Genomic DNA, 230,043 nt, shown 5'->3' with positions numbered 1-230,043 from the left:
CTGGTCGGCAGCACGTGGTTCGATCCGATCGCGTAGTCGCCGGCCGCCTGCGCGGTCCACGGGCCGATGAAGATCGAGGCCGCCACGGGGATCATCGCCGCCATCTCGGGCGTGTCCACCACCAGGTGCTCGGGCGCGATGCGGTTGGCGAGCGCCGCGGCTTCGGCGACGTTCTTGGTGACGACGATGGCGCCGTTGCGGGCCAGTGCCTGCGCGGCGGGCGTCGCGGCTGCCTCGGGCGTCGCGAGCTGCCGCTCGATGGCCTTCGCGACCTGCGTGGCCAGCCGCTTCGACGGCGTGAGGAAGATGGCCCGCGCATCGACGTCGTGCTCTGCCTGTGCCAGCAGGTCGGCGGCAATCCACGCCGGATCGCCCGTCGCCGCGACGACGACGATCTCGCTCGGGCCGGCGAAGAAGTCGATCGCGCAGTCGCGCGCCACGAGCGCCTTGGCGAGGGCGACGTAGGCGTTGCCCGGGCCGACGATCTTGTCGACCCGCGGCACGGTGGCCGTGCCGTACGCCATGGCCGCGATCGCGTGCGCGCCGCCCAACTGGAACACCCGGTCCACACCGGCCTCGACCGCCGCCGCGAGCACCGCCGCGTCGGGACGCGGGCAGCACACGATCACCTCCGGCACGCCAGCCGCGCGCGCCGTCACCGCCGCCATCAGCAGCGACGAGGGCAGCGGATAGCGTCCGCCGGGCACGTAGCACCCGACGCGCTCGAGCGGCAGCACGCGCTGCGACACCTTCACGCCCGGGGCGACCACCTTCGTCCACGTCGCCGGCACCTGCGCCTTCGCGACGGCCTTGATGTGCCTGGCAGCCTTGCGGATCGCCGCGCGCACCGCCGGCGGGCACTCGGCCGCGCCGGCGTGGATCTCGGCGGGCGAGAGCTCGATCGGGCCTTCGAGCTTGTCGAATCGGCGCGCGAACTCGGTCAGCGCCTTGTCGCCGCGGGTGCGCACGGCCGCGAGGATGTCCTTCACGGCGGGTTCGAGGCGCCCGTGGTCGTCGGGCGTGCGGTCGAGGAGTCGGCGGAGGGCCTTGGCGTCGGTGGACGCGAGGATCGGCAGCATGGCGGTCACATCACGATCTTGTTGAGCGGGTATTCCACGATGCCCTCGGCGCCGGCGGCCTTCAGCTTCGGGATGAGGTCGCGCACCGTGCGCTCCTCGATGATCGTGTTCACCGCCACCCACTCCTCGTCGCTCAGCGACGACACGGTCGGGCGGCGCAGGGCCGGCACCAGCTCGAGCAGCGACTTCAGGCCCTCGCGCTTGACGTTGAGCATCAGGCCGACGCGGCCCTGCGCCTCGATGGCCGCTCGCAGCAACAGCGCGATGTTCTCGATCTTGGTGCGCTTCCAGGCGTCGGACCAGGCGGCCGGGTTGGCGATGAGCTGCGTCTTGGACTCCATCACCGTGTCGATGATCCGCAGGCGGTTGGCGCGCAGGGTCGACCCCGTCTCGGTGGCCTCGACGATCCCGTCGGCCAGCACCGGCGGCTTCACCTCGGTGGCGCCCCAGGAGAACTCGACGGTGACGTCGATGCCCTTCTCCTGGAAGTACTGCTCGGTGACCTTCACCAGCTCGGTGGCAATCGTGCAGCCGGCGAAGTCCTCCGGCGCCTTGAACCGCGAGTCCTCGGGGGCGGCCAGCACCCACTTCACGGTGCCGAAGCTCTGCTTGGAGTAGACCAGCTCCTGCACCGGCACCACCTCGGCCCGCGAGGCGATCAGCTGCTCGGCGATCCAGTCCTGCCCGGTGAGGCCGGCGTCGATCACCCCGTCGGCGACGTACCGGGCCATTTCCTGGGCCCGGATGAGCATGCACTCGAGCTCGCTGTCGTCGGTGCCGGGGAAGTACGAGCGCGAGCTGACGTAGATGTTCCAGCCGGCGCGTGCGAACAGCTGGACCGTGGAGTCCTGCAGGGAGCCCTTGGGGATCCCGAGGCGGAGGGGCGGCATGATCAGGCGATCTCCTGGGTGAAGCAGCTCACGGTGCCGAGGTGGCACACCTTGCCATCGCCCTCGCGGACGACCCGGGCCAGCACGGTGTCGGTGTCGCAATCGGTGAGCAGGCGCACCACCCGGAGGCGATTGCCGGACGTTTCGCCCTTCATCCACAGCGAGTTGCGGGTGCGGGAGAAGAAGGTCACGAACCCCGTTTCGCGGGTGCGGCGGAAGGCTTCCTCGTTCATGAAGCCCACCATCAGCACCTCGCCGCTCTCGTCGTCCTGCACCACCGCGGGCACCAGCCCGTGAAACTTGTCGAAATCCATCTCGGTCTCTCACATCCCCACATGGCGATCTTTCGATCTCCCGGGAAGATCACGGACCGTCGACCTGAAGGTCGACGGCTACGAACCGCCGGGTCGACGGCTACGAACTGAGGCCTTTCGGCGACTCCCGACTCCCGACTCCCGACTCCCGACTCCCGACTCCCGACTCCCGTCAGAACTCGCCCCAAACACACAAAAGCCCCGCCGGGATGACCAGCGAGGCTGCTTGGGGCGTGCTGTGTTCGGGGTCGAACAGTCGGGTTTCAGCAGGCGCGCAGACCATCACCGGTCCCACGGACGTGGGCATGGTGGTGATGGTGATGATGCTGGCTGCGGCACGCCATGACCCGCCAAGGGTAGCCGGGGACGACGCGGGCTGTCAACGCGTCCGTATTGACAAACCTGCCACGATGTCCGCATCGTAAGCCATTGCAGACACGACGTCGGGTGTTCCGGCGGGCTTCTCGCTCGCCGGCGTTCCCGCGTGTGCGCACGGACGACCCCGGGGTCGTTCCCCTTTCACGATTCAGGAGAGACACATGCGTAAGTTGATGCTCGGCCTCGCGGCCGCCACCCTCGCGTTCGGCACGGGCCTGTCGGCCGAGACCAAGACCGTCACGGGCACGCTCGTCGACGTGATGTGCAACACCAAGCAGGGCGCGGAGAAGGCCACCGCAGCGGCTCACGCCGACTGCGCCGCCGCGTGCGCCAAGAAGGGCTCGCCCCTCGCGGTGGTGGGCGACGGGAAGCTGTATGAAGTGACCGGCGCCTGGACCGAGAACAAGAACGCGAAGCTGATCGAGTTCGCGGGTCACAAGGTCGAGGCGACCGGCGACGTGACCGAGAAGGACGGCAAGATGATCATCGCCGTCACCTCGATCAAGATGGCGCACTAGCACCGTCCGGGGCCGCCGGGGGTGACCCTGGCGGCCTCCTGGTGCCGGCTGGCCCACCGGACGTCCGGTCAGCCCTTCTTCTTGGCGGCCTTCTCGGCCTCCTTCTCGGCCTTGGTCTTCTCCTGGGTGATCTGCGTGAGCCGCGTCGGCTCCTGGCCGAAGATCTCCAGTTCGAGCCGGCCGTTCTTGGTCGAGATCGACGTCTGGTTCAGCAGCTTCCCCTCGCCCTTGTCGCTTCCGGGCGGGAACCGCATCTCGATCATCGTGAACGGGTAGTCCATCGTCCTGGCGGAATTGGCAGCCGCCCAGAACGTCACGGGCTTGTCGGTGACGATCACGATCTGGCGCGTGCCGTCGGGCAGCAGGTTCTCCCGGGCGTACTTGAGGTCCCAGCCGACGGTGCGGGCGCCGCGGATGTAGCCGTTGCGGGGCTGGATGTCCTGCAGCTTTCGCACCAGCTTGTCCTGCGACGACCGCGCCGCGGTCGTGCCGGCCACCGCGTCGAGCACGACGGCGCGCTCCTCGTCGGTGGTCCACCGCTCCACGGCGATGTCGATGGTGCCGCTGAAGCCGCGCTGCATGTTGACGCCGAACGCCCGGAAGCGCAGGGGGTCCTTCTTCGAGACGACGGTGCCCGCCTGCGCGGGCGCGGCTGCCTGTTGGGCGGCCAGCGGGGTCGCGGCGAGCGCCACGACTGCGGTCGCGCCGAGCAGCGTACGGACGAGACGAGGGGCATGCATGATCACGGCTTCAGCCTTCCTTTCCGTTTCGGGACGTCGATCCTGGCCGGCGCGGTTGGCCTCCGGCCTCACGCCTGACCACGTGCCGTCAGGGCGCCCCCACCAACCTGAGCAGGCATCGTACGATATGTCGGAGTGAAGCCCGTCCGAGTGGAGTTCCTCGAGTTCTCATCGCCCTATCCATCCGGGCCCCGCAGACGACAGGACTGGCATGACAGTTCCATGGTGGTCGAAGAGCGCGAGCGCCAGGCGCTGCGCGACGGCGCCGACTGTCAGGACCGGTCAGGAGACATGCACATGGTTCATCCCGTCATCGCGCAGCCCGTCGGGCCGCGCCCCTTGCCAGGGCGTCCGCGCGCCCGCGCCATCCTGGGCGGCCTCCTCGCGCTCGCGGTCGTGGCTGCCGGCACGGCGCCCGCCGCGGCCCAGGACGGGGCGTCAGGCGAAGGGGAGACCCGCGCCGGCACCATCGAGGCGCAGCAGAAGGCCAAGGCCGGCGACCTCAAGCCGTATGCGCCGAACAAGGCCGAGGTCTGGGTCAAGAAGCTGGAGGAGCAGTTCCTCACGGGCAACATGAACTGGCACCCGTGGTTCACCAGCGCCTATCCGGGCGGCGGCTTCACCGTTGGCGCCGGGTACCTGTCGCACGTCGGCAGCTACGAGACGATCGACGTGCGCGGCAGCTACACCTTCAGCAACTACAAGCGGATCGAGAGCGAGTTCGTCGCGCCGCGGCTGTTCGGCCGGCGTGGCCGCCTGTCGGTGCTCGGCGGCTGGCGCGAGGCGCCGCAGGTGAACTTCTTCGGCGTCGGCAACGACAGCGCGCAGGAGGGGCTCAGCAACTACGGCTTCAGGCAGCCGTACGGCGCGGCGCTGCTCGAAGTGCGCCCGACGCGGGGCGTGCTGGTGACCTCGGCCGGCGCGGAGATCTCGCAGTGGGACCAGTTCGCCGGCGAGGGCAGTTCGCCGTCGGTGGACACCTTGTACGGCGACCTCAATGGCCTCGGCGCCAAGATCACCTACCTGCACACGCAGGCCACGGTGGCCCTCGACTCGCGCGCGAGCGCGGAGTACGCCCGGCGGGGCGGGTTCTACGGCGTCACGATCCACAACTACGCCGATCGCGACGACGCCTACACCTTCAACCAGGTCGACTACGAGGCCATCCAGCACATCCCGATCCTTCGCGACGCGTGGGTCCTCTCGTTGCGCGGTCGGGTCCAGACCACCATGCGGGAGGGCGACGAGCAGGTGCCGTTCTTCCTGCTGCCTGGGCTCGGCAGCGGCTCGACGCTGCGCGGCTACCAGAACCTGCGCTTCCGCGACCGGCACAGCCTGCTCATGCAGGCGGAGTGGCGCGTGCTGGTCAACAGCTTCATCGACGCGGCCATCTTCTTCGATGCCGGCAAGGTCGCGGCCAGGAAGGCCGACCTGGACCTGAACGACCTGCACTCCGACGTCGGCATCGGGTTCCGCCTCCACGGCCCGTTCTCCACGCCGCTCCGCATCGAGCTGGCCAGGGGGAGCGAGGGATTCAACCTGGTTTTCGGCGCGAGCGCGTCGTTCTGAGGAATCGCCATGTTCACGCTCCGCCAGTGCTCCCCCCCGTCGCTGCGCCGTGCTGCAGCCGCCGCAGTGGTCGTCGCCGCGGTGCTCGCGGCCGCCGGCCACTCGCCGCGCACGGCCTCGCCCCGCTTCTACTCGGACGACCCGCTCCAGCGTGAGCCCGAGGTCGCCGACGCCTCGTCGGCCGCCGAATGGGACATCGACCTGTTCTACGACCTCGCCTACCAGCTGTTCGTCACCGCCGGCAAGGCGCCGACCAACACGCGGGCCGGCAACATCAACACCGTCGACGAGGTGCCCGATTCCAGCTGGTTCACCAATCGCATCGGGGCCCGGCCCATCACCGCCGCGGAACTGCAGCGCGGCCCGGTGACGGGCCCGGCGCCGGCGTCAGACAAGTGGGTGCTCACGCGGGAGAAGAGCGCCGGTGCCGCACCGGGCTTCACGGCGCGCGACGCCAACGGCGAGACGTGGTTCGTGTCCTTCGATGCCAAGGCCAACCCCCGCGGCGCGACGGCTGCCGTCGTGATCTCGACCAAGATCTTCTGGGCACTCGGCTACAACCAGGTCGAGTACTTCGTCACCGAGTTCGACCAGGACAAGACGACGATCGACCCGGCCGCCACCAAGCGACGGCCCTCCGGTGAGCGCACCCCGATCACCCGCGACGACGTGCGCGAGCTGCTCGAGCAGGTGCCCCGCGAAGCCGGGCGCCCGCTTCGCGCCGCGGCCGGCCGCATGCTCCCGGGCCGCGTGATCGGCGGGTTCCGCTATCAGGGCACGCGTCCGGACGACCCCAACGACGTGGTGCCCCACGAGCACCGGCGCGAGCTGCGCGCCCTGCGCGTGTTCGGCGCGTGGACCAACCTCACCGACATGAAGGCGGGCAACACGCTCGACACCGTCGTGCCGCACCAGGGCCGTTCCGTCGTCAGGCACTACCTGCAGGACGTCGGATCGACGTTCGGCGTCGGCGCGCAGGGACCGCACGACTGGAACGAAGGCTGGGAGTACATCTACCAGGGCAGTTCCACCAAGCGGCGGCTGCTGACGTTCGGCTTCGGGTTGAGCCCGTGGCAGACGGCCGACTACCCCGACCACCCGGCCGTCGGCCGCTTCGAAGGCGCGAGCTTCGCCCCCGAGACCTGGAAGCCGCGTGCGCCGACCCTTGCCTACATCGAGATGCGCGATGACGACGCGTTCTGGGCGGCGCGCCGCGTGATGGCCTTCTCCGACGACCTGATCCGCGCGGTCGTCGCCACCGGCGAGATCGGTGACCCCGCACAGGAGAAGTACCTCGCCGACACCCTCATCCTCCGACGCGACAAGATCGGCAGGGCCTACCTTCCGAAGATCAACCCGATCGTCGACCCGGTGCTCGGTGCCAACGGCGAGCTCTCGTTCGGCAACGCCGCGGTCCAGTACCGGTTCGCGCCGGCCCCCACGTCGTACACCGCCACGTGGGCGCGCTTCGACAACGCCACGGGTGCCACGACCCCCATCGGCCAGACCACCAGCACCGAGCCGCGGATGCAGGCGCCGGCCGGCCTTCCGACCGCGCCCGGCAGCTTCATCGAGCTCGAGCTGAGCGCCCGGCACCCGAACCACCCGAGCTGGGAACGGCCGGTGCTCGTGCACTTCCGGCGGAACGGCGCCGGCTGGACGCTCGTCGGGCTGCAGCGGCTCCCGGAGCGGCAGGCGGGCGTGACCACCAGGTAGGGCGCTCGGCGGTCAGCGGAACCGCAGCGTTGCGGCGACCGGGAGGTGATCCGAGGCCTCGGTCCTCGGCACCTCCGCCGCGACCGGTTCGAATCCGCGCACCAGGATCCAGTCGATCCGCTTGCTGGGCGCCTCGACGGGAATCGTGAACCCGTCGCCCTTGCCCACCGCGGCCCAGACATCGACGAGACCGCCACGCCCGGCGCTGCCTTCCCGGTGCCCGCTGTCCGATGCCCGTTGTCCGGTGCCCGGTGCCCGGTTCCCGGCGCCCGGCTCCCCGTGCCCGGTGCCCGGTGCCCGGTTCCCGGCGCCCGGTTCCCCGTGCCCGGTGCCCGGTGCCCGCTGCCCGCTCGTGAGGATCCGATACGTCTCGCTTCCCGGCACGTCGTTGAAGTCGCCCAGCGCGATTGCGGGCCGGTCGCCCCAGGCCTGCAGCATCTCCAGCATGGCCTCGGCGCTCGCCACCCGCTGCGGGTCCGGACGCCGGTGGTCGAGGTGCGTCGTCAGCACCAGCACCTGCGTGCCCTCGACGTCGAGCACCACCTGCAGCACGCCCCGCGGCTCGCCGCCGCCGATCACCGGCAGCGCGCGGTTGCCCTCCGACACGATGGGGAAGCGGGTGAGCAGCGCGTTGCCGTAGTCGCCGCCCTGCAGGTCGAGGTTCTTGCCGAACGCGAAGCGCAGGCCCGCGAGATCGGCGATCTCCTTCAGCAGGTCGCGCCGGCCCGTGCGCTCCGCGCCGCGATCCACTTCCTGTAAACCTACGATGTCGGCGCCGGCGTCGCGGATCACCTGCGCGACGCGCGCGACGTCGAGCGTGCCGTCCTCGCCCTCGGCGTGGTGGATGTTGAAGGTGAGGACTTTCAGGACACGGGAGGCGGGAGGCGGGAGTCGGGAGTCGGCCGCCCGACTCTCAGCCGCCGGCCCCGGGGACTGCGCGGCGAGGGGGGCGGCGCAGGCGAGGGTGGCGATCAGGCCGGCGAGGACGGTGCGGCGGTGCATCACTGGGCCTCCGCGGGCCCGTCCGGCTGCCCGTCGCGGCCGACGAGCGTCCAGCCCGTGAAGGCCTCGAGGTGACGGAGCAGGCCGAGCAGTTCCTCTTCGACCTTCGGCGTCGCGGGCTGCAGCGGCAGCCGTGGCGTCGACGAGGGGTAGCCGGCGATGGTCATCGCCGCCTTCAGGCCCGCCACGCCGTGGGTGATGGTCACCGCCCTGGCCAGCGGCGCGACGGCGCGTTGCAGCGCCAGCGCCCTGTGGAGCTCGCCCTTCATCACCGAGTCGTACAGCTCCACGCACAGGTTGGGCACGACGTTGGCGAGCGCCACGATCGATCCGCTGGTGCCCGAGAGGAGCGCGGCGTACATGATGCCGGCCACGCCGGTGAGCACGCTGAAGCCGTCGGGCACGCGTGCGAGCACGTCGTTGACGTGCGCGACGTTGCCGCTCGAGTCCTTGAGGCCCGCGACGTTCTCGTGGCGCGCCAGCAGGGCCACGGTGGGGGCGGCGAGCTCCGCGCCGAAGACCTGCGGCTGGTTGTAGAGCAGCACCGGGATCGGGCTCTCGTCGGCGATGTGCTCGTAGTGCGCCGTCAGCACGTCCTGCGTCATGAAGCGCGTGTAGCTGGTCGGCGGCCGCACCAGCGCGTAGTCGGCGCCGTTGTCGGCGGCGCGCCGGCAGGCCTCGAGCGTCGCGCGGGTGGAGTCACAGCCCGTGCCCGCGAGCAGGCGGCGTCCCTCCGGCATCGCGTCGCGGGTGACGCGGACGACGCGGTCGGCTTCGGCGGGCTCGATCAGGAAGGACTCGCCGTTGGTGCCGAGCACGAGCAGTCCTGCCAGCCGCGAGCGCATGAGCGCCGCGACCGTGTCGCGGAGCAGTCCCTCGTCGAGGTCGTCGTCGGTGAACGGCGTGGGCAGGGGCGGGTAGACGCCGCGAAGCATGGCGACATTCTAGGCTCAGGACTCAGGGCGCACGGCTCAGGGCTCAAGGCTCAGGGAAGGTCGAAGGCCCAAGGCCGAAGGACGAAGGCCCAGGGCCGAAGGCGCGATCACGCTCGTCAGTCGCGCCGCGTCGACAACGCCAGCAGGTGGGCGGCCAGCGACACGAGGGCAATCGCGGCGGCAGGAGCCATCAGCCACGGCGCATGGCGCAGCGTGAAGGGCTGCGTCGCCTCGCGCAGCATCATGCCCCACGAGGGTTGTGTCTCCGCGAACCCGAGGCCCACGAAGGAGAGCGTCGCCTCGGCGAGGATGAAGGCCGGGCCGAGCAGGAGCGCTTGCGTGACGATGACGGGGACGACGGCGGGGAGCAGGTGCCGGCGGGCGATCCAGGCCCGGCTCGCACCGGCCGCCTCGGCGGCCAGCACCGACTCGCGGGCCCGCTCGCTGGCGGTCACCGCCCGGACCGCCCGGGCCACGATGGGCCAGCCCGCCAGGGCGAGCACGAGCGCCATCATGGCGAAGAGGGTCGAGAACGGCAGCGACAGCGGCAGCGCGGCGCGCAGCACCAGCACCACGTACAGCGCGGGCCAGGCGATGCAAAGGTCGGCCACGCGCATCGCCGCCGTGTCGAGCCAGCCGCCGCGTTGCCCGGCGACCAGGCCGACCAGCCCGCCAATCGCGATCGCGCCGACCAGCCCGCACGCGGTCAGGCCGAGCGACAGCCGCGCGCCGAAGATCAGGCGCGTCCACTGGTCGCGGCCGAGCGAGTCGCTGCCGAGCGGCAGCAGCGGCTCGGCGGGATCGGCGCTGCGGACGATCGAGCCCGAGAACCAGGCGAGCGGCAGCGGGGCGTCGAGGGTGCGGTAGGTCGGCGGCAGCCGTTCCACCAGCGCGCGCCGCGACAGCGAGGGCGCCGCCAGCGCGAAGTCCGGATGTTGCGTCGCCACACCCCCCGTCGCCAGCCAGGGCGACGCGATCGCGAGGCACACCACGAGCGCAAGGAGGCTGGCTCCCCACACCCGCGCCGTTGGCGACCCGCCCGTCCCTGTCACAGTCCGCCCTTCCGTAAGCCGTCGGCCGTGAACCGCAGGCCCTCATCGTGCTTTCTGAGCCCTGAGCCCTGAGCCTCGCCCCTGAGCCTGCCCCCGCGCCTATGTCTGCCGCGGATCCACCCACGCCAGCACCGCGTCGGCGGCCAGCGTGCACGCGCCGACGATCAGCGCCGCCGTCCCGGCGCAGCCTGCCGCCAGGTCGATGTCGCGCGAGGTCAGCGCCTCGAACGTCAGCAGGCCGAGCCCACTGCGCGCCGTGACCAGCTCGATCGCCAGGGCCCCGCTCAGCACCTGTCCCGCGACCACGCCGAGCAGCCCGAGCACCGCCGGCAGTGACAGCGGCCAGGCGTGGCGCCACGTGATCGCTGCGGCCGGCACGCCGCGCGCCCGCGCCGCGGCCAGGCACGTCGCCCCGGCCACCTCGTCGAGCGCCCGCGCCTGCGCGCGGGCCACCACCGCCCACGCCGGCAGCGCCAGCGCGGTGACCATCACCGCGTACGACGACAGCCCCAGCCCGCTGGCGACCACGGCGAGCCCGAGCGCGATGACCAGCGCCGGCAGCGAGAGGAGGACGATCGAGGCGACGTCGATCGATCGGCGCACGAGGCGCGACGACGACCGGCTCGCCGCGACGCCCGCCGGAATGCCGAGGGCGAGCGCCAGCAGCAGCGCGGCGGCGCCGGCGCGCAACGTCCGGGCGGTGCGGTCCACCAGGAGGGGGAGCACCGGCTGGCCGTAGCGCAACGAGGTGCCGAGGTCGAGCGTGGCGAGCCGGGCGACGCGCTGGGTGAGCCGCGCGACGAGCGGCCGGTCCATGCCGAGCCGCACGCGCTCCGCGGCGACCGACGCCGGCGACCTCGTCCCATCGTCGAGCGGATCGCCGGGCGCCAGGCCCGTCAGCAGGTACACGCCGATGAAGGCCACCAGCACCAGCGCGATCGCGAAGGCGAGACGGCCCGCGAGCGCGCGTCGCATGGCGGTCAGCGGACGCCGATCTCGGCGGCGTTCCAGAGCACCTGCGGCGCGAGCAGCCCCGGCGCGACGTGCGTCAGCCGGCCGCTGGTGGCGATGGTCACCCGCGGCACCGCGAACACGACCACCGGCAACTCCGCGTCGAGCAGCTTCTGGGCCTGCACCATCAGGCGCTGGCGCTCGGCCTGGTCGGTGGTGGCGAGCTGGCGCGTCACGAGGATGTCGAGCTCGTCCTCCCACTTGGTCTGCGCCGCGGGTTGCCCCGGGTTCCACAGGTGCATGCGCCCCGACGACAGCCAGAACTCCATCAGCCCCGAAGGGTCGGTGTCGGTGCCGGGCAGCGCGTGGTACATCGCCTCGTAGCGGCCTTCCAGCATCCGCTGCTGCAGGCCCTTCGGGTCGAGGCTGACGATCTCCACCTGCAGGCCGATCTTCGCCAGTGCCTCCTGCAGCACCGCGGCGGCGCGCTGGCGGATGGTGTGGCCCTGCTGCACGAGCAGCGTGAACCGCGCCGGCTCGTCGAACACGTCCTCACGCACGCCGTCGCCGTTGCGGTCGCGCACGCCGATCCGATCGAGCAGCTCGCCGGCCATCGTCGGCGAGTACGGGCGCGGCGCGATGTCGGCGGCGGCCCACGCGTGGTTGCCCGGCGTGATCATGCTGGCCACCTGCACGCCGGCGCCGCGATACACCGCGTTGATGAAGGCGGTGCGATCGACGGCCATCGAGATCGCCTCGCGCAGTTCCCGCTTCTTCAACCACCCGCGTCGTTCAGGCGGCGCGTCTCCCCCCGGCTGGGTTCCGGTGCCCTGTGCGCGGCTCCCGGCGCCCGGCGTGCCCTCCCCGGCGCTCGGCGTGCCCTGCCCGATTCCCGATTCCCGATTCCCGATTCCCGGCCCCCGCAAGTTGAACCACAGCATGTCCGCCTCGAGCGACGGGCCGAGGTCGAAGAGCTGCAGCTGGCCCTGCGCGGCGAGGGCGCGGGCCTCGGGCAGGTCGTCGGGGCGCAGTTCGGCGGTGATCACGTCGGCCTGGCCGCTGCGCAGGCGCAGCATCTCGGCGTCCTGCGACGGCACGACGTCGAGGCGGATCCGGTCCACCCGCGGGCGCGGCGCGCCATCGTCGCCGGTGCGCCAGTAGTGCGGGTTGCGCGCCAGGTGCAGCGCGACGCCGGGCTCGTGGCGCTCGAGCACGAACGGGCCGGCGCCGACCATGCCGGCGGGGTCGGCCGAGGGGGCCCACTTGTCGGCGAAGGTGCCGTTGGCCAGCGCGGTGGCGTACCGGGCGCGGGGCACGATCGGCAGCGCGTGCAGCGGCCGCATTCCGGGGCCGTAGGGGGCGGGCCAGGCGAGGTCCACGGTGCGCGGGTCGACGACGCGGGCGGTGAGCGGCTGGCCCTGCAGGGTGAAGGTGTCGGCCAGCGGGCTCCCGAGCTTCGGGTCGAAGACCACCTCCAGCGAGAACGCCACGTCGTCGGCGGTCACCGGGGTGCCGTCGGAGAAGCGGGCCTCGGGGCGGAGGGTGACGCGGAAGCGGCGGCCCTCGTCGAGGGTGACCCACGAGGCGGCGAGCGCCGGCTCGAGCGACTGCGTCACGTGGTTGACGCGCACGAGCACGTCGTGGAGCAGCTGGTTGGCGACCAGGGTGGCGCGGTCGTTGGCGGCGAGGCGGACGAGGCTGCGCGGCTCGGCCCGCAGGGTGGCCACAAACTCTGTGGGGGTCCCGGTGCTCCCACCCCCACGGGTGCCGTCGCGCAGCAGCCACAGGCCGGCGCAGACGATGAGGAGGACGAGGAGGAGACCGGCGAGGCGCTTCATGGACGAGGGCAACTCCTTGGCCGCACCGGCCAAGATCTTGGCCGATCGCGACGCGGCGATCGGCGCGGTCGGGGGCGGCGCGCGGTCACGGGGCCGGGACGGAACCGTACGTGCGCCACCTGATCCTGTGTCGGCACGCACCTGATGGGCCTGCAGCCCCTGTTCGGTACGGGCCCCATCCAACGTTATTGCACTTCTTGCGATCTGGCACGTTGCGTGTATTGGCAATGGGTGCCCGGCTCATCGTGGCCTCCGGACCGTGCGTGGTCCGGACGGTCCGTGGCGATGCTGCCGCGGCGCTCTCCCCAAGTCCCAGGAGCACGCAAGATGCCGTTCCTCTCGCTGTCCGCCCGCCCCTCGTCTGTCCGCCGTTCGCCGCTGCGCACGGTTGTGTGGGTCTCGATCGCGTTCGTCCTGCTGGCGCTGTCGGCGCCGGCGGCGGCCGACGGGCACAAGGCGCGCCTCTCGCGCGGCCTTGCCGAGGCGGTCGGGCGTGGCGAGTCGCGGGGCGTGATCGTGTCGGGCACGGCGGAGCAGATCCGCGACCTGGCGGCGCGGCACGGGCTCGTGGTGGAGAAGACGCTCGCGACCGGCGCGGTGGTGCGGGTGAAGGACGCGGCGGCGCTCTCGGCGCTGGCGGCCGACCCGGCGGTGCCGGTGGTGGCCGACGACGCGCCGGTGGCGGCACACATGGCGACCGAGGTGGTGGCGCTCGGGGCCGACCAGGCGTGGCAGGGGGTGCTCGGGTTGCCGGGGGTGAACGGCAAGGGCATCGGCATCGCGGTGATCGACTCGGGCATCGCGGCCAGCCACGAGGCGCTGCGGCGCCGGGTGGTGGCGAGCGTCGATTTCGTGGCGGGCGGCCGTCGGGGCGCCGACCCCTACGGGCACGGCACCCACGTGGCGGGGATTGCGGCCGGCGACGTGACGACGGGGCAGGGGCGGTTCGCGGGGGTGGCGCCGGGCGCGCACCTGGTGAGCCTGCGGGTGCTCGACGCGCAGGGGCGCGGGACGACGAGCGACGTGATTGCGGCAATCGAGTGGGCGGTGGCCAACCGTGCGGCGTACGGGATCCGGGTGATCAACCTGTCGCTGGGCAAGCCGGTGCTCGAGAGCTGGGTGGACGACCCGCTGGTGCAGGCGGTGGAGGCGGCGAGCCGGGCGGGCATCGTCGTCGTGACGTCGGCGGGCAACCTCGGGACGCTGCCGGACGGGACGCGGGTGCGTGACGGCATCACGTCGCCGGGCAACGCGCCGTCGGCGATCACGGTGGGTGCGGTGGACACGCAGGGGACGCCGCAGCGCAGCGACGACCGGATTGCGGACTGGAGCTCGCGCGGCCTCACGGCGATCGACGGGTTCATGAAGCCTGACGTGTCGGCGCCGGGGCGTCGGATCGTGTCGGCGGGGAGCGTGGGCAGCGCGCTGGTGGGCAAGGCGGGCGCGGTGGTGGTGGGGCAGGGCGCGGCGACGTACGTGCGGCTGTCGGGGACGAGCATGGCGGCGGCGATGGTGAGCGGCGCGGCGGCGCTGGTGCTGGAGGCGAACCCGAAGCTGACGCCGGCGCAGGTGAAGGTGGTGCTGCAGGTGACGTCGCAGCGGGTCGCGGAGGCTGGTGTTGCGGCGGCGGGTGCGGGCGAGATCGACGTGGCGGCGGCGGTGGCGGCGGCGCGTCGGCGGCTGCAGGATCTGCCACCCACCACCATCGCCGGCGAAACCGCGACGCGCAGCGGCATTGCATTTACTGCCAAGGTCGATGGTGACACGCTCGTGTGGGGCGACACGTTGGTCTGGGGTGACACGCTCGTGTGGGGACACGCTCGTGTGGGGCGACACGTTGGTCTGGGGTGACACGCTCGTGTGGGGCGACACGTTGGTCTGGGGTGACACCCTCGTGTGGGGTGACACGTTGGTCTGGGGTGACACGCTCGTGTGGGGTGACTAACTACTCGTGGGCTGGGATGTGCGCTAAACTCCGCGCAGAACCAGCCAATGCCACTTGATTTACCTGCGTCTCTTAGACGGGCGGTACGATCCGGCGACCTGATTGCCTCAGAGCATGCTCTCAGGGGTGCAAGACTCGCCCCGGCCACAAGAGCAGTGCTTGAGGCCGACATCAGGCGCCAGGCGGGCGCTTTGCAAGAGTCACTGGCGCTTCTCGGGAGCCTCAAAGGTTGTGCGCTCACTCCTGCTGCCGCAGTGTTTGCTGCACGAGTCGAAGGCGAATTGCTCGGTGCTTCAGGGCGAACAGCTGAGGCTCTAGAGGTCTTAAATAAGGCTCTCGTCGAGGGTGAGGCCGCCGGCGAGCACCAGCAGGTGGCCCTGGCCTCGTTGTCGCGTTTTACACTCCTTACAAACCACCGCGGGCTTGCAGAGAGCCAGCAAGCGCTGCAAAGCGCCAAGGCGGCAGTGCTACGTTCTGGCGACGCACAGCTCTTGGCGGCACTGCATGCACGAGTGGGACAGGCGCATGCTCAGCGCAACTTAGCGAGCCTCGCTGTAGGTGAGCTCGAGTCCGCACTTGCGCTCCTTCGACCAGAGCCTAATGCTGCAATTCAAGCATTCACAGAGCTCGCGTTATCAGGTGCGGAGCACCTCTTGGCGCGCAGTCAAGAGGCCGTTCACTGGGCGCGTGCTTCCCGCAAGACTGCAGAGGCAAACGGCCTGCGAGCCTTGAGGGCATCGGCTCAAGCGAATCTCGCATTCCTCGAGTTTCGACGTGGAAGCTTCTCGCGCGCACGGGGGGAGGCGGTCGCCGCCCTCGAGGAGGTGCCACCGCTCTCATTGGCCAGAGGAGCACTTCTTGACACACTGGCAAACATTGCGGCGGAGCGAGGGGAACTGGCGGAGGCTCGCCTTCTCGTAGTGCAGATAGAGGAGCTAATCGCAGTCTTGAACCGAGCGACGCTCCTACTAGTGGACTCAGCGCCCGTAAGAGCAAGAGTTGCGCAGCTTCACGGCGAATGGGACCAGTCCTGTCGCGTTCTGTCGGATGCGATTGACGTGGCCGATAGCAGGGGCGACCTACTCGGATGGGCAAAGCTGGTACTGCTGCGAGCTGAGGCAAAGGTCCGCCTGAACCCCAACGACGAATCCACTGCTCACGATGTGGTTGACGTGCTTGCTCGCGTTCATTATCCCAGCGCGGAAACACTGGGTCTGCTTGCCAGAGTTCGTGCAGTGAGGGCCGCCCTGCGACAGGATGCACTCGTTGCTAGGGCCGAGTTCTTAAGGGCGGATCGTGTTTTTGCCGTGTCGGGCGAGCGCTTTCTTCGTCGACAGACCTCAAGATTGGCTGGTGAGCTCAAGTCGTCCAGTGACAGTCATGCGCCTCGCCACCGCCGGCCGATCCTGAGAGTCGCTGAGGATCTCGCGTTTGTATGCGGTCTGCTACCGCATCCTCATCTCGCGAGCATCGAGCTGCGCCGCATGCTCAAGCGACTTGGCATCAGGTCCACTCTCCAGGCTGATCCCAGCCCCGCTGACAAGGTCGGGACTTCAGCGCTCTACGTCGGAACGGTAGGTCGGTCCCCGATCTACCTCGGAGCCGAGGTTCCTGAACTTGCGGAGAAGAAGGAGTTGCTCTTCCATGTCTTCAGTATCACTCGAAGGGCGGTCGACGGCGTTCGCGCGCAGTCTGAGCTGAAGCAGAAGCTCCTTTCGTGGGATCTTGATATCGCTCCTGAGGGGAAGGCAGGCCTCTACATCTCCTCTGGCATGAAGCGCCTCCTCAAGACAATTACGCGCGCGGCCGCGAGCGACATCCCAGTACTGATCACCGGCGAAACCGGAACAGGTAAGGAAATTGTAGCGACTGAGCTGCACGCGTGCTCGCCGCGATCAGCGAAGCCATTCATCGCACTCAACGTCGCCGCAGTCCCTCGTGAGATGCTCGAGGGACACTTGTTCGGCTACAAGCGTGGCGCGTTCACCGGCGCGGTCAACGACGCCAAGGGCATGATCCGCGAGGCGGAAGGCGGGACGCTCTTCATCGACGAGATCGGCGAGTTGAGCCTCGACCTGCAGCCGAAGCTGCTGCGCTTCCTGGAAAGCGGCGAGATCCAGCCGCTCGGAGAGCGACCCCAGCGCGTCGATGTCCGAATCGTCGCAGCGACGAACGCGCGCCTCGAGTCCCTCGTGCGCGAGGGGCGCTTCCGCGAGGACCTCTTTTACCGCCTCAATGTCGTCTCTCTCACCGTGCCGCCGCTGCGCGAGCGGCGCGAGGAGATCCCGACGCTCGTCAACCATTTCCTGACGACGCACGCCAAGCAGGCGGGCAAACTCATTCCGCAGCTCACGCCTCGTGCCCTCGAGCGACTGTCTGCCTACGACTGGCCAGGGAACGTGCGCCAGTTGACCAACGAGCTGAAGCGCATCGTGGCACTCAGTGACGCGGACGAACTCGTCGACCTCGAGCACCTCGCGCCGGGGATCCGCAACCTCGTCGAGGCGCCCGCCCCACGGCCATCCGACGGTTCCACCGTCACGCTCGCCCTCGACCGCGATCTGCAAGGCTTGTACGACGACCTCGAACGCGCGGCCATCCTTCGCGCCATGGACGTGTCGCGCCAGAACCAGTCCGAATGCGCGCGCCGCCTCGGCATCACCCGCAAGGGCCTGTACCTGAAACGGAAGCGGCTCGGCCTCGCCGACGACACCGTCGCCGACGAGGAAGACGACGACCTCACCCCTGCACGCTCGGCCAGCTGACCGCGCCCTCCGTCGTCGTCACGCCGTTGGCGAGGTTCATCAGCGTGCGGTGTACGTCCACCAGCGCCAGCGTGTCGCGCTCGCAGTACTGGCGCAGGTCGTGCAACGCAATCGCCACGTCGTCCTCGCCCACCTGCGCGTCGATCAGGCTCGCGTACGCGCGCGAGGCCGTCAGCCCGTCCTTGATGCTCAGCCCCTTGTACGTCAGCCCCGGCGCCAGCACCGGGCCAATCGCCTTCAGCGAGTAGTTGCCCAGGAAGTTCAGGGTCGTACACGTGGTCGCGCACCAGCTCCAGCAGGTCCGAACACTGCCTGGCCAAACCCGCGAGTCGTTGGCACTCGCCTCCGTTCTTGCCGCGGGAGGCGGCCCAGGTGCGCCCCACCGCGTACGCGTCGGGCCTGGGCGCTACTTGCGCGAGGCGTGCTGGAGGTAGGAGTGATAGAAGGCATAGGCCTTCTCGAGCGCTAGTACGCGGATGCGCTCGTTCGTACCGTGAAGGGACGCGAGCTCCTCATCGCTCAGCTCCAGAGGTGAGAAGCGAAAGATCTGATCGGCGACCTGTCCGAAGTGGCGAGAGTCGGTGGTGCCAGGGCTCAAGACGGGCACAACCACTGCCCGCGGGAAGTGCCGCCGGATCACCTGGCCCAGACGGATGCCTGCTGGAGAGTCCAGGTCAGACACGGTTGGAGCCGGCCCCGGGGGCCCGTGCGTGACCGACACGCGGGAGTCGCCCACGACCGAGCGCACCCGGCGCAGCATGTCTTCCGGGGAGGATCCGGGAAGCAGCCGGTAGTTCAGCGTTGCACAGGCACGCTCTGGCAGGACGTTTGCCTTCGTCCCCCCAGCCACCAGTGTGGCTGACTGGCTCGACCCGAGCAGCGCCCGGCTGAGAGGCGCCCCGCGCATGCTGGCCTCGATCAGGGGCGTCGTCAGCCACAAGTTCGAGACCACGAGCCGCCAGGGGTACGACATCTCGGCCGCGGCGTAAGTCAAGGTCTGCGCCATCAGCGCATTCAGCGCCGTCGGAGGGGGATTCTGCTCCAGGCGGTGCACTGCGGTGCTGATCGCACCTATGGCGGTCGACACGGGTGGAGAACTCGAGTGCCCCGGTGTGCCGACGGCGCACAAGGTGACGTCGAGGTAGCCCTTCTCCGCGATCGCTACGGCGGCAACTGGGCCGTCGAGGCCCGGAAGGACACCTTCGACCACGGCACTTCCTTCGTCGAGCACCGAACCGACCCGCAGGCCTCGTTCCCGGAGGTGCGCCGCGACTGCCTGCGCGCCCGTCCCATCGAGCTCCTCGTCATGGCCGAGGGCGATGTACATCGGGCGCGTCGGCGCCCAGCCTGCGCCGAGCAGCTCCTGCGTGGCGGCAAGGATGGCGATGACCGAGAACTTGTCATCGAGGGCCCCACGGCCATGTACGTACCCGTCGCTGACGACGCCGCCGAAGGGATCCTGCTTCCAGCCCTTGGTATCCGCAGGCACGACATCGAGATGTGCGTAGACCAAGGCCCCGGGGAGGCTGTGGTCCTGCCCGGGAATCGTCACAAGGTGCGCCCGTGGTCCCACCCTCTCGAACCTCATGGCGGGATAGGTCCTGGTCAGGAAGCTGACGAACTCGACCAGCGCCTGATCTGTCAGCGCATCCGGGGCCGCGCCGTGCGAGATGGTGCGGAACCGGATCGATGCGGCCAGCGTTGCGGCGAGGTCCGCGCGCGGCGGCGCTGGAAGCAGACCCTCCGTCGGCAATGCGGGTGGTTGTCGAGAGGCCACCCTGAACGCTCTCGCAGAGAGGACGACGCCAGCCAGCAGAACCGCCACGCCAAGCGCGACGGCTGCCAGCCACCCACGCCTCCCTGCGCTCGGCACGGCGGCGAAGCTCCCTTGTGTGGCAGCAGGAGTGGACTGGCTCGGCACGGCCATCTGGTACACGGCAAGACCGCCCCGATGCTCCTCGCCCGGAATCACCTCGCGATGCTTCGAGACTTTGCGGTAGCCTCGGCTCAGGAACATCTTGCGGGCCGCGACGTTCCTGGTCCTCACGGCAGCCCCGATCCGGGGAGTCGCCGACCGTCCAGCAAGAGCCTCGACGCGCCGCAGCAGCGCAACGCCGAGGCCCTGCCGACGTCGCGTGTCCGGGACGACAAGGTACAGCACCTTCCACGCCGGCGCGCTCGTAGTCACAGCGAACAGGAGGGCGCGATTGCGCCACGCGCGCCACAGAGTGGAGGGCACCTTGGATACGCCGCAGCACGCCGTGGCGATTGCGAATGCCGCCACGGACCGCGCGCCCGTCAGCCGCCCCTGATCAGGGGGCGCCACGAACGCGAATGCCTCGTCGTCGTCAGTCAGGGTCACGAGCCGAGCGCGCCCGAGCAGGTGTCCGTCCTCGAAGAAGCAGATGGCCAGCGCGATGATCCTGGCGCGGCGCTCGATGTCACCTGGCAGGAAACGTCCGAAGACGTAATCGAACTCGCGGCTCAGGGACCGTGCTACTGCCAGGACGTCGGTTCGTGCCGTGGCCGTAGCAACCGTGTGCTGCACGAAACTCTGACGGCTTGAGTACGCGGTGTTTGCCACCAGGATCGCGCTGCACAACGAGGCCGAGACGATCGGGGGCACCGTTCCTGAGAGGGCAAGGAGTGCGAGCACGCCTATGCACGCCATGCCGGTCAGATTGATGACCTGCAGGACGACGCTGCGTTTCAGCTCCGGTGGCGACTGCGGCACGGGTAGGGCTCGATACGCTACGAGCAGGCCCCGCAGCGTGAGGAGGTAGGCCACGCAGCCAAGGAACACCACGAGCAACAGCGACTTGTAGAAGAACGACACATCGAGCACGTCCGCCTCGACAGACGGGCTGCGAATGCTCTGCACCAGGAGATGCTGCAGGACGCCTATCACCGAGAGGATGACGATCTCGGAGAGATTCAGTTGCTTCCGGTAGTACAGCGCAGCAGTGATGTAGGTCTGGATCACCCTGAGCAGGATGGCGAAGCACAGGGCCAGGTGAGCGACGACGAGCCATCGCCAGGGCGTCCAGACACGCAGGTGGTCCGAGAGCGTGTTTGCGAGATCGTTGAAGATGAGGCCCTGAATGAGGCCGAGCAGCGCCATCAGGATGTCGACCCAGATGCGCTGCAGTCCCTCCCGCGCAGTGACAGATGCGTCGCTGATACGCCCCTCCTGATGTGCCGGCGATCCTAGCCCATCGGGTAGCTGCTGCACAGACAGGAACCCGAGCTTTCTGTCCGTTGCCGGCAGCCTTACAAGCGCGTCGCGCTGCCCGCTCTGGCTGCACGCGGCCGCTTCATGAGAGGGAAGGCATCTGAACTGCCGGCCCCTCTCGTGTCGGCCCCGCTGGCCCGAGTCGTCTACAATCCTCGACCGCAGGGCCCGGATCCGACCAAGACTCCGCCCCCGTCCTGCTGCCATCCGGCACGAGATGAGGGCAGATTCGCATGGTCACCCAAGCGCATCGATCAGCCTCCACACAAGCTCGTCGGCTTGAGGGATTGTCGATGTCGGCGTCGCTGTTGGTCACCCCTGCACGCTCGGCCAGCTGACCGCGCCCTCCGGCGTCGTCGTGACGCCGTTGGCGAGGTTCATCAGCGTGCGGTGTACGTCCACCAGCGCCAGCGTGTCGCGCTCGCAGTACCGACGCAGGTCGTGCAACGCAATCGCCACGTCGTCCTCGCCCACCTGCGCGTCGATCAGGCTCGCGTACGCACGCGAGGCGGTCAGCCCGTCCTTGATGCTCAGCCCCTTGTACGTCAGCCCCGGCGCCAGCACCGGACCGATCGCCTTCAGCGAGTAGTTGCCGAGGAAGTTCAGGTCGTACACGTGGTCCCGCACCAGCTCCAGCAGGTCCACCAGCCGCCCCCGGATCCGCTGTAACGCCGGCGCCAGATCCGGGAACAGCTCCGCCAGCTCCTGCAGCCGCCACGACTCGTAGTCGCTGTAGACGATGATCGGCTCCCAGTACGACCCCACCGCCTCCACAAGGCTCTCGGCAAACCGACGCCGCGGATCCTCGCCCGGCGGCACGATCTCGTCGATGTGCGTCAGCCGCCCCTCGGTGTCCACGTGGTGCAGCGACCACAGGAACGGGATGTGCTGCGCCGGCCGCGTCCCCTCGAAGACCGGGATCAGCGATACCAGGCTCTCGAAGTCCAGGTAGAACGCCGGCGGCCCGAACGCCTTCAACGCCTCCGGCAACCCCGGATCCACCGCCATGTGCCCCTGCAACGCCGCCTGCCGCGCCCGCAGCCGCTTCGGCCCGAGCCCCTCCGCGTCGGGCACGTCGCCCATCCGGTCCCAGCCGTTGGCAATCCACTCGTCCACCGACGGCCCCGGCTCGTGCGGGAAGTGCCCCGTCCAGTCGGCCGGCAGCGAGTCCACGCACTGCGCCGTGAACGCGCAGCACGCACAGTGCGTCCCCTTGGGCACCACCGGCGCCCGCCGCTCCGCCACCAGTTGCTGCAGCTGCTCGAGCCGCGCCACCACCCGCGGCAGCGCCCGCGCCGCCCGGATCGTCAGCGACCGGCGACCGAAGAACAGGAACGGATCGATCGGCCCGGGCACCCGCGCGTAGTGCACGTCCACGTGCAGCAGGTGGATCGCCGCCACCGCGACGCTGGCCGCCCGCAGCACGTGCAGCGTCAGCGCCGCCTGCTCGATGAGGAAGTCGTCGAGGTGCAGCCGCGTCGCCAGCAGTACCGCCGTCCAGCTGCCGTCGGGTCGCCGCTCGAGCACGTCGATGCTCACCGACGACCCGCCCGCCGTGAATCCCGCCCGGAAGATCGCCGGCACGCCCTGCGCGATCAGCTGCTGCGTGCGCTGCTCGATCGTCGCCTCGAGCGGCCCGGCCTGCCAGGTGTCCTGCCCGCCCGGCCACCGCAGCTGCGCCAGGCCGCGCACCCGCTCGCGCTGGTCGTAGCCGTCGAACGAGGTGCGCTCGCCCTCGGCGCGCTGCCGGTGGTGCTTCCACGCCGCCAGCACGCATCGCCGGCCTTCGTGATACTCCCACCAATCCAGCACATCGTCGGGCAGCACAACGTCGACTCCTGTGAGGTCATCCTGACTGTGCGCCTGCGCCGCAGGGGCGTCAATAGGGGAAGCGGGCACCGGGCACCGGGATCCGGGCACCGGAATGCGCGCGCGGGCAGTGGGCACCGGGCACCGGGAACCGCGCAGCGGGCAGTGGCGGGAACGGGGACCAACGGCGCGGTGGGACACCGCGCCCTACCCCTCCGGGACACCGCGCCCTACCCTTCGGGGACGCCGCGCCCGACCCTTCCGGGGCACCGCGCCCGACCCTTCCGGGGCACCGCGCCCGACCCTTCCGGGGCACCGTGCCCGAGCAACGGCGTCCGAGCGGGCGGTGCGTCGCCCGAGGGCGGCGCCTACGCGTGGCGCAGACGGAGCAGCGCGCGGTGGAGGGCGACCATCGCGAGGGTGTCGCGGGCGCAGTAGGCGCGCAGGTCCGCGAGCACCTGGGCCCGTCGGTCAGGGCCGGGGGCTACACCTCCGGGATGGACCCGGTCCAACCCGCGCAGGACCGCCTCGTAGGCATGGGCCGCCGCCAGGCCGTCGCGGATGCCGAGGCCGTCGTAGGTCACCTCGGGCGCCAGCGCCGGCGCCACCGCCTTGATCGAGAACGAGCCCCGGAACCGCAGGTCGTACACGTGCTCGCGCACCACCTCGAGCAGATCCACCAGCCGCGCCTGGATCGCCTGCAACGGCTCGGCGAGATCGGGCAGCGCCTGCGCCAGGTCGCGCAGCCGCTCCCACTCGTAGCTGCTGTAGACGACGATCGGCTCGCCCGACGATGGGCCGAGGGCGGCGATGAGCCCCTCGGCCATGCGGCGCAGCGGCGGGTCCGTCGAGGGCGGGGCGAGGTCGTCCACGTGCGTGAGGTTCCCCGCCGCATCGTCATGGTGCACGGACCACAGGAAGGGCACCACCGCGTACGGCCGCGTGCCGGCGTAGAGGGGCACGGCCGGCGACACGCACTCGAAGTCGAGGTAGTAGGCCGGGGGACCGGCCGGCGCGAGCGCCGCGGCGAGCGTTGGCGCCACGTACTGCCCGCCGGCGCGGCTCGCCAGCCTGGCGTGCTCGGCGCCACGCGGCAACTGCCGCCCCTCGACCGGCACGGCGGCCATGCGCACGAAGCCCTGCGCGAGCCACTCGCGGATCGGCGGCTTGTCCTTGCGCGGGAACCAGCCGGTCCAGTCGGCCGGCAGGTGCGCGGTGCAGTCGTCGAGGAACGGACAGCCGTCGCGGCTGTCGCGACAGTGCGCGCCCGGCGCGATCGCGGGGCGGTCGGGAGAGGCCAGCGCGGCGCGCGTGGCGGCAACCGATGCCGCGATCCGCAGGAGCCGACGCCGACCCGCCGCGAACGAGACGCTGCGGCGCACGAACAGGCGGTGCGGGTCCACGGGGCCGGCGTCGGGGCGCTCGTAGGTCTCGTCGAGCAGCATCGCGTGCACCGCAGCCACGTGATGGCCGGCGGCGCGCAGCACGTGCAGCGTGAACGCCGCCCGGTCGGCCAGGCTCCACGACACGCGCACGCCGTTGCGGATCAGCACCGCGATCCAGCGCCCGCGCGCGGTGCGCTCGAGCACGTCCACCCGCACGCGCAGCCCGTCGGCCTCGACCACCGCGTCGACGATGCGCGGGCAACCCGCGTCCATCAACGCCCGGGTGCGCGCCGCATCGCCCTGGGCCGACTCCGCGCCCGCGAACAACGGCCGCGCGAGCGCACGTACGTCCGCAAGCGGGTCGGATTCGGGCCGCATCGAGGTAGGGCCGGGTGTCCCCACCCGGCCGTCGAGGGCGGAGAGCGGCGCGATGGGGACATCGCGCCCTACCTTGTAGGCGCGAAGCAGGCACTGCTGCCCGGCGCGGACCTCGGAGAATCCGATCACTTCGGCGGCGCGAGCGGCGCGCCGGCCTTCGGCGACGCCGCCTTCCAGTCCTTGCCCACCAGCGAGGCGAGGGTGGCCGCCACCTGGCTCTGCGACGCCGGTGCGTGCCCGGCCTTCCACAGCCCGCGCGCCGGCCAGTGCGGCGCCGACACGATCGCCCACACGTACTGGGCGCCCTCGGTGTCCTTGCCGTGGCTGCTCCAGTCGGCCGCGCCGTTGCCGCGCCCGTGGTCGGTCACGATCATCAGCGCCGTCCGCCCCGCGAACCCGGGCGTGGCCTGCAGCAGGGTCCACAGGTCCTTCAGCCAGCCGTCGAACCGGTGCAGGTACTCGATCACGCGCACGTACGACTTGTTGTGCGACCAGTCGTCGGTCTCGTCCAGGCCGATCCACATCGCTTTCGGCTTGTGCTGCTGCAGGTGATGAAGCGCGAACTGCCAGGTGTAGTGGTCGTAGCGGGCGGTGTCCCACGCCGGCACGGTCATGTGCTGCGCGGCGTTGAGCGCCGCGATGCGCGGGTCGGTGGACGGGTAGTCCTCGTAGCCGGCATTGGTGAACACGTCGCCGGCCTTCGAGTTCGGGATGTACTTGAAGACGTCCCACGACCCGAAGCAGGCGACGCCTTCCTGCGGCAGCGCGAACTCGCGGCGCAGGAACTGCAGCACCGTCTCGAACGGGTAGTACCTGCCGTCGTTGCTGTCGATCACATCGTCGTGCGGCACGCCGGTCATCAGCTCGGCGTAGCCCGGGTAGCTGAAGCGCATCGTGTTGCCGAGCGTCATCACGCTGCCGGCCCAGCGGTCGCCGACGATCGACGCGTGGTCCTTCAGGAACGTGCCCCACAGGAACGGCATCACCGCCTCGCGGCGCGCCTCGCGCGTGTCGCGCCAGTAGGCCTTGTAGAGCGGGTGCTCCTCGGCCTTCTTCTTCGGCCCGAGCACGGCCTGCAGGATGTCCTTGTCGAGCCCGCCGAACATCTCCTGCGTGCGCACGCCGTCGAGCGAGATCGCGATGACGTGGTCGGCCGCGGAGCCGGCGGGCGCCTGGGCGAAGGAGGGACGGGCGAGCGCGGCGGCTGCTGGGGCCACGGCGAGCGACTGGAGCAGTTGGCGTCGGTTCATCGGGGACGGGAATCGGGAATGGGGAGTCGGGAATGGGGAGTCGGGAGTCGGGAGTCGGGAATCGGGAATCGGGAATGGGGAGTCGGGAGTCGGGAATCGGGAATCGGGAATCGGGCGACGCCCGCGGTGGTCAGCGCTCAATGCGCCGGCGCGTCGGCCGGGGCCACGCCGTTGGCGCGCGAGGAGTCGTGGATCGACACCGACGCAAGCATCGGCAGGCCGCGCGCGTCGTGGATTCTCACCCGCACCTGCGACGCCGTCGTGACGTTGGTGGCGACGATGCGGGTGTGGCCGATGGTGGTGCCGGTGGCGATGCGCTGCCAGGCGCCGCCGACGTTGGCCTCGATCTCGAACAGCGAGATGCGCTGGCCGGCGGCGACGTACTCCTGCAGGCGCACGCGGTCGAAGGTGACCGGCGCGCCGAGGTCGATGGTCAGGCTGGCCTGCTTCACGCTCGGCGCCCAGTAGCTGTCGAGGTCGGCGTCGAGCACGGCGGCCGGTCCGTGCGAGGCGCGCGACGAGGTGGCCGTGCCCTTCGCGCCGGCCGGCACGAGCGAGGTCCCGTAGACCGCGTCCACCAGCGCGCGCATGCCGGCGAGCGCCTTGACGTCGTTCTCGTGCACGAGGCCGCGGTCGTCGGGCGGCACGTTGAGCAGCAGGGTGCAGTTGCGGCCCACCGACGACTCGTAGAGGCGCAGCAGCGTGCGCGGCGACTTGACGCGCCCGTTCTCGGCGGCGCGCCAGAACCAGCCCGGACGGATGCTCACGTCGCACTCTCCCGGCACGTAGAACTTGCCGAGCTCGGAGCCCTCGGGCAGGTCCATGCTCAGGCCGGTGCCCGGCTCGTAGCGGTCGCGATCGAGCATCGCCCAGTTGGTGAGCGGCGCCTCGCCGCGCTCGTTGCCGATCCAGCGGATGCCCGGCCCGGCGTCGCTGAAGATCACCGCGTTGGGCTGCAGGCGGCGCACCACCTCGTGGAAGCGCGGCCAGTCGTACACCTGGCGCTTGCCGTTGGGGCCCTCGCCGTTGGCGCCGTCGAACCACACCTCGAAGATCTCGCCGTAGTTGGCGAGCACGTCCTCGAGCATGCGCACGAACACGTCGTTGTACTCGGGCGTGCCGTAGGTCGGGTGGTTGCGGTCCCACGGCGAGAGGTACACGCCGAACTTCAGGCCCTCGGCGCGCGCCGCATCCGACAGCTCGCGCAGCAGGTCGCCCTTGCCGCCGCGCCACGGGCTGGCCGCCACCGTGTGCGTGGATTCCTTCGTCGGCCACAGGCAGAAGCCGTCGTGGTGCTTGGCGGTGACGATCACGCCCTTCATGCCGGCGGCCTTGAAGGCCTTCACCCACTGGCGCGCGTCGAGTTCCTTCGGGTTGAAGATGGTGGGCTGCTCGCGCCCCGACCCCCACTCGGCGCCGGTGAAGGCGTTGGGCCCGAAGTGCACGAAGGCGTTCATCTCCATCCGCTGCCACTGCAACTGCGCCTTCGACGGGACCGCTTCGCCCTCGCTCGGGGCCGGCCTCGGGGCGACACGGGAGGCCGACGGGATACTGGGGGCGATGGGCTGGGCGACCGCGGTGCTCGCGACCAGCACGACGGCCGGAGCGACAATGGCGAAACGCATGCGGCAGTCTAACGCGACGTCACGCACTCACCGGCCGAGGCCGGCGGCGACACGTGGGGATGCCCGAGCGCAGGGCCGCGTGCCGCTGGCGCGCGCGCTCTCCAAGCTGGGCGTGCTCTCGCGCCGCCAGGCTATCGCGGCGGTGCTCGAGGGGCGCGTGCGGGTGGGCGGCGAGGTGGTGCGCGAGCCCGGTCGTCTCGTGTCGCCCGAGCGCGACGACCTGCGGGTCGACGAGGCGCCGGCGCGCCGGCAGGCGACGCGCGTCATCGCGCTGCACAAGCCCCGCGGGTACGTGACGACGCGGGTCGACCCGCAGGGACGACCGACCGTGTACGACCTGCTGCCGGCCGATGCCGTGGCGGCCGGCGTGCAGGCGGTGGGGCGCCTCGACCTGGCCACCAGCGGGCTGCTCCTGTTCACCAACGACACGCGCCTGGCGGCGTGGCTCACCGACCCGGCGACCGGCGTGCTCCGGACCTACCTGGTGACGGTGCGTGGCGAGTTGGCCGACGCGACGGTCGCGCGCCTGCTTGCCGAGGGCGTGGTTGATCAGGGCGAGACCCTGCGGCCGCGTGAGGTCGCCGTGCGCAAGCGATCACGCCGGGAGACACACCTCACCGTGGTGCTCGACGAGGGCAGGAACCGCGAGATTCGCCGCATGTTCGCCGCCACGGGCCACGAGGTGACGGCACTGAAGCGCGTCGCCTTCGGCCCGATCGAGCTGGGGGATCTCCCGCCAGGCGCGACCCGGGAGCTGGAGGTAGGGATCTTCCGCTTCGAGCCTGCTCCCCAGCCCTGACGCCCCCGTCGGCCGAGGCCGACGGCTACGTCCGACGACTTGCTTGATCAGCATGCTTTCTGAGCCCTGAGCCCTAAACCCTGAGCCGTAAGCCGTACGCCCCCCGTTCAAGCGCCGTGTCCTTCGGCCGATCCCCTCTCCATGGGTGCCCGGCTCGGGTTTGCGGACGTGCTGCTCAACAAGCTTGCTGACGTGCCGCCTCCGGTGGTGCTCGGCGGGCGGGAGCCGTCGATCGTGAGCCCGACCTGGGTGCATCGCCTCGAGCCGCTGCGCGTCGTGTCGGCGCAGGTCCTCTCGGCGCGCTATCCGCACATGGCGACTGCAGCGCCGGCCGGGCAGCCGCGCGGGGAGGAAACCGCGTCGCGACCGGCGCGTGGTGGCTCGAGCGCGAACCTGTCCGCGGTCCGCCCCCGCACCGCCCGCGAGCGGCTCGGCATCTCCCTGCTGAACCGCCTCGGCGCCAACCTCACGGACGGCGCCAGCGACGAGGAGATCCGCAGCGCCTACCGCCGGCTGGTCCGCGAGTCGCACCCCGACCGCCACCAGTCTGCCGACGTCGCCTCGCTCGAGGCCCGCGCCCGCACGCTCCGCGCCGTCATCCGCGCCTGGGATGTCTACTCGGGCCGCACGGCGGACGCGGCATGACGCAGGCTCAAGGCTGCAGGCTCGAGGCTCAGAGAGCATTCAGCGCAGCTGCAGCATCAGAATGCCTTCTGAGCCCTGAGCCCTGAGCCCTGAGACTCGTCCTACGCCTCCGCGCGCAGGCCCTCCACCAACCTCGCCATCCCGGCGGCCACCGACTCGCGGTCCAGCGCGCCGAACGAGATGCGCAGCGCGCACCTGTCGGTGACCCCGAATGCGCTGCCGGGCACCACGGCCACCTTGTGCCGCTCGATCAGGCGACGGGTGAGCGTGAACGCATCGAGGTCGGTCTTCACCCGCAGCAGCACGTAGAACGCGCCGTCGGTGCCGGGGGCCTCCACCAGATCACCGAGCCCGCGCAGCGTCTCGTGCACCTCGCGGCGCACCACGTCGAGCGCGGCGACGTGCGGTTCGGTGTACGGGCGACCGACCCGCAGCGCGCCCGCCGCCGCGGCCTGGCATACCAGCGGCGGACAGATCAGGTTGGTGTCCTGGATCTTGTTGACCGCGTCGAACAGCTCGTCGGGCACCACCATGTAGCCGATGCGCCAGCTCGCGAACCCGTATGCCTTCGACAGCGAGAACATCGAGATCGTGTGCGGCCGGCTTGCCGGATCGCTCCCGGGCGAGTAGTGCTGCGCCTGGCCGTACGTGAAGTACTCGTACACCTCGTCGGTGACGTGCACGAGGCCGTGCTCGGCGCACATCACGTTGACGGCACGCAGGTCGGCCTCCGGGTACACCGCACCGGTGGGGTTGTTGGGCGAGATCGTGACGATCGCCCGGGTGCGCGGCGTGATCGCCCGGCGCAGCGCCGGGAGATCGAGCTGGTAGCGCGCGTCGGTCGGCACGCCGACGGCCCGGCACCCGATCATCGTCAGCGCCATCTCGTGATTGAAGTAGAACGGCACCGGCAGGATGACCTCGTCGCCGGGGTCGGTCACCGCCAGGACGGCGTTCAGGAACGCCATGTTGCCGCCCGAGGTGACGATCACGCGACGGCCGGTCAGGTCGAGGCCGTTCTCGCGCGTCAGCTTGTCGCGGAGGATCGCGAGCAGCTCGGGCTGCCCCTCCACGGGCCCGTACCGGTGCTCGGCCAGCGTCGAGCCGAACGACTGCACCGCCTGCATGGCTTCAGGCGGCGGCCCGTACGAGGTGATGCCCTGCCCCAGCGAGATGGTTCCGGGATTGGACCGGATCCACTCGCCGAGGATCGGGATGACGGGCGGCTGGATGTCGGTGATGCGGCGCGGCAGGTGCACGCCGTCATCTTGACCCGGCAATTTCAAATTTCAAATTCAAATTGCCGGTGCACGCGTCAGAACCTGAAGCTGACGCCGGCCGTCGCGCGCCAGAACTTGAAGTCGCCGAGGTCGAAGTCGCCCGGCTCCGGGAAGTCGTCGCCGAGGTCGTCGTTCTGCAGGCTGCGGAACTGGCGGATGTCGCCGCGGATGCCGACGTTGTCGGTCACGAACACCATCAGGCCGCCGCCGTAGTTGATCCCGAAGTCGTTGCTCGACAGGTCGTCGAAGAAGTCGAGCAGCTTGAGGTTCGACCGCATCAGGCCGGCGCCCACCGTGCCGTACACGCGGAAGCGCCCCGGCGTGGCGACCAGCAGGTTGCCCATCGCCGTCGTGACGCTGCCCTCGGAGTCGAGCTCGCCGAAGTCGTCCTCGAACTCGAAGAAGTTCGGCGTGTAGCCGAAGTCGGCCTCGAAGCCGAAGATCGGGCCGAGCACGCCAATCGATCCGCCGTACACGGTGCGGTTCTCGTCGGTCGGGGTATCGGTGGTGACGCCGACGAAGGGCGTGACGATACCGCGCGTCTGCGCCGCGACGGGCGCGGCGGCGAGCAGGGTGAGGGCGAGCGAGGACAGCAACAGCTTCTTCATATGAAAGCGCACCTCCAGTGCGCGTGGAGTGGTCATGCGTCGACCTCAAGGTCGACGCCCACGAACCGGTGTGAAATTCCGAACGTCTGAAATTCTGAAATTGCAGGCCTTCAGAACTTCAGCGTGACGCCAGCGGTGGCTCGCCAGAAGTCGAACTGCGGCACCGGCAGGTCGTCGAACCCGCCGAAGTCGGTGATGTCCTCGAGCGTCACCTCGCCGATCGTGCGGAAGTAGCGCACGTCGCCGCGGATGCCGAGGTTGTCGCCGAGGAACACGTACAACCCACCGCCGAAGTTCATGCCGAGCTCGCTGCCGCTCACGCTGAGCACGTTGCCCAGGTAGGCGGCGTCGACGTCGCCCGACACCTTGATCAGCCCCAGTCCCCCGGTGGCGTAGGGCTGCACCGACCCGACGGGCAGCCGCAGGACGAGGTTGCCCATGTACGTCGTGAGGTTCGTCTCGAGGCTCACCGACGTGCCGACGATGCCCTGCTCGGCCAGGCTGACCCGCGCGATCTCGCCCTCGATGCCGATGAGGCCGCCGAGCGACAGGCCGACGCCGTAGGTCAGTGGCTTCTTCTCCTGCTCGAGGAAGCTGACGCCCGCAAACGGGGTCAACAGGATGTCGGCCGACGCCGCTGCGGGCATGGCCACCAGGGCACACACGACGACCGACGAACATAGCCAGCGACGAACGCTCACGCAGTACTCCTAGCAAAGGGGATGCCGAAAGTCTCGGGCACCGGGTACCGGGTACCGGGCACCGGGCGACGGGCACCGGGCGACGGGGCCTGGGCCGGGGTTCCGGTTCAGCGGGCACCGGGACGACGTTCAGATGAGGCTTGCCGCGGTCGTCCTGATCAGCGCCCACGCGTCGGCCACGTGCGATTCCGTGGTGCGCGCGTGCCCGATGGCGAAGCGCAGGACGAACGCGTCGCGCAGTTTCGTGTGCGAGAGGAAGATCCGGCCGCCCGCGTTCAGCTCGAGCAGCAGCCGCTCGTTCAACGTATCGAGCGCAGCCGGATCGTTCTGTAGTGATTCCGGACGGGCACGGAAACAGACCACGCTCATCGGCGTCGGTGCGACGCGCTCGAAGGCAGGGTCGGCGTCCACCCAACCGGCGAGCAACGAGGCCAGCCGGACGTGCTCGGCGATGCGCGTGCGCATGCCGTCGGCGCCGAAGTACCGCAGGACGAACCACAGCTTCAGCGATCGGAATCGACGCCCGAGCTGCACGCCCGTGTCCATCAGGTTGCGGACCTCGGGCGCCTCGCTCGTCCTCAGGTACTCCGGCACCAGCGAGAACGCCTCGCGCAGCAGGTCCATGTGGCGGCAGAACAGCACGCTGAGGTCGAACGGCGTGAGCATCCACTTGTGCGGGTTGACGACGAGCGAGTCGGCCCGGTCGGCGCCCTCGAGCACCCAGGCCATCTCCGGCAGCAGCGCCGCGGCGCCCCCGTACGCCGCATCGACGTGCAGCCACAGGCCCTCGCGCTGGCACACGTCGGCGATCGCCGCCACTGGATCGACGCTCGTCGTCGAGGTGGTGCCGGTGGTCGCCACCACGGCGAGCGGGTGGAGTCCGGCAGCGCGGTCGGCGGCGACGCGAGCGGCAAGCGCTTCCGGGCGCATCCGGAACGCCTCGTCGCTGGGGATCCGGACCACGGCGTCGTGCCCGAGGCCGAGCAGAATCACCGCCTTGTCCACCGACGAATGCGCCTGGTCGGAGCAGTACACGCGCAGGCCGTGCGCGTCCTCCCGCCCTTCGAGCCCGGTGCGCCGCACCCCGGGGAGCGCGCGCTCCCGTGCGGCCGCCAGCGCATGCAGCGTGGAGATCGACGCGGTGTCGTAGATGACGCCCTCGAACGTGGCGGGCAGGCCCATCAACTGCCGCAACCATGACAGCGACACCGCCTCGAGCTCGGTGGCCGCCGGCGACGTGCGCCACAGCATCGCCTGTTGATTGAGCGCCGACGACAGGAAGTCGGCGAGGATGCCCGGACCGCTCGCGCAGATCGAGAAGTAGCCGAAGAACGTCGGGCTGTTCCAGTGCGTGAGCGCCGGCACGATCTGCCGCTCCACGTCGTCGAGGACGACGCCGATCGGCTCGCCGTGGAGAGGCGCGCTGGCGGGGAGGGCGCGCGCGAGGGCCCCCGGTTCCACCTGCGACATCACGGGGTAGCGCTCGGCGGTCGCGAGGTACTCGGCGATCCAGTCGACGAGGGCGTGACCGGCGGCGCGGAACTCCTCGGCCGGCATGTCGCCGAGCGGACCGACGGTGCGGGGGATGTCGGGAAAGGACACGCGCGATCTTAGCGCGTGCCCGGCGTACTAACGGCGCGGTGAGACACCGCGCCCTACCTGTATGCGTCGAGGTACCGCGTCACGAAATCGAGCATCACCGGGCTCTTCATGCCGATCGCCTGGGCCTCGGCGATGGCGCGCTCGCGGTCCCAGCCGTCCTGCACGACGCGCTTGATCGCCCACACGGCGCCCACCCGGTTGGCGGAGGCGCAATGGATGTACACCGGCTGGTTCGACGAGTCGGCGATGACCTCGAGGAACCGGTCGGCGGCCTCGGCCTCGGGCGCCGTCGGCGTCATCGGGATGTGGTGATACCGGAGGCCGACCGCCTCGACGACCGCGGCCTCCTCGGCCACGCCCGGCTCGTGGCCGAGCCGGAGGTTCACCACCGAGGTGAAGCCCTCGGCCTTGAGGGCGGGGAACACCGCCTGCGGCGTGTCGCCACCGCAGGCGACGGTGGCGTCCACGCGCGAGAAGTTGACGACTCCATCCATGCCGGCAGTATATCCGGCGCTCACCGCACCATCGGCGTCGTCACGCTGTCGGACACGCGGACCGTGACCGACTGGCCGGCGCGCAGTTCGGCGGGCTTGCGGTCGCCCGCCATCGCCCAGCCGGTGCCGCTGCCGGCGCCGGTCGCCGCGCCGATCACGGCGCCCTTGCCGCCGCCCATGATGGCGCCGAGGATCGCGCCGCCGATGGCCGCGCCGCCGATCTTGGCCGCGGCGCGCCCGGCCACTTCCTCGCCCTCGCGGTAGATGACCTCGGTGGGGAGGCGGACTTCGGTGCCGTCAGCGAGCACGAGCGTGTGGAACTTCACGCCCAGGCGCGCGCGCTCCTTGATGCGGCCGCCCTCCTCGACGAGCGTGACGCTGCCGAGCAGCTTGGAGCCGGCCGGCACCACCACCGTGCCGTTGGCCAGCACGTCGCGCGTGACACGGGCGCGGACGGGATCCTCCACCTTCGAGCGCTCGGAGCTCGCGCCGGTCTCGAGCTGCACGCCGATGACGGCGTCGCGGGGAATCGTCACGTCCTCGAGGCGGCGCGTGGGCGCTGGCGAATCGACAGGCTCAGGGGTCGGCTGGCGCGACGGGAAGCCGGCGTCGGCGGTCGTGGCGTCGCGATCGCGCGGGCTGGCCGGGCTGCTCGCGCCTGCCGGGGCCTCGTTGGGCCAGCGCGACGCGGGCGCCTGCGTCGGCGCCGATGCCTGCGTGTCGGCGGGAGGCGCGGGCCACGTGCTGCGGGTCGGCTCATCGCGCGGCGCCGGCGTGGTGGCCGGGGCCGGGGTGGGCGTTGACGATGGGCGCGGCGTCGGCGCGGTGGTCGCCGGGCGCGCGGCCGTCGTCGGCCGGGTGACGGGTCGCGAGGGTGCGGGCACGTCCATGGGCCGGGAGGCGGCCTTCACGTCCCCGGTGGGAGCGGGTGCCGGGTCCGGCAGCGGGTTGGTCCTGGCGTCGACGGGCGCGTCCGAGGTGCCCAGATCGGCGATGGTGCCCTCCGTCGGGTCGGCAGCGGGCGCGGTGTCGACGGCCGGGGATGCGGTTGGCGCTGGCGCCACCTGCCTGACGGCCAGGTACCCGCCGGCTCCTGCCGCGGTAACGCAACCAAGGACGAGAGAGGCGATGAGGGCGCGCTGTTCCATGTTCTGGGCTCCCGCCGGTGGACCCGGCGCGTCCCGCTAGAGGGCAAACCCCGTGCCCGCGGAACTGACGCCTTGGCAGGACAGAAGTGCGCCCATGAAGGGACATGACGCCCAGCGACGCTTCTTGCTTGTCCCCGCAGCATGCGCCGCGTCCTCACTGCCTTGTCCTTGCTGCTGAGTCTTGGAGTCGCGCCGGCGACGGCCGGCGACCTCACCCTTCGCGACGTCTACGAGCTGCATCGCACCGGCATGGGTGACGACCTGCTCATCGCGGTGGTCGATGCCGAGGCGGGCCCCCTCGAGCTCAGCTTTGCCGACATCCACGACCTCAAGAGTGCCGGTTTCAGTGAGCGGCTGATCGCGGCGCTCGTGCGCGCCAGCCGGAAGCCGGGGACCGCTTCATCCCAGCCCGTCGTGCGGCAGGACGTCTACGCCCCCACGTATGCCCCCATCTACGCCCCGACCTTCGTCTACGCCCCCACGGTCGTGGTGACCGAGGAGCGCAGGCGCGAGGGCGAGGCGCCGGACCAGCCGTCGATGCGTCGCGAGAAGCCTCCTGCTACCTGGATCACGCGCCGCGAGGACGGGAAGAACGTGGTGCCGCCGAAGCGGTAGGGCTACCTCGGCAGGTACGCCTCGCAGGTCCTGTCGCCGCGTCGCCACGCGCCGAGGGCGCGGTGCAGCCCGTCGACGACCACCAGCGCGGCGTGGTCCGGCTTGACGCGATCACCCACCGACCAGCCGGCGACGACCAGGCAGGAGGGCGGCTCCTGCCGCGCCGCCTCGATGCGCCCCCAGCAACTCGGGTTGGCTGCCGCATAGGCATCGGCGTGCGCGTCGAGCCAGTCGCCCAGCGTGGCCAGGGTGCCGCCATCGGTGGTCGTGCCCAGCGCCATGGTGTCGCCGTGACAGGGCTCGCCGGCATGTGGCGGCAGCCAGAGGGCGGCGAACTCGTCGGGTGCGAGCGCTACCCGCTGCCAGCCGCGAGCCTCGTCATCGAGCGCGGCCACCAGCGGCAACGCCCAGCGCGCCGGCGAGTGGCCCGGGTAGCGCGCCGCGCCGATCTCGTCGTCGATGACGGCACGGGGGACAGCAGGGGAGAGGATGCGCACGCGGCAGGCCCGGGTCGGCCCGGGCGGCCGCAGGCGACAGGCACCCGGCTTCCGAACCAGCGTTCATCTTGCTACAGTCGCCGCGTGACGTCTCGCCTGGTGGCCACCGCGCTCGCGGGGCTGGCCTTCCTGTTCGCCGGCTGCGACAACAACTCGACCACGCCGACCGCGCCGACCGGCGCCCTGCAGGTGACGGCGGCGCGCACCGTCCTTCGCGCCGGCGAGACGTTGCCGCTCACGGTCACCGGCCCGGCCGGCGCCCCGGTGACCGGTGGGGCCTGGACGACCAGCGACGCCAGCGTGCTCACGGTGGGCGCGACCGGGGTGGCCACGGCGACGCGCGCCGGGCGGGTGACGGTGACGGTCACCAGCGGCACGGCGTCAGGAAGCCTCGCCTTACGCGTCGTGCCCGACTACCAGGGCACGTGGACGGGCGGCCTCGCGCGTCCGCAGATCACGTGCAGTCCCGCGTCGACGGCGGCGTTCTGCGCCCCAGGGGCGCCGACCACCGGCACGGTGACCCTGCGCGTCACCCAGGTGGGCGATCAGCTGACCGGCACGCTGGTGGACTCCGCCGAGCCGTCGGCGACCGTTCCGCTCACGGGTTCGGTGCTCGCCGACGATCAGCTCTCGCTGGCCGGGCGCCTCGACACGCCGGCCACCTCGCCGACCACCCGGATCGAGGTCGCCACCCTGCGCGCCACGCTCGACGTCGTGCTCGGCACGCTGACCGGCAGCTACCAGTGGCTGGTCGACCGCGCGCCGGTTGGTGGCACGCTGCAGGCCGATTCCCGCGCGCAGGCCCAGTTCCGCGATCTCCGGAAGTAGGCCACCGCCTTCCGAATGCTCGCTGGGCCGTGGGCTGGGGCTTGGGCCTTGGGCCTTGGGCCTTGGGCCGTGGGCCTTGGGGTGGGCCTCGGGCCTCGGGCCCTGAGCCCTGAGCCTCCAAGTGTTGCCCCGAGCCGGCAGTACACTGATCCCCGTGTCGTCGCACCCGGATGTGATCGTCGTTGGCGCGGGGCTGATCGGCTGCGCGATCGCCCATGCGCTCTCCCGCACCGGCGCGTCGGTGCTGGTGCTCGACGCGGCTGCGCCCGGATCCGGAGCCTCGCAAGCGTCGGGTGGCATGCTGTGTCCGCACATCGAGGGCGCCCACGATCCCGTCCTTGCGCAGATCGGCGCCGACAGCCTCGGCCGCTACGAGGCGTTCGTGCAGCGCGTCCGCAGCGACTCGGGCATGGACGTGCCCTACGTCCGCAACGGCACGCTCCAGGTGGCCGACACGGAGGAGGGCGCCGAGGAACTCCGCACGCTCGCCAGCACGCTGCACGCGCAGGGGGTGCCCTGCCACCTGGCCGGCACCGAGGCGGAGATCCGCGAGCTCGAGCCGCTGATCCGTCCCCAGAGCGCGGGGCTGCTCATCGAGTCGCACGGCGCGGTCCGCATCCGTGATCTCGTCGAGGCGCTGCGACATGCGGCCCTGCACCAGGGCGCGCGGTTCCTGTCGTCGGAGCGCGTCGAGCGGCTGGCGCCGGAGGACCGGCGCCTCAGCGTCCAGACGCACGCCCACACGTTCATCGCGCCGCACGTGATCGTCACCGCTGGCGCGTGGGCGATGCAGCTGCCGGTGGAGGGGCACCCGATGATCCCGACGCACCCGGTGCGCGGCCAACTGCTGCGGCTGCAGATGGCCAGCGGCGGGCTCCGGCGCGTCACGTGGGGCAACGGCGTCTACCTCGTGCCATGGGCCGACGAACTGCTGGTCGGCGCGACGGCCGAGAAGGTCGGCTTCGACGCGCGCGCGACCGTCGCCGGCGTGATGCAGCTGTGCACCGCCGCGCAGGGCCTCGTGCCCGCCCTCCACGAGGCGAGCTTCACCGAGGTGCGCGTCGGCCTGCGCCCGGGATCGCCCGATGGCTACCCGATCATCGGGGCATCCAGGCGGTTGCCGAGCCTCGTCTTCGCGACCGGGCACTACCGCAACGGCGCCTTGCTGGCGCCGCTCACGGCCGATCTCGTCACCGACATCGTGCGCTCGCCGTCGGCGCCGGTGCCGCCGGCCCTGGCCGCATCCCGCTTCGACCTCTGAAGGCTGGCCGACCCATGTCCGATCACCTCGATCCCGCGCAGCTCGCGGCCGCGCTCGCCGACCTCCCCGGATGGACGTCCAAGGGCAACGCCATCGAGCGCCAGTTCACCATCACGAGCTTTCCCGACGCCATCGCGCTGCTCACGCGCCTGGCGTTCCAGGCCGAAGCCGTCGACCACCACCCCGACTTCGTGCTCGAGTACCGCCGCCTGACCGTCCGCTACTGGACGCACACGGCGGGTGGTGTCACGCAGAAGGACGTCGACGCCGCGCATGCCGCCGACCGGCTGTGCGCGCAGTACGCGGTGTTCGAGAAGTAGGGGCCATTCCCAAGGCCGAAGGCCGAACGACGAAGGCCGAGGAGTACACATGCTGATCACGACGACGTCCACGCTCGACAACGCCAAGGTGGTGAAGTACATCGGCCTGGTGAGCGGCGAGGCCATCCTCGGCGCCAACATCTTCCGCGACCTCTTCGCCGGCATCCGCGACATCGTCGGCGGGCGCTCGGCCGCCTACGAGTCGGAGCTGCGCAAGGCCAAGGACCTGGCGGTCAAGGAGATGCAGGAGCAGGCCGCGGCACTGGGCGCGAACGCGGTGATTGGCGTGGATCTCGATTACGAGACCATCGGCAACGGCGGGAGCATGCTGATGGTGAGCGCCAGCGGGACGGCGGTGGTGATCGCGCAGTAGGCGGCAACAATTTCAGAATTGCAGACGTTCAGAATTGCACGACCACCACGGCGGAGCCTGGCGGCGGGAATGAAATTCTGAACTTCTGCACTTCTGAAATCACGAGATCGGGAAGATCTGCTCGACGTCGTCGGCTGGGCGCGGAATGACGTGCACGCCGACCAGCTCGCCGACGCGGCGGGCGGCGGCGGCGCCAGCGTCGGTGGCGGCCTTCACGGCGGCGACATCGCCCCGGACGATGGCCGTCACCAGTCCGGCATCGACCTTCTGCCAGCTCACGAACGTGACATTGGCGGTCTTCAACATCGCGTCGGTGGCCTCGACCATGCCCACCAGCCCACGGGTCTCGACCATCCCCAGCGCATCACCCAGCTCGCGCGTCGCCTGTGCCATAGAGCACGGAGTGTACACCTGACAATGCCGTGCTGCCGAATGCCGGGAATACGACGGTAGCGCGGCGTGTCCCACGCCGCCGTTGGGCACCAACGGCGCGGTCGGAGACCGCGCCCTACCTGGTCGGCCCGGCGCCCGGTCAGTTCACCAACCCGCGCGCGTCCACCTTGTGGGTCTCGACCACGGTGTCGCCGTCGGCCACGACGTAGCGGTTGGTGAGGTTGGCGACGACGCAGGCGTGATTGGGGATCACGGTGACGCGGTCGCCGATCCGCAGGCGGGTCGTGCCGGAGACCCGGACCACGGCGTGCTCCTCGGACAGCCGCTCGATGAGCAGGCCCGGGTCGGGCTGGCCGTCGGGGGAGAGAATCACGCCGAAGCCGCTGGCGGCGCCGCCGAAGCCGCGGGCGCCGTCCGAGGACAGGACCTTGCTGCCGCAGTCGAGCACCAGGCGATCCGGGGCGGGGAACGAGGCCACCGAGGCGTGCACGCGCAGCGCGCAGTCCTGCCAGTCGACGACCCCGAGGCCGACCTGGGTGCGGTCGTGGAACACGTAGTTGCCCGGTCGCAACTCGGTGATGCCGGCCAGCCCGGCGCTGAAACGCGCGCTCGGCGTGGAGCCGACGCTGATCTCTTCAAGGGTGACGCCCCGGGCCGCGCAGCCATCGACCAGTTGTTGCATCATCGCGGCCTCGGCGGCGGCGATGGCCCGGACCTCGTCCAGCGAGCCGGCCGCGTACGAGTGGCCCGCATGGCTCAGCAGGCCGCGCAGGTCCAGGCCAGGCATCCGGCTCACGGCCTCGATGAACGCCACCGCGTCGCGCTGCGTCGGGTCGACGCCACAGCGATGCGTGCCGACGTCGATCTTGACCAGCACCTCGAGACGGCGCCCGGCCGCCTCCATCGCGTCGGACCAGCCCTGCGCGACGCCGAGGTCGTCGACGATCGTCGACAGGCGCACGCCGTCCATCAGCGACAGGATGCGCGGCGCATAGGTCGGCGAGATCGGGTAGGCGATGCGGATGTCGGTGATGCCCTCGGCGGCGAAGACCTCGGCCTCGCCCGGCTTGGCGCACGTCATGCCGATGGCGCCGGCGGCCACCTGCTGGCGCGCGATCCAGCCGCTCTTGTGCGTCTTGCCGTGCGGGCGCAGGCGCTTGCCGCCCGCGGCGGCCGCCTCCGCCATGCGCGTGATGTTGCGCTGCAGGGCAGGGGCATCGATGACGACGAGCGGAGTCTGGAGGTCGGAGAGGTTCGGCACGGGGAACAGGGTAGCGCAGGGAGCAAAGGCAGGGCGGGGTGTGGGGGGACCTTACGCCAGCAGCTTCTCGATGACGTGGCCATGCACGTCGGTGAGGCGGAAGTCGCGCCCCTGGAAGCGGAAGGTGAGCTTCTTGTGGTCGAGGCCGAGCAGATGGAGGATCGTCGCGTGGAGATCGTGGACGTGCGCACGGTCCTCGATCGGGCTGAAGCCCAGTTCGTCGGTCTCGCCGATGCTCGCGCCGGCCTTCACGCCGCCGCCGGCAAACCACATCGTGAACGCATCGATGTGGTGGTTGCGGCCCATCGTGTCGCGGTTCTCGCCCATCGGCGTCCGGCCGAACTCGCCGCCCCAGATCACGAGCGTGTCCTCGAGCAGGCCGCGGGACTTGAGATCCAGCACGAGCGCGGCCTGTGCCTGATCGACCTCGCGGCAGACCTTCTCGAAGTCGCCCTGCAGGTTCTCGCCGGGGCCGCCGTGGCTGTCCCAGTTGGTGTGATAGAGCTGCACGAAGCGCGTGCCGCGCTCGACGAGCCGGCGCGCGAGCAGGCAGTTGCGCGCGAATGAGGGCGCGTCGCCCTCGATCCCATAGAGCTTCCTGGTGGCCTCGCTCTCGCCCCTGAGGTCGATCAGCTCGGGGGCGCTGGCCTGCATGCGCGAGGCCATCTCGTAGGCGGCGATGCGCGTGTGGATTTCGGCGTCGCCGGTCGCGACGGCGCGACTGAGGTTGAGATCGCGGATGGCGTCGATGGTCTGGCGCTGGCGCTCGGCGGTGACGCCCTCGGGGTTGGACAGGTTGAGGATGGGGTCACCGCTGCCGCGAAACGGGACGCCCTGGTAGGTCGTCGGCAGGAAGCCGCTGCCCCAGTTCACCGCGCCGCCGCGCGGTCCGCGTGGGCCGGACTGGAGCACGACGAAGCCCGGGAGATCGCGCGACTCACTGCCGAGGCCATACGTGAGCCACGCGCCCATGCTCGGCCGGCCGAACTGACCGGAGCCGGTGTTCATGAAGAGTTTCGCCGGCGCGTGGTTGAACAGGTCCGCCGCGCACGAGTGCACGAGCGTGATGTCGTCGACGATCTTCGCCGTGTACGGGAACAGCTCCGATACCCACGCGCCGCTCTGGCCGTGCTGCCTGAAGGCCCGGCGCGTGCCGAGGAGCGTCGTGCCGTGGCTCGAGTCCATGAACGCGAAGCGCTTGCCCTCGATGAGCGATGGCGGCACCTGCTGCCCGTTGAGTTCGATGAGCTTCGGCTTGTAGTCGAAGAGCTCGAGTTGGCTGGGCGCGCCCGCCATGAAGAGGTAAATGATGTTTTTGGCGCGCGGCGCGTGGTGGCCGGGTTTGGGCGCCATCGGGTCGGGCAGGGCGGCCTGAGCCGCGGCCGCGTCCGTCCGACGCTCGCCGAGCATCGAGGCGAGCGCGATGCCGCCGAGGCCCATCGCGCAGCGGCTGAAGAAGTGCCGGCGCGTCTGCTCGCCGAGGTGCGTAGCGGGATCGAAGGGAGGCAGTGGCGGCATGGGCGTCAATCGCGCGTGATCGTCTCGTCGAGGTTCAGGAGCACGCGGGCGACGGTGGTCCAGGCCTCCCGGACGGAGGCAGAGGGCTGGATCTGCGCGAGCAGTTCCCGGACGCGACGCGACTCGTCGGGCGTGGGCGAACGTGCCACGCTGAGGCGGAACGCGTAGTCGATGCGGCTCGCGTCGTCGGCGCCGCCCTCGCGTTCGATGCGCGCGGCGAGGGCTTGCGCGAACTCGAAGAACTGCTGGTCGTTGAGGAGCGTGAGGGCCTGCAGCGGCGTGTTGGAGCGGAGGCGGCGCGTGCAGGCGCTGAAGCCATCTGCGGCGTCGAACACCGCGAGCGCGGGGTGCGGCGTGGCGCGCCAGAAGTGCGTGTAGAGCCCGCGACGGTAGCGGTCGGCGCCGGTGCTCGCCGTCCAGTCGCGCTTCACCTGGCCGAGCGTCATCACGCCGTCGGGCTGCGGCGGAAAGACCGGTGGGCCGCCGATCTGCGGTGCGAGGAGCCCGCTCGCGCTCAGCGCCACGTCGCGGACGATCTCGGCGTCGAGGCGCAGGCGCGACTGGCGGGCGAGCAGCTTGTTCAGCGGATCGACGATCTCGAGATCGGGGCGGGCGTCCGACGACTGGCGGTAGGTGCTCGAGGTGACGATCAGGCGGTGCATCGCCTTGAGGCTCCACTTCTGCGCAACCAGTTCCACGGCGAGCCAGTCGAGCAGCTCGGGATGGCTGGGCGGCAGGCCCTGGGTGCCGAAATCGTTCTCCGTCTCGACGAGGCCGCGGCCGAAGTACTGCTGCCACACGCGGTTGACGATCACGCGCGCGGTGAGCGGGTGCGCCGGCTCGAACAGCCAGCGCGCCAGATCGAGGCGGTTGGGCGCGCGACCCGGCGTCGGCGCGAGTGGCGGGAGAATCTCCGGCGTGCCGGGCGAGACGGGTTCACCGCGGCGCGTGAAGTCGCCCTTGATGAAGATCACGCTCTCGCGCGGCTGCGGCAGCTCCGACATGACGAGCGTGGTGACCGGCCTGGGCTCGCGCCGCTCGAGGGCTGCCAGCGCGGTGTTATTGGCGCGGAACTCGGGCGTGGCCCCCGGATACGCGGCGTAGAGCGCGCGCTTCTCCGCGAACGTCAGCTCGTCGAAGGGGCGGCCGATGGCGTCGCGCGCCGTCGCGCCGAGCTTGAGCCGCGCCGGCCCGTCGAGGGCGGCCGCCCACACGATGGCCGCGCGCGCATGCGTGTCGAGATAGCGATCCAGGTCGCCGCGCGCCTCGGCGAGCTCGCGCCGCAGGGCCTCGGGCGCCTGCGCCTCCCCCGGGAACTCGAGCGTGCCGCCGGGCGTGGCCTTGCCGTGCCCGTCGTCCACCGTGCTGTTGAAGAAGGCGTAGAGCTGGTAGTAGTCGCGCTGGGGAATCGGGTCGAACTTGTGGTCGTGGCACTGCGCGCAGCCGACCGTGAGACCGAGGAAGGCGGTGCCGAAGGTGCTGACGCGATCCATGACGGACTCGACGCGGAACTGCTCCGGGTCGATGCCGCCCTCCTGGTTGATCTGGGTGTTGCGGTTGAAGCCGGTGGCCACCTTCTGGTCGCGCGTCGCGGCAGGCAGCAGATCACCGGCGAGCTGCTCGACGACGAACTGATCGTAGGGCTGATCGCGGTTGAGGGCGGCGACGACCCAGTCGCGGTACTTCCACATCTGCCGCGGCGCGTCGATGGAGTAGCCGTTGGAATCGGCGTAGCGCGCCACGTCGAGCCACAGGCGGGCCCATCGCTCGCCGTAGTGCGGCGAGGCGAGCAGCCGATCGACGGCGCGCTCGTAGGCATCGGGGGCGCGATCGGCGAGAAAGGCGGCGGACTCGGCGGGCGTCGGCGGCAGGCCCGTGAGGTCGAGGCTCACGCGGCGCAGAAGCGTCGCGCGATCCGCCTCGGGCGCGGGCGCAATCTTCTCCTTGTCGAGACGGGCGAGGATGAAGCGGTCGATGGTGTTGCGCGACCGGTCTGGCCTGGCGACGCCGGGTATGGTGGGGCGCTCCGGGGCGACGAAGGACCAGTGGACGGCCTTGTCCGGCACCTCGTTGCTGGGCGCGGCTGCGCCGGCGTCGATCCAGGCGCGGATCGTGGCGATCTCGGCATCGGCGAGCGCAGGCTTCTTGTAGGGCATCTGCGAGATGTCGTCGTGCGTGCCGAGGAGGACCTGCACGAGGACGCTCGCCCTGGAGTCACCTGGCGCGAGGGAGGCGCCAGTATCACCGCCCTCCTTCAGGAAGGCCGCGGTGTCGGCGCGCAGTCCGCCCTTCTGCTGCGAGGCGCCGTGGCAGCGGTAGCAGTGCTTCGCGAGGATCGGCTTGACGTCGCGGACGTAGTCCACCTGCGCCGAGGCCAGGGAGGCCGTGCCGGCGAGGAGCAGGAGGGCGGTCAGCCACCGCGAATGCATGGGAGAGGATAGCTGGCAGCAGGGGGAGACGAAAGTCCCTCTCCCGACGAGACCTCGCTCACGGAGGCCTGTTGACTCGAGAGACGTCACACCCGCTAATGTGTCCGGACGTCCCCATGCAACGACGCGATCTTCTCCGCATCCTCGGCGGCACCGCACTCTCGGCCGCCGCCGCCCCCGCTGTCCTCCGCGGGCGCTACCAGCTCTTTGCGCAGTCCCCCGACGCGTACTCGGCGCGCACGATTGGCCTGATGCAGGAGTCGCGGGTCGTGGACCTGCTCTGCCAGTTCGCCTTCGCGGACAATCGCGAGCCAGGCACGCCCAGGGCGGCTCGGTGGCTGCAGGACCCCAACAGCTTCACCGCGGCCGACTTCGCCGTCTTTCGTGGATCGGGAGTCAAGACGCTCGCGCTCGGCCACGGGCCCGCCGACTACGAAGCGGCGCTGCGATGGACCTCGAGCTGGAACGGGTTCATCGCCTCGCGGCCCGAGTGGTTCGTGCGGGTGGACGATGCGACCGACCTCGCCAACGCGCGCACCGATGGGCGCGTGGGCATCATGATCACCACGCAGAACTCCGACCACTTCCGCACGGTCGCCGACGTCGCGACCTTTCACCAGCTCGGGCAGCGCCTCTCCCAGCTCACCTACAACTTCCAGAATCGCCTCGGCGCGGGCTTCCTCGAGAACCGCGATGGCGGGCTCTCGGTGTTCGGCCATCAGATCGTCGAGGCGATGCAGCGCGTGGGGATGACGGTGGATGTCTCGCACTGCGCCGACCAGACGACGCTCGATGCGATTGCGGCGGCCAGGAAGCCGCTGGTGTTCTCCCACGGCAACCCGCGCGGCACGATGCCGGACTATCCGCGGTGCAAGTCGGACGAGGCCATTCGCGCGCTTGCCGCCAAGGGCGGCGTGATGGGCATCGCGTTCATTCGCTTCATGGTGCGGCCATCGGCGCCGGTCACGGTCGAGCACGTGGTCGACCAAATCGACTACGTGATCCGGCTCGTCGGCGCCGAGCATGTCGGGGTGGGCTCCGATCTCGACATGGCGGGCCTCGGCGCGCCGATCCCGAAGCCTGGCGAGACGATGGCGATCGCAAACCAGGCGAACTTCGACCGCTACAGGCCCTACTACGCCGCCGACGGTGGCGTGCACGTGGACGGGATGAACCATCCCAAGCGGCTCTTCGATCTTACCGAGGCGATGGTGCGTCGTCGGTACAGCGACGCGACCATTCGGCTCGTGTTGGGCGAGAACTTCATTCGGGCGGTCGGGGCGAGCTGGGCCGCCTAGGCTGACCTCTCGGCTGTCGCACCCCTCCGACGCTCATCGAGGCAGCCGCGACCGTCGCGCAAGCGCGACGGCTACGCAAAGGCCCGTAACCGCGAAATCACCTCGGCGGCAGTGGTTCCGTGCCGCCCAGTTCCCGCACCATCCGGTCGTCGCCGGTGAGTTCCCAGTAGATCAGCGACACGGGGATCATGCCCGCGCGGTCGACCTCGTCGAAGAACCGGCGCATCGAGAACTGGTCGCCGAGCTGCCGGGCACGCTCGGCGATCACCTCTTCCATCAGCCGGCCGCCCGTGACGTAGCTCGCGCCGTAGCCGGGCTGGCGCAGGTACAGGTGCTGCTCGAAGCCGAGGAGCGGATCGCGGCGCATCCAGCCACGCGGCGTCCAGTTCACGTGGATGTCGCCGGCCTCGGCCATCGTCAGCGTGTTGGCGTGGGCGTACAGGTTGCCGAGGCCACGCGCCGCCCGGGCGATCAGCATGATCCACACGATCTCGCGCGACCGCGGGCTGTCGTCGTACAGGCCCGCGTGCATCATCCACTCCTCCATGGACGTCGCCATGCCCTCGGCGCGGCTCATCCACACGTTGTAGAGCAGTGGCCCACGACGGATCGGGCTCGGGTGATCGGCCTGGCGCAGCCGCCAGTTGTCCCACCAGTGATAGAGGTGCGTCCACAACGGCCGCGGGTCGCGATGGTTGCCCTGCGCGAAGAAGTTGCGGGTGGCCTCGGGCGCGAACCCGGGCATCCGCTCGCGCAGCGCCTGCTCCATCCACGGCTGCATCGTCAGCAGGTCAGTGCGTCGGATGAAGTCGAGATACGACGCGATGGCCTTGTCCTGCAGCGCGCGGTACGCTTCGGGGGAGTCGGCCACGGGCATCGGCGGCAGCGCCTTGTTCCGTTGTTCCTCCAGCCGCAGCGAGGCGTGGGCGCGCGCGAGTTCGCGACGGGTGATCGTGAGCTCGTCCTCCCACGAGAGCGGCACGAGCAGCACGTTGCGCAGGAACCAGGTGTACTGCGCCTTGCCGATGCCCGACGGGCCGGTGCGCCTGGGCGTCTCGTCGCGCAGCCACTGCGCGAAGTCGCGCGTCGCGACATGGGCCGCCTCGATGGACGTGATCAGCGCGGGCGTGCCGTTGACGGCCGTCGATGCCTTCACCACGGCCTGCAGGCGCTCGAGCGCCTCGGCCTGCTCCTCGAAGGCTCGCACGCCGCCGATCCACAGGTCGCGCGCATTGGCGCCGGCGAGGTTGACGCGCGCCTGTGCGAGCAGTCGCGGAATCGTGCGCAGTTCGGTGGCGAGGCGCGTCGTCTCCTCGTCGGTGAGCGGCCGCGCCTTCTCGAGCACCGTGCGCGGCCAGATGCCGTACTTCCACAGCCGGATCACCCCGTGGATGACCGGGCCCTCCTCGGCCGGCGTGTCGCTCTCCTCGGTCCTGATCGACGCGTAATAGGCGGGGTCGCGCGCGAAGGGCTGCAGCACCGTGAGGTGGTACTGCATGCCGTTCATCTCGGCGCGCACCAGGTGCTGGTCGACCTTCTGTGGAATCGACCAGCCGGTGGTGTCGATCGCCTGCAGGCGCTGCTGCAGGCGCGTCAACTCGGCGAGGCGCCGCGTGTTGGTTGCCGGCGTGTAGTCGGGCACGCCATCGACGCGAGGCGGTTCCTCGAACGTCCGCCATTCGCGGAACAGGTCCAGCAACCGTGCGTACGTCGTCGCACTGCTGCCGCCGGGCTGCCCGCCGAGCGACGATTCCCGATCCGCGGCCCCCTGGGCGGCCACTGACGCTGCCGCGAGTGCGACGCACAGCAGCGCGGCCGCCCAGCCGGCACGCATCAGAGCGTGACCACCTGGCCCGTGGCCACCGACTTCTCCTCGGCCTCGCAGATCTCGACGGCGCTCAAGCCGTCCTGCGCCGTGACGATCGTCGGTGCCGTGCCGCTGCGGATCGACGCGATCAGGTGCTGCAGCTCGCCGACGTAGCCGTCGGGGCCCTCGGGCACGACGACGCGCGGGTCCTTGCCTTCCTCGAGCACCTGCAGCGCGTTGTCGCCGCGCGCCGAGTCGTAGTCGATCGTCGCCCGCTCGAACATCACCGTGTACGACATCGCGAAGCCGCTCGCCATCAGCCAGCTGCCCTCGGAGTACACGGTGGCGCCGCCCGGCACCACGTACTGCGTCACGACATGGTCGGTGGCGCCGCTGAAGCGGCTGACGCCGGTCGAGAACACGGCGCTCGGCCGCCCGAACAGGAACTGCACGAAGTCGGTGTCGTGCACGTGCAGGTCGAACAGCGCGCCGCCCGACTCGCCGCCCTTGAAGTAGCTGTCGCGGCTCCAGCCCGGGGGTGCCGACACGCGGCGGAACCGCGCCGTGAGAATCTGCCCGTACGTGCCGTCGGCCTTCAGCTGCTTCAGCCACGCCCAGCCGGGCCAGAAGCGCATGCACATCGCCGGCATGAAGAACGTCCTGGCGGCCGCGGCGGCCTCGACGATCTTCCGCGACTCGCCCGAGGTGCGCGCCAGCGGCTTCTCGCAGATCACGTGCTTGCCGGCCTGCAGCGAGGCCAGCGTCTGCGGCACGTGCAGCGGCGTCGGCACGCACAGGTCCACGAGCTCCACCTCGCCGTCGGCGAGCAGGTCCTCGATCTTCGTGTAGGCGCGGCAGTTCGGCCCGAGGTCCACCGTGTCGGACCCGGCGACGTTGCCGGCGATGCCGCCGAGCACGCCGTTGACCGGCTGCCGCACCGCGTCGCACACCGCGACGACGTTGACGCCTTCGATCTTCCGGTACGCGTTGATGTGGGTGAGGCCCATGAAGCCGAGCCCGACGACGCCGACGTTGACCGGACGGGCGCTCACTGGCGAGCCTCCACGGCCGCGACGCGGCCTGGGAAAGCGGTGGAGTGGGACCGGCTGCAGACGGGGCGGCGAGCGGAAAGGGCGGATGCGTTCACGCCCGTGATTAGAACGCACTCGGTCGCCTGACTCAATCCTGCCTCGCCCGACGAGACGCCGTACATTCGCCGGCAGGACGTGGCCGCGGGTCGCCCTCGACGCCGTCGGGCGCCGCCCATCGGCAAGGGTGCTCCCGATCCACGACAATGACCCATGCGACTCTTCCGGTGCGCCGCCCTGCTGATCGCGTCGCTGCCCCTGGCGCCGGGGACCGTGCTGGCCCAGTCGCCTGCGCCCGCGCCGCCCCCGCCACCGCCCTCGGCGGAGTCACCGGCCGCCTCCGGCTCGCCCGCGGGCCAGGTGGACGTGGCCGACCTGATTCGCAAGTGGCGACACAAGGAGGCGCCGACCGGCGCGTTCGATCCCAGGCAGCGCATGCGCGCGGTCGCGCCCGTCATCGGCGTCAAGCCGTCGTCGGGCGTGATCATCGGGGGCGCCGGAAACGTCGCGTTCTATCGGGGCGATCCGGCTACCACGCACATCTCGTCGAGCGTGGCGAGCGCCACCGTGACCAGCAAGAAGCAGGCGGGCATCAGCGTCCGCACCACGATGTTCGGCGGCGACGACCGTTGGCGCGGCGAGGTGGACTACCGGTTCCAGTGGACCTCGCTGGACACGTTCGGACTCGGCGTCGCCACGGCTGAAGCGGAGCCGCAGCTGGCGCGCTTCGACTTCTACCGCCTGTACCAGTCCGGCTACTTCCGCGTGCGCCCCAACCTGTTCGTCGGTGGCGGACTCCACTTCGACAGCCACGCCGACGTCAGGGCCGCCGAGGGAGAAGAAGAGGCCTGGACGCAGTCGCCGTACGTGCTGTACAGCAGCGCCAACGGGCTGCCGCTCGACACGCAGATCTCCGCCGGCCCGAGCGCCGAGGTGATCTGGGACAGCCGCGACAGCTTCATCAATGCCGACCACGGGAGCCTGGCGCGCGCGAGCTACCGCGTGATGTTCGACGGGTTCCTCGGCGGCGACAGCCGCTGGGAGAAGGTCAACATCGACCTGCGCACCTACCGGCGCCTCTCCGACGACGGACGGCACAAGCTCGCGGCGTGGGCGTACGCCGACATGGTGGTGAACGGCGTGGCGCCCTACTTCGACCTGCCCTCTACCGCCAGCGACGGCTACGGGCGTTCAGGGCGCGGCTACGCCGAGGGCCACTTCCGCGGCGAGAAGCTGGCGACCTTCGAAGTGGAGTACCGCGGCGGCATCACCAGGAACGGCCTGCTCGGCTGGGTGGCCTTCGCCAACGCGACCACCGTGTCCAACAGCCTCGAGGGCGAGCGGCTGTTCGACCACTTCGCGCCGGGCGCCGGCGCGGGCCTCCGGCTGCTCCTCAACAAGCGATCGAAGACCAACCTCGCCTTCGACCTGGGGTTCGGCGAGCGCGGCAGTCGCGGCGTCTACCTGGCCATCCAGGAAGCCTTCTGACCGGCCCTGCGCGCAGCAGGTCCTTGCGCACCTTGCGGTGCAAGGGACAAGGAACGCGGACGCCAGTCACGAGGGAGACAACGGAGCAGGGACCGGGAGATACGCGACCAGTGACGGGCACACGAGGGACGGTCACCCGATGGGCGGCGGCGGACCGCGGGGCGGCGGTCGCGTCCTGCCACGCTATGATTCAAGGTCCCGGTGCCGTGCGGCGTCCGAGGATCTCCCTTGTGAGCATCGCCCGCCCCACCACCGTACGCCTCGTCGTCGTCGCCATCCTGCTGGTCGCGTCCCTGGTCTCGGGTGCGGTACCCGCGGCGGGCCAGACGAGTGCGCCTGCCGAGGCCGCGCCGCCGCCGGTCGAGACGCTCGACATGGCGGACCTGCTCCGCAAGCTCCGCCACAAGGACACGCCGGAGGCGCCCTTCGACTACCGGAAGCGGATGCTGCTGTTCGCGCCGATCATCGGCGCCAAGCCGTCCACGGGCGCCATTTTCGGTGCGGCCGGCAGCGTCGCCTTCTACCGGGGCGACCCCGTGACCACGCGCATCTCGTCGAGCGTCGTCAGCGCGACGGTGACCACCAGGAGGCAGGCAGGTGTCAGCGCGCGCACGACGATGTTCGGCGACGGCGACCGCTGGCGGGCCGAGGGCGATCATCGCTTCCAGTGGACGTCGCTCGACACGTACCCGCTCGGCCCCGACAACCAGCGGGCACCGGGCCAACTGGCGCGCTTCGACTTCTACCGCCTGTACCAGTCCGGCTACTACAGCGTGGCGCCGCATCTGTACGTGGGTGGCGGCCTGCACTTCGACAGCCACGTCAACGTGCGTCCCGCCGAGGACGCCGAGGAGAGGTGGCCGGGGTCCTCGTTCGTCCAGTACAGCCTCGCCAATGGCCTGCCGCTCGACACGCAGGTGTCGGCGGGGCCGAGCGTCGAAGTGGTCTGGGACAGTCGCGACAACTTCATCAACGCCGAGCGCGGGAGCCTGGCGCGCGCCAGCTACCGCACGATGTTCGAGGGATTCCTTGGAGGCGACTCGCGGTGGGCGAAGGTGAACGTCGACCTGCGCACCTACCACCGGCTCTCGCCGACCGGACGTCACAAGCTCGCCGCCTGGGCGTATGCCGACCTGGTCACCAGCGGCGTGGCGCCCTACTTCGGCCTGCCCGCGACCGGCAGCGACACGTACGGGCACTCGGGCCGCGGTTATGCCGAGGGGTACTTCCGGGGACAGAGCCTCGCGTTCCTCGAGGTCGAGTACCGCGGCACGATTACCAGGAACGGTCTCCTGGGCTGGGTCGCCTTCGCCAATACGACGACCGTGTCCGACGTCGGCGGGGGGCAGCGCCTGTTCGAGCGATTCGCCCCGGGCGCCGGTGCGGGCCTTCGACTGCTGCTCGACAAGCGGTCGCGAACCAACCTGACGTTCGACGTCGGCTTCGGCGAGCGGGGGAGTCGAGGTATCTACCTCGGCATCCAGGAAGCCTTCTGACCCCCCCTAGGTTCGCCGGTTCAGCAGCACCGCGGCGAGGGCGGCCAGCCCGCCCCCGACGACCACCGCGCGAAGGACACGGAGCAGGCTGATCACCCAGGCGATGCCGAGGCCGAGCGCCGGCCACTGCACCCACCACTGCCCGTCCCACGTCATCAGGTTGATCACCACGAGCAGCGCCAGGATGAGCGGCGCGGTGAACAGGAACTTCACGGACCTCAGGGTGCTGCGCACGGCGTGACCCGCCTCCGCGGGAACGACCAACGGCGCGGTCGGCCACCTTCGCGCGGCGCGCTTCGGTGCCCAGGGAGACCGCGTCCTTCCCTTGAATCCTACGAACCCGCCGCGCGGAAGTTCAGGCCGCCTGCCGCCCGCCCGTCGCCGGCGGTTGCCCTACACCAGCCCGAGCCGCCGCCCCGGTGTCCACGCGTGGCCGGGGAAGACCGGCCCCAGGTCGGCCACGCCCAGGTGCGTGGCGATCACGTCGGCCAGCACGTCCCTGAAGTCCGTCGTCACCGCCACGTCGCGGCCCTCGGCCCGCGACGCGACGTCGAGGCCGGGCCAGCGACCGTACACGCGGCCGCCGCGCACGGGCCCGCCGAGCACCAGCATCGCGTTGCCGTGGCCGTGGTCGGTGCCGCGCGTCCCGTTCTCGGCCACCGTCCGCCCGAACTCCGACATCGTGACCACCACGACGTCCTGCATGCCGGCGCCCAGATCGGCCACGAAGGCGCCGATCGCCTGTCCGAGATCGCCGAGACGCGTCGCGAGCTGGCCGGTCGAACCGCCCTGGTTGACGTGCGTGTCCCAGCCGCCCGCCTCCGCGAAGGCCACTTCGAGGCCGACGTCGGCCTTGATGAGGCGCGCCACCTGCCGCAGCGCGTCGCCGAAGGCCGAGCGCGGGTATGCCGCGCCAGCGGCCGTGGCCGGCCCTCGCGACTCGACGCCGCGCAGCGTGCGCATGGCGTCGAAGGTCTCGCGGCCGGTGTCGCGCAGCACGCGATCGGCCGCCGCGGCGTACTGCGCCTCGAACGCGTCGCCCGTGGCGCCACCGCCGGCGATCCGCATCCGCTCGACGCTGGTCATCGCGAGCGTCGGCGCCGCGCCTTGCAGGATGCGGGGCAGTCGTGACGACAGGGCCACCGCCCGCATCGCCCCGACGTGCTCCGCGTCGTGCCGCTGGGCGATGAGCCGGTTCAACCAGCCGTCCGGCGTGCGCTTGACGCCGGGCGTGCCGCTCTCCATGTAGTCCTGCGCGTCGAAGTGCGATCGCGTCGGGTCGGGCGACCCGCAGGCGTGGACGACGGCGAGCGAGCCGTTCCGGTAGAGGGCGTGCAGCTGAGCGAGCCCCGGATGCAGGCCGAAATGGCCGTCGAGGTCGAGCGCGCCCGCGTCGCGGCCCGGACGGGGGACGGCGATCGTCGGGCGTGCGGCGTAGTACGCCGCGTCGCCGTGCGGCACGACCATCGACAGGCCGTCGACCGCGCCGCGCTGGAACACCACCACGAGCACCTTGCGGCGGCGCGTCGCCGCAGCCGCCGCCTGCGCGAGGAACTCCGGTGCGAATCCGAGGGCGAGCAGGGCCACCGCCCCACGCTTCACGAAGATGCGGCGATCGTGCATGGCTATCTCCGCTGGAAGTCCGGTGATCCGATCAGCAGCGCCGCCATCTCCTCCGGCGTGCGCGCCCTGGCCATCGTCGCCATCGTCGCCGGCGACGGCGCGCGCAGCAGGAGGGCTTCGGCCATCGCCATGGCCCGCGCCTCCGCCGTGTCGCCATCGACCTCCGGCAGCCGCGGCGGCCCGACGCCGCGCAGCCGGCCGGCGGTGAGCGCCACGGCCACGTTCATCCGCTGCACGAGCGCCCCGCCGTTGGTCCACGCCCCGGCCTGGTCGCTGTATCCCGTCGGCGGCTCGGCGAAGTAGGGCGGCATGCCGAGGGCACGCAGCTGTTGGGCGAGTGGCCCGGCCATCCGGACGTCGGCGTCGAGCACTCGCAAGGCACTGGTCACGAACTCCAGCGGCGTCTTGATCTTGGTCCTCCTCGCCGCCGGCGCCAGGAACTCCGGCGACTCCAGCAGCGCGCGGGTCGTCTCGCGCAGGTTCCCGCCCGTCGCCATGAAGCGCGCCGCCACCCGCGCCACCAGCGCGTCGGACGGCGTGTCCGAGACGAACCGCACCGCGAGCTTGCGGGCGAGGTGCCGGGCGGTGGCCGGGTGCCTGGCGAGCATGTCGAGCACGCGCTCGCCCTCGTCGCGTCCTCCCGGCGCCAGCGCCTGCCCGAGCACGGTCTTGCGCCCGGTGTCGTGGCGCCTCGGGTCGAACACGGCCTCGCCGCCGCGCCGCGGCTCCCGGATCGTCCAGCCGGTGAACGCGCGGGCGACCTCGACGACGTCCTGCTGCGTGTAGCCGCCCTCCACGCCGAGCGTGTGCAGCTCGAGGAGCTCACGCGCGTAGTTCTCGTTGAGGCCCATCGGGCCGCGCCGGGTGCGCGTGCCGGGCGCGCTGCTCTGCCAGTTGTCGAGGTAGAACAACATCGCCGGGCTGCCGGCGACGGCGCCCAGCATGTCGCGGAACGACCCGAGCACGTGCGGCCGGATCGCGGTGCGCTCGAAGTCGTGCACGTACAGCCGCACCGGACCCTTGCCGGCGAAGACGTTGAAGTGGTTGAACCAGAAGTCGACGAGCAGTTCCTCCACCTGGCGTTCCGCGCTCGTCGCCCGCATCAACTTCTGCGTGGCGAGTTCCACGACGACGGCGCGTTCCGGCCCCGGCGCCTCCATCCGCATCGGCTCGCCGATCGGCGCGGCCTCCTCGCCGGTCCGCGCGGCGGCAGCGCGCCGCCGCTCCTGCGCCGGGATGAAGTAGGTCTCGGCCAGCGTCCGCGGCGTCATCGCGAGGGTCGGCAGGCGGGCCAGTCGGGCGTCGAGGGCGGCATCGGGCGACGCCTCGGGCCGCAACTGTTCGTCGAGCCAGGCGGCCAGGCCCCTGGTCTGGATGCGGCGGACGAGGTCGGGCGTGGCGCCGAAGCTGGTCCGTCCGGCGACGTGCGCGGCGGTGTCCGGGTCGAGCAGGTCGCGGGGCGGCGCGGCGCCGAGGCTGGCCGCGACCATGGCGGTGGCGAGCAGGACGATGAAGGACGAGGGGCCGCGCGACGGCAGGAGAGGCATGGTCATGTCCCTGGGCAGGCTCCGTGCTAGCATGCGCCCGTTGGTGCGATTTCTCGCGCCGCGCCATCACGTTTGACGGAATCTTCACAGGTCATCTCGGCCCGACGGTTGGGGCTGCTGGGTGCGATCGCGCTCGCGTTGGCGTCTGCCCTGCTGCCTGCGCAGTCGCCGACGGCGATTCCCGACGCCGATCCCGGGCGACGACCCTCGCGGGTGGTGCTCACCTGGCGCGACGACCCCGCGCGCACGCAGGCGGTGACGTGGCGCACCGATGCGCTCGTCGACGAGGCGTTTGCCGAGATTGCCGAGGCCAGCGCCAGTCCCGGTTTCGGCGCGCTGGCGCGCCGGTCGCCTGCACGGACCACCGCGGTCCCCATTGCCGGCGCGACGACGGCCTACTACCACGAGGCGCGTTTCACGGCGCTGCGCCCGAACACGTTGTATGCGTACCGGGTGGGCGATGGCGCGACCTGGAGCGAATGGTTCCACTTCCGCACCGCGTCGCTCGAGCCGGCCTCGTTCTCGTTCATCTACCTCGGTGACGCCCAGAACGACATCCGCTCGCTGTGGTCACGGGCCATCCGATCGGCGTTCGTCGACGCGCCGCGCGCCCGGTTCGTGCTGCACGCGGGCGACCTGGTCAACGTCGGCGAGAGCGACGAGCAGTGGGGTGAGTGGTTCGGCGCCGGCGGGTGGATCAACGGGATGATCCCGCAGGTGCCGGTGGTCGGCAACCACGAGTACGGGCGGCTGAACCGCGACGACCCGCGGCAGCTGAGCGCGCTCTGGCGGCCGCAGTTCGCGCTGCCGGAGGACGGGCCGGAGGGCCTGACCGAGACCACGTATTCGTTCGACTTCCAGGGCGCGCGCATCATCGTGCTCAACTCCACCGAGGAGTCGCGGCTCGACGAGCAGGCGGCCTGGCTCGAGACACGGCTCAAGGACCACGGCCAGCGCTGGACCATCGTCGCCTTCCACCACCCCGTGTTCTCGGTGGCCGCCGATCGCGACAATCCGCGAATCCGGGCGGCCTGGAAGCCCCTGTTCGACAAGTACGGCGTCGACCTCGTGCTCACCGGGCACGACCACACGTACGGGCGCGGCGAGAACCTCGTCGACGGCACGTCGCGGCGCGAGGACGGCGGTCCGGTCTACGTCGTGTCGGTGAGCGGGCCGAAGATGTACGAGGTGGGCAAGGGCCGCGAGTGGGCCACCCGCACCGGCGCGCACGCGCAGCTGTATCAGGTGATCACGGTCACGCCGCAGGCCCTGAAGTTCGAGGCGCGCACGGTGACCGGCCAGCTGTTCGACGCCTTCGACATCACGCGCGCCCGCAACGGCCGGCGCCGCTTCATCGATCGCAAGCCGGAACTGCCGGGCACCTACTGACCGGGCCCGCCGGTCGCCATTGCCATGCCACGACCTGCTGCCTGCCTTCCCGCGCTCGCCCGCGGCGCCCTGCTCGCGTGCCTCACCCTGGCGTCCTCGTGCGTCGCGGCGTCGCAGGACCTCGCGGCCCCGACGCCCGAGGCGCTGGCGCGCGCCTGGTCCGAGGAACACGTCCCCTTGCCGCCGGCGCCGCTGGTGACGCACGCCCTGGTCGAGGCGCAGGTCGCCCGCCTGGTGCGCGAGAGCGGTGGCCTGGTCGCCAGCGAGGTCCTCGGTGAGTCGGTGGAGGGGCGCCGCATCCACCACCTCACGATAGGGCGCGGCTCGAAGGCCGTCCTGCTCTGGTCGCAGATGCACGGCGACGAGCCCACGGCGACGTCCGCCCTCTTCGACCTCGGTCACTGGCTGGTGCGGCACCGTTCGGAGCCGGTCGTCGCCCGCCTGCTCGATACGCTCACGCTGCACGTGGTGCCGATGCTCAACCCGGACGGCGCCGAGCGCTACCAGCGGCGCAACGCGCAGGGCATCGACATCAACCGCGACGCGCTGCACCTGCAGACGCCCGAGGGGCGGCTGCTCAAGGCACTCCGCGATCGCGTCGAGCCGGTCATCGGCTTCAACCTGCACAACCAGAACTGGCGCACGTCGGTCGGCACGCCGCCGCAGCCTGCGGCCATCTCGCTGCTGGCAGTGGCCTACGACGAGGCGCGTTCGGAAGACGCCCGCCGACAACTCACCAAGCGCGCCTGCGCGGTCATCGTCGAGGCGCTCCAGCCCTTCGCCGCCGGCCGCATCGGCCGCTACGACGATGCGTTCGAGGTCAGGGCGTTCGGCGACAACATCACCAAGTGGGGGACGGGTGTCGTGCTGATCGAGACCGGCCCCTGGCCGGGCCCGGATCCCGACCGCGCCCTGGTGCAGATGAACTTCGTGGCCATCGTCACGGCGCTCGATGCGATTGCCAGCGGCCGGGTGATGCAGGCCGACCCGGACACCTACGAGCGGCTGCCGGAGAACGACGGCAACCTGTTCCACACCATCGTGCGAGGCGGCACGGTGCTGGCCGGCACCGGCGTGGCGCCGTTCCTGGCCGACGTGGGCCTGGCCGGCTCACGAGTGGTGCGACAGGGGCCGGGCGGGCGCACGTTGCAGTGGCAGGGCAGCATCGCCGACCTCGGGGATCTGCGCGTGTACGGGGCGCTCGAGTCGATCGATGCCACGGGGGCGTTCGTCAGCCCGGCGTACTCGTCGGCGGTGGCCGGAGCCGAGGTGACGATCCCGGCCGGCACCGCTGCCGGGGCCACCCCGAAGGTCCAGATCGGGGCGCCGGCGCGGCTCTGGATCCTCCGTGGCACAAGCACGCCCGGACGGTATAGGCTTGAGCGCGTCGTCGAGCTCCGCTGAGGGGCCGCACCCGATGCCCGACCACGCCACGTCCACGACCGCCGCGCCCGCGGCAGGCAACCCCTCCCCTGAACGTGCGGCTCGTGAGACGGCGAGCGTCTCGGCCTGGGGCGAACTGCTGCAGGCCGCCCGCATCAGCGCCGCCGAGCAGGATCTCGACCTTCGCTACCTGGCCGTGCTCGACCAGCCCGGTGGCTCGCGCGCCGACATCATCGGGCGCCGCGAGGACGAGGTGTACCCGCCGTTGGTGGCGGCGACGCTCACGGCGATCAAGCGCGAGGCCATCGAGACCGGCACCTCCCAGCAGGGACGAGTCGAGTTGCCGTCGGACGGCATCGTCAGGTCTTTCGAGGTCACTGCCACGCCGAGGCGCGACGAGACCGGACGGATCATCGGCGTGCTTTCGCTGGCGGTGGAACTCACCGAGGCACTGCGGGCGCAGGAGCAGAGCCGCGCCAGCCAGTCGCGGCTGGCCGGGATCCTCAACTCGGCGATGGACGCAATCATCAGCGCCGACGCGTCGCGCCGCATCGTGTTCTTCAACCCGGCGGCCGAGCGGATGTTCGGGGTGGAGAGCCGCGAGGTGATCGGGCAGCCGATCGACCGGTTCGTGCCCGAGGCGGTGCGCCAGGAGCATGCGGCGCTGATGCGCAACTTCGCCGAGACGGCCAGTTCGGCGCGCCGCATCTCCCTGCCGGACCTGAAGGCGGTGCGCGCGTCGGGCGAGGAGCTCCCGATCGAGGCATCCATCTCGCACACCGGCGCGGGTGACGACCAGCTCTTCACGATCATCGTCCGCGACCGCACCGAGCACGACCAGTTGCACGCGCAGTTGCTGCAGTCGCAGAAGCTCGAGGGCATCGGCCGCCTCGCGGGCGGCGTCGCACACGACTTCAACAACCTGCTGACGGTCATCCTCGGGTACTGCGAACTGCTGCGCATGCGGCAGCGGGGCGGCACGGAGCTCGAGGAGATCAACAACGCGGCTCGCCGCGCCAGCCAGCTGACGCGGCAGCTCCTGGCGTTCAGCCGTCGGCAGGTGCTGCAGGTCGAGACGCTGGACCTCAACGGCCTGATCCGCGGCCTCAACCGCATGCTGCGGCGCATCATCGGTGAGGACGTCGTGCTCGACACGAGCCTGGCCGACGACTTCCTGTGGGTGGTGGCCGACGTCGGGCAGATGGAGCAGGTGCTGCTCAACCTCGTCGTGAACGCCCGCGACGCGATGCCGTCCGGCGGCACGCTGCGCATCGCCACCCGCGTGACCGAGCACGCCTCGGCGCAGGGGGGCGGCCCGCGGCAGTCGGTGGAGCTCACCGTGTCGGACACGGGCATCGGCATGTCCGAGGAAGTGCGCTCGCGGATCTTCGAGCCGTTCTTCACGACCAAGGGCGACGCAGGCACCGGCCTCGGCCTTGCGACGGTCTACGGCATCGTCACGCAGACCGGTGGCGACATCGCCTGCTCGAGCAGCATCGGGCAGGGCTCGACGTTCCACGTGTGGCTGCCGCTGGCGCCGCCGCCGCGCGAGCCGGCGCCCTCCGCCTCTGTGGCCACCCACGCCGCGCACGGGCACGAGACGGTCCTGCTGGTCGAGGACGAGGCGCTGGTGCGGGAACTGGCCGCCCGCGCGCTGCGCGAGTACGGCTACAAGGTGCTCGAGGCGCCGGACGTCGACAGCGCGCTGCGGTACATCGACCACCCCAGCCTGGCCGTGGTCGTCTCCGACGTGGTCATGCCCGGACGCAGCGGCGACGACCTGATGACCGAGGTCGCGCGGCGCCGTCCGTCGCTGCCGGTGCTCCTCATGACGGGCTACTCGGAAGCGCTGCTGCAGCGCCCCGTGGACGCGGCCCACCTGCTCCGCAAGCCGTTCACTCCGAGCGATCTGATCGGCAAGATCCGGCACCTGATCGACCGGACGCGCTGAGGGCCGGCCCGCATCCCGGGGCGTATACTTGGGGATCGTGCCTACGTCTGCGTCAGACGCCCGCTGGGATGTGGTCGGCCTCGGGGCCAACTCCGTCGATTTCGTCTACCGCCTCCCGGCCGTGCCGCAGGCGAGCGGCACGTTCGCCAAGATGCGGATCAGCCGCGAGACCATCAGTTGCGGCGGCCAGATGACCACCGCCCTGGTCGCGTGCGCCCGCTTCGGCCTCCGCGCCAAGTACATCGGGGCGACCGGCACCGACGACAACGGCCGGCGCATCCGCGCCGAACTGGCCCACCACAGCGTCGACTGCACCGACGCGATCATCAAGGACGCGCGCAACCAGTACGCCGTGATCATGGTCGACGAGGTCTCGGGGGAGCGCATCATCCTCTGGGACCGCGACGAGATGCTGCACCTGCGCGACCACGAGATCCCCGAGCGCGCCATCGTGTCGGCGCGCCTGTTGCACGTCGACGACGTCGATCAGGAGGCGGCGATCGTCGCGGCGACCATCGCGCGCGACGCCGGGCTCGTGGTGACCAGCGACATCGACCGCCTGACGCCGCGGACCATCGACCTGGTGAAGGCGGTGACCGTGCCGATCTTCGCCGAGCACGTGCCGGCCGGGCTGACCGGGGCGAAGGACCTCGAGTCGGCGCTGCGGCAACTGCGCGAGTCGCACGACGGGCTGCTCTGCGCCACCATCGGCGCCGAGGGCGCGGTGGCGCTCGACGGCACGCGCTTCATCCACTCGCCGGGCTTCAAGGTCCACGCGGTGGACACGACGGGCGCCGGCGACGTGTTCCGCGCCGGCTTCATCTACGGCACGCTTCAGGGCTGGCGCACCGAGCACGTCCTGCGCTTTGCCAATGCCGCCGCGGGCCTCAGCTGCACGCGGCCGGGCGCGATCGGCGGCGTGCCGGCGCTCGACGAGATCGAGGCCCTGCTGGAAACGGCCCCCGCGTAGCGCTGGCAATTTGAAATTCGAAAGTTGAAATTCAGGGCGGCTCGGCCTTGCGGCCTTCGCTCGCGCGTGAACTCCCGAGGCGCGTGGCCGAAGGCCCGCGCCGCGAAAATTTCGAATTTCAAATTTCAAATTGCCAGCTCAGGCCACCTGCGCAGCCACGCCCAGGTCCGCGGCGATTCGTCGTGCGGCGTGCACGCCCGAGTGCAGCGCGCCCTCCATGTAGCCGGTGAACGCGTACGCGCAGTGCTCGCCGGCGAAGTGCAGCCGCCCGTCGAGGCCATCCCACAGCGTCGCCCCGACGCGCATCACCTGCCCGGGGGCCGGGAACGAGTACGCGCCCTTCGACCAGGCGTCGCCCGGCCAGTCCATGAAGCGTGTCGCCACGATCGAGGCCGGCAGGCCCCGATAGATCGGCGAGAGCGCCTGCATGTAGCGCCGCGTGCGCTCCTCGGCCGGCCACGACCGGCACTCCTCCGCGGCAGGACCTCCCGAGAACGCGTTCATGCCGATGCCGGCGCCGGGCTGCCCCTCGGTCTGTTCCCACGTCATCTGCACGGGACCGGTGGACAGCAGGTTGGGGGAGAGCCCGGCCCGCTTCCAGAACGGCCCCTTCAGCCGCATCAGGAACTTGATGTTCGCGCCGACCTGCGGGTGGATGTGCGCGGGCAGCGCCGGGTCGAAGGCGATCCGGTTCCAGGTGCCGGGCGGCACCGCCACCACCACGTGATCGCCCTCGAGGGCCCGGCCATCGGCGAGCCGCACCGTGACGCCCGCCGACGTGCGTGTGACGTGGGTGGCGGGCATCTTCAGCGTGATGCGGGCGCGACCGATGCGGTCGGCGAGCTTGTCGGCGAGTGACTGGTTGCCCTGCGCGCAGCGATGGGTCTCCGAGTCGGTCCAGAACGCCTCGACGCCGCCGCCCTTCACCATCGCGAGGTGCCCGAGATAGCTCTGCCACTCCGTGCGCACGCCGTTGTCGGCCGTGAGCATGGCGTCGATGGCCCGCCGACACAGGTCGGAGCAGGACAGGCCCTCGATCCAGTCGGCCACCGTCTTCAGGTCGAGCGCCACCGCGTCGTCGGCCAACCAGGGGCGGTCGGCGTCCACCTTCCGCGCGTCGCCGTTCATGGTGGCGAAGGCGGCGTCCATCTCGTCGAACAGCGCCTTGGCCTGCGCGGCGGTGAGCGACGTGCCGTCGATGACGACCGGCAGCGCGGTGTCGGCCTCCTGCAGGGGCGCCATCGCGAGTCCGAACTGCTGCGCGTAGGCCTGCCACAGCACGTGATTGGTGCCAATCAGCTCGGCGCCGCCTTCCACCACCTTGCCGGGCACGAAGTCACGGAACGACAGCACTCGGCCGCCGATGCGTCCGCGCGCCTCGACGACCTGCACGTCCACGCCCGCGCTGGCGAGTTCGTACGCCGCCGCGAGGCCGGAGAAGCCCGCGCCGACGACGATGACGCGGCCGCGCGAGGCGCCCTGCGCGAAGCCGCGACTGCTCAGGAGCAGGCCGGCGCCAGCCGAGAGCGAGGTCAGGAGCATCTGGCGGCGGGTGAGCCCGTCGCGTCGGTCCGGTGAGAAGCGGTCGTGCAGCCGCGCGTACAGGGATCGCATCGAAGGTGACAACGTCGGCCGGCGCCGGCGCGAACGGGGACGAGCGCCGAGCGGATCGCGGTTCGCGGGATCGGGAGGGCGGCGCGCCGGGCGTGCAGACGTCGGCCGCCAGGCGGCCGTGCGCCGTGAAACGTCAAACGTCAAACGTCAAACGTCAAACGTCAAACGTTAAGCGTTACCATCCGTGGCGTGTCTGCGGTCGTGCGATTCGGGGTGGTTGGCGCCGGGGCGGTCGGCGGGTACTACGCGGCGCGGCTCGCGCAGGCGGGTTTCGACGTGTCGCTGGTGGCGCGAGGGGCGCACCTCGATGCCATTCGGGCGCGTGGCCTGTGGGTCTGGAGCCCGCTCGGAGATCTCGTGGTCAGGCCGCGCGCCAGCGCGGATCCGCGCGACCTCGGGCCGGTCGACGTCGTGCTGTACGCGGTGAAGACGTACGACGACGACACGGCGTTGCCGCTCCTGCCGCCGCTGATCGGCGAGCACACGCTGGTGGTGACGCTGCAGAACGGCGTGTCGAGCGCCGAGCGCGTGGCGGCGGTGGTCGGTCGGGGGCGCGTGCTCGCCGGGCCGACCTACATCGCGACGGCGCTGCGGGTGCCCGGCCTGATCGAGCAGACCGGCACGCACCGGCGCATCGTGTTCGGCGAAGTGGAGGCGCCTGGCCCCGAGCCCTCGGCGCGCGTCCTGGCGCTGGCCGAACTCCTCAGACTCGGCGACATCCAGGCCGAGCCGGTCGCCGACGCGCGCGTGCCGCTCTGGGAGAAGTTCATCTACCTCGCGCCGTTCGCCGCCGTGACGGGCGCGGCCAGGCAGCCGGCCGGCGTCGTGTGGTCCACGCCGGCGCTGCGTCGCACCCTCGAATCGGCCTTCTCGGAGACCGAGGCGGTGGCCCGCGCCGAGGGCATCGCCGTCGCGCCGGACATCCGCGACCGCATCCATGGCTACATGGACGCCCTGCCGCCGAGCACGCGCTCCTCGTTGCTCATCGACCTGCAGGCTGGCAAGCGCATCGAGCTCGATGCCCTGGCCGCCGACGTCGTCCGCAGGGGCGAACGCGTGGGAGTGCCGACGCCGGTGATGGCGACGCTGGCGGCCACCCTCACGCCGTACGCCGGCGGCACCCGGTGAGGCGCGCGTGACCGTGCTCGGGATCCTCGGCGTCGCGGTGCTCGGTGCGATCGGCGGGCTCGTCGGCTCGCTGCTCGGCCTCGGCGGCGGTGTCTTCCTCGTGCCGGCCCTGACGCTGGTCTACGGCCTGCCCTTTCGACAGGCGGCCGGCATCGGCCTGATGACGGTGATTGCCACCTCCAGCGTCGTCTCCTCGCACAAGGTCGGCGACGGCACGGTCAACTTCCGCCTGGGGATCGTGCTCGAGATCGCGACGACGCTGGGCGGGCTGGCGGGTGGGCTGACGGCGCAGGCGCTGCCGACGCGCACGCTGCGCATCCTGTTCGGCATCGTGGCGCTGGTGATTGCCGTCGTGATGTACCGCCAGATGGACAAGCGGAACGCCCTGCCCGAGGGCGACACCGACACCGGCTGGCTCGGCGGGCAGTTCTACAACCCGCAACGCGAGGCGCTGGTGAGCTACCGCGTGAAGCGCCTGCCGGTCGCCCTGTTCGTGTCGTTCATCGCCGGCAACGTGTCGGGCCTGCTCGGCATCGGCGGCGGCATCCTCAAGGTCCCGGCCCTCACCGCGTGGTGCGGCGTGCCGTTGCGGGTCGCCGCCACCACGAGCTCGCTGATGATCGGCGTGACGGCGGCGGCGTCGGCGCCGCTGTACTACGCGGCCGGCGACATCCCGGCGCCGTACGCGGCGGCCTCGGTCCTCGGCGTGATGGTCGGCAGCCGGGCCGGCCTGGTCATCGCCGAGCGCGCGCGGGCCCGCGGCCTCAAGTTGCTGCTGGTGTTCGTGCTGGTGCTGGTGGCGCTGGTGATGCTGGTGCGCGCATGACGACCTTCGAACGCGTCCTCGGTCGCACGCTCGGCCTCGGCGTGATGCTGGCCACCACCCTGCTGGCCGCCGGGCTCGCGTGGACCCTGCTGGCACCTGGCCATCGTGCCGAGCTCGTGCTCGACGCCGGCCTGATCGTGCTCATGGCGACGCCGATGGCGCGCGTGCTGCTCTCGTGCGCCGAGTACGTGCGCCAGCGCGACTGGTTCTTCGCCGTCAGCGCCGGCGCCGTGCTCGCCGTGCTCGCGGCCACCATCTGGCAGGCGATGCGGCACTGAAGCGGGAATCGGGAGTCGGGAGTCGGGAGTCGGGGGTCGGAAGTCGGGAGTCGGGCGGCGCGCCCGCCGTATTTCCCAGGCACGACTCCCAGTGCCGAACACTTGTCCGCGCCGCGAGTCCCACCGCGGCATTCCGCCATTCCCGGTATCGTGGCGGGCACCGGGCGCCGGACACCGGGCACCGGGACACCATTCATTTCTCATCCGCTCGCGTCGCGCATGCGGCTCGCCGTGGTTGGCGCCAGTCGCGGGAAGTCGGCAATCACGGCGTCGACGGCCTCCCGCGACAGTCCGTACAACCGCACCGCGACCGCCTGCAACTCCACATCGGCGACATGGTCGGCAGGATTGCGGGCGAGGCGGCCGGCCAGCCGCACCACCATTCGACGGTCCGGGTGGGTCGCGGGCGGCCGCGGCACCGGAAGCCGACCGATGAGCCGCGACGTGACGTGCGCGCCGAGGTACCGCCGCACGAACCAGTCGGCGACGAGGCTGTTCAGCATCCCGCAGAGATACAGCTGCTGTGCAAGCGGCAGCGGCTCGCGCAGGCACGCAAGCGTGTGCGTCGAGACGTGCCACGGCGGCAGCAGCGCGGCGATCAGCGAGCGCGTGTTGGTCGGTGACGAGACATCGCGGTACGCCACGCGCCAGCGCTCCCACGGTCGGGCGGGCAGCACCCGCGCCAGTGAGGCGGCCGTCGCGCGCGGCGCGTCGGCCGGCGGACACACGCCGAACGCACGCAGGTGCTTGCCATCGACGACGATGAGCTCGCCCTGTCCGTCGGGCGCAAGGCGATGGCGGTCGTCGGTGGCGTTGAGTTCACGGCCGAAGCGGAGCCCCCATGGGGGATCGGCGAGGCGCGGCCATCGCACCAGGTGCGCGAGCACCGAGAGATCGGCCGGCGTGCGGAGGTGGGGGATGGCCTCGGCCGCGCCGCTCGCCGCGCGCAGCAGGTCGCGCGACACCAGGTGGGCGCCGACACCCGCGACCGGGTCCGGCGGTGCCTGAGATGCACGGGCCGTCGCGTCGTCGGGCCGGCGCCGCGGCGGGGCGTCGACCTCCACGAGCAGCGCGTCGGTGCGACCACCCGCGCTGCCGGTCATGGCCACGATTCGCATCGAGCGATGAATCGGGAACAGGCCCTCCCGGTTGTCGACGATGGCGAGCCTGTCGATGGCGGCGTGGTCGAAGACCTGCCGTCGCAGGCCGGCGGCGCCGGCGTCGGCGAGCATGCTGCCCGGCAGCAGGCATCCGATCCGTCCACCCGGGCGCACCAGTTGCAGCATCCGCTCCACGAACAACTGGTAGGTGTTGAGGTGCCCGGTCACCTCCTTGTAGAGCCCACTGCGCTGGACGAAGCGTTGCAGGCGCGCGACGTCGGCCCGGTGGGCGGCGCGGTCGTCGCCCGACCCGAGGTCGCCGCGGAGCATCTCCCACGGTGGGTTGGCCACCACCGCGTCGAAGCCGCCCCTGCCATCGTCGAACACCTCCGGGAACTCGAGGGCCCAGTGCAGGCAGCCGCCGGAGGAGGCCGCGGCGAGCCAGCGGTCGCGCAGATCCATCACTCGCGCCGAGGCGCGACACTCCGGGCTACTCTCCCGCAGCGCATCGTCGACGGCCCGCCACATGGCTGCGGTGACCTGCGCGTCGTCCATGGCCGCGCCGCACCACGCGTCGGCGCGCGACCGCCAGCGGGTGACCGCGTCGCCGTCGCGCAGGTCGGAGAAGCGGCGGGCCTTCTCGCGCACGTCGTCGGCCGTCAGAGACGGTCGGGCGGCCAGAGCCCGGAACTGCGAGCCGAGCGTCGCGGCCTCGTGGTGCCAGTGCTGCAGGTCGAACAGCGTCAACTGTCCCTCGTCACGCGATGGCCGCGCCGTCTGTGCCCGCACCGGCGGACGCGCCAGCAACCTGTCGGGCGACACGCCGACCAGGCTGTCGCCGGCGCGGATGTGCGCGTCGAGCCAGGTGAGCGGCCGGTCGGGCGCCAGCGACAGCAGCCACAGCGACAGGCGCGCGACCTGCACGGCGCGCGCGTTGACGTCGACGCCGTACAGGCACTGCTCGGCGATGCGCCGCGGCAGCGCCTCGCGATCCTCGCGCGGCACGTCGAGCGGACCGCCGCGTCCCTCGCGCACCCAGGCCGCCTCGACGGCGCGCACGAGGTAGCGCAGAGCGCTGGCGAGGAGGGCGCCACTGCCCATCGCCGGATCGACGATCCGCAGCGCGAGGATCTCGTCGGCGCTCGCCTCGGCGACGAGGGGATCGAGGGTGCGCGCCACGAGCTGGTCGGCCATCGCGCGTGGCGTGTAGAACGCGCCGGTGCGCTTGCGCAGCAACGCCGGCTGCGCATCGCTGCCGGGAGCCATCAGGTGTTCGTAGAGCGCCCCGAGGTGCTCGACGTCGAGCGACGACAGGTCGACGGGCGTGCCCGAGTGGCTGCCCGCGCCGGCGAGGCGCGCAATCATGCGGCCCACCACGCGATCCGGCAGGCGACGTCCGTGCCGGGCTTCCAGGCGCTGTTGGAAGAGGGCGCCGTTGAGCGCCGGAACCTGCAGTGACCCGAGTCGGCCGCCTCGGCTCCCGAGCGCCGTGATCGCGGTCACGCCGTCGTGGATGCCGGCCGGTGCCCGGGCGCCGGACGATGGCAGCAGTCGCGGCAGGCTGTAGCTGCGGGCGTAAGCGGGGTGCCAGGACGGCACCAGCATCCGTGCATCGGCAAACAGCAGGAACAGCCACTGGAAGACCTGGGCGAGGTGCGCGTCGTGGCCACCCCGGGCGTGAAGGGCCAGCGTGTCCATCACCCCTGACACCTCCCGGCGCAGGGCACCAGCGGCACGGGCGTTGGCGGCGGCACTCTCGGTGGCCAGCCTGTCGAGCCACGCCTGCGCCGACGCCGGCCCCTGGCGCGCCGGCGCAACCTGCCCGCACTGCCAGAGTGTCTGCCATACGCGGCCGTCGACGGCCCCGTGCGCGAGGGTGAGCGAGACGTGGTCGCGCGCGTAAGGGCGAGCGACGTCGTGCCATCGCCAGTGCACGCCATTGCACACCGCCACCCACGCGTGTCCCTGCCGCGCGGCCAGCCGGGTCGCGGCGCGCTGCAGTCCGTCGAGGGAGGCGCCCCAGGGCGTCGCGACGAGCAACTGACCGGCATCGCCAAGTCGTGCCTGCGCCACGCGCACCCGTACGCCCGACACCGTGATCGCCGCGCCGGACTCCGGCATCCAGCCGAGTTCCTCGGCCAGGGGACGCAGCAGCCACTCCCACACCGCCGAGGCGCCACTGGCCGGACCGAGCGTGTCGGCGGCCGCGCGCCACACGCGCTCGCAGCGACGCATGGCACGCGTGGCAGCGGCCTCGCGCGACTCGTGCAGCGCCAGGCTCGCCAGGCGTTGCTCGAGCACGTGCGCGGCCACCCTGCCGCCCGCCAACCAGGGCGCGCTCATCCCGGCCTGCCCTGGTGTCGACGCACGGCGATCCAGCCCAGGACGCGCGCCGTGATTGCGGCCTGACCCTCGGGGCACGGCACGTTCGAACCTGGACCTTCCTGGCCGAACAGGTCCTGCCGCGTCGCACGAGCCCGAACCTCGAGCGCGTTCGCCTCTGCGTCGCGCTGCCACGCGTCGAGGCGACGCGACCGGGCCTGCGCGCGCCAGACGCCGCCCGACTGCCGGGTGATTGTCGACGCGGTGCCTGCGCGCCTCGTCGACCACGCCACGGGTACGTGCGTGGTGGCGAGCGGCGTCGCCCCGGACACCGTGACACGCGACACCTGCACGGCCAGGGTGTCCGGTGGCAGGGCCCACCGTGAACGCAGGCGGTGCCACCGGGCCGGCGGCACGACGCACGCCATGGGGCGGACCCGACCATCGCCGGCCGTCGCCTCGGCGCGACGCGCGCGGTCGAGGCATGCGGCCGCGAGTCGCGTGCGCCGCGACTCCACGCACACGCGGTGATCCATCCAGTCCGAGTCGCGGATCGCGCCGGCCCTCAGGCGCGCCAGTACCTCGACGTCCTCGGATGTGTGGCTCGACAGGAGCACCTCGTGGACCCGCCGTTGCTGTCCCATGCGATCGACCCGTCCGGTGCGCTGCGCGAGCAGGCGCGGCGAGACGGGCAGGTCGGCGTGCACCACCCACCGGCAGCGGGCGTGAAGGTTCAGGCCTTCGGCGCTCGCGTCGGTGGTGATCAGCACGTCGGCGTCGCCCGACGTGAACGCCTCGATGGCCTGCGCGCGTATCGCGTCGGGCAGTCGACCGTGCACGAGGACGAGCCGGCTGCCGTGCAGCAGGTCGCGGAGCACGCGCGCCGTGTCCACGTAGGCGGTGAAGACGACCACCGGCTCGCACGCTCTCCGGAGCAGTCGGCAGACGACGTCGAGCTTGCGACCAGAAGGGCGGAGGGCGCGCGCCTGGGCGAGCAGTCCTCGCAGTTCCTCCCGTTCGGTGCCGTGGTCCCGCCAGGCCGGCACGCGCATCGCCTCATCGTCGAGTTCGTCCTGATCGTCGAAGAGGAGCGGTCGAGCGACGGGCGTGGCGTCGGTGCCGAGCACCATGAGCCGCCGTTCGAGCGATCGCGCGAGCGCCCCGGGGCACGAGGCGGCCCGTCGCCTGAGGACCAGTGCGGGGAGGAGGCCCGCGGTGCCGCGTTCCACGCGTGCCCGGGCCGCGAAGGCGTCGAGGCGGGCGCACAGCACCGCGTGGGGACGCTCGAGGCGCACGTGGCACACGCACGTGCGGCGCGCCGGGCCGGAGCGTGCCGCTTCGCGTCGCACCACGGTCATCGGCGGCTCACCGGCGCGCGCACCGATGGCGCGCAGCGCTTCGAGCCCAGCCGGCCCTGATGCCGCCGGTGTGGCCGTGAGCAGCAGGATGCGCGCGCTCGACGAGGCGACGCGGCGGATGGCGTCGAGCCGGGCGGTTGCCGGCGCCGCCGCATGGGCCTCGTCGACCACCAGGATGGTCCACGCGGTGCTTGCGAACAGAGGCGAGACGTCGGGCTGGCGCAGGAGGTCGATGGAGGCAATCCAGCACGTCCCGCGGCGAGCCTCGTCGACCAGGCGTTGGGGCAGGATCGCCTCGGCGCGGAGGCGCACGGCATCGAGGACCGTGGCCTCGAGGCCGGCACGTTGGCGGAGTTCGGTCAGCCACTGGCCGACCAACGCCGCGGGCGCGACGATCAGCGAGCACGCATTGGGGTCGCGATCGTGCACCTCGCGAAGCAGCAGCGCGGCCTGTACGGTCTTGCCCATGCCGACGGGATCGGCCAGGAGCAGGCGACGGTGACCGCCCGAGAGCACCAGCATCGCCGGCACGGCCTGCCACGCCAGGTGATCGATCGACAGGCGCAGCAGCGCCGACGGCCACCATGGCGGCATCCATGCGCGCAGGCACGCGAGCAGCGCCCGTACCCACGCGCGCATCGAGACGCGCGCCGCCGAGTCCTGCAGTGGCCGCACGACGTCGGGTGGCGAGGCGAGCAGCCGCGGCGGATCCTGATCGTGGCGGAGCCGCCAGAACGTGACGTCGCCCTCCTGGCGTCGGTCGACGACGTCCCACTCCCTTGCGCGGCACCACACGCGTGTGTGCAGCATCTGCCATCTCCTGCGAGTGCCGGCGTGGCACTGATTGCACTCACCAGCGCCCGCACGCGCGATTTCCGGAAGGAATCAGCACGTGCGGGCCGGTGGTGCCTGGAGAGGGAGCAAGGCCGATGCCGCTTTCAGTCCGGTGAGGACGCTCGCCGCGGTCTGAAGTGGTGCGTGGCCACGTGGCGCGCCACGCGCGCACCGATCGCCTCACCCCGCTGCACCGAGTTCCGCCAGTGCAGGCCGCCCCAGATGCGGGCGTTGCCGATCTGCGTGATCAGGTCGTCGAGGTTCTCGTACGTGCGCTCGGCCAGCACGAGTTGGGGTACGGCCGTTCGCGACGTGCTGAGCGTCCACCGCACTTCCGACGTCCCGAAGAAGGCGGCCACTGCATCGACGACCGCGGTGGACCAGAAGCCGTGACCGGACGGGTACTCGGGGTGGTTGACCATCAGGAGCGGGCGCCACGTCGGGTCCGCGTCGGTGCGATCGGAGGGGTCACGGTCACCAGCGGGAATGGCCGTGCGCGGCCGCCAGGCGCGGTAGTGGTACTTGGCTTCGAACCCGGCGATCACGGCGTCGGACGCCGACACGTGCACCAGCGCGAAGAACCTCGCGGCGTCGCGCGCGTCGAGCCCGGCGGCGACGGCCAGCGCCACCAGGTTGCGGTTCCAGTGCACGTACGGGTTCTCCGCCCAGAAGTACGCGATGTCGGTCTGCTCGGGCGTCCGCACAACGCTGTCGATGCGACCGACCGCGCGCGTCTCCTCGTAGTCGCGCACGTACACGGCCGACCCGAACGGCGCCGGCCCGGTCGGGCGCAGCACCCTGATGTCGCGGAACGTGAAGGGCCGGATCTGCCCGACCTTCGCATCGACGGGTTGCGGGCTCGACGGCGACGCAGGGCACCCGCTGTCGGGCTCGAACTCGCCGACCGGCAGCGGCGAGGCGCTGCAGGCATACGGCACGATCGCCGAGTAGTTGTCGTTGGCGCGCCGCGCGAGCATCGCTTCGCCGGCCGCCCGGCCGACGCGCGTGCCCTCGGCCTTCGACGGGCCCTCGGCGATCGCCGCCATGTACGTCGCGTACGTGTCGTCGAGATACGCCAGGCGCGCCGGGGCGATGCGGGGACGCGTGGTCACGTACGCGGCGGTGGCGACGGCGGCGCGGACATCGGCGTACGGCGCTGCGTCGATGCGGGCAGCGAACGGTTCGGTACCGCCCTCGATGGCCACCACGGCGTCGTACACCGCCAGCATCGCCATCGTGTGGAGGATCTGCGAGGTGCCCGCCGACCGTGGCGAGGTCGCGGCATGGATCGCGGGCTGGATGAGCGTGGCCCACTCGATGACGGGATTGGGGCCAGTGACCGACTCGGCACGGACTGGCGGAGCGGACGCCACGAGACTGGTGGCGAGCAGGCACAACTGGATGAAGGACTGGACTCGTGACACGGGATCACTCCTTGCGTGGCGGCGAACCGCACGGATGAACGAACGGATGACACCCGCCGACGACGGGGCGGGCCGTGCGAGCGGCCCGTACTGGAGTGATCGCAAGGCGCCTGCGTAAAGCGACAAGCGGCAGCACCGATGGGCGCGTGCGCGTTGCCGCGACCCGGAGTGCTGCGATGCCGGAGGCTCGACGGTCACGGCCCATGGCCCTGGGTGTCGAGGACCTCGGCGTTGGGAGTAGACTCGGCGCGTGCCAGCCATCTCAGCGGTCAGGTGCCGCCGCGTGCGCGCGATTGCCGGCGCCATGCTGCTTGCTGCGCCAGCCTCGCTCGTCGTCCTGCGCGCGCAGGGACCGGCGCCCCTGGCGGCGCCCTCGTCGGCCGACCTCGCCAGCGGTGCGAAGGTGTACGAGGTCTACTGCGCGCGGTGCCACGGCCTCGACGGATCGGGCGGATCGGGTCCGCCCCTGGCGCGCGCCAGGCTGCGGCGCGCCGCCGACGAGGCGGGCGTGATCGCCATCCTGACCGACGGCGTGCCCGGCACGGCGATGCAGGCGTTCTGGAGCCTGTCCGAACTCGAGCTGCAGCAGGTGGCCGCGCACGTGCGCGCGCTCGGTCGACGACCAGCCGAGGCGATGCCCGGGGATCCCGAACGGGGGCGTGCGGTGTACGGGCGCGCCGGCTGTGCCACGTGTCACCTGATTGACGGGGAGGGCGCGACCATCGGCCCGGACCTCTCCGACGTCGGCCTCGTCCGCGGCGCGGCCTTCCTTCGCGAATCACTCCTCGACCCGGGCCGGGCGCACCCGGTCAGGGCCGTACCCTACGAACCGTACGAGGCGGCGGCGTACGTGCCGGTGCGCATCCGGACCCGCGCCGGCGTCGAGGTGACCGGCCTGCGGGCCAACGAGGATTCCTTCACCGTCCAGGTGCGTGAAGCGACGGGGCGCCTGCACTCGTTCCTCAAGGCGGACCTCGGGTCAGTGGTCGTCGAGACGGGCACGAGCATCATGCCGAGCTATCGCGGACAACTGGACGAGGCGCAGCTGAACGACCTGGTGTCGTACCTGATGACGCGTCGGGGGCGGCAGTGAGGGGCCAGCGTCGGCACGTCGCGTTCCTGGCGCTGGCCTGGGCATGTGTCGCGGGCAGCACCGCGAGCGGACAGGTGCCGGCCTCGCGCATCGCCGCGGCCGCGCGCGAACCGGCGTCGTGGCTCACCTACTCGGGCACGTACGACGGCCACCGGTTCTCGCCCCTTGCCGGAATCACGCCCGACAACGTCGCGCGCCTGCGCCCCGTCTGGGTGTACCAGGCCCAGGAAGCGGGGCTGCAGGCCACGCCGCTGGTCGCCGATGGCGTCATGTACGTCAGTGAGACTCGCAGCCGAGTGGCGGCGCTCGACGTGCGCACCGGACGCACGCTCTGGCGATACGAGCCGCCCATCCCGAAGACCGTGAAGATCATCGGCTTCGGGCCGACCAACCGCGGCGTCGCCCTGCTCGACGACCGCGTGTACGTCGGCACGCTCGACGCGCGCCTCGTGGCCCTCGACGCGGCCTCGGGCGCCGTGCGCTGGAGCGTGCAGGTGGCCGACAACGCGCTGGGCTACGCGATCACCGCGGCGCCGCTCGCGATCGACGGGAAGGTCATCATCGGCGTGAGCGGGGGCGAGGCGGGCGTCCGCGGGTTCCTCGACGCCTACGACGCGAAGACCGGCGCGCGCCTGTGGCGCTTCCACACCATTCCGGGACCGGGCGAACCCGGGCACGACACGTGGACCGGCGACATGTGGAAGACCGGCGGCGGCACCACGTGGCTCACCGGCAGCTACGACCCAGGCCTGAATCTGCTGTACTGGGGCATCGGCAACCCCGGCCCCGACTGGAACGGCGACGTCCGCCCTGGCGACAACCTCTACACCGGGTCGATGGTCGCGCTCGACGCCTCGACGGGAGCGCTGCGCTGGCACTTCCAGTTCACGCCGCACGACACGCACGACTGGGACGCCAACCAGATCCCGATGCTCGTCGATGCCGACGTGGCCGGCCGCGCGCGTAAGCTCGTGGTGACGGCCAACCGCAACGGCTTCTACTACGTGCTCGATCGCACGACGGGCGAGTTCATCAAGGGCATGCCGTACGCGAAGCAGACCTGGGCCACGGGCCTCGACGCGAAGGGCCGGCCTCAGGTGATCGCGGGCACGGAGCCGTCGGCGACGGGCACGCTGGTGTGGCCGAGCCTGCAGGGCGCCACCAACTGGTTCAGCCCGGCCTACGATGCGACGCGCCGCCTGGTGTTCGTGCCGGTGCGCGAGATGGGTTCGTACTACTTCAAGGCCGAGGCGAAGTACGAGCCCGGCAAGCCGTTCATGGGCGGCGGCGAGGTGGTGGCCCACCCGGGCGAGGCCTACGGCGCCGTGCGCGCGCTCGACGTGCTCACCGGCGAGCGTCGCTGGGAGCATCGCCTGCTGACGCCGCTCTGGGCCGGCGTGATGGCCACCGGTGGCGGGCTCGTGTTCGGGAGCACCAACGAAGGCAACGTGTACGCGCTCGACGCCGCCACGGGCCGCGCGCTCTGGAACTTCCAGACCGGCGGCCAATGCACGGCCAATCCGATTGCCTACGAAGTGGAAGGGCGCCAGCACGTGGCCGTCGCGTGCGGGCAGGCGGTTTTCGCCTTCGCGTTGCCCTAGGGTAGGGCGCGAGTATGAAGTGGCTGGCCGGGTCAAGGGCAGATCAGTCCCGTCGCGGGGGCGCAGGCCCCCGCGCGGGGGGATACATCGGTCCTGCCTCGGGGGATCGGGCTGCTCCAGTCGAGTATTCGCGCTCAGGGGCGCACTAGGTTGCTGCGGGGCGGGGTCGCACATCGGTTCCTCGTGGTCGCCCGAAGGCGCCAGAACCGCCCTACTCGCGATCACCCGCGCGTGGCAGCCGACCCCAGCAGGGCGGTGCCGCCGTGGCGCGGTTACCCGGCCAGCGGCGCGGCGTTGGTCCGGTGCGGGTCGAAGCGGGTGCCATCCCGCCAGATCGCATACAGGATGCCGGTCAACTTGCGCGCCAAGGCCACGACGGCGACCTGGCGCCCGCGCCGGTGCTGCACGGCGTCGACCCAGTCGCGGAGCGGCCCCGGCTTCAGCGTCCGTTTCGCGCAGTGCGCGGCCTGGACGAGGCACCAGTGCAGGCTGCGGGCCCCCGCTTGGGTAATCCCCAGGTCACGCGCCCGCGCGCCACGCGAGTCCTGGCCGGGCACCAGCCCGACATACGCCTCCACCGCGTGCGCGCCGTCGAAGCGCGTGTGGTCGTCGAGCGCCGCCACAAACCGCACGGCGGTCACCGTGCCGACTCCGGGGACCGTCAGCAAGCGGCGCGCGACCGGGTCGCCCGTGGCCCAGGCCGTCACCTCGCGGTCGGCGTCCGCGATGGCGGCATGCAGGTGCTCCAGCAGCTGCAGCTGCCGGGCCACGTAGCTCGGGAGGGGCTCGCCTACCGCGGCGCGGACGCGCGCCCCGAAGGTGTGCACGCTGCCACTCGCCAGCCGGCGGCCCTGCGTCCGCAGCCAGCCGCGCACGGTATTGAGCAGGAGCGTGCGACTGCGCACCAGCCCGTCGCGCATGCCGCAGAGCGTCTTGGCCGCCCGCGCCTCGGCGCTCGGGATATGCACCGACGGCAGGTCGATGCGGCAGGACACCTCGCTGAGCACCTGCGCATCACGCCGGTCCGTCTTCATCCGGCGCGCCCCCACGCCCAGGGTCGGCGCCAGGGTCGCCGGCACCACCCGCACCTCATGCCCGGCCGCCCGTGCCGCGTCGGCCACCCAGAAGGCCTCACTGCACGTCTCGACAATCACTCGGCTGCCGGGCCGCTCGCCCAGGTACCGCGGCACCTCGTGCGTCCGCAGCCGCCGCTCCTCGACGACGGTCCCGTCGGGCCGCCGCACGCAAATCTGGGATTCCCTTCCGCCGAGATCGATTGCAACATGGTCCATGGCTGGCTCCTCTCACTGTGTGCCTCGAGCACGTGTCAGTGTGAGCGACGGGCCTCCCGTCAGCTCGCGGGGGCCAGCCACTTCATCCAATCTGTGTCCGACCGCGCCGTTGGTGGATAGCGGCGGCGTGGGACCCGCCTTCGCCTAGCGGCTTCGGCGAGCCAAGCACGCCGCCCTACCGCTGCGCGAGGAGCGCCATCACGTCGAGGCCCCACACCTCGGTCTTCGCCATGGTGGGCGTGCTCGCGGCGATCTTCGTGCCGTCGGGGCTCGGGCTGAAGCTGTTGAAGTTGCCCGACGGCGGGCTGTCACGAAATCGGCTGCCACGACCACTCCACGTCGGGTCGGCCGGCTTTCCGGTCGGCCGTCAACCCGGGAGGGTGTCGATGCGGAGACGTCACGCAGGGCTTGCGCTGGTGGTCGCCATGGGAGCGATGGGAGTCACCGCAGGAACGGCCCGCGGCACGACCATCAGCTTCAGCGGCGGGTTCCTCGGCTACACCGGACCCACGTGGTCTCACACGTATCCAGGGAATCCCCCCTTCGAGGTGAGCACCCGGTTCCAGCGCGAGGGGGACACCACCCCGAGGTCGCTCGAGGCCTGGGTGCCCTTGCCCGGCAACCCCGGAGATCTGTTCACCTCGGCCGGCATCGGCATGGGCGCCCTCGACCTCACGTCCAGCGGCGCGGCGGCGGCGACCGTCGAGTTCTGGCAGAGCTTCGGCGGTTCGAAGGATGCGGTCAACCGCGTCAACTTCACGCCGGCGGCAACGCAGGTCGTCACCGGGCCCGGCCAGGAGTTCCTGCTCGGCACGTTCACGTTCGTCAACGGCGGGTGGTTCGGGGTCCTCCCGTACACGGACTCGAACGGCAACCCGCAGACCTACATCTATCCGGAAAGCGCCTTCTCGTTCCGCGTGACCGGGCTGCTCTCCGACAGCGCCACGCCACACACCTTCGCGGGCACGCTGCGCCTGAACGTCACCGGGCCCGACTGGCCGAATCCGACGCCTGCCGAAGACGCCGACTACTTCTACTTCGCGGAGCGCCCCGATCTGGGGTACGTCGGGGCCCTGGAGAGCTACAACCCACCCGGTGGGCCGTACGCCGGCCACATCGAACTGTACGGTCGCCTCGGATCGCTGATCCCGACGCGCTTTGCCAATGCCGACGGCGTGGTCCTGGCCAGCGAACTGCCGACCGGCCCGACCCCGGTGCCGGAGCCCCATGCCCTGGCACTCCTGGGCGCCGCGCTGTGCGTGCTCGGCGCGCGCGCGCGTTCGAGCCGGAGTCGCTCCACGACAGGGAACTGAGCGAGGGCGCTCCGACCCCGTTCAGTCCCTCAACGTTGCCAGCGTCGCGCCGAGGTGGGCGCGCGGGTCGTCGCGATACGACGAAACGAGCGGATGCGCGTGCAGCACCTGCTGCACGCGCGCCCGCTGCACGCCGATGCCGCGCCCGTGGACGAGGCGCACCTCACGCAGGCCGAGGGCATGCGCTTCCTGCAGGTAGGCGTCGACCACGTCCGGGATGTCGCGCGGCGCGAACGAGTGGAGATCGAACTCCGGACCGATCGGAACGGGATGCGGGTCTGACACTGCCGCGATGCCGGAATGCCGGGAATGCCGGAAGGTCGCACGCCCAAGGCCCAAGGCCCAGGGCCCAAGCCCTGATCACCAGGGCCGGCGCGCGTCAGTCCCTCGTGTACGTCGCCGTCACCGTCGTGCGGATGCCGCCGCGCGGCGTGAAGTCGCCCACCACGGTCATGCGCACGGGCGCGCAGGCCGCCACGAGATCATCGAGGATCTGGTTGGTGAGCGCCTCGTAGAAGACGCCCTTGTTGCGGAACTCGAGGAGGTAGTACTTGAGCGACTTCAGCTCGATGCAGGTCGCGTCGGGAACGTACGTGATGCGGATCTCGCCGAAGTCGGGCAAGCCCGTCTTTGGGCACATCGACGTGAACTCGGGACAACGGGTGTCGATCTCGTACGGACGTCCTGGACGCGGGTTCGGAAAGGTCTCGATGCCGCCACTGGCCATGAATGGAGTGTACATCGCGCAGTTTGGCCATTCCCGCCCAATTGACACGTGCTCCGCGTGTCGCTAGCATTGGCGCCATTGCGTTTTTGGCCGGAAATCGTGACACGCGCGCCACGACTTCGCGGCACGCTTCAGAAATCGCGTGCGTGCAATGGGGGGAGACAAGCGGATGGCCCAGGCCCAGAAGATGACCAAGTCGGCACTCTTTGCGTTCTTCGCTGACAAGTTCGAGGTGAAGCGCACCGAGGTGCGTGACTGGTTCGACGAGCTCGCGGCGCTTGCCGAGAAGGAACTCAAGCGCTCGGGCGAGTTCACGCTCCCCGGTGTGGTGAAGTTGTCGGTGCGCAAGAGCAAGGCGCGCATGGGCCGCAACCCTGCCACCGGCGAGCCGATCAAGATCCCGGCCAAGACGCGCGTCAAGGCGACCGTGGTGAAGGCCATGAAGGACGCCGTGATGCCGCGCAAGTAGCACCCGCGAGCCCGGCGCGCCCCGCGCGACGCCGACCGAACGGACCAGGCCCCGCCGGACGCGCGTCCCGCGGGGCTTTTGGTTTTGCCCGGACGCGGCGACGGCGATCGGCAACGATCGCCTGCCGCGTGGTGCTCATCCCGTGGTGATGCGCGTCAGGCGGGGGAACGAGAGCGTGAAGGAGCTGCCCTCGCCGACCACGCTCTCGACGGAAATCGATCCGCCGAGTTGCTCCACCACCTTCCGCGAGATCGCCAGGCCGAGCCCGAGGCCGCGGCGCTTGGTCGTGACGAAGTCCTCGAAGATGGCCTGCACGCGATCGGCCGGGATGCCGCAGCCCGTGTCGTTCACGCTGATCGTCGCGCGTCGCTCGTCGCCCGACACCTCGATCCACACGCGCCCGCCCGGCGGCGTGGCCTGCAGCGCGTTCAGCACCAGGTTGCGCAGCACGCGGCCGAGCGCGAAGAGATCGCCCTCGACGTAGACCGGCTGCGACGGCAGGACGCCGGCGGCGACCGTGACGCCGGCCACCGACGCCTGCGCCTGCATCCGCTCGACCACGTCGAGCACCAGCTTGCCCGTGTCGACCGCGAAGCGCTCGAGCGGGATCGGCCGCGCCAGGTTGCGCAGGTCCTCGAACGTGCGCTGGATGGTCGAGAACTCGCGCTTGACCAGCCGCGCGAACGTCGCGCGGTACTCCGGGTCGTCGTGCATCTGCAGCACGAGCTTGCAGTTGTTGTTGATGTTCTGGATGGGATGCGAGAGGTCGTGCACCAGGCCGGCGGCGATGCGGCCGAACATCGCCTGACGCTCCTGCCGGATCGCCGACTGCTGCAGCTCGCCGAGCTTGTCGGCCGTCGCGTTGAACGCCTCGCCGAGCAGCCGGAACTCGTCGTCGCGCGTGATGTGCACGCGCTCGTCGAGGCGACCTTCGCCGATGGCGCGGATGCCCGCGAGCAGGTCCGAGATCGGCCGCAGCAGCGATCGACCCGCCGCGATGCCGATGGCGATGTTGGCCAGCAGCGCCAGCGTCACGAAGAGCAGCAACTGGCGCTCGAGGTCCCGCGCCGGACGGAAGGCGTCCTCAGCCGGCTGCTCGACGATCACGCGCCACCCGAGCGCCATGGGCGCGCTCGACACCGCCAGCACCTCCACGCCGTCGCCGCGGACGTAGCGCGCCGAGCCGGGGGTGCCGCTCGCCGCCAGCGGATGATCGCCGAGGCGCTCGCCCCGCGCGATGCGCGCCTTGCCGCCGCGCCGGCCGTCGGCGATGATGCGTCCCGACTCGTCCACCAGGAGCGCGCGGCCCCTGGCGCCGACGGTGACCCCATCCACCACCCGCCACAATTCCTCGAGCTTCAGCTCGGCGACGAGATACGGCGCGAGCGGTTCGCTGAGGCGCAGCGTCATCCGCGTGCGCGGCAACTCGTCGGCGTCGAGGTCGACCGGCAGCAGCGCGAAGTCCGAGGTGATCCGCGCCGGCAGCGGCGGCGGCGTGCCCGTCAGGAGGCTGCTGGCCACCGGCTGCCCCTCCGCGTCGTACAGCGTGAGCGACCGGATCTGCCGCTCCATCATCACGTGATTCCACAGCACGCGATCCTGCTGCGCGCGGGTGAGGCCCGTGCCGACGATGTATGACGCGGCCGATCGCACGATCTGCTCGGTGGACTGCAGGTACAGGCCGATCGCCTCGGCAGCGCGCTCGGCGATGGCGGCGTGCGACTCGAGCACCGAGCTCCGCGTCGTCGCGCGCAGCGTCACCCCGGCGACGATGCCGAAGATGAGGAGCGGGAGGAGCGCAGCGGTGGTGACCAGCAGTGCCATCCGGCGGGTGATCGGGATCATGGGGGCGTCACCACGCCCCAGCGCGGCAGGGAGGCGAGCACGTCGCCGGCCTCGGCAGGGACCGTGATGCGCCGGCCCACCGCACGGCTGGTCTCTTGCCAGAAGAGGTGCACCGCGGGCGGGTCGTCGATGAGCACGCGATGCAGGTCGGCGATCGCGGCGGCGAGTGCCTCGCGCGACGAGGCGCGACGGATGGCCTCCGAGGCACGCGCCCCGGCGACGTATCCATCGTCGACGATGCGCGGGCGGTCGTGCGGCCCGTATTGCAGGTACGCCATGCCCATCCCGTAGCCACTGACCATCGGGGACACGAACGTCTCGAACTTGCCGGTCTCCAGGCGGGTCAGCAACTGCTCGAGCGACACCGCCTCCAGGTCGAGCGCGATGCCCACGTCGTCATAGGCCTGCTGCAGGCGCGCCGCGACCTGGACCGAGAGCGGCTCGTCGAGCACGAGGCAGCGCAGTGTCAGGCGGGGCTTCACCACGCCGCCGGGGTCGACGCGTCGCGTCAGTCCCACCGAGTCGAGCCAGGCCCGCGCGGCGGCCGGGTCGTGGCGGAGCAGGCGGCCGTCGTCGGCGTGCGGTCGCGACCAGTGCTGGTGCCACAGCAGGTCGGCGGCGGGCACGCCCACGCCACCCGGCACGGAGGTCACGAGGGCGCGCCTGTCGATGGCAGCGTTCAACGCCAGCCGCACCTCGCGCCGGGCGAGCAGGGGATGGCGGTGGTTGAGGCCGAGCGTCAGCACGTACGGCTTCACGTGTGGGTAGATGCGGACGCCGCCGTCGGCGTCCAGCAGAGCGCGGGCCTCGCCCGGCACCTCGTACAGGACGTCCACCTCGCCGCGCAGCAGCGCCACGACGGCGGCGCGCGGCGTGTCGTATCGCTTGATGTCGACCGAGCCGATGGCCGGCGCGGGCTCGCCGGCGCGAACCACGGCTCGCAGGGAGGGCGGCGCATCAGGCGGGGCGACGTTGCGGTACGCGCCGGCCGGAAGCGCCTCGGCGAGCGCCAGGGTCTCGAGCAGCAGGCTCGTCGGCTCCTTCAGGCGGATGCGCACCCGATGGTCGTCGAGCGCGTCCACCCCGACCACGGGCCACAGGCCGGGGCCGGCGTCGGGTGAGGCCGCGGCCTCGCGGATGCGTGCCGCGACGTCTGCCGCGGTGGCCTGCGTGCCGTCGTGCAGCCGCTCGTCGGGTCGCACCACGAGCGTCCAGGTGAGGCCGTCGGGCGATGACGACCATCGCTCGATGAAGGCCGGCTGCTCGACGCCCGTGGCGTCGAGCCTGATCAGGCGTGTCTGCGTCAGGACGAACAGCAGCGGAGTGTCGGGAGCCACGAGGCTCGGAATGGCGATGGTGACGTGCTGCGACGCCGCCGGCCGCGGGCGCACGGGATCGTCGCGGCGGCACGCGCCCGTCGCGACGGTGATGAGGCACACCGACGCGCACGCCACCGCGAGGAGCGCGGCTGGTCGCGTGTCGGCGCGAGCGCCGGGTGAGCAATCGAAAGGCGCGATCACGCAGCGATCGGCGAACCTCCTCTGTCGAAGGACCGGTTCGCCGTGGCTGCTTGTATCACGAACCTGCGCCCGCGGTGATCGCCATGCCGCAGAACGGAGGGGCGGTCCCCCGGCCGCCCGGGCGACGGGCGGTCCCGCGGGTCCGCGCAGGGCGTCCGGCCTACTTCTCGGGCACCTCCTCGATCGGGACGTCGATCAGGAACGGGCAATACGGCTTGTCCTTCAGGGACCCACGCTGCACGACTCGAATGGTCACGGATGCACTCCTTTGAGGGAACGCTGGCCGGCGGCTGCCGGTCAGGCGGGAACGGCCGCTGCCGCGGCCAGTGCCGGAAGCGCGGCGAGCATCGCCGGCTTGTGGCAGTTGGGGAGGTCGAGGTCGCCCTGCTCGTTGTGCGCGGCCACCGAGCACCCGCCGCCGCACACCGGCACCAGCGCACAGTCGCCGCAGGCGCGCCAGGGCGCGTGCCTGTCGAAACGCTCGCGCGTCGCACGGTGCGCGTCGTGGCGCTCCGCGCGCACGTGACCGACGCGAAGGCCGGGCTCGCCGGTGAAGCCCGGGCACGGATAGAGCGAGCCGTCGGGGCCGATGGTGCTGGCGTGGCGACGATGCAGTTCGCAGGGGCCCATGTGGACGCCATCGGGCGTGTGGAACCCGGCCGCGAGCGTCTGCTCGCGCAGCCGGCCCATGGCGTCGTCTGCCAGGCCGCAGGTGTCGCAGGGCGTCGAGCCCGACCCGGCGCCGGCAGCGGTCATGCACGTGCCGCCGAGAGCGGGTTGCCGGTCGGCCTCGACCAGTGGAATCACGCGTCGGCCGTCGACGGCCGACGAGGCCAGCGCCCGGCCCGTCTTCGGTCCACGGATGATCGGCTTGAAGGTCAGCTTCGCGATCCGGTCGGCGAACGGCTCGGCGCGCAGGAACTCGAGCAGTGCCGGGTACGAGGCGACGCTCTCGACGTCGAAGTTGCCGCCGAGGCTGACGCGCACCTTCGGGGCCACGGCGCGCAGGTTCGCGATGATGCGGTCGAAGGTGCCCTGGCCGCCGCGCAACGGCCGCAGCCTGTCGTGCGTGGCGCGGTCGCCGTCGAGGGTCACCTTGACGCCGGCCAGCCCGAACGGCAGCAGGCGGTCGACGACGGCCTCGGTGAGGAGCAGGCCGTTGGTGATGATGCTGATGGTCATGACGACCCCGCGGGCCTGACAGGCCGTCCAGGCCCGCTCGGCCAGGGCGTACACCACCGGCAGGTTCAGCAGCGGCTCACCACCGAAGAACGTCAGGGTGAAGCGGGGCGAGCCCAGGGCGTCGAGCCGCGCCTCGATCCAGTCGCCGACGCGCGCCGCCGTGTCCAGCGACATCCGGCCTTCGGGGGCGTCGTGGTCCTGGTGGTCGCCCTGGATGCAGTAGTCACACGCGAAATTGCACTGCAGGGTCGTCAGCACCGTGACCCGCAGGTGGGTGGCGTCCTCACGGATGTCGCGAAAGAAGGCCTCGAGGGCCCGCTGCTCGGCCTCGGCGCTCTCCACCAGGAACCCGAGCTCGGCCAGTTGACGGATGGCTTCGCGGGTGGTGCGTGTGCCGGCGACCGGCTCGCCCCGGTCGACCCGGGCGATCAGGTCGACCACGTCGGGGGAGACGACGATCTGGCTCTCGGTCAGGGTGTTGAAGAGGAAGACCTCGTCGGACCCCGGGAGCGGCGTGGACAGGGTGAAGCGGGACGCGCGCATCGCGGCCGCCGGAGTTGCCAGATGAATGCCAGCCGAGCCAACCATGGTTGGTATTTCGGCAAGTGGCACGAGTTTCTGGACATCCGGGGCGGATCACGCCGGGACGGCCCGGCCATGGAGCGCGATTTCTGCCAACCAGCGTGCCCCGAGTGTTCGCAGTTACAGCAATCCTGACGGGGCGCCGACACCAAAAGGTAGCAATTGGCCGGCCTACGACTCCCGGAGCCGGCGGGTCACGTCGTACAGGCCGAGTCGGCTCATCCGGTGCTTGAGGGTGCTGAGGGGGAGCCGCAGCTGCCGGGCGGTCGCCGCGACGTTCCACTCGCCCTTCTCGAGTGCCTTGAGCAGGTAGCTCCGCTCGAAGGCGGCCACGGCCTGGTCGAGGAGGCTCTCGGAGGCGTTGGCCTCGCGGGCGTCGAGCGCGGCCAGTTGCACCTCGAGCGGCAGGTCCGCCTCGGTGATCTCGGCCTTGTCGCACACCGCCACCATGCGTTCGGCCAGGTTCTGCAGTTCCCGGATGTTGCCCGGCCAGCGATAGCGCTCGAGCACGGCGAGGGCGGCGGGCTCGATGGCGCGGACCACCTTCCTGAAGCGGATGGCGTAGCGGCGGATGAACACCTCGAGCAATTGCCCGATGTCCTCGAGCCGGTCGCGCAGCGGCGGCAGGCGGACGGGAATCACGTTGATCCGGTAGAAGAGGTCCTCGCGGAACCTGCCGGCGCGCACCGCCTCGGAGAGGTCGGCGTTGGTTGCCACCACGAGCCGGATGTCGACCCGCAGCGGGTGCCTCCCGCCAACCCGCTCGATCTCGTTCTCCTGGATGGCCCGCAGGAGCTTGGCTTGCAGGTCGAGCCTGAGGTCGCCGATCTCGTCGAGGAACAGCGTGCCGCCATTGGCGAGCTCGAACTTGCCGAGCTGCTGGCGGACGGCGCCGGTGAACGCCCCGCGCTCGTGCCCGAAGAGCGTGCTTTCCACGAGTTCGCTCGGGATGGCGGCCAGGTTCACGGCGATGAAGGGGCCCTTGCGGCGGTCCGACTCGGCATGGATGCGGCGAGCGAGCATCTCCTTGCCGGTGCCGCTCTCGCCGGTGATCAGCACGGTGGTGTCCAGGGGCGCCACCTTCTGCACGAGGCTGACCACCGCCTTCATCGCCGAGCTGGTGCCGGTGACGAACTCCTCGTCGAACGCCTGCACCTGCGCGGTCAGCGACTCGACACGGTTGCGCAGGTCCTGCCGCTCGCTCGCATTGCGGACGAGGGCGCGCAGCGCGTCGTAGTCGAACTCCTTGGTGATGTAGTGGTACGCGCCGAGCTTCATCGCCTGCACGGCGGTCTCGACGTCGGTGATCGCCGAGATCATGATGATCTCGACCTGGTCGTGCAGCTCCCGCACCTGGCGCAGCAACTCGAGGCCGCCCATCCCCGGCAACCGGACGTCGAGCAGCATCAGGTCGATGCGGGTCTGCCGCAGCCGCGACAGGCCGTCCTCGGCCGAGGCCACCGTCAGCACCCGATACTCCCGCTTGAGGATCGCCGTCAGCGTGTCACGCATCCCCTCGTCGTCGTCGACGATCAGCAGCGTCTTCTGGGGCAGCGGCATGGCGGGGTCATTATTCAACGCCGAACGGCGAACGGCGAACGGCTCAGGGCTCAGGGCTCACGGCTCAGGGGAAGGAGGAAGGGAGAAGGCGGAAGGCGGGAAGGCAGAAGGCGGGAAGGCGGAAGGGGGCAGGGGGAGGGCGAAGGGCCCCAGCCCCCAACCCCGGTGGCCGGTGCCCGGTGCCCGGTGCCCGGTGCCCGGTGCCCGGTGCCCGGTGCCCGGTGCCCGGTGCCCGGTGCCCGGTGATCCATAATTGATGGTTTCCTTCGTCCGGCCCGCGGGTTATCCGGGTCGGCTTCCCAGAGGAGTCGGGGTTGGCGAGCGCATTCGATGTCGTGGTGATCGGCGCGGGGACGGGCGGCTACGTGGCGGCCATTCGGGCGGCCCAGCTGGGGCTGTCGACGGCGGTCGTGGAGCGGGAGCAGGTACTCGGCGGCACGTGCCTCAACTGGGGGTGCATCCCGACCAAGGCGCTCCTCGAGCACGCGCACGCCTACAAGGTGGCCAAGGCCGCCAAGGACTGGGGCATCACCCTGGGCGAGGCCGCGCAGGTCGGCATCGACATGGGCGTCGTGCAGGACCGCAAGGACAAGATCGTCAAGGGCCTGACCGGCGGCATCGGCCTGCTCTTCAAGAAGAACAAGATCGAGTGGATCAAGGGCACGGCCCGGCTGCTCGGCAAGGGGGCCGTCGAGGTCACCGCGGCCGACGGCTCGGTCAGCCAGGTCACCGCGAACAAGGAGATCGTCGTGGCGACGGGCTCCTCGCCCCGCAGCGTGCCGGGCATCGCCTTCGACTACAAGCGCATCGTCACCAGCAACGAGGCGATGAGCATGCGCGAGGTGCCGAAGTCCATCATCGTGATGGGCTCGGGCGCGGTCGGCGTCGAGTTCGCCTCGATCTTCAACAGCTTCGGCACCGCCGAGGTCACCGTCATCGAGCTGCTGCCCCGCATCGTCCCCAACGAGGACGCGCAGGTATCGGAGACGCTCGAGAAGAGCTTCCGCAAGAAGAAGATTCGCGTCCTCACCGGCACCAAGGTCACCGGCGCCGTCAACAAGGGCGATCTCGTCGAGGTGACCGCGCAACTGCCCGACGGCAAGGTCGAGACCCTCTCGGCGGAGTACCTGCTGGTGGCCACCGGCCGCGGCCCGGTCACCGAGGGCCTCGGCGTGGAGGCGCTCGGGCTCGAGATGGAGCGCGGCTACATCAAGGTCGACCCGCTGATGCGCACGTCGGTGCCGGGCATCTCGGCGGTCGGCGACGTGATCACGCTGGGCACGGGCGCCCACAAGCAACTCGCGCACCTCTCGTCGGCCGAGGGCATCCTGGCCGCCGAGCGCATCGCCGGTCACCACGTGCGGCCGATCAACTACGACCACGTGCCCGGGTGCACGTATTGCGACCCCGAGATCGGCAGCGTCGGCCTCACCGAGGCCCAGGCCAGGGAGCGCGGGTACGACGTGCGCGTCGGCACCTTCCCGTTCGGCGTCCTCGGCCGCGCCAAGATCGCCAACGAGACCGAGGGGTTCGTGAAGATCGTCGCCGAGACGAAGTACGACGAGATCCTCGGCGTGCACATGATCGGCCCGCGCGCCACCGAACTGGTGTCGCAGGCCACTCTCGCGCTACGCCTCGAATGCACCGTCGAGGAGCTGATCCGCACCATCCAGGCGCACCCGACCATGTCGGAAGCCGTGGGCGAGGCGGCGCACGCGACGCACGGCGCGGCGATCCACATGTGAAATGAAGGCTCAGGGCTACAGACTCAAGGCTCAGAGAGCTTCCCGATGGTTCGGTCGGCGGCACCGATGCCTTCAGCCCGAGCCACCAGGGCGCTTCTGAGTCCTGAGTCCCGAGCCTCGAGCCTCGAGCCTGCAGCATTCTTTCTGAGCCTCGAGCCCTGAGCCTTGAGCCTGTCTCCGCGCCTTGAGCCCTGAGCCCTGAGCCTGCTTTCCGAGCCCTGAGCCTGCTGTATGCCAACCAACGTCGTCATGCCCCAGATGGGGGAATCGGTCACCGAGGGGACCGTCGTCCGGTGGATCAAGAAGACCGGCGACACGGTCGACCGCGACGAGCCGCTGTTCGAGATCTCGACCGACAAGGTCGATGCCGAGATCCCCTCGCCGGCGGCCGGCGTGCTGCTCGAGATTCGCGTCCACGAGAACGAGACGGTGCCCGTCGACACCGTGGTGGCCGTGCTCGGCGAGGCAGGCGAGCAGCCTGCGGCTGCCCAGGCTGCGCCGGCTCCCGCGGCGACCCCCGCCTCGACGCCACAGCCCGACGGCACGGCCGCAAGTCCCGCCGTCGCCGCGGCGGCGCCGCCGACGGCTGGACACGACGTCGGTGGGCAGCCCGCCGCCCCTGCAGCGGTGGACGGCGCCGTCGCTCGCCCCGAGCGGAGTCGAGGGGGAGACCGCGCCCTGGCCGCGCCCGGAGACGACGAGGACCCGACGATCGCGCGTCGCCGGCAGAAGTCGTCGCCGCTCGTGCGCCGCATCGCCGAGGAGCACCACGTCGACCTGCAGCACCTGCACGGGTCCGGCATCAGCGGACGCGTGACCAAGCACGACATCCTGCAGTACCTCGACGACCGCGCCCATGCCCCGGCGGCCGCACCAGGCGCCGGACACGCCGCCAGTGGCCTCCACATCCCGGCCTTCCAGCCCGGCGAGCCCGTGGACGTGCAGCCCATGTCGGTGATGCGCCGCAAGATCGCCGAGCACATGATCTACAGCCGGCGCACGTCGGCGCACGTGCACTCGGTCTTCGAGATCGACTTCACGAAGGTGGCCGCGGCGCGCCAGGCGCTCAAGGCCGAGTTCGCGCAGGCCGGCGTCAACCTGACGTACCTGTCGTTCATCTCGCACGCGATCGCGCAGGCCTTGCGCGCCATGCCGGTGCTCAACGCCGCCATCGACGGCGATCGCGTCGCCTACAAGAAGCACGTCAACCTCGGGTACGCCGTGGCCCTCGACTGGGGCCTCATCGTGCCGGTGCTCCACAAGGCCGACGAGAAGAGCCTGCTCGGCATCGCCCGCGGCATCGCCGACCTGGCATCGCGAGCGCGCGCCAAGCAACTCAAGCCGGAAGACGTCGCCGGCGGCACCTTCACGATCACCAATCCCGGATCGTTCGGCACGCTGTTCGGCATGCCGATCATCAACCAGCCGCAGGTCGCCATCCTCGCCGTCGGCACCATCGAGAAGCGCGTCGTCGTGGTCGACGACATGATCGCGATCCGCCAGCGCGGCTACCTGACGCTCGGGTACGACCATCGCCTGGTCGATGGCGCCGTCGCCGACGAGTTCATGAGCCGCGTCAAGGCGACCCTCGAGTCCTGGAGCTGATGAAGCCGCTGGTCGTCAGGCGCGCCGGCCTGGTGCCCTACGACGCCGGGCTGGCGCTGCAGGCCGAGCTGGTTGCTGCTCGCAAGGCCGGGACGATCCCCGACACGTTGGTGTTGCTCGAGCACCCGCCGGTCATCACGCTCGGGGTCAAGGTGCGGCAGTCGCGCGAGCACGTCCTCGCCTCCGACGAGCAGCTCGGCGCCCTGGGGGTCGCGCTGTTCGAGGCGGGCCGCGGCGGCGACGTGACCTACCACGGTCCCGGCCAGTTGGTGGGCTACCCCATCCTCGACCTCAAGCCGGACCGCATGGACGCCCACAAGTACGTGCGCGACCTCGAGGAAGTGCTGATCCGGGTGTGCGCCGGCTACGGGATCGAGGCGGGGCGCAAGCCGGGCCTGACCGGCGTCTGGGTCGGCGAGGAAAAGGTCGCGGCCATCGGCGTGCGCCTCTCCCGCTGGGTGACCAGCCACGGGTTCGCGCTCAACGTGACCACCAATCTCGGGCATTTCGGCCTGATAGTTCCTTGCGGAATCGCCGACCGCGGCGTCACATCCCTCGAGCGCATCCTCGGAACCGCGCCGGCAATGGCCGACGTCGAGGCGGCCGTGGTCGGTCATCTGTGCGCGGTCTTCGGCCTCGACGTCGCTTGAGCGTCCCTCTCGGGGACCCCCGCCGGGCCGCCGTCGGCCTATACCAAGGTCTAGGCCCTTCGTCACAGGGTGTCCATGGTTAGGCGGTACTCTCTGGGTCGGAGCCACAGGTGATGCGTATCGACGACGGGAATAACTTCCTCGTCTCCGGTGTTCTTGTCCCCGGAGGCGAGATGAAGCGAGACAGCCAGAGCGAGCGAGCCCTTATCGAGCAGTTGCAGGCCGGCGTGCCCGGCGCCGTGGAGACGCTGGCCAGCGCCTACGGCAGCAAGGTCTACCAGCTGGCTTTCCGATACATGAAGAACCGCGAGGACGCCGAGGAAGTGACTCAGGACGTCCTCATGAAGGTGGTCAACAAGGTCGAGGCGTTCCGCGGCGACGCGGCGCTGTCGAGCTGGATCTACCGCATCACGTTCAACACGGCGATGTCGCGGCTGCGCAACGGCAAGTTCACGCGCCCCGCCGAAGTCTCCGAGCACGAGATGCAGGGGCAGGATCAGGAAGACGGCGTGCGGCGCCTGCGCGAGGCCGCCGACTGGTCGAGCCTGGCCGACGAGGCGGTCCTGCGTGGTCAGTTGCGTGACCGGCTGGCCGAGGCGATGAAGGGGCTGCCCGAGATCTACCGCACGCCCATCGTGCTGCGCGACATCCACGGCCTGTCCACCGAGGAAGCGAGCCAGGTCCTCAAGGTGAAGAGCCAGACGCTGAAGTCGCGCCTGCACCGCGGGCGGCTCATCCTCCGCGAGCGCCTCGCCGACTTCAGCAGCGGCCTCTCGCTGCACTCGGTCGCGTCCTGACGCCGTACTGCAATTTGAAATTTGACATTTGAAATTCTCGGCGGCTCGGCCTCCCGGCCTTCGCTCGCACGAGATATCGCGAGGCCCGGCGGCAAAGCCGCGGGCCCGCCAATTTCAAATGTCGAATTTCAAATTGCCGGCGTCTCCACCTCGGCGATGCACGACTTCACGCCGAGGCCTTCCACTTCGGTGACCTCGAACCGTACGTGGTCGTAGGTCACCACGTCGCCCACATGCGGGGGGCGGCCCAGCACGGTGAGGATCAGGCCGCTGACGCTGTCGACGGCCTCGTGCTCCAGCGTCACGCCCAGCGCTTCCCCGGCCTCTTCGACGCGTGACGTCCCGCTCACGTGCAGCACGCCTCGCGCGTCGCGATAGATGCTGGTCTTCTCGCTGGCGCCCTCGGCCACCTCGCCGATGACCTCGTCGAACAGATCCTCGTGCGTCACGACCCCGGCGGTGCCGCCGTGCTCGTCGATCACCACGGCCATCTGCGCCCGCGCCTCGCGCAGCGTCTCGAGCACGACGTCGAGCGTCGCCGTCTCCGGGACGGTGGGGATGGCGCGCACCATCGCCGGCGTCAGCACCGCGCCACTGGACTTGAGCAGCAGCAGGTCCTTCACGTTCACCATGCCGGTCAGCTCGTCGATGTCGCCCTCGTACACGGGATACCGCGTGTAGGGTGCCTTGCGCACCGTCTCGGTCACGGTCGCGGCATCGGCGCCGAGCGGCAGCGCCGCGAGGCGGACGCGCGGGGTCATCACCTCGCGCGCGGTCAGGTCGCCGAACTCGAACAGCTCGCGGAGGATCCGCCCCGACTCCTCCCGGAGCATCCCCCCGGCCTGGCTCTCGGTGACGATGTAGGCGAGCTCCTCCGGTGAGTAGAGGTGCTCATGCGATCGCTCCTGCCGCGTCACGCCGATGAGGCGCAACAGCAGGTTGCCAAGCGCGTTGAGCACCAGCACCAGCGGATAGCAGATGGTCTGCAACACCAGCATGACCGGCGTGATCCAGAGCACCGTGCGCTCGGCCCGCTGCAGCGCGATGGACTTGGGCACCATCTCGCCGAAGACGATGTGCACGTACGTGAGCAGCGCCACCGCCGCGACGCTCGCCAGCGTGTGCGCGGCGACGTAGCGCGCCACGCCGAGTCCCTCGAACAGGTGCACGAGCCGCTCGGCCACCTCGTGCTCGCTGTACATGCCCAGACCGAGGCTCGCCAGCGTGATGCCGAGCTGCGCCGTGGCGATGTAGCGATCCTGCCGCCGCGAATCGGTGAGCACCTGGTGGACGCGTTGCGCGATCCGCTCGCCGGCCGCCGCCCGCTTTTCGATCGCGACACGCGGCGTGCCGACGATGGCGAACTCCGCGGCGACGAACAGGCCGTTGAGCAGCACCAGCACCGCGACGATGACGATGAGCATCGTCATGCGCGAGACCTCGTGGCGCGCGGCGCCGGCATGCGCAGCGAGGACTGCGTGAACTCGTCGGGCGTGGGACCGAGCAGCGACGACAGGATGTCGTCGAGCGTCACCATGCCGACCACGGCCTGGCCGGCGTCGACGACGATCGCCTGGTGCGTGCGGTGGCGGCGGAGCTCCGCGATCAGGCGGTCGCCGGTCATCGTCTCCTCGACCCGGGGAGCCGGCTGCAGCAGCTCGCGCACCGATCGGACCGGGCGGCCCTCGACGTGCCGCACCAGCAGGCGCTTGGTGTTGAGGAAGCCGATGACGTTGTCGGGCGCGTCACGGTAGATCGGCACGTAGGCCTGCGAGGAGTCGAGCGCCATCGACAGCACCTGCTCGACCGGCGTCATGACGTCGACGCACTGCATGCGGTCGCGGGTCGTCATCAGCTGCCGCGCCGTACGCAGGCTGAAGCGGAGCGCGCGCTGCAGCCGGCGCAGCTCGTCGGGCTCGAGCAGCCCGCCGTCGTGGCTCTCGGCCAGCAGCAACTCGATCTCCTCGGGGGAATGCACGTGGCGATGCGCGCCGTGGGCGCTGCCGAGCAGGCGGAGCAGCAGGGTGCCGGAGCCGTTGAGGAACCAGATGAACGGGCCGAGCAGCCAGAGCGACCAGCGCATCGGCCAGTAGGAGTAGAGCGCGATCTCGGTCGGGTACTGCAGCGCGAGCGACTTGGGCGCGAGCTCGCCAGCGACCATCGCGCCGACGGTGAGCACGAGCAGGATGACGACCGCGGCGGCTGACGAGGCGGCGAGTGGGTCGAGTCCGAGCCGCGCCTGCAACTGGGCGGCGATGGCCGGACCGTATGCAATCTGACCATAGGCGCCCAGGATCAGGCTGGAGAGGGTGATGCCGACCTGGCACGCGGCGATGTAGCGGTCGAGGGCAGCGGCATCGTCGAGGACCGGCAGCAGGCGTCGGGCCGTCGCATGGCCGTCCTCGGCCATCTGGCGGATGCGGCTCTTGCGGACAGACACGGCGGCGAACTCCGCCGCGACGTAGAGCGCCGTCACCGCGACCATCGAGGCCACGATGAGCAGGGACGTCAGCACGTCAGCGGCTCGCGCCGGACCCGACGAGCCCGGCAGTCGGTCCGGACGACACCATGCGCGCCCGCCCCCCGGGCGAGAAGCGCAACGACGACACACCTGCCGGCGTGGCTCCGCCGTCGGTCACCCACCAGCACGGGTACACCTGGCGGGATCCGAACCACGCCGCCTCGGCCACGCGCGCGGCGGCTGCGCCCAGGGTGTACGGTCCAGGGGGCCACAGGCCCGCCAGCCTGGCGTCGACGCGTTCCCGCTGGTCGCGACGACAGGCGACCTCGGCAGGCACTCCGTCCACCGACGTGCGCGCCCAGTCGATGACGCACGGCCCTGGGGCGCCGCTCGCGATCCCGACGTGAACCACCGCGGGGCTGACATCGGCGTCGAGGGCCAGCAGGGCCCGGGCGGCCGCGGCGGCGGCGGTCGGCGCGGCCCCCACGATGCGGTCGGGTGGCACGGCGCCGGTGGCCACCCCGCGAGCGACGACGAGCTGGTGCGCGGCATCGGCGCACACGATCAGGGCGCCGGGCGAGCGCTTGTGCAACTGCTCGAGGTGGCTGAGCGGGTCGGGCGAGATGGGGTCGGCCAGGATCGACACCCAGGCGCCCGTCGCGGCTTCCAGCGACGCGCTGCCGGTCACGCGCGTGCTGTAGCCGTCCACCGGGCCCGACTGCAGGATGTCGAGCGCCTTGCCGGCGGCCAGGGTCTTTTCGGGGTCGATCAGCCGGACCTCGTCGAAGCGCGCCCGCGAGGCCAGCGCGTAAGCGAGGGCACCGCCGAGAGGGCCGGCTCCGAGGATGGCGACGAAGGGCATGGACGTGGGCGTGGCGCGAGCCGCGCGACCCCGGTAGTGTAAGGGCATGACTTCCCAGCCTCAACTCGCCGGCCACGTCGCCATCGTCACAGGCGGATCCCGCGGGATCGGCCTCGCCCTGACCTGCGGGTTCGTCGCCCGCGGCGCCCGGGTCGTCCTCTCGGGCCGCTCGAAGCCGGATCTCGAGGCGGTCGTCGCCGAACTCGGGGCCTCTGCCGTGGCGACGGTGCAGGGCGACGTCGCCGACCCGGCCGTGGCCGAGGCCCTCGTGCGGACGGCCTCCGAACGGTTCGGGGGCGTCGACTCGCTGATCAACAACGCGGGCGTCGGCACGTTCACGCCCGTGGCCGACATGGCCATCGACGACTGGCACCGGCTCATCGCCACCAACCTCACGGGCGTCTTCCTCTGCACGAAAGCGGCCATTCCGGCGCTGAAGCAGCGGGGCGGTGGCTGGATCATCAACATCAGCAGCCTGGCCGGCCGGAACTCGTTTGCCGGCGGCGCGGCCTACTGCGCGTCGAAGGCAGGGCTGAACGCGTTCGCCGAGTCGCTCATGCTCGAGGTGCGGCAGGACAACATCCGGGTGTCCACGGTCATGCCCGGCTCGGTGCAGACGGCGTTCTCACCCGGCGGCGACGCGGCCGGCACCGACTGGAAGCTGTCGCCAGACGACGTGGCGCAGGTGGTGTTCGACCTGCTGGCCAGCAGTCCGCGCAGCCTGCCGAGTCGCGTGGAGATCAGGCCGAGTCGGCCGAAGTGATGCCACCGCGTCGAGGTAGGGCGGGGTGTCCCGCTGCATCCAAGTAGGGCGGGGTGTCCCACCCCGCCGTTGGAATGATTGGCTAACGGCGCAGTCGGAGGCCGCGCCCTACCCTGGGGGCCATGGCCCAGGCCGCCGCTGGTGCCAGGAAGAATGCGCCCAGCCAGGTGGCCAGAGTACGGGGCGCGATGTGGAGGTTGTCGAGGCCGTAGCCGGTGAGCAGGATGGCGGCTGCCGACACGAAGGTGTGCAGCGCGAGCTCGACGGCGAAGATGCGCCCGCGTACCCGTGCCTCGACGACCAACTGCAGCAGCACCGAGCTCAGCACCCAGAGCAGCGTGCCGAACACGTGCGCCCACACCACGGCCAGGGCGCCGGCCCAGAGCGTGGGCGCATTGGCCAGCGTGAGGTAGCCGAGCGCCGCGATGCCGTAGCACCAGGGCACGAGCGCCTTCAGGCGGGCCGCATCGCGCCCCTGCACCGCGCGGGCGAGGAGGGCGCCGCCGATGGCGCCGACGCCGCGCGCCGCGAAGAGCACGCCGATGCCGCGTGCCGCCGTCTCGCCCGGCGTCGTCGCGAAGACGCGCTGGCCGAACACCGTGAGCAGCAGCATCATTCCGCCGGCCACCGCCCACACCGCCTTGATGCTGAGCAGCGCAATCGTCGCCGGGTGCCGGCGCAGGTATGCAAGGCCGTCGCGCACGCCGGTGCTCGCGGCGTCGCGCGGCTGCGTGTGGTGGGTCTCGACGACGTGCAGCCCGCGCAGCGCGGCGGCCGAGGCCAGGAAGGACAGTCCGTTGCAGACGAAGGCGGCGTCGCGGCCGACCAGCACCGTGACCGCCCCGCCGACCGACGCGCCGATGGTGAGCATCACCGCCCAGGTCGCGGCCGACAGCGCGTTGGCGGTCATGAGGTGCTCGCGCGGCACCACGTCGGGGAGCATGGCCGTGCGCGCCGGCTCGAAGAAGGCCGTCGCGATGACGCCGAGCGTGACCAGCACGAATGCCAGCCAGATCTGGTCGGCCGATCGCACGAACACCAGGCCGGCAAACAGCACCGCTCGCGCCAGGTCGGCGCCGATCATGAGCGTGCGGCGCGACATCCGGTCGACCACCACGCCGGCCATCGGGCTGACCAGGGCCAGTGGCAGCAACTGCACGACCATCATCGCCGCCACCAGCGTGGCCGACCCGGTCAGGTCGAGCAGCAGCGCGTAGACGGCCACGGCGTTGAACCAGTCGCCGAGCTGGCTCACCACCTGCGCGATCCACACGCGGCGGAACTGCGGGTTGTCGAGCAGCAGCGCGGTGAAGGTCATGCCGCGCTGCTCCTCGTGCGGGGGCGGGGGGCCCCCGGGGCTACTTCTTGCCGAGAACGGTCAGGTTGATGCTCTCGGCCGGGAACACGTTGTCCTGTGACGGGTTGCCATCGAACCCGGGTGCGTCGTAGATGCCGCGCTGGGTCACGTGCAGCATCCCGGGCGTGCCGTCCGGTACCCCGTACGCCGCATTGAAGGTCCCCTTGGCGTTGGCGACGAGCAGCACCTTTTGCACGCTGGGGCCGAAGATGATGGTGAACAGGGACGGCAGCGGCGCACCCGGTGCGGTGTTGACGAACTCCAGCGTCAGCATGGCATCGCCGAGGGTCGCCCTGGCGCCGGCCTTCACCTGCGGCGCCGAGTGCCCGAACACGACCGCGTTGGCCTGCGACGTGTCGACGGCGTACATCAGCACTTTGCGGGCACGCAGGCTGACGCTGACCAGCGCCGTCCCGTCCGGGAGGGCGCGTTCGACGACCTGTCCGTCGTAGGTGGAGCCGAAGTTCAGCCCCTGGTTGGTGGCCAGTCGCCCGAAGTAGTCGATGACCGCGTAGTTCGGGTTGCCCGGCTCGGTCCAGATGACGCTCGGCGCGGCCAGGTTGGGGCCGATGAAGTCGGCGATCGGGCGATGCACGGCCTGCGCGGCTGACGTGGTCGGCATCGAGAGTATGCCCAGGGCGGCCAGGGCAAGGGACAACACACCACGACGGGAGCTGTACATGGAGACTCCTCCGGTGAAGAAGTTGGGTGCAGACGCTCTGACTGGGAGCTGATCCCTTCAACGTCACCGTCCACCCCAACGAACAGCCCGTTGGTCCACCTCGCCGCCCCGGCATCACCCTTGGCCCACGACCCGCGCGAAGGTCGGCGCGTCGATGTTGGCGCCGGTCACCAGCAGCACGAGCGGGTCCGGCCACGCGTCGAGCGCACCGGCCAGGAGGGCGCCGACGGCGATGCCACCGGCGCCCTCGGCGACCAGTCGCTCGTGGACGAACAGCGCCCGCACGCCGTCCACGAGGAACGTCTCGGGCACCAGCCTGACCGGCACATCGAGGTCCTTGACGAGGTCGAAGGTCAGGGCACCGGGCTCCAGGTTGCCGAGCAGACCGTCCGCCAATGAGGTCCCGGGGGTGATCGTGGTCGTGTGACCCGCGGCGAGGGCGCTGGTGAACGCCGGATTGACTTCCGGCTCCACGCCAATCGCCGGCACCCTGAAGTCGGCGCCGATGGCCACTCCGGAGAGCAGACCGCCGCCACCGGTGGGCACGACGATCGCGCCGGTGGACGGCAGATCCTCGAGTACTTCGAGGGCGATGGTGCCCGCGCCCGCGATCACGTCGGGATGCGCGTAGGCCGAGATGAACCGCCCGTGGCCGGCGTGGCTGGCCGCCAGGGCGCGCGCCTCTGCCTCGTCGTAGTCGGCGCAGTCGGCGACAATCGTGATGCCCTCGCCGCGCAGGCGATCGAGCTTGGCGCGAGGGGCGTCCTTCGGGACGTAGATCGTCAACCGGGCGCCGCGTTCCCGTGCGATGCTCGACAGGGCGACGCCGTGGTTGCCGGCCGAGGCCGTGACCAGCGGCGGCACCGCGCCCTCACGCTCCTCGAGAGCCAGCAGCGCGTTGACGGCGCCGCGGCGCTTGAACGCCCGCGTGCGCTGCAGCGTCTCGAGCTTGAGCCACACCTCGCGCCCGGTTACCGCCGAGAGGCCCTCGGCGCGCAGCAGCGGCGTCCGGCGGACGAAGGGGGCGATGCGGCGGGCCGCCGCCTGGACGTGTTCGAATGAGACCGACATGCTGATCGAATCGTGTGCCGTGCCGCCGTTCGAGAAGAACGGCTACGTCGTGGCCTGCCCGATGACCGGCGAGGCCATCGTGATCGACCCCGGCGCGGAGGTCGACGAGTTGATCGCCATTGTCCGTCGAACAGGCGTGTCGGTGCGCTACATCATGCTGACGCACTCGCACCTCGACCACATCGCCGGGTGCAACGAGGCCAAGGCGGAGTGGGATGTGCCCCTCGTGCTGCACCACGACGACCTGTTCCTGTACGAGCGTGCCGTGCAGCAGGGCGTGGCCTTCGGGTTCAGGATGCGGCCGCAGCCGCCGATCGACGCGTGGTTCGACCAGCAGCCCGAGTGGACGTTCGGGCACTGCCGGCTCCGCGCCCTCCACACGCCGGGCCACAGCCCGGGCCAGGTGTGCCTGCAGGTCGGGGTGGGCGACGGCCCTGCCGACCGGCTCTTCGTGGGCGACACGCTGTTTGCCGGCTCGATCGGTCGCACCGACCTGCCGGGCGGCGACCTCGAGACGCTGCTGCGGTCGATTCGCGAGGTGCTGTTCCCGCTGGGCGACGAGGCGATCGTCTACCCCGGCCATGGGCCGACGACGACGATCGGGCAGGAGCGTCGGACCAACCCGTTCCTGACGCAGGCCATCTGAGATTCGGGATTCTCGAAGGGCGCACCGCGTCGACCTGAAGGTCGACGCCTACGACGTGAAGGACGTAGGTGCCGACCTTCAGGTCGGCACGGGGGGCGCCCGACAGGCCGGCCGCCGATGAATTTCAAATTTCCAATTTCAAATTGCCCACGGCATCATGGCCGCCATGATCCGCAGGTTCCGGTGGCTCGCCGCCCTGGCGTGCCTGGCTGTCGCGGGATGTGGCGCACCCTCAGGCGGTGACGGGCCGTCGGCGACGCCGGCGCCGACACCCGGACGCCCGCGCATCGCGCTCGTGATGAAGTCGCTGGCCAACGAGTTCTTCGTCACGATGGCCGACGGTGCCCGCAAGCATCACGAGGCGCACGCATCGGACTACGACCTGGTCGTCAACGGGATCGGCAACGAGAGCGACATCTCGCAGCAGGTCGCCCTGGTCGAGCAGATGCTCGCCCAGCGCGTCAGCGCCATCGTCATCGCCCCGGCCGACTCGCGGGCGCTCGTACCGGTGCTCCGGAGAGCCCAGCAGCAGGGCGTCATCGTCGTCAACATCGACAACAAGCTGGACGCGGAGACACTGAAGGCGGCCGGGCTGCGCGTGCCGTTCGTCGGCCCCGACAATCGTGCCGGAGCGCGCGCGGTGGGCGCGGTGCTCGCGGCGGCACTGCCCAGGGGTGCCGCCGTGGCCATCCTCGAGGGCATCCCGACGGCGTTCAACGCCCAGCAGCGCCGGCTCGGCTTCGAGGACGCGATGGCGACGGCAGGCATGCGCGTCGTCTCGGTGCAGAGCGCCGCCTGGGAACAGGACAAGGCCAACGCGCTGTCGGCGGCGCTGCTGCGCGAGTACCCCGACCTGAAGGCCCTGCTCGCGAGCAACGACAGCATGGCGCTCGGCGCGGCCGCCGCCGTCCGTCAGGCGGGGCGCACCGGCGAGGTGCAGGTCGTGGGGTTCGACAACATCGCGGCAGTCCGCCAACTGCTGGACGACGGCCGGGTGCTCGCCACGGCGGATCAGCACGGCGATCAGCTCGCCGTGTTCGGGATCGAGACGGCGTTGCAGATCCTGCGGAAGCAGGCCCCGCCCGACGACCACCAGACGCCGGTCGATGTCGTCACGCGTCAGCCCGGACCCGGACAGCCGGCCCAGTCATCCGCGCCACGGTAGTCGACCACTTCGTGCTCACCATCCGCGGCCTCTCGAAGGCCTATGCCGCCCCGGTGCTCGTCGACGCCGATCTCGAGGTGCGGGCTGGTGAGGTGCATGCGCTCATGGGCGCCAACGGCGCCGGCAAGTCGACGCTCGTGCGCATCGTGTGCGGCCTGACGCCCGCCGACGCGGGCACCATGACCCTCGCGGGTGTGCCGTACGCGCCGTCGTCTCGCCGCGCCGCGGACACCGCGGGCGTGCAGGTCGTGCTGCAGGAACTGAATCTCGTCGCGTCGTTGAGCGTGGCCGAGAACCTGTTCCTGGCGCGGCTCCCGCATCGCTTCGGCATCATCGATCGCGCCGCGTTGCGCACACACGCCGTCCGCGCCCTGAACGCCGTCGGGCTCGGCGACCTCGATCCCCTCACGCCGGTCCACCGCCTGGGCATCGGGCAGCAGCAGCTCGTGGAGATCGCCGCGGCGCTGACGCGCGAGTGCCGTGTGCTCGTGCTCGACGAGCCGACGGCGGCCCTCAGTGCGGCGGAGGTCGAGCGGCTGTTCGGGCACATCCGACGCCTTCGCGAACAGGGCCTCGGCATCCTCTACATCACGCATCGAACCGATGAGATCCGTCGCATCGCCGATCGCGTGACCGTCCTGCGTGACGGCCGTGTCGTCGACACGCGCGCGGCAGCCTCGTTCGACCACGACGTGCTGCTCGGTCTCACCGTCGGCCCCGCGACCGCCAGGAGCCTGACGGAGGCGTTGCCGACCGGCGCGCCGTCCACCTGCGACGCCAGCCGTGGCATCGCGCTGCGCGTGCACGGCCTGTCGCGCGGTCACGTCGTGCGCGACGTCAGTTTCGAGGTCGGGATCGGCGAGATCGTCGGCTTGTCAGGCCTCGTCGGTGCCGGCCGCACCGAGACGCTGCGGCTGATCTTCGGCGCCGACCTGCCCGATGCCGGGCACGTCTGTCTCGGGGACGGGCCGCCGCTGCACCTGCGGAGCCCGGCCGACGCGGTCAGGGCCGGGATCGGCCTGCTGCCGGAGGATCGCCGCACGCAAGCCCTCCTGCTCACGCAACCGGTACGAGCCAACATCACGCTGGCGTCCATGGCGCGGGTCTCGCGCGGTCGCACGTGGATCGACGCCAGCCGAGAGACGCAGGCGGCCTCGGCGCTGGCGACGCGGCTGGACGTGCGCCGATCCGGCCTCGAGCAGGTGGCCGGCACCCTGAGCGGCGGCAACCAGCAGAAGACGGTGCTGGCCCGCTGGCTGTTGCGCGACTGCGCCGTGCTGCTGGTCGACGAGCCTACCCGCGGCATCGACGTCGGCGCCAAGCACGCCATTCACCGGCAACTCCGCGAGCTCGCCGCGCGCGGCACCGCGCTGGTGGTCGTGTCGAGCGAACTCGAGGAGCTGATGGCCCTCTGTGATCGCATCGTCGTGCTGTCTGCCGGTCGTGTCACCGGGAGGTTCGCGCGTGCCGACTGGAGCGAGGACGTCCTGATGCAGGCTGCATTCGCGCCGGAGCGCCAGTCATGACCGACGCGTCCCTGGGCGGTCGTCTCGCCCGTGGCCTGGCCGGCGAGTATGCCGCGCTCGTCCTGGTCGTGCTGCTGCTCGTCGCGTTGTTCAGCGCGGCGAGCGAGCACTTCTTCACCCGCCTGACCTTCACCACGCTCGCCAACCAGGTGCCGGCGCTCACGGTGACCACCGTCGGCATGACCCTGGTGCTGGTGGCCGGCGGCATCGATCTCTCCGTGGGCGCGGTCATGGCACTGACGGCGGCGATCCTCGGTGTGGCGCTGGCCGGTTGGCACTGGCCCCTGCCGCTGGCCCTGCTCGCCTGTGGCGGCATCGGTGCGCTGGCTGGCCTCGTGAACGGGCTCGTGACCGTCCGCTGGGCACTGCCGTCGTTCATCGTCACGCTGGGGATGCTGGAGATCGCGCGGGGCGGCGCCTACCTGGTCACCGACTCCCGGTCGGTCTTCGTCGGCGCTGGCCTGGACGCCATCGGTGCCCCGCTGCCCTGGCTCGGGTTGTCGCCCGCGTTCCTGGTCGCCGTGGGGCTGGTCATCGCCGGCCAGTTGGTGCTCACGCGCACGGTGTTCGGCCGTTATCTGGTGGCGATCGGCACCAACCGTGAAGCGGTGCGCCTGTCGGGGATCGCGGCGGCGCCGGTGGAGGTGGCGGTCTTCACGCTGTCGGGCGCCCTGGCCGGCCTCGGCGGCGCGTTCCATGTGGCCTACCTCGAGTCGGCCGACCCGAACGCCGGCGTCGGGCTCGAACTGTCAGCGATCGCCGCCGTGGTCATCGGCGGCACCAGCCTGCGCGGCGGCCGAGGGTCGGTGGTCGCCAGCTTCCTCGGCGTCCTCGTCATCGTCGTGCTGCAGGCCGGCCTGGCCCAGGTCGGGGCGTCGGAGCCCGCCAAGCGCATCGTCACCGGGGGCGTGATCATCGCGTCGGTCGTCCTGGACGCCATCCGGCATGGCTGGCGCAGGAGTTCCTGACGCAGGCAATTTGAAATCTGAAATTACGAGCCGACTTCGAGCGTGGTCTCCACCTGGTTGAGCGGGGCATGCACCAGCACCAGGTCGACGCGCCCGACGCGCAGGGTGTCGCCGGGCAGCAGCGTCGCCTTGTGGACGCGCCGGCCGTTCACGAACGTGCCGTTGGTGCTCTGCAGGTCCTCCACCTCGAGCTGGCCCGTGGGCTGGGCGGTCAGGCGGCAGTGCAGGCGGGACACCATGGCCGCGTCGACGATGAAGTCGGCGCGGACGGCCCGGCCAAGGGTCTTGATGGTCCCGGGCATGAGCCGGAAGGTGAGGGCGGGCTCATGCCCCTGGACCGTTCGCAGAATCCACATCGTGTCGGGGGAAATTCTACGCCGGGCTGGCCGCGGGCTCCGCCGCTGGCAGCGGCGCCAGTCCCAGCGCCTCGCGCAGGCGCGGTGCCACGACCTCGCCCTTGTGGGTGACCAGCACTTCCCGCGTGATCTCGTCGAGCGGGTCGATGACCAGGTCGCCCTGCTTGTTGCGCAGGTGCGCCAGCAGCGTCGTGAGGTTCTTGGCGTACAGCTGGCTGGCGTGGAAGGGCACGGTCGCCGGCAGGTTGGTGGGGCCGTGGATGATGACGCCGTTGGCGGTCACCACCGTCTCGTCGGCCCTGGTCAGCTCGCAGTTGCCGCCGCGCTCGGCGGCCAGGTCGACGATGACCGAGCCCGGCGTCATGGTCGCGACCATGTCGGCCGTGATCAGCACGGGTGACTTCTTGCCGGGGATGGCCGCGGTGGTGATCACGACGTCGCTGTGCGCGACCACCTTGGCCATCGTCTCGCGCTGGCGACGGTAGAACGACTCGTCCTGGGCCGCTGCGTAGCCGCCCTGTCCCTCGGCGGCCGCGGTGTCGAGCGGCAGTTCCACGAACTTGGCGCCGAGGCTCTCGATCTGCTCCTTGACGGCGGCGCGGACGTCGTAGGCCTCGATCTTGGCGCCGAGGCGCTTGGCGGTGGCGATGGCCTGCAGGCCGGCGACGCCGGCGCCGATGACGAAGCACCTGGCCGGGTTCACGGTGCCGGCGGCGGTCATCATCATCGGGAACATGCGGGGCAGCGTGTTGGCGGCGAGCAACACGGCCTTGTAGCCGGCGATGTTGGCCATCGACGACAGCGCGTCCATGCTCTGGGCGCGCGTGATGCGCGGGATGAGCTCCATCGAGATCACCGTCGCGCCGGTGCCGGCGAGTGCCTTGGCCGCATCGGGCGCGCCGAGCGGATCGGCGAACGCGATCACGGTGTGCTTCGCGCCGAGCCGGGCCACGTCGCTACTGCCGTGCGACCCGGCGGCGGCGCCGGTGCGCACCTGCAGCACCACGTCGGCCTTCGCAAACACCTCGTCGCGGGAGCCGAGCGTCGCGCCGGCGGCGACGTAGGCCTCGTCGGGGCATCCGGCGCGCACGCCGGCCCCTTGCTCGACGATCACCTGCGCACCCGACTTGACGAGGGCGGGCACGCTGCCAGGGACGAGGGCAACCCGGTCTTCGCCGGGTACCAGTTCGCGCGGAATCCCGATGACCATGGCCCGGGATTGTACTCCTCCGGACGGCGCCGGAGCAGCGCGCTGGCGGGGTGCCGGCCCCTGTACTCCGTCGCCTGGCGGCGCGTGCACCCTTCGGGCCGCCCCGTCTCGTTCTTCTCGTGTAGGCCGACGCTGACACGCGCGTGCCGTCCGGGCCGGCGCGAGCGCTGGCCCTCGCCCTGTTAACGACCGCGGTGCGCTCCCGTTGTGATGGGTGTGGGGAAGGTGTGTTCGGCGCCGTTTGCCGGAGTCGGCGCCCGTCGCGAGAGCGGGGAGGTGGATGAACTCTGCCCCTCCCGGCTCCGTCCAAGTCTCCGTTCACGCATACCGGGCCGGGTGGCCCATCCGGAGAGTCCTGATGATGACGAAGATGAACAAGCGCCTGGGCCTGCTCGCCGGAGCGGGGCTCCTGGTCGGCGGCGGGCTGTACGCGTGGTCCTCCATGACCCCGGCGCAGGCCACCTTCGAGCCGTCGCGCCTGGCCACCGTCGAGCAGGACACGATGGTGCGGTCGGTGGTCGCGACCGGGAAGGTCGAGCCGATCGCCAAGGTCGAGATCAAGTCGAAGGCCAACGGGATCATCGAGCGCCTCCACGTCGACGTCGGGGACGTCGTGAAGGCGGGCGACGTGCTGGCCGAGCTCGACAAGGAGAACCTGCTGGCCCGCGTGCGCGAGGCCAGTGCGAACGTCCAGGCGGCCGAGGCGGCGCTGCAGGCGGCCCGCGCCCAGCTCGAGAAGAACAAGGTCGAGGCCGAGGGGCCCGACGTCGAGTTCGCGCGTCGCGCGGCGCGCCGTGCCGAGGATCTCTCCGCGCAGAAGCTCGTGCCCCAGTCGGAGCTCGATTCGGCCCAGAGCGCCTACGAGCAGGCGGTGAACCGGCAGAAGATCGCCAGGGGCCAGCTCGTCGTGTCGTCGGCCAAGGTGTCGGAGGCGGCCGCGCAGGTGGCGCAGGCCCGTGCCAACCTCGAGCGCGCCGAGGAGGAGCTCCGCAACGCGACCATCCGCGCGCCGATCGCCGGCATGGTCCTGACGCGCGACCTCGAGGTGGGCAGCCCGGTGTCCTCGATCCTCAACATGGGCGCCGCCGCGACGCTGGTGATGACCCTCGGCGACATCAAGGAAGTGTTCGTCCGCGGCAAGGTGGACGAGGCCGACATCGGCCAGGTGCGCTACGAGCAGGCCGCGCGCATCAGCGTCGAGACCTTCAAGGACCGCAAGTTCGACGGCAAGGTGACGCTGATCTCGCCGATGGGCGCCGAGAAGGACAACGTCACCACCTTCGAGGTGAAGGTCTCGATCGACAACCCGGGCAACGAGCTCAAGGCCAACATGACGGCCAACGCCGAGATCATCCTCGAGCAGCGCCCGAACGCCCTGATCGTGCCGGAGGCGGCGATCGCCTACGACGCGGAGCGCAAGGCGTCGGTGGACCTGTTCGATCCCAACCAGCCGACCGGCCGTCGCACCGTGCCCGTGAAGGTGGGCATCAGCAACGGCACGCGCGCCCAGATCCTCGAGGGCGTGAAGAAGGGCGACAAGGTCATCCTGCCGTCGTAGGCGGATCGCGGTCGCGGAACGCGGATCGGGACGAGCAGGCATCAGGGACGCACGGGCATGCGCGAGTCGTTCATCCAGGCCATCGACAACCTCCGGGCCAACAAGCTCCGGAGCTTCCTCACGATGTTCGGCATCATGTGGGGGATCGTCTCGATCGTCGTGCTGTCGGCGCTCGGTGAGGGCTTCCGGCGCGGCAACGACGCGGTGCTGCGCGAGTTCGGCCGCAACATGAGCATCGTGTGGGGCTCGCGCACCACGATGCAGGCCGGTGGCGAGCGCGCCGGCCGGCTCGTCACGCTGACGGTCGACGACGCGCGGGCCATCAAGGCACAGGGTCGGCTCGTGAACATGGTCAGCCCGGAGATCCAGCGGGGCACCAAGGTCAAGAGCGCGTACAACGAGGCGGCGGTGACCGTGCACGGCGTCGAGCCGCCCTACATGTTCATGCGGACCATCGAGGTGGATCGCGGTCGGCAGCTGAACTGGAGCGACGAGGAGAACTCGAGCCAGGTGGCGGTGATCGGCTGGGAGATGTGCAAGCAGCTGTTCGGCGAGCGCGATCCCGTCGGCGAGCAGGTGCTGATCAACGGCACGCCCTTCACCATCGTCGGGCGCATCCGCCGCAAGGACCAGGACAGCAGCTACAGCGGCCCCGACAACAACAAGATCTTCGTCCCGTTCGCGGTGATGCAGAAGTTCCTGCCGCGCCCCGACGCGCCGGCGGGCAGCCTGAGCCAGATGCTGGTGATGCCGCGCCAGCACGTGATCGACGGACTGACCGAGGTGCTCGACGCGCGCACCGGGCGGGTCGAGGACATCGACTGGCCGCTCGAGCGGGAGATTCGCGGCATCCTGGCGCGCCGTAAGGCCTTCAATCCCGACGACCGCGACGCGATCAACGTGTGGGACACCTCGCTGCAGACGATGTTCTTCGGCCGGATGATCTCGGCGATGTCGTCGTTCTTCCGCGTCGTCGGCCTGGTCACCCTCGCCCTCGGCGGCATCGGCGTGATGAACATCATGCTCATCGCGGTGAAGGACCGGACGCGCGAGATCGGCGTGCGCAAGGCGCTGGGCGCGACGACGGCGACCATCCAGCGGCAGTTCTTCCTCGAGGGCTTCTTCCTGACGCTGATCAGCGGCGGCCTCGGCATGATCGTGGGCGTCGGGCTGTGCCTCGCGGTCAACGCGCTGGCCACCCTGCCGATCCGCTTCGCCGGGATGATCATCACCTGGCCCAACGCACTGATGGCCTTCGGCGCATTGCTGCTGATCGCCGTGGTGTCGTCCACGTTGCCGGCCCGCCGCGCCGCGCAACTGCCGCCGACCGAGGCGCTCAGGTACGAGATGTAGAAACAGCACCGGGAAACGGGAATCGGGAGTCGGGAATCGCCGAACGACATCGCCACGACCTGCCACACGCGTTTCCGACTCCCGACTCCCGACTCCCCACTCCCGACTCCCGACTCCCGACTCCCCACTCCCGACTCCCGTCGAGAATCTTCCATGACTCCACCAGAAGCTGCCGCGCTCGAGACCTCGCTGCCGATGCCGGTCGCGCGTCGCCGGCGTGGCGCGCCGCGCACCCTGCACATGCTGCGCGAGGTCGTCCGCGAGGCCGTCTACGGCGTGTCGCGCAACCGGTTGCGGGCCGGCCTGTCGATGCTCGGCATCTCGTGGGGCATCGTGTCGGTGGTGATGCTGCTCGCCTACGGCAATGGCTTCCACGGCGCCCTGATGGTGGGGTTCCGCAACGCCTTCGGCGACGGCGTGGCCGTGATCTTCGGCGGGCAGACGAGCATGCAGGCCGGCGGGCAGCGCGCCGGCCGCCGCATCCGACTCAAGCCGGAGGACGTCACCGCGCTCGCCGAACTGCCGACGATCAAGTTCGCGAGCCCGGAGTATTTCAACCGCCTCACGATCACCTACGGCGACACGTCGTCGACCTTCGGCGTCCGCGGCGTGGCGACCTCCTACGGCACGATGCGCAGCGAGCGCCCGGCGCGCGGCCAGGGCCGGTTCCTCACCGACGACGACGTGGCCGAGCGGCGGCGGGTCGTGTTCCTCGGCTACGAGGTCGCGCGCAAGCTGTTCGGCGCCCAGCCTGCCGTCGGGCAGACCGTGCGGATCGGCAGCCGTCCGTTCGAGGTGGTCGGCGTGATGGAGGACAAGGTGCAGATGTCCTCCTACTTCCAGCCGGACAAGTACTGCGCCTTCATCCCCTGGACCACGATGGGCGAGCTGCAGGACACGACCTACGTGTCGACCATCGTCGTGCAGACGACCAACCCGCTGCAGCAGGAGCGGGCGCTGCGTCAGGTGCGCGAGGTGCTCGGGAAGAAGTACCGGTTCGAGCCGGCCGACGAGCGCGCCGTGAGCATCCAGGACTCGGTCGAGAACATCGGGATGATCAGCGGCATGACCGACGGGCTGAAGGTCGTGCTGACGTTCATCGGGGTGCTGACGCTGGCCATCGGCGGCGTCGGCATCATGAACATCATGTTCGTGTCGGTCACCGAGCGCACGCGCGAGATCGGCATCCGCAAGGCGCTCGGCGCCCGCCGCCGGGAGATCCTCCTGCAGTTCCTCGTCGAGGCGTTCATCATCACGTTCCTCGGCGGGGCCGCAGGCGTGGCCGCCTCGTGGCTGATGGTCTGGATCTTCAGCCCGCGGCCGTTCCTCGCCGAGCTGCTCGACGACCTCTCGCGCCGCACCGACATCCACCTGGTGCTCTCGCTGGAGCTGCTGGGCATCTGCACGGCGATCCTGATGGTGGTCGGCATCATCGCCGGCCTGCTGCCGGCGCTGCGCGCGTCGCGGCTCGACCCGATCGAGGCGCTCAGGTACGAATAGCGGGAGCCGGCGTCAGCGAGCCGGCACCTGCTTCAGCCACTCGACGATCTGCCTGGCGACCTCGGGACTCACCTTCGCGCCCTGCAGGCTGCCGTACTCGGCCACCTCGCCCGTCTTCGCGGGCACGAGCAGGTGGTTGATGCCGGGCACCATCACCATCGTGGTGGTGCCCTTCTTGCGATGCAGCGCCAGGCCGTTGAGTACCTCGGCGTTCTGCAGCGGCACCTGCCTGTCGAGGGCGCCGTGCAGGATGAGCAGCGGTTCGTCCACCTTCCTCATCACCGGCGCCGGGTCCCACAACAGGAAGCTCCTGAACCACGGCGTGTCGGCCTGCTTGCGCACGGCCTCGGGCACGCCGTCCCACCCCTGGCCGGTGATCACGGCGTTCATCACCTGCTTCTGCAGGTCGACGCGGCGCTGCTTCTCGTCGTCGGCGAGCTTGAGGCCCTCGAGGGCCGTGCGCTGCTGCTCGAGCACCAGCTCGTTGCCCTTCACCCCGGGTGCGGCGATCGTCACGATGGCCTTGATGTCGTCGGCGCGCGACGCGGCGAGCAGCGCGACCGCGCCGCCCTCGCTGTGGCCGACGACGGCGATGCGCCGGTCGTCGACGTCCTTCTGCTCGCGCAGCCACTTCACCACGCTGATCACGTCGTCGGCGTAGTCGGAGAGCGTCGCCGACTCGGCGCGGCCGCCGCTCTGGCCGACGCCGCGCTTGTCGTAGCGGACGACGAGGAACCCCGCGTCGGCGAGCTGGCCCGCGAGCTGGCCCATCACCGGGATGCCGTAGGCGATGGTGTCGCGATCGACGTTGCCCGAGCCGCCGACCAGCACCACGACGGGAAGCTTCTCGACGTTCTTGTCCTTCTTGCCGGGCGCCACCCTGCCGGCCGGCCGCGAGATCGTCGCGCCGATGTTGAAGCCGAGCGCCGGGATCAGCAGCGCCTGGTCGTTCTCGCGGAACTCCTTGACCTCGCGCGTGAACACGCTGGTGAGGTCCTCGCGCACGACGTCGACGCCGGCGGCCGTGATCGAGTACCGGACCATCCTGCCGGTGGCCTTCTCGGCCCACAGCAGCAGGACCATGGGCGTCCCTGCGTTGTCGATGTCGATGACGTGCCGTCGCAGCTCGTGCATGCCGGAGGCCGTCTGCATGCGCTCGTCGGTCACCCCCGACAGCGTGCCCATGACCTGGGCCTGCGGCGCCACGTACAGGGCGACCTTCGCGCCGGCCTGCAGCGCGTTGACCCGGTAGGCCAGGCCCTGCGCCGCGGCGAAGACGTTGTTGGGCAGGAAGATCGCGTCGGCGGCAATCGGATGCGTCACCTCGCTGGCGGTCTCGCCCTGGGTGACCCGGTTGGTCGCCTTGCCGTCGGCGACGGTGGTGTCGACGATCAGCGGCTGGTCCTTCAGCCGCGCTTCGGTCCGCAGCCGTATCGGCGCGCCGGTGGGGCCATAGACCATCTCGGCCCGGCGCAACACGTAGCCGCCACCGGCGATGCCGCCGGACGACCTGATGGCCAGGCCCTCGGCGTCGCGGACGACGGTGACCTGCTCGGAGCCGACGTTGCGCCCCTGCACCACGATGCGGTACGACGCGGTCCAGTCCTCGGTGGCCTGCTGCGCGACCGCCGGCGACGCCTGCCAGCCGACCAGGATCGCGAAGAGGAGGCACGTACAATGGCGAAGCACTGCGCCCATTCGCTCAGGATAACAGTCCGCCCATGGCCTCGACCTTCGACGACGAGTACCGCGCCCTGCACGGGGACGCGATCTGGACCGACCGCAGCACGCGCGACGCGCGCCTCGAGGTGCGCGGGCCCGATGCCGCCACCTGGCTGCAGGGACTGCTCACGCAGGACGTCGCCTCGCTGCAGGCAGGGCAGGGCGCCTACGCGGCATACCTCACGCCGCAGGGCCGCATGATCGCCGACCTCCGGGTCTTCCACCGCGGCGAGGCATTCGTCCTCGAGTGCGCGTCGACGGTGCGTGCATCGCTGCTCAGTCGACTCGATCAGTTCGTCATCATGGAGGACGTGACGGTAGTCGACCTCACGGAGGCGCTCGGCTGCCTCACGGTGGTCGGCCCGACGTCGGCGGCGTCGGCCTCGGCGTGCACCGGCATCGCGCTCTCGACGCTCAATGGCCTGCCCGAGCATGCGTCGCTGCCGCTGGCCGTGCCAGGCGCGTTCGTGGCGGCCTCGCGCGAGTTCGGCGTGCCGGCCTTCGACCTCTACGCCCCGCGCCAGGACCTGGCGATCTGGCGGACGCTGCTGCAGGCGCGCGTCCCGCAGGCCGGCGAGCGCACCCTGGAGACGGCGCGCATCGAGGCCGGGCGCCCGCGCTTCGGTGTCGACATGGACGGCGACACGATCCCGCTCGAGGCAGGCATCGAGTCGCGCGCCATCAGCTTCGACAAGGGCTGCTACGTCGGGCAGGAGGTGGTGATCCGCATCCTGCACCGCGGCCAGGGCCGCGTCGCGCGCCGACTGGTCTGGGTCGAGCACGCGCCGCACGCGCAGGACTCGTCGGGCTGGCATCCTGGCGAGGCGGTCTACCTCGGCCAGAAGGCAGTGGGCAACGTGAGCAGCGTGTGCTGGTCGCCGGCGCGCGGCGGCCTGCTCGGCATCGCCATGGTGCACCGCGACGCCTTCGAGCCGGGCACCACGGTGCGGATCGGGGCGCACGAGGCCGTCGTGCGGGCCCTGCCCTGATGCGACACATCGTCGTGAGCGCGGCCGTGATCGAGCGCGAGGGAGCCTTCCTGCTCACCCGTCGTGCCTCGGGCAGCCACCTCGCGGGTACGTGGGAGTTCCCCGGAGGCAAGCAGGAACCAGGCGAGTCGCTGGAGCAGTCGCTCGTGCGCGAGATTCGCGAGGAACTCGGCTGCGAGGTGGCGGTGGGCCCCGTGCTGCTCGTCACGCGCCACGCGTACCCGGAAGTGATCGTCGAGCTGCATTTCTTCACGGCCACGCTGCTGGAGGAGCCCGTGCCGCAGCTCGGTCAGGACATGCGCTGGGTGCCCCGACAGCAGCTTGCCGCGCTGCCGCTGCCTGAGGCCGACGCCGACCTCGTGGCACTGTTGACGGGCGAGACGAGATCGTAACCGTCGCGCGAGGCATCACTGACCGTCGGCCAGGGCCGACGGCTACACGCTGCCCTCCGGTGCCCGAAAGGTGTGCTGTCCATGCCCGTTTCCCGTGACGTCGCCCGCATCGAGGCGTTCAGCGACGCGGTCTTCGGTTTCGCGCTGACGCTGCTCGTCGTGTCGCTCGAGGTGCCGCGCACGTACGCCGACATGATGGCGAGCGTCCGGGCGCTGCCGGCCTTTGCGGCATCGTTCGCCATCCTGCTGATGATCTGGCAGGAGCACCACAACTTCTTCCGGCGCTACGGCGTCCACGACGGCGCGACCATCTGGATCAACGGGCTGCTGCTCTTCGTCGTGCTCTTCTACGTGTACCCGCTGAAGTTCCTGATGACGATGCTCATCGGGCCGGGCGGGGCGCTGTTCGGCGGCCGGCCGGCGGGAGTCGCGGGACACGAGGTGCCGCGCCTGATGGTGATGTACGGCGCGGGGTTCGTATCGGTGTTCCTGCTGATGGCGGCCCTGCACTGGCGCGCCCTCGCGTGCTTCCGGCGCGACCCGTCGCCGGATGTCGACATGACTGGCCTGCGCCTGCACCTGGGTGCCTGCTTCGTCCACGTCGCGATCGGCCTGCTTTCCATGACCATCGCCGGCCTCGGCCCGCTGCCGTGGGCGTCCGGCGCAGCGGGAGTGGCCTACGCGCTCATCGGACCGGCGTTCTACGCCTACTACAAGTGGATTGGCCCGCGCGTGATGGGAGCAGGGGCGTAGCCGTCGCGCCTTGGGAGCGATGCCCCTCCGAGGGGAGCTGCCCCGTTCGTGCCGCGAGGATCACTGACCGCCGACCTGAAGGTCGGCGGCTACGAACCTGGGGAGAACGCCCTCCGATTCGTGGGCGCCGACGTTTACGTCGACCCGCCGGTGCGGAAGGCGCAGGAACGCTTCATCGGGCAGTACAGGCACTGCGGCTTGCGTGCCGTGCACACGGTGGCGCCGAAATCCATCAGGGCCTGGTTGAAGTCGAAGACGTGCTTGTGGGGGAGCACGGCTCGCGACAGTTCCCACAGGTGCTTCTGCATTGCGTGCGACTTCGGCTCACCCTCGCCGACGAACACGCGGAACAGCACGCGCGCGACGTTGGTGTCGAGGATGGCGGCACGCTTGCCGAACGCGAAGCTCATGACGGCGCCGGCCGTGTACGCGCCGATCCCCTTGAACGACAGGAGCGTCGCCTCGTCCGACGGCAACTGGCCGCCGTAGCTGGTCACGGCCTCGCGGGCGATGGACTGCAGGCGGCGCGGCCGGATGTTGTAGCCGAGGGGACGCCACGTCTGCACCACGTCCTCTTCCGCCGCCGCGGCGAGCGCCTCGAAGGTCGGGTACTTGGTCAGCCACTCCTCGTACTTGGGCAGCACGCGGTCGACCTGCGTCTGCTGCAGCATGATCTCGGAAACGAGGATGTGGTACGGGTCGCGCGTGCGTCGCCATGGCAGGTCGCGCCCCTGGGCGCGATACCAGGAGAGCAGCGTCGTGCGGAACCGTCGGCGGGCGTTGGAATCGGGCAGCGGGAGCAGCGGCCCGGTCTTGCGTGGCACGGATCGGCAGTGTAACAAGGCTCAGGGCTCAGGGCAGGGGCTCAAGGCTCAAGGCTCAAGGCTCAGGGCTCAGGGCTCAGGGCCCAAGACCCAAGGCCCAAGGCCCAAGGCCTTGGCCCAAGGCCTCGAGGCTCAGAGAGCATTCTGCCGATGGCCGACGGCTCGTACGAAGGCCCGATGACGAAGGCCGCTAGTATCTGTCCGTGACCATCCCCGACGCCTACGCGCGCTGCCAGGCGGTGGCGGCGGGGCACTACGAGAACTTCCCGGTGGCGTCGCGGCTCCTGCCGGCGGCGATGCGGCCGCACGTGGCGGCGGTCTACGCCTTTGCGCGGGCCGCCGACGACTTCGCCGACGAGGGGAGCGCCACCCCGGAGCAGCGGCTCGCCTGGATCGACACGTGGCTGTCGCTGCGTCGGGCCGGCCCGGCCGGAGCCGCGATGGCCCCGGCGGTCGGCCACGTCGCGGCAGACGACGTGCGCGCGACGTTCCTCGCCACGCAGGACACCATCGAACGCTGCCGGTTGGACCCACAGTTGCTGGACGACCTGCTGTCGGCCTTCGCGCAGGACGTGACCAGGGCGCGTTATGCCAACTGGCCCGAGGTGCTCGACTACTGCCGGCGGTCGGCCAACCCGGTGGGACGACTCGTGCTCGGCATCGCCGGCGTGCACGACGAGGCGACGGCCCTGCGATCCGACGCCGTGTGCACGGCGCTCCAGTTGGCGAACTTCTGGCAGGACCTCGGGCAGGACTGGCGGGAGCGCAACCGGCTGTACGTGCCGCTCGACCTGATGGCGACGCACGGCGCGACGACCGGCGCGCTCGACGCCGATCGCGCCGACCCGCCATGGCAGCAGGTGATTACCGAATTGGGCGCGCGCACGCAGGCGTTGTTCGACGAGGGCCGGCCGGTGTGCGACGCCGTGCGCGGCCGTCTCCGGTACGAGCTGCGCGTCACGTGGCTGGGCGGCACCACGGTCTTGCGTCGCACCCTGGAGGCCCGCCGAAGCTCGCTCCACGCCCGCCCGGTGCTCACGAAGGTCGACATGATCCGGATTCTGGCGGGCGCCGTCCTCTGGTGACGTCGCGATCCTCGTCCCTTGTCCCCAACCGCGTCCCGCGTCCCTCGCCACCCGTGTGACGCGTCCCTCGTTGCTCGTCCCTTGATCGACGGCCCATGGCCCACGGCCCAAGGCCGACTAGAATTGGTGCCGCCACCGTGGGTCGCGACACCAACTTCGCCTACTCGTTCCTGGCCCTCTCGAAGGACCGCCGCGCGGCCATCACGGCCGTGTGGGACTTCTGTCGCGCCGTCGACGATGAGGTGGACGAGCACGAGGAGCGCCCACTGGAGGAGCGTCGGGCAGGACTCATGCGGTGGCGCGACGAGGTGGCCGCCTGCTTCGAGGGCGGCGCGCCCCAGACCCCGCAGGGCCGCGCCCTGCTGCCCGTGATCGCACGCTTCCCGGTTCCTCGCCTGGCGTTCGAGCAGCTCATCGAGGGCTGCGCGATGGACCTCGAACCGACCCGTTTTGCGACCTTCTGCGACCTGCGCGCCTACTGCTACCGCGTCGCGTCCACGGTCGGGCTCGTCTGCATCGAGATCTTCGGGTACGAGAACCCCGGCACGCGCCAGTACGCCGAGGAACTCGGCCTGGCCCTCCAGCTGACCAACATCCTGCGGGACGTCCCGGGCGACCTGGCCCGAGGACGGTTGTACATCCCGCTGGACGAACTGCGCGCGCACGGGGTGACCGAGGACGACCTGCGCGCCGGGACGCTCACGCCCGCCGTCGCCGCGCTGCTGGAGCGGCAGGCACTCCGGGCGCGCGAGCAGTTCGCCCGCGCCGACGCCGCGCTGCCGCCCGAGGACGCCCGGCGACTGGTGGCGGCCCGCATCATGGGCGCCATCTACCGCGACCTCCTCGAGCGCATCGCGGCGCGCGACTTCGACGTGTTCACCGAGCGCGTCCGCGTCCCCAGGCTCCACAAGGCCCGGCTCGCCGTCGCCACCTGGATGAGGACGATGGTCGCCTCGACCTCGCCGGGAACCCTGCGCATCGCGAAATGACCTCTCCCGACGTGATCGTGATCGGGGCGGGCTGTGCCGGCCTGGCCGCAGCCTGCGCCCTGGCCGATCGCGGCGCGCGGGTGCTGGTGCTCGAGGCGCGTGGACGACTCGGCGGCCGCGCCACCGCGTTCCAGGACCGCGAGTCCGGCGAGTGGGTCGACAACGGCCAGCACGTCCTGATGGGCTGCTACCACGAGACGCGGAAGTACCTGGCGCGCGTCGGCGCGTCCGACGCGGTGCAGTTCCAGCCGCAACTGGCCTTCACCTGCGTCGACCGGGACGGCCGGGTGTCCACGCTGGCCTGCCCGGACTGGCGGCCGCCGTACCACCTCGCGGGCGGGCTGTTGCGCTGGAAGGCACTCGGCTGGGGCGACCGGCTGGCGGCCACCCGCATCATGGGCGGCCTGCAGGCGGCCAGGCGGGCCATCACCCATGGCGCGGCTCCACCGGTCCTGCCCGGCGAGACGGTCGCGGCGTGGCTGGCCCGCTACCGGCAGACGCCCCGGCTGGTGGCCCTGCTCTGGGAGCCGCTGGCGATTGCCGCCCTGAACCAGTCGATCCAGCAGGCCGAGGCGGCGCCCTTCGTGCGGATCCTCGGCCAGATCTTCAGCGACGACCCCTTCGACGCGGCGCTCGGCGTGCCGGCCCGGCCCCTTCACGAGGTCTTCGGCGAGCCGGCCAGGGCCTACCTCGAGGCGCGGGGCGGGCAGGTCCGCCTCGACTCGCTGTCGCGCGTCGTCCTCGCCGGCGACCGGGTCGCGTACGTGGACACCCGGGGCACCTCGATCCGCGCGCGCACCGTGATCCTCGCGGTGCCGTGGTTCGGCTTGTCGGGGGTGCTGCGAGGCAGCGAGCAGGGCCCGATGGCCGAGCTGCTGGCGCGCGAGGCCCTCCGCGAGTCCTCGTCGATCGTGTCGGTGAACCTGTGGCTGGAGCGCGGGGCGCTGCCGGCGCCGTTCGTGGGACTGCCGGAGCGGACGTTCCACTGGATGTTCGACAAGCGCTGGGCGTTCGGCGAGGCTGCCTCGCACATCACGCTGGTGGCCAGCGGCGCCGACGAGGTGCTGCGGCAATCCAACGAGGAGCTCGGGGCGCTGGCGCTGCGAGAGGCCACCGACGCCATTCCCAGCCTTCGACAGGCCCGGGTGCAGCGCATCCTGCCGGTGCGGGAGCCCAACGCCACGTTCTCGCTCGCGGCTGGGCAGCCGCCCCGATCCGGGCCTGGCACCCCCGTCCAGGGCCTGTTGCTGGCGGGCGACTGGACCGACACCGGCCTGCCGGCGACGATCGAAGGCGCGGTGCTTTCCGGTCATAAGGCGGCCGCGGCGGTCGCCTGAGCGCCCCGCGCGATACAATTCCCCGGGGCTCCGTCTGCCCTCGACACCGCTCAGGGCGAGCCCGATCTTCCGTCCCAGGACCATTCATGACCGCCACGACCATCACCACGTCCGAGATCCAGGCGCTGCTGGGCGCCGACGCCGAAGCCCTCCTCACCTACACGGCCAAGGGCTTCCCGAAGGACACGCTCCACCTGCCGGGTCCGGACTACATCGACCGCGTCTTCGCGCACACCGACCGCTCGCCGAGCGTGCTGCGCAACTACGCGCAGATCCTCAACTCGGGCCGCCTCGCCGGCACGGGCTACGTGTCCATCTTCCCGGTCGACCAGGGCATCGAGCACTCGGCGGGCGCCAGCTTCGCGGGCAACCCCATCTACTTCGATCCCGAGAACATCGTGAAGCTGGCCTACGAGGGCGGCTGCAACTGCGTCACCTCGACGCTGGGCGTGCTCGGTGCCGTGGCGCGCAAGTGGGCGCACAAGATCCCGTTCATGGTGAAGCTCAACCATAACGAGTTCCTGAGCTACCCCAACCGGTACGACCAGGTGATGTTCGCGACGGTGGAGCAGGCCTTCGAGATGGGCGCCATCGCCGTCGGCGCGACGGTGTACTTCGGCTCCGAGGAGTCGACCCGCCAGATCCAGGAAGTGAGCGCCGCCTTCGCGCGCGCCCACGAGCTCGGCATGCTGACGGTGCTCTGGTGCTACACGCGCAACAGCGCCTTCAAGACCGCCGAGAAGGACTACCACGTGTCGGCCGACCTCACGGGCCAGGCCAACCACCTCGGCGTGACGATCGAGGCCGACATCATCAAGCAGAAGATGCCTGAGAACAACGGCGGCTACCTGGCCACCAAGCACGGCAAGACCGACAAGCGCGTCTACAGCGAGCTCACGCCGGGCGACCACCCGATCGAGATGACGCGCTACCAGCTCGCCAACTGCTACATGGGCCGCATCGGCCTGATCAACTCCGGCGGGGCCAGCACCGCCAACGACTTCGCCGAATCGGTCCGGACCGCGGTGATCAACAAGCGCGCCGGCGGCATGGGCCTCATTCTCGGTCGCCGCGCCTTCCAGCGCCCGTTCGCTGACGGCGTCAAGCTGCTCAACCAGATCCAGGACGTGTACCTGGATCCGAACGTCACGATCGCCTGACGCACATCGGCCTCGTCATTGGGCCGTCGGCCTTCGGGTCGGCGGCCGGCCATCAGGCAGCCTGTAGCCCGTAGCCTGCAGCCGTTCTTCATGTCCATCCTCAAAGTCGCCCGCATGGGCCATCCGGTGCTGCGCAGCCGCGCACGCGCGCTCGATCCGGCCGAGGTGCGGGCCGCGGTCATGCAGAAGTTCATCGACGACATGATGGACACGATGCTCGAGTACGAGGGCATCGGCCTGGCGGCGCCGCAGGTGCACGAGGGCATCCGCCTGTTCGTCGCCGGCATCGACGATGGGGCGGGCAAGATGCGGGTGCTGCCGTTCGTGAACCCGGTGATCACGCCGTTGTCGGAGGCCAGGGCGGAGGACTGGGAGGGCTGCCTCAGCATCCCCGACATCCGCGGCAAGGTGCCCCGCTACACGCACGTGCGCATCGACGCGCTCGACCGGAAGGGCAAGCCGTTCCAGATGGAACTGCGCAACTTCCAGGCCCGCGTCGTCCAGCACGAGGCCGATCACCTCGACGGCGTGCTGTTCTTCGACCGCATGGCGAAGTTCGACACGCTGACCTACCTCGAGGAGTTCTCGCGCTACCACCGCGGCGACCACGACGAGGAGGACGCGTAGCCGTGGCCTATCACGCCGAGGTGCTGCTCGACAGCATCAACCCGGCCGGGCAGCGCCTCACGACCTTCGTGCTGCGCTTCCCGCGGTTCGTGCTGCCCGAGTTCAACACGCACCGGATGTTCTCGCGCAACGCCTCGAGCTCGCGCGCCATCCCCACCGCCAGGCTGATGCAGCAACTGGTGGACGACCCGGTGATCCCGGTGGAGTGGGGCCGCAACCAGTCGGGCATGCAGGCGCGCGAGGTGCTCGATGCATCCGGCGCCGCGGCCGCCGAGGCCGAATGGCTGCGGGCCCGCGACGCCGCGCTCGCCCACGCCGAGCAGCTGCGTGCCACCGGCGTGCACAAGCAGATCGTCAACCGCCTGCTCGAGCCGTGGATGTGGGCCAGCGTGATCGTGTCGTCGACCACGTACGACAACTTCTTCACGCTGCGCTGCCATCCAGACGCGCAGCCGGAGATCAAGCGGCTCGCCGACCTGATGCGCGAGGCCTTCACCGCCTCGTCGCCCGTGTCCCGCCGGCCCGGCGAGTGGCACCTGCCGTTCGTCGGCCTCGACGACCGCGACCTGTCGATCGAGGAGCAGAAGCAGGTGTCGGTGGCGCGGTGCGCGCGGGTGAGCTACCTCACTCACGTCGGCACGCGCGACATCGATGCCGACAAGCAGCTGCACCAGCGACTGCTCGACGCCGGCCACTGGTCGCCGTTCGAGCACGTCGCCATGGCCGCGCCGGATGCCACGCGCTTCAACAACTTCTCCGGCTGGCAGGCGTATCGTCACCAGATGGAACAGGCGCGCACGCTGGTGATGAGCGAGGTGGCACCGGCGTGAGCGGGCCGACGTTCCGGTTCGCCACCACGTTGCGCGTCCGCTGGGGCGATTGCGACGCCTTCGGCCACGTCAACAACGCGAGCTACCTCACGTTCTTCGAGGAGGCGCGCATCGACTACTGGAAGGCGGTGGTGCCCGACGTGCCCTTCACGGGCATGGCGATCGTCCATTCCAGCGTCGACTTCAAGGGCCAGGCCTATCCCGGCGACATCCTGACGATTCGCGCCGCGGTCACCGAACTGCGCAAGACCAGCTTCTGGGCGGCGTACGAAGTGCTGAGGGGCGAGCAGGTGGTCGCGACGGGGACGTCCGCCCAGGTCTTCTTCGACTACGCGACCCAGCGCCCCGCGCCGATTCCGGAAGCCTTCCGCGAGCGCGTCGCGTCGTACGAGGGGATTTCTTCTACGGCGACATGACGGGCCTCTTGGGCCTTGGGCCCTGGGCCCTGGGTCCTGAGCCGTGAGCCGAACGCCGTACGCCCTGAGCATCTGTCTGAGCCCTGAGCCGTAAGCCCTGAGACTTCCAATGTCTGACGCCAAACAACCCGGACAGATTGGCTGGATCGACCTCACCGTGCCCGACGCCGAGAAGGTGCGCGACTTCTACCGCGCCGTCGTCGGCTGGGAGTACCAGGAGGTCGACATGGAGGGGTACGCCGACTTCGCGATGACCGACCTCGAGGGCAAGGCCGTGACCGGCATCTGCCACGCCCGGGGCGCCAACGAGGGCATGCCCGCGCAGTGGCTCGTGTACATCACGGTCATGGACGTGCAGTTCTCGGTGGACGAGGCCGTCGCCAACGGCGGCCAAGTGCTGCGGCCGCCCACCGACATGGGCGCGGGGACGTTCGCGGTCGTGAAGGATCCGGCCGGCGCCGTGTTCGCGCTGTTCCAGCCCGCGTGAAGCGCTCAGGTAGGGCGGGGTGTCTCACCCCGCCGTTGGCTGGCTGACGGCGCGGTCGGAGACCGCGCCCTACCTTTTGGCATTACGTGTCATGACGAATTTTTCGCTTGACGGCTTTGTGAAAGATTTCACATAATGCGTCTCAAGCTGAGGGTCGACGGGTATCCGTTCCACTACCTTCAAGCCCCGTTGGAAGCGACCTCTTTCAACAGGGTCGGTGAGCCTTCGCAGTATCAGGCCCGCCTGGTCACGTTCTTCCTCGTACTAATCCTCCTCTTAGTACCCGGCGCCCTCAGCTTCCTTCCCCTCAGCGCCGAGAGTTTCCAGACAGGCAAGGCAGAACCCCCGACGGGCGACTGGGTCGCACGCCAGGTCGACGCGCGCGACACCGGACGCGACGCCGTCATCCAGATGCGGATGCGCCTGTTCGACCGCCAGGGACGCCAGCGCGAGCGCATCCTGGAGATGCGCGCCCTGCGCGGCACGCCCGGCGCCGCCGACGGCATCGGCGACCGCGTCCTGCTGCGCTTCTCTTACCCGAACGACATCAAGGGCACCGGCCTCCTCGTCCACGAGCGGCCCGGCAAGGACGACGACCGCTACCTGTACCTGCCGGCACTCGGGCGCGTTCGCCGCATCGCCGGTTCCGAGCGCCAGGAGAGCTTCGCCGGCAGCGACCTGAGCTACGAGGAGATTGGCGGCCGCGCCCTCGAGGACTACACGTACGAGCTCGTCGACGCCAGGGCGACGTGGACCGCCCCCGACGGCAAGGCCTGGCCGGCATACCGGCTGAAGTCCACCGCGAAGGACTCCAGCCTCGCCTATCCGGTCGCGACATCACTCGTCCGCGCCGACAACTTCGTCGTCGTCCAGGCCGACGTCTTCGACCGTCGCGGCACGCGCGCCAAGCAGTACGTGGTCAGGCGCCTCGAGCAGCAGTCGGGCATCTGGACCGTGATGGACTCGGTGATGACGCACGAGATCGACCGCACGCGCACCGAGCTGACCGTGACCGAGGTCCGGTACAACTCCGGCCTGTCGGCAGACGCGTTCTCCCGACGCGCGCTCGAGCAGCCCGCGAGATGAACCCGCCGCGTGATCGGTGGTCGGGCCTGGCCGATCGCGTCACGGCGGGCCTGTGGCAGTGGCGGCGCTGGCTCTCCGGCCTGGCGCTCCTCGGCGCGCTGCTGCTGGCGCCGCTGGCCGACATCCGGACCCTCGACAACGACGTCAGCGCCTGGTTCCGCAAGGACGACCCGGTCTACGCCGACTACGAGCGGCTCAAGCAGGAGTTCCCCGGATCGCGCACGCTCATCGTCGCGCTCGACTCGGGCGGCGACGCGTTCACCCCGGCCATGCTGGAAGCGCTGCGCGCCATCACCGCCGACATCGAGCGCGTGCAGGCGGTGCGGCGGGTGCAGAGCCTGGCCACCGCGAACGTGGTGCGGACCGACGCGTCGGGGGAAGGCGACCTCGAGGTCGAGCCGATGCTCCCCAGGGCCGGCCCGATCGATCCGCAGGCGGTGCGCCGCGAGGCGCTGCGCGACCGCCTGGTCGCCGGCGACCTGGTGTCCACCAGCGGTCGCGTGCTGTCGATCGTCGTCAGCTTCGACGAGGCGCGCATCGACGCGGTGCGCACCCAGGTGCTCGACGAGATCCGCGCCCGGGTCGCTGCGCACCTGCCGGCGGGGGCGACGGCCCACTACAACGGCAGCCTCGAGATCAGCGAGACCTACAACCGCGTCACGCTGCGCAACCAGGCCGTCTTCACGCCGCCGATCCTGCTGATCACGATCGCCGCCATCTTCGTGATGTTCCGCTCCTGGCGGCTCACGTTCCTGACGCTCGGCGCGGTGCTCGTCAGCACGCTCTGGACGCTCGGCCTCTACATGTGGGCCGGCTTCGGCTTCAACATCCTCACGAGCATGCTGCCGGCGCTCGTGCTGGTGCTGGCCATCGCCGACGACGTGCACATCATCCAGCACTACACGCAGTGCCGGCGCGAGGGGGCGACGCACGAGGTGGCCTGGAAGCACACGGTCCGCCACCTGGTCACGCCGCTGTTCGCCGCGAGCGCGACGACGGCGCTGGGCCTGCTGTCGCTGGCCACGAGCCACGTCGATGCCGTGAGGACGTTCGGCATCGGCGCCGCGCTCGGCGTGATGGTCGACTTCGCGATCTCGGTCGTGCTGATGCCGACGCTGCTCGGGTGGGCGCCCGTCGATCCCGAGCCGCCGCAATCGCGCTGGCTGATGGGCCCGATGCGGGCCATCGGCCGCCTCGCCGGCACGCATCCACGGCGGGTCGTGATCGCAGCGTTGGCAATCGTGATCGTGATGGGGGCCGGCCTGGCACGGCTGCGGGTGGACACCAACCACGTGGCGTTCTTCAAGCCCGGGCATCCCATCCACGATTCGGCCGACCTCATGGACCGCGAGCTGTCGGGCATCTACAGCTTCCAGGTGCTGCTCGAAGGGCCGGCGGAGTCGCTGCGGGCGCCCGACATGCTGCGCCGGATCGACACACTACGGCAGCGGCTCGAGGGCCTCGGGCACGTGAAGAAGGTGGTCTCGCTGGCCGACTACGTGGCGCGCGTCCACGAGCAGCTCGCGCCGGACCTCGCCGCCATGGGACAGCGCCTGCCGGTCGACGCCGACCTGGTGTCGCAGGAGCTGTTCGTGTTCGGCATGTCCGAGGAAGGCCGCCGCGAGCTCGAGAGCCTCGTCTCCACCGACTACTCGCGCACGCAGGTGATGGTGAAGCTCGCCTCGATGAGCTCCGACGAGGCCTTCGAGGAGGTCGAGAAGGCCGAGGCCATCGCCCGCGAGCTGTTCGCCGGCACCGGGATCACCCCGACGGTGACCGGCGCCGGGCGGCTCTTCGCCACGCTCGATCACTATCTCGTGACCTCGCAGGTCTCGAGCTTCGCCACCGCGTTCATCTCGGTGTTCGGCGTCATCTTCCTCGTGTTCCGGTCGTTCAAGTTCGGGGTGCTCGCGATCATCCCAAACGTGATCCCGGTGATCGTCGTGCTCGGCGCGATGGGCTGGCTCGACATCTCGATGAACGTCGCCACGGTGATGGTCGCCAGCATCGCCCTCGGCGTCGTCGACGACGACACGATCCACTTCATCAGCCGGTACCGGCGCGAGGTGCACGACGGGAGAGGCACGGACGAGGCGCTCGCCATTGCCACCGAGGAGGAAGGGCGCGCCTCGCTCACCACCGCGATCATCAACACCCTGGCGTACTCCGTGTTGCTGCTCTCGGACTACCGGCCGTCGGGCTGGTTCGGGGGACTGCTTGCACTGACGATGGCGGTGGCGTTCCTGGCAGAGGTGTTCCTGCTGCCCGCGATCATCAAGCTCGTCCCGAGCCTGTTCTCTGCCGACCGCCTGCGACCACCGGCGTTACCGGCAGCGTGACCATGAAGGGCCTGCGCTCGATGCTCGGTGGGCTGGCGGCGACCCTGGTCGCGGCCGGCGCGGCCATCGCCCAGCCGACCATCACGTCGCGGGGCAGCATCGCGTCGATGGTCGACGCGGTGCCCGCCGCCGACGCCACGGAGCTGCGCGTGCGGCTCGACCAGGAGGTGGATGTCGAGTTCGACGAGCGCTGGGTGGTGAAGGCCGGCAGCTGGATCGACGTGCTCGGCGCCAGTCGCCGCAGCGAGGGCGAGGCGGATCTCGTCTACCAGCCGGGCGAGATCTACGTGCGCCACCGGCGCGAGCGCTTCGACCTGACCGCCGGCTTCCAGCGCATCGTGTGGGGCACGCTCGACGAGATCCAGCCGACCGATCTCGTCAACCCGATCGACGTCAGCCGCTTCCTGATGGAGGGACGCAGCGAGGCCCGGTTGCCCGTGCTGGCACTTCGCGGTCGCGTGTTCCTGCCCGGCGACACGACGGTGGACGCCGTGTACGCGCCCTTCTTCCGGCGCGGCCGGTACGACCTGCTCGACGAGCCGTCCTCGCCGTTCAACCTGCTGGCCGACCAGTGCCAGGACGAGGTGTGTATCGCCAACGTGCCGGGTGGGCCGACGACGGGCCTGGCGGTGCCGCTCGTGTCCGAGCGGCCTGCGCGGACGATCGAGCACGGCAGCGGCGGCGCTCGCGTCACCCGACCGTTCGGCGGTGTCGACGTCGGCGCGAGCGTGTATCGCGGCTGGCAGACATTCCCGCTGGTCTCCCTCACGGTGGTGCCGCCCGTGATGCCCGCCGCTGGCGCCGGAGCCGCGCCGGCGCTCACCACCGTGGCGCTGCGCGAGTCGTGGTCGCGGCTGACGATGGTGGGCGGCGACGTCGAGGCCGCTCGCGGCGCGGTGACGTGGCGCGCCGAGGGCGCGTTCCTCGTGGACACGGCCGTGCAGGCCGAGCCGGGCAGTCCGGTCGTCGCCGGCAGGAGCCTGCAGGTCGGCGCCGGACTCGACTGGACGGTCGGCCCGTGGCGGACGTTCGGCAACGCCATCGTGCGTCGGACGTGGGCGGTGGGACCGACCGCGTCGCTGGTGCCCTCGACGGGCGGGCTGCAACTGGTGGGCGGCGCGGAGCGCAAGTTCGCGCGCGACACCCGGCTGGTGCGGGGCTTCGCCGTCGTGGACCCCAGTGAAGGCACGGCGTTCGTCCGCGGCCTCGGGGCCTGGAACGTCAGGGACAACCTGTGGATCGAGGGGTCGGCGGCCTGGTTCGGCGGCGAGGGCGACGACTTCCTCGGTCGCTATACCGAACGCGACTTCCTGTCGCTGAGAGTGAAGTACTACTTCTAGGATTGCCGAACGGCAGCAGGCTCGAGACTCCAGGCTTAGAGTGCACGCAGATCGATCGGTATGCTTTCTGAGCCCTGAGCCCTGAGCCCTGAGCCCTGAGCCCCCAGCCCTCATGCGCTACACCCGCCTCACCGCCTCGCACTCCTCGCCCTACTCGGGCGGCACCGTGCATGCCTACCTGCTGCACGGCGCCGTGCCGACGCTGGTGGACGCGCCGACCGGCGATCCCGCGTTCCTCGATCAGCTCGCAGAGGCGCTCGAGGCGGCCGGCGACGGGCCGCTGGCGCAGGTGATCGTCACGCACGCCCATCCCGATCACATCGACGGCGCCGTGGCGGTCCACGCCCGCTGGCCGGAGGCGGTGTTCCGCAAGCGCGCGCCGCTGCCGGAGGGCGATGGCATCGAGTGGCAGGTCATCGAGAAGGAGCCGATGATCCCGGCCGGCGACGGCCCCCTGTGGGTCCTGCACACGCCGGGACATGCGCCCGACCACTCCTGCGTGTTCGACATCCACGACGGCGTGCTCGTGGGCGGAGACCTGGCGATCAACGGCAGCACGGTGACGATCCTGGCCGAGTACGGCGGCAGCCTCCGCGCATACCTGAAGACGCTCCGGGCGGTGCTGGAACTGCAGCCGCGCGTCATCCTGCCGGCGCACGGCGAGCCCATCCTGCAGCCGGCGTCGCTGCTGCGGGGCTACCTGTCGCACCGCCTCACGCGGGAACAGCAGGTGCTCGAGTGCCTGGCCGCCGGCATCGACACCGCTGACGCCATCGTGGAACGCCTGTATGCTGCCACCGCCGACGCCCTCAAGCCCGCGGCGCGGCAGAACGTGCTGGCCCACCTTCACAAGCTCGTGGAGGACGGCCGCGTCACCGAGGCGGGCGACCACTGGCACCTCCGGAGCGCCTGAATGCTGCTGTACCGTACCGACCACGGTCTCGTCCTCGTCACCGACGGGCGCGCGCTGCGCCTTACCGACCTCTCCTTCGACGAGCTCCTGCAGGATCGATCGCCGGTGGCGCGGCTGCGCGCCCATGCCGCGAAGGCTCCGGAGACCGACGGCGCGACACCCCAGGTGCTGCTGGCGCCGATCGGGTCGCAGGAGGTGTGGGCGGCCGGCGTGACGTACTTCCGGAGCCGCGACGCTCGCATGGACGAGTCGCGCGAGAGCGGCGGCGCGACGTTCTACGATCGCGTCTACGAGGCGCCGCGGCCGGAGATGTTCTTCAAGGCGACGGCGCCGCGCGTGGTCGGTCCGGGTGGCACCGTGCGCGTGCGCCGCGACTCGGCCTGGTCGGTGCCGGAGCCCGAGTTGGTGCTGGTCATCAACGCCGCTGGTGCGGTGGTCGGCTACACGGTGGGCAACGACGTCAGCGCGCGCGACATCGAGGGCGAGAACCCGCTGTACCTGCCGCAGGCGAAGGTCTACGACGGCGCCTGCGCCATCGGCCCCGGCGTGCTGTTCACCGAGGCCGCCCTGCCCCCGACGACGGGCATCCGGCTGGCGATCACCCGCGGCGGGTCAGTGGCGTTCGAGGGGCAGACGACCACCGGCCAGATCAAGCGTGGCTTCGACGAACTGGCCGGCTGGCTCTATCGCGAGACGACGTTCCCGGTCGGCTGCTACCTGTTCACCGGGACGGGCATCGTGCCTCCCGACGACTTCACGCTGGCGAGCGGCGACGAGGTGGCGATCACCATCGACGGGATCGGCACGCTCACGAACACGGTCGCCTGAGGCTCTGTTCCCTGGTAATGCTGCGATGCCGCGATGCCGGGAATGCCGACCGAGCGTCGACCTGAAGGTCGACGCCTACGGGGGGAGGGGGGCGTAGCAGCCGACCTTCAGGTCGGCTGGCAGGCTGGCACCACGAAGGCCGAAGGCCGAATGACGAAGGCCGCCTCATGCCCCTACGGCAGCTTCGGCTCCTCGGGCTTCGGGCTGCCGGTGCGGGTGGCGGTGATCAGCGCTTCCATGTGCCCCAGGTAGCGCTCGAGGGCGACACGCCCGGCACGGGTCAGCGAGTACTCGCTGCGCGGCAGGCGTCCCTCGAACGTCTTGGTGCAGCTGATGTACCCCGCGTCCTCCAGCTTGCGCGCATGGACGCTCAGGTTGCCGTCGGTCGTGCGCAGCAGCGACTTGAGGTCGTTGAACGACAGCTTGTCCTGCACGGCCAGCGAACTCACGATGGCCAGGCGGAGCCGCTCGTGGATCAACTTGTCGAGGTTGAGCGGCGACGAGGGATCGGCGTGCGAGTCGATCGACCGTACGCGCGGTCGGAAGCCTCGCAACCGGCCCACAGGCACGTCGTCCTGCGTCCGGAGTCGTTCGGTCATGGGCACCTGGCGGAAAGGGCCGCCAGAGGCATCCTACGCCGCGACGGGCCGGGCTCCAAGCCGATTGCCGGCGCGACCGGGGCGACTCGTACAATGGCTGCCATGGCGGACAACCCCAAGGGGTATGCCAACCCCCAGCTCCTGATCACGCCCGGCGAGTTGTCGGCGCAACTGGCGGCAGGCGAGACGCCCCTGCTCCTCGACCTCAGGCCGGCGGAGGCGTGGGCGGCCGGGCACCTGCCCGGCGCCGTCCACCTCGACCTGTTCGGCATCAGCCTTGTCGACACCGATCCGGCACCGCTGCGCGCGTTCCTGTGGATCCTCGAGCACCTGCTCGCGTCACGGGGCGTGGAGGCGGGCCGGCGCGTGATCGTCTACGACGAGAAGTCCGGGATGCGCGCGGCGCGCGCGTTCTGGGCGCTCGAGTTCTTCGGGCACCCGCGCACGCAGCAGCTCGACGGTGGTTTCGGTGCGTGGCAGGCGGGTGGGCACCCGGTGAGCACCGAGCCGGTGGCACCGGTGGCCACCTCGTGGACCGGCACTCCCGTGGAGGAGCGCATCGCCTCGTACCGTCACGTGTGGGATCGGCTGAAGGCGACCGACGTGGCCATCCTCGACACCCGGTCCGATGGCGAGTACGACGGGACGCTCGTGCGCGCGGCACGGGGCGGACGCATCCCTGGCGCCGTGCACGTCGAGTGGACGACGAACCTGCGGCCCGACGGCAGCTTCAAGAGCAGCGACGAGCTGCGCGCGATGTACGAGCCGCTCGGCGTCACGCCCGACAAGGAAGTGCTCACCTACTGCCAGGGCGGCTACCGCGCGGCGCACGGCTATCTCGCCCTGCGCCTGCTCGGCTATCCCCGCGTGCGCAACTACGTGGGCTCCTGGAAGGAATGGGGCGACAGGCTGGAGTTGCCGGTAGAAACGTAGACCACGGCGCATCACTCGGGTAGGGCGCGGTCTCCGGCCGCGCCGCTGCCACGAACGGCCGGGTGGGACACCCGGCCCTACCTCTGTCGCGAGCCCGATCCGCGATCCGCGATCCGCGATCCCCGAGACACCCATGAACAAGATCCTCGATCACATCAACACGCACCGCGACGACTACATCCAGCAGCTCAAAGGGTTCCTGGCGATCCCGAGCATCAGCGCGCTGCCCGAGCACGCGCCCGACGTCCGACGCTGCGCCGAGTGGTGCGTCGCGGAACTGCAACGCATCGGCCTGAAGAACGCCACGCTGCACGAGACGCCCGGCCACCCGATCGTCTACGCCGAGTGGCTCGGCGCCCCGGGGGCGCCGACGATGCTGTTCTACGGGCACTACGACGTCCAGCCGGTGGACCCGATCGACCTGTGGGAGTCGCCGCCGTTCGAGGCGACGGTGCGCGAGGGCGCCATCTACGCGCGCGGCTCGGCCGACGACAAGGGGCAGATCTTCATGCACCTGAAGGCCATCGAAGCCACCCTCTCGCAGTCGGGAACACTCCCCATCAACGTCAAGGTGATGCTCGAGGGCGAGGAAGAGGTCGGCAGCGCCAACCTCGACACCTTCATCGCCGCCAACAAGGACCTCCTGAAGGCCGACGTCGTCGTCATCTCCGACTCGCCGATGTTCGACCGTGACGTGCCGTCGATCTGCTACGGCCTGCGCGGCCTGGCGTACTTCCAGATCGACGTCCGCGGCAGCAGCACCGACCTGCACTCGGGGTCGTACGGTGGCGCGGTGGCCAACCCGGCCATCGTGCTCACGCAGCTGCTCTCGCAGATGAAGGACAAGAGCGGGAAGGTCAGGATTCCGGGCTTCTACGACGCGGTGGTCGACGTGACCGAGGCGGAGAAGAAGGAGTTCTCGCGCCTGCCGTTCAACGAGAAGCGCTGGGCCAAGGAGATCGGCTTGCCCAAGCCGTTCGGCGAGAGCGGCTACTCGACGCTCGAGCGCAAGTGGGCGCGCCCGACCTTCGAGGTCAACGGCCTGCTCGCCGGCTTCACGGGCGAGGGCGCCAAGACGGTGATTCCGGCCAAGGCGATGGCCAAGGTGAGCATGCGCCTGGTGCCGAACCAGGATCCGGCGACGATCGGCAAGCTGTTCGAGGACTACGTGAAGAAGCTCGCGCCGAAGACCGTCGAGGTGACGGTGACGCACATGCACGGCGGCAAGCCGTGGACGACCGGCTTCGACAACGCGTGGGTGCAGGCGGCGGGCCGCGCCATCGAGAAGGGCTTCGGGCGCACGCCGGTGTTCGTGCGCGAGGGCGGCTCCATCCCTGTCGTCTCGACCTTCCAGGAGGTGCTGGGCCTGCCGAGCGTGCTCTTCGGCATCGGCCTGCCCGGCGAGAACGCCCACGCGCCGAACGAGTGGCTCGACCTCGGCAACTTCCACAACGGCGTGCTGGCGGCGGCGTATCTCTACGACGAGCTGTCGCGTGTGAGCGGGTAATTCGAAGTTGGAAATGCTCGCGGGCGCGTGCCGACCTGAAGGTCGGCACCTACGTCCCTCACGTCGTAGGCGTCGACCTTCAGGTCGACGCGAGGCCGAGCCGCCCTGAATTTCGAATTTCCAATTTCGAATTACCGGCTCACGGGCAGGATCACGTGTGAGCCGCGGTAGACGCGCTGCGTGGCCTTCACGAACTGCTCGGGCTTCGCGTTCGGGATGTCGGTGAAGGTCTGGGGATTGCGATCCACGAGCGGGAACCACGAGCTCTGCACGTGCACGACGATGCGATGGCCCTTCAGGAAGGTGTGGGCCACGTCGGGCAGGTCGAAGCGGATGCGATCGGGCTGCCCGGGCACGAAGGGCTCGGGCGCCTCGAACGACTTCCGGAACTTGCCGCGGAACGGCTCGCCGCGCACCAGGATCTGCTTGCCGGCGCCGGGCTGTCCCTCCCCGGGCTCGTCGAGCACCTTCACCACGAAGTCCGAATCCGTGCCGGTCGTCGACACCCGCAGGTCGACGCCGATCGGGCCGAGGACCGTCACGTCTTCGGTGAGCACCGCGCTCCGGTAGACGAGCACGTCCGGACGCCCGGCGGCGAACGCCTGGTCCGACGCCATGTAGTCGCGCGGCATGCCGATGGCCGGCTCGCCCACGAGCGGCACGGGGTTGGCCGGGTCGCTGACGTACTCGTCGGCGCCTTCCGCTGACGACGGGACCGTGGTCACGAGGGTCCTGCCCTCGCCCAGGTAGTAGGCCTGGCGTGTGGTGGCGGGCGGCCACGAGTCCGACGTGCGCCAGCGGTTGGCGCCGGTCTCGAAGACCGACACGCCCGGCACGGCCGGCGCGCCGCCGTCGCGCAACGCCCGCGTGAAGAACCGGTGCTCGATCTCCTTGCGATAGTGCACGCCGGTCGGCTGTCCGAACTCCATCTGCCCGGTGCGGGTGCCGTCGCTGCGCGCCCATCCGCCGTGCGTCCACGGGCCCATCACCAGCGACGACCGCGTCTGCGGGCTCTGCTCGCGCAGCGCACGGAACGTCCGCAGCGCGCCGCTCAGGTCCTCGGCGTCGTACCAACCGCCCACCACCAGCACCTCCGGCGTCACGTTGCGGAAATGCCGCCAGATGGATCGCGCCTTCCAGAACGCGTCGTACGTCGTGTGCTCGTGGTTCTGCATCCAGTACGGGTTCCTGTCGAGTCCGTACTTCCGGCTCATCTCCATCAGCGAGCCGGCCTGCAGGTAGAAGCGGTAGCCGTCGCGCGTGCCGTAGTCGAAGGGGGCGTCGCGGGCCGGACGACGCGGCTGTGGGCCGCGTGGCGGGAAATCGACGTAGAACGAGAAGTTGTGCGCCAGCATGAAGGCGCCGTTGTGGAACGAGTCGTCGCCGAGGTAGTAGTCGGTGACGGGTGCCTGCGGCGACACGGCCTTCAGCGCCGGATGCGCGTCGATGAGCGCGGCCAGCGCGTAGAACCCCGGGTACGAGATGCCCCACATCCCGACCTTGCCGTTGTTGCAGGGCACCTGCTTGACCAGCCAGTCGATCGTGTCCCAGGTGTCGGAGGACTCGTCGACCTGCTTGCCGGTCTTGTTCGGGACGTACGGCCGCACCTCCTCCCACTCGCCCTCCGAGAGATAGCGACCGCGCACGTCCTGGTAGGCGACGATCCATGGCTCGGCGGCGTACTCGCGCGTCGGACCGACGACGGGCGGGTACGTGTCGGGACCATAGGGGCTCGCGCTGTACGGCGTACGCTGCAGCAGGATCGGCGCGCCACCGGGCGGGCACGTCTTAGGCGTATACACGGCGGTGTGCAGCCGCACGCCGTCGCGCATCGGGATGAGGTGCTCCGCTTTCTGGTGCGTGTCCTTCGCGCTCGGGGCCGGCGGCGCGGGCGCGGTGGCCGGCTGCGCCAGCAGCGTCAGCGAGCAGAGCGACAGGACGACCGAGGCCAGCAGGACGTGCGGGACGTAGCGGGACATCGGGTCGATCGTACCCTGCGTGGGAAGAAAGAAGCGTAGAAGGTAAGAAGAGCAGAAGGCATGGCGGGAAGGTCGAAGGTGAAAGGGGGAAGCCTTGAAGACTTGCCCCGCTTCGTCCTTCCGCCTTCCCGCCCTGCCTTCTACGCTTCTGCTCTTTTACTCTTTCCTCTGTCGTCAGTCGTTCGCCACGACCGCGCCGAGGCCGACGAGGATCACCACGCCGCCCAGGCCCAGGCCGATCAGCAGGAACGGGAGCACCGCGGCGGGGAGGACCGCCGCGAGGGCCTGCCCGCCGCCGTCGAGTGACAGCCAGCGGGCGGCAGCGTGAAGCACCAGGTCGCCTCGCGCCACGAGCAGGATGACGAGCGCGACCATGGCGACCAGCGGCTCGGACCGTTCCAGCGTGTCGAGCGGACGGAGGGCCCGGGCCCGCGCCTCGCGCCGGGCCTGCCACGCGGCGCGCCACCACACGTCGCCGGCCGCCGGCATGGGCAGGGCGGCTTCGGCGTCGACGACCTCCCGCAATGCTGCCGTCACCGTCTCGACCTCGCGGCACGCCTGACACGCCTCGGCATGCGCCCGCAGGTCGGCCGGCCACCGGCCCTCCTCCACGGCACGCAGCACTTCGGGTTCGCGCGGGCAGGGATCGTCGTGCATCACGTCCTCCTCACCGACTCACGCCGAGCGCGGCGGCGAGCTTGTGTCGTGCGCGGGAGAGCAGGACCCGCACGCTGCCTTCCTTCACTTCGAGCGCCGAGGCGATCTCGCGGTGGCTGGCCTGTTCCACGTAGGCGAGCCAGAGCATCGTACGCTCCTGCACCCGCAACCGGTCGAGGGCGCGGGTGACGTCGAGCCTCGTCCCCGCGGCCGCGGCGCGCGCCGGCAGGTCGTCGGGGGCCACCCCGTCGGCCACGGACTCCTTGCGCCGGGCGCGGTACGCGTCGGTCGCCAGGTTCGCCGCGATGCGGTAGAGGTACGCGCGACGTTCATCCTGCGGCAGCGCCGCGTGCGGCGTGCGCAGCAGTCGCAGGTACGCCTCCTGCACCGCGTCGTCGACGGCTTCGGCTGGCAGGCTGCGCCGCAGGTACGCACGCAGCCGGCTCGCCGTGGCGTCGTAGAAGGCCTGGAACTCCGCCTCGTCGAGGGCGAGCGCCGTGCCCGGTTCAGGCACGGCGAGGCTCGCGGGCAACGGCGTGGCGGTGACCAGGCGCATGGCGGACGCTCATCGAAGAAGGCGGCAGGCGTCAGCGCGACGGCGCGTCGGCAGGTCCGTAGACGCCCAGCGTGCGGCCGAGTCCGAAGGTGGCGCCGGCCGACACCAGATAGCCGATGCCCACGCTCAGCAGGAGGATGCCGAGGATCGCAAAGCCTTCGGTCGCATCGCGCTCCACCAGCGACGACTGCCAGCTGATGACCCGGCAGCCCATGCCGGCGGCGCACAGCACGATGCCGATCTGCACCGCCCGCAGCACGCGCTGGGCGGGGTGCGTCCGCTCCGTGCTGATGGAATCGATGAACTTGACCCCGCCCGGGCTGTCCATGAACTCGGCCAGTTCCTTGCCGTTGCTGATCCGGTCGAGGAGCTTGTTGTGGAAGGACTCCATCACCCGCAGCTGCTGCTTGCGGCGCAGGCCATCGACGATGACCCACGTGAGGAAGCTCAGGGAACCGAAGACCGAGAGGATACCGAGGACCGGCGCGAGATCGCCCATGATGATCACCTTGCCGGTCTCGGCGGTGCCGGCCGCGCCGTGCGGCCCACCCGGATCCGGCTTCTATGCTGGTCAACGCCGGGCCGGCCGGTTGGTTAACAGCCCGCCCTGACCGTCTGCTAGCCTAGGACGTTCGGTCGGCCGGCGCCTGCCGGACGGTCGCAGCCCGCCAATGTCCGACACCCTCACGGTCTCCCTCGAAACCACGCGCGGCGACTGGGACGCCTTCGTCGCCTCCCATCCGCAGGCCACCGCCTATCACGACTGGAACTGGCGCGAGGTGTTCGGCCCCGTCTTCGGCCACGAGCCGCTCTACCTGGCCGCCCGTCGGGCCGGTGCCATCGTCGGCGTGCTGCCGGTGGTCGGCTTCCGGAGCCGGCTGTTCGGGAAGTTCTTCTGCTCGCTGCCGTTCGTCAACTACGGCGGCGTCCTCGCCACGACACCGGAGGCGGCCGCGCCCCTGCTTGCCGAGGCGACGCGCCTGGCGCGTGACCGGGGCGCCGCGCACGTCGAGCTCCGCCACGTCGCGCGCCAACTCCCCGAGGCGCCCGTCCGGCAGCACAAGGTCACCATGCTGCTGCCGCTGAAGGAGTCGGCCGAGGCGCAGTGGACCGCGCTCGACAACAAGGTCCGCAACATGATCCGGAAGGCCGAGAAGAGCGAGCTGACCAGCGAGAGCGGCGGCGCCGAGCTCCTCGATGCCTTCTATGCCGTGTTCAGCGTGAACATGCGCGACCTCGGCACGCCGGTGTACCCGAAGCGCTTCTTCGCGGCGGTGCTGGCGGCGTGCGGACCGAAGGGGGCCCTGCACGTGGTGCGGCACAAGGGCCAGCCGGTCGCCGGGTCGATGACGATCGTCCACGCCGATCGCGTCGAGGTGCCCTGGGCGTCGGCCCTGCGCGAGGCGCGCAACATGAACCCCAACATGCTGCTGTACTGGCACATGCTGAAGGAGGTGATCGCGCGCGGCGGCACGGTGTTCGACTTCGGGCGGTCGACGCCGGGCGAGGGCACGTTCCTGTTCAAGAAGCAATGGAAGGCCGAGCCGGTGCCCCTGCACTGGGAGTACGCGCTCATCGCGCGCGACAGCCCGCCCGACCAGAGCCCCGGCAGCGGCAAGTTCGCGATGGCCATCGAGATGTGGAAGAAGCTGCCGGTGCCCGTGGCGAACACGATCGGGCCGCTCATCATCGGGAACATCCCCTAGACCGACGAGGCCGTCAGGCAGCCTTCGGCGCCTTCATGAACCAGGGCCAGATCTGCATGTCGACCGAGCGGCTCATCGTCGTCGATGCCGTGGCCGACGCGTTTGCCGAGAAGTTCGCGGCCAAGGCGGCCAGCATCCCCCCGCGACCCGCGCGAGGGCGGGCGCCGCTCGGGGCCGTCGTCGCTCAGCGAACCGTCAGCCATGTGAATGGGTTGATCGACGATGCGACGTCGAAGGCCTTGCGGCTCCTTCGGAGCAGTACGGCAGGGTGGCGCCATTTGTCTGCTTAGGCATGAACTGCGTCCGTCCCTGGAAGGCCGACATCGTCACTATCGAATGTAACTCCGCATGCCGTCGGGGGCGCCGTTCTTGCAACGGACGAGTCGCTCGCCGGGGCATGAGACAGCCCGTGTCGTCCTGACACGCGCCGGTCGCGACCATGGCCCACGCAACCTGGACGGCGCGCAGGGAGATTGCATGCGGAAGGTGTTACGAGCCGTCGCTGTCGTGGCGGCATTGGGACTGGGGACCGGACAGGCAGCGGCGGCACCCATCACGACGCCTGGCGATTACGTGTTCACCAACGGACTGACGGGGACGTTCACGAGCGACGGCACCAAGCTGACGAAATGGTCGATCCGGGTGCCAGCTGGCACCTGGTGGGATGAGGGCAGGCCATGGGACAGTAGCCTCGTCCTGCCGACCAACCCCATGGGATTTCAGCTCGTCGGGCGCAACAACACCCTCGAGTTCGCCACCGGGATACTCCTGTCCTCGGACTTGCTGTTCATCAATTGGGAGACTGGCGCCTATAGCGAGAGACGAAGTGCTCCCCTGTGCGGACTCTTCGGCATTCCATGTCCGAGCGGGTCGTTGACTTTCAGGCTCGTCACGACGCCACCCCCACCGACCGTCCCTGAACCAGCCACGCTCGCCCTCATGGCCCTTGGCTCGCTCGGCGTCGGCCTGGTCCGGCGACGCCAGGCATAGTCGCACGACACGCGCAGCATTCCAGGCCCGGCCCCGTGCCGGGCTTGGTGCATCACGTGTGTCGGACGCGGAGCGTATTGCCGTCGTTGCTGCCGACGTTCATCGCCAGGTCCACCGTTGACTTGGTCTGCCGGGGCCGGTCTAACGTCGTCAAGTCCTGGTGAGCGTACGGGACCGGCAGCGTCACACCGCGATTGGTGGGATGCGGTTGCACCTTGCGGATCGGATCGGCTGGGAGGAGACAGCTCGGGTCACACGCCTGGAGGAGCGAGGCGAATCGATCTCCGCTTTGGTAAGGAGGCCTCTCCAAGGCGTCCGCGCCCCCGCAGATCGGTGACCCCAACCGAGCCTAGTTGACCCGGATCGCGATGACCGTCTGGTCGTCGTGCTGAGCAGCGCCGGCAGCGTGTTCGCCGGCTGCGGCGTTCACCGCGCTCACGATCCCGGCGACGGGCGTGTTCGATCGCGCGAGGCGCGTGAAGAGCGCCTCGAGGCGTTCCTCGCCGAACTCGTCGCGCTCGGCATCGTAGGCCTCGGTGATGCCGTCGCTCACCAGCAGGAACACGTCGCCCGGCGCGTACGACACCTTGCGCTCCTCGAGTTCCACCCCGAACAACTCGCCCGCGACCAGGCCGAGGCCGAGGCCGCGCGGCAGCACACGCGTCACCGTGCCGGTCGCCGCCTGCCAGTGGTACAGGGGCAGGTGGCCGGCGCGCACGACCGTCGCCTCCCGCGTCCGCGTGTCGAAGAACGCGCCCAGCACGGTCACGAAGGCGCGCTTCTCCATGTCGCGCCCGAGCAGGTCGTTGGTGCGCACCAGCAACTGGCGCGGCGGCAGCCCGAAGCCGTGCAGGCTGCGCACGATCCCCTGCAGCTTCGACATGTAGAGCGCCGCCGACGTGCCCTTGCCGCTCACGTCGCCGATCATCACGCCAAGACGCCCCTCGACGCCCTCGAGGTAGTCGAAGTAGTCGCCGCCGACCTCCTGCGCGGGCACCGACACGCCCGCCACGTCGAGGCCCGGCACGTTGGGCGGCCGCTGCGGCAGCGACTCGAGCTGGATGCGCCGCGCGATGGCGAGTTCCTGGCGCACGCGCTCCTGGGCGGCCAGGTTCTCGTACAGGAACGCGTTCTCGACGAGCAGCGCGGCCCGCCCGGCGACGGCGCCGAGGAACGCGAAGTCGTCGGCCGTGTACGCGGCCTCCGACAGCTTCTCGCCCACGAAAATCACCCCACGCAGTTCGTCGTGCCCGCCGATGGGGTAGAGGTAGTGCACCTGCGCCCGGCGCAGCGCCAGTCGGAGCCGCGGCGGCGCGTACTCGGTGTCGAGCTCGCCTTCGCGCGCGCTGCGGAGCACCGAGACCGCCTCTTCCACGCACCCGCTGCAGAAGATGTCCCAATCGCCGCCCTCGAACCCGATTGAACGCTTCGAGCTCACCAGGCGCTCGCCCTGCACGAACACGACGCCGGCCCGCTTGACCGGCATCAGCCGGCTCATCACGGTCAGCAGGCCCTCCGCGAGCCCGTCGAGGTCCATGCGCGGGCCCATCACCTCGGTGACCTCGCGCCCCGCGCGCTGGTAGTCGTATCCGCCCTGGTAGTACTGCTCGGCGAGGAAGCGGTGACCGCGCTTGAGCAGCGCGCGGAAGGCGTACGCAAACACCACCGCGCCCGCGATGAGCACGCCCTTCTCGAACACGTCGTTGCGCACCGCCTCCATGGGCGTCGGCATCACCTCGAGCGCATCCTGCGTCAGCCGCACGTTCGGCAGCACGAGTTCGACGTGCATCATCCGCCACCAGAGCCACAGCCCCGCGGCCACGACCGTCGTCGTCCACGCCGAGCTGATGACGAGGTACTGCACGTTGCGCCTGAGGCGCAGGTCGAGCTCGAGGAGGCGGTAGCGGCCGATGACGAGCAGGTACACCGCGAGCACGCCGAGCAGCAGCAGTGCGCCGAAGCTCTGGATCAGCGACACGGTGGCCGGAGTCGTGGGACCACGACGCGAGCCGATCACGCCGACCACGACGGTGACGATCGCGAAGATCACGGCGATCGATGTCGCCACCGACACCGGACCCGCAATCTGCCGGTCCTCCGGACTGTAGGACTTCCGGGTGCCGGCGGCCGCGAGGCCGGCATAGATCAGCACGATGACGGCGCTCGGCACGAACAGGCCGTCGATGTTGACCGAGGCCTTCCACGTGAATGCGAGCGTCGCGATCGCCAGCAGCACCGCCAGCACGTAGGCGCCCCTGAGCGTCCGCTTGCGTGCCACCAATCCAGGCCGCTCGCGCGGGAAGTACTTCAGGGCGTGCAGCCACAGGACGATCCCCAGCGTCGCCGACAGCGCGAGCGCCACGTCCGAGCTGAACAGGTACCAGGTCGGCATCGTCCGGCGCGGGTGGTTGAGGATGACCGCGATGGCAAATCCCGTCCCGATCCAGCCGAGCCCGAGGTACAAGGCCGCCTTGATGTGCGTGCGCAAGGTGGCGAACAGCGTCCCGCTGACGATGTAGAGGAAGCCGACGACGAACAGCAGCAGCGCACCGGTGCCGACGCCGAACGCCTTGAGCCGCACCTCGAGGGTCAGCGTCTCGCCGCCGCGCAGCACGTCGTAGGCGCTGGCGCGCCCGACCTGCGACGTGCGCATGATCCGGTCGGCATCGGCGGACCCGGCGAAGCCCTCGCCGTTGATGCGCGTGATCACGTCGCCCGGCAGCATGCCCGCCAGGTCGGACGCGCCGCCGGGGGTCACCTGCATCACCAGCACCGTGTTCTCGATGGAGCGGATTGCCTCGCGCAGCTCGGCGGCGGGCACGACCACCGAGACGACCTGTTTCAGGCGCGCCCGCAGGACCGTGACCTCGACGCGGTCGCGCGTCGCGAGCGCCTCCCTCGCGCCGGTGGCGCCGTTGAAGATCCGCTGGCCGTCGAACTCCATCAGCACGTCGCCGGGCTCGACCGACGAGGCGGCCGACACCTGGCGAGGCACCAGCGGCGCCGGCGGGCCGTCGATGGCGCGAGGCGTGCCGGGCGTGCCGGCGACCCGCTCGACCACGTACACCCGCGACAGCGGGTCGATGAACAGGTTCTCGTCGGTCGCGGCACGACCGACGATGAACAGGTTGAGCGCGGCGAGAACGGCCAGCGTGATGCCGAGCACGGCGATGGCCGCGCGCAGCAGTGCCCGTGGGCGGCTGGTCGTCGGGGTCATCTCGGCGTCAGGGCTGCGACGGCACCGCCGGCTGGCCGGGGCGGGGCGCGGCGAACGGCAGCACGTCGGGCATCACGCGGACGCCGGTCGAGAAGGTGAGCGGGGCCGGGCCGCCGACGTCGAACACGACCTCGAGGAAGCCGGCCGTGAAGCCCTTGCCCGGAGCCTCGACCTTCGCGCGGTACACGCCGGACGCGTCGGGCTCGACAGGCGTGCCCTTCCACACGGCGCCGAGCGTCTCGACCCTGAAGTCGCGGGCGTTCGGGTTGGTGGCCTGCCAGAACGTCACCTTCGTCGGCCTGGTCTCCGGCGCGATCTCGAGGACGCCGTCCTTGCCGGCCTTCCACGTGAACTTCGGGCGTGGCGTGTTCCTCACGATCGACGCGTAGAACCCGAGCAGGTCCGTCGGTGCGTTGGAGCCTTTCAGCGAGTGGTCGGCATTGGGCGTGTAGCGCAGGTACTTCTCGCCCTTCAGGTCGTCGAAGTAGAACTGCCACGAGTCGGGCAGGAAGAACTGGTCGCCGCTGGCGTTGATGATGTACTTCGGGATCGTCAGGCGGTTGCGGTACGAGTACGGCTCGACGAGCGCGAGCAGCTTGTCGAAGCGCGGGTCGTTCATGCGGTCCATGATCCCGTGCGTCACGTAGTCGCCGACCGCCGGCGCCCAGAACCCGTAGGCGCGGTAGTGATGGATCATCGACGGCCGCATGTTGAGCACGTCGATCACGGCCGGCATGATCGCCACCACGCGGCTGTCCACCGCGGCGGTCGTCCACGTCGTCCAGCCGCGCTTGGAGCCGCCGGAGACGACGAACTTCGTGATGGCGCGGCGCCCGCCCTCGGGCGACTGCGCGAAGGCCTGCACCGTGTCCATCGCGCGCACCGCGGCCTTGGTCATCGGGAACCGCGCCAGCCACTGGTCGTCGCCGCCATCGAGGAACTTGCGCCAGCCGTAGGCGATGAGGTCGTCCTCCTTGCGGGCCACGCCGTCGTTGAAGAACGTCAGCGGCTGGTTCGGGATCATCCGCAGCTCGGTGACGATCGTCTTCGTGCGCGCGGCGATCGCGGCCAGCATCGCGTCGGTCTTCGGCGTCGCCGGGCGGTCGTTGCCGCCGCCGGCGATGAACAGCAGGGACGTGTCGCTCTCGACCGTCTCCGGCCGGATGACCGTGAGGTAGTGCTTCCACTCGGTGCGGTCGACCTCGCCGGGCTTGCGCCACGTCTGCGACGTCATCTCGATCGTGGTCACCACCAGCGTGCCTTCCTGGCGCGTGCCGACGACCGCCCACTTGTAGGCCGGGTCGGGCGTGGCGACGTAGCGATCGAGCGACGTGGCCGACGCGTCGGCAAGCGGGACGCGCAGCGGTTGCGCCAGCGAGGGGACAGCGGTGGCGAGCAGCCCCAGCAGGGCAGTGGAGAGCAGGCGGATGGACATCAGGACGGGACCTCGTTCAGCCGATGGCGGCGGGCTGCAGTGTATCAAGCCACTGCGACACCGCGTCGGCGACGCGGGCGTACTCGTCGGCCTGCCTGGCGTCGCGCGCCCGCACCTCGAAGCCGTGCCCGCCGAAGGGCATGTCGACGACCGTGGGGTGGGCTCCCGCGGCAGCGAACTCGCGGCGGATGTCGTCGGGGCCGCCGAACGGGTCGCGCCCGCCCTGCACCACCAGCAGGGCCACCCGGATCGCGCCGAGGTGGGCGACTCGGAGCTGCTCAGGCTTGCCGGGCGGGTGGAGGGGGTACCCCAGCGCGACACAGCCCCGAACCGCAGCCGGAGCGTCCGGCTCCGCCACGAGCATCGTCGCCATGCGCCCGCCCATCGACTTGCCGCCGATCGCCAGGGGGACGTCGGGCCAGCGGCGCGCGACGTCGTCGACGACGGCCCGCCACGCCGCGATCAGGACGGGCGCTCGGTCGGGCACCTTCCGGCGGGCGGTGACGTAAGGGAAGTCGAACGTCACGACGCGGACGCCGCGTGCGGCGAGGTCGGCGGCCCGCGCCCGCATCCAGGGGTGCGCCTGCCCGGCCCCGGCGCCGTGGGCGAGGATCAGCGTATGGCGCGCCGGCCCTTCCGGGTCGTACTGCGTCGCCAGGAGGTCGCCGGCCGATGACCCGATGCTGAACGCCTGCATCCGGACATTCTAAGTGCCCGTGAGAGGGCTCAAGGCTCACGGCTCAGGGCTCAGAAACCATGCTGATGAAGGGCCTGCACCCCTCCGGCCGCTGTGCCGCAGTGAGCTCTCTGAGTCTTGAGCCCTGAGCCTTGAGCCGTCATGATCACCCCATGCTCGACCGTCGCTCCTTCCTCGCCTCCCTCTCGGCGCTGGCCGCGGCGCCGTCCGTGCTGTCCGCGCAGGACGGAATGGTCGCCACCGTCACCGGCGACGTGCCGGTGCGCGACCTCGGCATGGTGCTCATGCACGAGCACGTGCTGGTGGATTTCATCGGGGCCGACAGGGTCAGCCGCAGCCGCTACAACGCCGACGAGGTGTTCGAGGTGGCGCTACCGCACCTGCGTGAGGTGAAGGAACTCGGCTGCCGCACCCTCGTGGACGCGACGCCGGCGTTCCTCGGCAGGAACGTCGCCCTGCTCCAGCGGCTGTCGGAAGCGTCGGGGCTGCTCATCGTGAGCAACACGGGGTACTACGGCGCGGCGGGCGACAAGCACCTGCCGGCGCACGCCTTCAAGGAGTCGGCGCGCGAGCTCGCGCAGCGCTGGATCAACGAGGCCCGGCGCGGCATCGACGGCACCGACATCCTGCCAGGCTTCATGAAGATCGGCGTCGACGGCGTGGAGCTCTCCGATGTGGATCGCAAGCTCGTGGAGGCCGCCGGTATCGCGCACAAGGAAACGGGCCTGCCGATCGCCTCGCACACGGGCGCCGGGCCGGCCCACCAGGAACTCGACGTGCTCGAGCAGGCCGGCGTGCCGCTCGACGCGTTCATCTGGGTGCACGCGCAAGCGGCAGACGATGCGCAGCTCAAGCGCGCGGCGGAGCGCGGCGCGTGGGTGGAGTTCGACGGCGTCGGTCCCGACACCGTGGACCGTCACGTGCAGCTCGTGAAGATGATGGCCGAGGCGGGTCACCTCGGGCGCGTGCTGGTGTCGCACGACGCGGGTTGGTATCACGTCGGCGAGGAGCGCGGCGGCAACTTTCGCCCGTTCGACACGGTGTTCCGCCGCTTCGTGCCGGCGGTGCGCGAGGCGCTCGGCGAGGAGGCGGTCACGCGGCTGATGGTGACCAACCCCGCCCGCGCCCTGGCGCGTCGGCGCTAGGCTGCCACTGCTTCACGACTCTTCAGGCGTCCGCATCCACGCTGGGATGTTGGCCCCCTCAGCGTCGGGCAAGCCCGACGCCTACGCTTCAAGTCCAGGGGGCTGTAGCCGTCGGCCTTGGCCGACGGTCGATGAATGACGTGCAGCGTACTCATGCGTGCGGCGCAGGCACTCTGCCCAACTCCAGCAAGCGGCTACAGCGGCATCAGGCGGGCCCACTGCTCCGTGTCGGTGTATTGCTGGAACGCGACGATCTTCCCGTCGGCGAACCGGTACACGTGACAGAACGGCGCGGCGATCGTGGCGCCGGTGGCCTTCATCGTGCCGCCGTAGTCGCCGAGCACCACCACGTGGTCGCCGCCGTCGATCCAGGTGTGCGGCACCGCAGTGAACCCGTCGATCGCTGCGAGCAGCCTGCCGAACACGCCCTCGCCGATGGCTTGCGGCCCGACGTAGGGGTTGCGATCGGCGAGCGGATTGCCCGGCGCCTCGCGCCACTCGATGGCGGGGTCCATCGCGCCGAACAGCACGGAGGGATCGTTGCGGCCAAACGCGGCATACGCCGCCTTGATGTTCTCGAATGGTGTCATGCGAATCTCCATGAGGTGTCCGGTGCCCGGTGCCCGGAAATCCGGTGCCCGGTCCTCATCTGAAAATGCGTGCGCGGATGCTAGCACATGCGTATCCGGGCCAACTCGCGTACGATGCCGGCCATGTCACACCTGATCACCGTCTTGGGACTCGTCGCGCTCGTGCTGGGGCAGCCCGCAGCCCCGGCGACTGACGATGCAAAGCTGTGGGCGCACTACGAAACGTGGGTGGCGACGCTGCCCGCGCTGCCGCCGGGCGAGCGGGTGCCGGTGGCCGACAGGTACGCCGCGCAACTGGCAACCGAAGGCATATCGAAGGAGGAGGCGGCGCGTCGATTCGAGCGGATCAACGTGCTCCGCCGCGCGTCGTCGGCCCGCGAGGCGGTGTACTGGAACGCCTCGTTCAAGTCGGGCGGCGGACCGGATGCGCCGCTGCAGTTGCTGCAGGAAGCCGTGCGTCACCTGAAGCCGGGACGGGCCATCGAGCCGGGCATCGGACGTGGGCGCAACGCCATCTGGCTTGCCGGTCAGGGCTGGGACATCACAGGATATGACATCGCGAAGGACGCGCTCACCGCGACGCAGGCGGCGGCCGCGAAGGCCGGCGTCAAGGTCACCACGCTCGAGGGCAACCACGACACCTTCGACTTCGGCACCGCGCAGTGGGACATGATTCTCTGCGCGTACTGCTTCATGCAGGCCGACGACCCGCGCTGGCCCGTCGCCTTCGCGCGCGCCCTCAAGCCTGGCGGCATCGTCGTGTTCCAGTCGTCGGTGCTCACGCGCCGGAGCGTGGCGGAGCTGGCTGCGATCTGGAAGGACTTCCACATCCTGCGCGCCGAGGATCTGGACGCCGGCATGGAGCAGAACGACTGGGCGCCGTCGCGAACCGTCCCGACCGCGCGCCTGGTGGCCCGCAAGCGCTGATGCCTTACAGTGGCGTGGACTGGACTGTGGCCCTCGCCGACCCGATCGCCCTTCGGGTTCGGGGCCTGTTCCTCGCCGAGGGACGGCTGGTCATCGAGGGACTGCTGGCGTCCGGGCGGGGCGACGCCATCGTGTCGGTGCTCGCGACCCCCGCGGCGGCGCAGGCGCTCGCGCTGGAGGCCAGGCTGGGCGACCGCCTCGAGATCCGCTCGCCCCGCGAGATGGAGGCCGTCACCGGCTTCAACTTCCATCGTGGCGTGCTTGCGCTGGTGCGTCGTCCGGAAACGCTCACCGTCGACGATGTGCTGTCGATGGGCGTCTCGGTTCCTCCGCTGACGTGCCCTGACCGTCGCGCAAGCGCGACGGCTACGTCCGGTGATGGCGTGACGGCGGCGTCCGGAGATGGCGCCTCGTCGTCTGCCCCTGGCGCGACGGCGACGTCCGTTGATGGAGCGGTGGCTGGTGCTGACGTGATCGAAGGCTCTGCCGTTGCGGTCGGCGACTCCCGACTCCCGACTCCCGACTCCCGCGCCCTGCTCGTCGTCCTCGAACACCTCGTCGACGTCGACAACATCGGCAGCTGCTTTCGCAACGCGCGGGCGTTCGGGGCGGTGGGCGTGCTGATCGACGACCGATGTGCGGACCCGCTGTACCGGAAGGCTGTTCGCACGTCGCAGGGCGCGGTCCTCGACGTGCCGTGGGCGGCCGCGCCAATCGACCGGATCCTCGCGTCGCTGGCTCGAGACGGAGTCAGCAGCATCGGCATGACGCCGCGCGGTGTTGCGGGAGGCCGTGCGCCCGCGCCTCTCGCGGACGTGATCGCAGGCCTCGACCCGCAGCGGCCGGCGGCGGTCGTGGTGGGCAACGAAGGCAGCGGCCTGAGCGCGGAGGCGCTCGCAGCCTGCACGCACCTGGCGTGCATTCGCATGGCCACAGGCGCCGACTCGATCAACGTCGCGACGGCGTTGGCGATTGCGCTCTATCAGATCACCGAGGGCTCAGGACTCAGGGCTCAAGGCTCAGAAGGCGGACCATAGAACGGCTCAAGGCTCAGGGCTCAAGGCTCAGAAGGCCGACCATGGAAGCGGCTCGAGGCTCAAGACTCAGGGCTCAAAGCGCTTCACAGCCGGGGAAGGCTTTGCGCGGGCGCCGGGGCGTGCACTGGTAACATCAGGACTGCTCCCGGAGACTCTCGAGTTGCCACATATCAACGGCCTGGCGCGACGTTCAGTCTGCATCATCGCCGTGATGACTGGCGGGCTGGCCTGCTCGACGATCTCCTTCGCGCAGATTGGGGTGATGGACCTGTCGCGGCCGCCACGGCAGGAGCGGTCCGTGGAGGTGCGGCCCACCTTGCCCCTGTGGGTGGCGATGCCGAGGGAGGCGCGCATCCTCACCAGTGACGGCCTCGAGATGCGTCCCCTCAGGAACTCCGCGGTCACCTACGAGAACGCGAAGCTCGGCGTGCTGGTCGGCGCGCTGGTCAACGCCGGCGGGTGCGCCCGCAACCTCACGGTGCGCCTGCAGTACACCGACGACCACTGGCGCCCGATGGGCGATCCCATCGAGAACGAGGCGCGGGTCAGCCACGTGGATCCCGGCGCTGCCTTGCCCTACAGGTTCCGCCTGCGACGCAACGACGAGTTCGCGGCGCCGCCGTCCGGCTACATCGTGCAGGTCACCGAGGAGGGCAAGCCCGTCGCCGCGCCGCTGCAGTGGGTGGACCGGAACCGGAAGACCGACGCCTCACCCTGCCCGGCAACAGACCTCGTCACGTCGATCACCGAGAAGAGGCGGCGGGCGACGCTGAGTGGCTACAGGGTCGACGGGATGCTGACCGTGCAGAGCGGCGGCCCGGTGCGTCCAGACGGCCTCATGCTGACGGCGCTGCTCCTCGACGAGGCCGGTGAGGTGCTTGAAGTGCTCACCGGGATCCCCGAGCCGAAGCCGAAGGAACTGCCCACCGGGCTCATCGAGAACGCGCATGCGATCCCGTTCAGCCTCTCGACAGGGATCCCGCTCGGCAAGGCCGTGCACACGGTCAGGTTCTTCGCCGAGCTGCTGTCCGACGCGCGATTGGCGCAATGATGCCGCCGCGCCAGCCGATCCGTTCGAGTTCCTGAGCCCTCAGCCCTGAGCCCTCAGCCCTGATCCGTGCCTACTGCGCCTTCCGACAGTCGGCGTGCTGGCAGTAGCAGCGGAACTCTGTCTCGGGCGCCGACTTGCAGTACTCGTTGCAGTACTTCTGGCTCACCGGGATCTGGCACGTGCAACTGGGATGCGCGCACTTGTGCGTGGCGTTCGGGTCCATGAGTGCCTCCGATGCGCGGAGTATGCGCCCACCCGTCACGCGCCGGCCAGCGCGTCGCACATGCCGATATGTCGATGCTGCGGATCGAGGGCGGGCGAACGGCGCGGTCGGCCACCTCCGCGCGGCGCGCTTCGGCGCCCAGGGCGACCGCGCCCTACCCATGAGCGAAAAAGGGCGAGCACCCGAGTGGATGCCCGCCCTTCCGTGATTCCCGAAGTCCGTGGGCCGGACTCGGAGAGCCGGCCCTACCTTGCCGGGCCCTGCTCTCTGAGCCCTGCCCTGAGCCCTTCTAGAACACCACCCGCACGCCGAGGCGCAGCACGCGCGGCGCGACGATGCCGGTGACGTTGTTGGCGGTCGCCGCCGCCTGGTTCAGGTTCCGCGTGAGCACGGTGTTCACGTTGAACACGTTGAAGATGTCCAGGCTGCCCTCGACGCTGCGGCGGCCGAACGAGAAGCGCTTGGCGACCCGCGCGTCCATCATCTGGAACTTGTCGTAGCGGCTCTCGCCGAAGGGCTCGAGGACCAGGTTGACGGCGCCGGCCGCGCCCGTGCGGTTGGGCGACAGGATGCGCTGCGGGAAGAGGTACCCGTCGCGGATCTGGTAGGTCGCGCCGAGGTTGATGTCCCAGGGCGCCGTGTACACGCCGGCGATCTTGAACATGTGCTTGGCGTTGACGAACACGTTGTCGATGCCCGATCCGCCGGCTTCCACCGCGTACTGGTGACCGTTGAAGATCTGCAGGTTGGTCGGGTCGAACGTCGCGCTGTAGCCCTGGATGCTGTCGAAGTTGTCGACCGCGTCGTTGTAGGCGTAGTTCATGTCGAGCATCCAGCGGTCGGCCATCCGCTTGGTGAAGGTGGCCTCGATGCCGTTGAAGTCACGCGTGTAGCCGCCGCGGTTCACGAGGCGCTGCGTGCCGGGGATGCTGATGTTCGGCTGGAAGTAGGTGAGCTGCGGGCAGGACGGCGCCGCCGCCGCGCAGGTCGGCTGGTAGGTGACCGGCGACCAGTTCGACGCGTCGATGCCGACGCGCTGGTCGAAGCGGAAGTCGGAGTAGCTGCGGTAGATGTAGCTCAGCGACACCGCCATCCGGTTGGTCAGCTGGTGATCGACCGTTGCCGTCCATTCCACGGTCCTGTCGTTTTTCAGCCCCGAGTCCACCGTGTTGGTGGTGCCGAGGAAGCCCGGGTTGTCCGGGTTGTAGTTGCCGCTGAAGGTGATGACCGCCGAGCGCTGCAGGTTGACCTCGTTGATCTGCACGAAGCGGTCGCCGTTGGCGTCGTTCCAGGGGAACGAGATGCTGGCAGCGCTCACGGGGTTGAGCGTGCCCGACAGGCTACCCGGCGCGATCTGGCCGTAGTAGACCGAGAAGGACGAGCGCGCCACCGTGCGGCCCGTGCCGAAGACGTCGTAGCCGACGCCGAGGCGAGGCGACCAGTTGCTGAACACGACGCCGGAGTCGGCGCCCTGGAAGGCGATGCCGGGCAGCCACTGCGGGATCAGCCGGTTGGCCTCGACCGTGCTCGCGAGCGCCGAGTCGTCCTGGCGGTCCCAGCGGATGCCGGCCGTCAGCGTCAGCTTGTTGCGCGTGTAGGTGTCCTGCGCGAACACGCTGTGGGTGGTCATCGCGTACTCGGTGGCGGCACTGCGCCAGAACTGCGCGCGCTCGGGCACGCCGTTGCGCGTCTGCGCGTACACGTCGCCGCCGTACACCGTCGTGGAACTCGCCGGGGTGTCGCGGAAGTTGTAGCCGATCTTGAAGGCGTGGTCACCACCGAGGGTCGCGGGCTTGAAGTACGTCGTCGTCAGGTTCACGCTCGTCGCCGGGCGGTCGAACTCCGACTGGTTGAACGAGCGCTCCCAGCGGCCCGTGCCGAGGTCGTTCAGCGGCTGGATGTCGCGGTTGGCCGGGTCCTGGAACAGGAGGCCGAAGCCACCGCCGACGTACGCGTAGGCCGCCTCGGCGATCCAGCGGTCGTTGAACACGTGCCGGTCGCTGGCCTTGTGCGTCCAGACCGGGCCTTCCTGGATGTAGGTGGTCTCGAACGGGCGCGTGTCGCTGGCGTCGCGTGCGTTGCGGATCTTGTCGGCGAAGTTGCTGTGCCAGGTGAACGTGTTGCCCGAGAAGAGCAGCGCGCTGCCCTTGATGTTGTAGTTGTCGAGCACCGTCAGGTCGGTGTTGAGGCACTCGTTGATCGCGTCCACCGGCAGCGACTGCGCGAGGGGGTCTGAGGCGTTCACCGGGCAGCCGGGCCGCTTCTGGTAGAAGTTGACCACGCCGACCTTGATGTCGTTCTTCGAGTACGAGCCCCAGAACCAGGCACGGCCCTTCCAGATCGGGCCGCCGCCCTCGATGCCGTAGTCCTTGATGTTCTGGATGGGCGCGCCCGAGCGCGCGCCCTGGGCGCGGAGTTCCTCGGTGAGGTTCACCGAGCCGAGCGACTCGTCGGTCCAGTAGTAGCGGCCCGAGCCACGGATCGTGTCGCTGCCGCTCTTGGTCACCAGGTTGATGCCGACGCCACCGGTCTGCTGCGTCACGTCGTTGCCGCCGGTGCTGATCTGCATCTCCTGCAGCATGTCGAAGTCGTAGTACACCGCCGAGGCGCCGGTGGCGGCCTGGTCGGTGATGTCCACGCCGTCGAGCAGCCACTTGTTGTTCGTGGTGGTGGCGCCGCGCGAGATGTAGCCCGACTGCTGGCCCGACTGGCTGCCGCCGACGTTGGCGCGGTCCATGGCGATGCCCGGCGTGCGCTCGAGCATGACCCACGGGTCACGGGCCGAGGGCACGTTCTGCAACTGTTCCTGCGTGTAGTTGCTCTTGGTGCCCGTCTTGCGGGTGTCGACGATCGGCGCCTCGCTCGAGACCGTCACCGTCTCCTGCAGGGCCGAGACCTCCAGCGTCGCATTGGTCGTGGTGTTCGACCCGACGCCCACCGCCACTCGTTCCACGATCACCGTGCGGAAGCCGGTCAGCTCGAACTTGACCACGTACGTGTTGCCCGGCTGCAGGCCCGGGAACTGGTAGGTCCCCGTCTCGCCGGTCGTCGCCGTCAGCGGCTGAATCAGCGCGCCACCCGAGACCGTCACCACCACGCCGGGGAGCACGGCCCCCGACGCGTCGGCCACACGGCCGACGATATCGCCTGTCGGGGCCTGCGCCGTTGCCGGCGTCACGCCCACGAGCAGGCCAAGCAGCGCCACAAGGGCGAGCAATCTGCCTCTCATCCGTTCCTCCTCCAGGGTGCCCATCCACTGCCGGCCCGCCAATCGCGGGAACGGCCCGGCCCATCCGCAGACTGGTGGGTGGGCCGATGGCCGCCGGGAGCCCTCACTCCCGGGAAAACCGCCATCGACCGTCCGCAGGCAGGGCCGAACCGCTGGCCTGCGGGGACGAACCCGCCAGTTGCGGCTGACCTTTAGCAACCCTCCTGCCAGGGAGGACGGGCTGATGAAACCTGGTGTTTTGGCGACTTCAGAGGTCCGCGATCACCGCGGATACAGGATCTTTGGATCGTACGAATCCAAGGAACCGTTCTTCTTTGCGAGACGAAGTGGTCAGGCCAGACGGCGAAGTCCGCTCGGCTCTGGAGCCGAGGAGCGGCCGGGAGGCCGCCTCAGTTGAGCGAGGCGACCCGGCGACGCAGGTTCTTCACGTGTTCCCAGACGGCCTCGAACTCTTCCTTGACGTCGGTGTCGTCGGCCTCGGCACGGCTATGGCGGGCCGTGAGGGCGAGATACCGCTCGAGGTCGGCGAGGGCCGCGCCGTACCGACCCATCTGGTAGGCCAGCAGTCCCCGATCGCGCAGTTCGGTCAACGAGGTAGGGTCGAGCGCGAGGAGCAGGTCCGACACGTCGCGAGCCTGGGCGAACGAGCGGAGCTTCGCGTATGCCCGCTTCAGGTTCACCAGCATGCGCACGAGGATCTGCGTCTTGAACGCCGGCGCCAGCAGGCCGCGCTCGAACCGCGCCCCCTCGCCGGCGTGCCGCGCCAGCATCCTGGCGCAATCGCGCTCGGTGAGGACGATGCCGCCATGGAAGGGATCGAGGATCAGGTCCTCGGTCGGCGCGGCATCCCCGAGCATGCCTTTGCAGCGCACCAGGAAGTGGCCGGGGAAGTTCACGCCCTCGAGCCACAGGCCCACCCGCCGGCCGACGTGCAGGTAGATGATCGACAGCGTGATCGGGATGCCGGTGCGGCGCGTGATCACGTCGTTCAGGAAGCTGTTGCGCGGGTCGTCGTACTCGCCGACGTTGCCGGTGAAGCCCTCGGTGTCGAACAGGAACTGCCCGAGCTGCTGCACGTGGCCGAGCACGTCGCCGGGCGCCGCCGAGGCCTGCACGAACGACGTCGTCCGGTCGGCCAGCCGCTGCAGCGCCTCCATCGTGTCGTCCGCGCGCAGGTGCGGGTGCTCCAGCCGCGCGAGCTGCAGCGCCGCCTCGGCCAGGTCGTCCTCGCCCGGCCGCTGTGCCAGCGCCACGAAGGCGTCCATCTCGGCGCGGGTCACGCGAGCGCCTCGCGGGCGACGAGATCTTCCAGGTCCTGGATCGTCACGTCGGCGATCGACGCGCGGATCGCCTCGGCGCTGGGCAGGCGATCGGCGGTGTACGAGGTCAGCACACCCATCGTCCGCAAGCCGGCGCCGCGCGCCGACTGCAGGCCCCACTCCGAGTCCTCGATGGCCACCACGTCCGAGGGCTGCGCGCCTGGCGCGATGGCGCCGCGCTCGCGCAGCAGCTCGAACGCCCGCGCATACGGGTCGGGGGCGGGCTTGCTCCGCGGCGTCTCGCCGGCAGAGACGATGATCGGGAAGTGCGGCCGCAGTCCGCTGCGATCGAGGATCAGCTCGATCTCGTGTCGCAGGGCGCCGGACGCGATGGCCACCGGCACGTGCGCCGATACCCTCGCCACGCACTCCGCCGCGCCCGGGTACAGTGCGTGGTCGCCGATCGCCTCCGGAAACAACTCCTTCTTCGTTTCGATCAGCGCCTCGAGTTCGGCCTCGCCGATCGACAGCCCGCGATCGCGCAGCACGTGGACGAAGGCATCGCGGTCGCTGTACCCCAGATACTGCGCGTAGTACTCCTCGGCGCTCAGGGTGATGCCGATGCGATCGAGCACCACCTGGAAGACCTGCAGGTGCACCGGCTCGCTGTCGGCGAGCACTCCGTCGAAGTCGAACACCACTGCGGCGAGCGCCACTTACGGCTTCCTCATGCGCTCACCGGCGCGGATCGGCATCGAGAGCCGGTTCTCGGCCGGGGGGATCGGGCAGTCGTACCGTGCGTCGTAGTAGCAGTACGGCTGGTAGGCCATGTTGAAGTCGAGGTCGTACAGGCCTGTCGGCGTGCGGGTCAGGTCGAGGTAGCGGCCAGACGAGTACGTCTCGAGGCCCGCGGTGAGGTCGCGGAACGGCACGAACAGCCGCTGCGCCGCGACGTCCTCGGCCGAGATGAACGCCGTGAGTTCGTGGGTCTGGCCGTGCAGCGAGAACTTCAGCTTGCCGGCCTTGCGCATCTGCCGACGCTGGCCCGTCGACGTCGGCATCTCGAATGCCGGCGACTCGGCGTCGGGCAGCCGCGCGAGCGATGCCGGCGTGCGGTACGACGGGTCGATGGGGTAGTAGGCCAGCGGCACGAACCGGTCCATCTCGGCCTTCGGTACCGGCGAGTCCTGGGCCTCGCGGAACATCGCATCCTTCTCGGCACGGTGCGCGGCGACGCTCGTGGCGTGGTCCACCTGCGGCGGCTGCGTCGAGCAGGCCGCGAGCGTGACCGCGACCGCGGCGGCCGGCAGGGTACGCGCCAGCAACGGGAATCTCACAAGGCAAGCATACCGTGCCGTGATGGCTAGCCGAACACTGCGGCGGGCCGCGCCAGGCAGGCCGCCGCCAGGTCCCGTCGCCACGGCCGCTGGTCGATCGCGGGCACCTTCAGCATGCGTCGCGCGCCGGCCAGGGCGATGCGCAGCGTGTCGCCGTCGAGCACTGCTGGCAGCGCCCGCCTGAGCAGCGCATCCCCGCGCAGGGCACCCTCCACGGCGGCGAGGCAGGCCGCCTCGCGATGCGCGGCCGCGACCGGCGAGTCGCGCTCGAGCACCCGCGCCAGGCGCAGGGCGACGCTGTCGACGGCGTAGGCCTCGATGGCCGCATCGGCGACCCACGTGAGCACTTCCTGCTCCTCGGCCAGTGCCTCCCGGTAGCGCTGCATCGCCGCACCGAGAAGGAGAACCGTGCACTTCCGGAGCCCGGCCGCGACATGCCGCACCAGGGCAACCGGCGCCTCGGGTGTCGGCGGCGCCATCGCGAGCCACTCGTCGGGCAGCGCCCTGGCCGCCGCGATCAGCGGGATCTCGCCCCTGGCCGCCCGTCGCGCGAGCTGTCCCGCCAGCAGCAGCCTGTTGATCTCGTTGGTCCCCTCGAAGATGCGGTTGACCCGCGCGTCCCGGTAGGCGCCCTCGGCCGGGTAATCGCGCACGAAGCCGTTGCCACCGTGAATCTGCACGTTCTCGTCGAGCACGTACTGCAGCGCCTCGCTCGAGAGCACCTTCAGGATGGCGGCTTCCACCGCGTGCTGCTCGAACACCCGCCCGAGGTCCTGGTGCGCCACGCCCTCGGCCTGCAGCGAGCCCGCCAGCCGGTACATCGCGCTCTCGGTGACGTACAACCGCGTGGCCATCTCGGCCAGCTTGGACTGGATGGCGCCGAACTGCGCGATGGGCTTGCCGAACTGCCGGCGCGAGGAGGCATAGGTGGCCGCATCGCGCAGCGCCTGCCGCATTCCGCCCGTGGTCATCGCCCCGAGCTTGAACCGACCGTAGTTCAGTACGGTGAACGCGACGCGATGCCCCTTGCCCACCTCGCCGAGCACGGCGTCGCCCGCGACGCGCACGCCCTGCAACAACAGCGGCGCCGTCGACGACCCGTGCAGCCCCATCTTGTGTTCTTCCCTGCCTGGTGACAGGCCGGGCGTCGTCCGCTCGACGAGGAATGCGGTGAAGTGCTGCCCGTCGACCTTCGCGAACACCACGTACAGGTCCGCGAAGCTGCAGTTGCTGATCCACAGCTTCTCGCCGTTCAGCTCGTAGCCGCCGTCAGGCAGCCGCGTCGCGGTGGCGCGCGCGCCGAGGGCATCCGATCCGGAACCCGCCTCGCTGAGGGCGTACGCGCCGACCAGCTCGCCCGACGCCAGCCGCGGGAGGTAGCGCGCCCGCTGCGCCTCGGTGCCGAACCACAGCACCGGCACGATGCACAGGCCCATGTGCGCGCCCGCGGTGGTGGCCAGCGACGCGTAGCGGCCGAAGGCCTCCGACACCAGCACGGAGCTGACGATGTCGAGGCCCACCCCGCCGAGGTCCTCGGGGACATCGACGCCGAGCAGGCCGAGGTCGCCCGCCTGCCGCAGCAGCGCGCGGGTGAGCGGCCAGTCCTTCGCCTCGAGGTCGTCGCGACGGGGCAGCACCTCCTGCTCCATGAACTGCAGCGCCGTCGCCGAGATGAGCCGGTGCTCCGCGCTACGGTCCTCGGGGGTGAACACCTCACTCGGCGACGTGTCGCCGAGCAGCCACGCGCCGCCATGTTGAGCATTCACGGTGCACCAACCGATCTGCCAACGGCGCGGTCGGAGGCCGCGCCCTACCCCTGTGTCGCTCGCGCTGCGCCCTACCCCTGTCGCTCGCGCTGCGCCCTGCCCCTGTCGTTCGTGGCCGGACCTACCCCTGCCCGACGAGGCGCTGGATGGCGCGCAGGCCCTCGTCGCCGACGTCCAGGCTGTGTTCGTTGACGTACAGCGCGATGTGCTGCGCGCAGACCTCCTCCGACATCTCCTGGGCGTGGGCGCGCACGTACACGCGGCTCGCCTCCGGGTGTGCGAAGGCGTAGGCCACCGACGCGCGAATCGCCGCGTCGGCCGCGGCACGCGTCTCGTCGTCGAGGTCGGCGCGGGCGCAGATGCCGGCCAGCGGCACCGGCAGGTGTGTCTCCTGCTCCCACCAGTCGCCCAGGTCGATCACCTTCACGAGACCGTGGTCGGCGTACGTGAAGCGGCTCTCGTGGATGATCAGCCCCGCGTCGACCTCGCCCGCCTCCACCGCTCGCAGGATCCGGTCGTAGCGCAGCTCGACGACGTCGTGCAGCGTCGGTGCCGCCAGCCGCAGGAGGCGGTAGGCGGTCGTCTCCCGGCCGGGGATCGCCATGCGTCCGGCCGCGGCGTCCTGCAGCGTCATCTCGCGCCGGGCCACGACGAGCGGCCCCACCCCGTGACCGAGCGCCGCGCCGCTGCGGAGCAGCCGATAGCGATCGCCGACCGCGGCGAACGCGCCGACGCTCAGCTTGGTGAGGTCGAACTCGCCCGAGTGGGCGCGCCTGTTGAGCTCCTCGATGTCGAGCAGCACGGGCCGCACGCGCAACGGCGTGTGCACGAGCCCGTGCGTGAGGGCATGGAAGGCGAACGTGTCGTTGGGACAGGGCGAATGGCCGAAGGTCAGTTCACGCACAGGGCCACTTCCTCGACGAGCCGCGGCGTGGCGGCGACGATGGCGGCGAACGCGGCCGCGAAATGCCACCGCGCCCGGTCTTCCTCCTCGATCTCGTTGGACACCGCGCGCACCTCGATGGCCGGCACGCCGGCCAGCTGCGCGGCCCGCAGCACCGCGAAGCCCTCCATCGCCTCGACGTCGGTGTCGAGGGTGCCGCCGATGCGTCCACTGGTGCCGATGGCGAGGACCAGTGCGCCCGGGCACGCGCGCCGGGCAGCCTCGACGAGACGCGGATCCCCGGTGAGGCGCGACGGCGCGAACCGCTCCGGCACGCCGAGGTCGTGATAGCGCGATTCCGTGCCGATGACGATGGTCGCCGGAGCCAGCGCGCGGCGTCGCCTCGCACCGCAGATGCCGACATGGACGATCGCCGCCGGCCTGTCCACGGCGATGGCCGCGGCCGTCGCCGCTCCGGCGTCGACGGGACCGACGCCGCACACCAGCGTGCGCCAGCCGTCGGCCGTCGCGAGCTCGCGGTCGGTGGCCGCGACGACGAGGATCCGTGAGCGATCAGCCATCGAACGTCGCGCGACCCGTCACAGCGCCTCGAACAAGCCGGCCGCGCCCATCCCGCCGCCCACGCACATCGTCACGATGCCGTAGCGGCCCTTCCGGCGACGGAGCTCGTGGACCAGCGTCGCCGTGAGCTTCGCGCCCGTGCAACCGAGGGGGTGCCCGAGCGCGATCGCCCCGCCGTTGACGTTGACCTTCGCCAGGTCGAGCTCGAGATCGTGGGCGCACGCGAGCACCTGGCTGGCGAACGCCTCGTTCAGCTCGAACAGGTCGATGTCGGCCAGCGCGAGTCCGGTGCGGGCCAGCAGCTTGCGCACCGCCGGCACCGGGCCGATCCCGAATCGCTCCGGCTCGACGCCCGCCGTCGCGTATGCCACGAGCCTGGCGATCGGCGCGATGCCGAGTTCCCGGGCGCGCGTTTCGCTCATCGCGACCACGGCCGCGGCGCCGTCACTCATCTGCGACGCGTTGCCGGCGGTGACCGTCCCCTGCACGTGGAACGCGGGGCGCAGCTTGCCGAGCGCCTCGATCGACGTGTCGGCGCGCGGACCTTCGTCGGCGCTCACGATCACGGACGCGGGTGCGAGCGCCGTGGCGCCGGCGGCGCCGATCCGCGCCACGGGAACGGGAACGATCTCATCGGCGAAGCGACCTGCCGCCTGCGCGGCGACGGCTCGCCGGTGACTCTCGAGCGCGTAGGCGTCCTGTGCCTGGCGTGAGATCCCGTGCTCGCGGGCGTGGTTCTCGGCCACCAGGCCCGTGGTGAGGTACACGTCGGGGTACGACGCGACCAGGCCCGGGTTGGGCGCGATCTTGTGGCCGCCCATCGGCACGAGGCTCATCGACTCGGTGCCGCCGGCGATGACGACGTCGGCCGCGCCGCTCCGGATGCGGTCGACGGCGGTCGCGATCGCCTCGAGTCCCGACGCGCAGAAGCGGTTCACCGTCACGGCTGCCGCCGAGTGCGGCACGCCGGCGCGCAGGCTGGCGATGCGCGCCACGTTCATGCCCTGCTCGGCCTCCGGCATCGCGCAGCCGAGGATCACGTCATCGATGGTCGAGGCGTCGAGCGTCGGCACGCGGTCCATGGCGGCCCTGATGGCGATCGCCGCGAGGTCGTCGGGGCGGACGTACTGGAACTGGCCGCGCGGGGCCTTGCCGACCGGTGTGCGGACGGCTGAGACGATGACGGCGTCGGTCACGGTAGTGTCTCCACGAATGCGGTGATCTCGCGCGCGAAGGCTTCCCGGCGCGTGACGATGCCCCAGTGGCCGGTCCTGTCGAGCGTGACGTGCCGGGCGTTGGGCAGCCAGTCCAGCATCCGGCAGCTCGCCTCGGCGGGCACGATGCGGTCCAGGCCCGGCTCGCCGGTGACCAGCAGCGTCGGCTGCGTCACGGACCGGCAATCGGACACGAAGTCCTCCGGCTCGATCAGTCTGATGCGTTGCGCCATGCGGTCGGGCGAATGCGGGGCGCGCATCACGCGGCCGATCAGTCCAAGGGCACGCGGCACCCACGCGGCGCCATGGGCAGCGCGCAACTCCGGCACGATGCGGCCCGGCGAGCCGGCGATGAATGCCGGGGCCATCAGGCGCGGGTGTGCGATCCATCGCCGGATCCGAGCGTCGGGCGCGAAGTCGGCGTTGAGCGGCGAGGCCAGCACGAGCGCCCGCACACGCTCGGGGTGACGCGCCGCCAGCCTGAGCGCGATGAGGCCGCCGTAAGAGACCCCACACACGACGGCCGGGCCGTCGGTGGCGCGGTTCAGCGCGTTCAGGGCCTGGCGGACGAGGTCGTCGAACGTCCGGGGCGGCGACGGGGGAACGGCGTCGCGCTCACCACTGAGCGAGTAGCTCACCACGCGATGATGGCGAGCCAGCTGCTGCACCGCCGGCCGTGCCCACTCCCACCGGCCCTGGATGCCCGGGATCAGCAGCAGGGTCGGTCCCTGTCCGGCGACGATCATCAGTTCCTCAGCGGCTTGCCGGTCTTCAACGTGTGCGCGATGCGCGCCTGCGTCTTCGGCTCGCCGCACAGGCTCAGGAACGCCTCGCGCTCGAGGTCGAGCACGTACGACTCCGGCACCTCCGTGGCGTGCGGCACGTCGCCGCCCGAGAGAATCCACGCGAGCTTCCTTCCGATCGTCGCGTCGTGGTCGCTGATGCGTCCCGCGCGATGGGCGAGGTGCACGCCGAGGTCGAGCGCGGCTCGCACGTCCGGCCCGCCGACCGGAATGGCCGCCGGTGCATGGCCCGGCAGGTAACCGGCAGCGCGGGCCTTCACGAGCGCACGGGCGTCGGCGTGCAGCCGGGAGCGGTGCATCGTGACGCCGTCGCCGTCGCGCAGGAAGCCGAGCTCGCGTGCCTGCGGGGCGCTGGTCGACACGGTGGCGAAACCGATCGTCTCGAACGCCTTCTGCACGAACGGGAGCAGGTCGGCCTGCCTGGACGCGCGCCGGTTGGCGGCCCGCCACAGCATCTCCTTGGTGCCGCACCCGGCCGGGATCAGGCCGACGCCGACCTCCGGCAGGCCCATGTACGTCTCGGCCGCCGCCTGCACGGCGCAGGCATGCAAGGACATCTCGGTGGCGCCACCGAGCGTGAGGCCGTTCACGGCGTTCACCACCGGCACCTGCGCATCGCGCAACGACAGCACGGTGGACTGGAACGCGCGGACCATTGCGTCCACCTCGTCCCAGTCGCCTTCCTGGGCCGCCATCACGAGGAGCATGAGGTTCGCGCCCGCGGAGAACGCCTGGCCCTGGGTGGCGATGAGCAGGCCGACGCCCTCCTGCTCGGCGCGGGCGATCCCGGCGCGGATCATCGCCAGCGTGTCGCCGCCGATGGCGTTCATCTTCGAGTGCAGCTCGACGGCGAAGATGCCCTCTCCGGTGTCGAGCACCGAGGCGGCCGCGTTGCTCTCGACGACGGCGTTCCGGGCGCGCGCGCCAGCGAGCACCAGCAGTTCCGCGGGCTCTGCCAGGAACGGCTGCGTCCTGACCGTGTTGCGGCCTGCCGCGAGTGCCTCGGCCAGCAAGGGGGGTGGCTCGGCGCCCATCGCCCCGACCAGCTCGCGAATGCCGACCGCGTCGATGGTCTCGAACGGCCCGAGTTCCCACCCGAACCCCCACCGCATCGCCCGATCCACATCGTCGATGTCGTGCGCGACGTGTTGCCATACGCGAGCGGCGTAGAGCAGCGTGTCGCCGAGCGTCGCCCTGGTGAACGCCGACTCCTCGGACGTCCCGAGCAGGAGCGCCTTGATGCGGGCCGCGGCGCCGCCGCGGACGTCGCGCAGCGCGTCGAGTGCCGGTCGTTGGACGGGCGTGCGCGGCACGTACGTGAACGTTGCCGGATCGAGCACGAGGATGTCGGAAGAGCCGCCCGCTCCCTTCACGCGCTTGAAGAACCCCTGACCGGCCTTCTCGCCGACCAGCCCGCGCTCGAGCATGCCGGCGACCCGCGGTCCCAGCGTGAACAGCCGCTTCAGGTCGGCGTCGGTCGTGCTCCTCGCGAAGTTGCCGGCCACGTAGGCGGCCACGTCCAGGCCGGTGATGTCGATGGTGCGGAACGTCGCGCTCTTGGGGCGGCCGATCGTCGGGCCGGTCAGTGCGTCGATGGCGTCGATGTCGAACGGCCCCTGCTCCCAGGCCTGCAGCACCTTGAACAGGCCGTACAGGCCGAGGTGGTTGGCGATGAAGTTGGGCGAGTCGCGGGCGACGACGACGCTGCGGCCGAGCCTGACCTCGAGCCAGTGCCGGGCGCGCGCGAGTGTCTCCTCGCTGGTGGCCGCCACCGGGATGACCTCCACCAGCGGCATGTACCGGGGCGGGTTGAAGAAGTGCGTGCCCAGCAGGTGCGCCGCGAAGGCCTCGGACCGGCCCTCGACCAGGCTCGCCAGCGGCAACCCCGAGGTGTTCGAGCTGACGATGGTGCGGGCGCCGCGCTGGGCGTCAATCCGGGCGAACAACTCGCGCTTGGGCTCCAGCTTCTCGACGATGGCTTCGATGATCCAGTCTGTCGCCGAGAAGTCGGCGTCCCCGATTGCCCCCGTACGGACCAGCGCGGCGTGGGCGGGCGTGAACAGCGGGTCGGGCTTGAGGGCCAGCGCGCGCTTCCAGCCGGCGGCCGCCGTGGCGGCATCGACGTCCACCAGGTGCACCTCGACGCCCGCGTTGGCCAGGTGCGCGGCGATCTGCGCGCCCATGGTTCCCGCACCGACGACAATCGCTGAACGAAGGCTCTTGTCCACGATAGGCGGATTATCCTCCCGTTCGGGTTGCGGTCCGCACGGGGCATAATTCGCTGCCATGCCGCGAATGCTCGCCCCCGCCGTGTGCCTGCTCGCCTCCCTGCTCGTGACGCCCCTGGCACACGCGCAGGCGCCCTCCCGGACCACGCGCCCGCCGCGCCAGCCGGCACCGTCGGGCCGCTTCGACCGAGGCAGGCTGGCCGCCATCGTGAAGACCGTCGAGGCGGCGATCGCTCGCAAGGAACTGCCAGGGGCCGTGGTGGCCGTCGGCACGGAGCGGGCCGTCGAGTGGCAGGCCTCGATCGGCCAGCGCCAGGTGCAGCCGACGCCGGAGCCGATGACCGCCGACACCATCTTCGACGCCGCGTCGCTCACCAAGGTGGTCGCCACGACCACGGCGGTGATGATGCTGGTCGAGGAGGGCAAGCTGCGGCTCACCGACCGCGTCGCCATGCACCTGCCGGGCTTCGAGAAGTACGGCAAGCGCGACATCACCATCCGCCACCTGCTGACGCACACCTCCGGCCTCCGTCCCGACCTCGAGTTCAACCCCGAGTGGAACGGCTACGACACGGCGATCAGCAAGGCGCTCGACGAGGTGCCCGTGGCGCGCATCGACGAGCGCGTCATCTACTCCGACATCAACTTCTTCCTGCTGGGACACCTCGTGAAGGTGGTGTCTGGCGAGCCGCTCGACGAGTTCACGCGCAAGCGGGTGTTCGTGCCGCTCGGCATGAAGGACACGATGTTCCGTCCGCCCGCCTCGCTGACGTCGCGCATGGCGCCCACCGAGAAGTGCCGGCCGATCTCGTTCCCGTGCGGGCAGGCCGATGGCACGTGGCTGCGCGGCGTGGTGCACGATCCCACGGCGCGGCGCATGGACAACGTCGCGGGCCACGCCGGGCTCTTCACGACGGCCGCCGACCTCTCCCGCTTCGCGCGCATGCTGCTCAACGGCGGGTCGCTCGAAGGCGTGCGCATCCTCGCGCCGCTCACCGTGGCGCGCATGACCTCGCCCTCCACGCCGCCCGGCGAGCGCAACGTGCGTGGGCTGGGCTGGGACATCAACTCGAGCTATTCGGCCAACAAGGGCGACCTGCTGCCGGCGCGCTCCTTCGGCCACACGGGCTTCACCGGCACGTCGCTGTGGATCGATCCCGGCACCAGGACGTTCATCGTGTTCCTGTCCAACCGTGTCCACCCCGACGGCAAGGGCGACGTCGGCGCCCTCCGCGCGCGCGTCGCCAACATCGTCGGCGGCGCCATCCGGGTCGCACCCGCGCCGGTGGTCGACACGCACGACTTCTCGGCGGTGGGGCCGTCGGGCACGGTGGGCGGGCGCTCGACGCCCCTCCGGACCATGACTGGCATCGACGTGCTGCAGGCCGAGGGCTTCGCGCGGCTCGCCGGCCGGAAGATCGGCCTGCTCACCAACCACACCGGTCGCACGCGCGGCGGGCAGTCGACCATCGACGCGTTCGTCGCGGCGAAGAACCTGACGGTGGTCGCGTTGTTCAGCCCGGAGCACGGCATCCGCGGCATCCTCGACGAGGACGTGCCCTCGTCGGTGGACGAGAAGACCGGGCTGACGATCCACTCGCTGTACGGCAAGACCCGCCGGGTGACGCCGGAGATGCTGCAGGGCATCGACACGATGGTGGTGGACCTGCAGGACATCGGCGCGCGGTTCTACACGTACATGTCGGCGCTGGGGTACCTGCTCGAGGACACGGCGTCGCGGGGCATCGAGGTGGTCGTGCTCGACCGGCCGAACCCGATCAATGGCTGGCAGGTGGAGGGGCCCAAGCCCGATCCGCTGCCCGAGGGCGCCGAGCGCAGCTACATCGCGTACTTCCCGACGATGCCGGTGCGGCACGGGATGACGCTGGGCGAACTGGCGAGGCTGTTCAACGAGGAGCGCAGGATCGGCGCGAAGCTCTCGGTCGTCGAGATGCGCAACTGGTCGCGCGACGCGTGGTGGGACGAGACGGCCCTGATGTGGGTGAACCCGTCGCCGAACATGCGCAACCTCACGCAGGCGACCATGTACCCGGGCGTCGGCGCAGTCGAGTACGCGAACCTGTCGGTGGGGCGCGGCACCGATGCGCCCTTCGAGCGCATCGGCGCGCCCTGGATCGACGGCACGCTGCTGGCCGAGGAGCTCAACGCGCGCAACCTGCCGGGCATCAGGTTCTACCCGATCATGTTCACGCCCTCGTCGAGCGTGTACAAGGACGAAGCCTGCCAGGGCATCTACTTCATCGTCACCGACCGCACGGCGCTGCGCCCGGTGCGCGTCGGCCTCGAGATCATCGCGGCCATCGCCAGGCTGTTCCCGGGCAAGCTCGAGTTGCGGCGGACGGCGACGCTGTTCGGGTCGGCCGACCAGCTCGCGCGCGCGATGACGGGTGAGGACCCGGCGCAACTCGCCGCGCAGTGGGCGCAGGACGAGGTCAACTGGACGACGCTGCGGGCGAAGTATCTGCTGTATCGGTGACGGGAGTCGGGAGTCGGGAGTCGGGAGTCGGGAGTCGGGAATCGGGAATCGGGGCGGGTAGGACGTGGTCTCCGACCGCGCCGCCATCGACGACGGCGCGGTGGGGACACCGCGCCCTGCCTAATACCCGGCCGCGGAGCCGTGCAGGCGCGGGTCGGCCATGCCGCGCCACTGGCCGTTCTTGCGCGTGATCGTCGCGGCGACAGTCCAGCCCGTCGAGGGCACCTCGAAGAAGGTGAGTCGGTGCCCGAGTCGCTCGAGGGCGGCCGTGGTGGCCGCGTCGAAGCCGTCCTTCTCCAGGGCGATCGCGTCCGGCAGGTGCTGGTGATGGATGCGGGGACCGCTCATCGCCGCGCCGACGTCGACGCCGTGATCGACGATGGCCGACAGCAGCTGGAAGACGGTCGTGATGATGTAGGGCCCACCGCTCGCGCCGGTCACCAGCGCTGGCGCGCCGTCCCCACCGAAGACGATCGTGGGGGTCATCGCGGAGAGCATGCGCTTGCCAGGCGCGATGGCGTTGGCCTCGCCCTGCACCAGGCCGAACTGGTTGGGGGCGCCCGGCTTGCTGGCGAAGTCGTCCATCTCGTTGTTCAGCAGGAAGCCCGCGCCCGTCACCGTCACCGCCGAGCCGAAACCGGAGTTGATCGTGGTCGTGAGGGCCACCGCGTTCCCGAAGCGGTCGGCCACCGAGAAGTGCGTGGTATGCGGCCCGTCGGGGCCCGCACCGGTCCGGCCGGAGACCTCCGACGACGGCGTGGCGCGGTCGCTCCTGATCGAGCGGGCGAGCTGCTGCGCGAAGGCCCTCGACGACAGCCTGAGGATGTCGACCTTGACGAAGTCGGAGTCGCCGAGCTGCTCGTTGCGAACGGCGAAGGCGCGCCGCATCGCTTCGGCCTGCAGGTGTGCCGTCGTGGCGGAGCGCCAGCCGAGGGCCTTCAGGTCGTGAGACTCGAGCTGTTGCGCGATCATCGCCAGCGTCACGCCGCCTGACGAGGGCGGGGGCATGCTGGCGATGCGGTGTCCGCGGTAGGTGAACACGATGGGGTCGCGCCAGCGAGCGGCATAGCCGGCCAGGTCGTCGTGCGTGATGATGCCGCCACCGCGACGCATCTCGGCCACGAGGAGGTCGGCCGTCTCGCCCGTGTAGAAGCCGTCGCGCCCGCGCTGCGCGATGCGTGACAGCACGCGTGCGAGGTCGGGATTGGCCAATCGTGCCTCCGGCGCGAGGGGCGCGCCGCCGGGCAGGAACAGCCGCGCCGACTCGGGGAAGCGCGCCAGGCGCGACGCCTCGGCCGTGATGTCGCCTGAGACGTCGCGACCTACCAGGAAGCCCTGCTCGGCGAGTGCGATGGCGGGCTGCAGGAGGTCGGCCCAGGGGCGCGTGCCGTGCCGGCGATGCAGCTCCCAGAGCCCGGCAACACTGCCCGGTACGCCGGCGGCCAGGTGCCCGGTCACGGATCGGTCCGTCGGTGCACCGGCGGCATCGAGGTACATGTCGCGATGCGCGGCGCCGGGAGCCGTCTCCCGGAAGTCGAGTGCGGTCGTCGAGCCGTTCACGTGCAGCACCGCAAGGCCGCCACCGCCGACGTTGCCGGCTTCGGGCCACACGACCGCGAGTGCGAAGGCGACGGCGATGCTCGCATCGACGGCGGTCCCTCCTGCGCGCAGCACGTCGAGGCCGACCTGCGTCGCCAGCGGTGCGTCGGTGACGACCATGCCGTGTTCACCCGTCGCGACGGGGGCGTCGAGGCGGTGCGGCCAGGCTGCCGGGACCGAACCGGCCGTCGCCTCGGGCGTGGTCGGGCGGGCGCAGCCGACCGCGAGGGCCAGCAGCAGGAGCGAGGCGGCGTACCGTGTGTGCAAGGCCCGCATTATCGCGCCAGTGCGCCGAATGGTCGCTCTTCCCGCTGCCGTTGTCTCCCGGAGTCAGAGCCTGGCTGTGCCCTCGAGCTTGCCGAGGGCGCGATCGAAGGTGGCGAGAGGTACGTGCCCTGCCGCCCTGGCCAGTTCGACCACCAGGCAGTCGGAGAAGCCCAGGGCCGGACGGCGCCGGAACACCTGGAGCGCGGCCTGCGCGGCATCGGCGTGCTGGAGCACCAGGCTCCGATGGTTCAGCAGCATCTCGAGGGCCAGGGCGATCTGCCTTGCATCGCGCTCGTAGACGGTGCCGAGTACCCACATCGCCTCGACGAGGACGACGACCGACACCCACGCTCCCGGCTGCACGAAGGCATCCGCGGCGGCCGCCTGCCTGGCGTCATCCCGCGTCAGCAGGCGGACGAGCACGTTGGTGTCAACCGCGCGCATGGCGGGCCCGGACGTGCGCCCGGATACCTTCCTTCAAGGCGCGAAGGGACCGCCGCTCGGGGGACGCATCACCGAAGAGGGCGTGCTGGATGTCCTCGGAGGTGTATGTGCCCGAGCGTCGGACGACGATCGCGTCGCCCTCCTGTGTCCACTCCAGCAGGCTCCCGGGCCCGATGCCGAGCTTGCGTCGCACCTCTGCCGGCACCGAGACCTGGCCCTGGGCGGTCAGCCGTGAACGTGTGATGACCATGAGCGCACATTACCACGGTAATGTGTCGTGCCGCCGGCCCTCACCGTCCGTCGCGGAGGTCCAGCGCCAGCACCTCGCGCTGCTGCGTCCGTCCACTGAGGGCAATCTGCCTGCCGTCCGGATGGACGCTGATGTGCGTGAGTCCTGCGACCTTCATCGGCAGTTCCTGGGCGGGCCCACCCGCGGCAGGCACGCGCCAGACGGTTCCCGCCGGCATCTGGGCGACGTAGATGGACTGGCCATCTGGCGCCCACGCCAGCGCCTGGCCCAGTTGCGAACCGGTGAAGACCTGGCGCGCCGGACCGCCGTCGACTGGGGCCACCTCGATGATGTCGGTCGACGGCGCGGTCGCCGTGAGGTCGACCGCACGGCCGTCCGCCGATCGCCTCCGCACCACCGCCAACGTGCGTCCGTCGCGCGACAGCGCGAAAGTCACGATCGGCCCCTGTGCGACGACCGACGTCGCGCCCGTGGCGATCTCGCGCCGCGTGACGTGACCCGACTGCGTCACGAGGTACAGGAACCGGCCGTCCGGCGAATGGACGACCGGATAGCTGCTGTTGGCGCTGTCGGCGCCGTCGGCTGCGAGCAGCAACTCGACGCGCCCGGACGAGAGGTCGACGCGCTGCAGGCCGAACCGACCCTTGACGTCCTGGCCATCGAGGATCAGGTGGCGCCCATCGGGTGCCCATGACACGAGGGGGTAGAACCAGTTGAGCGCGACGGGCACGGTGCGCACCTCGCCTGAGTGCGTCGAGGCCACCGACAGCATGCGGAGGTTGTTCTGGTAAGGGCGAGACGACAGGTAGGCCATCGACGCACCGTCGGGTGACCACGTGCCCACGAACCGGTTGCCCGTGAAGCCACCGCCGACGGGACGCTCGGCCGCCGTGGCCCGGCCCGTGGTGGGGTCGATCGACGCGATGTGCACGTCGGCCGAGCGTGGCCGGATGCCGTAGACGAACTCGCCCCGCCGCGTGAACCCCATCGGTGCGGCCACGAAGTCGATGTCGCGCTTGACCAGCCGAGGCTCCCCCGCGGCCCGGCCATCGACGACGTCGAGCGCGTAGGCATCGTTGGAGCCTGACCGGTCGCTCGTGATGAGCAGGCGCTTGCCGTCGGGGAACCACCCGAGCACCTGGTCGTGTGCCGTGTGATCGACGAGCGTCGCTTCCCGCGAACCATCGACGGCGATCACGAACACGTCGCGCGCCCGGCCATCGTCGGTCGGTGAGTGGTCGTAGGCGATGAAGCGGCCATCCGGCGAGAAGCTCATGTTCATGGGCGACCGCCAGTCGAACGTCTTGAGCACGCGGACGGCGTCGTCGGCGACCGATACCAGGACGAGTTTCTGGACGCCGTCGGTGTTCACCTGCACGGCGATGTGGCGGCCGTCAGGCGACCAGTCGAACGGCTGCATCCAGCCCTTCGCCGGCAACTCGTACAGCACCCGGGGCTGGCCGCCGGTGCGATCGATGACGCGCAGGTCGTAGCGAAGACGCTCGTTCAGCCAGACGTAGGCCAGCCTGGTGTCGTCGGGCGAGAAGATCGAGTGCTCCACGTACTCGTAGGGCTTCGTGCCGGACGTGAGCCTGGTCATCTCTCCGGTAGCCAGGTCGCGGATCATCAGCATGCCGCGCCCGGTGCGGTCGCCCCCCGACAGGTACCTGCCGTCATGCGACACGCGCCCGCGATGATCGACGTCGGCGCCACTCCACAGCGAGCGGACGGCCGGCGTGGTGGTCGCCTGCGCGGTGGTCGCCGAGAGGCGGGTGCGCGCGACCTTCAGGGCCGAGGGCTGGTCAGGGTACTGGGCCACCAGTCGCTGATAGGCCCGCGCGGCCTGCGGGTCGCCGAGCTTGCGATACGCTTCCGCCGCGCGCAGCAGTGCCTGCGCAGCCGTGGCCCTGTCAGTGCTGCCGTAGCGTTCGACGATGGCCAGGTACTGCGGGATCGCGCGCTTCGGGTCGCCATCGACGACCTCCGTGTCGGTGGCTGTCCGCAGCAGGGCCTGCGCCGACGAGGCGGGGCCTTGAGCGGCAAGGCTGCCGGACAGTGCGGTGAGCAGCGCCGCTGTGGTGACGTGCATCAGGATACGGGTCTTCATGTCGAGCCTCCTGGCGTCACTCTAGGCAGCCGTCGTCGACCCCTCACCCAGCGCGCGTGGAGTTTGCGTCGAGCCGTCAGCCATCGAACCGGTACCCGATGCCGCGCACGCTCCTGATGTGCTGCGGGGAGGTCGGCACCGCCTCCACCTTCTTGCGCAGGTTCAGGATGTGCGTGTCGACCACGCGATCGCCGATGTACACGTTGTCGCCCCAGGCCTGCCGGATCAACTGCTCACGGGTGAGGACGCGGCCGCGACTGCGCGAGAACACCCGAAGCAGGCGCAACTCGAGCGCCGTCACGTCCACGACCACGCCTGCCCGCCGGAGTTCCGCCCGATCGAAGTCCACCTCGCACTGGCCGAACCGGTACGTGCCCGCGCTGTCATCGTCGTCGGCGAACCGGCGGGTCACGGCCTTGATCCGCGCGCGCAGTTCGGCGGCGCTGAACGGCTTGGTCACGTAGTCGTCGGCGCCAACCTCGAGCCCGAGCACCTTCTCGGCCTCCTGCGTGCGCGCGGTGAGCATGATCACCGGCGTCTTCACCCGCAACCGCCGGAGTTCGCGGCAGACCTCGAAGCCATCGCGCAGCGGCAGCATCACGTCGAGCAGGATGACGTCCCACGCCCCGTCGCGCGCGCGGCGAAGCCCCGCCTCGCCGTCTCGTGCGACGTCGGTGTCGTGCCCGTGCCGCGCCAGGTCCTCCTGCAGACCCAGGGCGATGTCCGGGTCGTCTTCGATGATGAGGATGCGACTCATGACACTCGATCCCTCGCGCAGTCATCCGTGGCGGCCTGCGCCGCCGGTAGCCGCACCGTGAACGTACTGCCGCGACGGCCATCGCTCTCGACGGTGATGTCGCCATCGTGCGCGCGGACGATCTCGCGCACCATGGCCAGGCCGATGCCACTGCCATTGATGCCATAGGTGCGGCTGGAGGCGCCGCGCACGAACTTCGTGAAGATCCTCGACTGCTCGGCGTGCGGCACGCCGAGGCCCTCGTCGCGCACGCTGATCGCCACGGTGTCGCCGACGCGTTCGGCCAGGACGTCGATGCGGCGGCCGTCCCCGGAGTACTTCACGGCGTTCTCCAGCAGGTTGCGCAGGGCACGACCGAGGGCCTCGTCATCGGCGACGACGTCACCGCAGGCAGGGTCGATCCGGCACCCGACCACGAAGTCCGTGGGCGCACCATCTCGCCTGAAGGTGTGCACGACGGCGGTCACCAGCGTCTCCACGGCCACCCGCGTCATCCGGTACGTGTAGGCGCCGGCCTCCATGCGCCCGAAATCGAGGAGCGTCTCGACGAGGTGCTGCAGCCGACCCACGGCCCGCGCCTGCGCCAGGTAGAAGAGGCGGCGCTTCTCGCTCGGGGGCTCCGGCGCGTCGTTGAGGAGTTCGGTGAACTGCTGCAGCGACGTGAGGGGCGTGCGGAACTCGTGCGACACGGCCGATACGAAGTCCGACTGCAGGCGCGCGACCTCGAGTTCGTGTGCGACCCCGCGCGCCACGATGACGGCGCCGGAGGCGACCACCACCATCAGCAGGCCAAGCCCGGCGAGGATCACGGTTCGCCGTGCGCCGTCGTCTTCGGAGCCTGACGTCGCAGGCGCATCGGCGAACACGAGCGTCCACGGGAGACCGGTGTCCGCCGCCGCGCGACGCAGCAGCGGGGTGTCTGCGCCTGACGCGGTCCGCGTGTGCCTGAGGTCGGGATTCACGAACGTCACGTCGAGTCCCGCGGGCGTCCCGAGCGGAGCCAGCCATGTACGCGACCGGAAGCGAGGCCCCGCGATCAACGCGACGACGGCGCCATCTGCTGCTGGCTGCCACAGTGCGGTGATGTCGCCAGCCTGGTGCGGGTACACCGCGCGGCCCGGCGACGTCATCCCGCCGCGAGTCCACTGCCACCAGAGGGTGTCGGCCAGAGGAGTCGCTTCGGGCCTCGAAACCAGGAGTGCGAGGCAGGCATGAGCTTCGTGCGGGCAGTAGCTTGCCGTATCGCCGTGGGCGTGTCACGGGGCTCGGGTCGGCGCCGCGTCGAGAGTGTGTCGAGTTCCGGTCAAGCCATCCGGGCCGCGGTTGGTCGCGCCGGCCCCACGCTGGCCGATAATGCGGCACATGCGCAACCGGCTTGCGGAGGTGCTCGGCGTCGCCCTGCTGTTCGTCGTGACAGGTGCGGGGCAGCCCGCCCACGCGCAACCGGCCGCCAAGGACTGCCTGCCGCTGAAGCCGGCGGGCACACAGGGCGGCGCGCTGCTGCCGGGGGGGCTGATGAACGTGCGGTTCGGCGGGAGCACCCGCGAGCCGCTCGCGCTCGACGTGTACCCGCACGCCGATACGGCGGCGCGACCTCTCGCCGTGGTGCTGCGCGGCGGCAAGGGCACGGTCGGCCAGCGCTCGTCGTACGTCGGCCAGCTCGTCGAGCTGTTCGGCGACGCCGGATACGTCGCTGCGACGGTCGACTACCGGTCTGGTGGCGGTGATGCCGCGGCCGAGGACCTCACGGCGGCGCTGCGGATGCTCACGACGTGCCACGCCGCGGCACTGCACGTCGACCAATACAGGACGGTGCTGGTGGCCGAAGACAGCGCGGCGCCCGTCGCACTGCGGGTCGCGGCCCGCCTGCTCGAACTGCGGCTCGGTCGGTTCGCCGGTGCGCCGGCAGCGCCGGCGTCGGTCGTGATCGTCGGCGGCCGCTTCGCCGGTGCCACGCTCCCGGCCGTCCCCACGCGCATCGTCCATGGCGGCGCCGACTCGGAGGTGCCCGTGGCCGAGGCCCGCACCGCGTGCGCGAAGGCCACCGCGGCATGCGAGGTGGTGGAGGTGCCCGGCGCGAGCCATCGCGTGGAGAACTGGTGGCCCTCGCAGTGGGGCTACAAGGCGGCGCTGATCGCGTCGCTGGCGCCACGGGTCGGGCTGGTGCCGGCCGCCGCGCGCGCGGCCGCCAGGGCCGACGGACTCCGCAAGCGCGTCGTGTACGACACGGCCCACGGGCTCTCCCTCGATGCGTGGGTGCCCTCGACGCCCGGACCGCACGGCGCCGTCGTGCTGGTGCACGGCGGCGGCTGGGAGGCCGGCGACCGCGTCACCTACATCGCGCCGATGCTGGCGCTGGCCGCCTCTCGCGGCCTGGCGTGGGTGTCGATCGACTACCGGCTCACGCCCGCCGTCACCAACCGCGAGCAGGTGGCCGACGTGCAGGCCGCGCTGCAGTACGTCCGCGCGCACGCAACGGACCTGCGCATCGACCCGAAGCGCCTCGTGCTGGTCGGCGAGTCCGCGAGCGGGCAGCTCGTGACGCTGGTCGGCAGCCGCGACCCCTTACTCGCGGGCATCGTCTCGTTCTACGGCGTGTACGACCTCGAGGCGATGGCCGGTGACCCGTCCAACCCGCGCTCGCTGGCCCGACGACTGTTCGGCATCACGCGCCTTGACGACGCGGCGGTGGCCACGTTGCGCCAGCACTCCCCGCTACACCAGTCGCCCGAGTCGGCCAGGTCGCAGCCGCCCACGCTGCTCGTCGTCGGCACCGCCGACCGGCTCGTCGCGGAGTACCGCGCCTATCTCATGCACCTGGCCGTCAATCTCGCCAACGCCGAGGGCATCGAAATCGAGGGCGCGCCACACGGCATGGAGGCGTGGCACGAGGAACCCGCCTGGCGCGTATGGGAGCAGAAGGTCGGCGACTGGATCAGCGCGCGGGTGGGCGGGGACCAGGCCCAGGGCTCAAGGCTCAGGGCCCAGAGAGCACACTGATTTCGAGAGTCCGCCCGCTCGTCGCCGATGTCGCCTTACCCGGTGCCCGGTGCCCGACCCTACTTCACGTGCCGTCCGCCGTCGACGCGAATCGTCTCGCCGGTGATGAACTGCGTGGTCACGAGCAGCATCACGGCGCGCGCGATCTCGAGCTCGCCGCCCCAGCGCTGCAGCGGCGTGGCCTCGGCGACCTCGCGTTTCTCTTCCTCGCTCAGGTCCGGCGGCGGGACGATGGGGCCAGGCGCGATGGCGTTCACGAGGATGCGCTCGGAGGCGAGCTCGAGCGCCAGCGCCTCGGTCAGCGCCTTCACGCCGGCCTTCGCGACGTAGTACGCGACGAACCCCGTGTAGCCGGCCCGGCCGCTGGCCGGTAACCAGTCGGTGAAGTTCACCACGTGCGCCGGCGTGCGTCGCCGCAGCAGTGGCAGCATCGCGTGCGTCACGTGGAAGGCCGACGACAGGTTGGCGTCGATGTCGGCGCGCCATGCCGCGGCGTCGATCGCCTCGAGCGGGCGCGACACGTACGTCGACGCCATGTTCACGACGATGTCGAGGCTGCTGAGGCGCGCATCGACGTCGCGCGCCAGCCGTGCGCAGTCCTCGGGACGACTCACGTCCGCCTGCAGCACCAGCGCCTGTCGACCGAGCGCCTGGACGCGCGCGGCCGTGTCCTCCGCTTCCTGCCGCGAGGAGCGATACGACAGCACCACGTCGGCGCCGGCGCGGGCGAGTTCCTCGGCCACGACCTGGCCGATGCGCTTGCCGCCGGTGATCAACGCGACACGATGAAGCAGTTGCATGAAGGGTCCTCGCAGGCGGCCTTCGTCATTCGGCCGTCGGCCTTCGGAAGAACGGTGAAATCCGCGCAACAGGTCTCGCGATGGTGGGCGGATGAGACGTGGTGCAAGTCAGCCCAACCGTGCACAACAGCTTCCGGTGCCCGATCCGCGATCCCCGATCCCCGATCCCCGACTACATCCGATACAGCATCAGGTACACGATCACACCGGTCACCGACACGTACATCCAGAGCGGCCACGTGACGCGGGCGATACGGCGATGCGGGTCGAAGCGGCCCGACAGCGCTCGCGACACCGTCATCAGCACCATCGGCACGATGGCCGTGGCGAGGATCACGTGCGAGATCAGGATGACGAAGTACACCACGCGCAGCAGGCCCGTCCCGCCGAAGGGCCTGGAGCCGGCGTGGTAGTGGTAGATCACGTAGCTGGTGAGGAACGCGGCCGACGAGGCCAGCGCGCCGAGCATGCACAGCCGGTGCGGCCCGATGCGCCGCTGGCGCACGAACACGTACCCGGCCGCCAGGAACAGCGTGGCCAGCAGGTTGAGGCTGGCGTTGAGCGCGGGGAGGTCGGAGACGGTCACGTCGGCGCGGGGTCGGGAATCGGGAGTCGGGAGGGGGGAGTCGCCGAAAGTTGGGCGCCGCCGGATCAGCCCGGCGGTTCCCGCAGCATGTGCCTCGAGAGTATGACGCCGAGTCCCCGCTCCGCGTTCTTGGCGGCGCTTGCGTGCATCAGCAAGCCTGGGTCGGTTGCGCGTTTGCGACTCCCGACTCCCGACTCCCGACTCCCGTTCCTACGGTACCCGCGTGGCAATCATGAACAGCCAGATCAACGGCAGGTAGATCAACGAGCCCAGGAACAGCTGGCGTGCGGTCTGCCGGTGCAGGTCGCGCGCGAAGCGGATCGCCAGCACGAGGAACGCGAGGCCCAGCACCAGCGCGACGACGAAGTACAGCGGTCCGGCCAGGCCGGTCAGCGCCGGCGCCAGGCTGACCGGAATCAGCGCGGCGGTGTACATGACGGTCTGTCGGGCGGTGCTCTTGCCCGTCGGCTCCACCACCGGCAGCACCGGGAAGCCGGCTCGCTCGTACTCCTCGCGGAACAGCCACGCCAGCGACAGGAAGTGCGGCATCTGCCACAGGAACACGATGGCGAACATCAGCCAGGCCTCGCGAGTCAGCGAGTTGGTGGCCGCGGCCCAGCCGATCACCGGCGGCAGTGCGCCTGGAATGGCGCCGACCACCGTCGCCAGCGACGAGCGGCGCTTCATCGGCGTGTACCAGACCACGTAGCTGACCAGCGTCGCGAAGGCGACCACGGCGCTGAGGTGATTGACGCCGAAGGTGAGCTGCGCGAGCCCCAGTGCGCTGAGGATCATGCCGAACACGTAGGCGCGCCATGGCGTCAGCCGCCCATCGGGGAGCGGCCGCAGGCGCGTCCGCGCCATCAGGCCGTCGACGTCGGCTTCGTACAACTGGTTGAACACCGCCGACCCGCCCGCCACCAGCGCCGTGCCCACCACGGCGTGGAACAGCACGACCGGGTCGACGTGCCCGGCCACACCCAGCCAGTACCCCACCCCGGTCGTGAACACCACGAGCAGGTTCAGGCGCGGCTTGGTGAGCTGCAGGTAGTCCGACATCCGGGTCGAGGTCAGGGGAAACGTGGCGGCGTGAGGGCGCATGGCCAATCGAGGGGCGTGTGCCCCAAACGTCAAGTATAGACGCCCGGGGCGGGTAGGGCCCGTTCTCGCCTCCCGACTCTGCTCGGGGCGACCTGAGTGCAGCCGAACGTCGAACGGGCCGTCTGCTTCGTTGCGGTGTTGGCGACGGCCGGCTTGGAGAGCCGGCCCTACCCAAGGGCGTCGCCTACCCAGGCCGACCGTCGACCTGAAGGTCGACGGCTACGGGGTGGGCACTGCCACCGCCGGCGCGCCGGCGGCGCGCAGCTTGCGCATCACGCGATCCTCGATCCACTGCGAACTCCACCAGTCGACCGGGTTCACGAACTCGCCCTGCAGGACCATCGTGAAGTGCAGGTGGTCGCCCCCGGCGAGGCCGGTCTGGCCGCTGCGCCCGAGTTCGGCGTTCATCTCCACGGTCTGTCCTTCCTGCACGCCGATCGAGCTGAGGTGACCGTACAGCGACTGCAGGCCCATGCCGTGATCGACGATCACGCAGTTGCCGTAGATCCCCAGGAAGCCGGCGAAGACGACCACGCCACGGTTGGCCGCGTGGATGGGCGCGTTCTGCAGTGAGGCGAGGTCGAAGCCGAGGTGCACCTGCTTGTCCACGTCCTTGCCCTGATAGGTGTAGGTGCGCTCGTCGGCAAAGCCGGCCTCGACCGCCGAGTTCATCATCTGGCGGAACGGGCCACGCCAGAGGATTTCCTTCGCGCTCCTCGTGAGGCTGATCTGCCGGATCGTGTCGTTGTTGCGCTTGCGCAGCTCGCGGTTGATGGTCAGGTAGCTGCCGAGCAGGTCGTTGGCATCGGCCACCTGCAGGTCCGGCGTGTTCTGCAGGATCGCCGGCACCACTTTCTGGAGGAACGCGTCGTCGAGGGGGATGGTGCTCTTGCGGAACTGCTTCGGCGTGACCTTCGCGTCGACGCTGGCCCGCGCCTGGTTGCCCGCCTCGTCCCGCGCCCAGAGCGACACGGGCGCGGCCGGCGACTCGTTGAAGAGGAACGGGAAGAACACGACGCGCAGCCCGGGCGCCGCATTCGGGATCCCCGCACCGGCGGCCGGCAATCCCACGAACTCGCGATCGCCGACCCGCACGCCCGACGGCACGTCGGCCGGGTTCACCTGGTAGACCACCACCTCGGCGCCGCCCTGGTTGATGAAGTGGAACTGCGACAGCACGGCCAGTGTCGGCGGCGTGAGGCGCACCTGCAGGTCCTTGCGAACCACGCTGCTCACGCGCCGCAGACCGAACAGCACGGGCCGGGTCGCTTCGATGACCAGCGTCGCGGTGCCGGTCTTCAGGCCGGGCGCCACGCTCCTGCCGATCTCGCCGGCCACGCTCACGCGGTCGGCGCCGGGCGCCACCTTCAGGGCCTGCGGCGCGGCCAGCGTCCCGAGCGCGGTCGCCTGGCCACCCTGCTCGAGCCGCACCGACATGTCGGTGAGCGCGCCCCCCGGGGCGTACACGTCGAACTTGAGGGGCGTCTTCTGCCCGATGACGCTGGAGGGGGAAGCGAGGGTGATGGTGGGACCCGCGGCGCGACCCGCGAGGAACCACACGAGTCCGAGGCCGACCAGGGCCACCAGCAGCACGGCGAGGAGCTTGCGCATCCCCGCGATCATAACAAGCCGACCCGGCGCACGGTTGACAGCACCGCGCCTCGTGCGTATCCTCGAAGGTCTGTGTGCCTGGACGGCGGTATCGTCTAGGGGTTAGGACACGTGGTTCTCAGCCACGGGACCGGGGTTCGAATCCCCGTACCGCTACCAACCATGGCGCTCAGCCAGCCGACCAGCCCCGCCCCGCGGGGCTTTGTCGTCTAGATGCGTACCCGCTTCCTCCAAGCGGCCGCGATGGGCCTGGCCTGTGGCCTGGCGGCGCTGCTGCTCGGCGCCCTGCCGTTCTTCCGGGTCGCCGAATCCAAGCTCTACGACCTCGCCCTTCGCAGCACCGCGCGGCCCGCGCAGGCCAACCGTGCGATCGCCATCGTCGAGATCGACGAGATCAGCCTGAGGCGCCTCGAGCCCGTCGTGGGGCGCTGGCCGTGGCCCCGCCTGGTCCACGCCGTCGTCATCGATTTCCTGGCGCGCGGACCGGCCAAAGCCGTCGCCTACGACATCAGCCTCACCGATCGCGACCGGCGATCGGGCTTCGACGTCGGTGGCACCACGTGGACGGGCGCCGAGTCGGACCAGGCGCTCGTGGACTCCACGAAGGCGGCCGGCAACGTCGTGCACCTGGCCGAGGGAGTCTTCGAGGGAGCCACGGGCGCCGACGACGTGAACCGGGTGCTGAAGGCGGCGCCGCAGGGCGCCTACCCGCTGGACGAGAGCGTGGACCTCCGGCCGGCGCTCTCCGGACCGTTCCCGGGACTCGGCGAGGCGGCGCGCGCGCTCGGGCACAACGTGATGCTCGTCGAGGAGGACGGCCCGGTGCGGCAGATCATCCCCTTCGTGCGGCGGGATGGGGTGTTCCTGCCGTCGCTCGGGATCGCGGCCGCCCAGATGGCGCTCGGCGTCCCCAGTGCGCAGGTCCGGCTGGAGGGCGACATGCTTCGGATCGGGTCGGCACGCGTGCCGGCGCCGGTCGTCGAGATCCCGCGCTTCGAGCAGCAGCAGGGACCGGTCGCCACCGGCCGACGCTCGTTCATCCGGTACCGCGGACCGGCCGTCCTGCCGGACGGCCGCACGCCGACCTTCCGCACGTATTCGTTCTACGACCTCTTCTACTCGGAGCAACAACTGCTCGAGGGGCAGAAGCCGCTCGTGTCGCCGTCCGACTTCAAGGACGCCCTGGTGTTCGTCGGGGCGACCGCGGTCGGGCTGAAGGACGTGTTCCCGGTGCCGTTCGGCAACACGGGTGGCATGGCGGGTCCTCACATCCACGCCAACGTGGCCGACATGGTGCTGTCGGGGCAGGTCGTCCGCCGACTCGACCGGTGGCTGTGCGTTCTCCTGGCGCTGCTCGTTTCCGTGTGTGCGCGCTTCTCCGTGATGCCCGCGCGGGCGACGGTGGGGCTGGCTGCGGCGGCGGGCCTGCTGGCGGCGGTGCACCTGGCGGGCATCTTCGCCTTCGGGCGGGGCCTCTGGGTGCCCCTCGTGCCGGCCACGCTCGGGTGGGTGCTGGCCGCGGGCGGCGGGTTCGCCTACCAGTACGTGGTCGAGGGCCGCGAGAAGCGGCAGGTGCGCGGGCTGTTCTCGCGCTACCTGTCCAAGGACGTGTACGAACAGGTGCTGGCCAACCCGGCGCTTGCCGAGCTCGGGGGCCGTCGCCGGCAGATGTCGGTGCTCTTCTCGGACATGCGCGGCTTCACCACGCTGTCGGAGAGCGGCGATCCCGAGGCGCTGGTCAGGCAGTTGAACGAGTACTTCTCGCGGATGGTGGACGTGCTGTTCGCCCACCGCGGGACGCTCGACAAGTTCGTCGGCGACATGGTCATGGGTCTGTTCGGCGCGCCGCTCGACGACCCGGATCACGCCGAGCATGCCGTGGCGACGGCCATCGCCATGGTGCAGGAGCTCGAGGTGCTCAACGCCGGGTGGCGGGCCGAGGGGCGTCCCGCGCTCGGCATCGGCATCGGCATCAACACCGGCGAGATGATCGCCGGGACGATCGGCTCGCGGCAGGTCCGGAGCTACACCGTCATCGGCGATGCGGTGAACCTCGGGGCGCGGCTCGAGTCGTTGAACAAGGAGTACGGTACGCAGATCATCATCAGCGACGCCACCCGCCGGCAACTGCGCACGCCCCGCGCGCTGCGCCCCCTCGGGTCCGTCGTGGTGAAGGGCAAGAGCGTGCCTGTCGATATCTTCGAGGTCATCGTGCCATCTACGGCCACCATCGAAGGCCCGAAAGGAATGCCATCGTGAAGGTTCCCTCCCTCTTCCTGTGCGCCCTGGTGACCCTCGGGCTGGCCAGCCCGGCGGCGGCGCAGTTCGGCCTGCTGGAGCAAGGCGCCAAGCGCGCCAAGCAGATCAACGACTTCCGCTGGACCGACGAGGAGAAGGCAGCGCTCGGCGCCCGGGTGAGCGAGCTCGTACGGCAGCGCTACGGGGTCGTGCAGGACCCGGCGGTCCACAAGTACGTGACGCTGGTCGGGCGCACCATCACCGAGAAGACCGCGAAGCCGGGCCTGCCCTGGACCTTCATCGTCCTCGACACCGACGCGGTCAACGCGTTCGCGGCGCCGCACGGCTACGTCCACATCACCCGGGGCGCCCTCGCGCTGATGAAGAACGAGGCGGAACTGGCCGGCGTGCTCTCGCACGAGATCGTGCATGTCACCGAGGAGCACACGATCGACACCCTGAAGAAGAACACGCTCAAGAGCGCGGCCGCCGAGGAGGTGTCCGGCGGCAACGCCCTGATCGAGTTCCTCGCCAACGCGGCGTACAACAACATCCTCGACAACGCCTACAGCCGGGGCGACGAGGGCAGCGCCGACACGCTGGGCATCGCGCTGATCAGCAAGGCCGGCTACGCGCCGCAGGGGCTCGGCAGCTTCCTCGGCACGCTGGCCGAGCGCAACAAGAGCGCCACCGAGAAGCGTGGCCTCTTCAGCTCGCACCCCGAGATGCAGGCGCGGCAGGACAAGCTCACCGCGACGATCACCAAGGAGAAGCTGGCCGGCACGCAACTGGTGGAGGCGCGCTACAAGTCGAGCATCTCCTACAAGCCGGTGCCGCAGTCGCAGATCGCCACGGTGGCCGCCGGCACCAAAGGCCTGGCGGGTGGCTCGGGCGGCAGCAAGAGCGCCGAGCCCGCCCCGGCGAAGGAAGAGGCACCCAAGAAGAAGGGCTTCGGCCTGTCCAAGCTGACCGGCGGGGGCGGCAGCGAGACCAAGTCGGCGCAGGTCGTCGGCTCGGGAGGCGCCCGAGGACTCGACCCCGAGAAGGACGCCAAGGGCGGCGGCAACCCGGCGGTCGTGGCGGTCAAGGTGACCCCGGCCGACGTCCAGGCGTTCAAGAAGGCGGGGCAGCTGACGTAACGTTTAACGTTTAACGTTTGACGTTTGACGTTTGACGTTGACGTTTGACGCGTACAGCGCCGGGGCGTTGGCCGGAGGGCTCGGACACCATGCCGCACGACGACAGCATGCTTTCTGAGCCCTGCGCCCTGAGTCCTGAGCCCTTTCCGAAGGCCGAAGGCCCAATGACGAAGGCCGCCTGATCGTGTCCGTGCAACTCATCGTCGGTGTGCTGGTGCTGGTCCTCGCCCTCGCGGCGCGGGCCGGCACCCGCAACACCTACGTGCAGCGCAAGCTGGTGCTGTCGGTGGCGCTCGCCGCCGGCTACCTCGTGGCGCACCTGCTCGCCCTGTGGCCGGGCACGCCGCCGGGCATCGGCCGCACGCTGGCGACGATCGAGCCCGTGCTGCTGGTGCTGGCGGCCAGCAACCTGATCGTCCTGCTGGCGGTGAATCCGTTCCGCGAGGATCGGCTGCCCGAGCGCCTGCCGGCCATCCTGCAGGACGCCATCACCGTGGCGCTGTTCGTCACGGTCGTCGTCCTCTTCTTCAACGACCGCCTGCAGCTGACGGCAGCGGCCGGCGCCGTCGTGCTCGGCCTGGCGCTGCAGGACACGCTCGGCAACGCCATTGCGGGCCTGGCGCTGCAGGCCGACCAGCCGTACAAGGTGGGCGACTGGATCCGCGTCGGCGATCACGAGGGCCGGGTCACCCAGATCTCCTGGCGGTCCACGGTGCTGCGCACGCGCGAGAGCACGCTCGTGGCGCTGCCCAACAGCAGCATCGCCGACGGCGCCATCGTCAACTTCTCCGAGCCGGCGCCGCCGACCCGCGTGTTCGTCGACGTCGGCGTCACCTACACGGCGCCGCCCAACCAGGTGAAGGCCGTGATCGGCGAGGCACTCGCGGCGGTGCCGCTGGCCATGTCCTCGCCGGCCCCCGACGTGCTCGTGGTGGACTTCGCCAACTCGGCGATCACCTATCGTGCCCGGTGCTTCGTGCAGGACATGGAGCGCGCCTCGCTGGCCCAGGACCAGATGCGCACCGCGATCTGGTACACCTTCCAGCGCCACGGCCTCGACATCCCGTACCCGATCCAGGTGGAGTACTCGCCCGGCGCGATGCCGGTCGTCAGCTTCCCGGAACAGGCGGACCTGCCGGCGCTGATTGGCGGAAGCGTCCTGCTCGGCGGCCTCAGCGCCGACGCGCGGGCCACGCTGGCAGCCTCGGCGCGTCCGCGGCTCTATGGAAGCGGCGAGACGATCGTCCGCCAGGGCGAGACCGGTCGCACGAGCTTCCTGGTGGCGCGGGGCGTGGTGCGGGTCAGCCTCGCGCCCGATGACCAGGAGGTCGCGCGGCTCGGCGTCGGCGAGGTGTTCGGCGAGATGTCGTGGCTGACCGGGGAACCGCGCTCGGCCACCGTCACGGCGACCACGGACACGCTGGTGTTCGAACTCGACGACACGACCCTGCGCGCGCTGGCGGAAGGCACCCCGGGCGTGCTCGAGACCCTCGCCGAGGCCGTCTCCCGTCGGCGCGCCGAACTGCAGGTGCTGTCGGCCGATCACGCCACGCGCCGCGGCGCCGCGGTGGAGGCGCCTGCCTCGCTCGTCGCGCGCATGAAGCGCTTCCTGCGCCTGCGCTAGAAACGCGAAACGGGAGCGCGACGGTATACCCGCCTGCGACTCCCGCTCGTGGCCTCTCGGCCGAAGGGGCGGACGCCTGTTCGGCGTCCCGGGACGGCTGCCGGCGCCGGACATCTGCCGGCCGCTGTACCTACCTACTCAATCGGACGCGTGCCGCCTTTCGTGAGTGCCAAAGGAGGCTCAAGGCTCAGGGCTCAAGGCTCAGACAGCATTCGGGAAGGGCCCAGGGCGCAACCCTCGCCCACCAACCGCGATCCGGGTCGGCGACTGCCGACTTCCGACTGCCGACTGCCGACTGTCGTGCCCTACCGATACCGGCCCTCGCGGTAGCCGCGGTCGTAGCCCTGCTGGAACGCCTGGCGGTACTCGTACTTGTACTGATCGCGCGAACCATAACGGCTCGAGTACCCCTCGTCGCCTTCGCGATAGTTCTTCTTGCGCGTCGGCTCGTACTGATCGCGGTCGCGGGCGTCGTCGCGGCCGTCGCGGTACCCGTCGTCGAATCCGCGCTGCGCCGCTGGTGAGTAGGAGCGCTGATTTCCGGGGTAACCGTAGCCACCGCCGTAGCCGCCACCGTAGTCGGGGTACCCGGGACGGCCGTATCCGCCGTAGCTGCCGCGATACCGGTCGTAGCTCGCCATGTAGCCTTCGGCAAAACCGCGGCGGAATGCGTCGTCGCTGTTGGGACCACTGTTGCCGCTACCCCAGCCCCATCCGTTGTTGGCGCTGCCGCGGCGATAGTCATCGTGCCGACGGTAGTCGGGCGGGCGATTGCTCCGCGCGTCGCGCTCGCCCTCGCGGATGCCTTCCCGATAGCCGATGTCGTAGTCGCGCTGGTACTGCTGGCGCGAGGGCGAACCCCACTGCGCGTGCACGATCTGCGGTCCTGCGATTGCCGACGACGCTCCGAGGGTGAGCAGAGCGGCGAACGTGATGCGGGGGAGGGTGCTCGTCATGGTGTCCCCTTTCGGATGAACACCAGTCGATCGATCAAGGTACGTGCCAGAGTGCGTGTCACACGTGACGGACAGCTCGGCCGCAGCCAAGGAGCCGGGGCGATTCGTCGTCGCTACTCGGTCCAGGCCAGCACCTTCGAGTCGCCGGATCGCCTCACGAACAGCGGGCCTGGCCCGGCCGCTTCGAGATCGTCGATCGAGAGCCGGAGCTTGCCGAGATCGACTTCATCGTCGTTGATGTCCACCGTGCCGTCGGGCGACATGCGCAGCAGCCAGAACGGGATCGACAGCCGCACCAGCTTGTTCTCACGGGTGGAGAACACGAGGACGTTGAGGTTCTTCAGCGCGCGGAGCTTGCCCTTGGCGACGGCCTTCTGCCGGTCGCTCATCGCCCGCGTCGCGATCCGCGGGCCGCTGTCGGTGTCCTCGACCAGTGCGGGCACGCCCCTGAAACGCCGCAGCACGGCGTCGACTTCGCGGTCGAACTCGGCAGGCGACGAGGCATCGGTGACCCGAACCTGCTGACGCACCAGGTAGGCACAACTGCCCGCCAGCACGATCACGCCGAGCGTGAGCACGAGCAGTACCGCCAGCACCACCTGCACCCAGCGTCGCGTCGCCATCGGGACAGGAAGACGTTAGCCGCGACCGGCGCGTTCGAGCAACTGTCGCGCCAGCCGCGCGCCTTCCGGGTCGGCGCCCCGCTCGAACAGGGGGAGTGCCTTGGACGCCTGCCACCGTGCCTGGGCGCGATCGTTCGAGGCCAGCGAGAGCTCGCCCAGCGCCAGGTGCAGCCGGCCACGCACCCAGTCGCGCGCCTCCGGTGCCTCGAGGCCGGCGAGCAGGTCGCGCCGCGCCTCCTCGTCGCGCGCGAGGGCCCTGAGTGCGAGTGCGCGCTTCAGGTGCCACAGTGCCTCCTCGCCGAACATGCGGGTCCGCGCGTCGCGCGCCGCCATGGCCAGGCCCTCGTCGAGCCACTGCAGGGCCTCGCGCGGGCGTGCCGCACGCAGCGCGGTGGCGCCGCTCTCGAGCCACAGCAACCGGTTCCTCGGGTGCGCCGTCCTGAGCTGGGCGAGGACGCGCAGCGCGTCGTCCCAGCGTCGCTCGCGGTTGTAGAGGAGCACGAGGGCGAACCGCGCCTCGGTCTGGACGGGCCGGCCGCTGGCGGCGGCCTCCTCCAGCAGCCGCAGGCCGCGTTCGCGATCGCCGTTCATGCCGGCCAGGTACGCCACCATCCGCGCCGGCAGCGAGAGGTCAGCAACCACGTACCGATACGTGCCGAGGATGAGCCGTGGGTCAGGCGCCGACGGGTCGAGTGCGGCGGCCCGCTCCGCGGCATGATACGCACGCCGCGCCGCGCCGAATGCCCGGGCCATCCGGCCCTCGACGGTGGCGGCCCAGGAGGCCTGCAAGCCCAGCGCGGAGGCGAGGTCGTAGTGCGATCGGGCGTCGCGCGGCGCGGCTGCGACACGTGCCTCCGCCAGGCGCAGTGCCGTCGAGAGCGAGCGCTGGAACTCCGCCTGCACGTCTGCCGGTGGCGGCGCCGACGAGACGTCGTGGCGCGAGATCCGCCCGAGATACTCGTCGGCGAGCACCGTGCCGCGCGCGAACAGGAGTCGCAGCCACGTGATCGACGCCAGCGCCCGGTAGCTGTCGGGTAAGTCGGGCGCTAACTTGGCCAGCGCCGCCAGTTTCCCGACGGCCTCGTCGTGATCGAGATCGTAGGCGGAGGCATAGGCGTCGGCGAGGCGGGCGTCGTGCCCCGGCGGTTGCGCCTGCCCACGGGCGGCACTTACGACGAGCAACAGCGCGACCAACAGGCCAAAGCAGGCTATGCTTGTGCCTCGGCCAACCTTCAACCCTCCCGGAGCTGGCGTCATGGCAAAGTCACGTAAGTCGTCGAAGACAGTCCTGAGCAGCGGCAACCGCCAGCTGCTCACGTGGGCCCTGCACGGGCTCGAACAGGAAATCGCGCGGACGCGCCAACATCTCGCGGAACTCGAGTCACAGGCTCGCGGGCTTCGCGCCTCGTCCCGCAAGGCGGCGCCCGCCGCCGAAGGCACCGCCGCCGCTGCAGAGCCGACGGTCCGCAAGAAGCGCAAGCTCAGTGCCGAGGCGCGCAAGCGGATTGCCGACGCGCAGAAGCGTCGCTGGGCGAAGGCCCGGGCGGCCAAGGAATAGCGCCCCGCCACAGCCCCGCGCAGGCGGCGGCTTCGGCGATCGTCCCGGCGTGGATGCGCACGATCGCGTCCACGTCCGGGGCATATCCCCCCGCCATGCTCACGGCGACCGGCACGGCCTCGGCTCGGCACCTGCCGAGCACGATCGCATCGCGCCTGCGCAGCCCGGCTTCGGTCAGGCGCATCTTCCCAAGGCGGTCCCCCTCGTACGGATCGGCGCCCGCCACGTAGAACACCAGGTCGGGCGCCGTGTCGAACACGGCGTCGAGCGACACCGCCAGCGCCGAGAGGTACGCCTCGTCTCCCGTCCCGTCGGGCAGCGGCACGTCGAGGTCACTGCGCTCCTTGCGGAACGGGTAGTTGGTCGCCCCGTGCAGCGAGCACGTGAACACGCGCCGGTCGTGCGCGAAGATGGCCGCCGTGCCGTTGCCCTGGTGCACGTCGAGATCGACCACGGCCACCTGTCGGACGCGTCCGGTCTCGAGCAGCGTGACCGCTGCCACGGCGACGTCGTTGAACACGCAGTACCCCTCGCCGCGGTCGCGGAAGGCATGGTGCGTGCCGCCCGCGAGGTTGGCCGAGGCGCCGTCCTGCAGCGCGGCGCGCGCCGCTTCGATCGTGCCGCCGACCGAGCGGCGCGACCGCTCCACCATCGCGGGTGACCACGGGAAGCCGATGCGCCGCTGCTCCTCGCGGGTGAGGGCGCCATCGCGCACGCGTGCCACGTACTCCGGTGTGTGGACGCGCAGCAGGTCCTCCCACGCGGCGGCGGGGGGCTCGATCAGGCCGCCGGGCGGCAGCAACTGCTCCTGCAGCACGCGGGCCCGGAGGCGCGCGTACTTGTCCATGGGGAAGCGATGCCCCTCGGGCAGCGGCAGCACGAAGTGGTCGCAGTAGAACGCACGCACGTCGTGCCCGCGTCGGTCAGCCGCGCGCCGCGCGCGCCACCGCCTTGAAGGCCTTGCGCGCCGCGCGGATGGTGTCGTCCACGTCGCCGCGGGTGTGCGCGCCGGACAGGAACCACGCCTCGAACTGCGACGGCGGCAGGTAGACGCCCTGCGCGAGCATCGCCTGGAAGAACGTGCCGTAGGCCTTCGTGTCCGACAGCTTCGCGTCGTCGTAGTTCATGACGGGACGGTCGGTGAAGAACACGGTGAGCAACGACCCGACGCGGTTCAGGCTGATCGCGACGTCGGCGCGCTGCGCGGCATCCGACAGGCCCTCGGCCAGCATGCTGCCGAGGCGCTCGAGCTTCGCGTACAACTTGTCGTCGAGCCTGGACAGCGCCCAGAGGCCGGCCGTCATCGCCATCGGGTTTCCCGAGAGCGTTCCTGCCTGGTAGACGGGCCCGTCGGGCGCCACCATGCGCATCAGGTCCTCACGGCCGCCATACGCCCCGACGGGCAGGCCGCCGCCGATGATCTTGCCGAGGCAGGTGAGGTCGGGCGTCACGCCGAGCAGGTGCTGCGCGCCGCCGGCCGAGGCGCGGAAGCCGCTGATCACCTCGTCGAACACCAGCAGCGCGCCGGTGCGATCGCAGATCGCCCGCAGCCCCTCGAGGAAGCCCGGCATCGGCGGCACCACGCCCATGTTGCCGGCGATTGGCTCGACGAGGATGGCGGCGATCTGCCCCCTGGCGCGGCGCACCACGTCCTCGACCGACGCCAGGTCGTTGTACCGGGCGGTGAGCGTGAGTGCGGCAGCGGCCTGGGGAATGCCTGGCGAAGTCGGGACGCCGAGCGTCACCGCGCCGCTGCCGGCCTCCACGAGGAAGCCGTCGGCGTGACCGTGATAGCAGCCGGCGAACTTCACGACGGCATCGCGGCCGGTCGCCGCGCGCGCGACCCGGAGCACGCTCATGGCGGCCTCGGTGCCCGAGCTCGTGAAGCGCACCAACTGCATCGACGGCACGCGCGCTCGCACCGCCTCGGCCATCTCGATCTCGAGCCTGGTGGGCGCGCCGAAGCTGGTGCCGTGCCTGGCGGCATCGGCCAGCGCGGTGAGCAGGCCCTTGGGCGCGTGGCCGTGGATCAGCGGTCCCCACGACATGACGTAGTCGAGGTACCGACGCCCGTCCTCGTCCTTGACGTACGCGCCCTTGCCGCTCCTGATGAAGCGGGGCGTGCCGCCCACGGCCTTGAAGGCCCGGACAGGGCTGTTGACGCCACCGGGCATCGCCTGCCTGGCGCGTGCGAACAACCTGGCCGACCTGTCGTTCTCGGTGGAGCGCGTGCGTGGCATCAGGACTAACCTAACACGCCGCTGGCGCGCCCGCGGGGGCTAGAGGGCGCGCGCCGCCTCGCGCGCGTAGTACGTGATGATCGCGTCGGCGCCGGCACGGCGGATGGAGATGAGCGACTCCATCATCGCCCGCGGCTCGTCGATCCAGCCCCTGGCGCCGGCCGCCTTGACCATCGAGTACTCGCCGCTCACGTGGTAGGCCGCGGTCGGCAGCGCGAACGCATCCTTCACGCGCCACAGGATGTCGAGATAGGGCAGCGCCGGCTTCACCATCACGATGTCGGCGCCCTGCTCGATGTCGAGCGCCACCTGGCGGAGCGCCTCCTCGGCGTTGGCGGGATCCATCTGGTGGCTGCGGCGATCGCCGAAGGCCGGTGTCGACTCGGCCGCCTCGCGGAAGGGGCCGTAGAACGCCGAGGCGTACTTGGCCGCGTAGCTCATGATCGCGATGTCGACGTGGCCGGCCGCGTCGAGTCCCTCGCGGATCGCCCCGATGCGGCCATCCATCATGTCCGACGGGGCCACGATGTCGGCGCCGGCCTCGGCGTGCGACACCGCTTCCTGCACCAGCAGTTCCACGGTCGGGTCGTTCTCGACGATGCCGTCGGTGACGATGCCGCAGTGGCCGTGCGAGGTGTACTCGCACAGGCAGACGTCGGTGATGATGACGGTCTGCGGGTACGCGGCGCGGATGGCGCGCACCGCCTGCTGCACCGGCCCCTGCGGATCGCTCGCGCTGCTCCCGCGCTCGTCCTTGTGCGCGGGCAGGCCGAAGAGCAGCACCGACGTCACGCCATCGCCCGCCGCCGCGCCGACCTCCCTGACGATCTCGTCCACCGACATCTGCGCGACGCCGGGCATCGAGCCGATCGGCTTGTTCACGCCCTCGCCCGGGCAGGCGAACAGCGGATAGATGAACTGCGACGGTTCGAGGTGCGTCTCGCGCACGAGGGCGCGGAGTCCGGGCGTGCGGCGCAGGCGGCGAGGGCGGCGGGTGAGATCGAGGGACATGGGGAATCGCGGAGGTGCAGGATGGCAGGAGTTCGGATTGCGGCAGGTCGAGGGCGGGGCCGCGCCGGCCCCGCGCCCCTACCTTGACGCGCGCACGTGTTGCACGATGGCGTCCACCAGCGACGGGATGGTGTAGGGCGCCTTCGGCATGATGCTGGTGGCGACACCGAGTTGCTGCGCGGCTTCCGCAGTGACCGGGCCAATCGAGGCGACCGCCACCTGCTGCAGCAGGTCGGCAGCCTGTTCCTCGCCGAGGTTGGTGACGAAGTGGCGCACGCTCGACGCGCTGGTGAACGTCACGATGTCGACGTCGCCCTCGAGCAGCTTCTTGTAGATGTCGGGCTGGCCTTCCTGGCCCCACGTCGCGCGCACGGTGTGGTAGGCGGCGATGTCGTCCACCTCGGCGCCGGCCTTGCGCAATTCGTCGGGCAGCGACTCGCGGGCGATGTCGGCCCGCGGCAGCAGCATGCGCAGTCCCTCGAGGCTGCCCGTCGCCTTGAGCGCCGCCACGACGCCCTCGGCGCGGTCCTCCTCGGGCATCACGTCGACGCGCAGGTGCAGGCGTTGCAGCCGCTCGGCAGTCGCCGGCCCGACGGCGCAGATGTGCGGGCCGTGGAGGTCGCGGATGTCCCTGACGCGCGCCAGGGCGCGCCGCATGAAGTGGTCGACGCCGTTGGCGCTGGTGAACACCAGCCACCGGTACGACGAGATCGTGGCGATGGCGCGGTCGATCTCCTCGAAGTCCTCGAGCGGCTCGATGTGGATGGACGGGGCCTCGATCACCTCGGCGCCGAGGTCGTGCAGCCGCTCCACGAACTCGCCCGCCTGCTCCCGCGACCGGGTCACGACGATGCGCGTGCCGAACAGCGGCCGCTCGTCGAACCACCGCAGGTGGGCGCGCAGCCCTGCCGACGGGCCGACCACCAGCACGGCGGGCGCGTGCGACGGGTGCGTCTCGAGCCGCTGCGCCAGGTCGCGCAGCGTCCCGTCGGTGGTGCGCTGCTGCGGGGTCGTGCCGTTGTAGACGATCGCGGCCGAGTCGTCGCCGGGGCGCCCGTGCGCCAGCAGCGAGGCGGCGACGCGACCGAGCTGCCGCGGGCCCGCGTAGCAGAGCAGCGTCCCGTCCACCTTGGCGAGCTGGTGCCAGTCGAGATCGGGCGTGTCCTCCGCGCCGTCCTCGAAACCGCGGATGAAGGTCAGCGTGTTGCCCGACCCCGGGTACGTCACCGGGATGCCGGCGTAGGCGGGGATGCCGACCAGCGCCGGGATGCCGGGCACCACCTCGAAGCGGATGCCCTGCTCGTGCAGGAACAGCGCCTCCTTGCCGCCGCTGTCGAACACGAACGGGTCGCCCCACTTGAGGCGCACCACCGAACGACCCTCGCGGGCCTTCTCGGCGATCAGCAGGCAGATCGCTTCCTGTGCGGCGCCGGCCGGCGCCGCGTCGCCGACGTCGATGCACTCGGCGTCGGGCCGCGCCATGCGCAGCAACCGCTTGTCGATGAGGGAATCGTGGACGACGACGTCGGCGCGCGTGAGGCACCGCAGACCGCGCATGGAGATGAGCGAGGGATCTCCGGGGCCTGCGCCCACGATGGACACGGGAGTCATGGAGTGATGGTACTGCCGCACGCGCTGATCGGGGGAGAAGGGGAACAGCGACCAGTCACAAGGGAGGCACGGGACACGGGACCGGGCCGCCGTGGACACGTGACGGGGCCGTCGGTGACGAGGGACCCGCCAGCCCCAGCCACGGGGGAGCTCGTCGCGCGGCTAGTCCTGCGCCGGCAGGGGCCCGTCGTACTCGCGGACCGCGTCGAGGATCGCGCCGGCGCCGTCGGCGAGGAGGCGCTCGGCGACGCGCTCGCCGAGGCCCTCCGGATCCTCGGCCTCGCCGAAGCCGAGGGCCCGCACCTCGTGCTCGCTCTCGAGCGAGGTCACGCAGGCGATCAGCTCGAGGCCACCGTCGGCCGTGTGGCGACAGTGCGCGCCGAGGGGCAACTGGCAGCCGCCGCCGACCGCGGCGACGAGCGCGCGCTCGGCCCGCAGGGCCAGGTCCGCGGCACGATCGCTCATCGCCACGAGCGTCTGCGTGATCTCCTCGGCGTCCTCGCGGCACTCGATCGCCACGATGCCCTGGCCGGGCGCCGGGATGCAGGCCTCGACGGGCAGGTACCCGCTGATGCGCGCCCCGCGCTCGAGCCGCTGCAGGCCGGCCGCCGCCAGGACCAGCGCGTCGTAGTCGCCCCCGTCGAGCTTGCGCAGGCGCGTGTCGACGTTGCCGCGCACCGGCAGGAACTCGGCGCCGGGGAACTGCCGATGCAACTGCGCCACCCGCCGCACGCTGCTCGTGCCGATCCGCGGCGTCGCGCCGAGCACCTCGCTCAGTTGTGCCAGCGTCGCGTCGACGAGCCCACTGGTCTCGGGCAGCACGACCGCGTCGCGCGGGTCGGCGCGAGGCAGCACGCCTGCGATGTGCAGTCCGCCGGGCAGCACCACGGCCATGTCCTTCGAGCTGTGCACCGCCAGGTCGATCTCGCCCTCCAGCAGGGCGTCCTCGATCTCCTTGACGAACAGCCGCTTGCCGCCGACGTCGGAGAGCGGCGCGTCCTGCAGGCGGTCGCCGTCGGTCTTGATCACCACGATCTCGCACGGCGCGACACCCATGCTCTCGAGCCGCGCCTTCACCGTGGTGGCCTGCCACAGCGCGAGCGCGCTGCCGCGCGTGCCGATCCGCCAGGTCGTGGTCACGATCGCGCCTTCTGCCGCGACGCGTCCGCCCGATCGGCCTCGACGGCCGCCGTCTCGTCGTCGAGCGCGAACAGGCGCCGCAGCGCCGCCGAGCACGCGGCCATGGTCTCGTGGTCGTCGATCGCCTTGAGCTGTTCGGTGGGGGTCAGCAGGAGCTTCTCGATCATCAGTCTCGTGACTTCGTCGACCCGGTCGCGCGCCTCCGGCCCGAGGCCGGCGAACTTGGGCGACAGTCGCTCGAGCTCCGCCTGGCGCACGCGCTCGAAGCGGGTCCGGAGCGCGACCACCGTCGGAATCGCGGCTCGCGATCGGAGCCAGCTGTACCAGGCGGCGACCTCGTCGTTCACCAGGCGCTCGGCCTTGCCCACGGCTTCCTGGCGGCGAGCCAGGTTCTCCTGCACGATGCCGCGCAGGTGGTCGATGTTGTAGAGGAACACTTCCTCGCGCTCGGCGATGTCGGGGTCGACGTCGCGCGGTACCGCGAGGTCGACCACGAACATCGGGCGGCGCCGGCGCGCCGCGAACACGCGCGCGAGATCGGCGGCAGTGAGCACGAGGTCGGGTGACCCGGTCGCCGACACCAGCACGTCGGCCTCGGCGAGCGCGTCGAGGCGGTCGTCCCACGCAATCACGCGTCCGCCGACCTCGGAGGCGAGCGCCTCACCGCGATCCTGCCGTCGGGTGGCGATCGTGGTGCTGGCCACCTGCTGGTGGAAGTGCAGCGCCGACAGCCGCGACATCTCGCCCGCGCCGAACACCACCATGTGGCGCGACGCGAGGTCGCCGAAGATCTTGCGCGCCAGCGTCAGGGCCGCGTAGCTCAGCGACACGGCCCCCTCGGACAGGCCGGTGTCGGTGCGCACGCGCTTGCCGATCGCGAAGGCGCCGTGGAACAGCCGGTTGAGGACGCTGCCGGTGCCGCGCGCCTCGCTGGCGACCTTGTAGGCGTCCTTCACCTGCCCCAGGATCTCCGGCTCGCCGACCACCAGCGAGTCGAGCCCCGCCGCGACCCGGAACAGGTGCCGCGCCGCGTCGGCGTCGGTGCGCACGTACAGCGCCGCGTCGATGTCGTCGCGGCTCACGCCGCGATAGTCGGCCAGGCAGTTGATGACCCGATCACCCATCGCGACCGGATCGGCAGCCACCGCGTACACCTCGGTGCGGTTGCACGTCGACAGCAGCACGGCGTCGTCGCAGCCGTCGTTGGCGAGGCGATCCAGGGCGGCCGGCACCATGGACCGGCTGATGCCGATCCGCTCGCGCACCTCGAGCGGCGCGGTGTGGTGACTGAGGCCGACCAGGACGAGGTGCATCAGGCGAAGTTGTGGCTCCGGGCGAAGAAGTACGCCACGGGCAGGAAGTTCAGGAGGACGAGGGCGAAGCCGACCGCCGACAGCCAGGCGGTGCGACGCGCGCTGAGCCCGGCCCAGCGGCGCGACGCCAGCAGCAGGCCGTAGATCAGCCAGGTGAGCACGGCCATCATGATCTTCGGGTCGGTGATGGTCATGTGCGGCAGGCGCGGGTCGTTGGCCATCTGCGTGCTCACGTCGCGCAGCCAGACGGCACCGCCGACCAGCCCGACCGACAGCAGCAGCCAGCCGATCCACACCGCGCGCATGTTCATCCGGTCGAGGACCTGCAGCGACGGCAGGCGCTGGAAGAAGACCCCCGGCGTCCGGCGCTTCAACTCGCGGAAGAGCAGCACGTAGGTGATGCCGATGACGCACGCCAGCGCGAAGCTGGCGTAGGCGAACAGCAACGCGCCGACATGCACCGCGACGAACGGGGCGGCGAAGTACTGCGGCACGTCGGTGGGCATCGCGCCGTGCGCCACCAGGCCCTGCAGCGCCACCAGCAGGGGCGTCACGAACACGCCGATGCCGCGCTCGTCGGTCGACACCTCGATGGACAGGTAGGCGACGGCCAGCATCCAGACGAACGTGGACACCGCGCCCGTGCGCCCGGCCATGGGCGGGACGCCCAGCTCCATCGTGTACATCCCGAGCACGAACGTGTGCACGAGGACCGCCACGAGGAGGATCCCCGTCGCCAGTCGTCCGGCGAGCCGCCGGCGCGACACGAAGTGCCAGACGTAGGCACCGAAGGCGGCGGTGTAGAGGACGGCGAGGCTCATCGGCGACGTGACGCGCTAGCTGGTGGGCGCGTAGTACCCCTGCTTGGTGCGCGCAATGGTGTTCGGGCGCTCGACGCGCACCACGATGCGGCGCCAGCGGCCGTCACGGCGCTGGTTGCGCGACGCGTAACCGACGGTGTACTGGGCGGCCAGTTCGTCGGCCACCGCGCCGTAGATCGCCGGCAGCTCGTCGGCCTCGCTCGGGAAGAAGGCCTTGCCGCCGGTCTCCTGCGCGAACTGCTTCAGCACGAAGTCCGACTCGCTGAAGCCGCCCATCGGGCGCGACCGGGCGCCCGGGTCCTTGAGGCCGATGGCGTAGATCGCCACCTCGGAGCGCTTGGCCAGTTCGAGCACCTCCTCGAACGGCACCAGGCTCGACGTGTCCTCGCCGTCGGAGAGCACGACGATCGCCTGCCGACGCACGTCCTGCTGCGTGTTGGCGGCGCGGATCTTCTTGAACTCGTTGAGCGCGATGTAGACCGCGTTGTACAGCGACGTCGAGCCGCCCGCCGTCGTCCGCCGGATGGCCGCCGAGAGGCGGTCGCGTTCCGCGGTGAAGCCCTGCAGGATTTCCGCCCGGCTGTCGAAGTCGACGATCGTCAGCACGTCGTCGGCGTGCATGCGCTCCACGAAGCCGATGGCCGCCTGCTGCGTGATGGCCATCTTGTCGTTCATGCTCGCGCTGGTGTCGATCAGCAGCCCGAGGGCGGTCGGCAGCTGCGTGCCCGAGAAGAAGATGACGTCCTGCTTGACGCCGTCCTCGAACACGGAGAACGCCTCCCTGGGCAGGCCCGACACGAACTTGCCGTCGCGCTCGGTGACCGTCACGTTCAGCGACACGACCTCGACGCCCGACCTGAAGATCGGCTGCTCGGCCGGCTGGGCCGGTGCCTGCGGCGGCGCCTCGACGGGCGGCTGGCCCGCTGGCGCCGTGGCCGGTGGCTGCGGGGCCGGCGCCTGGCTGCCGGCGGGGGGCTGGGCGAGCACGGCGGCAACCGCGCCCGCGACGATGGTGCACAGCAGCGCCTGGGTCATCGACGTACCCGGTTCGCCTGCAGGGTGTTCGCCCTGATCTTCAGCGTCGGCCGCGCCGAGAAGACCTCGACCTCCTTGGCCGGGACCAGGCGATCGGGCCGGCCGTAGAGGACCTCGTGCTGGGTCAGCGCGATCCGGCCGACCTTCTGCAGCGCGTCGGTGAGGTTCATGTTGGCGATGATCAGCTCGCGGGCGCCACCGGTCTCGGTGGTGCCGCGATCGATCACCACGTTGCGGTCCCGCATGTTCTGGCTGGTCGGGTCGGCCCGCTGCGTGTCCTGCAGTTCCAGCACGTGCAGCGTCGCACCGGACTCGGCCAGCGCATCGAGGGCGAACTGGAAGCCGCGATCGCTGAACTCGGTGCCGAAGCTGGTGATCGCGATGATCGTCGCGCGCGCCGGCTTTCGCTTCTGGATGGCTCGCGAGGCATCGACGATGCCCTCGATCATCATGGCGCCGGAGTCGGGCTGCGCGAAGAGGCGCTTGACGGCCGAGACCAGTTGCGGCTTGCCGGTGGTCGAGGCGACCTGCACGGTCGGGCGGTCGGCCACCGTCATGATGGTGATCGGGTGGGGACCGGCGTAGTTGGTGACGAACTGCTCGAGCCCGAGGCGGATGTCCTGCAAAGCGCGCGTCGAGGCGAGGCTGTTGTCGACCAGGATGGTGATGTCCATCGGGGCGGTCGAGCGCGTGACCTTGAGCACCTCGCGCGCCACGCCGTCCTCGCGGACCACGACGTCTTCGGCGTCCAGGGTCTCGACGGGCAGGCCGTCGGGGCCGATGGCGGTGACCAGCAGCGTGCGCTGGCGTGGATCGGACTGGGCCTGCGCGGCAGGCGCGAGCACGGACGAGGCCAGAGCCGCAGCCAGAACGAGCGTCAGGAGTTGTCGCATCAGAGGGTGTCCGTGGCGGGACAGGACCCGCCCTTGGAGTATAGTCGAGGGCCAACGGCCCGCCTTGTGCTGCACTTGTTCGACGATCCTCCGAGCCCGGCGGTCGCCGACGGGCCCAGGCGCCATCGAGAGGACGCCACGCGTGACCCGCATCCTCGCTTCCCTGCTCGTCCTCGGCGTGCTCGGCCATGCCCCGGCTCGCGCCCAGACGGCCGGCCCTCCGGCAGCCTCCTCGGCCACGACCCCGGCGCCCCGGAAGACCGCCGCCTCGACCGTGACCACCGGAAAGGCCCCCCGTCCATCGTCTGCGTCAGCGAAGAAGAAGCCGAAGGGCAAGCCGACCGCGGCCCCCGGGGCGGTCAACGGGACGGCGAAGGCCGACTGCGACGCTCCCGCCCGGCCGGCGGCTGCGCCACCGGCCCCGGTTCAGGTTGCGGCTGCCGATCCCCTGGCCCCGACGGTCGTTCCCTGCGCGGGCGGCAAGCCCTGAGCTCGCCATGGTGAGCCCCCGCCCCTCCGGCTACTGGCGCACGGCGGGCGAACTCGGCTCCCTCGGGCTGTCGTTCGTGCTGGCGCTCGTCATCGGCACGTGGCTGGGTGTGAAAGCCGACGAGGCGTTCGGCTCCAGCCCCTGGGGCATGCTGATCGGGTTCGTGCTCGGGTTCGCGGCCGCGGTCCTCAACGTGGTGCGGATCACCCGCCGGGCCTTCGATGCCGGCTCCCGCTGACGTCGCGCTGGCCGCCCGGCTCGAGCGTGACACCGTCATCGTGCTGGCCATCAGCGCCGCGGGCGCGTGGGTGCTGGGGGGCTGGCGGCTTGCCGGCGGGGTGGTCGGCGGGGGCCTGCTGGCCGGCATCAGCTTTCGCGCGCTGAAGCGGGGCGTGGCCGCCCTCGGGCCACCCCCGGACGGACAGGAAACGCGGAGGATCTCGCCCGTGAGGGCGGCGCTCGGCCTCGCGGGCCGGTACGCGTTGCTGCTGGCGGCCGGCTACGTTATCATTGGCCGTTTGCACCTGCACCCGCTGGGGGTGCTGGTGGGCGTCTCCGCGGTGGTCGTCGCCGCGATGGCGGAAGCGGTCCGGGCCTGGCGCTAGCCGACCGGCCCCCGCCGACAGGCACATGGAACATCACACACTCTGGATCGTCGAGCTCGTCAACCGGCTGCTCGGGCCGGTGGTCGCGCCGCTGCTCGGCAAGACGTACGCGCCCGGCCTGGTGGTGATCCCCGATCACCTCGTCATGTGCGGACTGATCGTGCTCGCGGTCACCGTCTTCTGCCTGGCCGTCCGCTCGAGCTTCAGCGTCGACAATCCGGGCAAGCTCCAGATCGTCCTCGAGGACATCGTCGGCTTCCTCGTCGGCCTGCTCAAGGAGAACGTCGGGCCGCAGGGGCCGAAGTTCCTGCCGCTGGTCGGCTCGATCTTCATCTTCATCTTCCTGGCCAACGCCATCGGCAAGGTGCCCGGCCTGATGTCGCCGACGGCCAACATCAGCACCACGCTGGGCTGCGCGCTGACGGTGTGGGTGTACTACCACCTGCAGGGCATCAAGGCGCAGGGCCTGGTGTCCTACGTCAAGCACTTCATCATCCCGCCGGGCGTGCCGCTGTTCGTCGCGCCGATCATGGCGCCGATCGAGGTGATCAGCCACATGTCGCGCGTCATGTCGCTGTCGCTGCGCCTGTTCGGCAACGTCTACGGCGAGGAGCTCGTGGTGCTCATCATGGCCAGCATCGTGCCCTTCCTCGTGCCGCTGCCGATGATGTTCCTGGGCGTGATCACCGGGTCGCTGCAGGCCTACATCTTCACGCTGCTGACGATCATCTACCTCTCCGGCGCGGTGCACGTGGAGCATGGGCATGACGATGCCGACCACGATGACCACCATGCGCACGGCGACTCCCCGGCGCACGCTCACGCGGCGGCGTAGGGACGATTCGGCGTCGACCCCTGGTCGGCGCCCACGCACACCCGACGCCTGCGCATCGTGCGGGGCGGCGGCACGGGGCAGGCCTCGGCTATTCGTCGGGCCCCGGCCTGCACCCGACCCAGGCGCGCCACAGGCGCGCCGCGCGACCACCGGTCGCGACCCTTTAATGCCGACGATTGTCGTTTGACGCGCCTCGAGGAGGCACTCGCATGATGAAGAAGTTCTTCGCAGTTCTCGCGCTGGTCATGGCCGCTGGCCTGATCTCGCCGGCGTACGCCCAGGAAGCCGCCGCGGCCGGCGCCGTGGCCCCGGGCGTGACCCAGTGGGCGGTCGTGACCGCCGGCTTCGCGCTGGCCATCGCGGCGGCGTTCGGCGCCATGGCGCAGGGCAAGGCCGTGAGCGCGGCCGCCGAAGGCATCGCCCGCAACCCGGGCGCGGCCGATGCCATCCGCGGCGCCCTCCTGCTGGGCCTGGTGCTCATCGAGTCGCTCGTCATCTACGTGCTGCTCGTCTCGCTGATCATCTTCTTCGTCCGGGCCGGCGCCCTCGGCCTGGCGTAAGACCCCTCGACACGAGTCGCGTCGGCTCGCCGACGCGGCTGGTGCTCGGGGCAAGCCGCCGGAGCGTGGCATCGGGCCCGCTCCGGCCACTCCGCCTCCCCGGCGGACCGGTCATTTCACCTTTAGAATTCCCGCGTTGAAATGACCCGCGTCGACCTCTACCTGCTGCTCACCGCCATCATCTGGGGCAGCAACTACAGCGTCATCAAGTTCGTGCTGCAGGAAGTCCCGCCGCGGGCCTTCAACGGGCTGCGCCTGCTGATCGCGTCGCTGGTCTTCCTGGCGGCCATCTTCCTCACGCGTCGCCGCGAGGACGTCGCCCGCATCACCCCGCGCCACTGGGGCGTGATCGTCGTGCTCGGCCTGATTGGCCAGTTCGGGTACCAGATCCTCTTCATCGCCGGCCTCGAGCGCACCAGCGTGATGAACGCCTCGATCATCATCGCCTGCACGCCGGCGGCCGTGAGCCTGCTCTCGGCGGCCGTGGGGCACGAGCGACTGCCGCTGGCGCACTGGCTGGGCACGGCGCTGTCGTTCGTCGGCGTGAGCCTGATCGTGCGCGGCGGCGCCATCACCGGCGTGAGCTCGCCCACCGGCGACCTGATGATGATCGCGTGCGTGCTGTGCTGGACCATCTACACGGTGGCCGGCCGGCCGCTGCTCGCCTCGTACGCGCCGATCGTCGTCACGGGGTTGTCGATGGCGATCGGCACGATGCTGTTCCTGCCGTTCTCGACCGCCGACTTCGCCCGCACGCACTGGGCCGACGTCCGGCTGGTGGCCTGGATCTGCGTCGTGTTCTCGTCGCTGCTGGCGCTGAACTTCTCCTACACCGCCTGGTACATGGGCGTGCGGCAGCTCGGGTCGTCACGCACGTCGATCTACTCCAACGTGGTGCCGGTGGCGGCGCTGCTCGTGGCGATGGTGTGGCTGGGCGAGCGCCTGCAGGGCATGCGCCTGGTCGGCGCCATCCTGGTCGCGGCCGGCGTGCTGCTGACCCGCTGGGGCCATCGTCCCGCCCCCCTCGAGGAAGAGGACGCGCCGGCCGAGACGTGACGATCGACGCCTGGCGTTCGAGGCGACGACGGACTGCCGACTGACGAAGGCCGACCTGCCGAAGGCCGACTGAAGCTCCCTAATTGACGATCTGTGCCAGGCGGAGCAGTCGCGAGCTCAGGACGACTCCGGCGCGGGCCGCCGCGGTGGGGTTGGCCTGCAGGCGGTACCGGTCGCCCTCCGACCGGATGTTCAGCGCCAGCGCCCGGTTCTCGGGGCAGTCGCCGTCGCCGACGGTCACCACGCCCTGTTCCGACAGGCGACGCGCCAGGACGGCCGAGTCCTCCCCGAGGACCACCACCGACGCCTTCACGTCGGCCAGCGCCGCCACCGACGGCACGTCCACCACGGTCACCGTGTGGCCACCCGGCTGGATCGCGGCGCACGCCTCACGGAGGGCCGCGCTGAGTTCCGCGTTCCCCACGACGGCCACGCGCAGGCCCGTCCCGGGCGCCTTGGTGTTCCACTCCACGAACCGCAGCATCCGGGCGATGGTGGTCGCCCGGGCCTCGTCATCGCCCGCTCGCGCCTCGACCCGCAAGGCGCCGACCGCGGTGCCGGCCACGACGAGGGCCAGGGCGACGAGGCGCCGGGTCAGGCGGGCGGCTGAGGGGGTATGGAGGGAGATCATGGTTGTCGAGGCAATCGGTCGCTGCGCCGGAAACTTTAGGCCCCCGGCCCTCATCATTCCGGACCCACCGCCGATTGGGGTTAGGGGACCGCCCCGCCCTGATGCTTCGCCACTCCCTTCGCCGCCGTCTCACCCTGATCCTGATTGCCGCCAGCGCCTTCGCGCTCGCGCTGACCGGGCTCGGGCTGATGTTCTACGACGGCGTCACGTCGCGGGCCTCCCTGGCCCTCGAGATCGAGGCCGTGGCCACCGTGTTCGGCGAGAACAACGCCGCCGCGCTGGCCTTCGAGGATCCGGTCTACGTCGCCGAGACCCTCGAGTCGCTGCGCGCCAGGCCCGACCTGCGTGTCGCCGCCCTCTACGGCAAGGACGGGCGGCTGTTTGCGCAGGTCCAGGGCGTCGGCGGGCCCCAGGCGCCGCCGCAGGCGCCGGCCCCGGGCACCGTGCAGGGCAGCGACAGCCTGCGCGTCGTGCGTGACATCTGCCTCAAGGACGGCTGCGTCGGGTCGGTGCTCGTCGAGACGGACCTGCGCCGCGTCGAGGCGCGACGTCGCGACACGATGGCGATCTTCTTCATCGTGTTCGTCGTCTCGCTCGGCCTGGCCAACGTGCTCGGCGCCGCGTTGCAGCGGCCGATCGTCACCCCCCTCAGGCAACTGTCGGTGGCGGCACAGGAGGTCGTCCGCACCGAGCGTCTCGACCTCCGCCTGCCGGAGCGGGCCACCGACGACGAGCTGAGCGTCCTGGTGCGCGCCTTCAACGGCATGCTGTCGCGACTCGAGGCGCGCGATCGCGAGCTGCAGCGCCACCGCGAGGAACTCGAAGCCGAAGTGGCGCGCCGCACCGCCGAGCTGCAGGTCGCCAAGGACCGTGCCGAGAGCGCCAACCGCTTCAAGAGCGAGTTCGTGGCGACCATGAGCCACGAGATCCGCACGCCGATGAACGGCGTCCTCGGCATGACCGAGCTGGCGCTGGACACCGACCTCACGCCGGCGCAGCGCGACTACCTCGACACGATCCGGCGCTCGTCGGAAGCCCTCATCACGGTGATCGACGACGTGGTGGACCTGTCACGGATCGAGGCCGGCCGCGTCGACCTGCAGGCGGTGCCCTTCGACCTCGCCGCGGTCGTCCACGACGCGCTCGGCGCGGTCGCCGTGCGCGCCCACCAGAAGGAGCTCGATCTCGTCTGGGACCAGGATGCGCCGTTGCCGGCCATGGTGACCGCCGATCCGGTGCGCCTGCGCCAGGTGCTGATCAACCTGCTGGGCAACGCCGTGAAGTTCACCAACGTCGGGTTCGTGCGCGTGCGCATCGACCTCGACACGCCGTTTGCGGAGGGGCGCGCGACGCTGCGTGTCCGCATCTCGGACTCGGGCGTCGGCATGGGCGAGGATCAGCTCGCGGCCATCGAGCAGATCACCCGGGAGGCGGCGACGGGCACGCCGCAGCTGTTCGAGGGCAACGGCCTCGGCCTGCCGATCTGTGCCCGGCTGGTCCACCTGATGGGCGGCACCATCAGCTGCGAGAGCCGCGAGTGGCAGGGCAGCACCTTCACGTTCGCGCTGCCCGTGGCGATCGCCGCCGGGTCGGTCGCGGCCGTCGAGGCGCGGCCCAGCGAGCTCGAGGGTCGCGACGTGCTCCTCGTCGACCGGCAGCACGTGTCGCGTGACGTGCTGCGCGGCTGGCTCGAGGCCTGGGGCGCGAAGGTGACCGTTGGCGACGACGATGGCGCGCTCGGTCCTCTCCTGTGGGAGCGTCGGTGGTGCCTGGTGCTCATCGATCACGAGTCGATGGCCTCGGTCCGGTCCGACGTGGGCGCGGTGGCGCGGGTCGGGGTTCCGGTGCTGGAGCTGGTGCTGTCCACCGAGGGCGCCGACGACGTACGGGGACCGGTGCTGGCCAAGCCGCTTCGCCGTCCCACCGTGGCCGCGGTGCTGGCCGCAGCCCTGAGCCGCTCGGTGGCCGACGCCAACCAGCAGGCGGCGCTGGCGGTGGTGCCGCCGCCCTCGCGCATCGCACGGGCGCCGAAGGTGCTGGTGGCCGACGACAACGTCGTCAACCAGCGCGTGGTGCAGCAGTTGCTGGCCCGTCGCGGCTGCGAGGTGGTGCTGGTGGCCGACGGTGCCGAGGCGCTGGCCGCGTGGCAGCGCGAGCGCTACGACCTGGTGCTGATGGACGTGCAGATGCCGGTGATGGACGGCCTGCAGGCGGCGCGCGAGATCCGCACCATCGAGAAGCGCCGCCGCGTCCGCCCGACGCCGATCGTCGCGCTGACGGCCCACGCGATGACCGGCGACCGCGAGATGTGCCTGGAGGCGGGCATGGACGACTACCTGTCCAAGCCGCTCCGCCGGGCGGCCTTCGACCAACTGCTCGACAGGCTCGGCGTGGGCAGGGCGGTGTCGTCGGACGCGCCTGCCCGGGCCAATGCCTCGTGAGTCCTGACTAGTCGCGGCGCGGCCGCTGGTTCTGCGCCAGCACCTTCTTGCGCAGCCGGATCGACTTGGGCGTGATCTCGACGAGCTCGTCGTCGTTGATGAACTCGATGGCGCCTTCGAGTCCCAGCTTGCGGGGCGGGATGATGCGGATGGCCTCGTCGGCCGACGAGGCACGCATGTTGGTCTGCTTCTTCTCCTTGCAGACGTTCACGTCGAGGTCGTTGTTGCGGGAGTTCTCGCCGATCAGCATGCCTTCGTAGACGTCGGTCGTCGGGTCGATGAAGATCTCGCCGCGATCCTGCAGGTTCGAGATCGCGAACGCCGTCGCGACGCCCGTCCGGTCGGCCACCAGCGCGCCGGTCGGGCGCGCCGGGATCGGGCCGGCCCACGGCTCCCAGCCCGCGAAGATGTGGTTCATGATGCCGGTGCCCTTGGTGTCGGTCAGGAACTGCGAACGGAAGCCGATCAGGCCGCGCGCCGGCACCTTGAACTCGAGGCGGACGCGGCCGCTCCCGTTGTTCACCATCTTGTTCATCGTGCCCTTGCGGATGCCGAGGGCGGCGATCACCACGCCCTGGAACTCCTCGGGCACGTCGATCACCACGTCCTCGACCGGCTCGAGCTTGCCCGCCGGGCTGTCCTTGGTGACGATCTCGGGGCGCGACACCTGCAGCTCGAAGCCCTCGCGCCGCATCATCTCGATCAGGATCGACAGCTGCAGCTCGCCGCGGCCGATCACCCGCATCTGCTCGGGCGAGTCGGTCGGCTCGACGCGCAGCGAGACGTTGCCGAGGAGCTCCTTCTCGAGACGCTCCTTGATCTGCCGCGACGTCACGTACTGGCCTTCGCGGCCGGCCATCGGCGACGTGTTGACGCCGAAGATCATCGACACGGTCGGCTCGTCGATGGCCAGCGGCGGGATCACCTTGGGCGTCTCCGCGCTGGTCACCGTCTCGCCGATCGTGATGTCCTCGATGCCCGCGATGCAGACGATGTCGCCGGCCGCGGCCGTCTCGACGTCGACGCGCTTGAGGCCGTCGAAGGCGAACAGCTTGGTGATGCGCGTCTGCTGGATCGTGCCGTCGAGCTTGGCGACGCCGACGAAGTCACCGACCGTGATGCGCCCGTTGAAGATGCGGCCGATCGCGATGCGCCCGAGGTACTCGCTGGCATCGAGGTTCGCGATCAGGATCTGGAGGATGCCCTCCGGGTCGCCCTTGGGCGGCGGCGTGTGCTCGATGATCGCGTCGAACAGCGGCTTGAGCGTGTCGCCGCGCTCGTTCGGGTCGAGGCTCGCCTGCCCGTCACGCGCCACGGCGTAGATGACCGGGAAGTCCAGCTGGTCCTCGTCGGCGTCGAGGTCGATGAACAGGTCGTAGACCTCGTTCAGCACTTCCTGGACGCGCGCGTCCGGGCGGTCGATCTTGTTGATGACGACAATCGGCTCGAGCCGCCGCTCGAGCGCCTTGCGCAGCACGAAGCGGGTCTGCGGCAGCGGCCCTTCCGAGGCGTCCACCAGCAGCACCACGCCATCGACCATCGACAGCGTCCGCTCGACCTCGCCACCGAAGTCGGCGTGGCCCGGCGTGTCGCAGATGTTGATGATGTGGTCGAGGTAGCGGACGGCGGTGTTCTTGGCCAGGATGGTGATGCCGCGCTCGCGCTCGAGGTCCATCGAGTCCATCGCCCGTTCCGCCACCCGCTCGTTGGAGCGGAACGTGCCCGCCTGCGCGAACATCGCGTCCACCAGCGTCGTCTTGCCGTGGTCGACGTGGGCGATGATGGCGATGTTGCGGCGGTGCGGATTGGCGATCTGTCTGGCGTGTTCTGCTGCGGACATCTCACCAGTCTACCAGCGGCGGCGCGCCGGGCGATGGCCTTTCGCCTCCTGATCGTCTCTGCCCGCGACCGTGCGCGTGGGGTGGCCCCGCCGCCGTCAGGGCCCGGTCAGTCCCAGCAGGCGGTCCACCCCGGGCCCGGCGGCCAGCCGCAGCTTCTCGCGGAACTTCGGCCGCGTGCCGGTGGCCACGAACTCGCCGACGGCCCGCCCGTCTGCCGCATAGCCGGCCAGACGGTACTCGAACAGGTGACGGATGGAGACCTGCCCGTCCTGCACGGGCCCCACCTCGCTCACGTGGGTGATCCGCCGCACGCCGTCCTGCAGGATCTGGTGCTGCAGGATCAGGTCGACGCTCGTGCTGATCTGGCGCTGGATCGCCCAGAGCGGCAGTTCCAGCCCGCGCGACAGCAGCATCAGCTCGAGGCGGGCCACGGCGTGCGCGGGGGAACTCGCGTGCAGCACCGCCATCGACCCGTCGTGGCCGCTGGTCATCGCGTGCAGCATCTCGAAGGCCTCGTCGCCGCGGATCTCGCCGACGAGGATGCGCGTCGGGCGCATGCGGAGGCTGTTGCGCAGCAGGTCGGCCAGCGTGATCGCTCCGGCGCCCTCGTTGTTGGCCCGCCGCGCCTCGAGCCGCACGCAGTGCGCGATCGCCAGGTCGAGCTCGGCCGTGTCCTCGATGACCACCACGCGCTCGCCGCGCGTGATCTGGTTGGCCATGATGCCCAACGTGGTCGTCTTGCCCGTCCCGGTGCCGCCGGCGAAGACGATGTTCAATCGCGCCCGCACCGCGCAGGTCAGGAACTCCGCCATGGGCATGGTCAGGGTGCCGTGGCGTACCAGGTCGTTGAAGGTCCGCACCGCGTGGGTGAACTTGCGGATGGTCACCGCCGGCCCCTGCAGCGACACCGGCGCGATGCACACGTTGACGCGCGACCCGTCGTCCATGCGGAAGTCGGCCATGGGCGATCGGGCGTTGACGCCCCGCCCCGCCGCGACCACCAGGTTGTCGACGAGGAGGTCGAGCTGCGAGGCGTGCGTGAACACGCCCGGGACCTCCACCATCTGCCCGGCCCGCTCCACGTAGACCTGCTGCGAACCGTTGATCATGATCTCGGTGATCGCCGGATCCTCGAGCAGGTGCCTGATGGGGGCGAGGCCGGGCTTGTCGATCATCTGCATGTCGGGTTCCTCGGTGGCGGGCGCGTGCGCATCGTACCCGACGCACACCCGCAGGACGCGAGACCGTGGCCCGGCTGACGGCACCGGCAGCCCCTGTTCGTTCGCCGGCGGCCCTGTTTGCCGTTGAGGTCTACAGCCCATGTCCCTGCTCGCGTGGCTCGGCCACGTCCTGAAGGCCAGCGTCTGGTTCGCCTTCCACATTCTCGTCGCGAGCGGGCTGTTCCTGCTCTCGGCCAACGTGGCAACGCAGCCCGAGGCCGGGGCCGCGGCCATCTTCATCCGCATCTTCGCGACGTTCTGGCTGTACGTCGCGGCGTGGAAGTGGCTGGTGCGCGGTGTGCTCGCGCGCCCAGAACCGCCGCAGGACCGCGGCAGGAAGCCGACGGGCGCCGAGATGGCCCGCAGCTCGCTGGGCTGCCTCGCCAACCTCGTGCCCCTCCCCTTCGTCTTCTGGGTCGTCGGCCGCTTGGCCGACGACGCCTGGGCGGGCCTCACGGGCCCGGACCCGCGACACCCTGCCCGCGTCGCTGCCGGCCGCCTGCTCGTCGCCCTGTACTTCCTGATCGACCACGCCCACCTGTGGGTGCCCTATGGCGTCGCGGCCCTGTTCGCGCTCGCCATCCTCACCATCGTCCACGGCAAGCGGCGGGTCGAGCGCCATCGCGGCGCGACCGTGCAGGACGCCAACGCCCAGACGCTGTCCAGGCTGCGCGCGCGCAAGGGCGGCGCGCCGGCGCGAGGCACGGCGGCCAGTTCCACCGGCGATCCCCGTCACCTGCGCTCAGGTCCGCCGGCGCCGCCGGCCCGCGGGGCGCGACGGCTCGACGTCGTGCTCGGTGAGCTCGCGTGGTCGTCGGCCGAGTCGGCGTGGTGGGCGCAGCGCCAGGACGGCTTTCCGGTGCTCGTCGCCGGCTCGCCCGACGGGCCGGATGCAGCCGCCCTCACGCAGGCCCACCAGGTCGTGCAGCGCTCGTTCGAGGTGTTGCTGCGCGCATCGGAGGCCGCCCGGGCCGAAGCACAGGCGCGCGGCGTCGGCCTGCCGCGTTTCACCATCGCGGCGGCGCACGTCGGCGGCACGGACACCCGGCTGCACCTGCGGTGCGATGCCGACGCCAGTCACGACTACCTGGTGCGCTCGACCGACGGCCTCCACACCTTCACTCGCTAGTTCGCGGGGAGTGTTTCCGTGTCGCCACTACTGATCCTCGGTGTCCTGCTGCTCGTGATCGTCGGCGTGCTGTCGCTGCTGCAGCGTCGCACGCAGGTGGACCACACCACGCGAGGCGGCACACCCCCGGTGGGTCCGCCGCAGGCCCCCGAACCTGCCGGCCCTCGCCGTGTACGGAACGAGACGCAGCTCGAGGACCCGCGACTCGGTGTGCTGGTCTTCAACGACGACCGCCTGTGGCAGACCGACTCCCTCGACTTCGACGGCATTCCCATCGTCGCGGAGCTTCAGGGGGATGCGCAGGGACTGCACCCGGCGGCGCGTCGGATCGCGGTCGCCGCGTGCGACGACGCGAAGCGACTCTGGGCGCGCGGGCGCGAGCTGGTGGCGGCCGAGCTCCAGCGGCGCGGGCAGCCGACCGACGACATCGAGCCGTACGAACTCGCCGTGGATGTCGAGGACGGCGAACCTGTCGGCTTCCTCTGGTACGTGGCCGGTGACTTCCGTGGCGAGATCGGTGTGTCGAGTCGCGACCAATGGCAGACGCTGTCGCTCGAGGTGATCGAGTGACGGCCCTGGCGCCGGCATCGGCTGTAATGCCGGCTGCCCGTCTGCGTCGGCACGGGCATGAATACGACCACACCAACCTCGACTTCGACCAAAACGCTGTCGCTGCGGATCTCCGGCATGTCGTGTGACGCCTGTGTCCGCCACGTCACTCGCGCCCTCGACGGCATCGCGGGTGTCGTGGACGTCAACGTGGACCTCGACACGGCCCGTGCCATCGTGACCACCGAGCCCGGTCGCGTGCGTGTCGAGGAACTCATCCTTGCCATCGAGCACGCCGGCTACGGGGCGCGAGCGGTCGTGACAGGTGACGCCGCAGCCTCCGAGCTCCCCGATCCCTACGCCCGCGCGGGCGGGTGTTGCCGAACGCGCAACTGAGGCGACGATCGACGAGGGGCCGCCCGACCGGGCGGCCCCTTTCGTGCGATGCCCACCCCGATTCCACCGTCCCTCGCTTCGCTGGCCTGATTCGCGCAGTCGCTGCGCCTCGCCCCCGCCCTATCCCTGAACCAGCGCCGGCGCGTCTGCCGGTTGTCCCATCGCGACCTGCGTCGTTCCGCCTTCGTTCGCCCCGAGCCTGTCGTGGTCGCCGGGGCATGGCCCTGCACACGCAGTTGCTGCCCTGGAAGGACTCGAAGTCCAGGCAGCAGGCCCGGCAGCGCGAGATGCACTGCCGGGCCTCATGCGCGTGGAGTGCGCTCGAGGTCACTGCCAGCCGCCGCCGAGCGAACGGTACACGTCCACCACCGCCTGCTGGTGGGCCGTGAGGGCGCGGCTCGCCGCGAGCTCGCCGACGATGCGGTCACGTTCGGCCAGGGTGCGGGCCAACGAGTCGACGAGTCCTTCGCGGTACTGCACGGTCACGATGGCTGCCGCGCCGGAGGCCGCGTCCAGGCGGCGCTGCGTCGCCGACAGGCGATCGGTGGCGGCGCCGTAGGCATCCACCGCCGTGCGGACGTCCTCGAGCGCGCGCAGCGTCGCCTGCTCGTACTCGGCGAACGCGGCGTCGGCCAGGGCGCCGGCGGCGCGGGCTCGGCGGCGGAGCTGTGGCAAGTCCAGCACCGACCACGCAATTCGCGGTGCTGCCAGCCACGAGAGGGCACCGGCGTCGGCCAACGACCCGAGACCGCCGGCGACAAGGCCGATGGATCCAATCACGTCGATGCGCGGACGCAACTCCGCACGGGCCACCCCGGCGCGGGCCAGGGCCGCGTCCAGGCGCGCCTGCGCCATGCCGACATCCGGTCGCCGTGCCAGCACCTCCGTCATCTGGCCGATCGGGAGCTGCCGGGCCCGCAATGCCGCCGCTGGCGTCGGCGGCACCGACCAGCCATCTGGCGATCGGCCGGTCAGCGTGGCCAGGCGCAGCCGCGCCCGTTCGGCGGTGTGGGCGACGAGCGCCTGCTCGGCCACCATCTCGTCGTCGAGTTGCCTGACGCGCAGCAGGTCCAGCGACGTGAGCCGACCGCCCGCGATCAACGCGCTCGTCTTGGCCAGCAGGTCCTGGACCTGCTGGCGCAGGTTGGCCAGGATGTCGAGGTCGCGCTCCGCCCCCTGCCAGTCGTAGTACGCAGAGGCCACCTGAGCCGCGACGGCGACCTGCACGCCACGGGCATCCATCGCCGCGGCCATTGCGTCCGCCTCTGCCGCCCGCGTCCGGCCGCGCAGGCGCCCGAACACGTCGGCTTCCCAGGCGACGTCGATGCCGGCGCGCTGGACCGTTCCCGTTCGCGTCGGCAACTCCAGGCCCTGCGCCTGGAACTCGCTGAGGTGCTGGCGTGACAGGCTGGCGGCCACCCCGCCGGTCGGCAGCAGGTTCAGGCGCGTGGCGCCCGCGAGCTCCCGCGCGGCGATGACCCGTGCAGCTGCCGCCTGCAGGTCCCGATTGGCAGCGATGGCCTCCGTGACCAGCGCGTCCAGCACAGGATCCTGGAACTGGCGCCACCAACGCGCCTCGAACTGGCCGTCGGTGACCCACGACGAGGGCGACGCCACGGGCGTCGGCAGGCTGCTCGTCGGCGCCGGCACCTTGACCGCGCAGCCGGCCAGCAGCGCCGCAATCGACACGATGACCGATACGGACTTACGCACGACCCACCTCCGTGACAGAACGCGTGACCTGGAGCGGCGTGTCCTGACGGACCGCCGTGGCCGATGGCGCGCGACTGGCGGCTGCGGCCGGTCGCGTCCGGCCGCGGGCCTCACGCCATCGCTGCACGAGCACGTACGCCACCGGCGTGAAGAGCAACCCGAAGACGGTCACGCCTAGCATGCCGGAGAAGACCGCAACGCCCATCGCGCGCCGCATCTCGGCGCCGGCGCCCGTCGCCATGACCAGCGGGACGACACCCATGACGAACGCGAGGGACGTCATGAGGATCGGCCGCAGTCGCAGGCGGCAGGCCTCGAGCACGGCGGCGTGCAGCGCCACGCCCTCCTCCTGCTGCTGCCGTGCGAACTCCACGAGCAGAATCGCGTTCTTCGCAGCCAGGCCGATCAGCACGACGAAGCCGATCTGGGTGAACACGTTGTTGTCGTGCCCGGACACCCAGAGGCCGGCCAACGCGCCCAGCAGGACGAGCGGCACCACCACCATCACCGACAGCGGCAGGGTCCAGCTGTTGTACTGCGCCGCCAGCAGCAGGAAGGCGAGCAGGATCGCCATCGCGAACACGCCGACCGCGCCGCGGCCATCGCGCATCTGCTGGTAGGTGAGGTCGGTCCACTCGTAGGCGAATCCTTCCGGCAGGGTCTTCTCGAGGATCCGCGTCATCTCCTCGACGGCCTCGCCCGAACTGACGCCCGGCGCAGGGCCACCGTTGATGTCGGCCGACGGGTGCACGTTGTACCGCGACACGGGATCCGGCCCCGATGACGGGCGCGTGGTCGCCACCGCAGCGATCGGCAGCATCGTCCCGTCCGGGGCGCGCACCTGGAGCCGTCCGATGCCGTCCGTGTCGGCACGGAAGGCCGCATCGGCCTGCACCGTGACCCGGTACGGCCGCCCGAGCAGCGTGAAGTCGTTGACGTAGAGCGAGCCGAGATACGCCTGCAGGGTCTCGTGAACGTGGCCCAGCGGGATGCCGAGCTGGCGGGTGCGTTCGCGGTCGACGTCGAGTCGCAGTCGCGGCACGTCCACCTGATAGGCGGAGAACACCCCGGCCAGCCTGGGCGACGTCCTCGCCTCGGCGAGCACGGCCTGCGTGGCGTCGTACAGGGCACGCGGCCCCCGTGCCGCGCGGTCCTCGATCTGCACCTTGAAGCCGCCAATCGCGCCGAGCCCGGGAACCGGCGGGGGCGGGAAGATCGCCGCCATGGCGCCGCCGATGCCGGCGAACCGGCCGTTGAGCGCACCGGCGATGGCGCCGGCACTCAGCTCCGGTGTGGTGCGCGCCTCGAACGGATCGAGCATGGCGAAGATCACGGCGGCACTGGGGTTCAGGACGAAGCCGTTGATCGAGAGCCCCGGGAATGCCGCCACGCTCTCCACGCCCGGCTGCTCGAGGGCGATCCGCGTCATCTCCCTCACCACTGCCTCGGTGCGGTCCAGCGAGGCGCCGTTGGGCAACTGCGCGATTCCGACCAGGTAGTACTTGTCCTGCGCCGGCACGAAGCCCGTGGGCACGTGACGGAAGGTCGCGCCGGTGAGCAGCAGCAGGCCACCGTAGAGGACGGCGACGATCGCGGCGTACCTGATGGCCCGCCCGACGCCGGCGACGTACCAGCGCGCGCCGCGGTCGAACAGCGCGTTGAACCTGCGAGTGAACGGTCCGATGACGCGATCGAGGACGCGCGAGAGCACGTCGCGCGCCTCGCCATGCGGCTTGAGCAGCAGCGCCGACAGCGCTGGCGACAGCGTCAGCGAATTGAGCGCGGAGATGGTCGTCGAGATCGCGATCGTGAGCGCGAACTGCCGGTAGAACTGGCCGGTCAGCCCGGCGAGCATCGCCGTCGGGATGAACACCGCCGACAGCACCGCCGTGATCGCGATGATCGGGCCGGTCACCTCCTCCATGGCCCGTACGGCGGCGTCGCGAGGGCCCTGCCCGAGGGCGAGGTGTCGCTCGACGTTCTCCACGACGACGATGGCGTCGTCGACGACGATGCCGATGGAGAGGACGAGGCCGAAGAGGGAGAGCGTGTTGAGGGTGAACCCGAACAGGTGCATCACCGCGAGCGTGCCGACCAGCGACACCGGCACGGCCAGCACCGGGATGATCGAGGCGCGCCAGGTCTGGAGGAACAGCAGCACCACGGCGACGACGAGGAGCGTGGCCTCGAGCAGCGTCGTGATCACGTTGCGGATCGAGGCACGCACGAAGACGGTCGGGTCGTAGGCGATGCGGTGCTCCACGCCCGCCGGGAACTCGCGCGCCAGTCGCGTCATGGTCTCGCGCACCTTCTGCGACACCTCGAGCGCGCTGGCTCCGGGATCCTGGAGCACCTGGATGGCCACCGCCGGCTGGTTGTCGATGAGGGCACGCAGCGCGTACTGGTCGGCGCCCAACTCGACGCGGGCGACCTCGCGCAGGCGGACCGTGCCGCCGCCGGGTTCGGTGCGGACGATGATCTGCTCGAACTCCTCCGGCGACGACAGGCGACCCCTGGTATCCACCGCGAGCTGGAAGGCGCTGGTTGGCGATGGCTGCTGGCCGACGGCGCCGGCGGCGACCTGGACGTTCTGCTCGCGGATCGCCGCGATCACGTCACTGGTGGCGAGCGACCGGGCCGCCATGCGGTCCGGGTCCAGCCAGACGCGCAGGCTGTAGTCGCCGGCGCCCCATACCTGGACGTCCCCGACCCCGGGCACACGCGCCAGTTCGTCCTTGACGCGCCGCGTGGCGAAGTTCGAGAGGTAGAGCGGATCGTAACGGCCTCCTGGTGACACCAGGTGGACCACCATCAGGATGTCGGGGGAGAGCTTCTGGGTGGTGACACCCAGGCGCTGCACCTCCACCGGCAATCGCGGCAGCGCCCGCGACACACGGTTCTGCACCTCGACCTGCGCGAGCTCGGGGGAGACGTGCGCGTCGAAGGTCACATTCAGCGTGAGGGAGCCGTCGCCGGCCGCCTGCGAGCCCATGTAGAGCATGCCGTCCACGCCGTTGATGGCCTGCTCCAGTGGCGCCGCGACGGTGTCGGCAATGGCTTCCGGACTGGCGCCGGGGTAGGCGGCGCGCACGACCACGGTCGGCGGCGTGACGCGCGGGTACTCGGTCAGGGGCAGTCGGCCGAGGCTGAGGGCGCCGGCGATGACGATCAGCCCCGAGAGCACGATGGCTCCGACGGGTCTGTCGATGAAGTAGCGGGAGACGTTCATCGTACCGCCTCCGGCTGCGGCACCACCTTCGTGCCCGGGCGGATTGGCAGTCCCGGGAGCACGACCTGCTCGCCGGGCCGGACCGCGTCGTTGGCGACCACGCGCAGGTCCCGCACCCTGGCGCCGAGCTCGATGCCGCGGTACTCGACGATCCCGGAGGCGTTGGCCACGAGCACGTAGCGCTCTCCCTGATCGGTGCCGATGGCGACCTCGGGGATCACGGTGGCCCGCGTCGCGGTGCCGTACCGGAACGCCACGCGCACCACCGACGAGGGCAGCAGGCGGCCATCGGGGTTGGGCAGGCGTGCCCGCACGCGCAACGTACCGGTCTGCGCACCGACGCTGTGGTCGATGAAGTCGATGGGGCCGCTGGCCGGCGCGCCGCCCTCGAACGGCGTGACCGTCGCCAGCCAGGCTCGCTGGCCGGCCAGCCGGGCGCGGGCCGCGGTGGTCGGGTCGAGCTCGAAGTACACGTAGATCGGATCGAGCGACTGCAGCAGCGCCAGGCGGGTCCCGTTGCCCGGACCGCCGGTCACCAGATTGCCGCGCGTGACGTCCAGCTTCCCGATGGTGCCGGCGACCGGCGCACGGACGGTCGTGAAGTCGAGCTGGAGCGCGGCGTCCGCAACCGCGGCGCGTGCCGCCTCGAGCCTGGCCGTGAGGTGCGCCACCTCGCCACGCCGGCGGTCCACTTCCTCGGCGGCGACGGCGTCCTGGAGCACGAGGCGCTCGGCGCGTGCCAGTTCCTGCCGAGCCCGGGCGAGCTGGGCCTCGATTCCCGCCTGCTCGGCCTGCGCCCGCGTCAGCGCGATCGCGTAAGGCCGCGGGTCGATGCGGAACAGCGGCGCGCCGGCCGCCACCCGCGCGCCTTCCTTGAAGAGCACGGCATCGAGGGCGCCACCGACGCGGGCCCGCAATTCGACGCGCTGGATCGGCTCGACACGGCCCGTGAAGGTGGTCTCGAGCGGGACGTCCTGGCGTGTCGCGGCAACCGTCCTGACCGTTGGGGGCGGTGCTGGTGCGTCGCCAGACCGCGCTTGCGTCGTGCACGCCACGCTGATGAGGGCCAGCACGCCAGCCCCGACGATCCGGATCAGCGCACGTGTGGTGTTCGGCATGTGCATCAGTTCCTTCCTTTCTGCGGACTGGCTGACGAGCGGGTCTCACGCGCATTACAGGCTCCGCGGGAGCCGCGAAGCACGAGAGCGCATGGGCGGAGAGCGCGTCGGGCGGGCGTGCGACTGCCGGGCCCCGACGGCGTGGCGCTCGGCATCACCGACGCCGAGGGGCGCGGCGCCGCCGCCAGAGCGGTGGACGGTCAGGGCGCCTCGACGGAGTGACGCAGCCAGGTGTCGAAGCGGGTGCTGCCGATCCGTGCGGCGTCCCCCGAAAGGAGCTCGCGTCCCGTCAGCCGGGCCCCGAAGTACGCGGCCCGCGGATCGGCGACGACCCGACGCGCGTCCTGTCGTGCACGCAGCACACGCCCGACGATCTCGTCGAGCCGGAACACCTCCGGACCCGCGAGCTCGATCACGCCGTCGACAGGGCGACCGACCGCCACGGACGCGATCGTCCGTGCCACGTCCTCGCCCGCGATCGGGCGGACGGGGACCGGTGGCAGACGCACCTCCGATCGCACCAGGGCGTGGTCGGCCAGGCGCGGCAGGAACTCGAAGAACTGCGTGCTGCGCACGATCGAGTGGGGCAGGCCGCTGGCGGTGATCAGGGCTTCCTGCGCCCACTTCGCACGCAGGTACGGGCTGTCCTCGACCGCGTCGACCCCCACCACCGACAGCGCCACCACGTGCCCCACACGGGCCGCCGCCGCATGCTCGAGCAGCATGCGTGTCGCCACGGTGAAGTGCTCCATGACCCCCGCGGCATCGAAGCGTGAGGCGTTGGAGACGTCGACGACAGCCGCCGCGCCCTCCAACGCGGCGGCCAGGCCGCGGCCCGTCAGGGCATCGACGCCGGTGCGCCGCGAGGCCGCGACCGCCGCATGGCCGTCAGCCGCGAGCCGGGCGACCAGCGTCGCCCCCAGCAACCCGGTGCCGCCGATCACGACGATCTTCATCAGGCATTCCCTTCCGGATGGAGCGTGGTGAGGAGTGTGGCGCGCTGCCGGCGATGAGCGTCGCCAGTTCCTGCGAAGTCCCCTGACGCCTCGACGGTTCAGCCGATCGCCGCGAGCGCGCGGTCGGGGGCGGCGGAGAACGTCGCCCGGTAGAACCCGCCCGTGCCCCAGGCGCCGGCGTGCTCGGCGACGATGCGGTTCACCGCGTCGTAGGTTTCCTTGCGCGCCCAGTCGTACTGCAGTTCCGACAGCAACTGCACCCAGGAGAGCGGCGTGGCTCCCGCCTGCACCATGCGCTGGACGCCCAGGTCGTGCGCGGCCGTCGACGACCCTCCCGATGCGTCAGCGACGAAGTACACGTCGTACCCGGCCTCGAGGGCCGAGAGGACCGGGAGCGTGAGGCAGACCTCCGTCCAGAGCCCGGCCATCACGAGCTTCTGCCGCCCGATGGCGCGCACTTCCTGCACCACGCGATGGTCGGCCCACGTGTTGATGGCCGAGCGGTCGATCGCATCCCGCTCGGGAAACAGGCGGGCCAGCTGCGGGATGAGCGGACCACTGAAGCTCGATGCCGCGATGGTCGTCAGGATCACCGGCAGCTCGAACGCCAGCGCCGTCTTGGCGAGGGCTTCGACGTTGTTCAGCAGCAACTGCCGATCGATCGAGCCGACGCCGAAGATCATCTGCGGCTGGTAGTCGATCAGCAGCAGCGTGGCGTTGCGTGGCGTGACGAGCCTGGTGCTTTCGGCGGTGTTCGGGTCGAGGTAGTCCGGATACGCCATCTCTCATCCTCCCAGGAAGCTGCGGGCGCGCAGCGGTCACGTCGCGCGCAGGGTGTGAGTGGAGGCTACGCGTGCCAGGCACGGCGGCTCAATGACGAGACGCACGCATTAGCTGCCCATGGTGGCCGGGCCGCTGCGACGGCGCTTTCACGTGTAAATGCGCCGGACGCGCGGCGACGAAGGTGGACAGACCGACGTTTCGTGCCATGACGCGCGTGGCGTTGCCGACGATCCGGCCATGCGTCAGCACACGGCTACGGCTCGAGCGACGTGACGTGACAGGGCGGCGACGTTCGCTGTCACTTGAACGGCAGAGCTGGGCGTCGCTGAATGACCTGCCGCTGGTCCCACGGGATGACTGGAAACATGCGGCAGATACCGCCTGCAATCCAGCGGACGACCGTGCCGTCGGCACGTCCGCATGTGACATACTCGCGCCGTCATGCGCCGCATCCTGATGACAGGATTGCCGCCCCTGGAAGTCCAGGATCTGGCGGGTCCGCTGGAGGTGTTCTCTCGATGCGAGGGCTATCGCGTCGACCTCGTGTCACCGGAAGCCTCGCGCGCGATCGAGATCAATCTGGGCCTGCAGATCACCGGCGCGTCGCACTACCGCGACGTGACCGGCCCGGTCGATACACTCTGGGTCGTCGGTGGTCCCGACGCGCCTGCCGGCGCCTACGACGTCGCGTATCTCGAGTGGTTGAGGGTGACCGCCGCACAGGCGCGGCGGGTCGGGGCCAGTTGCCTCGGTACCTTCCTCCTCGCCGCTGCCGGCGTACTCGATGGCAAGCGTGTCGTGACGCACTGGCAATGGTGCGACAGCCTGGCGCAGCAGTACCCGTCGGTGACCGTCGTGCGCGACGCGATCTACGTCCGCGACGGCCACATCTGGACCTCGGCCGGAATCACCACGGGGCTCGACCTCGCCCTCACGTTCGTGGAGGAGGACTTCGGTCGACGACGGGCGCTGACGCTCGCGCAGTGGCTGGTCATGTTCGTGCGCCGCCCCGGTAGTCAGCCCCAGTTGGGGCGCCTCCTGACGGTCTATGCGGGGTTGCGCCGGCCGTTCGACGACCTGGTCGTGTGGATGCTGGAGCACCTGTCCGAGCCCTTGACGGTCGAGAGTCTTGCGGCGCAGGCAGGCATGAGCGTGCGTCAGTTCATCAGGGTCTTCCAGCGGGAGAAGGGCATGCCGCCGGGGCGCTTCCTCGATCAGCTGCGGGTCGAGACGGCGCGTCGCATGCTCGAGGAGTCGGACAACGGGCTCAAGGAGGTCGCCGCGTTGTGCGGCTTCGGGTCGGTCGACTCGATGCGGCGCGCCTTCATGCGCATCGTCGGCGCCTCACCCGCCAGCTTCGCGAGACGCGCGCTGTCGGCCGACCGTAATGGCGCGGAGGCGTTGGTCGCGACCAGGCGCGCCTCGCGCTGAAGCCGGCGGCTGCGGCCCTCACGCCTTCGACGGCCGACCACACGTGCAGTCGAGGCACCCGTGGTCGGCGCACGTCCCGCACGAGGCGACCACCTGCGCGCGCAGCGCCTGGCGCGCGCGGAAGACCCGCACTCCCGCGTTGTTGGCCGTGAGCCCATGCGCGGAGGCGTAGTCCTTGACGGGCGTGCCGCGGACGTCGATCTCGCGCAGCGCATCGGCGTACTCGGGCTTCAGCGTGCCGGCCAGGCGCGACACGCAGGCGCAGATTTCGTCGGCGACCTCTGGCGGCGGCGCCGAGTCGGGCAGCTCGGAGGCGAACCTCTCCAGGGCGCTGCTCGCCGCGGCGTTCCGGCGGTAGTGATCGATGGTGGCGTTGCGGAGCATCCGGTAGAACCACGCCACGGCCGACTCGTCGTCCCTCAGGGTATGGGCGTGCGTGATGGCACGGCCGAAGGCCTCCTGCAGGAGGTCCTCGGCCGTCTCCTTCGACCCCACCCGACGCTCGAGGAAGCGCAGGAACGCGCGGTGGTTCTCGACCAGGACGTCGAGCACGGCTTTCGACACCGACGGCCCGGCGTCCTCGTTGGCAATCTCGTGTGCGGTCATGTCCGTCCTTCGCTGTCGTTCCCGGGGGCACGATAGCAGGGCCCACTGGGGTCGGTCACGCGAGTCGGGCCGCGCGCAGGCGGAGGCTGTTGGCCACGACGCTGACCGAGCTGAACGCCATCGCGGCGCTGGCCAGGATCGGACTCAGCAGTATCCCCGCGGCAGGGTAGAGCAGCCCCGCGGCGATCGGCACGCCGACCACGTTGTAGACGAAGGCCCAGAACAGGTTCTGCTTCATCGTCGCCATGGTGCGGCGCGACAGCGCAATCGCCATCGGCACGCCGGCGAGGTCGCCGCGCATCAAGGTGACGTCTGCCGCCTCGATGGCGATGTCGGTGCCGGTGCCGATTGCCAGGCCGACGTCGGCGCGCGCGAGCGCCGGCGCGTCGTTGATGCCGTCGCCCACCATCGCCACCACGTGTCCCTCGGCCTGCAGGCGCGCCACCTCGGCGACCTTCCCCTCGGGCAGGACGCCGGCGACGACGCGATCGATGCCCGCCTCGCGGGCGATCACCTGCGCCGTGCGCTGGTTGTCGCCGGTCAGCATGACGACGTCCAGGCCCATCGCCCGCAGGCGGCCGATGGCCTCACGGCTCGTTGCCTTGATCGGATCGGCCACGGCGATGATGCCGAGCAGGCGTGGCGCGTCGCCAGTGCGTGCGACGAACATCGGCGTGCGCCCCAGGTCCGCGATGCGCGCCGCGTCGGCCGCGAGCGCTCCAGCCGCCAGGCCCTCCTCCTCGAGCAGCGCCGCATTGCCGATGACCAGGTGCTCGTCGTCGACCCACCCCGCGGCGCCGCGGCCGGTGATCGACCTGAAGTCGCGGGCCTGCGATACGGTCAGGCCGCGCTCGCGCGCCGCTCGCACGATCGCGTTCGCCAGCGGGTGCTCGGAATCGGCCTCCAGTGACGCGGCGCGGGCCAGCAGCGCGTCGGCGTCGATGCCGGCGTCGGCCGCGACGACGATGTCGGTCACGGCGGGGCGGCCCTCGGTGACGGTGCCCGTCTTGTCGAGGACCACCGTCGTCAGGGCCCCGGCACGCTGCAGCGCCTCGCCGCCCTTGATCAGGATGCCGTGCGCGGCGCCGCGTCCGGTCGCGACCATCAGCGCGGTGGGCACGGCAAGGCCCATGGCGCACGGGCACGCGATGATGAGCACGGCGACCGCCGTGGCGAACGCCTGCAGCATCGAGCCTTCGCCGGCGATCACGACCCACCCCGCGAACGTCGCGATCGCCAGGGAGAGCACGACGGGCACGAACACGGCACTGACCTTGTCGGCCAGCGCCTGGATCGGCGCGCGCGAGCCCTGCGCGTCGCGCATCATCCTGGCAATCCGCTGCAGGGCACTGTCGGCGCCGACGTGCTCGGCCCGGAAGCGGAACGCGCCGGTGCCGTTGATCGTGCCGCTGAACACCGGGTCGCCGGCGCGCTTGTCGACCGGCAGGCTCTCGCCGGTGAGCATCGACTCGTCGAGGCTGCTGCGGCCGTCGAGGATGGTGCCGTCGACGGGGATGCGTTCGCCGGGACGGACGACGATGATGTCGCCCACGGTCACTGCGTCCACCGGCACCTCCACCTCGACGCCGTCACGCAGCACCCGCGCCGTCGCGGGCTGCAGGTCCGCCAGGGCCCGCAGAGCCGCCGACGTCTGGCGCTTCGCGCGGGCCTCGAAGGTGTTGCCGACGAGGATGAGCGCGATGATGAAGAGGACCGCCTCGAAGTAGACGTCCGGCGCCACGCCGCGCGACGACAGCAGGTCGGGCACGACGATCGCCATGGTCGAGTAGGCGAAGGCCGCGCCGGTGCCGACGGCCACCAGCGTGTTCATGTCGGCGGCGTGATGGCGGAACGCCTTCCAGGCGCGCACGTAGAAGTGCCGGCCGGCCCACGCCATGACTGCCGCCGTCATGGCGAACAGCACCCAGGACAGGACGGCGGGGGCGATGGCGTACAGCCAGGGCAGCGCGCCCGACAACCACGGGTCGATCGTCCGGTGGGACCAGGCGAGGAACGGATCGGCCGGCGCGACCGCATGCCCGTGACCGGCGTCGCCCTGCGGCGCCCGCATCAGGGGCATCGAGAGCAGCATGCCAAGGCCGGCGGCGCCGAGGCTGACGACCGCCTTGCGGCGCACCTCGCGGTACTCCTCCTCCTGGGCGCGGTCCTGGGCCGCCTGCTCGTCGAGCGCGGAGTGATGGGGCGAGGGCAGCGAGGAGCCGTACCCCGTCTGCTCGATCACCTTGACGAGGTCGGTCGGGGTCAGCGCCGCGCCGTCGAAGGTGAGCGAGGCGTTCTCCAGCATCAGGTTCACCGACGCACGGGTCACGCCCGGGGTCTTCTCGAGTGCCCGCTGGACGCGCACCGAGCAGGAGGCGCAGGTCATGCCCACGACGGGAAGCGTCAACGTGTCCATGGCAGCACTCCTCAACGGCTGGTGACCACGAGCCGACCGCGCAGCATGCCCATGCCGCACGTGAACTGGTAGGTGCCGGCCTGCGTCGGCGTGAACTCCACCGAGGTCACGGCGCCGGTCGGCAGGAACTTCCGGATGCCGAAGTCCGGCAGGACCACCTCCTCCGAGCAGCCGGACGTGTCGGCCCGATCGAAGCTGAGCCTTACCGGTCGTCCCGCCTCGACCTGAATCGCGGAAGGTGAGTACCCGCCGTCGACCCGGACCAGCGCTTCCTGGAGCCCGGCCCCATCCACCGCCGCCTGCTGGGTCTTGGGAACGGCGAAGAAGAAGTACCAGTTGAGCCAGGCGATGGCCGACACGCTGCCGACCATGACGATTCCTTCCACGAGTGTCATCGTTGTCCTCCCCATGGGCCCGAAGGCCTTTCACTGGGGGCTGACGGGGAAGGGCCGGTGGCATTACACCGTCGGCCGCCGATGCAGGTGGGGAAGGGAGGCGGGCGGGCAGGCGTGGCATGATCGCCGCGTCCGGACGGGATAGACTGCCTCGAGGGTTCGCGTCCCGCCCCCACCGATCTCGGAGCCGCACGTGCAACACATCTCGCTCGACCGGGAAGAAGGCATCCTCGTCATCACGCTCGCCAGGGGCAAGGCCAATGCCCTGACCCACGAGATGGTGGACGAGCTCAACCAGGCCCTCAACCATGCGCGCGTCGACGACCGTACCCACGGCGTGGTGATCACGAGCGCCGGGCCGAAGGTCTTCTGCAGCGGGTTCGACGTCGAGGAGGTCTTCAAGTACCCACCCGACGTGCTGACGCGCTACATGCGGCGGTTCATCGAGCTGTTCGACAACCTGCGGACGCTGCCCAAGCCGACCGTCGCCGGCCTGAATGGCCACTGCTATGCCGGCGGCGCCATCCTCGCGCTGGCCTGCGACGAGCGACTGATGGCCGAAGGGGACTTCCAGTTCGCCCTCAACGAGGTGTCGCTGGGCGTCGTGCTGCCGGCGCGCATGCTGCGCGCCATGGCTGCCGTCCTGCCCGGCGCGACGGCCCGGCAGATGTTCCTCGAGGGGCACGTCTACAAGGCCCAGGACGCGCAGCAGCACGGGATCGTCGAGGAGCTGGTGCCGGCGGGCAACGTGCGACATCGCGCGCTGACCATCGCGCGCCAGCTCGCGTCGAGGCCGCCCCGCGCGTTCGCTGCGCACAAGCAGGCGCTGGTGGAAGCCGCGGGCGGACCGCCCTACACGCCGGACGAAGTGGCCCGGATGGCCGAGGAGTTCAGCGCCGTGTGGTTCGACGAGGAGTGTCGCTGTTACCGCGACCTGCTCGTCTCCAGGATGCAGGCCAGGTAGGGCGCGGTCTCCGACCGCGCCGCTGTGGATGGCGGCCGCGTGGGACACGCGGCCCTACCGCTGTGGGACGTCCTAGATGTGCAACAGCCCGCGATCGAGCGCGTGGCGCACGGCTTGCGTGCGGGTGCGGGCGTCGAGCTTGCCGTAGATCGACGCGACGTGGAACTTCACCGTGTGCGGGCTGATGCCGAGGCGCTCGGCGATGCGCTGGTTGGACAGCCCCTCGGCCAGCAGGTCGAGCACGTCCTGCTCGCGGTCGGTGAGGATGGCCTCCTGCAGGTCGTCGGCGCCCTCGGCGCGGACTGCGACGCCCGCTGGCGCCGGTCGCATCCAGTCTCCGGGCGCGACGGCATAGCCGGCATCGACCATCTCGAGCGCGCGACGCAGCTGCGAGGGCGAGACGTCGACGGGCAGCGCGGCCCAGCCGGTCAGGGCCAGGTCGCGCAGGCGATCGACCGCCTGCGGCGGTGCCCCGACCACGGCCAGGCCTTGCAGGGGCATCAACGCCTGCATCCACTCGCGCCCCTCCGGCACCGCGTCGGCCAACCCCACCGACGCCGTCACGTCGTCGGCGTCGCTCGGCAGGGCCGCCTCCGCCATGGCCGACAGCCCGGCACCTGCGAGGCGTTCACGAAGCAGATCCCGCCGGCGCGCCGACGGGGCGATGAGGAGGATGTCCATGTGTATTCCTTGTGACGCTCCAACCAGCTTTCCCGGTCTTACCACGGTAGCAGGTCTCTGACGCGAAGCGGAGCCGGCCTTCGTCATGGGACGGCCTTCGTCATTCGGCCTTCGGCCCGCCGGCATTCCCGGCGTGCCCCGAGCGAAGTCGAAGGGCATCGCGGCATTGTCACGGAACGAACTCGTACAGTCCCGGGGTGACGAGCAGCCGGCCGTCGCGGGCGAACCACATCGAGGACGGCGTGATCACGCCGGCGCCAGCCAACTGGAGCGTCCGTACCTTCTCGCCGTCGCCGTCGAACACGTACACGTGTGAGGAGGGCAGGGCCACCCAGAGTCGTCCCTGCCTGTCGACCGCCGCCGTCCGCACCGTCGGCACCACCACGGGGAAGCTGACGTCGTCGACGCTGCGTCGGCGCCAGGTGGTCGGCATCGCCATGACGATGGGGTCGATCTCGCGGCCCTGGATCGTCCGCTCGAACTCCAGCGTGCCGGTCGCCGAGTACTTGCGGAAGGCGGGCGGCCCGGCCAGGAAGACCACGTACACGCCGCCGTCGGGCGTCGGGAGCGGCAGCGCGGTGTTGAACGCCAGGTGCACGTCCGGGTCGGCCTCGAACCCCGTCCGCCGCAGCAGGCCGAACTGCCGCTGCACCGCGCCCGTCACGCTGTACTCGGAGACGAGCACGCCGCGCTCGGGCTGGTTCAGGAGCACCGTGGTTCCCGTGTAGCGGGCCGCGGCGATGCCGTTGAAGACGACGTTGTCGATGGTGACGCGGGGCGCTTCCGACGCCGCCACCGAGAACGTGTTCAGCACCTGGCCATTGCCCTGGAAGACCGACACGCGCGGCTGGCGTCCTGGCGCGTCGGCCACGATGAAGTCGCCGCTGTCGGCGACGTGGAAGGCCGTCGGCCGCAGCACCCGGCCCGCCTCGTATCCGATCTCGACGAGTGGACGGACGGCGGTGCGCGCCGGATCGACGGCGTAGACGCGATGGCGGCGCCTGTCGAAGACGAGCGCGGTGCCGTCGGGTCGCGTGGCGTAGCCGTGCGCGTCCTCGAACTCGCCGGCCAGCCAGGCGGGCAGCGCCGCTGACGAACGCAGCACCTCGATGCGGGCGGCCGCCTGCAGGCGCAGGGCCGGGAACGCGGCCCCCAGCAGGACCGTGACGAGGCAGAGCAGGGCGCCGCAGGCGGCGCCCTGGGTGAGGAGGTCAGTACGCGGCGAGCTTGCGGATCGCGGCAAGGACATCGGCCGACTGCGGGAGGATCTCTTCCTCGAGGTCGGGGCAGTAGGCCACCGGCGTGTCCATGGCCGCCACGCGCAGCACCGGCGCGTCGAGGTGCTCGAAGAAGTGCTCCGCCACGTGCGCGGCGATCTCGGCGCCGAAGCCCGACGTGAGCGTGTCCTCGTGCGCGACGATCAGGCGGTTGGTCTCGCGGACCGCCGTCCCGATCGTCTCCCAGTCGCACGGCATGATCGTGCGCAGGTCGATGACGCGGACGCTGATGCCGTCCTTCTCGGCCTGCTGCGCCGCCAGCAGGCTGCGCTGCACGAGTGCGCCCCACGTCACCACCGTGACGTCGGTCCCGTGGCGCCGCACGGCCGCGCGGCCGAACGGGATGGTGTAGTCGGGCCCAGGGTAGACGCCCTTGTTGTACGTCTGCCGGTACAGGTGCTTGTGCTCGAGGAACAGCACCGGGTCGTCGCAGCGGATGGCGGTGCGCAGCAGGCCGGCCGCGTCGACCGCGTTGCTCGGGAACGCGATGTGGATGCCCGGGCAGTGCGCGAAGATGCTCTCGCCCGACTGGCTGTGGTACGGCGCGCCGCCGCGCAGGTAGCCGCCGATCGGCGAGCGGATCACCACCGGCGCCTTGAACGTGTTGTTGGACCGGTAGCGCAGCATCGTGAGCTCGTCACGAATCTGCATGAAGGCGGGCCAGATGTAGTCGAAGAACTGGATCTCCACGACCGGCTTCAGCCCGCGCGTCGCCATGCCGGTGGCGCGGCCGACGATGTTGGCTTCAGCGAGGGGCGAATTGAACACGCGCTGCCCGCCGAACTCGCGCTGCAGGCCGTGCGTCACCTTGAACACGCCGCCCTTGCCCGACACCTCCGCCAGGGCGGCGGCGCGGCTCGCGTCGGCCACGTCCTCGCCGAACACGACGATGCGCGGGTTGGCGCGCATCTCGTCGTGGAGTGTCCGGTTGATGGCGGCCACCATCGTGTCGGGCTTGCCGTCGGCGTGCGGCTCGGTCACCCACGTGTCGTCGGTGGGGTCGACGTCGGGCGAGAACACGTAGAGGCCCGCCGTGTCGCGCGCCGGCTTGGCGGCCGCGAGCGCCACGTCGGTGGCCGCGTTGACCTCGCGATCGACCTCGGCGTGCAGCGCATCGAGGTCCTCGCGCGTCGCCAGGGCCTCGGCCAGCAGGTGCTCTGCGGCGCACGTGATCGGGTCGCGCGTCGCCTCGCGGGCTCGTTCCGCCGCCGTCTTGTACAGCCGCTCGTCGTCGGACAGCGAGTGCGAGTACGGGCGGATCACCTTCGCGTGCACGAAGGCCGGGCCCTCGCCGCTGCGCGCGTAGGCCACCGCCTCCTCCATCACCCGCAGGCTGGCGAGCAGGTCGGTGCCATCGACGCGGAAGACCTTGAGGTGGGGGAAGCCCTCGACCAGGCGGGAGATGTCGCCGCCCGGGGTCTGCACCTCGACCGGCACCGAGATCGCGTAGCCGTTGTCCTCGATCAGGTAGACGATCGGCAGCCGCGCGTTGCTGGCCGTGTTGAGCGACTCCCAGAATTCGCCCTCGCTCGTCGTGCCATCGCCGACCGACACGTACGTCACCGCGTCGGGCGCGGGCCGTTCACCGTCCGGGACGCCGGGCAGTTCGGTGAGCAGTCGCGTCGCCTCGGCGCAGCCGATGGCCTGCAGGCACTGCGTGCCCGTCGGGCTCGACCCCGAGACGATGTTCCAGCGCGTGTGTCCCCAGTGCGACGGCATCTGCCGGCCGCCCGACGAGGGATCGTCCTTGGCGCCGACGCCCTGCAGCAGCATCTCGAGCGGCGTCACGCCGAGGGCGAGGCAGAAGGCGCGATCGCGGTAGTAGGGATACGCCCAGTCCACGCCGGGACGGAGCGCGAGCCCGGCCGCCACGAGGATGGCCTCGTGGCCCGCGCCGCTGATCTGGAAGAAGATCTGGCTCTGGTTCTTGAGCTGGATCTCCTTGTCGTCGATCCGGCGCGACAGCACCATGAGCCGGTACGCACGCAGCAGTGTCTCGCGCGCATGCGTGTGTTCCGGGGCCAGTGTCGACGAGGTGGGATGCTCCGCCACGGTCTTCATGATGCGGCGGGAACGGGTCGGACGGCGAGGCTGGACTCGAGCATAACCAATGCTTCTTCTGTAATTCGCCCCCATTATAGGGTAGCCGCGCCCTCTACTGTACCGCCGGTCCGCAATCGGCCATCGGATATTTGACACTCCCGCCGGCTCGACCTGCGGCCGTTGCCGCGCGGCGTCCTGACCCGGTTCCGGAGTCCGCATCGCCACCCAGCCCCCGACGCCCATCCCCCCAGGTCGTGACAACCCGCTAGGATGCTTCGATGGCCCTCTATCGCTGGGACGAGATCGCGCTGGAGAAGGTGACCGAGATGGTGTCGCGCAAGGTGGTGCGCGGCGAGCGTGAGATGTTGACGCAGGTCTACCTGAAGAAGGGCGCGCTGGTGCCGCTGCACGCGCACGACGAGGAACAGATGACGTACGTGCTCCAGGGCGCGCTCCAGTTCCTGGTCGGCGGCGAGGACGTCAGGGTCGAGGAGGGCGAAGTGCTGCACATCCCGAGCGGCGTGGCACACCAGGCCGTGGCCCTCGACGACACGTTCGTGCTCGGCGTCTTCAGCCCGGTCCGCGCTCAGGGCTGACCCGCTCCGGTCCACATGCCCGTCGGCGGTCGACGGGCCCGTCGGCCAAGGCCGACGGCTACATCGAAGCAGAATCGATCCCCGATCCGCGATCCCCGATCCGCGATCTAGTGCACATTCCACCCACCGCGACCGCCCTGATGGACGTCGAACTTCCGGCGGGCGCGCTGCAGGCGCCACTTCGTGTAGCGGTACTTCAACTCGGCCGTCAGGCCGCCGCGGCCTCGCATCAGCAGCAGCCACCCGGTGAGCAGGCCGCCGAGGTGCGCCAGGTGGGCCATCGTGCCGCCCGACGAGGTGATCGAAAGGAACAGCGTGATCGCGCCGGTGATCAGCACGAAGATGCGTGCCGGCACCGGAAACAGGAAGTACATGTAGATCGGGCGGTTGGCGAACGTCATGCCGAACGCCGCGAGCAGGCCGTAGATGGCGCCCGACGCGCCGACGGTCGGCGTGACGTACAGCATCGACGCGAAGTCGAACGGCAGCAGGGACGCCAGGATGGTGGTTGCGGCCGCACCGAGCCCGCACAGCAGGTAGAAGCGCGCGAAGGCCCGCGTGCCCCACAACTGCTCGAGTTCGACGCCGAACATCCACAGCGCCAGCATGTTGAACACGAGGTGCGTGAGCCCCGCGTGCAGGAACATGTAGGTGAACGGCTGCCAGAGCCAGAGCGACTCGAGCACGGCGGCCGGCGTGAGTCCGCCCCAGATCGTCAGCGCCGACGACACCAACTGGGCCAGGAACGCCACGCCGTTGGCGATGAGCAGTGCCTTGACCGCCGGTGTCAGTGGGCCGGGGCCGAACTGATACGAGACGCGACCGTAGCTGGGTGGGCGGGGCACCCGATCAGTCTACCCCTCGGCCTTCGTCATCCGGCCTTCGGCCTTCGGATACCGGCAGGCGGCAGTGGGCAGTCGGCGGTCGACTGAGGACTCCGGCTCAGGCGGTCGGCGCGTCAGCATGGTTTCCGAGCCCTGAGCCCCTGCCCTACTCCTCGTCGGCCGCCGGATCCACCGCCGCGACGTTCACCTCGACCGGCTCGACGTGAATAGGCAGCGGCGGGGCGGCCGGCAGGCGGGTCGCCAGGGCAGCGGCCAGCAGCGGCAGCGCGCCGAGCAGCGTGAGGGTGGTCGGCAGGCCCAGCGCGTCGGCCACGCTGCCGGTCACCGGCACCAGCATGCCGCCTGTCCCCCACGCGACGCCCATCATCAGCGAGGACACCGTCGCGGCGCTGTGGGGCGCGAGCGCCTGGCCGAAGCTGACGTTGACCGGCAGCGTGGACTGCAGGAACAGGCCGCCGAGCGCGAGCAGGCCCGCGAAGCCCCATCCGCGCAACTGCGGCGCCGCCAGCAGGAACGGCGCCGCCAGCACGAACGACAGCATGATCACGCGCCGCGGGCCGAATGCATCGGCAAGGCGACCACCCCAGAAGCCGCCGACGCTCGACATGAACAGGTACAGCGCCATCGCGGTGCCCGCCGCGCCCACCGACATCCCCTGCCGCGTGAGCAGCACCGGCACGAAGGTGGCAAACGACAGCGACACCACCGTGCGCATCACCACGAGCACGTAGAGCAGGAACAGGTTGCGAGCCTGCGGCCGCAGCGCCGCCAGGCCGCCGCCATGCGCGTGCGGGGGAGCGAGCGGCAGCGCCGGCACCAGTCGCGCGAACAGCAGCGCGCACGCCAGGCCGGGGAACAGGAACCACGTGGTGGCCGGCAGGCCGTAGCGCCCCGCGGCGTTGGCGACGATGAGCGGCGACAGCGCGAAGCCGATCGACCCGCTCGTCACGAAGACGGCCATCGCGGTGCCCGGCCGGACGCGCCCCGCCGTGTGCGCGACCATCGCGCCCGGCGGATGGAACGCCGCCACGCCGAGGCCGCCCACCACCAGCACCAGTGCCAGCACGGCCTGCTGCTGCACCAGCCCGATGAGGCTGAGCACCAGCGCGCTCACCAGTGGGCCCGCAATGAGCAGCGCCCGCGCATGGCCGCGGTCGGCGAGGCGCCCGAAGCCGAGTTGCGACAGCGACGCGGCTCCCTGGAACACCATCATGAGCGTGCCGGCGGCCTGCAGGCTCATGCCCAGGCGCGGCATCAGCAACGGCAGCAGCGGCGCGTACATGTTGGAGTACGCGTCGACCATGAAGTGCGCCGACGACACCACCCCCAGCGGCCGCCGATCGACGGCCGAACTCGTCGTTACCGGGTCAGGCATCGTCTCTCGACGCGGAGCGACTCCGGCCCCGCAAGCGGCGCAGCAGTCGGCTGGACGCCTCGTCGAACTCCTCGATCCGCAGCGCTCGCGCCGCCACCACCAGCACCAGCAGGGCGAACCCGATGGCCACGGCCACGCGGGCGACCTGCGAGACGAAGGCGGCGCCCGTGAACAGGTGCGACGCCATCCAGGCGTGCGAGCCCCACGCGGCCGCCGCCATGACGGCACTTGCCAGGCCGATGCGCACGAAGGTCGAGGCGAGACGGCCGGCCTCGATGCCGCCGATGCGACGACGGAGCAGCAGCATCAGCAGTCCGGCGTTGAGCAGCGAGGCCAGCGCCGTGCCGAGCGCCAGGCCGACGTAGCCGAGGCGCCCGACGAAGGCGAGGCTCAGGGCGGCGTTCATCAGCACGGCGGTGACGCTGATCACGACCGGCGTCCGGCTGTCGCGCAACGCGTAGAAGGTGGGCGACAGCACCTTGACCGCCGAGTAGCCGATCAGGCCTGGCGCGTACGCCATCAACGCCAGCGCGGCCGCCTGCGTGTCACTGGGCAGGAAGCGCCCGCGCTCGAAGATGACGCGCACGATCGGGACGGCGAGGGCCAGCAGGCCGGCGCTGGCCGGCACGGTGAGCGTCAGGATCAGGCGCATGGCGTGCGCCACGGTGCGTCGCACGGCTGGCGTGTCCTCGCGCGCCGCGTGCTGCGAGATCAAGGGCAGCGAGGCGCTGGCGATCGACACCCCGAACAGGCCGATGGGCAGGTAGAGGATGCGGAACGCGTAGTTGAGCCAGGACACGGCGCCCGGCTGCTGGCTGGTGGCCAGCACCGTGCTCACGTACACGTTGAACTGCGTCGCCGCGACGCCGAGCGTGCCCGGCCCCATCAGCAGCAGGATCTCGCGCAGCCCCGGATCGCGCGGCGCGAAGTCGGGCCGGAAGCGGAACCCTTCCGCGCGCAACTGCGGCCACTGCAGCAGCACCTGGCCGAGTCCGCCGGCCAGCACCGCCACGGCCAACGCCGTCACCGGCTCGAGGCCGAGCGAAGGCATGAGCGGCACGAGCAGCAGGATGCAGGCGATGGAGGCGACGTTGAAGGTGGCCGGCGCGAGCGCCGGCACGAAGAAGCGGCCGAGCGCGTTCAGCATGCCCATCGCCGCCACGGCGACGGCCACCAGCGGCAGGAACGGGAACATGAGCCGGGTGAGCCGCACCGTGAGCTCGAACTTGCCCGGCACCTGCGCGAACTCGCCGGCGAACGCGCGGGTCATCGGCTCGGCGAAGACGATGCCGGCCAGCGCGATGGTCGAGGTCACCAGCAGCAGCGCCGTGATGGCGCGCCGCCCGAGCGTCCAGGCCGCGTCCTTGCCCTCGCGGGTGAGCGTGCGGCTGAAGGTCGGCACGAAGGCAGCGGTCATCGCGCCCTCGGCAAACAGGTCGCGGACCAGGTTCGGCAGGCGGAACGCGACGTTGAACGCGTCCATCTGGTGGCTGGCGCCGAAGGCATGCGCGAGCACCTGCTCGCGTACCAGCCCGAGGATCCGGCTGGCCATCGTCGCGCTGCCGACCAGTCCAGCGGTTCGGGTCAGGGAGGGGCCGGACGGGCGCGTCACCGCGTCATTCTCGCACGCGCCATCAGGGCGAGCCGGCCTCCCCGTGTTGACGGACCCGTTGTCAGCGGCCTACAAGTGGCTGTGATGAACCCGTTGCGCGTGTCGGTGGTGATGGTGGTGCTCGTCGGCGGCGTGCCGTACGTGGGACTGGCCGCGCAGGCCCGGGCCACGTCCCGTCCCCAGGCTGCGGCCGGCGACACCGCGGCGTTGCGCGCGCAGGGCGAGGCTGCACTCGACGCCTCGAGGTTCGGCGAGGCCGAGGCCATCTTCCAGCGCCTGGTGGCACAGGCGCCCACCGACCCGGTGGCGCAGATGCAACTGGGGATGGCCCGCGCGATGGGCGGTCGCACCGCCGAGGCCATTGCGCCCCTGCGCGAGGCCCTGCGGCTTCGCCCCGACCTGCTGCCCGCCCGGCTCTTCCTGGGCATCTCCTATCTCGAACTCGGGAAGCCGAAGGAGGCCGTGCCGCCGTTGCGCCAGGTCGTGCAGGCCGACGAAGGCAACGCCAACGCACGCCAGGCGCTCGCCGAGGCCCTGCTGTCGCTCGACCAGTACGCCGAGGCCAGCGTGCAGTTGCAGGCCTTGTCGGTCACGCAGCCGCAGTCGCCGCAGGTCTGGGCCGCGCTCGGCCGCAGCTACGAAGGCGTTGCGCGTGAGGCATTCGCGGCGCTGCAGGGGATCGACGCCGACTCGCCTTACGTCTGGCTGCTCGCCGCCGACGTGATGGCCGTGGAGGAAAAGTACGCGGGCGCCTTCTCGCTGATCAAGAAGGCGCAGGCGGCGCTGCCGACGCTGCCAGGCGTCCACCTCACGCTGGCGCGGGTCTATGCGGCCAGCGGTCATGCCGACTGGGCCGGCGTCGAGCAGAAGAAGGCCGAGGCCGAGAAACCGTCGTGTGAGGCCGTGCCCGTCGCGTGTGCCTACCTCTCGGCAGACTTCCAGGACGTCCTGGCACGCACCGCGACCGCCACCCAGCCGGCCGCCCTCTACTGGCGGGCGAAGGCTGCCAACGAACTGGCCAACTACGCCTTCGACAAGCTCGGAAAGCTTCCGCCCTCGGTCGAGTTGTTCACCGTGCGCGCCGGCATCGCGCGCGACCAGAACCAGCCGCTCGAGGCGGCCGCGTACCTGCGCGAAGCCCTGAAGCTGGCGCCCGGGGAACCCGGGCTGGAGCGGGAACTCGCCGGGGCACTCTACGCGGCGCGTGACCTGGAGGCGGCCCTCCCGCTCCTCGAGAAGCTGCACGGCATGACGCCCGGCGCCCCCGACCTGCAGGTCGCCCTCGGCGAGGCGCTGCTGCAGGCCCAGCAGGTGGATCGCGCCGTCGAGCTGCTCGGCAAGGCGGTGGCGGCCGTCCCGACGATGCTGCCTGCACAGGCCGCGCTCGGACGTGCCCTCGTGCAGAAGGGAGACCACGCGGCCGCGATCCCGCACCTCGAGAAGGCGCTGGCCGCCGACCCCGACGGCAGCGTCCACTACCAGCTCGCGCAGGCGATGCAGCGCACGGGCAAGCCCGAGCGCGCCAAGCTGCTCCTGGCCGAGTACCAGAAGCGGTCGCAGGCCGCCGCCCCGGCCGCCGCCGCGCCTGCCGACGCCCAGGCGATCACGCCCCCGGTTCCGTGACCTCCACCACCTGGTCGACGCCCGGCGCCTGCACGACCTGCGTGCGCCCCGATGGCCAGGTCACCTCGATGCCCGGCGGGGCGGCGGCGTCGCCGAGCCCCACGTGCACGCCGCGCAGCGTCGACGAGGCGTAACCAGACGCTGACGTCATGGCGTGGCGGCGCCCGCCGACCGTGACGATGGCGCCGAGGCCGTCGCGGTTGGAGGCCCGCCCCCGCAGGCGGACGCGCAGCCAGTGGCCCGCGGGGCCTTCGTTCCTCCAGATCTCGACCGGTCCGCCCAGGCTCGTCGTCACCAGGTCGAGCCGGCCGTCGTCGTCGAGGTCGACCGCGAGCAGGCCGCGGTGCGCCGCGGTGGCGGCCGACAGTTCGGGGCCCGACAGCGCGGTGACGTCCTCGAAGGTCGTGCCGCGATTGAGCAGGATGGCGTTGGCCTCCTTGTATGTCGAGGCCTCGAAGCGATCGATCAGGTCGTTGACGTGCGCGTTGGCGGTCGCGATGTCGACGCGGCCGTCGTTGTCGAGGTCGGCCAACGCCAGGCCCCAGCCGCTGCGCTGGCTGCTCGGCGCGGCGAGCCGGGCCTGGTGCGTGCCGTCGTGGAACGTCATGCCGCCGTCGTTGACGTAGAGCGGGAAGGTCTCGCCCTTGAGCGCGGTCACGAGCAGGTCGGGGCGGCCGTCGCCCGTCACGTCGTGCACCGCGGCCCCCATGCTGGAGATCGGCCGGCCGAAGCCGGGCAGCGCCACGCCGGCCAGCAGGCCAGTCTCCTCGAAGCGCCTGCCGTCGACGTTGTGGAACAGGAAGTTGGGCACGCCATCGTTGGTCACGAACAGGTCGTCGCGCCCATCGGCGTCGAAGTCGGCGACTGCCACGCTCATGCCCTTGCCGACGTGCGCCGCGATGCCGCTGGCCTTCGACACGTCCTCGAACGTGCCGTCGCCCTTGTTGCGATAGAGCTGGTTGGGCAGGCCCGCGAAGTACTTCGGGTGACAGTACACACGCAGGTCGCGGACGCGATCGCCGCAGAAGCGGTTGGCCTGTGGCAACCAGTCGAGATAGTTGACGACGAACAGGTCGAGGCGCCCGTCACGGTCGACGTCCACCCACGCGGCCGCGACCGACCAGGGCGACGACGCGATCCCGGCCCGCGTCGTCACGTCCTCGAAGCGACCCTGCCCGGTGTTGCGGTAGAGCGTGGGCTGGCCGACACCCGGCACGAACAGGTCCACGTGCCCGTCGTTGTCGTAGTCACCGGCGGCCGCGCCCATCGCGAAGCCCCGCCCGGCAAGTCCGGCGCGGTCGGTGACGTCCTCGAACTTCATGCCGCCGAGGTTCCGATACAGGCGGTTGTGGAACCGTGTGTCGGCCTTGGCGAGGTCAGGGGTGGCGTTGCCGTTGGCGAAGAACAGATCGACGCGCCCGTCGTCGTCGTAGTCGAAGGCCGCCAACCCGCCGGGCATGGTCTCGATGAGGCGCTTGTCGGGCGTCGGGGCGTGCTCGAGGACGAAGGCCACGCCGCTGTCCGGCTGGACGTTGCGGAACCGGGGCGGGGCAGGTTGGGTGAGCACCGTCGCCGTCGCGACCGCGACGGCCCACGCAACCGACAGTGGCAGGCGGAGAGGGCGGGGGGCAGACAAAAAGACGGCCTCGTTGAGGGACGAGGCCGTCAAAGGAGGATGGATGAGAGGCTCGTTTCAGAAGCCTTCATTCCATATGACGAACCTCGGTGCAGAAAGTTTAACGACGTGATGGTTCGCGCGCGGAGTGGGGCAGGATTGCCTCAGGCCGACGCCAGCCGGGCCTTGACCTGCTCGTTGACGGCCTTGCCGTCCACGACCTGCCCGGCCAGCCTGGGCATCAGCACCTTCATGACCTTGCCCATGTCCTTCGGGCCGGCGGCGCCGCTCTCGCGCACCGCCTCCTCGATCAGCGCCGAGAGGGCGGCCTCGTCGAGCGCGGCGGGCAGGTACCGCTCGAGGATGGCGGCCTCGCGGCGCTCCTTCTCGGCGAGTTCCTCGCGTCCGGCGGCGCTGAACTGGCTCGCGCTGTCCTTTCGCTGCTTCACCAGCGTCGTGACGACCTGCAGGGCCTCCCGATCCTCGAGGTCGCGAGTCAGCTCGACGCGCTTGTTGGTGAGCGCGGTCTTGAGCATGCGGAGGGTGTCGAGGGTTTCCTGGTCACGGGCCCGGAGTGCCGACGCGAGGTCGGCGTTCACCCGGACGGGAAGCGAGTCGCTCATGCGTTCCTGTGGTGCGCCCGGCCATGGAGCCGGCGCCCTGTCATGGCCGTGGCGGCGTGGGGGAATAGGGGTTGATGTACTTGGCGCGGTCCGGCTCGAGCGTCGACGGCGTGGCCGAGGAGCCCGGCGTGGGGCCGGCGGGAAGCCCGTACGGGTTGGCTGGCACCGCGTTGCCGTTGCCGGCCGCGCCCGGCGTGCCCTGCTGTGTCGGCGTCGGCAGCACGCCGGGGCGGCTGGTGGTCTGGCCGAGGCTACCCATCGGCGACGCGGACGGCTGTGAGCCGGCCTGCGCGGCCGCCTCGGCCGCCTGCTGCTCGGCCTGCCGTGCCGCGAAGTAGCGCTGAGGATTCGCGTAGTCGAAGTTGGTGGACGACACCGGCTGTTCGACCCCGGCCGCCTGCGGCGGCTCCTGCGCCTCCTGCACCAGGGCCTGCTGGGCCTGCGCGTCCTCGTCGGCCTGCACCGGTGGCGTGTTCTGCACCGCGACGCCGGGCGCCTGGCGCGTTGCCGCCGGGGTGTTCCTGGCGGCCATCCCGGCCCCGGGCGAGGTGCCCATCACGATCAATCGGTCGAACCTCGACAGATTGGCGGCTGCCGCCTGGGTGCGCGGCGCCGCGATGTAGCCGGCGGCTCCCCGCAGGACGATGTCGAGTGCCTCGCGCTCAGGGACGTTCTCGAGCCGGAGTGTCAGGGGGGTACCGGGGATGCGATCGCCGTCGACCACCCGCACCTGCCCCTGCCGGGCCCACTCGGCCAGGATGGCGGCGGGCATGGCGTTCTGGGTGATCAACGTCACCCGGCCCTCCCTCAGCGTCAGGGTGATGGACTGGGCCGAGACGGACGCGGCCGACATCCCGAGCAGGGCGGCAGCGAGCAGGAACGGTCGGGACATGGGGACCACCTGACACGCGCGCGACAGAGGGGTCGAGGAGCAGACGGCAGTGTGCGCGCGAGATCCAAGTATAGGACGGGAGTCGGCCGTCGGCAGTCGGCCGTCGGTGTAGAGATAGGGCGGGGTGTCCCACCTCGCCGCTGGGTGGCCGACGGCTCAGAGGGCCGGTGCGAACGACATCACCGCGTCGGCAACCAGATCCGCGTCGTGCAGCGACAGCGACGGGTAGAGCGGCAGCGAGCACACCTGCGCCGCCGCCCTGACGGCCTCCGGGCAGTCGGCAGGCGCCTCGGACTGGATGGCGGGCTGCTCGGTGAGCGCTTTGGGGTAGTGCACCAGGGTCTGGACGCCCTGCGCCAGCATGTGCGCGCGGAAGGCGTCGCGCTGCGTCGTCCGCACCACGAACAGGTGATAGACGTGGCCGGCGTCGAACTCGGCCGGTACGTGGACCGGGCCGCCGGCCAGGCGGGTCCGATAGTGGGCCGCGATGGCCCGACGCTGGGCGGTCCAGCCGGGCAGTCGCTGCAGCCGTTCGCGCAGGATGGCGGCCTGCATCTCGTCGAGGCGCGAGTTCACGCCGAACTCGTCGTGCTGGTAGGTCGTCTTCTGGCCGCCGTTGCGCAGGCGCCTCAGGCGGTCGGCCAGGGCGGCATCGCCGGTGGTGATCGCCCCCGCGTCGCCGAGGGCGCCGAGGTTCTTGGTCGGGTAGAAGCTGAACGCCGCGCCGCTGCCGAAGCTGCCGACGGGCGCCCCGCCGCAGGTGGCCAGGTGGGCCTGCGCGGCGTCCTCGACGAGCGCGAGCCCGTGGCGGGAGGCGAGCGCGGCAATCGCCGGCATGTCGGCGGGCTGCCCGTAGAGGTGCACCGGCATGATGGCGGCGGTGCGCGGCGTGATTGCGGCCGCGACCGTCTCCGGCGTGATCGTGTGGCGCTCGGGATCGATGTCGGCAAACACCGGTCGCGCGCCCGCCATCATCACGGCCAGGGCGGTGTAGGCGGCCGAGAGCGGTGCCGTGATGACCTCATCGCCGGGGCCGATGCCGAGACCGCGCAGCAGCAGCGCGATGGCGTCGGTGCCGGTGTT

General features: G+C 70.7%; 197 protein-coding genes, 1 tRNA gene and 1 pseudogene (2 of these 199 only partly in view). 84 read left to right on the top strand and 115 right to left on the bottom strand.

The genetic code is table 11. The annotated features are described in order from the left end of the window. The 3 genes in view from hisD to hisI are tightly spaced (at most 5 nt apart) and all read right to left on the bottom strand, a layout consistent with a single transcriptional unit that may run on beyond the window. On the bottom strand, positions 1–1,079 hold the 5' portion of the coding sequence (gene hisD, locus TBR22_RS25405; protein WP_239490646.1) for a histidinol dehydrogenase. Its footprint begins 202 nt before the window's first position; only the first 1,079 of its 1,281 coding nucleotides appear in the window; it begins with the start codon at positions 1,077–1,079; the stop codon falls past the left edge of the window. Positions 1,080–1,084: 5 nt separating this feature from the next. Then, positions 1,085–1,969 (bottom strand): ATP phosphoribosyltransferase, encoded by an 885-nt coding sequence (hisG, locus tag TBR22_RS25400; RefSeq protein ID WP_239490645.1) that lies wholly within the window; start codon positions 1,967–1,969, stop codon positions 1,085–1,087. Positions 1,970–1,971: 2 nt separating this feature from the next. Further along, complete coding sequence (gene hisI / locus TBR22_RS25395; protein ID WP_239490644.1) at positions 1,972–2,283, bottom strand: phosphoribosyl-AMP cyclohydrolase; 312 nt, start codon at positions 2,281–2,283, stop codon at positions 1,972–1,974. A gap of 539 nt (positions 2,284–2,822) precedes the next feature. On the opposite strand from hisI, the gene TBR22_RS25390 reads away from it, so the two are divergent. Further along, positions 2,823–3,179 (top strand): hypothetical protein, encoded by a 357-nt coding sequence (locus TBR22_RS25390; RefSeq protein ID WP_239490643.1) that lies wholly within the window; start codon positions 2,823–2,825, stop codon positions 3,177–3,179. Positions 3,180–3,247: 68 nt separating this feature from the next. Here TBR22_RS25390 and TBR22_RS25385 read toward each other — a convergent pair whose 3' ends face one another. Further along, positions 3,248–3,919, bottom strand: coding sequence for a hypothetical protein (locus tag TBR22_RS25385; protein ID WP_239490642.1), 672 nt, complete (start codon positions 3,917–3,919; stop codon positions 3,248–3,250). Positions 3,920–4,216: 297 nt separating this feature from the next. Between TBR22_RS25385 and TBR22_RS25380 the strand changes: the two genes are divergently transcribed. Both TBR22_RS25380 and TBR22_RS25375 read left to right on the top strand, forming a co-directional pair. Further along, a complete protein-coding gene (locus TBR22_RS25380) occupies positions 4,217–5,488 on the top strand; it encodes a BamA/TamA family outer membrane protein (RefSeq protein ID WP_239490641.1) in 1,272 nt (423 codons plus the stop codon). Positions 5,489–5,497: 9 nt separating this feature from the next. Beyond that, complete coding sequence (locus tag TBR22_RS25375; RefSeq protein ID WP_239490640.1) at positions 5,498–7,204, top strand: hypothetical protein; 1,707 nt, start codon at positions 5,498–5,500, stop codon at positions 7,202–7,204. Positions 7,205–7,216: 12 nt separating this feature from the next. Here the strand turns inward: TBR22_RS25375 and TBR22_RS25370 are convergent, their stop codons facing one another. The 5 genes from TBR22_RS25370 to TBR22_RS25350 form a co-directional block, all read right to left on the bottom strand. Further along, positions 7,217–8,206, bottom strand: a complete 990-nt coding sequence (locus tag TBR22_RS25370) for an endonuclease/exonuclease/phosphatase family protein (protein WP_239490639.1) — start codon at positions 8,204–8,206, stop codon at positions 7,217–7,219. Further along, entirely contained in the window at positions 8,206–9,141 is a 936-nt protein-coding gene (locus TBR22_RS25365) for a dihydrodipicolinate synthase family protein (RefSeq protein WP_239490638.1), read from the bottom strand. The genes TBR22_RS25370 and TBR22_RS25365 overlap by 1 nt, the downstream gene beginning before the upstream one ends. Positions 9,142–9,257: 116 nt before the next feature. Continuing rightward, a complete protein-coding gene (locus TBR22_RS25360) occupies positions 9,258–10,193 on the bottom strand; it encodes an ABC transporter permease (protein ID WP_239490637.1) in 936 nt (311 codons plus the stop codon). Between the two features lie 99 nt (positions 10,194–10,292). Further along, positions 10,293–11,168, bottom strand: coding sequence for an ABC transporter permease (locus tag TBR22_RS25355; RefSeq protein ID WP_239490636.1), 876 nt, complete (start codon positions 11,166–11,168; stop codon positions 10,293–10,295). A 5-nt stretch (positions 11,169–11,173) separates the two neighbouring features. Next, entirely contained in the window at positions 11,174–12,982 is a 1,809-nt protein-coding gene (locus tag TBR22_RS25350; protein ID WP_239490635.1) for an ABC transporter substrate-binding protein, read from the bottom strand. 327 nt (positions 12,983–13,309) lie between these two features. Between TBR22_RS25350 and TBR22_RS25345 the strand changes: the two genes are divergently transcribed. After that, the gene (locus TBR22_RS25345) at positions 13,310–14,833 is read left to right on the top strand and encodes a S8 family peptidase (protein WP_239490634.1); all 1,524 of its coding nucleotides are present in this window, start codon (positions 13,310–13,312) and stop codon (positions 14,831–14,833) included. Between the two features lie 1,578 nt (positions 14,834–16,411). Beyond that, complete coding sequence (locus TBR22_RS25340; protein ID WP_239490633.1) at positions 16,412–17,692, top strand: sigma-54-dependent Fis family transcriptional regulator; 1,281 nt, start codon at positions 16,412–16,414, stop codon at positions 17,690–17,692. On the opposite strand, the gene TBR22_RS25335 is transcribed toward TBR22_RS25340, so the two are convergent. The 6 genes from TBR22_RS25335 to TBR22_RS25310 form a co-directional block, all read right to left on the bottom strand. Beyond that, positions 17,667–17,915 carry a hypothetical protein gene (locus tag TBR22_RS25335; protein ID WP_239490632.1) on the bottom strand — a complete coding sequence of 83 codons (249 nt, stop codon included), beginning with the start codon at positions 17,913–17,915 and terminating at the stop codon, positions 17,667–17,669. The genes TBR22_RS25340 and TBR22_RS25335 overlap by 26 nt on opposite strands. A 183-nt stretch (positions 17,916–18,098) precedes the next feature. Further along, complete coding sequence (locus tag TBR22_RS25330) at positions 18,099–20,813, bottom strand: M20/M25/M40 family metallo-hydrolase (protein ID WP_239490631.1); 2,715 nt, start codon at positions 20,811–20,813, stop codon at positions 18,099–18,101. Between the two features lie 423 nt (positions 20,814–21,236). Continuing rightward, positions 21,237–22,751, bottom strand: coding sequence for a DUF2779 domain-containing protein (locus TBR22_RS25325; RefSeq protein WP_239490630.1), 1,515 nt, complete (start codon positions 22,749–22,751; stop codon positions 21,237–21,239). Between the two features lie 350 nt (positions 22,752–23,101). Next, on the bottom strand, positions 23,102–24,625 hold the full coding sequence (locus TBR22_RS25320) for a DUF2779 domain-containing protein (RefSeq protein WP_239490629.1): 1,524 nt from the start codon (positions 24,623–24,625) through the stop codon (positions 23,102–23,104). After that, positions 24,622–25,746 (bottom strand): alkaline phosphatase family protein, encoded by a 1,125-nt coding sequence (locus TBR22_RS25315; RefSeq protein WP_239490628.1) that lies wholly within the window; start codon positions 25,744–25,746, stop codon positions 24,622–24,624. The genes TBR22_RS25320 and TBR22_RS25315 overlap by 4 nt, the downstream gene beginning before the upstream one ends. A 137-nt stretch (positions 25,747–25,883) precedes the next feature. After that, on the bottom strand, positions 25,884–27,371 hold the full coding sequence (locus TBR22_RS25310; protein WP_239490627.1) for an alpha-L-fucosidase: 1,488 nt from the start codon (positions 27,369–27,371) through the stop codon (positions 25,884–25,886). Between the two features lie 79 nt (positions 27,372–27,450). On the opposite strand from TBR22_RS25310, the gene TBR22_RS25305 reads away from it, so the two are divergent. Together TBR22_RS25305 and TBR22_RS25300 are read left to right on the top strand one after the other, a co-directional pair. Continuing rightward, entirely contained in the window at positions 27,451–28,170 is a 720-nt protein-coding gene (locus tag TBR22_RS25305) for a pseudouridine synthase (protein ID WP_239490626.1), read from the top strand. A gap of 141 nt (positions 28,171–28,311) precedes the next feature. Continuing rightward, positions 28,312–28,815, top strand: a complete 504-nt coding sequence (locus TBR22_RS25300) for a J domain-containing protein (RefSeq protein ID WP_239490625.1) — start codon at positions 28,312–28,314, stop codon at positions 28,813–28,815. A 101-nt stretch (positions 28,816–28,916) separates the two neighbouring features. Here the strand turns inward: TBR22_RS25300 and TBR22_RS25295 are convergent, their stop codons facing one another. The 6 genes from TBR22_RS25295 to TBR22_RS25270 form a co-directional block, all read right to left on the bottom strand. Then, positions 28,917–30,074 carry a pyridoxal phosphate-dependent aminotransferase gene (locus TBR22_RS25295; RefSeq protein ID WP_239490624.1) on the bottom strand — a complete coding sequence of 386 codons (1,158 nt, stop codon included), beginning with the start codon at positions 30,072–30,074 and terminating at the stop codon, positions 28,917–28,919. Between the two features lie 56 nt (positions 30,075–30,130). Beyond that, positions 30,131–30,739: an outer membrane protein gene (locus TBR22_RS25290; protein WP_239490623.1), complete on the bottom strand. Its 609-nt coding sequence runs from the start codon at positions 30,737–30,739 to the stop codon at positions 30,131–30,133. Positions 30,740–30,813: 74 nt separating this feature from the next. Next, entirely contained in the window at positions 30,814–31,404 is a 591-nt protein-coding gene (locus TBR22_RS25285; protein WP_239490622.1) for an outer membrane protein, read from the bottom strand. A 129-nt stretch (positions 31,405–31,533) separates the two neighbouring features. Continuing rightward, entirely contained in the window at positions 31,534–33,006 is a 1,473-nt protein-coding gene (locus tag TBR22_RS25280) for a pyridoxal-dependent decarboxylase (protein WP_239490621.1), read from the bottom strand. A gap of 53 nt (positions 33,007–33,059) precedes the next feature. Continuing rightward, complete coding sequence (locus TBR22_RS25275) at positions 33,060–33,500, bottom strand: beta-lactamase hydrolase domain-containing protein (RefSeq protein WP_239490620.1); 441 nt, start codon at positions 33,498–33,500, stop codon at positions 33,060–33,062. A gap of 20 nt (positions 33,501–33,520) precedes the next feature. Continuing rightward, on the bottom strand, positions 33,521–34,648 hold the full coding sequence (locus TBR22_RS25270; protein WP_239490619.1) for a TrbI/VirB10 family protein: 1,128 nt from the start codon (positions 34,646–34,648) through the stop codon (positions 33,521–33,523). 141 nt (positions 34,649–34,789) lie between these two features. Between TBR22_RS25270 and TBR22_RS25265 the strand changes: the two genes are divergently transcribed. Next, on the top strand, positions 34,790–35,263 hold the full coding sequence (locus TBR22_RS25265) for a hypothetical protein (RefSeq protein WP_239490618.1): 474 nt from the start codon (positions 34,790–34,792) through the stop codon (positions 35,261–35,263). A gap of 2 nt (positions 35,264–35,265) precedes the next feature. On the opposite strand, the gene TBR22_RS25260 is transcribed toward TBR22_RS25265, so the two are convergent. After that, positions 35,266–35,760, bottom strand: a complete 495-nt coding sequence (locus TBR22_RS25260) for a DUF6309 family protein (RefSeq protein ID WP_239490617.1) — start codon at positions 35,758–35,760, stop codon at positions 35,266–35,268. An 84-nt stretch (positions 35,761–35,844) separates the two neighbouring features. Here TBR22_RS25260 and TBR22_RS25255 point away from each other — a divergent pair, with 84 nt between their 5' ends. The 4 genes from TBR22_RS25255 (at position 35,845) to TBR22_RS25240 (ending at position 38,542) form a co-directional block, all read left to right on the top strand. Then, positions 35,845–36,588, top strand: a complete 744-nt coding sequence (locus TBR22_RS25255; protein WP_239490616.1) for an Ig-like domain-containing protein — start codon at positions 35,845–35,847, stop codon at positions 36,586–36,588. A 154-nt stretch (positions 36,589–36,742) separates the two neighbouring features. Next, on the top strand, positions 36,743–37,849 hold the full coding sequence (thiO, locus tag TBR22_RS25250; RefSeq protein ID WP_239490615.1) for a glycine oxidase ThiO: 1,107 nt from the start codon (positions 36,743–36,745) through the stop codon (positions 37,847–37,849). A gap of 14 nt (positions 37,850–37,863) precedes the next feature. After that, positions 37,864–38,169, top strand: a complete 306-nt coding sequence (locus TBR22_RS25245; protein ID WP_239490614.1) for a 4a-hydroxytetrahydrobiopterin dehydratase — start codon at positions 37,864–37,866, stop codon at positions 38,167–38,169. 49 nt (positions 38,170–38,218) lie between these two features. Further along, positions 38,219–38,542 (top strand): heavy metal-binding domain-containing protein, encoded by a 324-nt coding sequence (locus tag TBR22_RS25240; RefSeq protein ID WP_239490613.1) that lies wholly within the window; start codon positions 38,219–38,221, stop codon positions 38,540–38,542. Positions 38,543–38,641: 99 nt separating this feature from the next. On the opposite strand, the gene TBR22_RS25235 is transcribed toward TBR22_RS25240, so the two are convergent. The 4 genes from TBR22_RS25235 to TBR22_RS25220 form a co-directional block, all read right to left on the bottom strand. After that, positions 38,642–38,935 (bottom strand): BMC domain-containing protein, encoded by a 294-nt coding sequence (locus TBR22_RS25235; protein WP_239490612.1) that lies wholly within the window; start codon positions 38,933–38,935, stop codon positions 38,642–38,644. 139 nt (positions 38,936–39,074) lie between these two features. Further along, positions 39,075–40,196, bottom strand: a complete 1,122-nt coding sequence (locus TBR22_RS25230) for an alanine racemase (protein ID WP_239490611.1) — start codon at positions 40,194–40,196, stop codon at positions 39,075–39,077. Between the two features lie 51 nt (positions 40,197–40,247). After that, the gene (locus TBR22_RS25225) at positions 40,248–41,714 is read right to left on the bottom strand and encodes a DUF1501 domain-containing protein (RefSeq protein WP_239490610.1); all 1,467 of its coding nucleotides are present in this window, start codon (positions 41,712–41,714) and stop codon (positions 40,248–40,250) included. Positions 41,715–41,719: 5 nt separating this feature from the next. After that, positions 41,720–44,143 (bottom strand): PSD1 and planctomycete cytochrome C domain-containing protein, encoded by a 2,424-nt coding sequence (locus TBR22_RS25220; protein WP_239490609.1) that lies wholly within the window; start codon positions 44,141–44,143, stop codon positions 41,720–41,722. Between the two features lie 116 nt (positions 44,144–44,259). Here TBR22_RS25220 and TBR22_RS25215 point away from each other — a divergent pair, with 116 nt between their 5' ends. Further along, positions 44,260–45,441, top strand: coding sequence for a dipeptidase (locus TBR22_RS25215; RefSeq protein WP_239490608.1), 1,182 nt, complete (start codon positions 44,260–44,262; stop codon positions 45,439–45,441). A 97-nt stretch (positions 45,442–45,538) separates the two neighbouring features. Here TBR22_RS25215 and TBR22_RS25210 read toward each other — a convergent pair whose 3' ends face one another. Both TBR22_RS25210 and TBR22_RS25205 read right to left on the bottom strand, forming a co-directional pair. Further along, on the bottom strand, positions 45,539–47,275 hold the full coding sequence (locus tag TBR22_RS25210) for a DUF885 family protein (RefSeq protein WP_239490607.1): 1,737 nt from the start codon (positions 47,273–47,275) through the stop codon (positions 45,539–45,541). Next, the gene (locus TBR22_RS25205; protein ID WP_239490606.1) at positions 47,275–48,300 is read right to left on the bottom strand and encodes a Gfo/Idh/MocA family protein; all 1,026 of its coding nucleotides are present in this window, start codon (positions 48,298–48,300) and stop codon (positions 47,275–47,277) included. Before TBR22_RS25205 ends, TBR22_RS25210 begins: the two co-directional genes overlap by 1 nt. Before the next feature lie 249 nt (positions 48,301–48,549). Here TBR22_RS25205 and TBR22_RS25200 point away from each other — a divergent pair, with 249 nt between their 5' ends. Continuing rightward, positions 48,550–49,824 (top strand): outer membrane protein assembly factor, encoded by a 1,275-nt coding sequence (locus TBR22_RS25200; RefSeq protein ID WP_239490605.1) that lies wholly within the window; start codon positions 48,550–48,552, stop codon positions 49,822–49,824. Positions 49,825–50,054: 230 nt separating this feature from the next. Further along, positions 50,055–51,320, top strand: a complete 1,266-nt coding sequence (locus tag TBR22_RS25195; protein WP_239490604.1) for a BamA/TamA family outer membrane protein — start codon at positions 50,055–50,057, stop codon at positions 51,318–51,320. A 6-nt stretch (positions 51,321–51,326) separates the two neighbouring features. Here TBR22_RS25195 and TBR22_RS25190 read toward each other — a convergent pair whose 3' ends face one another. The 3 genes from TBR22_RS25190 to TBR22_RS25180 all read right to left on the bottom strand — a co-directional run bounded on the left by TBR22_RS25190 (position 51,327) and on the right by TBR22_RS25180 (position 54,490). Next, a complete protein-coding gene (locus tag TBR22_RS25190; protein WP_239490603.1) occupies positions 51,327–51,554 on the bottom strand; it encodes a 2TM domain-containing protein in 228 nt (75 codons plus the stop codon). A gap of 159 nt (positions 51,555–51,713) precedes the next feature. Further along, positions 51,714–52,943: a DUF1501 domain-containing protein gene (locus TBR22_RS25185; protein ID WP_239490602.1), complete on the bottom strand. Its 1,230-nt coding sequence runs from the start codon at positions 52,941–52,943 to the stop codon at positions 51,714–51,716. Positions 52,944–52,945: 2 nt separating this feature from the next. Next, on the bottom strand, positions 52,946–54,490 hold the full coding sequence (locus tag TBR22_RS25180; RefSeq protein ID WP_239490601.1) for a DUF1800 family protein: 1,545 nt from the start codon (positions 54,488–54,490) through the stop codon (positions 52,946–52,948). 72 nt (positions 54,491–54,562) lie between these two features. On the opposite strand from TBR22_RS25180, the gene TBR22_RS25175 reads away from it, so the two are divergent. From TBR22_RS25175 to TBR22_RS25160, 4 genes are read left to right on the top strand one after another with little or no spacing between them, the layout of a single operon-like run. Then, positions 54,563–55,879 carry a metallophosphoesterase family protein gene (locus TBR22_RS25175; protein WP_239490600.1) on the top strand — a complete coding sequence of 439 codons (1,317 nt, stop codon included), beginning with the start codon at positions 54,563–54,565 and terminating at the stop codon, positions 55,877–55,879. Positions 55,880–55,903: 24 nt separating this feature from the next. Further along, the gene (locus tag TBR22_RS25170) at positions 55,904–57,283 is read left to right on the top strand and encodes a M14 family zinc carboxypeptidase (protein WP_239490599.1); all 1,380 of its coding nucleotides are present in this window, start codon (positions 55,904–55,906) and stop codon (positions 57,281–57,283) included. A 13-nt stretch (positions 57,284–57,296) separates the two neighbouring features. Next, positions 57,297–59,213 carry a PAS domain-containing sensor histidine kinase gene (locus TBR22_RS25165; protein WP_239490598.1) on the top strand — a complete coding sequence of 639 codons (1,917 nt, stop codon included), beginning with the start codon at positions 57,297–57,299 and terminating at the stop codon, positions 59,211–59,213. Positions 59,214–59,250: 37 nt separating this feature from the next. Next, on the top strand, positions 59,251–60,183 hold the full coding sequence (locus TBR22_RS25160; RefSeq protein ID WP_239490597.1) for a carbohydrate kinase family protein: 933 nt from the start codon (positions 59,251–59,253) through the stop codon (positions 60,181–60,183). Between the two features lie 138 nt (positions 60,184–60,321). Here TBR22_RS25160 and TBR22_RS25155 read toward each other — a convergent pair whose 3' ends face one another. Beyond that, positions 60,322–61,797, bottom strand: a complete 1,476-nt coding sequence (locus TBR22_RS25155; protein WP_305068756.1) for an NAD(P)/FAD-dependent oxidoreductase — start codon at positions 61,795–61,797, stop codon at positions 60,322–60,324. A gap of 189 nt (positions 61,798–61,986) precedes the next feature. Between TBR22_RS25155 and TBR22_RS25150 the strand changes: the two genes are divergently transcribed. From TBR22_RS25150 to TBR22_RS25140, 3 genes are read left to right on the top strand one after another with little or no spacing between them, the layout of a single operon-like run. Then, positions 61,987–62,925, top strand: coding sequence for a ketopantoate reductase family protein (locus TBR22_RS25150; RefSeq protein WP_239490596.1), 939 nt, complete (start codon positions 61,987–61,989; stop codon positions 62,923–62,925). 7 nt (positions 62,926–62,932) lie between these two features. Then, positions 62,933–63,751: a sulfite exporter TauE/SafE family protein gene (locus tag TBR22_RS25145; RefSeq protein ID WP_239490595.1), complete on the top strand. Its 819-nt coding sequence runs from the start codon at positions 62,933–62,935 to the stop codon at positions 63,749–63,751. Continuing rightward, positions 63,748–64,029, top strand: a complete 282-nt coding sequence (locus TBR22_RS25140; protein WP_239490594.1) for a DUF1634 domain-containing protein — start codon at positions 63,748–63,750, stop codon at positions 64,027–64,029. The genes TBR22_RS25145 and TBR22_RS25140 overlap by 4 nt, the downstream gene beginning before the upstream one ends. A gap of 200 nt (positions 64,030–64,229) precedes the next feature. Here TBR22_RS25140 and TBR22_RS25135 read toward each other — a convergent pair whose 3' ends face one another. The 3 genes from TBR22_RS25135 to TBR22_RS25125 form a co-directional block, all read right to left on the bottom strand. Beyond that, the gene (locus TBR22_RS25135) at positions 64,230–67,472 is read right to left on the bottom strand and encodes an N-6 DNA methylase (RefSeq protein WP_239490593.1); all 3,243 of its coding nucleotides are present in this window, start codon (positions 67,470–67,472) and stop codon (positions 64,230–64,232) included. After that, entirely contained in the window at positions 67,469–69,619 is a 2,151-nt protein-coding gene (locus TBR22_RS25130; RefSeq protein WP_239490592.1) for a DEAD/DEAH box helicase, read from the bottom strand. The genes TBR22_RS25135 and TBR22_RS25130 overlap by 4 nt, the downstream gene beginning before the upstream one ends. Before the next feature lie 128 nt (positions 69,620–69,747). Further along, complete coding sequence (locus tag TBR22_RS25125) at positions 69,748–71,067, bottom strand: vanadium-dependent haloperoxidase (protein ID WP_239490591.1); 1,320 nt, start codon at positions 71,065–71,067, stop codon at positions 69,748–69,750. Between the two features lie 250 nt (positions 71,068–71,317). Here TBR22_RS25125 and TBR22_RS25120 point away from each other — a divergent pair, with 250 nt between their 5' ends. Together TBR22_RS25120 and TBR22_RS25115 are read left to right on the top strand one after the other, a co-directional pair. Continuing rightward, positions 71,318–72,160: a c-type cytochrome gene (locus TBR22_RS25120; protein ID WP_239490590.1), complete on the top strand. Its 843-nt coding sequence runs from the start codon at positions 71,318–71,320 to the stop codon at positions 72,158–72,160. Beyond that, positions 72,157–73,761: a PQQ-dependent dehydrogenase, methanol/ethanol family gene (locus TBR22_RS25115; protein WP_239490589.1), complete on the top strand. Its 1,605-nt coding sequence runs from the start codon at positions 72,157–72,159 to the stop codon at positions 73,759–73,761. Before TBR22_RS25120 ends, TBR22_RS25115 begins: the two co-directional genes overlap by 4 nt. A gap of 272 nt (positions 73,762–74,033) precedes the next feature. Here the strand turns inward: TBR22_RS25115 and TBR22_RS25110 are convergent, their stop codons facing one another. After that, entirely contained in the window at positions 74,034–75,053 is a 1,020-nt protein-coding gene (locus TBR22_RS25110; protein WP_239490588.1) for an IS110 family transposase, read from the bottom strand. 386 nt (positions 75,054–75,439) lie between these two features. Here TBR22_RS25110 and TBR22_RS25105 point away from each other — a divergent pair, with 386 nt between their 5' ends. Next, positions 75,440–76,366, top strand: coding sequence for a hypothetical protein (locus TBR22_RS25105; RefSeq protein ID WP_239490587.1), 927 nt, complete (start codon positions 75,440–75,442; stop codon positions 76,364–76,366). Positions 76,367–76,387: 21 nt separating this feature from the next. Here the strand turns inward: TBR22_RS25105 and TBR22_RS25100 are convergent, their stop codons facing one another. Further along, positions 76,388–76,651 carry a Smr/MutS family protein gene (locus TBR22_RS25100; RefSeq protein ID WP_239490586.1) on the bottom strand — a complete coding sequence of 88 codons (264 nt, stop codon included), beginning with the start codon at positions 76,649–76,651 and terminating at the stop codon, positions 76,388–76,390. Between the two features lie 94 nt (positions 76,652–76,745). Further along, positions 76,746–77,093, bottom strand: a complete 348-nt coding sequence (gene queF / locus TBR22_RS25095) for a preQ(1) synthase (RefSeq protein WP_370651556.1) — start codon at positions 77,091–77,093, stop codon at positions 76,746–76,748. A 187-nt stretch (positions 77,094–77,280) separates the two neighbouring features. On the opposite strand from queF, the gene TBR22_RS25090 reads away from it, so the two are divergent. Then, entirely contained in the window at positions 77,281–77,562 is a 282-nt protein-coding gene (locus TBR22_RS25090) for an HU family DNA-binding protein (protein WP_239490584.1), read from the top strand. 135 nt (positions 77,563–77,697) lie between these two features. On the opposite strand, the gene TBR22_RS25085 is transcribed toward TBR22_RS25090, so the two are convergent. The 4 genes from TBR22_RS25085 to TBR22_RS25070 all read right to left on the bottom strand — a co-directional run bounded on the left by TBR22_RS25085 (position 77,698) and on the right by TBR22_RS25070 (position 84,251). Beyond that, the gene (locus TBR22_RS25085; protein ID WP_239490583.1) at positions 77,698–79,407 is read right to left on the bottom strand and encodes a sensor histidine kinase; all 1,710 of its coding nucleotides are present in this window, start codon (positions 79,405–79,407) and stop codon (positions 77,698–77,700) included. After that, positions 79,404–80,927, bottom strand: a complete 1,524-nt coding sequence (locus tag TBR22_RS25080) for an ABC transporter substrate-binding protein (RefSeq protein ID WP_239490582.1) — start codon at positions 80,925–80,927, stop codon at positions 79,404–79,406. The genes TBR22_RS25085 and TBR22_RS25080 overlap by 4 nt, the downstream gene beginning before the upstream one ends. A 297-nt stretch (positions 80,928–81,224) precedes the next feature. Next, positions 81,225–82,652 carry a radical SAM/SPASM domain-containing protein gene (locus tag TBR22_RS25075; RefSeq protein WP_239490581.1) on the bottom strand — a complete coding sequence of 476 codons (1,428 nt, stop codon included), beginning with the start codon at positions 82,650–82,652 and terminating at the stop codon, positions 81,225–81,227. A 210-nt stretch (positions 82,653–82,862) separates the two neighbouring features. Beyond that, a complete protein-coding gene (locus TBR22_RS25070) occupies positions 82,863–84,251 on the bottom strand; it encodes a sigma-54 dependent transcriptional regulator (RefSeq protein WP_239490580.1) in 1,389 nt (462 codons plus the stop codon). A 314-nt stretch (positions 84,252–84,565) separates the two neighbouring features. On the opposite strand from TBR22_RS25070, the gene lpdA reads away from it, so the two are divergent. The 4 genes from lpdA (at position 84,566) to TBR22_RS25050 (ending at position 89,048) form a co-directional block, all read left to right on the top strand. Then, positions 84,566–85,996 carry a dihydrolipoyl dehydrogenase gene (gene lpdA, locus TBR22_RS25065; RefSeq protein WP_239490579.1) on the top strand — a complete coding sequence of 477 codons (1,431 nt, stop codon included), beginning with the start codon at positions 84,566–84,568 and terminating at the stop codon, positions 85,994–85,996. Between the two features lie 231 nt (positions 85,997–86,227). Beyond that, the gene (locus TBR22_RS25060; RefSeq protein WP_239490578.1) at positions 86,228–87,601 is read left to right on the top strand and encodes a dihydrolipoamide acetyltransferase family protein; all 1,374 of its coding nucleotides are present in this window, start codon (positions 86,228–86,230) and stop codon (positions 87,599–87,601) included. After that, a complete protein-coding gene (gene lipB, locus TBR22_RS25055) occupies positions 87,601–88,251 on the top strand; it encodes a lipoyl(octanoyl) transferase LipB (RefSeq protein WP_239490577.1) in 651 nt (216 codons plus the stop codon). The genes TBR22_RS25060 and lipB overlap by 1 nt, the downstream gene beginning before the upstream one ends. 173 nt (positions 88,252–88,424) lie before the next feature. Next, on the top strand, positions 88,425–89,048 hold the full coding sequence (locus TBR22_RS25050) for an RNA polymerase sigma factor (RefSeq protein ID WP_239490576.1): 624 nt from the start codon (positions 88,425–88,427) through the stop codon (positions 89,046–89,048). A gap of 128 nt (positions 89,049–89,176) precedes the next feature. Here TBR22_RS25050 and TBR22_RS25045 read toward each other — a convergent pair whose 3' ends face one another. Genes TBR22_RS25045 through TBR22_RS25035 form a run of 3 tightly spaced genes read right to left on the bottom strand, consistent with a single transcriptional unit; the run spans position 89,177 to position 92,419 of the window. Further along, positions 89,177–90,478: a hemolysin family protein gene (locus tag TBR22_RS25045; protein ID WP_239490575.1), complete on the bottom strand. Its 1,302-nt coding sequence runs from the start codon at positions 90,476–90,478 to the stop codon at positions 89,177–89,179. Next, positions 90,475–91,563: a hemolysin family protein gene (locus TBR22_RS25040; protein ID WP_239490574.1), complete on the bottom strand. Its 1,089-nt coding sequence runs from the start codon at positions 91,561–91,563 to the stop codon at positions 90,475–90,477. Before TBR22_RS25040 ends, TBR22_RS25045 begins: the two co-directional genes overlap by 4 nt. A 1-nt stretch (position 91,564) precedes the next feature. Then, entirely contained in the window at positions 91,565–92,419 is an 855-nt protein-coding gene (locus tag TBR22_RS25035; protein ID WP_239490573.1) for a hypothetical protein, read from the bottom strand. On the opposite strand from TBR22_RS25035, the gene TBR22_RS25030 reads away from it, so the two are divergent. After that, positions 92,418–93,134, top strand: coding sequence for an SDR family oxidoreductase (locus TBR22_RS25030; RefSeq protein ID WP_239490572.1), 717 nt, complete (start codon positions 92,418–92,420; stop codon positions 93,132–93,134). The genes TBR22_RS25035 and TBR22_RS25030 overlap by 2 nt on opposite strands. An 82-nt stretch (positions 93,135–93,216) precedes the next feature. Here the strand turns inward: TBR22_RS25030 and TBR22_RS25025 are convergent, their stop codons facing one another. The 3 genes from TBR22_RS25025 to TBR22_RS25015 form a co-directional block, all read right to left on the bottom strand. Further along, a complete protein-coding gene (locus tag TBR22_RS25025; RefSeq protein ID WP_239490571.1) occupies positions 93,217–94,452 on the bottom strand; it encodes an MFS transporter in 1,236 nt (411 codons plus the stop codon). A gap of 40 nt (positions 94,453–94,492) precedes the next feature. After that, positions 94,493–95,173, bottom strand: coding sequence for a hypothetical protein (locus TBR22_RS25020; RefSeq protein ID WP_239490570.1), 681 nt, complete (start codon positions 95,171–95,173; stop codon positions 94,493–94,495). A 114-nt stretch (positions 95,174–95,287) separates the two neighbouring features. Further along, on the bottom strand, positions 95,288–96,244 hold the full coding sequence (locus TBR22_RS25015; protein ID WP_239490569.1) for a threonine/serine dehydratase: 957 nt from the start codon (positions 96,242–96,244) through the stop codon (positions 95,288–95,290). Here TBR22_RS25015 and TBR22_RS25010 point away from each other — a divergent pair. From TBR22_RS25010 to TBR22_RS24995, 4 genes are all read left to right on the top strand, one after another. Next, on the top strand, positions 96,243–96,890 hold the full coding sequence (locus TBR22_RS25010) for an MBL fold metallo-hydrolase (RefSeq protein ID WP_239490568.1): 648 nt from the start codon (positions 96,243–96,245) through the stop codon (positions 96,888–96,890). The genes TBR22_RS25015 and TBR22_RS25010 overlap by 2 nt on opposite strands. Positions 96,891–97,056: 166 nt before the next feature. Continuing rightward, positions 97,057–98,055, top strand: a complete 999-nt coding sequence (locus TBR22_RS25005; protein ID WP_239490567.1) for a sugar ABC transporter substrate-binding protein — start codon at positions 97,057–97,059, stop codon at positions 98,053–98,055. An 11-nt stretch (positions 98,056–98,066) separates the two neighbouring features. Next, positions 98,067–99,581: a sugar ABC transporter ATP-binding protein gene (locus TBR22_RS25000; protein ID WP_239490566.1), complete on the top strand. Its 1,515-nt coding sequence runs from the start codon at positions 98,067–98,069 to the stop codon at positions 99,579–99,581. Next, complete coding sequence (locus TBR22_RS24995; protein ID WP_239490565.1) at positions 99,578–100,549, top strand: ABC transporter permease; 972 nt, start codon at positions 99,578–99,580, stop codon at positions 100,547–100,549. The genes TBR22_RS25000 and TBR22_RS24995 overlap by 4 nt, the downstream gene beginning before the upstream one ends. 23 nt (positions 100,550–100,572) lie before the next feature. Here the strand turns inward: TBR22_RS24995 and TBR22_RS24990 are convergent, their stop codons facing one another. Next, entirely contained in the window at positions 100,573–100,851 is a 279-nt protein-coding gene (locus TBR22_RS24990; protein WP_239490564.1) for an FHA domain-containing protein, read from the bottom strand. A gap of 70 nt (positions 100,852–100,921) precedes the next feature. Beyond that, positions 100,922–102,115, bottom strand: a complete 1,194-nt coding sequence (locus tag TBR22_RS24985) for a Re/Si-specific NAD(P)(+) transhydrogenase subunit alpha (protein WP_239490563.1) — start codon at positions 102,113–102,115, stop codon at positions 100,922–100,924. Between the two features lie 358 nt (positions 102,116–102,473). On the opposite strand from TBR22_RS24985, the gene TBR22_RS24980 reads away from it, so the two are divergent. From TBR22_RS24980 to TBR22_RS24970, 3 genes are all read left to right on the top strand, one after another. Beyond that, positions 102,474–103,673, top strand: a complete 1,200-nt coding sequence (locus TBR22_RS24980; protein WP_239490562.1) for an efflux RND transporter periplasmic adaptor subunit — start codon at positions 102,474–102,476, stop codon at positions 103,671–103,673. Between the two features lie 57 nt (positions 103,674–103,730). Beyond that, the gene (locus TBR22_RS24975) at positions 103,731–105,026 is read left to right on the top strand and encodes an ABC transporter permease (protein ID WP_239490561.1); all 1,296 of its coding nucleotides are present in this window, start codon (positions 103,731–103,733) and stop codon (positions 105,024–105,026) included. Positions 105,027–105,179: 153 nt separating this feature from the next. Beyond that, entirely contained in the window at positions 105,180–106,526 is a 1,347-nt protein-coding gene (locus TBR22_RS24970) for an ABC transporter permease (RefSeq protein WP_239490560.1), read from the top strand. Positions 106,527–106,538: 12 nt separating this feature from the next. Here TBR22_RS24970 and TBR22_RS24965 read toward each other — a convergent pair whose 3' ends face one another. Next, positions 106,539–108,215 carry a S9 family peptidase gene (locus TBR22_RS24965; protein ID WP_239490559.1) on the bottom strand — a complete coding sequence of 559 codons (1,677 nt, stop codon included), beginning with the start codon at positions 108,213–108,215 and terminating at the stop codon, positions 106,539–106,541. Positions 108,216–108,247: 32 nt separating this feature from the next. On the opposite strand from TBR22_RS24965, the gene TBR22_RS24960 reads away from it, so the two are divergent. The 3 genes from TBR22_RS24960 (at position 108,248) to TBR22_RS24950 (ending at position 110,382) form a co-directional block, all read left to right on the top strand. Beyond that, entirely contained in the window at positions 108,248–109,237 is a 990-nt protein-coding gene (locus TBR22_RS24960) for a folate-binding protein YgfZ (RefSeq protein ID WP_239490558.1), read from the top strand. Continuing rightward, complete coding sequence (locus TBR22_RS24955) at positions 109,237–109,629, top strand: (deoxy)nucleoside triphosphate pyrophosphohydrolase (protein ID WP_239490557.1); 393 nt, start codon at positions 109,237–109,239, stop codon at positions 109,627–109,629. The genes TBR22_RS24960 and TBR22_RS24955 overlap by 1 nt, the downstream gene beginning before the upstream one ends. An 81-nt stretch (positions 109,630–109,710) precedes the next feature. Then, positions 109,711–110,382, top strand: coding sequence for a TMEM175 family protein (locus TBR22_RS24950; protein ID WP_239490556.1), 672 nt, complete (start codon positions 109,711–109,713; stop codon positions 110,380–110,382). A 134-nt stretch (positions 110,383–110,516) separates the two neighbouring features. Here the strand turns inward: TBR22_RS24950 and TBR22_RS24945 are convergent, their stop codons facing one another. After that, complete coding sequence (locus tag TBR22_RS24945) at positions 110,517–111,206, bottom strand: A/G-specific adenine glycosylase (RefSeq protein ID WP_239490555.1); 690 nt, start codon at positions 111,204–111,206, stop codon at positions 110,517–110,519. Positions 111,207–111,409: 203 nt separating this feature from the next. Here TBR22_RS24945 and hpnC point away from each other — a divergent pair, with 203 nt between their 5' ends. The 13 genes from hpnC (at position 111,410) to TBR22_RS24880 (ending at position 124,643) form a co-directional block, all read left to right on the top strand. Beyond that, positions 111,410–112,291: a squalene synthase HpnC gene (gene hpnC, locus TBR22_RS24940; protein WP_239490554.1), complete on the top strand. Its 882-nt coding sequence runs from the start codon at positions 111,410–111,412 to the stop codon at positions 112,289–112,291. Between the two features lie 137 nt (positions 112,292–112,428). Continuing rightward, positions 112,429–113,280 carry a presqualene diphosphate synthase HpnD gene (gene hpnD, locus TBR22_RS24935; protein ID WP_239490553.1) on the top strand — a complete coding sequence of 284 codons (852 nt, stop codon included), beginning with the start codon at positions 112,429–112,431 and terminating at the stop codon, positions 113,278–113,280. After that, positions 113,277–114,617: a hydroxysqualene dehydroxylase HpnE gene (gene hpnE, locus TBR22_RS24930; RefSeq protein ID WP_239490552.1), complete on the top strand. Its 1,341-nt coding sequence runs from the start codon at positions 113,277–113,279 to the stop codon at positions 114,615–114,617. The genes hpnD and hpnE overlap by 4 nt, the downstream gene beginning before the upstream one ends. Positions 114,618–114,703: 86 nt before the next feature. Then, complete coding sequence (locus TBR22_RS24925; RefSeq protein WP_239490551.1) at positions 114,704–115,777, top strand: class I fructose-bisphosphate aldolase; 1,074 nt, start codon at positions 114,704–114,706, stop codon at positions 115,775–115,777. Between the two features lie 90 nt (positions 115,778–115,867). Beyond that, on the top strand, positions 115,868–116,404 hold the full coding sequence (gene def / locus TBR22_RS24920; protein WP_239490550.1) for a peptide deformylase: 537 nt from the start codon (positions 115,868–115,870) through the stop codon (positions 116,402–116,404). A 2-nt stretch (positions 116,405–116,406) separates the two neighbouring features. Then, complete coding sequence (locus tag TBR22_RS24915; RefSeq protein ID WP_239490549.1) at positions 116,407–117,234, top strand: FAD-dependent thymidylate synthase; 828 nt, start codon at positions 116,407–116,409, stop codon at positions 117,232–117,234. Continuing rightward, on the top strand, positions 117,231–117,650 hold the full coding sequence (locus TBR22_RS24910; RefSeq protein WP_239490548.1) for a thioesterase family protein: 420 nt from the start codon (positions 117,231–117,233) through the stop codon (positions 117,648–117,650). The genes TBR22_RS24915 and TBR22_RS24910 overlap by 4 nt, the downstream gene beginning before the upstream one ends. Positions 117,651–117,759: 109 nt before the next feature. Continuing rightward, entirely contained in the window at positions 117,760–118,137 is a 378-nt protein-coding gene (locus TBR22_RS24905; RefSeq protein WP_239490547.1) for a VOC family protein, read from the top strand. Positions 118,138–118,272: 135 nt separating this feature from the next. Continuing rightward, on the top strand, positions 118,273–119,223 hold the full coding sequence (locus tag TBR22_RS24900) for an outer membrane lipoprotein-sorting protein (protein ID WP_239490546.1): 951 nt from the start codon (positions 118,273–118,275) through the stop codon (positions 119,221–119,223). Beyond that, the gene (locus TBR22_RS24895; RefSeq protein WP_239490545.1) at positions 119,220–121,562 is read left to right on the top strand and encodes an RND family transporter; all 2,343 of its coding nucleotides are present in this window, start codon (positions 119,220–119,222) and stop codon (positions 121,560–121,562) included. The genes TBR22_RS24900 and TBR22_RS24895 overlap by 4 nt, the downstream gene beginning before the upstream one ends. Positions 121,563–121,564: 2 nt before the next feature. After that, entirely contained in the window at positions 121,565–122,902 is a 1,338-nt protein-coding gene (locus TBR22_RS24890) for a DUF1302 family protein (protein WP_239490544.1), read from the top strand. A gap of 112 nt (positions 122,903–123,014) precedes the next feature. Beyond that, the gene (locus TBR22_RS24885; RefSeq protein WP_239490543.1) at positions 123,015–123,815 is read left to right on the top strand and encodes an MBL fold metallo-hydrolase; all 801 of its coding nucleotides are present in this window, start codon (positions 123,015–123,017) and stop codon (positions 123,813–123,815) included. Next, the gene (locus TBR22_RS24880) at positions 123,816–124,643 is read left to right on the top strand and encodes a fumarylacetoacetate hydrolase family protein (RefSeq protein WP_239490542.1); all 828 of its coding nucleotides are present in this window, start codon (positions 123,816–123,818) and stop codon (positions 124,641–124,643) included. A gap of 173 nt (positions 124,644–124,816) precedes the next feature. Here TBR22_RS24880 and TBR22_RS24875 read toward each other — a convergent pair whose 3' ends face one another. After that, entirely contained in the window at positions 124,817–125,242 is a 426-nt protein-coding gene (locus TBR22_RS24875; RefSeq protein ID WP_239490541.1) for a transcriptional regulator, read from the bottom strand. Between the two features lie 102 nt (positions 125,243–125,344). On the opposite strand from TBR22_RS24875, the gene TBR22_RS24870 reads away from it, so the two are divergent. Continuing rightward, positions 125,345–126,175 (top strand): sulfurtransferase, encoded by an 831-nt coding sequence (locus tag TBR22_RS24870; protein WP_239490540.1) that lies wholly within the window; start codon positions 125,345–125,347, stop codon positions 126,173–126,175. A gap of 133 nt (positions 126,176–126,308) precedes the next feature. Continuing rightward, positions 126,309–127,682 carry a dipeptidase gene (locus tag TBR22_RS24865; protein WP_239490539.1) on the top strand — a complete coding sequence of 458 codons (1,374 nt, stop codon included), beginning with the start codon at positions 126,309–126,311 and terminating at the stop codon, positions 127,680–127,682. A gap of 131 nt (positions 127,683–127,813) precedes the next feature. On the opposite strand, the gene TBR22_RS24860 is transcribed toward TBR22_RS24865, so the two are convergent. The 4 genes from TBR22_RS24860 to TBR22_RS24845 all read right to left on the bottom strand — a co-directional run bounded on the left by TBR22_RS24860 (position 127,814) and on the right by TBR22_RS24845 (position 131,373). Then, positions 127,814–129,661, bottom strand: coding sequence for a CocE/NonD family hydrolase (locus TBR22_RS24860; protein ID WP_239490538.1), 1,848 nt, complete (start codon positions 129,659–129,661; stop codon positions 127,814–127,816). A gap of 174 nt (positions 129,662–129,835) precedes the next feature. Continuing rightward, complete coding sequence (locus TBR22_RS24855; RefSeq protein WP_239490537.1) at positions 129,836–130,318, bottom strand: hypothetical protein; 483 nt, start codon at positions 130,316–130,318, stop codon at positions 129,836–129,838. Between the two features lie 10 nt (positions 130,319–130,328). Beyond that, a complete protein-coding gene (locus TBR22_RS24850) occupies positions 130,329–130,874 on the bottom strand; it encodes an RNA polymerase sigma factor (protein WP_239490536.1) in 546 nt (181 codons plus the stop codon). A 31-nt stretch (positions 130,875–130,905) separates the two neighbouring features. Next, on the bottom strand, positions 130,906–131,373 hold the full coding sequence (locus TBR22_RS24845) for a hypothetical protein (RefSeq protein ID WP_239490535.1): 468 nt from the start codon (positions 131,371–131,373) through the stop codon (positions 130,906–130,908). Between the two features lie 172 nt (positions 131,374–131,545). Between TBR22_RS24845 and TBR22_RS24840 the strand changes: the two genes are divergently transcribed. The 3 genes and pseudogenes from TBR22_RS24840 (at position 131,546) to TBR22_RS24830 (ending at position 133,570) form a co-directional block, all read left to right on the top strand. After that, complete coding sequence (locus tag TBR22_RS24840) at positions 131,546–132,580, top strand: FemAB family XrtA/PEP-CTERM system-associated protein (protein ID WP_239490534.1); 1,035 nt, start codon at positions 131,546–131,548, stop codon at positions 132,578–132,580. A gap of 14 nt (positions 132,581–132,594) precedes the next feature. Then, positions 132,595–132,813 (top strand): annotated as a pseudogene (locus tag TBR22_RS27005) (aldehyde dehydrogenase family protein); the annotation flags it as partial. A 244-nt stretch (positions 132,814–133,057) separates the two neighbouring features. Beyond that, positions 133,058–133,570 carry a PEP-CTERM sorting domain-containing protein gene (locus tag TBR22_RS24830; RefSeq protein ID WP_239490532.1) on the top strand — a complete coding sequence of 171 codons (513 nt, stop codon included), beginning with the start codon at positions 133,058–133,060 and terminating at the stop codon, positions 133,568–133,570. A gap of 349 nt (positions 133,571–133,919) precedes the next feature. Here the strand turns inward: TBR22_RS24830 and TBR22_RS24825 are convergent, their stop codons facing one another. The 3 genes from TBR22_RS24825 to TBR22_RS24815 are packed head-to-tail and all read right to left on the bottom strand — an operon-like array spanning position 133,920 to position 138,919. Then, entirely contained in the window at positions 133,920–136,787 is a 2,868-nt protein-coding gene (locus tag TBR22_RS24825) for a SpoIIE family protein phosphatase (RefSeq protein WP_239490531.1), read from the bottom strand. 7 nt (positions 136,788–136,794) lie between these two features. Next, positions 136,795–138,222, bottom strand: a complete 1,428-nt coding sequence (locus TBR22_RS24820; protein WP_239490530.1) for a PhoPQ-activated pathogenicity-related family protein — start codon at positions 138,220–138,222, stop codon at positions 136,795–136,797. 16 nt (positions 138,223–138,238) lie between these two features. Next, positions 138,239–138,919 (bottom strand): alpha/beta fold hydrolase, encoded by a 681-nt coding sequence (locus tag TBR22_RS24815; RefSeq protein ID WP_239490529.1) that lies wholly within the window; start codon positions 138,917–138,919, stop codon positions 138,239–138,241. Positions 138,920–139,071: 152 nt separating this feature from the next. Here TBR22_RS24815 and TBR22_RS24810 point away from each other — a divergent pair, with 152 nt between their 5' ends. Then, positions 139,072–140,064 carry a phosphotriesterase gene (locus TBR22_RS24810; RefSeq protein ID WP_239490528.1) on the top strand — a complete coding sequence of 331 codons (993 nt, stop codon included), beginning with the start codon at positions 139,072–139,074 and terminating at the stop codon, positions 140,062–140,064. 194 nt (positions 140,065–140,258) lie between these two features. On the opposite strand, the gene TBR22_RS24805 is transcribed toward TBR22_RS24810, so the two are convergent. Continuing rightward, on the bottom strand, positions 140,259–140,654 hold the full coding sequence (locus TBR22_RS24805; RefSeq protein WP_239490527.1) for a nuclear transport factor 2 family protein: 396 nt from the start codon (positions 140,652–140,654) through the stop codon (positions 140,259–140,261). Between the two features lie 123 nt (positions 140,655–140,777). On the opposite strand from TBR22_RS24805, the gene TBR22_RS24800 reads away from it, so the two are divergent. The 3 genes from TBR22_RS24800 (at position 140,778) to TBR22_RS24790 (ending at position 143,669) form a co-directional block, all read left to right on the top strand. Then, positions 140,778–141,581 (top strand): bifunctional 2-polyprenyl-6-hydroxyphenol methylase/3-demethylubiquinol 3-O-methyltransferase UbiG, encoded by an 804-nt coding sequence (locus TBR22_RS24800; protein WP_239490526.1) that lies wholly within the window; start codon positions 140,778–140,780, stop codon positions 141,579–141,581. A 14-nt stretch (positions 141,582–141,595) separates the two neighbouring features. After that, a complete protein-coding gene (locus tag TBR22_RS24795) occupies positions 141,596–142,618 on the top strand; it encodes an RNA methyltransferase (RefSeq protein ID WP_239490525.1) in 1,023 nt (340 codons plus the stop codon). A 211-nt stretch (positions 142,619–142,829) separates the two neighbouring features. Then, positions 142,830–143,669 carry a hypothetical protein gene (locus TBR22_RS24790; protein ID WP_239490524.1) on the top strand — a complete coding sequence of 280 codons (840 nt, stop codon included), beginning with the start codon at positions 142,830–142,832 and terminating at the stop codon, positions 143,667–143,669. A 70-nt stretch (positions 143,670–143,739) separates the two neighbouring features. Here TBR22_RS24790 and TBR22_RS24785 read toward each other — a convergent pair whose 3' ends face one another. From TBR22_RS24785 to TBR22_RS24735, 11 genes are all read right to left on the bottom strand, one after another. After that, on the bottom strand, positions 143,740–143,892 hold the full coding sequence (locus TBR22_RS24785) for a hypothetical protein (protein WP_239490523.1): 153 nt from the start codon (positions 143,890–143,892) through the stop codon (positions 143,740–143,742). A gap of 289 nt (positions 143,893–144,181) precedes the next feature. Next, on the bottom strand, positions 144,182–147,121 hold the full coding sequence (locus TBR22_RS24780) for a TonB-dependent receptor (RefSeq protein ID WP_239490522.1): 2,940 nt from the start codon (positions 147,119–147,121) through the stop codon (positions 144,182–144,184). A gap of 389 nt (positions 147,122–147,510) precedes the next feature. Then, positions 147,511–148,401 carry a SirB1 family protein gene (locus TBR22_RS24775; RefSeq protein WP_239490521.1) on the bottom strand — a complete coding sequence of 297 codons (891 nt, stop codon included), beginning with the start codon at positions 148,399–148,401 and terminating at the stop codon, positions 147,511–147,513. Continuing rightward, the gene (locus tag TBR22_RS24770) at positions 148,398–149,096 is read right to left on the bottom strand and encodes an HAD family phosphatase (protein ID WP_239490520.1); all 699 of its coding nucleotides are present in this window, start codon (positions 149,094–149,096) and stop codon (positions 148,398–148,400) included. Before TBR22_RS24770 ends, TBR22_RS24775 begins: the two co-directional genes overlap by 4 nt. Beyond that, on the bottom strand, positions 149,097–149,717 hold the full coding sequence (locus TBR22_RS24765) for a DUF1684 domain-containing protein (RefSeq protein ID WP_239490519.1): 621 nt from the start codon (positions 149,715–149,717) through the stop codon (positions 149,097–149,099). It abuts the gene before it with no gap. 26 nt (positions 149,718–149,743) lie between these two features. Then, entirely contained in the window at positions 149,744–151,483 is a 1,740-nt protein-coding gene (locus TBR22_RS24760) for an acyl-CoA dehydrogenase family protein (RefSeq protein ID WP_239490518.1), read from the bottom strand. Positions 151,484–151,604: 121 nt separating this feature from the next. Further along, positions 151,605–152,387 (bottom strand): 1,4-dihydroxy-6-naphthoate synthase, encoded by a 783-nt coding sequence (locus tag TBR22_RS24755; protein WP_239490517.1) that lies wholly within the window; start codon positions 152,385–152,387, stop codon positions 151,605–151,607. Beyond that, positions 152,375–152,947, bottom strand: a complete 573-nt coding sequence (locus TBR22_RS24750; RefSeq protein WP_239490516.1) for a hypothetical protein — start codon at positions 152,945–152,947, stop codon at positions 152,375–152,377. The genes TBR22_RS24755 and TBR22_RS24750 overlap by 13 nt, the downstream gene beginning before the upstream one ends. Positions 152,948–152,965: 18 nt before the next feature. After that, positions 152,966–154,144: an acetyl-CoA C-acyltransferase gene (locus tag TBR22_RS24745; RefSeq protein ID WP_239490515.1), complete on the bottom strand. Its 1,179-nt coding sequence runs from the start codon at positions 154,142–154,144 to the stop codon at positions 152,966–152,968. Beyond that, a complete protein-coding gene (locus TBR22_RS24740; protein WP_239490514.1) occupies positions 154,141–154,908 on the bottom strand; it encodes an alpha/beta fold hydrolase in 768 nt (255 codons plus the stop codon). The genes TBR22_RS24745 and TBR22_RS24740 overlap by 4 nt, the downstream gene beginning before the upstream one ends. After that, the gene (locus TBR22_RS24735; protein WP_239490513.1) at positions 154,908–157,193 is read right to left on the bottom strand and encodes a 3-hydroxyacyl-CoA dehydrogenase/enoyl-CoA hydratase family protein; all 2,286 of its coding nucleotides are present in this window, start codon (positions 157,191–157,193) and stop codon (positions 154,908–154,910) included. The genes TBR22_RS24740 and TBR22_RS24735 overlap by 1 nt, the downstream gene beginning before the upstream one ends. A 58-nt stretch (positions 157,194–157,251) precedes the next feature. Here TBR22_RS24735 and TBR22_RS24730 point away from each other — a divergent pair, with 58 nt between their 5' ends. Continuing rightward, on the top strand, positions 157,252–159,690 hold the full coding sequence (locus TBR22_RS24730; protein WP_239490512.1) for an exo-beta-N-acetylmuramidase NamZ domain-containing protein: 2,439 nt from the start codon (positions 157,252–157,254) through the stop codon (positions 159,688–159,690). Between the two features lie 120 nt (positions 159,691–159,810). Here the strand turns inward: TBR22_RS24730 and ggt are convergent, their stop codons facing one another. From ggt to TBR22_RS24700, 6 genes are all read right to left on the bottom strand, one after another. Next, positions 159,811–161,556 (bottom strand): gamma-glutamyltransferase, encoded by a 1,746-nt coding sequence (gene ggt / locus TBR22_RS24725; RefSeq protein WP_239490511.1) that lies wholly within the window; start codon positions 161,554–161,556, stop codon positions 159,811–159,813. Between the two features lie 63 nt (positions 161,557–161,619). Continuing rightward, positions 161,620–162,000 carry a PIN domain-containing protein gene (locus TBR22_RS24720; RefSeq protein ID WP_239490510.1) on the bottom strand — a complete coding sequence of 127 codons (381 nt, stop codon included), beginning with the start codon at positions 161,998–162,000 and terminating at the stop codon, positions 161,620–161,622. After that, positions 161,987–162,250: an AbrB/MazE/SpoVT family DNA-binding domain-containing protein gene (locus TBR22_RS24715; protein WP_239490509.1), complete on the bottom strand. Its 264-nt coding sequence runs from the start codon at positions 162,248–162,250 to the stop codon at positions 161,987–161,989. Before TBR22_RS24715 ends, TBR22_RS24720 begins: the two co-directional genes overlap by 14 nt. A gap of 40 nt (positions 162,251–162,290) precedes the next feature. Continuing rightward, positions 162,291–164,357 (bottom strand): LpqB family beta-propeller domain-containing protein, encoded by a 2,067-nt coding sequence (locus TBR22_RS24710; protein ID WP_239490508.1) that lies wholly within the window; start codon positions 164,355–164,357, stop codon positions 162,291–162,293. Between the two features lie 76 nt (positions 164,358–164,433). Then, positions 164,434–165,114: a response regulator transcription factor gene (locus tag TBR22_RS24705; protein WP_239490507.1), complete on the bottom strand. Its 681-nt coding sequence runs from the start codon at positions 165,112–165,114 to the stop codon at positions 164,434–164,436. Continuing rightward, entirely contained in the window at positions 165,111–166,244 is a 1,134-nt protein-coding gene (locus tag TBR22_RS24700) for a sensor histidine kinase KdpD (protein ID WP_239490506.1), read from the bottom strand. Before TBR22_RS24700 ends, TBR22_RS24705 begins: the two co-directional genes overlap by 4 nt. A gap of 232 nt (positions 166,245–166,476) precedes the next feature. On the opposite strand from TBR22_RS24700, the gene TBR22_RS24695 reads away from it, so the two are divergent. Beyond that, complete coding sequence (locus tag TBR22_RS24695) at positions 166,477–168,114, top strand: alpha/beta hydrolase (protein WP_239490505.1); 1,638 nt, start codon at positions 166,477–166,479, stop codon at positions 168,112–168,114. Between the two features lie 59 nt (positions 168,115–168,173). On the opposite strand, the gene TBR22_RS24690 is transcribed toward TBR22_RS24695, so the two are convergent. The 4 genes from TBR22_RS24690 to TBR22_RS24675 form a co-directional block, all read right to left on the bottom strand. After that, positions 168,174–168,914, bottom strand: a complete 741-nt coding sequence (locus tag TBR22_RS24690) for an SDR family NAD(P)-dependent oxidoreductase (RefSeq protein WP_239490504.1) — start codon at positions 168,912–168,914, stop codon at positions 168,174–168,176. Positions 168,915–169,086: 172 nt separating this feature from the next. Continuing rightward, positions 169,087–169,500 (bottom strand): DUF420 domain-containing protein, encoded by a 414-nt coding sequence (locus tag TBR22_RS24685; protein WP_239490503.1) that lies wholly within the window; start codon positions 169,498–169,500, stop codon positions 169,087–169,089. A gap of 210 nt (positions 169,501–169,710) precedes the next feature. Continuing rightward, positions 169,711–170,601 carry a heme o synthase gene (cyoE, locus tag TBR22_RS24680; protein ID WP_239490502.1) on the bottom strand — a complete coding sequence of 297 codons (891 nt, stop codon included), beginning with the start codon at positions 170,599–170,601 and terminating at the stop codon, positions 169,711–169,713. 219 nt (positions 170,602–170,820) lie between these two features. After that, on the bottom strand, positions 170,821–172,212 hold the full coding sequence (locus tag TBR22_RS24675) for a M23 family metallopeptidase (RefSeq protein WP_239490501.1): 1,392 nt from the start codon (positions 172,210–172,212) through the stop codon (positions 170,821–170,823). A gap of 84 nt (positions 172,213–172,296) precedes the next feature. On the opposite strand from TBR22_RS24675, the gene TBR22_RS24670 reads away from it, so the two are divergent. From TBR22_RS24670 to TBR22_RS24655, 4 genes are all read left to right on the top strand, one after another. Continuing rightward, positions 172,297–172,371 (top strand) — tRNA-Glu (locus tag TBR22_RS24670). A gap of 54 nt (positions 172,372–172,425) precedes the next feature. Next, the gene (locus tag TBR22_RS24665) at positions 172,426–174,471 is read left to right on the top strand and encodes a CHASE2 domain-containing protein (protein WP_239490500.1); all 2,046 of its coding nucleotides are present in this window, start codon (positions 172,426–172,428) and stop codon (positions 174,469–174,471) included. Next, positions 174,468–175,589, top strand: a complete 1,122-nt coding sequence (locus TBR22_RS24660) for a M48 family metalloprotease (protein ID WP_239490499.1) — start codon at positions 174,468–174,470, stop codon at positions 175,587–175,589. Before TBR22_RS24665 ends, TBR22_RS24660 begins: the two co-directional genes overlap by 4 nt. A gap of 184 nt (positions 175,590–175,773) precedes the next feature. Beyond that, positions 175,774–177,213: a mechanosensitive ion channel family protein gene (locus tag TBR22_RS24655; protein ID WP_239490498.1), complete on the top strand. Its 1,440-nt coding sequence runs from the start codon at positions 175,774–175,776 to the stop codon at positions 177,211–177,213. Between the two features lie 305 nt (positions 177,214–177,518). On the opposite strand, the gene TBR22_RS24650 is transcribed toward TBR22_RS24655, so the two are convergent. The 3 genes from TBR22_RS24650 to TBR22_RS24640 all read right to left on the bottom strand — a co-directional run bounded on the left by TBR22_RS24650 (position 177,519) and on the right by TBR22_RS24640 (position 179,986). Further along, positions 177,519–178,169: a hypothetical protein gene (locus TBR22_RS24650; protein WP_239490497.1), complete on the bottom strand. Its 651-nt coding sequence runs from the start codon at positions 178,167–178,169 to the stop codon at positions 177,519–177,521. A gap of 113 nt (positions 178,170–178,282) precedes the next feature. Next, the gene (locus TBR22_RS24645) at positions 178,283–178,792 is read right to left on the bottom strand and encodes a hypothetical protein (RefSeq protein WP_239490496.1); all 510 of its coding nucleotides are present in this window, start codon (positions 178,790–178,792) and stop codon (positions 178,283–178,285) included. Between the two features lie 15 nt (positions 178,793–178,807). Continuing rightward, positions 178,808–179,986 carry a lipopolysaccharide assembly protein LapB gene (locus TBR22_RS24640; RefSeq protein ID WP_239490495.1) on the bottom strand — a complete coding sequence of 393 codons (1,179 nt, stop codon included), beginning with the start codon at positions 179,984–179,986 and terminating at the stop codon, positions 178,808–178,810. A gap of 61 nt (positions 179,987–180,047) precedes the next feature. On the opposite strand from TBR22_RS24640, the gene TBR22_RS24635 reads away from it, so the two are divergent. Continuing rightward, positions 180,048–180,350 carry a hypothetical protein gene (locus TBR22_RS24635; protein ID WP_239490494.1) on the top strand — a complete coding sequence of 101 codons (303 nt, stop codon included), beginning with the start codon at positions 180,048–180,050 and terminating at the stop codon, positions 180,348–180,350. Here the strand turns inward: TBR22_RS24635 and TBR22_RS24630 are convergent. The 9 genes from TBR22_RS24630 to TBR22_RS24590 all read right to left on the bottom strand — a co-directional run bounded on the left by TBR22_RS24630 (position 180,274) and on the right by TBR22_RS24590 (position 190,414). Further along, a complete protein-coding gene (locus TBR22_RS24630) occupies positions 180,274–181,257 on the bottom strand; it encodes a histone deacetylase (protein WP_239490493.1) in 984 nt (327 codons plus the stop codon). The genes TBR22_RS24635 and TBR22_RS24630 overlap by 77 nt on opposite strands. Positions 181,258–181,273: 16 nt before the next feature. Beyond that, entirely contained in the window at positions 181,274–182,590 is a 1,317-nt protein-coding gene (gene hemL, locus TBR22_RS24625; RefSeq protein WP_239490492.1) for a glutamate-1-semialdehyde 2,1-aminomutase, read from the bottom strand. Positions 182,591–182,629: 39 nt separating this feature from the next. Continuing rightward, positions 182,630–183,601: a porphobilinogen synthase gene (gene hemB / locus TBR22_RS24620; RefSeq protein WP_239490491.1), complete on the bottom strand. Its 972-nt coding sequence runs from the start codon at positions 183,599–183,601 to the stop codon at positions 182,630–182,632. A gap of 78 nt (positions 183,602–183,679) precedes the next feature. Beyond that, entirely contained in the window at positions 183,680–185,212 is a 1,533-nt protein-coding gene (gene cobA, locus TBR22_RS24615) for a uroporphyrinogen-III C-methyltransferase (protein WP_239490490.1), read from the bottom strand. A gap of 162 nt (positions 185,213–185,374) precedes the next feature. Next, complete coding sequence (hemC, locus tag TBR22_RS24610; protein ID WP_239490489.1) at positions 185,375–186,352, bottom strand: hydroxymethylbilane synthase; 978 nt, start codon at positions 186,350–186,352, stop codon at positions 185,375–185,377. Then, on the bottom strand, positions 186,349–187,665 hold the full coding sequence (gene hemA / locus TBR22_RS24605) for a glutamyl-tRNA reductase (RefSeq protein WP_239490488.1): 1,317 nt from the start codon (positions 187,663–187,665) through the stop codon (positions 186,349–186,351). Before hemA ends, hemC begins: the two co-directional genes overlap by 4 nt. Then, the gene (locus tag TBR22_RS24600) at positions 187,665–188,486 is read right to left on the bottom strand and encodes an inner membrane protein YpjD (RefSeq protein ID WP_239490487.1); all 822 of its coding nucleotides are present in this window, start codon (positions 188,484–188,486) and stop codon (positions 187,665–187,667) included. Before TBR22_RS24600 ends, hemA begins: the two co-directional genes overlap by 1 nt. A gap of 15 nt (positions 188,487–188,501) precedes the next feature. Further along, the gene (locus TBR22_RS24595) at positions 188,502–189,521 is read right to left on the bottom strand and encodes a VWA domain-containing protein (RefSeq protein WP_239490486.1); all 1,020 of its coding nucleotides are present in this window, start codon (positions 189,519–189,521) and stop codon (positions 188,502–188,504) included. Then, a complete protein-coding gene (locus tag TBR22_RS24590; protein ID WP_239490485.1) occupies positions 189,518–190,414 on the bottom strand; it encodes a vWA domain-containing protein in 897 nt (298 codons plus the stop codon). Before TBR22_RS24590 ends, TBR22_RS24595 begins: the two co-directional genes overlap by 4 nt. A gap of 142 nt (positions 190,415–190,556) precedes the next feature. Here TBR22_RS24590 and TBR22_RS24585 point away from each other — a divergent pair, with 142 nt between their 5' ends. From TBR22_RS24585 to TBR22_RS24560, 6 genes are all read left to right on the top strand, one after another. Continuing rightward, entirely contained in the window at positions 190,557–190,904 is a 348-nt protein-coding gene (locus TBR22_RS24585) for a hypothetical protein (protein ID WP_239490484.1), read from the top strand. Positions 190,905–190,911: 7 nt separating this feature from the next. Beyond that, positions 190,912–191,142, top strand: a complete 231-nt coding sequence (locus TBR22_RS24580) for an AtpZ/AtpI family protein (protein WP_239490483.1) — start codon at positions 190,912–190,914, stop codon at positions 191,140–191,142. Next, on the top strand, positions 191,126–191,509 hold the full coding sequence (locus TBR22_RS24575; RefSeq protein ID WP_239490482.1) for an ATP synthase subunit I: 384 nt from the start codon (positions 191,126–191,128) through the stop codon (positions 191,507–191,509). Before TBR22_RS24580 ends, TBR22_RS24575 begins: the two co-directional genes overlap by 17 nt. A 25-nt stretch (positions 191,510–191,534) precedes the next feature. Next, entirely contained in the window at positions 191,535–192,344 is an 810-nt protein-coding gene (atpB, locus tag TBR22_RS24570; RefSeq protein ID WP_239490481.1) for a F0F1 ATP synthase subunit A, read from the top strand. A gap of 209 nt (positions 192,345–192,553) precedes the next feature. Next, complete coding sequence (locus TBR22_RS24565; RefSeq protein ID WP_239490480.1) at positions 192,554–192,904, top strand: ATP synthase F0 subunit C; 351 nt, start codon at positions 192,554–192,556, stop codon at positions 192,902–192,904. Between the two features lie 141 nt (positions 192,905–193,045). Beyond that, positions 193,046–193,960 (top strand): DMT family transporter, encoded by a 915-nt coding sequence (locus tag TBR22_RS24560; protein ID WP_239490479.1) that lies wholly within the window; start codon positions 193,046–193,048, stop codon positions 193,958–193,960. 79 nt (positions 193,961–194,039) lie between these two features. Here TBR22_RS24560 and TBR22_RS24555 read toward each other — a convergent pair whose 3' ends face one another. Continuing rightward, the gene (locus tag TBR22_RS24555; RefSeq protein ID WP_239490478.1) at positions 194,040–194,591 is read right to left on the bottom strand and encodes a YfiR family protein; all 552 of its coding nucleotides are present in this window, start codon (positions 194,589–194,591) and stop codon (positions 194,040–194,042) included. Positions 194,592–194,692: 101 nt separating this feature from the next. Here TBR22_RS24555 and TBR22_RS24550 point away from each other — a divergent pair, with 101 nt between their 5' ends. After that, positions 194,693–197,032 (top strand): response regulator, encoded by a 2,340-nt coding sequence (locus TBR22_RS24550; protein ID WP_239490477.1) that lies wholly within the window; start codon positions 194,693–194,695, stop codon positions 197,030–197,032. A 7-nt stretch (positions 197,033–197,039) separates the two neighbouring features. Here the strand turns inward: TBR22_RS24550 and typA are convergent, their stop codons facing one another. Beyond that, a complete protein-coding gene (typA, locus tag TBR22_RS24545; protein ID WP_239490476.1) occupies positions 197,040–198,872 on the bottom strand; it encodes a translational GTPase TypA in 1,833 nt (610 codons plus the stop codon). Between the two features lie 96 nt (positions 198,873–198,968). Next, complete coding sequence (locus TBR22_RS24540) at positions 198,969–200,054, bottom strand: CpaF family protein (RefSeq protein ID WP_239490475.1); 1,086 nt, start codon at positions 200,052–200,054, stop codon at positions 198,969–198,971. A 139-nt stretch (positions 200,055–200,193) separates the two neighbouring features. On the opposite strand from TBR22_RS24540, the gene TBR22_RS24535 reads away from it, so the two are divergent. The 3 genes from TBR22_RS24535 to TBR22_RS24525 all read left to right on the top strand — a co-directional run bounded on the left by TBR22_RS24535 (position 200,194) and on the right by TBR22_RS24525 (position 202,167). Further along, positions 200,194–201,222, top strand: a complete 1,029-nt coding sequence (locus TBR22_RS24535; RefSeq protein ID WP_239490474.1) for a hypothetical protein — start codon at positions 200,194–200,196, stop codon at positions 201,220–201,222. 18 nt (positions 201,223–201,240) lie between these two features. Further along, a complete protein-coding gene (locus tag TBR22_RS24530; protein ID WP_239490473.1) occupies positions 201,241–201,792 on the top strand; it encodes a hypothetical protein in 552 nt (183 codons plus the stop codon). A 117-nt stretch (positions 201,793–201,909) separates the two neighbouring features. Continuing rightward, positions 201,910–202,167 carry a heavy-metal-associated domain-containing protein gene (locus TBR22_RS24525; protein WP_239490472.1) on the top strand — a complete coding sequence of 86 codons (258 nt, stop codon included), beginning with the start codon at positions 201,910–201,912 and terminating at the stop codon, positions 202,165–202,167. Between the two features lie 327 nt (positions 202,168–202,494). On the opposite strand, the gene TBR22_RS24520 is transcribed toward TBR22_RS24525, so the two are convergent. The 5 genes from TBR22_RS24520 to TBR22_RS24500 all read right to left on the bottom strand — a co-directional run bounded on the left by TBR22_RS24520 (position 202,495) and on the right by TBR22_RS24500 (position 209,965). Then, positions 202,495–203,880, bottom strand: a complete 1,386-nt coding sequence (locus tag TBR22_RS24520; RefSeq protein WP_239490471.1) for an efflux transporter outer membrane subunit — start codon at positions 203,878–203,880, stop codon at positions 202,495–202,497. Beyond that, positions 203,873–207,109 (bottom strand): efflux RND transporter permease subunit, encoded by a 3,237-nt coding sequence (locus TBR22_RS24515; protein WP_305068755.1) that lies wholly within the window; start codon positions 207,107–207,109, stop codon positions 203,873–203,875. Before TBR22_RS24515 ends, TBR22_RS24520 begins: the two co-directional genes overlap by 8 nt. Continuing rightward, positions 207,106–208,233, bottom strand: a complete 1,128-nt coding sequence (locus TBR22_RS24510; protein ID WP_239490470.1) for an efflux RND transporter periplasmic adaptor subunit — start codon at positions 208,231–208,233, stop codon at positions 207,106–207,108. Before TBR22_RS24510 ends, TBR22_RS24515 begins: the two co-directional genes overlap by 4 nt. A gap of 194 nt (positions 208,234–208,427) precedes the next feature. Continuing rightward, on the bottom strand, positions 208,428–209,183 hold the full coding sequence (locus TBR22_RS24505; RefSeq protein ID WP_239490469.1) for an SDR family oxidoreductase: 756 nt from the start codon (positions 209,181–209,183) through the stop codon (positions 208,428–208,430). 98 nt (positions 209,184–209,281) lie between these two features. After that, entirely contained in the window at positions 209,282–209,965 is a 684-nt protein-coding gene (locus tag TBR22_RS24500) for a hydrolase (RefSeq protein ID WP_239490468.1), read from the bottom strand. 442 nt (positions 209,966–210,407) lie between these two features. Here TBR22_RS24500 and TBR22_RS24495 point away from each other — a divergent pair, with 442 nt between their 5' ends. After that, positions 210,408–211,397: a GlxA family transcriptional regulator gene (locus tag TBR22_RS24495; protein WP_239490467.1), complete on the top strand. Its 990-nt coding sequence runs from the start codon at positions 210,408–210,410 to the stop codon at positions 211,395–211,397. A gap of 18 nt (positions 211,398–211,415) precedes the next feature. On the opposite strand, the gene TBR22_RS24490 is transcribed toward TBR22_RS24495, so the two are convergent. From TBR22_RS24490 to TBR22_RS24480, 3 genes are read right to left on the bottom strand one after another with little or no spacing between them, the layout of a single operon-like run. After that, positions 211,416–212,003 carry an RNA polymerase sigma factor gene (locus tag TBR22_RS24490; protein ID WP_239490466.1) on the bottom strand — a complete coding sequence of 196 codons (588 nt, stop codon included), beginning with the start codon at positions 212,001–212,003 and terminating at the stop codon, positions 211,416–211,418. A 55-nt stretch (positions 212,004–212,058) separates the two neighbouring features. Continuing rightward, positions 212,059–214,419 carry a heavy metal translocating P-type ATPase gene (locus tag TBR22_RS24485; RefSeq protein WP_239490465.1) on the bottom strand — a complete coding sequence of 787 codons (2,361 nt, stop codon included), beginning with the start codon at positions 214,417–214,419 and terminating at the stop codon, positions 212,059–212,061. 11 nt (positions 214,420–214,430) lie between these two features. Next, positions 214,431–214,814: a cupredoxin domain-containing protein gene (locus TBR22_RS24480; protein ID WP_239490464.1), complete on the bottom strand. Its 384-nt coding sequence runs from the start codon at positions 214,812–214,814 to the stop codon at positions 214,431–214,433. A gap of 193 nt (positions 214,815–215,007) precedes the next feature. Between TBR22_RS24480 and TBR22_RS24475 the strand changes: the two genes are divergently transcribed. Beyond that, complete coding sequence (locus tag TBR22_RS24475) at positions 215,008–215,778, top strand: enoyl-CoA hydratase/isomerase family protein (RefSeq protein WP_239490463.1); 771 nt, start codon at positions 215,008–215,010, stop codon at positions 215,776–215,778. A 72-nt stretch (positions 215,779–215,850) separates the two neighbouring features. Here the strand turns inward: TBR22_RS24475 and TBR22_RS24470 are convergent, their stop codons facing one another. The 3 genes from TBR22_RS24470 to TBR22_RS24460 form a co-directional block, all read right to left on the bottom strand. Next, positions 215,851–216,459 (bottom strand): response regulator transcription factor, encoded by a 609-nt coding sequence (locus tag TBR22_RS24470; RefSeq protein ID WP_239490462.1) that lies wholly within the window; start codon positions 216,457–216,459, stop codon positions 215,851–215,853. A 169-nt stretch (positions 216,460–216,628) separates the two neighbouring features. Next, a complete protein-coding gene (locus TBR22_RS24465) occupies positions 216,629–217,702 on the bottom strand; it encodes a hypothetical protein (RefSeq protein ID WP_239490461.1) in 1,074 nt (357 codons plus the stop codon). After that, entirely contained in the window at positions 217,671–219,797 is a 2,127-nt protein-coding gene (locus tag TBR22_RS24460) for a thiamine pyrophosphate-dependent enzyme (protein ID WP_239490460.1), read from the bottom strand. Before TBR22_RS24460 ends, TBR22_RS24465 begins: the two co-directional genes overlap by 32 nt. 260 nt (positions 219,798–220,057) lie before the next feature. Here TBR22_RS24460 and TBR22_RS24455 point away from each other — a divergent pair, with 260 nt between their 5' ends. Next, positions 220,058–220,375, top strand: coding sequence for a cupin domain-containing protein (locus TBR22_RS24455; protein WP_239490459.1), 318 nt, complete (start codon positions 220,058–220,060; stop codon positions 220,373–220,375). A 107-nt stretch (positions 220,376–220,482) separates the two neighbouring features. On the opposite strand, the gene TBR22_RS24450 is transcribed toward TBR22_RS24455, so the two are convergent. The 3 genes from TBR22_RS24450 to murJ form a co-directional block, all read right to left on the bottom strand. Next, positions 220,483–221,220: a rhomboid family intramembrane serine protease gene (locus TBR22_RS24450; protein ID WP_239490458.1), complete on the bottom strand. Its 738-nt coding sequence runs from the start codon at positions 221,218–221,220 to the stop codon at positions 220,483–220,485. A gap of 145 nt (positions 221,221–221,365) precedes the next feature. Next, on the bottom strand, positions 221,366–222,595 hold the full coding sequence (locus tag TBR22_RS24445; protein WP_239490457.1) for an MFS transporter: 1,230 nt from the start codon (positions 222,593–222,595) through the stop codon (positions 221,366–221,368). Beyond that, the gene (gene murJ, locus TBR22_RS24440; RefSeq protein ID WP_239490456.1) at positions 222,588–224,207 is read right to left on the bottom strand and encodes a murein biosynthesis integral membrane protein MurJ; all 1,620 of its coding nucleotides are present in this window, start codon (positions 224,205–224,207) and stop codon (positions 222,588–222,590) included. Before murJ ends, TBR22_RS24445 begins: the two co-directional genes overlap by 8 nt. A gap of 84 nt (positions 224,208–224,291) precedes the next feature. Here murJ and TBR22_RS24435 point away from each other — a divergent pair, with 84 nt between their 5' ends. Continuing rightward, entirely contained in the window at positions 224,292–225,830 is a 1,539-nt protein-coding gene (locus TBR22_RS24435) for a tetratricopeptide repeat protein (RefSeq protein WP_239490455.1), read from the top strand. Here TBR22_RS24435 and TBR22_RS24430 read toward each other — a convergent pair. The 4 genes from TBR22_RS24430 to TBR22_RS24415 all read right to left on the bottom strand — a co-directional run. Then, a complete protein-coding gene (locus TBR22_RS24430) occupies positions 225,811–227,397 on the bottom strand; it encodes a CRTAC1 family protein (RefSeq protein WP_239490454.1) in 1,587 nt (528 codons plus the stop codon). The genes TBR22_RS24435 and TBR22_RS24430 overlap by 20 nt on opposite strands. Positions 227,398–227,609: 212 nt before the next feature. Then, positions 227,610–228,068 carry a GatB/YqeY domain-containing protein gene (locus TBR22_RS24425; RefSeq protein ID WP_239490453.1) on the bottom strand — a complete coding sequence of 153 codons (459 nt, stop codon included), beginning with the start codon at positions 228,066–228,068 and terminating at the stop codon, positions 227,610–227,612. Positions 228,069–228,108: 40 nt separating this feature from the next. Further along, the gene (locus TBR22_RS24420) at positions 228,109–228,960 is read right to left on the bottom strand and encodes a hypothetical protein (RefSeq protein WP_239490452.1); all 852 of its coding nucleotides are present in this window, start codon (positions 228,958–228,960) and stop codon (positions 228,109–228,111) included. Between the two features lie 156 nt (positions 228,961–229,116). Further along, positions 229,117–230,043, bottom strand: partial view of a DegT/DnrJ/EryC1/StrS aminotransferase family protein gene (locus TBR22_RS24415; RefSeq protein WP_239490451.1) — the 3' portion only. It continues 180 nt past the right edge of the window; 927 of the gene's 1,107 nt are visible here — the last part of the coding sequence; its start codon lies beyond the right edge, outside the window; the stop codon is at positions 229,117–229,119.

Source organism: Luteitalea sp. TBR-22 (assembly GCF_016865485.1).
GTDB lineage: Bacteria > Acidobacteriota > Vicinamibacteria > Vicinamibacterales > Vicinamibacteraceae > Luteitalea.
Note: the sequence above shows the minus strand (reverse complement) of the source record. Positions and strands in the feature narration are given on the sequence as shown.

Excerpts from the sequence above, each read along its gene's own strand:
- hisG (WP_239490645.1), bottom strand. The coding sequence starts at position 1,969 with ATGCCGCCCCTCCGCCTCGGGATCCCCAAGGGCTCCCTGCAGGACTCC.
- hisI (WP_239490644.1), bottom strand. The coding sequence starts at position 2,283 with ATGGATTTCGACAAGTTTCACGGGCTGGTGCCCGCGGTGGTGCAGGAC.
- TBR22_RS25390 (WP_239490643.1), top strand. The coding sequence starts at position 2,823 with ATGCGTAAGTTGATGCTCGGCCTCGCGGCCGCCACCCTCGCGTTCGGC.
- TBR22_RS25385 (WP_239490642.1), bottom strand. The coding sequence starts at position 3,919 with ATGCATGCCCCTCGTCTCGTCCGTACGCTGCTCGGCGCGACCGCAGTC.
- TBR22_RS25380 (WP_239490641.1), top strand. The coding sequence starts at position 4,217 with ATGGTTCATCCCGTCATCGCGCAGCCCGTCGGGCCGCGCCCCTTGCCA.
- TBR22_RS25375 (WP_239490640.1), top strand. The coding sequence starts at position 5,498 with ATGTTCACGCTCCGCCAGTGCTCCCCCCCGTCGCTGCGCCGTGCTGCA.
- TBR22_RS25370 (WP_239490639.1), bottom strand. The coding sequence starts at position 8,206 with ATGCACCGCCGCACCGTCCTCGCCGGCCTGATCGCCACCCTCGCCTGC.
- TBR22_RS25365 (WP_239490638.1), bottom strand. The coding sequence starts at position 9,141 with ATGCTTCGCGGCGTCTACCCGCCCCTGCCCACGCCGTTCACCGACGAC.
- TBR22_RS25355 (WP_239490636.1), bottom strand. The coding sequence starts at position 11,168 with ATGCGACGCGCGCTCGCGGGCCGTCTCGCCTTCGCGATCGCGCTGGTG.
- TBR22_RS25350 (WP_239490635.1), bottom strand. The coding sequence starts at position 12,982 with ATGAAGCGCCTCGCCGGTCTCCTCCTCGTCCTCCTCATCGTCTGCGCC.
- TBR22_RS25345 (WP_239490634.1), top strand. The coding sequence starts at position 13,310 with ATGCCGTTCCTCTCGCTGTCCGCCCGCCCCTCGTCTGTCCGCCGTTCG.
- TBR22_RS25340 (WP_239490633.1), top strand. The coding sequence starts at position 16,412 with ATGCTCAAGCGACTTGGCATCAGGTCCACTCTCCAGGCTGATCCCAGC.
- TBR22_RS25330 (WP_239490631.1), bottom strand. The coding sequence starts at position 20,813 with ATGGCGCTGCTCGGCCTCATTCAGGGCCTCATCTTCAACGATCTCGCA.
- TBR22_RS25315 (WP_239490628.1), bottom strand. The coding sequence starts at position 25,746 with ATGAACCGACGCCAACTGCTCCAGTCGCTCGCCGTGGCCCCAGCAGCC.
- TBR22_RS25310 (WP_239490627.1), bottom strand. The coding sequence starts at position 27,371 with ATGCGTTTCGCCATTGTCGCTCCGGCCGTCGTGCTGGTCGCGAGCACC.
- TBR22_RS25300 (WP_239490625.1), top strand. The coding sequence starts at position 28,312 with ATGGGTGCCCGGCTCGGGTTTGCGGACGTGCTGCTCAACAAGCTTGCT.
- TBR22_RS25290 (WP_239490623.1), bottom strand. The coding sequence starts at position 30,739 with ATGACCACTCCACGCGCACTGGAGGTGCGCTTTCATATGAAGAAGCTG.
- TBR22_RS25275 (WP_239490620.1), bottom strand. The coding sequence starts at position 33,500 with ATGGATGGAGTCGTCAACTTCTCGCGCGTGGACGCCACCGTCGCCTGC.
- TBR22_RS25270 (WP_239490619.1), bottom strand. The coding sequence starts at position 34,648 with ATGGAACAGCGCGCCCTCATCGCCTCTCTCGTCCTTGGTTGCGTTACC.
- TBR22_RS25265 (WP_239490618.1), top strand. The coding sequence starts at position 34,790 with ATGCGCCGCGTCCTCACTGCCTTGTCCTTGCTGCTGAGTCTTGGAGTC.
- TBR22_RS25245 (WP_239490614.1), top strand. The coding sequence starts at position 37,864 with ATGTCCGATCACCTCGATCCCGCGCAGCTCGCGGCCGCGCTCGCCGAC.
- TBR22_RS25240 (WP_239490613.1), top strand. The coding sequence starts at position 38,219 with ATGCTGATCACGACGACGTCCACGCTCGACAACGCCAAGGTGGTGAAG.
- TBR22_RS25235 (WP_239490612.1), bottom strand. The coding sequence starts at position 38,935 with ATGGCACAGGCGACGCGCGAGCTGGGTGATGCGCTGGGGATGGTCGAG.
- TBR22_RS25225 (WP_239490610.1), bottom strand. The coding sequence starts at position 41,714 with ATGCCGCCACTGCCTCCCTTCGATCCCGCTACGCACCTCGGCGAGCAG.
- TBR22_RS25220 (WP_239490609.1), bottom strand. The coding sequence starts at position 44,143 with ATGCATTCGCGGTGGCTGACCGCCCTCCTGCTCCTCGCCGGCACGGCC.
- TBR22_RS25215 (WP_239490608.1), top strand. The coding sequence starts at position 44,260 with ATGCAACGACGCGATCTTCTCCGCATCCTCGGCGGCACCGCACTCTCG.
- TBR22_RS25210 (WP_239490607.1), bottom strand. The coding sequence starts at position 47,275 with ATGCGTGCCGGCTGGGCGGCCGCGCTGCTGTGCGTCGCACTCGCGGCA.
- TBR22_RS25200 (WP_239490605.1), top strand. The coding sequence starts at position 48,550 with ATGCGACTCTTCCGGTGCGCCGCCCTGCTGATCGCGTCGCTGCCCCTG.
- TBR22_RS25185 (WP_239490602.1), bottom strand. The coding sequence starts at position 52,943 with ATGCACGATCGCCGCATCTTCGTGAAGCGTGGGGCGGTGGCCCTGCTC.
- TBR22_RS25180 (WP_239490601.1), bottom strand. The coding sequence starts at position 54,490 with ATGCCTCTCCTGCCGTCGCGCGGCCCCTCGTCCTTCATCGTCCTGCTC.
- TBR22_RS25170 (WP_239490599.1), top strand. The coding sequence starts at position 55,904 with ATGCCACGACCTGCTGCCTGCCTTCCCGCGCTCGCCCGCGGCGCCCTG.
- TBR22_RS25165 (WP_239490598.1), top strand. The coding sequence starts at position 57,297 with ATGCCCGACCACGCCACGTCCACGACCGCCGCGCCCGCGGCAGGCAAC.
- TBR22_RS25155 (WP_305068756.1), bottom strand. The coding sequence starts at position 61,797 with ATGCGATCCCTGTACGCGCGGCTGCACGACCGCTTCTCACCGGACCGA.
- TBR22_RS25140 (WP_239490594.1), top strand. The coding sequence starts at position 63,748 with ATGACGACCTTCGAACGCGTCCTCGGTCGCACGCTCGGCCTCGGCGTG.
- TBR22_RS25135 (WP_239490593.1), bottom strand. The coding sequence starts at position 67,472 with ATGAGCGCGCCCTGGTTGGCGGGCGGCAGGGTGGCCGCGCACGTGCTC.
- TBR22_RS25130 (WP_239490592.1), bottom strand. The coding sequence starts at position 69,619 with ATGCTGCACACACGCGTGTGGTGCCGCGCAAGGGAGTGGGACGTCGTC.
- TBR22_RS25110 (WP_239490588.1), bottom strand. The coding sequence starts at position 75,053 with ATGGACCATGTTGCAATCGATCTCGGCGGAAGGGAATCCCAGATTTGC.
- TBR22_RS25105 (WP_239490587.1), top strand. The coding sequence starts at position 75,440 with ATGCGGAGACGTCACGCAGGGCTTGCGCTGGTGGTCGCCATGGGAGCG.
- queF (WP_370651556.1), bottom strand. The coding sequence starts at position 77,093 with ATGGCCAGTGGCGGCATCGAGACCTTTCCGAACCCGCGTCCAGGACGT.
- TBR22_RS25090 (WP_239490584.1), top strand. The coding sequence starts at position 77,281 with ATGACCAAGTCGGCACTCTTTGCGTTCTTCGCTGACAAGTTCGAGGTG.
- TBR22_RS25085 (WP_239490583.1), bottom strand. The coding sequence starts at position 79,407 with ATGATCCCGATCACCCGCCGGATGGCACTGCTGGTCACCACCGCTGCG.
- TBR22_RS25075 (WP_239490581.1), bottom strand. The coding sequence starts at position 82,652 with ATGCGCGCGTCCCGCTTCACCCTGTCCACGCCGCTCCCGGGGTCCGAC.
- TBR22_RS25070 (WP_239490580.1), bottom strand. The coding sequence starts at position 84,251 with ATGCCGCTGCCCCAGAAGACGCTGCTGATCGTCGACGACGACGAGGGG.
- TBR22_RS25060 (WP_239490578.1), top strand. The coding sequence starts at position 86,228 with ATGCCAACCAACGTCGTCATGCCCCAGATGGGGGAATCGGTCACCGAG.
- lipB (WP_239490577.1), top strand. The coding sequence starts at position 87,601 with ATGAAGCCGCTGGTCGTCAGGCGCGCCGGCCTGGTGCCCTACGACGCC.
- TBR22_RS25050 (WP_239490576.1), top strand. The coding sequence starts at position 88,425 with ATGAAGCGAGACAGCCAGAGCGAGCGAGCCCTTATCGAGCAGTTGCAG.
- TBR22_RS25045 (WP_239490575.1), bottom strand. The coding sequence starts at position 90,478 with ATGACGATGCTCATCGTCATCGTCGCGGTGCTGGTGCTGCTCAACGGC.
- TBR22_RS25030 (WP_239490572.1), top strand. The coding sequence starts at position 92,418 with ATGACTTCCCAGCCTCAACTCGCCGGCCACGTCGCCATCGTCACAGGC.
- TBR22_RS25035 (WP_239490573.1), bottom strand. The coding sequence starts at position 92,419 with ATGCCCTTACACTACCGGGGTCGCGCGGCTCGCGCCACGCCCACGTCC.
- TBR22_RS25025 (WP_239490571.1), bottom strand. The coding sequence starts at position 94,452 with ATGACCTTCACCGCGCTGCTGCTCGACAACCCGCAGTTCCGCCGCGTG.
- TBR22_RS25020 (WP_239490570.1), bottom strand. The coding sequence starts at position 95,173 with ATGTACAGCTCCCGTCGTGGTGTGTTGTCCCTTGCCCTGGCCGCCCTG.
- TBR22_RS25010 (WP_239490568.1), top strand. The coding sequence starts at position 96,243 with ATGCTGATCGAATCGTGTGCCGTGCCGCCGTTCGAGAAGAACGGCTAC.
- TBR22_RS25015 (WP_239490569.1), bottom strand. The coding sequence starts at position 96,244 with ATGTCGGTCTCATTCGAACACGTCCAGGCGGCGGCCCGCCGCATCGCC.
- TBR22_RS25005 (WP_239490567.1), top strand. The coding sequence starts at position 97,057 with ATGATCCGCAGGTTCCGGTGGCTCGCCGCCCTGGCGTGCCTGGCTGTC.
- TBR22_RS24995 (WP_239490565.1), top strand. The coding sequence starts at position 99,578 with ATGACCGACGCGTCCCTGGGCGGTCGTCTCGCCCGTGGCCTGGCCGGC.
- TBR22_RS24990 (WP_239490564.1), bottom strand. The coding sequence starts at position 100,851 with ATGCCCGGGACCATCAAGACCCTTGGCCGGGCCGTCCGCGCCGACTTC.
- TBR22_RS24985 (WP_239490563.1), bottom strand. The coding sequence starts at position 102,115 with ATGGTCATCGGGATTCCGCGCGAACTGGTACCCGGCGAAGACCGGGTT.
- TBR22_RS24980 (WP_239490562.1), top strand. The coding sequence starts at position 102,474 with ATGATGACGAAGATGAACAAGCGCCTGGGCCTGCTCGCCGGAGCGGGG.
- TBR22_RS24975 (WP_239490561.1), top strand. The coding sequence starts at position 103,731 with ATGCGCGAGTCGTTCATCCAGGCCATCGACAACCTCCGGGCCAACAAG.
- TBR22_RS24970 (WP_239490560.1), top strand. The coding sequence starts at position 105,180 with ATGACTCCACCAGAAGCTGCCGCGCTCGAGACCTCGCTGCCGATGCCG.
- TBR22_RS24960 (WP_239490558.1), top strand. The coding sequence starts at position 108,248 with ATGGCCTCGACCTTCGACGACGAGTACCGCGCCCTGCACGGGGACGCG.
- TBR22_RS24955 (WP_239490557.1), top strand. The coding sequence starts at position 109,237 with ATGCGACACATCGTCGTGAGCGCGGCCGTGATCGAGCGCGAGGGAGCC.
- TBR22_RS24950 (WP_239490556.1), top strand. The coding sequence starts at position 109,711 with ATGCCCGTTTCCCGTGACGTCGCCCGCATCGAGGCGTTCAGCGACGCG.
- hpnE (WP_239490552.1), top strand. The coding sequence starts at position 113,277 with ATGACCTCTCCCGACGTGATCGTGATCGGGGCGGGCTGTGCCGGCCTG.
- TBR22_RS24925 (WP_239490551.1), top strand. The coding sequence starts at position 114,704 with ATGACCGCCACGACCATCACCACGTCCGAGATCCAGGCGCTGCTGGGC.
- def (WP_239490550.1), top strand. The coding sequence starts at position 115,868 with ATGTCCATCCTCAAAGTCGCCCGCATGGGCCATCCGGTGCTGCGCAGC.
- TBR22_RS24905 (WP_239490547.1), top strand. The coding sequence starts at position 117,760 with ATGTCTGACGCCAAACAACCCGGACAGATTGGCTGGATCGACCTCACC.
- TBR22_RS24900 (WP_239490546.1), top strand. The coding sequence starts at position 118,273 with ATGCGTCTCAAGCTGAGGGTCGACGGGTATCCGTTCCACTACCTTCAA.
- TBR22_RS24895 (WP_239490545.1), top strand. The coding sequence starts at position 119,220 with ATGAACCCGCCGCGTGATCGGTGGTCGGGCCTGGCCGATCGCGTCACG.
- TBR22_RS24890 (WP_239490544.1), top strand. The coding sequence starts at position 121,565 with ATGAAGGGCCTGCGCTCGATGCTCGGTGGGCTGGCGGCGACCCTGGTC.
- TBR22_RS24885 (WP_239490543.1), top strand. The coding sequence starts at position 123,015 with ATGCGCTACACCCGCCTCACCGCCTCGCACTCCTCGCCCTACTCGGGC.
- TBR22_RS24880 (WP_239490542.1), top strand. The coding sequence starts at position 123,816 with ATGCTGCTGTACCGTACCGACCACGGTCTCGTCCTCGTCACCGACGGG.
- TBR22_RS24875 (WP_239490541.1), bottom strand. The coding sequence starts at position 125,242 with ATGACCGAACGACTCCGGACGCAGGACGACGTGCCTGTGGGCCGGTTG.
- TBR22_RS24870 (WP_239490540.1), top strand. The coding sequence starts at position 125,345 with ATGGCGGACAACCCCAAGGGGTATGCCAACCCCCAGCTCCTGATCACG.
- TBR22_RS24865 (WP_239490539.1), top strand. The coding sequence starts at position 126,309 with ATGAACAAGATCCTCGATCACATCAACACGCACCGCGACGACTACATC.
- TBR22_RS24860 (WP_239490538.1), bottom strand. The coding sequence starts at position 129,661 with ATGTCCCGCTACGTCCCGCACGTCCTGCTGGCCTCGGTCGTCCTGTCG.
- TBR22_RS24855 (WP_239490537.1), bottom strand. The coding sequence starts at position 130,318 with ATGCACGACGATCCCTGCCCGCGCGAACCCGAAGTGCTGCGTGCCGTG.
- TBR22_RS24850 (WP_239490536.1), bottom strand. The coding sequence starts at position 130,874 with ATGCGCCTGGTCACCGCCACGCCGTTGCCCGCGAGCCTCGCCGTGCCT.
- TBR22_RS24845 (WP_239490535.1), bottom strand. The coding sequence starts at position 131,373 with ATGGGCGATCTCGCGCCGGTCCTCGGTATCCTCTCGGTCTTCGGTTCC.
- TBR22_RS24840 (WP_239490534.1), top strand. The coding sequence starts at position 131,546 with ATGTCCGACACCCTCACGGTCTCCCTCGAAACCACGCGCGGCGACTGG.
- TBR22_RS24830 (WP_239490532.1), top strand. The coding sequence starts at position 133,058 with ATGCGGAAGGTGTTACGAGCCGTCGCTGTCGTGGCGGCATTGGGACTG.
- TBR22_RS24825 (WP_239490531.1), bottom strand. The coding sequence starts at position 136,787 with ATGACCCCGACGACCAGCCGCCCACGGGCACTGCTGCGCGCGGCCATC.
- TBR22_RS24820 (WP_239490530.1), bottom strand. The coding sequence starts at position 138,222 with ATGTCCATCCGCCTGCTCTCCACTGCCCTGCTGGGGCTGCTCGCCACC.
- TBR22_RS24815 (WP_239490529.1), bottom strand. The coding sequence starts at position 138,919 with ATGCAGGCGTTCAGCATCGGGTCATCGGCCGGCGACCTCCTGGCGACG.
- TBR22_RS24810 (WP_239490528.1), top strand. The coding sequence starts at position 139,072 with ATGCTCGACCGTCGCTCCTTCCTCGCCTCCCTCTCGGCGCTGGCCGCG.
- TBR22_RS24805 (WP_239490527.1), bottom strand. The coding sequence starts at position 140,654 with ATGACACCATTCGAGAACATCAAGGCGGCGTATGCCGCGTTTGGCCGC.
- TBR22_RS24800 (WP_239490526.1), top strand. The coding sequence starts at position 140,778 with ATGTCACACCTGATCACCGTCTTGGGACTCGTCGCGCTCGTGCTGGGG.
- TBR22_RS24790 (WP_239490524.1), top strand. The coding sequence starts at position 142,830 with ATGACTGGCGGGCTGGCCTGCTCGACGATCTCCTTCGCGCAGATTGGG.
- TBR22_RS24785 (WP_239490523.1), bottom strand. The coding sequence starts at position 143,892 with ATGGACCCGAACGCCACGCACAAGTGCGCGCATCCCAGTTGCACGTGC.
- TBR22_RS24780 (WP_239490522.1), bottom strand. The coding sequence starts at position 147,121 with ATGAGAGGCAGATTGCTCGCCCTTGTGGCGCTGCTTGGCCTGCTCGTG.
- TBR22_RS24750 (WP_239490516.1), bottom strand. The coding sequence starts at position 152,947 with ATGGCTGATCGCTCACGGATCCTCGTCGTCGCGGCCACCGACCGCGAG.
- TBR22_RS24740 (WP_239490514.1), bottom strand. The coding sequence starts at position 154,908 with ATGATCGTCGCCGGACAGGGACCGACCCTGCTGCTGATCCCGGGCATC.
- TBR22_RS24730 (WP_239490512.1), top strand. The coding sequence starts at position 157,252 with ATGCCGCGAATGCTCGCCCCCGCCGTGTGCCTGCTCGCCTCCCTGCTC.
- TBR22_RS24720 (WP_239490510.1), bottom strand. The coding sequence starts at position 162,000 with ATGCGCGCGGTTGACACCAACGTGCTCGTCCGCCTGCTGACGCGGGAT.
- TBR22_RS24715 (WP_239490509.1), bottom strand. The coding sequence starts at position 162,250 with ATGGTCATCACACGTTCACGGCTGACCGCCCAGGGCCAGGTCTCGGTG.
- TBR22_RS24710 (WP_239490508.1), bottom strand. The coding sequence starts at position 164,357 with ATGAAGACCCGTATCCTGATGCACGTCACCACAGCGGCGCTGCTCACC.
- TBR22_RS24705 (WP_239490507.1), bottom strand. The coding sequence starts at position 165,114 with ATGAGTCGCATCCTCATCATCGAAGACGACCCGGACATCGCCCTGGGT.
- TBR22_RS24700 (WP_239490506.1), bottom strand. The coding sequence starts at position 166,244 with ATGACGTCGCCGGGCCGCGCGGTGTACCCGCACCAGGCTGGCGACATC.
- TBR22_RS24695 (WP_239490505.1), top strand. The coding sequence starts at position 166,477 with ATGCGCAACCGGCTTGCGGAGGTGCTCGGCGTCGCCCTGCTGTTCGTC.
- TBR22_RS24690 (WP_239490504.1), bottom strand. The coding sequence starts at position 168,914 with ATGCAACTGCTTCATCGTGTCGCGTTGATCACCGGCGGCAAGCGCATC.
- cyoE (WP_239490502.1), bottom strand. The coding sequence starts at position 170,601 with ATGCGCCCTCACGCCGCCACGTTTCCCCTGACCTCGACCCGGATGTCG.
- TBR22_RS24675 (WP_239490501.1), bottom strand. The coding sequence starts at position 172,212 with ATGCGCAAGCTCCTCGCCGTGCTGCTGGTGGCCCTGGTCGGCCTCGGA.
- TBR22_RS24665 (WP_239490500.1), top strand. The coding sequence starts at position 172,426 with ATGCGTACCCGCTTCCTCCAAGCGGCCGCGATGGGCCTGGCCTGTGGC.
- TBR22_RS24650 (WP_239490497.1), bottom strand. The coding sequence starts at position 178,169 with ATGACGAGCACCCTCCCCCGCATCACGTTCGCCGCTCTGCTCACCCTC.
- TBR22_RS24645 (WP_239490496.1), bottom strand. The coding sequence starts at position 178,792 with ATGGCGACGCGACGCTGGGTGCAGGTGGTGCTGGCGGTACTGCTCGTG.
- TBR22_RS24635 (WP_239490494.1), top strand. The coding sequence starts at position 180,048 with ATGGCAAAGTCACGTAAGTCGTCGAAGACAGTCCTGAGCAGCGGCAAC.
- hemL (WP_239490492.1), bottom strand. The coding sequence starts at position 182,590 with ATGCCACGCACGCGCTCCACCGAGAACGACAGGTCGGCCAGGTTGTTC.
- hemB (WP_239490491.1), bottom strand. The coding sequence starts at position 183,601 with ATGTCCCTCGATCTCACCCGCCGCCCTCGCCGCCTGCGCCGCACGCCC.
- cobA (WP_239490490.1), bottom strand. The coding sequence starts at position 185,212 with ATGACTCCCGTGTCCATCGTGGGCGCAGGCCCCGGAGATCCCTCGCTC.
- hemA (WP_239490488.1), bottom strand. The coding sequence starts at position 187,665 with ATGCACCTCGTCCTGGTCGGCCTCAGTCACCACACCGCGCCGCTCGAG.
- TBR22_RS24600 (WP_239490487.1), bottom strand. The coding sequence starts at position 188,486 with ATGAGCCTCGCCGTCCTCTACACCGCCGCCTTCGGTGCCTACGTCTGG.
- TBR22_RS24595 (WP_239490486.1), bottom strand. The coding sequence starts at position 189,521 with ATGACCCAGGCGCTGCTGTGCACCATCGTCGCGGGCGCGGTTGCCGCC.
- TBR22_RS24590 (WP_239490485.1), bottom strand. The coding sequence starts at position 190,414 with ATGCGACAACTCCTGACGCTCGTTCTGGCTGCGGCTCTGGCCTCGTCC.
- TBR22_RS24580 (WP_239490483.1), top strand. The coding sequence starts at position 190,912 with ATGGTGAGCCCCCGCCCCTCCGGCTACTGGCGCACGGCGGGCGAACTC.
- TBR22_RS24575 (WP_239490482.1), top strand. The coding sequence starts at position 191,126 with ATGCCGGCTCCCGCTGACGTCGCGCTGGCCGCCCGGCTCGAGCGTGAC.
- atpB (WP_239490481.1), top strand. The coding sequence starts at position 191,535 with ATGGAACATCACACACTCTGGATCGTCGAGCTCGTCAACCGGCTGCTC.
- TBR22_RS24565 (WP_239490480.1), top strand. The coding sequence starts at position 192,554 with ATGATGAAGAAGTTCTTCGCAGTTCTCGCGCTGGTCATGGCCGCTGGC.
- TBR22_RS24560 (WP_239490479.1), top strand. The coding sequence starts at position 193,046 with ATGACCCGCGTCGACCTCTACCTGCTGCTCACCGCCATCATCTGGGGC.
- TBR22_RS24555 (WP_239490478.1), bottom strand. The coding sequence starts at position 194,591 with ATGATCTCCCTCCATACCCCCTCAGCCGCCCGCCTGACCCGGCGCCTC.
- TBR22_RS24550 (WP_239490477.1), top strand. The coding sequence starts at position 194,693 with ATGCTTCGCCACTCCCTTCGCCGCCGTCTCACCCTGATCCTGATTGCC.
- typA (WP_239490476.1), bottom strand. The coding sequence starts at position 198,872 with ATGTCCGCAGCAGAACACGCCAGACAGATCGCCAATCCGCACCGCCGC.
- TBR22_RS24540 (WP_239490475.1), bottom strand. The coding sequence starts at position 200,054 with ATGCAGATGATCGACAAGCCCGGCCTCGCCCCCATCAGGCACCTGCTC.
- TBR22_RS24535 (WP_239490474.1), top strand. The coding sequence starts at position 200,194 with ATGTCCCTGCTCGCGTGGCTCGGCCACGTCCTGAAGGCCAGCGTCTGG.
- TBR22_RS24525 (WP_239490472.1), top strand. The coding sequence starts at position 201,910 with ATGTCGTGTGACGCCTGTGTCCGCCACGTCACTCGCGCCCTCGACGGC.
- TBR22_RS24515 (WP_305068755.1), bottom strand. The coding sequence starts at position 207,109 with ATGAACGTCTCCCGCTACTTCATCGACAGACCCGTCGGAGCCATCGTG.
- TBR22_RS24510 (WP_239490470.1), bottom strand. The coding sequence starts at position 208,233 with ATGCACATGCCGAACACCACACGTGCGCTGATCCGGATCGTCGGGGCT.
- TBR22_RS24505 (WP_239490469.1), bottom strand. The coding sequence starts at position 209,183 with ATGAAGATCGTCGTGATCGGCGGCACCGGGTTGCTGGGGGCGACGCTG.
- TBR22_RS24500 (WP_239490468.1), bottom strand. The coding sequence starts at position 209,965 with ATGGCGTATCCGGACTACCTCGACCCGAACACCGCCGAAAGCACCAGG.
- TBR22_RS24495 (WP_239490467.1), top strand. The coding sequence starts at position 210,408 with ATGCGCCGCATCCTGATGACAGGATTGCCGCCCCTGGAAGTCCAGGAT.
- TBR22_RS24490 (WP_239490466.1), bottom strand. The coding sequence starts at position 212,003 with ATGACCGCACACGAGATTGCCAACGAGGACGCCGGGCCGTCGGTGTCG.
- TBR22_RS24485 (WP_239490465.1), bottom strand. The coding sequence starts at position 214,419 with ATGGACACGTTGACGCTTCCCGTCGTGGGCATGACCTGCGCCTCCTGC.
- TBR22_RS24480 (WP_239490464.1), bottom strand. The coding sequence starts at position 214,814 with ATGACACTCGTGGAAGGAATCGTCATGGTCGGCAGCGTGTCGGCCATC.
- TBR22_RS24470 (WP_239490462.1), bottom strand. The coding sequence starts at position 216,459 with ATGGACATCCTCCTCATCGCCCCGTCGGCGCGCCGGCGGGATCTGCTT.
- TBR22_RS24460 (WP_239490460.1), bottom strand. The coding sequence starts at position 219,797 with ATGAAGACCGTGGCGGAGCATCCCACCTCGTCGACACTGGCCCCGGAA.
- TBR22_RS24455 (WP_239490459.1), top strand. The coding sequence starts at position 220,058 with ATGGCCCTCTATCGCTGGGACGAGATCGCGCTGGAGAAGGTGACCGAG.
- TBR22_RS24445 (WP_239490457.1), bottom strand. The coding sequence starts at position 222,595 with ATGCCTGACCCGGTAACGACGAGTTCGGCCGTCGATCGGCGGCCGCTG.
- TBR22_RS24435 (WP_239490455.1), top strand. The coding sequence starts at position 224,292 with ATGAACCCGTTGCGCGTGTCGGTGGTGATGGTGGTGCTCGTCGGCGGC.
- TBR22_RS24425 (WP_239490453.1), bottom strand. The coding sequence starts at position 228,068 with ATGAGCGACTCGCTTCCCGTCCGGGTGAACGCCGACCTCGCGTCGGCA.
- TBR22_RS24420 (WP_239490452.1), bottom strand. The coding sequence starts at position 228,960 with ATGTCCCGACCGTTCCTGCTCGCTGCCGCCCTGCTCGGGATGTCGGCC.